General features: G+C 74.4%; 140 protein-coding genes, 1 tRNA gene and 3 pseudogenes (1 of these 144 running past the window's edge). 74 read left to right on the forward strand and 70 right to left on the reverse strand.

Annotated features, from left to right (window positions below; all coding sequences use genetic code 11):
• The 3 genes from ACFYWL_RS06915 to ACFYWL_RS06925 form a co-directional block, all read right to left on the reverse strand.
• Positions 1 to 129, reverse strand: partial view of a universal stress protein gene (locus ACFYWL_RS06915; RefSeq protein ID WP_386968399.1) — the start only. It extends 732 nt beyond the left edge of the window; the window shows 129 of its 861 coding nt (coding positions 1-129); its start codon is at positions 127 to 129; the stop codon falls past the left edge of the window.
• A complete protein-coding gene (locus ACFYWL_RS06920; protein ID WP_386968401.1) occupies positions 126 to 2528 on the reverse strand; it encodes a phosphoketolase in 2403 nt (800 codons plus the stop codon). The genes ACFYWL_RS06915 and ACFYWL_RS06920 overlap by 4 nt, the downstream gene beginning before the upstream one ends.
• 124 nt (positions 2529 to 2652) lie before the next feature.
• Positions 2653 to 3537 (reverse strand): universal stress protein, encoded by an 885-nt coding sequence (locus ACFYWL_RS06925; RefSeq protein WP_386968404.1) that lies wholly within the window; start codon positions 3535 to 3537, stop codon positions 2653 to 2655.
• 157 nt (positions 3538 to 3694) lie between these two features.
• On the opposite strand from ACFYWL_RS06925, the gene ACFYWL_RS06930 reads away from it, so the two are divergent.
• The 7 genes from ACFYWL_RS06930 to ACFYWL_RS06960 all read left to right on the forward strand — a co-directional run bounded on the left by ACFYWL_RS06930 (position 3695) and on the right by ACFYWL_RS06960 (position 9699).
• Positions 3695 to 3931 (forward strand): HTH domain-containing protein, encoded by a 237-nt coding sequence (locus ACFYWL_RS06930; protein ID WP_043962604.1) that lies wholly within the window; start codon positions 3695 to 3697, stop codon positions 3929 to 3931.
• A complete protein-coding gene (locus tag ACFYWL_RS06935) occupies positions 3931 to 4521 on the forward strand; it encodes a Clp protease N-terminal domain-containing protein (protein WP_386968406.1) in 591 nt (196 codons plus the stop codon). Before ACFYWL_RS06930 ends, ACFYWL_RS06935 begins: the two co-directional genes overlap by 1 nt.
• Before the next feature lie 164 nt (positions 4522 to 4685).
• Positions 4686 to 5645, forward strand: a complete 960-nt coding sequence (locus ACFYWL_RS06940) for a diacylglycerol/lipid kinase family protein (RefSeq protein WP_386968798.1) — start codon at positions 4686 to 4688, stop codon at positions 5643 to 5645.
• Positions 5638 to 6627: a YihY/virulence factor BrkB family protein gene (locus ACFYWL_RS06945; protein WP_386968409.1), complete on the forward strand. Its 990-nt coding sequence runs from the start codon at positions 5638 to 5640 to the stop codon at positions 6625 to 6627. Before ACFYWL_RS06940 ends, ACFYWL_RS06945 begins: the two co-directional genes overlap by 8 nt.
• A gap of 34 nt (positions 6628 to 6661) precedes the next feature.
• Entirely contained in the window at positions 6662 to 8152 is a 1491-nt protein-coding gene (locus tag ACFYWL_RS06950; protein ID WP_386968411.1) for a phosphatase PAP2 family protein, read from the forward strand.
• 3 nt (positions 8153 to 8155) lie between these two features.
• Positions 8156 to 8971, forward strand: a complete 816-nt coding sequence (locus ACFYWL_RS06955; protein WP_386968414.1) for an endonuclease/exonuclease/phosphatase family protein — start codon at positions 8156 to 8158, stop codon at positions 8969 to 8971.
• Positions 8972 to 9012: 41 nt separating this feature from the next.
• Complete coding sequence (locus tag ACFYWL_RS06960; protein WP_386968416.1) at positions 9013 to 9699, forward strand: hypothetical protein; 687 nt, start codon at positions 9013 to 9015, stop codon at positions 9697 to 9699.
• 546 nt (positions 9700 to 10245) lie between these two features.
• On the opposite strand, the gene ACFYWL_RS06965 is transcribed toward ACFYWL_RS06960, so the two are convergent.
• Positions 10246 to 11208 carry a TIGR03557 family F420-dependent LLM class oxidoreductase gene (locus tag ACFYWL_RS06965; RefSeq protein WP_386968419.1) on the reverse strand — a complete coding sequence of 321 codons (963 nt, stop codon included), beginning with the start codon at positions 11206 to 11208 and terminating at the stop codon, positions 10246 to 10248.
• Positions 11209 to 11579: 371 nt separating this feature from the next.
• Here ACFYWL_RS06965 and ACFYWL_RS06970 point away from each other — a divergent pair, with 371 nt between their 5' ends.
• Positions 11580 to 12965 carry a cellulase family glycosylhydrolase gene (locus tag ACFYWL_RS06970; protein WP_386968422.1) on the forward strand — a complete coding sequence of 462 codons (1386 nt, stop codon included), beginning with the start codon at positions 11580 to 11582 and terminating at the stop codon, positions 12963 to 12965.
• A 79-nt stretch (positions 12966 to 13044) separates the two neighbouring features.
• On the opposite strand, the gene ACFYWL_RS06975 is transcribed toward ACFYWL_RS06970, so the two are convergent.
• The gene (locus ACFYWL_RS06975; RefSeq protein WP_386968424.1) at positions 13045 to 15177 is read right to left on the reverse strand and encodes an alpha-galactosidase; all 2133 of its coding nucleotides are present in this window, start codon (positions 15175 to 15177) and stop codon (positions 13045 to 13047) included.
• A gap of 359 nt (positions 15178 to 15536) precedes the next feature.
• Between ACFYWL_RS06975 and ACFYWL_RS06980 the strand changes: the two genes are divergently transcribed.
• Together ACFYWL_RS06980 and ACFYWL_RS06985 are read left to right on the forward strand one after the other, a co-directional pair.
• Positions 15537 to 17573, forward strand: a complete 2037-nt coding sequence (locus ACFYWL_RS06980; protein WP_386968427.1) for a beta-galactosidase — start codon at positions 15537 to 15539, stop codon at positions 17571 to 17573.
• Between the two features lie 266 nt (positions 17574 to 17839).
• Complete coding sequence (locus ACFYWL_RS06985; protein ID WP_386968430.1) at positions 17840 to 18856, forward strand: sporulation protein; 1017 nt, start codon at positions 17840 to 17842, stop codon at positions 18854 to 18856.
• 83 nt (positions 18857 to 18939) lie between these two features.
• Here the strand turns inward: ACFYWL_RS06985 and ACFYWL_RS06990 are convergent, their stop codons facing one another.
• Complete coding sequence (locus tag ACFYWL_RS06990; protein WP_386968432.1) at positions 18940 to 19338, reverse strand: hypothetical protein; 399 nt, start codon at positions 19336 to 19338, stop codon at positions 18940 to 18942.
• Positions 19339 to 19577: 239 nt separating this feature from the next.
• Here ACFYWL_RS06990 and ACFYWL_RS06995 point away from each other — a divergent pair, with 239 nt between their 5' ends.
• Complete coding sequence (locus ACFYWL_RS06995; protein ID WP_386968435.1) at positions 19578 to 19985, forward strand: hypothetical protein; 408 nt, start codon at positions 19578 to 19580, stop codon at positions 19983 to 19985.
• 7 nt (positions 19986 to 19992) lie between these two features.
• Here ACFYWL_RS06995 and ACFYWL_RS07000 read toward each other — a convergent pair whose 3' ends face one another.
• Positions 19993 to 22209 (reverse strand): HelD family protein, encoded by a 2217-nt coding sequence (locus ACFYWL_RS07000; RefSeq protein ID WP_386968801.1) that lies wholly within the window; start codon positions 22207 to 22209, stop codon positions 19993 to 19995.
• Between the two features lie 244 nt (positions 22210 to 22453).
• Here ACFYWL_RS07000 and ACFYWL_RS07005 point away from each other — a divergent pair, with 244 nt between their 5' ends.
• On the forward strand, positions 22454 to 23080 hold the full coding sequence (locus tag ACFYWL_RS07005; RefSeq protein WP_386968438.1) for an SGNH/GDSL hydrolase family protein: 627 nt from the start codon (positions 22454 to 22456) through the stop codon (positions 23078 to 23080).
• Between the two features lie 67 nt (positions 23081 to 23147).
• Here ACFYWL_RS07005 and ACFYWL_RS07010 read toward each other — a convergent pair whose 3' ends face one another.
• Positions 23148 to 24944, reverse strand: coding sequence for a tetratricopeptide repeat protein (locus ACFYWL_RS07010; protein WP_386968440.1), 1797 nt, complete (start codon positions 24942 to 24944; stop codon positions 23148 to 23150).
• Positions 24945 to 25015: 71 nt separating this feature from the next.
• Positions 25016 to 25474, reverse strand: coding sequence for a MarR family winged helix-turn-helix transcriptional regulator (locus ACFYWL_RS07015; protein ID WP_386968803.1), 459 nt, complete (start codon positions 25472 to 25474; stop codon positions 25016 to 25018).
• A gap of 49 nt (positions 25475 to 25523) precedes the next feature.
• On the opposite strand from ACFYWL_RS07015, the gene ACFYWL_RS07020 reads away from it, so the two are divergent.
• On the forward strand, positions 25524 to 26045 hold the full coding sequence (locus ACFYWL_RS07020) for a VOC family protein (RefSeq protein ID WP_386968442.1): 522 nt from the start codon (positions 25524 to 25526) through the stop codon (positions 26043 to 26045).
• Positions 26046 to 26125: 80 nt separating this feature from the next.
• Positions 26126 to 27061 carry a hypothetical protein gene (locus tag ACFYWL_RS07025; RefSeq protein WP_386968445.1) on the forward strand — a complete coding sequence of 312 codons (936 nt, stop codon included), beginning with the start codon at positions 26126 to 26128 and terminating at the stop codon, positions 27059 to 27061.
• On the opposite strand, the gene ACFYWL_RS07030 is transcribed toward ACFYWL_RS07025, so the two are convergent.
• A complete protein-coding gene (locus ACFYWL_RS07030; protein WP_386968447.1) occupies positions 27027 to 27572 on the reverse strand; it encodes a potassium channel family protein in 546 nt (181 codons plus the stop codon). The genes ACFYWL_RS07025 and ACFYWL_RS07030 overlap by 35 nt on opposite strands.
• A 133-nt stretch (positions 27573 to 27705) precedes the next feature.
• The gene (locus ACFYWL_RS07035) at positions 27706 to 27885 is read right to left on the reverse strand and encodes a DUF4236 domain-containing protein (protein ID WP_350706667.1); all 180 of its coding nucleotides are present in this window, start codon (positions 27883 to 27885) and stop codon (positions 27706 to 27708) included.
• 315 nt (positions 27886 to 28200) lie between these two features.
• Here ACFYWL_RS07035 and ACFYWL_RS07040 point away from each other — a divergent pair, with 315 nt between their 5' ends.
• Positions 28201 to 28740 carry a flavin reductase family protein gene (locus ACFYWL_RS07040; RefSeq protein ID WP_386968449.1) on the forward strand — a complete coding sequence of 180 codons (540 nt, stop codon included), beginning with the start codon at positions 28201 to 28203 and terminating at the stop codon, positions 28738 to 28740.
• Positions 28741 to 28781: 41 nt separating this feature from the next.
• Here the strand turns inward: ACFYWL_RS07040 and ACFYWL_RS07045 are convergent, their stop codons facing one another.
• Together ACFYWL_RS07045 and ACFYWL_RS07050 are read right to left on the reverse strand one after the other, a co-directional pair.
• Positions 28782 to 29237, reverse strand: a complete 456-nt coding sequence (locus ACFYWL_RS07045) for an Rrf2 family transcriptional regulator (protein ID WP_043962626.1) — start codon at positions 29235 to 29237, stop codon at positions 28782 to 28784.
• A gap of 21 nt (positions 29238 to 29258) precedes the next feature.
• Positions 29259 to 30152, reverse strand: coding sequence for a helix-turn-helix transcriptional regulator (locus ACFYWL_RS07050; RefSeq protein WP_386968452.1), 894 nt, complete (start codon positions 30150 to 30152; stop codon positions 29259 to 29261).
• A gap of 179 nt (positions 30153 to 30331) precedes the next feature.
• On the opposite strand from ACFYWL_RS07050, the gene ACFYWL_RS07055 reads away from it, so the two are divergent.
• Entirely contained in the window at positions 30332 to 31108 is a 777-nt protein-coding gene (locus tag ACFYWL_RS07055) for a RhlG family 3-oxoacyl-ACP reductase (RefSeq protein WP_386968455.1), read from the forward strand.
• An 83-nt stretch (positions 31109 to 31191) separates the two neighbouring features.
• Here ACFYWL_RS07055 and ACFYWL_RS07060 read toward each other — a convergent pair whose 3' ends face one another.
• Positions 31192 to 31623, reverse strand: coding sequence for an SsgA family sporulation/cell division regulator (locus ACFYWL_RS07060; RefSeq protein WP_007075525.1), 432 nt, complete (start codon positions 31621 to 31623; stop codon positions 31192 to 31194).
• Between the two features lie 275 nt (positions 31624 to 31898).
• Here ACFYWL_RS07060 and ACFYWL_RS07065 point away from each other — a divergent pair, with 275 nt between their 5' ends.
• Together ACFYWL_RS07065 and ACFYWL_RS07070 are read left to right on the forward strand one after the other, a co-directional pair.
• Positions 31899 to 32474, forward strand: a complete 576-nt coding sequence (locus ACFYWL_RS07065; RefSeq protein ID WP_386968459.1) for a TIGR02611 family protein — start codon at positions 31899 to 31901, stop codon at positions 32472 to 32474.
• A gap of 50 nt (positions 32475 to 32524) precedes the next feature.
• Positions 32525 to 32596 (forward strand) — tRNA-Val (locus tag ACFYWL_RS07070).
• A 77-nt stretch (positions 32597 to 32673) separates the two neighbouring features.
• On the opposite strand, the gene ACFYWL_RS07075 is transcribed toward ACFYWL_RS07070, so the two are convergent.
• Genes ACFYWL_RS07075 through ACFYWL_RS07085 form a run of 3 tightly spaced genes read right to left on the reverse strand, consistent with a single transcriptional unit; the run spans position 32674 to position 35656 of the window.
• Entirely contained in the window at positions 32674 to 33894 is a 1221-nt protein-coding gene (locus ACFYWL_RS07075) for a tyrosine-type recombinase/integrase (RefSeq protein WP_386968462.1), read from the reverse strand.
• Positions 33894 to 34091, reverse strand: coding sequence for an excisionase family DNA-binding protein (locus tag ACFYWL_RS07080; protein ID WP_386968464.1), 198 nt, complete (start codon positions 34089 to 34091; stop codon positions 33894 to 33896). The genes ACFYWL_RS07075 and ACFYWL_RS07080 overlap by 1 nt, the downstream gene beginning before the upstream one ends.
• Positions 34088 to 35656: a replication initiator gene (locus tag ACFYWL_RS07085; protein ID WP_386968467.1), complete on the reverse strand. Its 1569-nt coding sequence runs from the start codon at positions 35654 to 35656 to the stop codon at positions 34088 to 34090. The genes ACFYWL_RS07080 and ACFYWL_RS07085 overlap by 4 nt, the downstream gene beginning before the upstream one ends.
• Before the next feature lie 1163 nt (positions 35657 to 36819).
• Between ACFYWL_RS07085 and ACFYWL_RS07090 the strand changes: the two genes are divergently transcribed.
• Positions 36820 to 37383 (forward strand): hypothetical protein, encoded by a 564-nt coding sequence (locus ACFYWL_RS07090; RefSeq protein WP_386968470.1) that lies wholly within the window; start codon positions 36820 to 36822, stop codon positions 37381 to 37383.
• Positions 37384 to 37510: 127 nt separating this feature from the next.
• On the opposite strand, the gene ACFYWL_RS07095 is transcribed toward ACFYWL_RS07090, so the two are convergent.
• Together ACFYWL_RS07095 and ACFYWL_RS07100 are read right to left on the reverse strand one after the other, a co-directional pair.
• Positions 37511 to 38059, reverse strand: coding sequence for a hypothetical protein (locus ACFYWL_RS07095; protein ID WP_386968473.1), 549 nt, complete (start codon positions 38057 to 38059; stop codon positions 37511 to 37513).
• A gap of 155 nt (positions 38060 to 38214) precedes the next feature.
• Positions 38215 to 38541, reverse strand: coding sequence for a PadR family transcriptional regulator (locus ACFYWL_RS07100; protein ID WP_386968476.1), 327 nt, complete (start codon positions 38539 to 38541; stop codon positions 38215 to 38217).
• A 280-nt stretch (positions 38542 to 38821) separates the two neighbouring features.
• Between ACFYWL_RS07100 and ACFYWL_RS07105 the strand changes: the two genes are divergently transcribed.
• Both ACFYWL_RS07105 and ACFYWL_RS07110 read left to right on the forward strand, forming a co-directional pair.
• Positions 38822 to 39112 (forward strand): hypothetical protein, encoded by a 291-nt coding sequence (locus tag ACFYWL_RS07105; protein WP_386968479.1) that lies wholly within the window; start codon positions 38822 to 38824, stop codon positions 39110 to 39112.
• Positions 39113 to 39521: 409 nt separating this feature from the next.
• Positions 39522 to 40088, forward strand: coding sequence for an NUDIX hydrolase (locus tag ACFYWL_RS07110; RefSeq protein WP_386968482.1), 567 nt, complete (start codon positions 39522 to 39524; stop codon positions 40086 to 40088).
• Between the two features lie 3 nt (positions 40089 to 40091).
• Here the strand turns inward: ACFYWL_RS07110 and ACFYWL_RS07115 are convergent, their stop codons facing one another.
• Positions 40092 to 41510, reverse strand: coding sequence for a helix-turn-helix domain-containing protein (locus tag ACFYWL_RS07115; protein ID WP_386968806.1), 1419 nt, complete (start codon positions 41508 to 41510; stop codon positions 40092 to 40094).
• 150 nt (positions 41511 to 41660) lie between these two features.
• Between ACFYWL_RS07115 and ACFYWL_RS07120 the strand changes: the two genes are divergently transcribed.
• The 7 genes and pseudogenes from ACFYWL_RS07120 to ACFYWL_RS07150 all read left to right on the forward strand — a co-directional run bounded on the left by ACFYWL_RS07120 (position 41661) and on the right by ACFYWL_RS07150 (position 46240).
• Positions 41661 to 41999, forward strand: a complete 339-nt coding sequence (locus ACFYWL_RS07120) for a hypothetical protein (RefSeq protein ID WP_386968484.1) — start codon at positions 41661 to 41663, stop codon at positions 41997 to 41999.
• Between the two features lie 3 nt (positions 42000 to 42002).
• On the forward strand, positions 42003 to 42275 hold the full coding sequence (locus tag ACFYWL_RS07125; protein ID WP_386968487.1) for a hypothetical protein: 273 nt from the start codon (positions 42003 to 42005) through the stop codon (positions 42273 to 42275).
• 422 nt (positions 42276 to 42697) lie between these two features.
• Positions 42698 to 42970: pseudogene (locus ACFYWL_RS07130) on the forward strand (hypothetical protein); the annotation flags it as partial.
• A gap of 387 nt (positions 42971 to 43357) precedes the next feature.
• Positions 43358 to 44485: a helix-turn-helix domain-containing protein gene (locus tag ACFYWL_RS07135; protein WP_386968490.1), complete on the forward strand. Its 1128-nt coding sequence runs from the start codon at positions 43358 to 43360 to the stop codon at positions 44483 to 44485.
• Between the two features lie 156 nt (positions 44486 to 44641).
• A complete protein-coding gene (locus tag ACFYWL_RS07140) occupies positions 44642 to 44812 on the forward strand; it encodes a hypothetical protein (protein ID WP_386968493.1) in 171 nt (56 codons plus the stop codon).
• Complete coding sequence (locus ACFYWL_RS07145) at positions 44799 to 46001, forward strand: helix-turn-helix domain-containing protein (protein ID WP_386968495.1); 1203 nt, start codon at positions 44799 to 44801, stop codon at positions 45999 to 46001. Before ACFYWL_RS07140 ends, ACFYWL_RS07145 begins: the two co-directional genes overlap by 14 nt.
• Before the next feature lie 2 nt (positions 46002 to 46003).
• Positions 46004 to 46240 carry a hypothetical protein gene (locus ACFYWL_RS07150; RefSeq protein WP_386968498.1) on the forward strand — a complete coding sequence of 79 codons (237 nt, stop codon included), beginning with the start codon at positions 46004 to 46006 and terminating at the stop codon, positions 46238 to 46240.
• Between the two features lie 105 nt (positions 46241 to 46345).
• Here the strand turns inward: ACFYWL_RS07150 and ACFYWL_RS07155 are convergent, their stop codons facing one another.
• On the reverse strand, positions 46346 to 46783 hold the full coding sequence (locus ACFYWL_RS07155) for a hypothetical protein (RefSeq protein WP_386968501.1): 438 nt from the start codon (positions 46781 to 46783) through the stop codon (positions 46346 to 46348).
• Positions 46784 to 47019: 236 nt separating this feature from the next.
• On the opposite strand from ACFYWL_RS07155, the gene ACFYWL_RS07160 reads away from it, so the two are divergent.
• Complete coding sequence (locus ACFYWL_RS07160) at positions 47020 to 49788, forward strand: tetratricopeptide repeat protein (protein ID WP_386968503.1); 2769 nt, start codon at positions 47020 to 47022, stop codon at positions 49786 to 49788.
• A gap of 34 nt (positions 49789 to 49822) precedes the next feature.
• Here the strand turns inward: ACFYWL_RS07160 and ACFYWL_RS07165 are convergent, their stop codons facing one another.
• Positions 49823 to 50437 (reverse strand): TetR/AcrR family transcriptional regulator, encoded by a 615-nt coding sequence (locus ACFYWL_RS07165; RefSeq protein ID WP_386968505.1) that lies wholly within the window; start codon positions 50435 to 50437, stop codon positions 49823 to 49825.
• Positions 50438 to 50518: 81 nt separating this feature from the next.
• On the opposite strand from ACFYWL_RS07165, the gene ACFYWL_RS07170 reads away from it, so the two are divergent.
• Entirely contained in the window at positions 50519 to 51391 is an 873-nt protein-coding gene (locus ACFYWL_RS07170; protein WP_386968508.1) for an NAD(P)H-binding protein, read from the forward strand.
• Between the two features lie 65 nt (positions 51392 to 51456).
• On the opposite strand, the gene ACFYWL_RS07175 is transcribed toward ACFYWL_RS07170, so the two are convergent.
• Positions 51457 to 52581: an FAD-dependent oxidoreductase gene (locus tag ACFYWL_RS07175; protein ID WP_386968511.1), complete on the reverse strand. Its 1125-nt coding sequence runs from the start codon at positions 52579 to 52581 to the stop codon at positions 51457 to 51459.
• Positions 52582 to 52683: 102 nt separating this feature from the next.
• On the opposite strand from ACFYWL_RS07175, the gene ACFYWL_RS07180 reads away from it, so the two are divergent.
• A complete protein-coding gene (locus ACFYWL_RS07180) occupies positions 52684 to 53334 on the forward strand; it encodes a TetR/AcrR family transcriptional regulator C-terminal domain-containing protein (protein ID WP_386968513.1) in 651 nt (216 codons plus the stop codon).
• On the opposite strand, the gene ACFYWL_RS07185 is transcribed toward ACFYWL_RS07180, so the two are convergent.
• Positions 53315 to 54226, reverse strand: coding sequence for an oxidoreductase (locus ACFYWL_RS07185; RefSeq protein WP_386968516.1), 912 nt, complete (start codon positions 54224 to 54226; stop codon positions 53315 to 53317). The two genes, ACFYWL_RS07180 and ACFYWL_RS07185, sit on opposite strands and share 20 nt — an antisense overlap.
• 124 nt (positions 54227 to 54350) lie before the next feature.
• Between ACFYWL_RS07185 and ACFYWL_RS07190 the strand changes: the two genes are divergently transcribed.
• Complete coding sequence (locus tag ACFYWL_RS07190; protein WP_386968519.1) at positions 54351 to 55220, forward strand: helix-turn-helix domain-containing protein; 870 nt, start codon at positions 54351 to 54353, stop codon at positions 55218 to 55220.
• 14 nt (positions 55221 to 55234) lie between these two features.
• Here the strand turns inward: ACFYWL_RS07190 and ACFYWL_RS07195 are convergent, their stop codons facing one another.
• Positions 55235 to 56230, reverse strand: coding sequence for a hypothetical protein (locus tag ACFYWL_RS07195; protein WP_386968522.1), 996 nt, complete (start codon positions 56228 to 56230; stop codon positions 55235 to 55237).
• 134 nt (positions 56231 to 56364) lie between these two features.
• On the opposite strand from ACFYWL_RS07195, the gene ACFYWL_RS07200 reads away from it, so the two are divergent.
• From ACFYWL_RS07200 to ACFYWL_RS07240, 9 genes and pseudogenes are all read left to right on the forward strand, one after another.
• The gene (locus tag ACFYWL_RS07200; protein WP_386968525.1) at positions 56365 to 57780 is read left to right on the forward strand and encodes a serine hydrolase domain-containing protein; all 1416 of its coding nucleotides are present in this window, start codon (positions 56365 to 56367) and stop codon (positions 57778 to 57780) included.
• Between the two features lie 4 nt (positions 57781 to 57784).
• Positions 57785 to 58759: a sensor histidine kinase gene (locus ACFYWL_RS07205; RefSeq protein WP_386968528.1), complete on the forward strand. Its 975-nt coding sequence runs from the start codon at positions 57785 to 57787 to the stop codon at positions 58757 to 58759.
• Entirely contained in the window at positions 58756 to 59412 is a 657-nt protein-coding gene (locus ACFYWL_RS07210) for a response regulator (RefSeq protein ID WP_386968530.1), read from the forward strand. Before ACFYWL_RS07205 ends, ACFYWL_RS07210 begins: the two co-directional genes overlap by 4 nt.
• Before the next feature lie 194 nt (positions 59413 to 59606).
• Entirely contained in the window at positions 59607 to 60941 is a 1335-nt protein-coding gene (locus ACFYWL_RS07215; protein WP_386968533.1) for a cellulose binding domain-containing protein, read from the forward strand.
• 34 nt (positions 60942 to 60975) lie between these two features.
• Entirely contained in the window at positions 60976 to 62091 is a 1116-nt protein-coding gene (locus tag ACFYWL_RS07220; RefSeq protein WP_386968536.1) for a ricin-type beta-trefoil lectin domain protein, read from the forward strand.
• Positions 62092 to 62321: 230 nt separating this feature from the next.
• Entirely contained in the window at positions 62322 to 62771 is a 450-nt protein-coding gene (locus ACFYWL_RS07225) for a Fur family transcriptional regulator (RefSeq protein WP_386968539.1), read from the forward strand.
• Between the two features lie 23 nt (positions 62772 to 62794).
• Positions 62795 to 65071, forward strand: a complete 2277-nt coding sequence (katG, locus tag ACFYWL_RS07230; RefSeq protein WP_386968541.1) for a catalase/peroxidase HPI — start codon at positions 62795 to 62797, stop codon at positions 65069 to 65071.
• Between the two features lie 166 nt (positions 65072 to 65237).
• Positions 65238 to 65492 carry a type II toxin-antitoxin system Phd/YefM family antitoxin gene (locus ACFYWL_RS07235; protein WP_386968544.1) on the forward strand — a complete coding sequence of 85 codons (255 nt, stop codon included), beginning with the start codon at positions 65238 to 65240 and terminating at the stop codon, positions 65490 to 65492.
• Between the two features lie 12 nt (positions 65493 to 65504).
• Positions 65505 to 65690: pseudogene (locus ACFYWL_RS07240) on the forward strand (hypothetical protein); the annotation flags it as partial.
• A 13-nt stretch (positions 65691 to 65703) separates the two neighbouring features.
• Here ACFYWL_RS07240 and ACFYWL_RS07245 read toward each other — a convergent pair.
• On the reverse strand, positions 65704 to 66249 hold the full coding sequence (locus ACFYWL_RS07245) for an HAD family hydrolase (RefSeq protein WP_386968547.1): 546 nt from the start codon (positions 66247 to 66249) through the stop codon (positions 65704 to 65706).
• Between the two features lie 163 nt (positions 66250 to 66412).
• On the opposite strand from ACFYWL_RS07245, the gene ACFYWL_RS07250 reads away from it, so the two are divergent.
• Both ACFYWL_RS07250 and ACFYWL_RS07255 read left to right on the forward strand, forming a co-directional pair.
• Positions 66413 to 66697: a type II toxin-antitoxin system Phd/YefM family antitoxin gene (locus tag ACFYWL_RS07250; RefSeq protein WP_386968550.1), complete on the forward strand. Its 285-nt coding sequence runs from the start codon at positions 66413 to 66415 to the stop codon at positions 66695 to 66697.
• Positions 66694 to 66948 carry a Txe/YoeB family addiction module toxin gene (locus ACFYWL_RS07255; RefSeq protein WP_077936960.1) on the forward strand — a complete coding sequence of 85 codons (255 nt, stop codon included), beginning with the start codon at positions 66694 to 66696 and terminating at the stop codon, positions 66946 to 66948. The genes ACFYWL_RS07250 and ACFYWL_RS07255 overlap by 4 nt, the downstream gene beginning before the upstream one ends.
• Positions 66949 to 66991: 43 nt before the next feature.
• On the opposite strand, the gene ACFYWL_RS07260 is transcribed toward ACFYWL_RS07255, so the two are convergent.
• The 6 genes from ACFYWL_RS07260 to ACFYWL_RS07285 are packed head-to-tail and all read right to left on the reverse strand — an operon-like array spanning position 66992 to position 73197.
• A complete protein-coding gene (locus ACFYWL_RS07260; RefSeq protein WP_386968553.1) occupies positions 66992 to 67945 on the reverse strand; it encodes a class I mannose-6-phosphate isomerase in 954 nt (317 codons plus the stop codon).
• Positions 67942 to 69147, reverse strand: a complete 1206-nt coding sequence (locus tag ACFYWL_RS07265) for an ADP-dependent glucokinase/phosphofructokinase (RefSeq protein ID WP_386968557.1) — start codon at positions 69145 to 69147, stop codon at positions 67942 to 67944. Before ACFYWL_RS07265 ends, ACFYWL_RS07260 begins: the two co-directional genes overlap by 4 nt.
• 1 nt (position 69148) lies before the next feature.
• Positions 69149 to 70012 carry a ketose-bisphosphate aldolase gene (locus ACFYWL_RS07270; RefSeq protein ID WP_077936963.1) on the reverse strand — a complete coding sequence of 288 codons (864 nt, stop codon included), beginning with the start codon at positions 70010 to 70012 and terminating at the stop codon, positions 69149 to 69151.
• Between the two features lie 39 nt (positions 70013 to 70051).
• Positions 70052 to 70894, reverse strand: coding sequence for a carbohydrate ABC transporter permease (locus tag ACFYWL_RS07275; protein ID WP_386968560.1), 843 nt, complete (start codon positions 70892 to 70894; stop codon positions 70052 to 70054).
• A 1-nt stretch (position 70895) separates the two neighbouring features.
• Entirely contained in the window at positions 70896 to 71852 is a 957-nt protein-coding gene (locus tag ACFYWL_RS07280) for a carbohydrate ABC transporter permease (RefSeq protein WP_386968562.1), read from the reverse strand.
• Positions 71853 to 71907: 55 nt separating this feature from the next.
• Positions 71908 to 73197, reverse strand: a complete 1290-nt coding sequence (locus ACFYWL_RS07285; protein WP_386968565.1) for an ABC transporter substrate-binding protein — start codon at positions 73195 to 73197, stop codon at positions 71908 to 71910.
• 293 nt (positions 73198 to 73490) lie between these two features.
• Between ACFYWL_RS07285 and ACFYWL_RS07290 the strand changes: the two genes are divergently transcribed.
• A complete protein-coding gene (locus ACFYWL_RS07290) occupies positions 73491 to 74330 on the forward strand; it encodes a DeoR/GlpR family DNA-binding transcription regulator (RefSeq protein WP_386968568.1) in 840 nt (279 codons plus the stop codon).
• A gap of 34 nt (positions 74331 to 74364) precedes the next feature.
• Here ACFYWL_RS07290 and ACFYWL_RS07295 read toward each other — a convergent pair whose 3' ends face one another.
• On the reverse strand, positions 74365 to 75282 hold the full coding sequence (locus ACFYWL_RS07295) for an aldo/keto reductase (protein ID WP_386968570.1): 918 nt from the start codon (positions 75280 to 75282) through the stop codon (positions 74365 to 74367).
• A gap of 8 nt (positions 75283 to 75290) precedes the next feature.
• Entirely contained in the window at positions 75291 to 76202 is a 912-nt protein-coding gene (locus ACFYWL_RS07300; RefSeq protein WP_386968573.1) for an oxidoreductase, read from the reverse strand.
• Positions 76203 to 76287: 85 nt separating this feature from the next.
• On the opposite strand from ACFYWL_RS07300, the gene ACFYWL_RS07305 reads away from it, so the two are divergent.
• From ACFYWL_RS07305 to ACFYWL_RS07330, 6 genes are all read left to right on the forward strand, one after another.
• Positions 76288 to 76866, forward strand: a complete 579-nt coding sequence (locus tag ACFYWL_RS07305; RefSeq protein ID WP_386968576.1) for a TetR/AcrR family transcriptional regulator — start codon at positions 76288 to 76290, stop codon at positions 76864 to 76866.
• Positions 76867 to 76941: 75 nt separating this feature from the next.
• Complete coding sequence (locus tag ACFYWL_RS07310) at positions 76942 to 77748, forward strand: SDR family NAD(P)-dependent oxidoreductase (protein WP_386968579.1); 807 nt, start codon at positions 76942 to 76944, stop codon at positions 77746 to 77748.
• A gap of 92 nt (positions 77749 to 77840) precedes the next feature.
• Positions 77841 to 79370, forward strand: a complete 1530-nt coding sequence (locus ACFYWL_RS07315; protein WP_386968582.1) for a cell wall anchor protein — start codon at positions 77841 to 77843, stop codon at positions 79368 to 79370.
• A gap of 227 nt (positions 79371 to 79597) precedes the next feature.
• Positions 79598 to 80665 carry a lytic polysaccharide monooxygenase gene (locus tag ACFYWL_RS07320; protein ID WP_386968585.1) on the forward strand — a complete coding sequence of 356 codons (1068 nt, stop codon included), beginning with the start codon at positions 79598 to 79600 and terminating at the stop codon, positions 80663 to 80665.
• Positions 80666 to 80815: 150 nt separating this feature from the next.
• Complete coding sequence (locus ACFYWL_RS07325) at positions 80816 to 82474, forward strand: FAD-dependent oxidoreductase (protein ID WP_386968588.1); 1659 nt, start codon at positions 80816 to 80818, stop codon at positions 82472 to 82474.
• Positions 82471 to 83910 (forward strand): ATP-binding protein, encoded by a 1440-nt coding sequence (locus tag ACFYWL_RS07330; RefSeq protein ID WP_386968591.1) that lies wholly within the window; start codon positions 82471 to 82473, stop codon positions 83908 to 83910. The genes ACFYWL_RS07325 and ACFYWL_RS07330 overlap by 4 nt, the downstream gene beginning before the upstream one ends.
• A gap of 319 nt (positions 83911 to 84229) precedes the next feature.
• On the opposite strand, the gene ACFYWL_RS07335 is transcribed toward ACFYWL_RS07330, so the two are convergent.
• Positions 84230 to 85393, reverse strand: coding sequence for an NB-ARC domain-containing protein (locus tag ACFYWL_RS07335; RefSeq protein WP_386968593.1), 1164 nt, complete (start codon positions 85391 to 85393; stop codon positions 84230 to 84232).
• A 233-nt stretch (positions 85394 to 85626) separates the two neighbouring features.
• On the opposite strand from ACFYWL_RS07335, the gene ACFYWL_RS07340 reads away from it, so the two are divergent.
• The 3 genes from ACFYWL_RS07340 (at position 85627) to ACFYWL_RS07350 (ending at position 90180) form a co-directional block, all read left to right on the forward strand.
• Positions 85627 to 86649 carry a trypsin-like serine peptidase gene (locus ACFYWL_RS07340; RefSeq protein ID WP_386968596.1) on the forward strand — a complete coding sequence of 341 codons (1023 nt, stop codon included), beginning with the start codon at positions 85627 to 85629 and terminating at the stop codon, positions 86647 to 86649.
• A gap of 149 nt (positions 86650 to 86798) precedes the next feature.
• Complete coding sequence (locus ACFYWL_RS07345; protein WP_386968599.1) at positions 86799 to 87029, forward strand: hypothetical protein; 231 nt, start codon at positions 86799 to 86801, stop codon at positions 87027 to 87029.
• A 217-nt stretch (positions 87030 to 87246) separates the two neighbouring features.
• A complete protein-coding gene (locus ACFYWL_RS07350; RefSeq protein WP_386968602.1) occupies positions 87247 to 90180 on the forward strand; it encodes a BTAD domain-containing putative transcriptional regulator in 2934 nt (977 codons plus the stop codon).
• Here the strand turns inward: ACFYWL_RS07350 and ACFYWL_RS07355 are convergent.
• From ACFYWL_RS07355 to ACFYWL_RS07435, 17 genes are all read right to left on the reverse strand, one after another.
• Positions 90095 to 91270, reverse strand: a complete 1176-nt coding sequence (locus ACFYWL_RS07355; RefSeq protein WP_386968605.1) for a discoidin domain-containing protein — start codon at positions 91268 to 91270, stop codon at positions 90095 to 90097. The genes ACFYWL_RS07350 and ACFYWL_RS07355 overlap by 86 nt on opposite strands.
• A complete protein-coding gene (locus ACFYWL_RS07360; RefSeq protein WP_386968608.1) occupies positions 91267 to 91863 on the reverse strand; it encodes a phage tail protein in 597 nt (198 codons plus the stop codon). Before ACFYWL_RS07360 ends, ACFYWL_RS07355 begins: the two co-directional genes overlap by 4 nt.
• Positions 91864 to 91889: 26 nt before the next feature.
• Positions 91890 to 93845: a putative baseplate assembly protein gene (locus tag ACFYWL_RS07365; protein ID WP_386968611.1), complete on the reverse strand. Its 1956-nt coding sequence runs from the start codon at positions 93843 to 93845 to the stop codon at positions 91890 to 91892.
• Positions 93845 to 94255 carry a GPW/gp25 family protein gene (locus ACFYWL_RS07370; protein WP_386968614.1) on the reverse strand — a complete coding sequence of 137 codons (411 nt, stop codon included), beginning with the start codon at positions 94253 to 94255 and terminating at the stop codon, positions 93845 to 93847. The genes ACFYWL_RS07365 and ACFYWL_RS07370 overlap by 1 nt, the downstream gene beginning before the upstream one ends.
• Before the next feature lie 5 nt (positions 94256 to 94260).
• Entirely contained in the window at positions 94261 to 94524 is a 264-nt protein-coding gene (locus ACFYWL_RS07375) for a PAAR domain-containing protein (protein WP_386968616.1), read from the reverse strand.
• 45 nt (positions 94525 to 94569) lie between these two features.
• Entirely contained in the window at positions 94570 to 96327 is a 1758-nt protein-coding gene (locus tag ACFYWL_RS07380; RefSeq protein ID WP_386968618.1) for a VgrG-related protein, read from the reverse strand.
• On the reverse strand, positions 96317 to 97090 hold the full coding sequence (locus ACFYWL_RS07385) for a LysM peptidoglycan-binding domain-containing protein (RefSeq protein WP_386968621.1): 774 nt from the start codon (positions 97088 to 97090) through the stop codon (positions 96317 to 96319). Before ACFYWL_RS07385 ends, ACFYWL_RS07380 begins: the two co-directional genes overlap by 11 nt.
• A 4-nt stretch (positions 97091 to 97094) precedes the next feature.
• Positions 97095 to 97532: a phage tail protein gene (locus ACFYWL_RS07390; RefSeq protein WP_386968624.1), complete on the reverse strand. Its 438-nt coding sequence runs from the start codon at positions 97530 to 97532 to the stop codon at positions 97095 to 97097.
• 61 nt (positions 97533 to 97593) lie between these two features.
• Positions 97594 to 100029 (reverse strand): hypothetical protein, encoded by a 2436-nt coding sequence (locus ACFYWL_RS07395; RefSeq protein WP_386968627.1) that lies wholly within the window; start codon positions 100027 to 100029, stop codon positions 97594 to 97596.
• 52 nt (positions 100030 to 100081) lie between these two features.
• Positions 100082 to 100240 (reverse strand): DUF6760 family protein, encoded by a 159-nt coding sequence (locus ACFYWL_RS07400; RefSeq protein ID WP_386968629.1) that lies wholly within the window; start codon positions 100238 to 100240, stop codon positions 100082 to 100084.
• Positions 100237 to 100707, reverse strand: coding sequence for a hypothetical protein (locus ACFYWL_RS07405; RefSeq protein ID WP_386968631.1), 471 nt, complete (start codon positions 100705 to 100707; stop codon positions 100237 to 100239). The genes ACFYWL_RS07400 and ACFYWL_RS07405 overlap by 4 nt, the downstream gene beginning before the upstream one ends.
• Positions 100708 to 100711: 4 nt before the next feature.
• Entirely contained in the window at positions 100712 to 101155 is a 444-nt protein-coding gene (locus ACFYWL_RS07410; RefSeq protein ID WP_386968634.1) for a phage tail protein, read from the reverse strand.
• A 25-nt stretch (positions 101156 to 101180) separates the two neighbouring features.
• Complete coding sequence (locus tag ACFYWL_RS07415; protein ID WP_386968637.1) at positions 101181 to 102713, reverse strand: phage tail sheath family protein; 1533 nt, start codon at positions 102711 to 102713, stop codon at positions 101181 to 101183.
• Positions 102714 to 102851: 138 nt separating this feature from the next.
• Complete coding sequence (locus ACFYWL_RS07420; RefSeq protein ID WP_386968640.1) at positions 102852 to 103076, reverse strand: type II toxin-antitoxin system HicA family toxin; 225 nt, start codon at positions 103074 to 103076, stop codon at positions 102852 to 102854.
• The gene (locus ACFYWL_RS07425) at positions 103073 to 103282 is read right to left on the reverse strand and encodes a type II toxin-antitoxin system HicB family antitoxin (RefSeq protein WP_386968643.1); all 210 of its coding nucleotides are present in this window, start codon (positions 103280 to 103282) and stop codon (positions 103073 to 103075) included. The genes ACFYWL_RS07420 and ACFYWL_RS07425 overlap by 4 nt, the downstream gene beginning before the upstream one ends.
• A gap of 398 nt (positions 103283 to 103680) precedes the next feature.
• Positions 103681 to 104376, reverse strand: coding sequence for a hypothetical protein (locus ACFYWL_RS07430; RefSeq protein WP_386968646.1), 696 nt, complete (start codon positions 104374 to 104376; stop codon positions 103681 to 103683).
• Positions 104377 to 104422: 46 nt separating this feature from the next.
• Entirely contained in the window at positions 104423 to 108076 is a 3654-nt protein-coding gene (locus tag ACFYWL_RS07435; RefSeq protein WP_386968649.1) for a hypothetical protein, read from the reverse strand.
• A 370-nt stretch (positions 108077 to 108446) separates the two neighbouring features.
• Between ACFYWL_RS07435 and ACFYWL_RS07440 the strand changes: the two genes are divergently transcribed.
• Together ACFYWL_RS07440 and ACFYWL_RS07445 are read left to right on the forward strand one after the other, a co-directional pair.
• On the forward strand, positions 108447 to 108896 hold the full coding sequence (locus tag ACFYWL_RS07440) for a hypothetical protein (RefSeq protein WP_386968652.1): 450 nt from the start codon (positions 108447 to 108449) through the stop codon (positions 108894 to 108896).
• Positions 108893 to 109249 carry a DUF5615 family PIN-like protein gene (locus tag ACFYWL_RS07445; protein ID WP_386968655.1) on the forward strand — a complete coding sequence of 119 codons (357 nt, stop codon included), beginning with the start codon at positions 108893 to 108895 and terminating at the stop codon, positions 109247 to 109249. Before ACFYWL_RS07440 ends, ACFYWL_RS07445 begins: the two co-directional genes overlap by 4 nt.
• A gap of 15 nt (positions 109250 to 109264) precedes the next feature.
• Here ACFYWL_RS07445 and ACFYWL_RS07450 read toward each other — a convergent pair whose 3' ends face one another.
• From ACFYWL_RS07450 to ACFYWL_RS07470, 5 genes are all read right to left on the reverse strand, one after another.
• Positions 109265 to 110026, reverse strand: coding sequence for a DUF4157 domain-containing protein (locus ACFYWL_RS07450; protein WP_386968658.1), 762 nt, complete (start codon positions 110024 to 110026; stop codon positions 109265 to 109267).
• Positions 110027 to 110286: 260 nt separating this feature from the next.
• Positions 110287 to 112353, reverse strand: coding sequence for an ATP-binding protein (locus tag ACFYWL_RS07455; RefSeq protein ID WP_386968661.1), 2067 nt, complete (start codon positions 112351 to 112353; stop codon positions 110287 to 110289).
• 3 nt (positions 112354 to 112356) lie between these two features.
• Positions 112357 to 112986, reverse strand: coding sequence for a DUF4255 domain-containing protein (locus ACFYWL_RS07460; RefSeq protein WP_386968663.1), 630 nt, complete (start codon positions 112984 to 112986; stop codon positions 112357 to 112359).
• 4 nt (positions 112987 to 112990) lie between these two features.
• Entirely contained in the window at positions 112991 to 116695 is a 3705-nt protein-coding gene (locus ACFYWL_RS07465) for a VWA domain-containing protein (RefSeq protein ID WP_386968666.1), read from the reverse strand.
• A gap of 116 nt (positions 116696 to 116811) precedes the next feature.
• On the reverse strand, positions 116812 to 117435 hold the full coding sequence (locus ACFYWL_RS07470; RefSeq protein WP_386968669.1) for a LuxR C-terminal-related transcriptional regulator: 624 nt from the start codon (positions 117433 to 117435) through the stop codon (positions 116812 to 116814).
• Between the two features lie 159 nt (positions 117436 to 117594).
• On the opposite strand from ACFYWL_RS07470, the gene ACFYWL_RS07475 reads away from it, so the two are divergent.
• Positions 117595 to 118911 (forward strand): hypothetical protein, encoded by a 1317-nt coding sequence (locus ACFYWL_RS07475; protein WP_386968671.1) that lies wholly within the window; start codon positions 117595 to 117597, stop codon positions 118909 to 118911.
• Positions 118912 to 118924: 13 nt separating this feature from the next.
• On the opposite strand, the gene ACFYWL_RS07480 is transcribed toward ACFYWL_RS07475, so the two are convergent.
• On the reverse strand, positions 118925 to 119947 hold the full coding sequence (locus ACFYWL_RS07480; RefSeq protein ID WP_386968674.1) for a phosphotransferase family protein: 1023 nt from the start codon (positions 119945 to 119947) through the stop codon (positions 118925 to 118927).
• Positions 119948 to 120085: 138 nt separating this feature from the next.
• On the opposite strand from ACFYWL_RS07480, the gene rfbB reads away from it, so the two are divergent.
• The 4 genes from rfbB (at position 120086) to ACFYWL_RS07500 (ending at position 126193) form a co-directional block, all read left to right on the forward strand.
• Positions 120086 to 121084 carry a dTDP-glucose 4,6-dehydratase gene (gene rfbB, locus ACFYWL_RS07485; RefSeq protein WP_386968677.1) on the forward strand — a complete coding sequence of 333 codons (999 nt, stop codon included), beginning with the start codon at positions 120086 to 120088 and terminating at the stop codon, positions 121082 to 121084.
• Between the two features lie 107 nt (positions 121085 to 121191).
• On the forward strand, positions 121192 to 123981 hold the full coding sequence (locus ACFYWL_RS07490) for a DEAD/DEAH box helicase (protein ID WP_386968680.1): 2790 nt from the start codon (positions 121192 to 121194) through the stop codon (positions 123979 to 123981).
• An 11-nt stretch (positions 123982 to 123992) separates the two neighbouring features.
• Positions 123993 to 125324 (forward strand): SWIM zinc finger family protein, encoded by a 1332-nt coding sequence (locus ACFYWL_RS07495; RefSeq protein ID WP_386968683.1) that lies wholly within the window; start codon positions 123993 to 123995, stop codon positions 125322 to 125324.
• A gap of 62 nt (positions 125325 to 125386) precedes the next feature.
• Complete coding sequence (locus ACFYWL_RS07500; RefSeq protein ID WP_386968685.1) at positions 125387 to 126193, forward strand: TetR/AcrR family transcriptional regulator; 807 nt, start codon at positions 125387 to 125389, stop codon at positions 126191 to 126193.
• 223 nt (positions 126194 to 126416) lie between these two features.
• Here ACFYWL_RS07500 and ACFYWL_RS07505 read toward each other — a convergent pair whose 3' ends face one another.
• Entirely contained in the window at positions 126417 to 126674 is a 258-nt protein-coding gene (locus ACFYWL_RS07505; RefSeq protein ID WP_386968687.1) for a hypothetical protein, read from the reverse strand.
• A 508-nt stretch (positions 126675 to 127182) separates the two neighbouring features.
• On the opposite strand from ACFYWL_RS07505, the gene ACFYWL_RS07510 reads away from it, so the two are divergent.
• The 3 genes from ACFYWL_RS07510 (at position 127183) to ACFYWL_RS07520 (ending at position 129243) form a co-directional block, all read left to right on the forward strand.
• The gene (locus ACFYWL_RS07510; protein WP_386968690.1) at positions 127183 to 127968 is read left to right on the forward strand and encodes a Scr1 family TA system antitoxin-like transcriptional regulator; all 786 of its coding nucleotides are present in this window, start codon (positions 127183 to 127185) and stop codon (positions 127966 to 127968) included.
• Positions 127959 to 128147, forward strand: a complete 189-nt coding sequence (locus ACFYWL_RS07515) for a DUF397 domain-containing protein (protein ID WP_386968692.1) — start codon at positions 127959 to 127961, stop codon at positions 128145 to 128147. The genes ACFYWL_RS07510 and ACFYWL_RS07515 overlap by 10 nt, the downstream gene beginning before the upstream one ends.
• A gap of 229 nt (positions 128148 to 128376) precedes the next feature.
• Positions 128377 to 129243: a S1 family peptidase gene (locus ACFYWL_RS07520; protein ID WP_386968695.1), complete on the forward strand. Its 867-nt coding sequence runs from the start codon at positions 128377 to 128379 to the stop codon at positions 129241 to 129243.
• Between the two features lie 19 nt (positions 129244 to 129262).
• Here the strand turns inward: ACFYWL_RS07520 and ACFYWL_RS07525 are convergent, their stop codons facing one another.
• From ACFYWL_RS07525 to ACFYWL_RS07550, 6 genes are all read right to left on the reverse strand, one after another.
• The gene (locus ACFYWL_RS07525) at positions 129263 to 130225 is read right to left on the reverse strand and encodes an anti-sigma factor RsbA family regulatory protein (protein ID WP_386968698.1); all 963 of its coding nucleotides are present in this window, start codon (positions 130223 to 130225) and stop codon (positions 129263 to 129265) included.
• Complete coding sequence (locus ACFYWL_RS07530) at positions 130222 to 130377, reverse strand: hypothetical protein (RefSeq protein ID WP_386968701.1); 156 nt, start codon at positions 130375 to 130377, stop codon at positions 130222 to 130224. The genes ACFYWL_RS07525 and ACFYWL_RS07530 overlap by 4 nt, the downstream gene beginning before the upstream one ends.
• A gap of 84 nt (positions 130378 to 130461) precedes the next feature.
• Positions 130462 to 130749 carry an NADPH-dependent FMN reductase gene (locus ACFYWL_RS07535; protein WP_386968704.1) on the reverse strand — a complete coding sequence of 96 codons (288 nt, stop codon included), beginning with the start codon at positions 130747 to 130749 and terminating at the stop codon, positions 130462 to 130464.
• A gap of 11 nt (positions 130750 to 130760) precedes the next feature.
• Positions 130761 to 131744, reverse strand: coding sequence for an ROK family protein (locus tag ACFYWL_RS07540; RefSeq protein ID WP_386968707.1), 984 nt, complete (start codon positions 131742 to 131744; stop codon positions 130761 to 130763).
• Positions 131745 to 131749: 5 nt separating this feature from the next.
• On the reverse strand, positions 131750 to 132103 hold the full coding sequence (locus tag ACFYWL_RS07545; RefSeq protein ID WP_386968710.1) for a DoxX family protein: 354 nt from the start codon (positions 132101 to 132103) through the stop codon (positions 131750 to 131752).
• 60 nt (positions 132104 to 132163) lie between these two features.
• A complete protein-coding gene (locus tag ACFYWL_RS07550; protein WP_043962699.1) occupies positions 132164 to 132595 on the reverse strand; it encodes a type II 3-dehydroquinate dehydratase in 432 nt (143 codons plus the stop codon).
• Between the two features lie 267 nt (positions 132596 to 132862).
• Between ACFYWL_RS07550 and ACFYWL_RS07555 the strand changes: the two genes are divergently transcribed.
• The 3 genes from ACFYWL_RS07555 to ACFYWL_RS07565 are packed head-to-tail and all read left to right on the forward strand — an operon-like array spanning position 132863 to position 135946.
• Positions 132863 to 134026, forward strand: coding sequence for a DegT/DnrJ/EryC1/StrS family aminotransferase (locus tag ACFYWL_RS07555; RefSeq protein WP_386968713.1), 1164 nt, complete (start codon positions 132863 to 132865; stop codon positions 134024 to 134026).
• Complete coding sequence (locus ACFYWL_RS07560) at positions 134023 to 135210, forward strand: Gfo/Idh/MocA family protein (protein WP_386968716.1); 1188 nt, start codon at positions 134023 to 134025, stop codon at positions 135208 to 135210. Before ACFYWL_RS07555 ends, ACFYWL_RS07560 begins: the two co-directional genes overlap by 4 nt.
• Positions 135211 to 135247: 37 nt before the next feature.
• On the forward strand, positions 135248 to 135946 hold the full coding sequence (locus ACFYWL_RS07565; protein WP_386968719.1) for an HAD-IA family hydrolase: 699 nt from the start codon (positions 135248 to 135250) through the stop codon (positions 135944 to 135946).
• A 394-nt stretch (positions 135947 to 136340) separates the two neighbouring features.
• On the opposite strand, the gene ACFYWL_RS07570 is transcribed toward ACFYWL_RS07565, so the two are convergent.
• The 4 genes from ACFYWL_RS07570 to ACFYWL_RS07585 all read right to left on the reverse strand — a co-directional run bounded on the left by ACFYWL_RS07570 (position 136341) and on the right by ACFYWL_RS07585 (position 139756).
• Positions 136341 to 136781 carry a hypothetical protein gene (locus tag ACFYWL_RS07570; protein WP_386968722.1) on the reverse strand — a complete coding sequence of 147 codons (441 nt, stop codon included), beginning with the start codon at positions 136779 to 136781 and terminating at the stop codon, positions 136341 to 136343.
• A 303-nt stretch (positions 136782 to 137084) separates the two neighbouring features.
• A complete protein-coding gene (locus tag ACFYWL_RS07575; protein ID WP_386968726.1) occupies positions 137085 to 137819 on the reverse strand; it encodes a class I SAM-dependent methyltransferase in 735 nt (244 codons plus the stop codon).
• A gap of 99 nt (positions 137820 to 137918) precedes the next feature.
• The gene (locus ACFYWL_RS07580; RefSeq protein WP_386968729.1) at positions 137919 to 138932 is read right to left on the reverse strand and encodes a 3-dehydroquinate synthase family protein; all 1014 of its coding nucleotides are present in this window, start codon (positions 138930 to 138932) and stop codon (positions 137919 to 137921) included.
• Positions 138923 to 139756 (reverse strand): hypothetical protein, encoded by an 834-nt coding sequence (locus tag ACFYWL_RS07585; protein ID WP_386968808.1) that lies wholly within the window; start codon positions 139754 to 139756, stop codon positions 138923 to 138925. The genes ACFYWL_RS07580 and ACFYWL_RS07585 overlap by 10 nt, the downstream gene beginning before the upstream one ends.
• A 224-nt stretch (positions 139757 to 139980) precedes the next feature.
• Here ACFYWL_RS07585 and ACFYWL_RS07590 point away from each other — a divergent pair, with 224 nt between their 5' ends.
• The 3 genes from ACFYWL_RS07590 to ACFYWL_RS07600 are packed head-to-tail and all read left to right on the forward strand — an operon-like array spanning position 139981 to position 157579.
• Positions 139981 to 155040 (forward strand): SDR family NAD(P)-dependent oxidoreductase, encoded by a 15060-nt coding sequence (locus ACFYWL_RS07590; RefSeq protein ID WP_386968732.1) that lies wholly within the window; start codon positions 139981 to 139983, stop codon positions 155038 to 155040.
• Positions 155041 to 155075: 35 nt separating this feature from the next.
• A complete protein-coding gene (locus tag ACFYWL_RS07595) occupies positions 155076 to 156668 on the forward strand; it encodes a bifunctional 3-(3-hydroxy-phenyl)propionate/3-hydroxycinnamic acid hydroxylase (protein WP_386968734.1) in 1593 nt (530 codons plus the stop codon).
• Positions 156669 to 156691: 23 nt separating this feature from the next.
• Positions 156692 to 157579, forward strand: coding sequence for an SAM-dependent methyltransferase (locus ACFYWL_RS07600; RefSeq protein ID WP_386968736.1), 888 nt, complete (start codon positions 156692 to 156694; stop codon positions 157577 to 157579).
• 54 nt (positions 157580 to 157633) lie between these two features.
• Here the strand turns inward: ACFYWL_RS07600 and ACFYWL_RS07605 are convergent, their stop codons facing one another.
• Positions 157634 to 158392 (reverse strand): thioesterase II family protein, encoded by a 759-nt coding sequence (locus tag ACFYWL_RS07605; protein WP_074478938.1) that lies wholly within the window; start codon positions 158390 to 158392, stop codon positions 157634 to 157636.
• 283 nt (positions 158393 to 158675) lie between these two features.
• Between ACFYWL_RS07605 and ACFYWL_RS07610 the strand changes: the two genes are divergently transcribed.
• The 5 genes and pseudogenes from ACFYWL_RS07610 to ACFYWL_RS07630 form a co-directional block, all read left to right on the forward strand.
• On the forward strand, positions 158676 to 164231 hold the full coding sequence (locus ACFYWL_RS07610; protein ID WP_386968739.1) for an SDR family NAD(P)-dependent oxidoreductase: 5556 nt from the start codon (positions 158676 to 158678) through the stop codon (positions 164229 to 164231).
• A gap of 45 nt (positions 164232 to 164276) precedes the next feature.
• A pseudogene (locus ACFYWL_RS07615) lies at positions 164277 to 166844 on the forward strand (type I polyketide synthase); the annotation flags it as partial.
• 771 nt (positions 166845 to 167615) lie between these two features.
• Entirely contained in the window at positions 167616 to 178151 is a 10536-nt protein-coding gene (locus ACFYWL_RS07620) for a type I polyketide synthase (RefSeq protein WP_386968811.1), read from the forward strand.
• A 309-nt stretch (positions 178152 to 178460) separates the two neighbouring features.
• A complete protein-coding gene (locus ACFYWL_RS07625; protein ID WP_386968742.1) occupies positions 178461 to 179318 on the forward strand; it encodes a metallophosphoesterase family protein in 858 nt (285 codons plus the stop codon).
• A gap of 248 nt (positions 179319 to 179566) precedes the next feature.
• A partial coding sequence (locus ACFYWL_RS07630) for an SDR family NAD(P)-dependent oxidoreductase (protein WP_386968744.1) occupies positions 179567 to 188640 on the forward strand: 9074 nt, incomplete at its 3' end.

Here is a 188640-nt window from a genome sequence, read left to right on the forward strand (position 1 = left end):
CACCCACTCGAAGACGTACGCGAGGCGGATCGGCCGGCCGCTGTGCTCGGCCTCGTCGAGCGCCCAGTTCAGGGCGACGGTGGCGTCGGCGGAGCCGTCGTAGCCGACGAGGATCTCGTCACCGTTCACTTTCCGCTCCTCAGCTCGGTGTCGGTCTCCCGGATCCACCGCCACTCGGCGACCCGGGGGTCGTCCTCGCCGTACTCGCGGGTGTGGTCGCGGCACGCCTGGCGGGCGTCCACCATCTCCTGCCGCAGGTGCGCGGCCCGCGCGGCCAGCCCCGGCACCCGGTCGATCACGTCGATGACCAGGTGGAAGCGGTCCAGGTCGTTGAGCATCACCATGTCGAACGGCGTGGTGGTGGTGCCCTCCTCCTTGTACCCGCGCACGTGCAGGTTGTCGTGGTTGGCGCGCCGGTAGGTGAGCCGGTGGATCAGCCACGGGTAGCCGTGGTAGGCGAAGATGATCGGCTTGTCGCGGGTGAAGATGGTGTCGAACTCGTTGTCGGGCAGGCCGTGCGGGTGCTCCGACGGCGGCTGGAGGCGCATCAGGTCGACCACGTTGACCACCCGCACCTTCAGCTCGGGCAGCCGCTGGCGCAGCAGGTCGGCGGCGGCGAGGGTCTCCAGCGTCGGCACGTCGCCGGCGCAGGCGAGCACCACGTCCGGCTCCGTGCCCTCGTCGGTGCTGGCCCAGTCCCAGATGCCCAGGCCGCGCCTGCAGTGTTGGATCGCCTCGTCCATGGTCAGCCAGTTCGGGGCGGGCTGCTTGCCGGCCACCACCACGTTGATGTAGTGCCGGCTGCGCAGGCAGTGGTCCATGGTGGAGAGCAGGGTGTTGCCGTCCGGCGGCAGGTAGACCCGCACCACCTCGGCCTTCTTGTTGACCACGTGGTCGATGAAGCCCGGGTCCTGGTGCGAGAAGCCGTTGTGGTCCTGCCGCCACACGTGGCTCGACAGCAGGTAGTTCAGCGACGCCACCGGTTCCCGCCACGGGATGCCCCGGGTCACCTTCAGCCACTTGGCGTGCTGGTTGACCATCGAGTCGACGATGTGGATGAACGCCTCGTAGCTGGTGAAGATGCCGTGCCGGCCGGTCAGCAGGTAGCCCTCCAGCCAGCCCTGGCACAGGTGCTCCGACAGCACCTCCATCACCCGGCCGTCGGGGGAGAGGTGGTCGTCGCCGTCGACCCGGCCGGCGACGAACGCCCGGTCGGTGACCTCGAAGGCCGCGCCGAGCCGGTTGGAGGCGACCTCGTCGGGGCCGAAGAGCCGGAACGTGCGCGGGTTGGCGGTGATCACGTCACGGACCCACGCGCCGAGCACCCCGGTCGCGCCGGCCGCCGGCTCGCCGGGCTGCTGCACGTCGACGGCGTACCGGCGGAAGTCCGGCAGCTCCAGGTCGCGCAGCACCCGCCCGCCGTTGGCGACCGGGTTGGCGCTCATCCGCAGGTCGCCGGTCGGCGGCAGGGCGGTCAGCTCGGCGACGGGCGCGCCGGTGGGGTCGAACAGCTCCTGCGGCCGGTAGCTGCGCAGCCAGCGCTCCAGCTCGGCCAGGTGCTCCGGGTTGTCGCGCACCTCGGCGATGGGCACCTGGTGGGCGCGGTAGGTGCCCTCCACCTGCTTGCCGTCGACGGCCGCCGGGCCCGTCCAGCCCTTCGGCGTACGCAGGATGATCATCGGCCAGCGGGGGCGTTCGCCGGGCGCGCCGGAGCGGGCCCGGCGCTGGATGGCGGCGATCTCGTCGACCGCCCGGTCGAGGGTGGCGGCGAGGGCCTGGTGCACCGTGGCCGGGTCGTCGCCCGCCACGACGTACGGCTGGTAGCCGAAGCCGCGCATCATGTCCAGCAGGTCGTCGGTGGGGATGCGGTCCAGCACGGTCGGGTTGGCGATCTTGTAACCGTTGAGGTGCAGGATGGGCAGCACCGCCCCGTCGCGCGCCGGGTTGAGGAAGACGTTGGACAGCCAGCTCCCGGCCAGCGGGCCGGTCTCGGCCTCGCCGTCGCCGATGACGCAGGCGACCAGCAGGTCGGGGTTGTCGAACGCCGCGCCGTAGGCGTGGCTCAGCGCGTACCCCAGCTCGCCGCCCTCGTGGATCGAACCCGGCACCTCCGGCGCCACGTGGCTCGGGATGCCGCCGGGGAAGGAGAACTGGCGGAACAGCCGCTGCATGCCGGTCTCGTCGCGGCTCACCGAGTGGTACAGCTCGCTGTAGGTGCCCTCCAGCCAGGTGTTGGCCACCAGGGCGGGGCCGCCGTGACCGGGGCCGGTGATGAAGATCGTCGGCAGCTTCCGGTTGACGATGACCCGGTTGAGGTGGGCGTAGAGCAGGTTGAGGCCCGGGCTGGTGCCCCAGTGGCCCAACAGGCGGGGCTTGACGTGCTCGGGCCGCAGCGGCTCGCGCAGCAGCGGGTTGTCCAGCAGGTAGATCTGCCCGACGGTCAGGTAGTTCGCGGCCCGCCAGTATGCGTCCAGCCGGCGCAGCTCGTCTTCGGTCAGGGGGCTGTGCAGGTCTACAGCGGTGTCCATGCTGCGTAAGCCTCTCGCGGGTCGGGGACGCTCGCATCCGGTGCGCCGGGTTCCCCCGGCCACGTCCAGCTTCGCGGCGCGGGCGGAGATCGATCAGGGCCGTTGGTCCCGGACCGTGGGGACGTCATGCCCCGCCCGGCGCGGTGGAAACCAGTCCGCGGACGACGACGACCGGGGCGGGGGAGTGGTAGAGCAGCGACTGGCTGACCGCGCCGAGCATCCCGCGCAGCGGCTCGTCGCCCCGCGCGGCGACCACGGTCAGCTGCGCGGAGCGGGACTGGCCGACCATGACCGCGCCGGGGTCGCCGACGACGACGTGGCACTCGACCGACACCTCCGGGTGCCGGCGTCCGCACCGGGCCACCAGCTCGGCCAGCTCGGCGTGCGCGTCGTGCGCCTCGTCCTTGTCGGGGCCCGGCGGGCGGCCGGCGGCGTCGGGCGGCCGGTCCTCGGGCGGCGGCTCGACGACCCGTACGGCGAGCAGCCGGGCGGACCGGCGGGAGGCGCAGCCGAAGGCGAACGCGAGCGCCGTACGGGAGCTGGCCGAACCGTCGACGCCGACGAGGACGGGGCCCTGCGGCGGCGGCTCGGGGCGGACGACCAGCACCGGGCAGCCGGCGCGGGCGGCGAGTTCCACCGCCGGCGCGTCGGCGCGGATGCACGTGCCGCAGCGGGACATCCCGCCGTCGCCCATGACGACGAGGAACGCCGACTCGGAGCGACGGACCAGCGCGGCGACGGGCGCGCCCTCGACGATCTCGCCGCTGACCGGCACCGCCGGTTCCTCCTCGCCGGCGGCTGCGGCGGCCCGTTCGAGCAGCTCCTCGGCCTGGGCGCGCGGGCCGAGCACCGACGGGGCCTCCAGCGCGGCCGACCAGTTGAAGGCGTGCAACAGGCGCAGCGGGCGGCGGTGGCCGGCGGCCTCCCTCGCGGCCAGCCGGACGACCTGCCCGGCGGTCTCCGGCGAGCCGAGCGCGGCCACCACGGGCGCGTCGGCGGGTGGGGTCATCCGGCCTCACCTCCCCGACAGGCGCGCACGGCGGGTCCGATCCCTGCAACCGAGCGTAGTGGCCGGCGGCCCGGCGGGGGCCGGTATCGGGCCGGCCCGGCCGGCGCTGCTGTCAACTCTGGTTGACGCAACCGCGCTGTCAACGTATGTTGACACCATGAGTCACGCGACGGAACTCGCGGCGGCGGCCGGCAGCACCGATCCCCGGGTCGGCCTGCGTGCCGTGCGCGCCCTGCGCCGGCTGCTCGAACGGCTGGAGGTGGTCCAGGTGGACAACGCCCGACGGCAGGGCTGGTCCTGGCAGGAGATCGCCGACGCGTTGGAGGTCAGCCGGCAGGCGGTCCACAAGAAGCACGCCGGGCGACCGGCGGTCCCGAGCACCTGGGAGGAATGATGTTCGAACGGTTCACCGACCGGGCCCGCGAGGTGGTCAGGCAGGCCGCCCACGAGGCGCGGGCCGCCGGGCGGCGCCCCATCGGCACCGAGCACCTGCTCCTCGCCGTCCTCGCCGACCCCGACAACCTCGCGAGCCGGGTGCTGTCCGCCGCGGGTGTCCGCGCCGCCGACCTGCGTGCCGCCGTGGCCCGGCACACCGCCGAGGGCGACGCGGGGCTCGCCGAGGCCGACGCCGCCGCGCTGCGCGAGATCGGCATCGACCTGGCCGCGATCGTCGCCCGGATCGAGGAGTCCTTCGGCCCCGACGCGCTGCGTGCGGCGGTGCCCGCCCCGCGCCGCCGGTGGGGGTGGCGGCAGCGGCAGCGGCGGCGGCCCGGCGGCCCGTTCTCGCCCCGGTCGAAGAAGGCGTTGGAACTCTCGCTGCGCGAGGCGCTGCGGCTGCGGCACCGGCACATCGGCACCGAGCACATCCTGCTCGGGCTGCTGCGCGAGGGCGGCGGCCCGGCCGCGCTGGTGCTCGCCGAGGCCGGGCTCGACCTGGACGACCTGCGCCGCCGCGTCGAGCTGGCCCTGCGGGCCGCGGCCTAGCTTCACTGCGGGCACTCCAGCCCCGTAAACCTGTTTTCGGTGCGCGCAACCTCACCGGTCGCCGGCTCGCCGCCCGTACCGAGTTGCTGCACACTGACGCCGTGGATGCTGAGCAGAACAGGCGTTCGACGCCGGGCGCGCGTGCGGCCGGCCACCACGGCGGGCTGCGCTCCGCCGTGGTGGTCAACCCGGTGAAGGTCGCCGACCTCGACGCGCTGCGCGACACGGTCGACGGGGCGCTCGGCGCGGCCGGCTGGCCGGCGCCCCTGTGGTTCGAGACCACCCCGGAGGACCCGGGCCGGGGCCAGACCGAGAAGGCCGTCGCCGCCGGGGTCGACGTCGTCTTCGCCTGCGGCGGCGACGGCACCGTGATGTCCTGCGTCAGCGCGCTGGTCGGCACCGACGTGGCCCTCGCCGTCCTGCCCCAGGGCACCGGCAACCTGCTCGCTGCCAACCTCGGCCTCTCCACCGACCTGGCCGCCGGGCTGGAGGTGGCCGTCGAGCGGGGCCGCCGGCAGCTCGACGTGGGCGCGGTCGACGACGCCTACTTCACCGTCATGGCCGGGATGGGCTTCGACGCCCAGATGCTCGACGCCACCTCCGAGACGACCAAGGCCCGCATCGGCTGGCCGGCGTACGTGATGGGGGCCGCCCGGCACCTGCGCGACCGGCCGATGCGGGTCACCATCCGCATCGACGACCGGCCGCCGCTGCGCCGCCGCGCCCGCTCGGTGCTGGTGGCCAACGTCGGCCGCCTCCAGGGCGGCGTCACCCTGCTCACCGACGCCGAACCGGACGACGGCTGGCTCGACGTCGCGGTGCTCACCCCGCGCACCCTGCGCCACTGGCTGGCCATGGGCTGGGCGCTGGTGCGCCGCCGGGGCAGCGTGCCCCGGATGGAGGTCCACCGCGCCCGGCGGGTGGAGGTCACCAGCAACCGGGCGCAGCCGCGCGAGCTCGACGGGGACCTCATCGCGCCGGGCCGGCGGCTGGCGGCCGAGATCCGCCCCCGCGCCCTCTGGCTCTGCGTGCCGCAGCCGCAGGAGGCGCCCGACCTGGCCGCCGACGCCGAGGCAGCCGGGGAGCGGGGCGAGGAGCTGGTCGAGGAGGCCCGCCGTGAGTAGCACCAGGATGGTGCCCGAGACCCGGCTCATGGCCGACGAGGAGCTCTCCGCCGACGACGCCTGGCACACACTGCGCCGCCACGGCGGCTGGCGGCTGCTGCGGGACGCCTTCGTCCGGTTCCGCTACGGCGACGGGTTCAGCCACTCCCGCGCCCTCGCGTTGCAGCTCTGCCTCGCCGTGGTGCCCTTCCTGATCGCCCTCACCGGCCTGATCACCGACCTCGGCGCCGACGAGGGCGGCCGGGTCGTCGCCGACACCGTGCTCGCCCTCACCCCCGGGCAGAGCGAGCAGGTGGTCGGTGACCTGCTCGACGCCGGCGAGCGCACCGAGGACGCCGGCGAGCTGGCGCTGACCCTCGGCCTGCTGACCGGCCTCGTCGCGCTCACCACCACGATGGCGCAGATCGAGCGCGGCGCAAACCGGATCTACGGCGTCGAGCGGGACCGTCCGGCCCTGTGGAAATACCTGCGGGCCGCCGTCCTCGCGCTCGTCGCGGGCGTCCCGGCCCTCGCCGGGTTCCTCATCCTGGTCGGCGGCGGGGCGATGGGCGATTCGGTACGCCGCAACTACGCCTGGGGCGACGTCGCCACCTTCGCCTGGGACGTGGTCCGCTGGCCGCTGAGCCTCGGCCTGACCGTGCTCGCCGTGGCCCTGCTGTTCCGCCACACCCCCCGCCGCAAGCAGCCCGGCCTGTCCTGGCTGTTCCTCGGCGCCGGCATCGCCACCGCCCTGTGGTGGCTGGCCAGCCTGCTGCTCGCCGCGTACGTGCGGTTCAGCGACGGGTTCGGGCAGACGTACGGCGCGCTGACCGGGATGATGGCGCTGCTGCTCTGGGCCAACCTCACCGGCATGGCGCTCTTCGGCGGCCTGGCCTTCGCCGCCCAGTTGGAGGCGATGCGCATCGGCGTGCCCGAGCCGGCCCGGCCGGACCTGTGGCAGCCCGGCGACACCCCCGGTGTACGGGAGGCCCGGATCGGGTAAAGCGCCACGCCAGAGCCGACAAGGGAGGTGCGGGGTGACCGCGGTCAAAGAGGCGGCGCGGCGGCCGGTCGGCCATTTCGCCGAGCGGAGCATCGCCGGGCTGGTGGCCGTCGTCGGCGCGGGGGCCGCCTTCGGCCTGCTGCTGATGCTGGTGCGCTTCCGGTGGAGCCCGCTCCAGCACGCCGACCACGAGGCCGCCGAGTGGTTCAACGGGCTCGTCGCCCCGCACCACGCCCTGGTCACCGTGTTGCAGGCGGTCACCGACCTCGGCGGGCGGCCCGTGCTGATCTGGCTGGTCAGCGTCGCCGTGATCGGGCTGCTGATCCGCCGCCAGGCCCGGCTCGCCGTCTATCTCATCATCACCGGGGTCGGCGGGCTGATCCTCGACCCGTCGCTGAAGACCCTCGTCGGCCGGCTCCGACCCGTGGTGGACGTGCCGGTGGCCAGCGCCCCCGGCAACAGCTTCCCCAGCGGCCACGCCCTCGGCTCGTTCGTCGCGTACGGGGCGATCCTGCTGGTCTTCCTCCCCGCCATGGCGCCCCGCTGGCGCAGGCCCGCCATCGCCGTCGCCGCCGTGCTGGTGGCCCTGATCGGGCTGACCCGGATCGCGCTGGGCGTGCACTTCGTCTCCGACGTGCTCGGCGGCTGGCTGCTCGGCGCGGCCTGGCTGGGCGTCACCGCGTACGCCTTCCGGTTGTGGCGGCGCGAGCGCGGCCGGCCGGTGCCGCCGCTGACCGAGGGCCTGGAGCCGGAGGCGGGCCGCGACATCGCCCCGGCCCCCGCCGAGGAACACGTGCTGGAGCACCCCCGCTCGGCCGTGGCCGAACTGCTGGTCGGCTGGGTGCTGGTGTTCGGTGCCCTGTACGCCTTCGGCATGTTCGTCAGCTACCACGCCAAGGACACGTTCCTCGGCGCCCTCGACGCCGAGGTCCCGCGCTGGTTCGCCCAGCGGCACACCGACGCGGTGACCGACCTGAGCTGGTGGTGGAGCAAGTTCGGCGACACCCACGCGATCCTGCTGGTGTCGCTGGTCTTCTGCCCGCTGGTGCTCGCCGTGTGGCGGCGCTGGCGGCCGGTGCTCTTCGTGGCGCTGGCCATGTTCGGCGAGCTGACCCTCTTCCTCGCCGCCGCCCGCGCCGTCGACCGGCCCCGCCCGCCCGTGGAGAACCTCGACGGGCAGATGCCCACCTCGTCGTTCCCGTCCGGGCACATCGCCGCCACCATCTGCCTCTGGCTCGCGATCGCCCTCATCGTGTTCCCCCGCACCGACCGCTGGTGGCGGTGGCTGTTCGTGGCCGCCGCCGTGGTCATGCCGGTCGGGGTGGCGGTCTCCCGCATGTACCGGGGCATGCACCACCCGACAGACTTCCTGGGCGCGATCCTGCTCAGCGCCCTGTGGATCGGCCTGCTCTACTGGGTGATCCGCCCCAACGCCGACCTCGCCGAGGGCAACCGGCCGGCGATCGAGTCCGAACAGGTCGACGAGCTCGGCGACGAGCTGGCCACCGCCGGCCGCCCCGACTGACCGATGCTGCGGGTGATGACCTGGAACATCAAGACCGGCGGCCGGGACCGGACGGGTCCCGGCCGCCTGGGCCGGGTGGCCCGGGTCGTCGCCGCGCACCGGCCGGACCTGCTGGCCGCGCAGGAGCTGCGCGGCTTCGACTCCGGCGGCGTGCTGGCCGGCTTCGCCGCCGCCGTGGGCATGCAGCCGCACCTGGCCCGGTCGTGCTTCGGCCAGCCCGTGGCGGTGCTGGTCCGCGCGCCGCTGCGGGTCCTCGCGGCCGGCCCGGTCCGCCGCCCGTTCCACCACGCCGCCGTACGCGTCACCGTGGCCACCGACGCCGGGCCGCTCACCGTGCTCGCCGCGCACCTCGACCCGTACTCGGGGCTGCGGCGGCGGGTCGAGGCCGGCTGGCTCGCGGCGGCCGTCGGCCGGGTCCCCGGCGCGGGGCCGGGCGCGCTGGCGCTGCTGGCGGGGGACCTGAACACCCTCGCCCCGGGCGTCGACCACACCGACCGCGTCGCCCGGCTGCCGGCCGCGTACCGGCGTCGGCACCTGCGCCGGGACGGGCGGACGGTGGAGACCCGGGCGGTGGCCCGGCTCGCCGCCGCCGGCCTGGTCGACCTGTACGCCGCGCTCGTCCCCGGCGACGAGGGAGCGACCGCGCCGACGCGGCACGGCGGCGGCGCGGAGTTCTCCGGCATGCGGCTGGACTACCTCCTCGGCACCCCGGGGCTGGCCCGGCTGGCCCGGTCCTGCGTCGTCGTGCGCGGCGGCGACACCGAGCACGCCTCCGACCACTACCCGGTGCTGGCAGACCTCGACCTCCACCCGGCCTGACCGCCGCCCGCGCGGTTGCCGCGGGCCACTACGCTCGCCGCGTGACCGGTCGCCCCACCACCCGCCCCGAGCCGCCGCCCCCGCTGGTCTCCGCGTTCGCCCGGGGCGTCGCCCTGGTCGTGGTGCTGCCCGTGCGGCTGCTGTGGGAGCTGCTCGTCGCGGCCGGCCGGCTGCTGCACCGCTGGCTGCTCAGCCCGCTGGGCAGGGCCCTGCGGGCCTGGGTGCTGCGCCCGCTCGCCTGGCTCGCGTACCACCTGGTCTGGGTGCCCCTGGCCTGGCTGGCGCGGCACCTGGTGTGGCGTCCGCTGGGCTGGGTGTTCCGGACGATCGTCCGGCCCCTGGCGCGCGTGGCCGTGGTGGTGGTCGACTGGCTGATCCGGCACCTGCTGGTGCCGCTGCTGCGCCTGGTGGGGCGGCTGTTCGGCCCGGCGTTGGCGGCCCTCGGACGCGGCCTGTGGTGGCTGCTGCGGCTGCTGTGGACGGCCCTGTCCTACGCCTGGCGGCTCGCCGGGCGCATCCTGCGCGCCCTGCACCGGCTGCTGCTGCGCCCGGTCGGGCGCGCGCTGCGCTGGGCCTGGCGGCACACCGTCGCCCCGCTCGGCCGCGCCCTGCGCGCCGCCTGGCGGGTCACGGTCACCCCGGCGGCCCGCTGGCTCAACGCGTCGGTCGTGACCCCGGTCCGCCAGGCCACCCGCGCCGTTCTGGCCGCCCTGAACCTGCGCCCCTGACCCTGCCTCCGGTCGGCGTCGTCCCGGCGGTTGTCACCTTCCGTGACGGGTGGCGGCGTCCGGCTGCGGGGCGGGTGGTTTCGCTCTGCGTGATGCGCCAGCGACACGACCGAAGTTCCCTCGGTCCCTTTGCTCTGCACCCATCGGCGCACCACGGCAGCGAGCTGCGCAGCAGCGAGGGCCGCGGACCGCGTGGGGCGAGCCGGTCCGTTGCGCTGCGTGAGTGGTGCGTATGTGGGTGCAGAGCAAAGGGGTTGGCGGTACCGGAGTCGCCGCGCGCGCGGATTGCGCTGAGTCACCGGTGATGCGGGTAGCGGGCCGGCCGTCGCCGGCCGGCCACCCGGCCGACGATCCGGCCGCCCCGAGGCCGCGCCGCCGCCCTACCAGACCAGGTTGACCAGGACGGTCAGCGCGATCGACGCGAGGATCGAGAAGAGGATCATCAGTAGGCAGCCGAGGCCCCCGCCCGCCGGGCGGATCTCCGTGTTGCCGATGCGCATCAGGCCACCTTTCGGAGGGACGGGGCCAGGGCGAGCCGTGGCCCCGTCACAGCTCGCGGAGCCGGGGAAGCAGCTCCTCCCGGGCCCAGTCGAGGAACCTCGGCTGGGTGTCGCCGCCGACCTGCACCAGCGCCACGTGGGTGAAGCCGGCGTCGACGAACTTCTTGAACGCCGCGACGTGCCGGTCGGTGTCCGGGCCGCAGGAGATCCCCTCGGCGACGTCGTCCTCGCGGACGTACTGGGTCGCGGCGGCGAACGAGTCCGGGCCGGGCAGTTCGGCGTTGACCTTCCAGCCCATGCCGAACCAGCGGAACTGGTCGTGCGCGATCTTGCGGCACTCCGCCTCGTCGGGGCCGTAGCAGATGGCGACCTGGCCGAACCGGGGCTGCCCCGCGCCGCCCGCGTCGTCGTACATCTGGATCAGGTGGGCGTCGGGCTCGGTGGCGACGAGGCCGTCGCCGTAGTCGGCGGCGAGCGTCGCCGACTGCCGGCCGGACGCGGCCACGGCCATCGGCACCGGACGGTCGGGCCGGTCCCAGACGTACGCGTCGGGCACGTCGAAGTGGTTGCCGGAGAAGGTCAGCGTCTCCCCGTTCAGCAGGGGCCGGATGATCTGCAGCGCCTCCTCGAACATCTCGTGCCGCTGCTGCACGTGCGGCCAGCCGCCGACGACGTGCTCGTTGAGGTTCTCCCCGGCGCCCAGGCCGAGGGTGAACCGGCCGTCCGACAGCGCCCCGATCGTGCTGGCCTTCTGCGCCACCACCGCGGGGTGGTAGCGGCGGATCGGGCAGGTCACGAAGGACATCAGCTCGGCCCGGCTGGTGGCGTGGGCGACCGCGCCGAGCACCGACCAGGCGTACGGGGAGTGGCCCTGGGAGTCGAGCCAGGGATAGTAGTGGTCGGAGATCACCAGTTGGTCGAAGCCGGCGGCCTCGGCACGCACCGCGTAGTCGACCAGTTCCTTCGGCCCGGCCTGCTCGCACATCAGGGTGTAGCCGACGTTGACCATGGCGATTCTCCTTTGCTCTCCCGATCCACACCGCATACCCCGGTGGGCGTCGGTCAACCCTCGACAGCCGTGGTGGCCTTGACGGGGCGGCTCTGAGTGGTAAGGTCCGGCCTTAACCGGTTCAGGCTGGGGGCGTCGCATCCTGTGGTGGGGATGAGCGCACCTGTGGCGGCTCGCTGCCCCGCGAGCCGCCACAGGACGTCCCGCCTGAGTGGCGAGTCACTGAACCGGTTGCCCTGTCTGATCGATCGGCCTACGCTGATGCCTGCGCCGTCGCGGAGCCGGACGGCGGCTGACGGGCCAGCCGCCTTCTTCGTCACCACCACCGCACCCCCGCCGGGCACGGGGTCTGACCCTCCCTGAGGAAGGCCATGAGAAAACGTCTCTCCGTCGCGGGCGTCGCCCTGCTGACGGTCCTCGCCGCCGTGTTCGCCTTCGGGCAGCCCGCGCACGCCGCCGCCGGCTTCACCGTCTCCAACGGCAAGCTGTACGACGCCAACGGCAACGAGTTCGTCATGCGCGGCGTCAACCACGCCCACACCTGGTACCCGCAGCAGACCAGCTCCTTCGCCAACATCAAGGCGCTCGGGGCGAACACGGTGCGGGTGGTGCTGGCCAGCGGCGACCGCTGGGCGAAGAACGACACGGCCGACGTCGCCAACGTCGTCTCCCTGTGCAAGGCGAACAAGCTGATCTGCGTCCTGGAGGTGCACGACACCACCGGCTACGGCGAGCAGAGCGGCGCGATCACCCTGGACCGGGCGGTCGACTACTGGCTGAGCATCTCCAGCGCCCTCGCCGGCCAGGAGAAGTACGTGATCGTCAACATCGGCAACGAGCCGTACGGCAACCAGGGCTACGCGACCTGGGCCACCGACTCGGCCAACGCGGTCAAGCGGCTGCGTGCCGCCGGCCTCGCGCACACCATCATGGTCGACGCCCCCAACTGGGGCCAGGACTGGTCCTTCACCATGCGCGACAACGCGGCGTCGGTGTTCGCGGCCGACCCGCAGAAGAACACCGTCTTCTCCATCCACATGTACGGCGTCTTCGACACCGCCGCCGAGATCTCCGACTACCTCGGCCGGTTCCGCGCCGCGAAGCTGCCGATCGTGGTGGGCGAGTTCGGCTTCGACCACTCCGACGGCAACCCCGACGAGGACGCCATCCTGTCGTACACGCAGGCCAACGGCATCGGCTACCTGGGCTGGTCGTGGAGCGGCAACGGCGGCGGCGTCGAATACCTCGACATGACCACCAACTTCAACCCGAACGCCCTGACCACGTGGGGCCAGCGCATCTTCAACGGCGTCAACGGCATCAAGGCGACCTCGAAGGAGGCGTCGGTCTACTCGGGCGTCACCCCGACCACCCCGCCGACCACGGCCCCGCCGACGACCCCTCCGCCGACGACGCCCCCACCCACGACGCCCCCGCCGACCACCCCGCCGGCCACCGGCGGCTGCACGGCGACGTACACGATCATCGGCCAGTGGCAGGGCGGCTTCCAGGGTGAGGTCAAGGTGACCGCCGGCTCCGCCGCCATCAACGGCTGGACGGCGAAGTGGACGCTCGGCAGCGGCCAGTCCATCAGCCAGGCGTGGAACGCGACGCTGACCAGCAGCGGGTCGAACGTCACCGCCACCAACGTCAGCTACAACGGCAAGCTCGGGGCCGGGGCCAGCACCAGCTTCGGCTTCATCGGCAGCTCCACCGGCACCCCCGCCGTTCCGGCGGTGACCTGCACGGCGAGCTGATCCCCCTCCGCGCATGCGGCGGTGGCCGGGCCCGCCCGGGCCCGGCCACCGCGTCGTGGCCGCCCCCACCGGCCGGGGATCAGGCGACCGCGTCGACCTCCAGCAGCAGGGTCTGCTCGGGGTGCAGGGCCGGCAGTTGCAGGCCGACCGAGGCGAGCACCGCGCCCGGCAGGGTCACCCCGGGCAGCCAGCCCGGCTCCGTCAGCTCCAGCGCCGCCGGCCCCGGCACGCCGGCCGCCGGCCGGACCGCGTACCGCCGGGCCGGGTCGAGCCCCGGCAGCCGCAGCGCGCCCGGCACCTGGGCGACCGAGGTGGCGACGCGCGCCACGGCGTACACCGCGCGGGTGTGGTCTGCGGCGACCACGCCGTGCGCCCAGACGGCCGGGTCGGGGTGGTCGACCCGGACCACCCGGCCGGCGTGCAGCAGCGGTCGCAGCCGCTTGTGCAGCGCCACCCAGGCCGACAGCTCGGCCCGGTCGGCGGCACTCGCCGAGCCGATGTCCCACTCGACGCCGAAGTGGCCGAACAGCGCGGTGGCGGCCCGGAAGCCCAGGTCGTGCACCCGGTGCGTGGTGTGCGAGCGGTCGGGCCCGACGTGGCTGCCGACCAGCTCCGGCGGCAGCAGCAGCCCGGTCCACCGCTGGATGGCCAGCCGCTCCAGGGCGTCGTTGCAGTCGCTGGCCCAGACCCGGTCGGTGCGGCGCAGGATCTCCAGGTCCACCCGCGCGCCGCCGGAGGAGCAGCTCTCGATCTCCAGGCCGGGGTGGCGGGCGCGCAGTTCGTCGAGCAGCCGGTAGGCGGCGACGGTCTGCGCGTGCACCCCGGGCCGCCCGGCGTGGCCGGCCTCGGTGAGGTCCCGGTTGTGGTCCCATTTCAGGTACGCGATGCCGTCGTGGTCGCGCAGCAGCGCGTCGAGCCGCCCCAGCACGTACGCGTACGCGCCCGGGTCGGCCAGGTCCAGCACCTGCTGGTGCCGCCACGGCGGCGGCAGCCGGCCGGGCACCTGGAGCACCCACTCGGGGCGGGCGCGGAACAGGTCGGAGTCGGGGTTGACCATCTCCGGCTCGACCCAGAGGCCGAACTGCATGCCGTGCCCGCGCACGTGGTCGATCAGCGGTTGCAGCCCGCCCGGCCAGACCGTCTCGTCGACGTACCAGTCGCCGAGCCCGGCCCGGTCGTGCCGGCGGCCGACGAACCAGCCGTCGTCGAGCACGAACCGCTCCACCCCGACGGCGGCGGCGTGGTCGGCGAGGGCGCGCAGCCGGCCCAGGTCGTGGTCGAAGTAGACGGCCTCCCACACGTTGAGGGTGACCGGCCGCGCCGAACGCGGGTGTCCCGGCCGGGCGCGCAGGTGGGCGTGCAGCGCGTCGCTGAGCCCGTCCAGGCCGGCGGTCGAGTGCGCGGCGTAGAGCAGGGGGGTGGCGTAGGACTCGCCGGGGCCGAGCGTGATCTCGCCGCTGCCCAGCAGCTCGCCGCCGCCCAGCGTGGCCTCCCCGGTGGGCCGCCGCTCGGCGAACGTGACGTGGTCGCCGCTCCACGCGGTGTGCACCGCCCACACCTCGCCGTGCCGGAAGCCGAACCCGGCCGTGCCGGCCACCAGCAGCAGCGTCGCGTCGTGCCCGGTGCGCCCGTGCCGGCCCTCCCGCACCCACGCGCCCATCGGCCACGGGTGCCGCTGCGGCGACCGTTCCCGGCACCACCGGCCGGTCAGGTCGAGCAGCTCGGTGGCGACCGCCGGCACCGGCAGCACGCCGGTCAGCTCCCTCAGCTCGTACGGGGTGTCGCCGTCGTTGCGCAGCCGGTGCCGCAGCAGCACCAGCCCGGCCGGGTCCAGCTCGACCTCGACGGTCAGCGTCAGCGCCGCGTCGGGGTCGCTGGCCGTCACGGTCACCCGGGCCGGGGCGGCCGGCTCGTCGGTGACGGCGAGGGCGTCGAGGCGGAACGCGGTGGACCAGGCGGAGCCGGCCCGGTGCCCGGCCAGGCCGGGCCGCCCGCTCCAGCCGGCGCTGGCCTCGGGCAGCAGGGACAGCACCGTCGGCGCGTCGAAGCTGCTCGGCACCACCGGCGGCACGGTCGCGGCGACCAGCGCGGTCAGGTCGTCGGCGGCGAGCGGGCCGAGGTCGGCGCCCCAGTGCGCGACCCGGGGCAGCCCGGGGCCGCGCGCGTCGAGCACCAGGCTGGTCGCGGCCCGGCGCAGGTGGACGATCGTCATCCCCTCGGGGCCCCCGCGACGGACGGGGCTACGAGCCGGGCGAGGCATTCGGCCCGGGTGTGGGGACGGGACATGGCGCCTCCTGCGGCTGAGAAGGGGTGCGGCACCCGGGGTTGGTGTGGAGGAAGCGGGTTGGTGGGCGTTCGGGAATGCCACGGCGGAACCACCGTGAACCAACATCAGCGAACACGAACGGCCGTAGGCGCTCAAGCTACTCGTCCATCGGGGACTGTCAAGGGCCTATCTGTCGATCAAAATTGCGCGGTGACAAGGGGGATCATCGCGGTAGACGTGGTAAAGAACCCGCGATGTTGAGAAGTGTTGACTTGCGTGCGCCGCCCGGGGCACGCTGTGCCCTCATGCGGGATCGACACGACACCGGCTGGCAGGGCGACGGCATCTACTACGGCGCCGACTACAACCCCGAGCAGTGGCCCGAGCAGACCTGGGCCGAGGACGTGGAGCTCATGCGCCGCGCCGGGGTCAACCTGGTCTCCGTCGGCATCTTCTCCTGGGCCCTGCTGGAGCCCACCCCCGGCAAGCACGACTTCGGCTGGCTCGACCGCGCCCTCGACACGCTGCACGCCGGGGGAATCCGGGTCGACCTGGCCACCGCCACCGCCAGCCCGCCGCCGTGGCTGGCACACGCCCACCCCGAGACGCTGCCCCGCCGCGCCGACGGCACCGTGCTGTGGCCGGGCGGCCGGCAGGCGTACTGCCCCAGCTCGCCGGTGTTCCGCGAGCGCTCGCTCGCCCTCGTCGAGGCCGTCGCCACCCGCTACGCCGACCACCCCGCCGTCGTGATGTGGCACGTCTCCAACGAGCTGGGCTGCCACAACGTGCACTGCTACTGCGACGTCAGCGCGGCGGCGTTCCGGGGCTGGCTGCGCGAGCGCTACGGCGACCTCGACGCCCTCAACGACGCGTGGGGCACCCTCTTCTGGAGCCAGCGCTACGGCGACTGGGCCGAGATCAACCCGCCGCGCGCCGCGCCGACCTTCGCCAACCCCACCCAGCAGCTCGACTTCCTGCGCTTCTCCTCCGACGAGCAGCGCGCCCAGCTCCGCGCCGAACGCGACGTGCTCAAGCGGCTCGTCCCCCAGCCCGTCACCACCAACTTCATGGTGGGCATGAGCAAGCACATGGACTACCACTCCTGGGCCGGCGACGTGGACCTGGTCGCCACCGACCACTACCTCACCGCCGCCGACCCGCTCTCGCACGTCGGGCTGGCGCTGGCGGCCGACCACACCCGGGGCGTCGCCGGAGGCGCGCCGTGGCTGCTCATGGAGCACTCCACCAGCGCCGTCAACTGGCAGCCCCGCAACGTGGCGAAGGCGCCCGGGCAGCTACGCCGCAACAGCCTCGCCCACGTCGCGCGGGGCGCCGACGGGGTGCTGTTCTTCCAGTGGCGGGCGTCCCGGGCCGGCGCGGAGAAATACCATTCGGCGCTCGTCCCGCACGCCGGGGCGGACACGAAGGTCTTCCGCGAGGTGTGCCGGCTCGGCGCAGACCTGAAGGCCCTCGCCGAGGTACGCGGCAGCCGCGTCGACGCCGACGTGGCGATCCTGTTCGACTACGAGGCGTGGTGGGCCGTCGAGCTGGACTCCCGCCCCAGCGTCGACGTCACGTACGCCGACCGGCTCGCCGCCCTGCACGGCGCGCTGTGGCGGGCCGGCGTCACCGCCGACGTGGTGCATCCGTCGACCGACCTGTCCCGCTACCGCCTCGTGCTGGTGCCGACGCTCTACCTCGTCCGCGACGCCGACGCCGAGGCCCTGCACGGGTGGGTCGCCGCCGGCGGCACCGCCCTGGTGACCTACTTCAGCGGCATCGTCGACGAGCACGACCACGTGCGGCTCGGCGGCTACCCCGGCGCGTTCCGGGAACTGCTCGGCATCCGCACCGAGGAGTTCTTCCCGCTGCGCGAGGGCGAGCGGGTCACCCTCGACGACGGCTCCGTCGCCGACGTGTGGACCGAGTGGCTGCACCCGGCCGGCGCGGACGTCGTCGCCGCGTACGCCGACGGGCCCCTGCCCGGGGTTGCGGCGCTGACCCGGCACGCCGTGGGCGCGGGCGCGGCCTGGTATGCGGGCACCCGGCTCGACGACGCCGCCACCGACCGCCTGGTGGCCCGGCTGCTGGCCGAGGCCGGGGTCCGGGCCGCCGCCGAGGCCCCGCCCGGGGTGGAGGTGGTCCGCCGCTGCGGCGACGGGCGGAGCTGGCTGTTCGTCGTCAACCACACCGACCGCCCGGCCCGGGTCGCCGCCACCGGCACCGAGCTGCTCGCGGGCGTCCGCTGCGCCGGGGAGCTGGAGGTCGCCCCGGGCGAGGTGGCCGTGGTCCGGGAGGAGGGGGCCGATGCTCGCCCAGCAACGGCAGAGCGCCATCCTTGAGCTGATCCGGCAGCGCGGCGGCGTGCAAGGAAGGGCCCCTTGTTAACGCATACGGTAGAGAAGGGTCCCCTTCTCACGCCCGGACGCCGGCGGCGTCCGGACGCCGCCGAGGCCCGGACGCCGCTCACGCCCGGACGCGGCTCACGCCCGGACGCCGCCGAGCAGGGCGCACGGGGTGTTCCCAGGCATCTCACAGCGGTGCAGGCTAGGGTCGGTGGCGTGAGCTGCGACGCTCCAGGGTGGAGCGCGCACCTGCGGGAGTGGCGATGGTCTTCAAGAAGATGTTGAGCGCGTTCGGGGTGGGCGGTCCGACCGTGGACACCGTCCTGTCGAACCCGAACACCCGGCCCGGCCTGGCCCTCGACGGCCGGGTCAACCTGGTCGGCGGGGAGGCCCCGGCCGCCATCGAGCAGATCGCCGTCGGCCTGGTCACCCGCGTCGAGATCGAGAGCGGCGACAGCGAGTACGCGGGCATCATGGAGTTCCACCGGATGCCGGTCAGCGGGGCCTTCGAGCTCGCCCCGAAGCAGCAGCTGTCGATCCCGTTCCAGCTCCCCGTGCCGTGGGAGACCCCGATCACCGACGTCTACGGCCAGCGCCTGCACGGCATGACCATGGGGCTGCGCACCGAGGTGGCGGTGGCCCGGGCCGTCGACAAGAGCGACCTCGACCAGGTCGCCGTGCACCCGCTGCCGGTGCAGGAGCGCATCCTGGAGGCGTTCGCCCGGCTCGGCTTCCGCTTCAAGGGCGCCGACCTGGAGCGCGGCCACATCCAGGGGGTACGCCAGACGCTGCCCTTCTACCAGGAGATCGAATACTTCGCCGCCCCGCAGTACGCGCAGGTGATCAACGAGGTCGAGCTGACGTTCGTCACCAGCCAGCAGGGCATCGACGTGATCCTGGAGTGCGACAAGCGGGGTGGTTTCCTCAGCGCCGGCCACGACGTCTTCGGCCGCTACACCGTCTCGCACGCCGACGCCGACCGCGTCGACTGGGCGCAGGTGGTCGACGGCTGGCTGAAGGAGACCACGTCCCGCTACGGCGGCCTGCGCGCCCAGGGCTTCGGGGCCCCGCAGGGGTACCCGCCGCAGCACGGCTACCCGATGCAGCACGGCTACCCGCCGCAGCACGGGCACGGTCGCGGCCACGGCCGGGGCCCCGGGATGGGCGGGATCGTCGCCGGGGCGGCGCTCGGCGCGGTCGGCGGGATCGTCGCCGGCGAGATGATCGAGGACGCCATCGAGGGCGACTTCGCCGAGGACTGGGGCTTCGGCGAGGAGTAGTTCCGCACGTACGCGAAGAAACGCGACGGTGGCCCGCCGGGGATTCCCGGCGGGCCACCGTGCTGCTCGGAGCTGGTCCGGCGTCAGTGCCGGGCCTTGCGCTCCGCGCCGCTGCGGAAGTTGCTGCCGGCCTTGGCCAGGCCCCGGCTACCGAGGTAACCGATGGTCAGCAGCGTGATGAAGAACCAGGCCTGCGGGGCGCGGAAGATGTCCACGCCGACCGAGTTCTTGCCGACCAGGTACGACGCGGCGAGCACGCCGATGACGGAGGCGACGTAGACCCAGAACTCCGTCGTCGCGAACGACGGCTTGGTCTCCGTGCCCGGCGCCGTCATGGGAGGCTCCCGGTGCCCGTCGTGCATCATCGGCATCGGCCGGGTGGGTGCCTCCTGCATCGCGCGGTTCGGCATGTCGTTCATCGCCGGGTTCTGCGCTTCCTGCGTGCGGTTCATCGGCCTGGTGGATGCAGCCTGCGTGCTCATCTTGTCCTCCTCAGGATGCGATGAGTCCTTACTGCGGCTCCCTCGCCCCGCTACCGCGTTTCGGCCACGGCACGGATCACCTTCGTGGCGGGGGGCACCCCCCGACTACCCGGCGGTCCGGCGAGGTAACACCCGCCGGCCGGCGGATCGCAGCGGTTCGGGCCCGGGAGCGGGGCACGTTTGGTCGGCCCCGCGCCGGGCACGCAGCACGATTCCGACACTTCTGCGAGGTGATGGACGTGCGTGAGGACGACACGATGCGGGAGTCCGCCCGCAAGGCCGAGGAACGGATCACCGGTGGCGTCTACGGCGAGGGGGCCCTCGACGAGGTCACCGTGCCGCAGACCGACGTGCAGCGGGTCATCCAGGACGAGGACCCGGACGACCCGGCGCACGTCCGGGTCGACCCGCAGGTGCTGCGCGACGGTGGCCCCACCCGGGGCCAGGGCGCGGTCACCACGACCGGCGGCACGGCCGGGCCGGCGAGCGCCCGCCGGGTGGCCCGGCAGCCGGAGCGGCACCCGGGGAAGGTCGCCCCGACCACCACCGGCGACGCGACCACGGGTGGCCTGAGCACCCCGGCGGGCGGCGCGACCAGCGACCAGTCCAGCAGCGCCAGCCAGGTCGGCAGCTTCACGGAGGACTGACCCCGGGTCAGGCGGGGCGGAGGACGCCGAGGCGCTGGGTGGCGCGGGTCAGCGCGACGTACAGGTCGCTGTGCCCGCGCGGCGACTCCGCGACGATCCCGTCCGGGTCGACCACCAGGACGGTGTCGAACTCCAGCCCCTTGGCCTGGGCCACCGTCAGCAGCACCACCCGGCTCTCCAGCTCCGGGTGGTCGCCGACGGCCGCCTCGGGCAGGGCCGCCAGCAGGGCCGCGCCCAGCGCGTCGACCCGGCCGGCGGGCACGATCACCCCGAGCCGCCCGTCGGTCAGGTCGGCTGCCTCGGCGACCGCCGCGTCGGCCAGCTCGCCGGCCAGCCGGCCCTCGTCCACCGCGCGCTCCCACGGCGGCACCCCGCTGCGGCGCACCGAGCGGGGCGGGCGCAGGCCCGGATCGATCTCGGCCAGCACCCCGGCCGCCACCGACATGATCTCGGCGGGGGTGCGGTAGCTGACCGTCAGCTCCTCCAGCCGCCACCGCTGCGCCACGTACGGCTCCAGCGCCTCGGCCCACGACGGGGTGCCGGCGAGCGCGCCGGTCTGCGCCACGTCACCGACGATCGTCATGGACCGGCTGGGGCAGCGCCGCATCAGCAGCCGCCAGGCCATCGGCGACAGCTCCTGCGCCTCGTCGACGATGACGTGCCCGAACGCCCAGCTCCGGTCGGCGGCGGCCCGCTGCGCGGTGGTCAGCCCGTCGCTGGACTGCTGCCGCTCCAGCAGCCGGTCGGCGTCCAGCAGGTCGGTCACCCCGAGGATCTCGCCGCCCTCCGCCTCGTCCTCCACGTCGATCGACCGGGAGCCCCGGGCGATCTCCAGCACGCCCTCGGCGTACTCGCGTTGCAGGGCGCGCAGGCGGGCCCGGCGCGCCTCGGCGGCCCGGTCGTCCTCGCCGAGCAACTCGGCGGCCTCGTCCAGCAGCGGCACGTCGGCCGGCGTCCAGCCGCCCGGCTCGCGGCGCAGCGCCGCCCGGTCGGCGTCGCTCCAGCCGGGCGTGGCGGCGGCGATGCGCTCCGGGTCGGCGTACAGGTCGGCGAGCAGCCGCTGCGGGGTGAGCACCGGCCAGAGCTGGTCCAGCGCGGCGCGTACCCCGGGCTCCTCGCGCAGCTCCCGGCGGATCTCCGCGACGTCGGCCTCCTCCAGGAGGTTGGCCCCGCCGAGCGGGTCCGCGCCGATGCGGTCGGCGACCTGCGCGGCGAGGGCGTGCACGACCTCGACGTCGAAGATGGCCCGGGCCAGGTTGTGCGGCCGTCCGGAGCGGCGGGCCCGGTCCCGGGCGGCCCGCACGGTCTCCGGGGCCAGCGGCAGCACCTCCCGCTCGACCTCGATCTCCAGCGGCTCGTCGGGCACCCACTGCCGGTCCCGCACGGCCGCGGCCAGCACCTGCGTCATCTCCGCCCGGCCCTTGAGCGCCGCCGTGGCCGCCGGCTCCGCCCGCCGGGCGCTGACGCCGGGGAACAGGTCCCCGGGGGTACGCAGCAGCACGCCCGTCTCGGCCAGCGCCGGCAGGACCTGGGAGATGTAGCGCAGAAACGTCTCGTTCGGGCCGACCAGCAGCACGCCCCGGGTGGCCAGCTCCCGCCGGTGGGTGTAGAGCAGGTACGCCGCCCGGTGCAGGGCGACGGCGGTCTTGCCGGTGCCGGGCCCGCCCTGCACGACCAGCGTCCCGGGCAGGTCGGCGCGGATGATGCGGTCCTGCTCGGCCTGGATCGTCTCGACGATGTCGCGCATCCGGCCGGTGCGCCCGGCGTTGAGCGCGGCGAGCAGGGACGCCTCGCCGGTCAGCTCCTCGTGCGCGGTGGGGGAGGCGGTGGCCAGGTCGAGCACCTCGTCGTTGAGGGCAACCACCTTCCGCTGCCGGGTGCGCAGGTGCCGGCGTCGCCGCACGCCCTGCGGGTTGGCGGCGGTGGCCAGGTAGAAGGCGCGGGCGGCGGGGGCCCGCCAGTCCATCAGCAGCGGGTCGTAGTCGCCGCTGGTGTCGAAGATCCCGATCCGGCCGATGTAGTGGCGGGCGCCGTCGTCGGTGTCCAGCCGGCCGAAGCACAGCCCGTTCTCCACGGCGGAGTACTGCTCGACCTGCTCGGCGTACATCTTCACGGCGCTGTCGCGCTGGGACCGGGCCTGCTGGGTGCCGCCGCCGTCGCGTAGCTGTTCGGCGAGCCGCCGGGCAGCCTGCTCCCGCAGGCCGTCCAGCCGGTCGTAGAGCATGGAGACGTACTCCTGCTCGTGGCCGATCTCGTCGGCATGGGCGTTCTCGTCGTCGTTGCGCAGCTCGTCGGGACCCGCGGAGTGCCTTGACAAGCCTTCTCCCTAATAATTAAAATTGCGTCCGGAACGGCATTTTGCGCGCCGTTCCTTTTTTATGCCTGAATTGTTAAAGATACCGCGCGGCGACCCCTCCGGCCAAGCGATCGGGGCGGGCCGCGCCACGGGTCGGGACGGAGTCGCGCGCATGCTGCTGGGTGCCGGTCAACGGGTCGTGTTCATCGGGGACAGCATCACCGACTGCGGCCGGCGCGACCGCGCCGCCCCCTACGGCGACGGCTATCTGAGCCTCGTCCGCGCGTTCGTCGACGCCCGGCACCCGGAGCTTGAGCTGACCTGGGTCAACCGGGGCATCGGCGGCGACACGGTGCGTGACCTCGCCGCCCGCTGGGACGCCGACGCCATCGCCGAGCGCCCCGACTGGCTCTCCGTGATGATCGGCATCAACGACATCTGGCGCGCGTTCAGCCCCGGCCAGGAGGCCGAGGCCGTGCCGATCGAGGAGTACGAGCGCACCCTGCGCACCCTGCTGCGCCGGGCCGTGACCGCCACCGGCTGCCGGCTGGTGCTGGCCGACCCGTTCCTCATCGAGGCGGACGTCGACGAGCCGCAGCGCGCCGAGACCGACCGGTACGCGGCGGTGGTGGCCGCCGTCGCCAAGGACTTCGAGGCGGTGCACGTCGCCACCCAGGCCGCCTTCGACCGGGTGCTGGCGCACAGCCCGTCGAGCCGCTGGGCCGACGACCGGGTCCACCCGGGGCTGCCGGGTCACGCGGTGATCGCGGACGCCTTCCTGGCCGCCCTCGACGCCTGACCCCCGCGCGCCCCTACCGCCCCGCACCGCCCGCCCCGCACCGCCCGCTCCCGCCCCGGGGCGGCGCTCAGCGGCGGCGGGTGCAGACCTGGCGGCTGCGGCCGACGGTGTCCGCCGACCACACCACCGCCACGGTGAAGCAGTAGTCGTTGGTGCGGTCCAGCCCGTGCACCAGGAAGCTCGTGGTGCCCGCCGGCAGCGTCTCGAACGCGTCCGGCTGCCGCCCGGACGGCGCCCCGGCGAGCACGACCGGCCCGCTGGCCCCGGCCGGGTACGTCCAGCGCAGCGCGATGTTCTCCCGGTTGTCCCGCAGGCTCACCCCGCCCGGCGGGCTGCCGGGGGAGGCGGCGGCCCGGGGGCTGGCCGACCGGCTGCCGGACGGCTTCGCGCCGGGGGACCTGCCCGAGGGCCCCGCGCCGGAGGGGTCGGGCTCGGGCGGGGCGGTCGCCGAGGGCGACGGGCCGGGCTCGGGCGTCGTGCCGCCGACCCGGGCCACCCCGGCCACCACCGCCGCCGTGCCCAGCACCACCACGGTCACCCCGGCGAGCACCACGAGCGGGGTGAGCCGGCGCGGCGGGGGCGTGGGCGGGCGGGGGACCAGCACCGGGAGCAGCCGGGAGCGGTCCTGCGGGGGCGGGGGTGGGCCCAGGGCCCGCACCCCGGCGGGGGCGTCGACACCCGCGCCGGCCAGGCCGAGCACCGCGGGCGGCACCGGGCCCTCCGCCGGCCGGGCCGTCTCCTGTGGCCACCGGTCGTCCCGCTCGGCGTGGGTCGGCCCCGGATCGGCGTACGCCGGGTCGGCGCGGGCGTGCTGCCGGATCCACGGGTCGTCGTCGACCCAGGGCCCGGCCTCCCCGCCCGTCCAGCGATCGTCGTCCGGGGGGAGCCGGGGCGCGGGCACCACGGGCGGGGCGGGCTGTTCCTCCGCCGGCCACGCCTCCTCCGCCGGCCACGCCGACCGGTACGTCGGGGTGTCGTCGTCGGCCGGGTGGGGCTCCTCGTAGGACGGCCACGTGGCGGTGGGGCGCTGCTCCTGTTGGGGCGGCCACGCCGGCTCGTACGTCGGGGGCCCTTCGGCGGCCGTCGCCTCCCGGGCCACCGGCACCGTGGGCGCGACGGGCGTCTCGGGCTCGGGGGCCGGGGCCTCCCGCTCGACGGCGGGCGCGCGCCCGCAGACGTGGCCGGGGTTGGCCGCCGCCCGGGCCAGGGCCGCCACCTGCCCGGCGAGCGGGTCGTCGGCGGCGAGGTGCTGCCGGCACAGCTCCCGGGCCAGGGCCAGGGTGTCGTGGGAGTCGGCGAACTCCCCGCAGTCGCGCTGCATCGACCCGAGCCGGGCCAGCATCTTGATGCCGCTGGGGTGCCCGTCGCCGTAGACCTCGCGGTGCAGCTCCCAGGCGTCCTGGAGGCGTTCGCGGGCCACCTCGCACTGGCCCCGCGCGTATTCCACCGTGGCCAGGTCGGCGTGCGCGGCCAGCACCCGCAGCGACTCGGGCCCGTCGGACGCGGTCAGCTCGATGATGACGTCGGAGTAGAGCCGGGCGGCGCGGGCGTAGCTGCCGACCCGGTGCAGCACCGCCGCGAGGGTGGCCGCCGCCGCCACGGTGCGCGGATCGTCGCGGCCGTGCAGCCGGGTCGCCGCCGCGTACGCGAAGGCGGCCCAGCCGCGCGCGGAGTGCGGCTCGCCCAGCGCGACCAGCACGCGGGCCTGGAGGCCGGCGGCCTCGGCCAGCTCGGGGGAGGCGTGGTCGGGGCGGGGGTCGGCGTCGCTCAGCGCATCGGAGAGGAGCTGTTGAGCGCCGGCCAGGTCGCCGGCGGACACCAGCTGGTGCGCCTGGCCGGTCAATTCACCGAAGGCGGGGGACACGCCCCATCGTGGCCGCACTGCGACAATAAGTACAACCCCCCGACGATCGCGATTCGGTCATCATCCGGTCATCATCCGGTCAGGTGGTCCAGCATCGTTTCGCTGATGCGGCGTAGCTGGTCGACCTGGGCGGGGCTGAGCGCGTCGAAGAGGTGCCGGCGCACCCCCTCGACGTGGCCGGGCGCGGCGGCGGCCAGCGTGGCGAACCCGGCGTCGGTGAGTACGGCGATCTGCCCGCGCCGGTCGGTGGGGCAGTCCTCGCGCCGGATCCAGCCGGACTCCTCCAGCCGGGCGGCGGCGTGCGACAGCCGGCTGCGCGAGGAGCCGGTGGCGTCGGCCAGGTCGCTCATCCGTAGCCGCCGGTCGGGGGCCTCGGAGAGCCGGACCAGGATCTCGTAGTAGGCGTGCGGCATCCCGGCGTCGCGTTGCAGCTCGCGGTCGAGCTTCTCCATCAGCGCCCGCGAGGCGGCCAGGTACGCCCGCCAGGTGCGCTGCTCGTCGGGGTCCAGCCAGCGGGTCATGACCACCATCATAGTGGCTGTTGTTGAGCGCTCAACTAAATCGCGCTACGGTGGGGCCATGGGAATCCATCGCCTCAACCACGCCGTCCTCTACGTCAGCGACCTGGAGCGCAGCGTCGCCTTCTACCGCGACGTCCTCGGCTTCCGGGCCATCCCGATGACCCCGGACGGGTTCCGGGGCGCCGCCTTCCTCCAGGCCCCCGGCTCCACCAACGACCACGACCTCGGCCTGTTCGAGATCGGCCGGGCCGCCGGGCGCTCCACGGCCGGCCGGGCGACCGTCGGCCTCTACCACCTGGCCTGGGAGGTCGACACGCTCGACGAGCTGGCCGCCACCGCCCAGCGGCTCGCCGCCGCCGGCGCGCTGGCCGGCAGCTCCGACCACGGCACCACCAAGAGCCTCTACGGCAAGGACCCCGACGGGCTGGAGTTCGAGATCGTCTGGCTGGTGCCGGCCGACCGCCTCGACGACGCCGCGCTCGCCGCCCGCAAGCGGATCGGCCGTCTCGACCTCGACCGCGAACGGCAGCGCTACGGCGGGCAGACCCGGGGCGGCGTCGGGATCTCCGTCCCGGCCTGACCGCCGCACCGAGCGGGGATCGCCGCGCCCGACCGGGGATCGCCGCACCCGACCGGGGAGCGGTGCGGTAGAACGGCAGGATGCCGACCGACGCCGTCCTCCGCGAGCTGCTCGTCCGACAGCTCGACGCCTGGTTGCCCGCAGCTGTGCAGCGCTCGCGGCGGGCGACCCTCGCCCTGGCGTACGCCGGGACCGACGCCGGCGGCGCGGACGCCGCGCTGCGGGTGGTGGGGGAGCACGCCGACCGGCTGCGCGGGTTCCGGCTGACCGTCCTGGTGCTCGCCGAGGGCGACGAGACCCTCCCGGCCCGCCTCGGCGCGGCCGAGTCGACGCTGCCCGCCGAGGTGGCCGTGCACGTGGTGCCCGGCGACCCGGCGCGGCTGCCCGTGGCCCTGAAGGCGGCCGGCGCGGCCGGCGCGCCGCTGCTGACCCTGGCCCACGGCGGGGCGTCGACGCCGGCGCTGCTGGCCGCCGCCCGGTCCGGCCGCCCGGCCGACCTGCTGCTGGCCGTCGTGCCCGACGTGCCCCTGCGGCCGGCGCTGGACGCCGCCGGTTTCCCGCTGGTGGCCGAGGTCGACCTGCTCGCCGCGCCGGTCCCCACGGGGCGGGACGAGGCGGGCTCCCGCGACGCCGCGGTGCTACGGCTGGCGTTCGCCACCGGGTCGGACCGCAGCCTCCAGGCGTTCAAGGACGCCCTGTGGGCGGTCGACGAGCACGCCGGGTTCCGCTACCGGGACCCGGCCGACCCGCAGGGGCGGGCCCTCGACGTCGGGCCGGAGGCGGACCCGGGCCCGCTGGGCCGGGAACTGCTCGCCGAGCTGGCCCGCCGTGGCCCCCGCACGGTGACCGAGCTGCGCCGGTTCGCCCTCACCTCGACCGTCTACCGGGCGGCGGACGCCACCCGGGCCCTGGCCGGCCTGCTCGACGCGGGGGCGGTGGCCCGCGACCCGGAGCACGGCCGGCTCGGCGGGGACGTGCTGATCACTGCCGCCGGGCCTGCCGGGCCAACTGCTTGACCACGATGGACACCCCCGTGGTGACCACGCCGATGGTGAAGACCATCTGCACGCAGACCGCGACCCGGGCGAACTGGCCCTGCGCGTGCACGTCGCCGTAGCCGACGGTGGTGAGGGTGGCCAGCGTGAAGTAGAGCGCGTCGATCCGGGTGGTCAGGCCGACGAACTCGCCCGGGACGCTGCGGGCGATCACGTAGTCGGCGAGGGCGAACACGAGCAGGCCCCCGATCAGGGCGACCGCGAGTTGCAGCAGCGAGCGGACCTGCACCTGCTCGGGGTCGTCGGCCACGGCGAGCTGCCGGCGCACCAGGCGGGTGACCAGCCACGCGTCGGCGGCCACCAACGCGACCGTGGCGACGCTGCGCGCGGCCAGCCGCAGCCCGTTCGGGTCCTGCTCGACCGGCACCACGAAGTAGGCCCCCAGCAGCAGGAGGGACGCCAGCGTCGCCACCCGGCGCTGGTGTCTCGGCGACCCGTCCCCCGTGCGCGCCGTCGACCCGTCCCCCGTCATGCGGCGATTCTCCGCCGCCCCTACCGGGCCACGGCGGCGATTCGGCCAACCCGTCCCGCCGGCGCGGGCGCGGGGGGTGGGACGCGGAACGGGGCGCCGGTGGACCACCGGCGCCCCGTCGCACCCGGGGACGTCACGCCCGGGACTTGTCCTGCTTCCACGACAGCGGGCCGGGCAGGTCGACGCGGTGCGCCCTGGCGCGGGAGTTCCACGACCAGCGGCCGATCTTGATGCTCCAGGACGAGAACCCGTTCTCGGTGAAGTTGAGGATGATCGGGCCGTACTTCTTGCGCTTGCGGAACATCAGACCCATCGCGGGGCTCCCTTCGTGACCATTCCCTGCCGTGTCGGACTCGAACATGCCCGGAACGCCGATTCGGGAAACCCGCGTCCGTCCGCACTGGACGCCGCCGCGGCACCCCGGCCGCCAATCCATACCGAACACATAGGCATTCGGATCTTGTTTCTCCTGCGTGAAACTGATTCACGAGTCAACTGCGGCGCGCATCTCATTTCGTGGAAGGGCGTTGACCTACCGTCGGAGGCGGCGGCACGATGGGGCCATGGCGCAGCGGGAGGGGCTTTTCGGGGAGCACGCCGCCCTGCGGCGTCCCGCGCGGCGGCCGGCGTGACCACCAGGGAACGGCCCGCGACCGGGGCCACCGAGCTGCGCCCGGTCGACACCGACCTGCTCCGGGCCCTGCTGCACCCGCAGGCGGCCACCGTCGCCCTGGTCACCACGCCCGGCCGCGCCGCCCGCCGGGGTCGACCGGCGCTGCCCCCGGCCGCGTTCACGGCGACCTCGTTCACCGCCGTGTCCCTGGAGCCGCCGCTGGTCTCGTTCAGCCTGGCCACGGCGTCGTCGAGCTGGCCCGCCGCCGCGCGCGCCGAGCACGTGGCCGTGCACCTGTTCGCCGCCGGTCAGCAGGACGTGGCCCGCGCCCTCGCCGCCGGCGGCGTCGACCGGTTCGCCGCGCGCCCCGGCTGGTCGCCCGGACCGTTCGGGGTGCCGCTGGTCGACGGGGCGCTCGCGGTGCTGCTCTGCCGGGTGGCGCACCGGGTGCCGGCGGGCGACCACGCCGTCGTCATCGCCACGCCGCTGGCCCTCGGGGCCGGGCGGGACGGCGCTCCGCCCGCGCCTCACCGGGGCGCGTTCAGCGCGGTGTGAGCCCGCCGGTGGGCTTCAGCGCAGGCTGACCCCTGCGGGGGTCAGCGGGGCTCCCACGCGTCGGGGCGGGCGATCAGCCGCCGCACGTGGCCCGGCAGCCGCCCGCTGGCCATCTCCGCCAGGCTCACCTCGTCGACCACCTGCCGCACCGCCGCCCGCACGGCCACCCAGAGCCGGGGCAGGTTCTCCGCCGCCCCGTCATAGCTGGTCTCCTCGGGGCGCATGCCCCGCACCCCGGCCAGGGGGCCGTCGACGGCGCGCAGGATCGCGCCGATGGTGATCTCCTTCGGCGGCCGGGCCAGCGTGTAGCCGCCCTCGGCCCCCCGCTGGGCCCGGACCAGCCCGGCCCGGCGCAGGTCCGCCAGGACCGCCTCCAGGAACTTGCGGGGCATGTCCTGCTCCGCCGCGATGGCCTGGGTCGACAGCAGGGAAGGGTACGCGGTGGCCAGGCTCAGGGCCGCCCGTACCGCGTAGTCGCCGCGCGCGGAGATCTGCACCCACTCATCATGCCCGCCCTGTCATCCCCGCCGGGCCGGTGGGCGGCCGTTACCGGGCGGCCCGCCCCGCGCCGACCGGAACGCACCCGGGCTCAGGCCCACCTCGCGGGTGAAGAACCGGCCGAAGTTCGTCGGCTCCGGGAAGCCGAGCCGGCGACCGATCCGGGCGATCGGCTCGTCGGTCGCGGCGAGCAGCCGGCTGGCCTCCAGCGCCACCCGGTCGTCGATCATCTGCTTCGCGCTGCGCCCGGTCGCCGCCAGGCAGGCCCGGGTGAGGGTACGCACCGAGCAGCCGATCCGGGCCGCGTAGTCCTCCACCCGCCGGGTGTGCTGGTAGCCGCGCTCGACCTCGTGGCGCAGCCGGCGGAACGTGGCGTTCTCGGTGCGCTGCCCGGCCGCGTCCGCGCCCGCCGATGCTGGTGGCGGCAGCAGCGCGAGCCGCAGCAGCAGCACGGCGAGCCGGTGCCGCAGCAGCGCGCGGGCGGCGGGCACGCCCGGTGGCCGCCGGCAGTCCACCACCAACTGGGCCACCTCGTTGCGCACCGCGCCGGCCTCCTCGCCGACGAGCTGCCGGTGGGCGGGCAGGTCGTCGCCGGCGTCGACGTCGAGGCCCCGCAGGGCCGTGGCCGACCAGCGGACCACCACGGCGTCGAGCCGGACGCCCTCGCAGCGCAGCGCCTGGCCGGGGCGGGCCCGCAACAGCGTGCCGGTGCGGCAGGGCAGCGGCCGGAAGTCCAGCTCGGCGGTGCCGTGGCCGCCCGTGACGAGGACGACCAGGTCCGCGTCGAGCAGGACCGGGCGTCGCCAGTCGGCGTCCCCGGCGAGGTCGCCGAGGGCGAGCGTCGTGATGTCGTCGGGTCGGGGCGGGGAGGCGGCGGCGCGGTGCGCCGGTGAGGGCTGACCGGAGGGGATCATCGCCTGCGACGGTATCCCGTGCACGGGACGGTCGCATCCCGGCGGGACTCCCGGTGCCGCTTTCCCTCGCCGGTCGGCCGGGTGGCTTGTCGGGGTGCGGCCGGCGGGCTACGTTACCGATCGGTAGTGCCCGGGGTCCGGCGGGCACCCGGCGGCCCGCCGAACAGCAAGGGGATGGCATGACGGATCTGTTCTCGGTCGACGGCAAGACGGTCCTGGTCACCGGCGGATCGCGGGGGATCGGGCTGATGATCGCCCGGGGCTTCGTGCGGGCCGGCGCGCACGTGGTCATCTCGTCGCGCAAGGCCGACGTGTGCGAGGCCGTCGCCAAGGAGCTCTCCGCCGAGGGCCGCTGCGAGGCGATCCCCGCCGACCTCAGCCGCGACGAGGGCGCGCTCGGGTTGGCCGCCGCCGTCCGCGAGCGGACGGACCGGCTCGACGTGCTGGTCAACAACGCCGGGGCGACCTGGGGCGCGCCGCTGGAGGCGTACCCGGAGAGCGCCTTCGACAAGCTGTGGGCCGTCAACGTCAAGGCCGTCTTCCGGCTCACCACCGCCCTGCTGCCCGAGCTGCGGGCGGCGGCGAGCGCCGACGACCCCGCCCGCGTGATCAACATCGGCTCGATCGACGGGATCCGGGTGCCGTGGCTGGAGGTCTACGCGTACTCGGCGACGAAGGCGGCCGTGCACATGCTCACCCGCAGCCTCGCCCACCAGCTCGCCGGCGAGCACATCACCGTCAACGCGATCGCGCCCGGCCCGTTCGAGAGCAAGATGATGGCGTTCGCGCTCGACGACCCGCAGGCGCGGTCGGCCATCGAGAAGCAGGTGCCGCTGGGCCGCATCGGTCGCCCCGACGACATGGCGGGCGCGGCCATCTACCTGTCGTCGCGGGCCGGGGCCTACCTGACCGGCGCGGTGATCCCCGTCGACGGCGGGATCACGACGCACGGCTGAACGCGTAGCGCGTACCCCGTGGTTGGTGACAGCCCGGGGCCGCGCGGACTCGGCAGATCCGCGCGGCCCCGGGTGTGGCGTGGTCAGCGACCGGCGAGCAGCCGGGTCACCGCCGTGTCGACGTCCAGGTGGTCGGCCTCCCGGCCGCGCGGGACGACGACGTAGGTGCGCCGCAGGAAGCGCACCAGGACGCTGCGCGGCACCTCGAACAGGGCGTTGCCGTCCGGGGACGACAGCGCCAGCGCGACGAAGTCCCCGCGCGGGGTGGCCCACGGCCAGACCCGCACGTCGCCGATGCCGGCCGGCTCGTCGAGGCCGGTGACCAGCAGCTCGCGGGCGAACGACCAGCTCACCGCCTCGCCGCCGGCCGATTCGGCATGGAACAGGACGTGGACCGCATACGGGTCAGCAGGGTCGTAACGCAGGCTGGCACGCACCGGCAAGGCGGTGGCGTCAGGCGCGACGAGCCTTAGCGACGTCTCGACCTCTACGGTCGTCGGTCGGATGACACTCATGGACGTTCTCCCCCCGGCACCGCTGCGGAACGCGCGTGTCCCGCTTTCCCCATACTCAGGTGCTACCTCTGGCTACGCTCCGCCATACGCTGACTTCACCCTGTGGTGGGAAGAGGGTCGGAAACGCCGCTAGAATGTGAAAATTCTTGTACGATATCCGGTTTTGCCCAATGCTTGATCCCGCCTGGCGTCGGGGCTGGTTCAGACGTCGACTTACTCCGGTAACGTCCAGTGGTCCGATGGAGTGACGGGCCGCGGCGACACTGGGGGACGAAATGCCAACGAACCGATCCTCAGTGGAGGTCGCGGCCCGGTCCGGAAACCCCGACGGCGGGGTCCGGGCAGCCGAAAGGCGGGGGTACGCAGTGCCGAAGCAGCAGCGTGGCCGGCGCGGCCCGGGAACACCCGGCGACGCGACGACCGGGGGTGGGACAGCCGTCGCCGAACGGCGCGGCGGACGCCTGCGGCAACGCATCGCCACCACCCTCGACCTGATCCGCGCCAATCCCACCGGCCGCGTCGCCCTCAAGATATTCATCGCCGTCGCCGGCGCGATCGTCGTCACCGTCGGCATCGCGCTCATCCCACTGCCCGGCCCCGGCTGGCTGCTCGTCATCGCCGGGCTGGGCGTCTGGGCCGTCGAGTTCCACTGGGCCCGCCGGCTGCTCGCCTTCACCCGCCGGCACGTGCACGCCTGGACCCGGTGGGCCACCAGCCGGTCACTGCCCGTGCGCCTCGTCCTCGGGTCCGTGGGCCTCGTCTTCGTCGCCACGGTCGTCTGGCTGTCGCTCAAGTACAGCCTCGGCATCGACCTGGTGGCCCGGGCGCTGCACTACCTCGCGACGCACTGACCCCGGATTCGCGGTCCGGTCCCTCGATCAGGTAGAGTCATCGTCGCTGAGGGCGATTAGCTCAGCGGGAGAGCGCTTCGTTCACACCGAAGAGGTCACTGGTTCGATCCCAGTATCGCCCACGCAGATCAAAGGCCACCTTCCATCGATGAAGGTGGCCTTTCTGCTGCCCTACAGCAGCGAAGTACAGCAGTTCTCGTCAGTGCCCGAGTGATTCACCGAGGCGCTTGAGGGCCTCCCGGGTCGCCGTGGACGAGACCTGGGTGTAGATCTCCATCGTCACCGAGAATCGGGCGTGCCGAAGGATCTGCATGGCGACCCGTGGGTGCACGTCGAGGTCGGCCAGGAGGGTGGCACAGGTCCGGCGGGCGTCGTGAATGGTGATCGGCCGGACGCCCGCCCGGTCACACCGCGTCTGCCAGGAACGCTGGAAGTTGCGCGGCTCGATGGGCGTGCCGTAGCGGGTGGTGAATGCGAGGTCGTTCTCGTGCCACGCCTTCCCGGCGGTCGCCCGTGCCTCGTCGCGTTGTTCGCGTCGCAGCTTCAGTGCGGCCACGCAGATGTCGGGCAGGGGCAGCGTGGCGTCGGACGCCTGGGTCTTGGTGTCGCGGTGCAGGAGCTGTCCGCGTACCCGTTGCAGTCGCCGGCCGATGGTCAGCTCACCGGCGTCAACGTCGACGTCCGCCCAGGTCAGACCGAGGGCTTCGCCCTTGCGCAGGCCGGTGACGAGGACCAGGGCGTACGCGGCGTAGAGGGGGTCTTCGTCGGCGCGGGCCGATTCGAGGAACCGACGGGCCTCGTCGCTGGACCAGGACCTGCCCCGCCGACGGCGGACCGTGGCCAGGGTGACCGGCACGGCCGGATTCCGGGTGATGAGGTCTTCGGCCTGGGCGTGGGTGAGGGCGGCCCGCAGCGCGGCCCGGATGTCGCTGACCGTCCGGGGCGACGGGGCGGCCTGGCAGCAGAGGCCCACCGCGCAGCACCGACGCTTCTCCGTCCGGCGGGCGGCGTCCTTGCCCTGGGCGCAGCACTGGCAGGTGCGGGCCACCTGGTTGAGCCAGGTCTGCACGTCCCGGGGCTGGAGCCGGTCGAGCCGCTTTCCCCCGAGGCCGGGGACGATGTAGCGCCGGACGAACGTCTCGTAGGTGGCGAAGGTCAGCGGCGTCCGGTTCGGCTGGACGATCTCGGTCAGCCAGTAGGTGAGGAAGCCGCCGACCGTCGGGACGTTGGTCGCCACCGGTCCGGCCTTGGCCTGCTGGTGCAGCTTGATCCACTTATCGTGGACGGACTCCCGGGTCTTGCCGTAGACGTACTTGCGGGTGCGCTTCCCGTCGGGCTTGGTGACCCAGACGTACGCGGCGAAGCCGTTGCGGTAGGGGAAGATCGAGCCTTCGCCGTTGGCGCGGGTGCGTCCGGGCATCAGGCGGCCTCCTGCCGTTCGACCTGTTCGCGGATGTAGTCGTCGACCCATTCGGGCAGGATGCGGCGGTACTTGCCGTCCTTGATGGAGCGCAGCTCGCCGGAGGCGATCTTCATCTTGACCTTGGACAGGCCGAAGCCGAGCAGGACGGCGACCTCGGCGGGCGAGTACCAGCGCGGGGTGAGGTGCCGGGTCATGCCGCCACCCCCGACCACGCCTCGTGGGCGAGTTCGTGGCGGCCGATGCGGTGGCGTTCGCGGCGTTGGGCGGCGGCGGTGTTGGCGAGCAGGGCGTCGCCGTCGGTCAGCCAGCCGGAGCCGACGAAGGCCAGCGTGCCGACGGTGACCGTGCCGGCGGTGTCGTCGCTATCGGCGGTGTCGGTGTGCTCGGTGCGGCGGTAGGCGGCGCGGGTGTCGCGGAGCAGGCCGAAGGTGACCGAGTAGCGGCGGGCCTTGGTGAGGAAGTGGCCGCCGTAGCCGAGCATGTGCGCCCATCGGCGCAGCCCGGCGTATTCGTTCGGTGTGGTGTCAAGGGCGGCTTGACGCTTGCCGGTCGTGTCGGTGGTGCTGGTGCTCGGAGCGTGGGTGGGGCGGCCGAGTCGCCAGCAGGCGTCGATGAGGCGGGCGAGGTGGTCGCCTTCCGGGTCGGCGTAGGTGTCGACGGTGTCCGGGGTGAGTCGGGTGGAGCAGTGGCCGGTGACCTCGGTGGACTTCGTGGCGTACTTGGCGAGGTAGGCGGCCACCTTGGCGTTGGTCACGTCGCCGTCGCTGACGCCGATGCGGCGTACGTCGACCTGCTCACCCCAGGCGACCTGCCAGCCCTGCGGCCGGTCGGGGTGCGACGGGGTGGTGACGGTGATCTGCCGGGTGGCGGCGTGGACGGCGGCGTCGAGATCATCGACGGTGACGCCGGCCGGCGGTGGCACCAGGGCGTGCCGGTCGTGCGGGTCGACGCCGTCGAGGCGCAGCAGGACGTGGAAGTGCACCGCGCCCCGACGCTGCATCTCGGCGACCTTCCCGTGCGACACCCGCACCGGCGGCACCCGCCGAACCCGGCCGGAGTCGGTGACGACCTGGACGTGGGGGATGCCGCGCCGGCGGCACACTGCGGTGAGATGCCGTTCGATGGCCTGTTTCGTGCGCCGCCACAGCTCCCCCGAGAGGTAGTTCCAGACGGCCTGGTGGTTGTGGTCGTAGCAGTCCAGGCACAGCGGTCGACCGAGCTGCGGATCGTCGGCGTCGTGGCGGGTGAAGCAGGCCGCGGGCCGACCGTGCGGGCAGGTGCCGGCGATACTCCGGGCGCGGCAGGGTGCCGGCCGGCAGTCGCAGCGCCGACGGCCGGCGCAGGTGTGTCGGGGGATGTGCCGGTGGTGCACCGGGCCGAAGGACGGCGCGGTGAAGGTGGCGAAGACCACCGGATGCGCGCTGACGGTGGAGGGGACGGTCTTGCCGCCGGTCAGGCCGCAGCGGACCACCTGGAAGGCGTCACCGGCGTAGACCCAGGCGCAGTCGGGGCACTGGGCGGCACGGCGGTTGCCGCACGCCTTGTAGAGCGTCCGGTCGGGCAGCTCGTCGGTGTGCCGCTCGGCCAGGACGCGGCCGGTGTCGGGTTCGACGGTGGTGAGGGTGCCGGTCAGGCGGATCGGGCGGGTGCAGGCACCGGCGGCGCGGGTGTGCTCCAGCCAGCCGAAGAAGTCCGGGGTGGAGGCGCGGTGCAGGGCCTGGGCGTCACGGCCGGCGGCGAGAGTGAACGGGGTGGACACGGTTCTCTCCTCAAGGGGTGGCAGGGGACGGGCGACGAACTGTCACCGGACGCCGGAGCGGTGTCCGTCGGTGGTGTTCGTGGTGTCTCCTGGCACCGCCGGAGAGGGCGGCTCACGCCGGAGGGCGGGGTTTGGCCATCGGGCCGCGTGCCGCCGTTGAGCCGGGTTCCTGGGTCTTGGTGAGGCCGGGACGGGTGGGGTGCCTGGTCGTCGGCTACCGGCTGGTCGCCGCAGGCGATCCCCACCCGTCGAGGTGTGCGAATCCGAGGGCCATCGTGGACGGCGGGGAAGGCCGTGCTGGGCCGGTCAGCGGATTCCGGGTCGGCGCAGTGGCCGGTGCGATCGAGAGCCGGCGGGACGTGCCCCGCGTCAGCGGCAGGAAGGCCGCTCGGCAACTCCGAAGTCGAGTTCAGCGATCCGGCGGGAAGGCCGCGCTGGCGTGCTCGACGAGGGCCAGAGTAGCACCGGGTACCGACACGTCAACCCGTCGTGACTTCGCAGCCGAAGCGGGACGGCCGGCTGCCGGCCGGTGTGGGAGGACTTTCTGTACGTCTTCAAGGCGGCCCTGAACGGGCCGCACGCGCCGCCGCCAGGGCGCGTGCCCGTCGCTCCGCTGGCGCTCCGACTCCGGCCACGCAACACGCCCGGCGGCTGGCGCGGAGAGCGGAAAGCCCGGAGGAGCCGCCGCAGACGGGGGTGGCTCAGAGTGGTGGAGGTCCGTCGCCGGCAGCCGGCCGCGCCGCGCCCGAGCAGCGCGGCGCACAGAGGGCGCGCGCCGGGTCCGCGCGGCAAGCCCCAAGCATGGGGGCGGTGTCCGCGGAGGGCATGCCGGTCGTCCAGGAGCCGGCTCCGCAGCCGCTCCGGGTCAGGTCAACGGCTCACCTGGGAGGGGGAGGGGTGGCCGCCGGTGGCCAGCTCCGACCCCGGGAGCCGGGTCCCCGCCGGCCAAGGTTGGTTCAACTGCGCCACTGTGGCGGTGCCCGTCGGGGGCCCGGTCCGTGACACGAGAGCCGACTCAGTCCGTCCGGTAGCGTCCGAACCTGCGTCAAGGCACGCCTGACACAGCGGTGGGCGGCACGCCCCGCTCCACAAGGGACGGCTCGACGACGGCTTGCCTTGGCCCGCGATGATATGGCGAAGTCGGTCGCGAAGGGGGATGGGATTTGGCGAAGTGGTGGGAGCTTTCGCTTCCCGTCGTCGGGACCTTGGCTGGAGCCTTGGCGGGCGCTCTGATTCAGGGCTGGAACAACAGGAAGCAGGCCAAAGACCAGGCGCAACATCAGCGAGACATCTTGCTCATGTCCGAGAAGGTCCAGGCGCAACATCAGCGAGACATGATGCTCATGTCCGAAAAGGTCAAGCTCTACGCGGAGTTGCTCAGGATTCTGAACGCCATGGTGCCGGCAGGTAGGCGGCTTGACGACTACCACCGGGCTTGGACCGAAACCAAGACGGCGTTGAAAGCCCGGGGTGAGGTGTCACCCGAAGAGGAACAGCAACTGGCGAGTTTGCGAGTGACTGGCGAGTCGGCTAGACGAGAACTGGCCCCCCTGTACGACAAGTTGGGGCATCTTGCTGACGCAATTGAGTTGTATGCGCCAGATGATGTCGTGGAAGCGTTTTTGCTGGTCATCGCGGATCAACGAGACGGGTCGAGAATCTTCAACCTCCGGAAGATGTTGCGTTCTGACCTGGGTGTGACGAAGCGGGTCGCTTCTGACAGGTAGGGCAGTCCTACTGCCGCCTCAGCTCATCGAGGTCCGGTGGTTCCTCTGGGACGCGAAGGTCAAGCTCCGCCGCAAGATGGCCGTCGGCGGAGCTTGACCTTCATAGAAGCATCGGGGCCCGAAGTGGTCAGGTCTCGTGCCGGTCGATTGTAAAGCGAGCGGGCTTGAACAGCGCAGGCAGATCGCGAAGGGTTACGCCCTCTCGAATATCTGCGAGGATCGCAAACATGTAAGCAAGCCACTGGGCGATCTTTGCTGCGACGATGACCGATTCCGCTACACGAGCCTCGCCGGAGACCGAAACCTCTGTCGTTGTAGCGATTCTGTAGGTGCCCGGTATCCCAGGCGCCGGCGCAGTCCCTCCAGCCGCCACTTCATCAACAACGACATTGGCCGATGAACCCAGCAAAAGCCGTGCGAACTCTATCCCTACAAGGGTTGCCGCCGAACTTCGGATTACCTTAGATTCATGCTCGATTTCCACCCTTATGCTTTTGGCATTCCAAGCCAACCCGAATGCGTAAGGGATGAACTCGAAAACTCGGGCCAGGTAGGTCGAAAGACGCAAAGCCTCTGGGGCAAGAGCCCGATCCAGCGCGAAGCTGCCTCGCCATATCGCAAGAGCTTTCGCCAGCTTGAGGAGCTTAAGGCCATCGAGGGCCTGCAGCTCCGCCAACCACTCCTCTTCGTAACGGCCTCTCTCGGAAGTCGGAAGCCGGCGAGCGGCAGACCGAATTACTCTCGGAGAGGCCCACGCACTTAAGTCAAGCAGTTCCGCAGTAACCATCGAAGCTATTGCGCCGATGATAATTCCCGCCCAGAATCCGGCATTCATGCTGCGCCAGTCACCGCCCGCCACGAGCGGGGAGTAACGCGCCGGATGGCGTGTTCGAGAGCAAGCCTCGCCGAAGCCGCACCATGGGAACTCAATTGGTAATACCTGCGACGGGGGCGCCCGGGCTCAACAGCCTCGTGCTCCTCCCAGGCAGACTCAAGCCATTCAACCTGTTCAAGCCGAGCCAAGATCGGGTAGAGCGATCCCGTCGCGATGCCTGCCTCGCGAGCCACCTCAAAGCCGTAACGAGGCTTCAGGGGATCTTCGAGGAACACGCGCAGGACGGCCTGGGTCGCAAGCGTCATACGTGGTTCACTAGCCATGTCACAACTCTACATAGGTAGAGAAGCGCGGCGCAAGCTTGGGCGCCAGCAGGCTCAGGGCCAGGAAGAGAAGGTGGTCAGCTTCCTCAGGCGGGAGAGTTCCTGGGCCGTCTCTGGGCCGTCTGGGCCGTCGCCGGGCGGTCAAACACCGACCAAAGACGACCGACAACGACCAGCAGCACCCGAAGAAACAGCAGGTCAGCCGCCATGTGAGGGCGGCTGACCTGGTGGGCGACGGACGAGTCGACCTGTACGCCGGTTACAGATAGTGTCTGCTGCCGTGGAGTTCGCTGCGGGAATCCCCAGTCGGTGGATCTTGACCCTGCGGTCTGGCGGGGTCATGGAGTTGGCGGCTGACGCGTACAGCGAAGAGAACGGCCAACTGCTGTTCAACGTGTTGGTCGAGGCAGACGCTGATGAGCAGGATCAGATGGTGATCGACTGGCGGACACCGAACAACCCACGACGCGTCGGCGTCGTGGTGGCCAAGGTGCCGGCAGCCGAGGTTGTCGACCTCTACACCGCTCCGTCATGGTTCGACGATGGCGGCAGTGTCGACACGACCGCCTGACTGACTGGCCAGGATGCCGTTGCCGACAGCAACGATGACAGCAATCGGCGCGGGCGGAGCCGCCCCTCTCCCGACCGGTGCCGGACGGTTGCCAAGAGCCCGGAGGCGCGGACGGACCCGGCCGGACGGCGCGCCCAGAACTTGTAAGCGAGACGTCGGGCAGCGGCGAGGCAGCAAGAAGGCAGCGCGAGCGTCGACGTGGGTCGACCGCGAACGTGAACCAACGACGCCCTGCACCTGCTCGTCGACGCGGGCCGCCACCAGCTGGCAGCGACCGACAGCTTGAGACCGCATCCCCCCGACGGGGGTCGGTGTCGGGGTCCTCGCGTCGGCTGGGCGGCGGCCGAGCAGTGCGCCAGGAGGCGTTGCCTGCGGCGCGTGGTGGGGGTTCGGCGCGGATACTGGCGGGGTGGTGGAGGAGCAGGCGACGGAGCTGACCCGGTGGACCATCCACGGCGAACGGGTCGTGGACGACACCCGGCGAGCGCGGTTGAGCATCGCCGAGGTGGAGTTGCCGGACGGGGTGCGTTTCGAGCAGTACGTGATCCGGGCTCCCCGGTCGGCCATGGTCGCCGTTCTCGACGATCGGGAGCGCCTGTTGTTGATGCGGCGGCACCGGTTCGTGTTCGACCGGTGGGTGTGGGAGTTGCCCGGCGGCTACGTCGACGACCAGGAGCAGCCGGCGCAGTGCGCGGTGCGGGAGGTCGAGGAGGAAACCGGCTGGCGGCCCCAGGCGGTGGAGTTATTGCTGTCCTTCCAACCGTGGGTCGGCACTGCCGACGCCGAGAACCTGCTCTTCCTGGCCCGGCATGCCGAGCACGTCGGCGCTCCCGTGGACGTGAACGAGGCGGAGCAGGTCGCCTGGATTCCGCTCGACGAGGCGTACGGGCTGGTGTCGCGGGGTGGGATCGTCGGTGCCGGCACGGTGATTGCGGTGCTGGAGCTGGTCGCGCGTAAGGCCCGGAAAGAGCTGTGACGGTCAGCGCCGCCGGCCGAGGGTGGCGTCGACGCGGCCGGTGAAGTGCCGGACGGCGGGCAGCCGCCGGTGCGGGGCAAGCTGCGCTTGAAGGTCGCGGAGGTAGCGGACGGCTCTGGCGGAGCGAAGCTCGGCGGTCAGGGTCAGGGCTTCCGCGCCGATGGCGCAGGCCCGGTCGGGTTCGCCCTGCTGGGCGTGGACGCTGGCGAGCAAGACAAGGTTGAAGGCTCTGCCGCGTACGTAGCGGTTGTCCATGCGCAGGGAGCGGGCGGCGAAGCGTTCGGCGTGGGTGTTGCGGCCGAGGGCGTGAAAGCAGTGGCCGAACTTGGCCGACAGGTACGCCTCGTCGAAGTAGCTGAGCCACTGCGGGTCGCTGCTGCGGTCGGCCCGGTCGAGGGCTTGTTCCGCCTGGTGTAGGGCGGCGGCGCAGGCCCGTTCGTCGTTGGCCTTGGCCAGGGCGTGGGCTTCCATGACGTGGGCTTCGGCGGTCAGGACGGGAACCCCGGCGCGGCGCGCGGTCTGGCCGGCGGCGCGGGCGAGGTCGAGGCCGGTGGCGGTGTGGCCGAGGTAGGTGGCCTGGTGGCTCATCGCGGCGAGGATCTCCGCGCCGAGGCCGTCGTCTCCGGCGGCGTGGGCGAAGTCCAGGGCGAGGGTCAGGTACCGCTGGGCGATGCCGTGCTCGGCGGTGTCGTACGCCTGCCAGCCGGCGAGCTGGGCCAGTTCGGCGGCGGCGCTGAGCAGCCGTTGCCCGGTGGCGTGGTCGTACCGGCCGTCGGTGAGTAGTGGGGTCACCTCCTGGTGGAGGTAGCGGGCCACGGTGTCGCGGGCGTGCCCGCCGCCGTACTGGTTGTCGAGTTGGCGGTAGGTCGCGGTCATCGCGCGGATGGTGTCAATCTCCGGTTGACCGACCGTGTTGCGGCCGGGTTGGGTGACCGGGGCCGGGTCGGGGGCGGTGAACCAGCGCAGCGCCGGCAGGGTGTAGCCGGCGGAGCTGAAGGCCACCTGCCGGAGTACGTCTCGACGGTTCACGTCACCTCGCCAAAGCTCTGTCGCACTGCGTACGTCGTCTTGCCAGGTCCGCTGCAACGGCGGCTCGCCGGGAACGCGCCGTTCAGGGTCGGTGGGTGGTGCGGCCTGCCGGGGTGCCAGGCCCATCGTGGTACGCGCCTGGTCGGTCATCCGGCAGCCGTCGGCGATCCGTTCGAGGACGTCGATCGAGGTGACCTTGCGTCCGGCCATGATCCGGCTGACGTAGCCCTGTTCCAGCCCGACGGCGGCCCCGATCCGGCTCTGACTCGCCCCGGTGAGACTCGTGATCCAGCGGAACAGCCCGCCGATGTCGCGGGCGGCCAGCACGGTCAGCACCTCGCCGTGCGACCACGCTTCCTCCGGAATCCGAAGGGGATCGAGCGGATCGAGCAGCACGGCAGCTCCCAGCGTCGCGTTCCGACTACTCAAGGTGTTCAGGTCGACAGCCTAGGGCGACCGTTCGCGCTGGTCGAGCCATCCCATGTCACCGTGACATGACCGCTGGCCATGGAACCGGCCGCCGCCGAACGGGATGGTCGGCGCATGTCCTTCGATGTCGACAACCCGCCCGTGGAACCACCCGCCGACTGCCAGCACCGCCTGCTGTGGCGGCTGGCCCGCGCCCTCTGGGAGGCCCACCGACCCGACAGCTTCGGCTTCTGCGTGGTCGCCGGCTGCTGGCACGAGAACCAACGCGACCCCTGCCGGCTGGCCCAACTCGCACAGCAGGGAATGCGCACCGCCTGCGGTCAGGCCACCCCCGCCTCACCGCCCTGGATCGCCGTCACCCGCGAGCGCCTGGCGGCCGGGGACATCGATCCTGTGGACGCCGTTGCCGAAGCCCTCTGGCACCGCCGCCACGCTCCCAGGCCGAGGCGGTGACCGGTGGGAGCCCTCTACACCTCGGCGGCCTTCCGCGAGTACGCCAGGGCACAGGTTGCCCACGCGGACATCCTGCTGACCAAGCACGCCGAATCGGCCCTGAGCCTGTGCCGGTGCGGCCGGCTTCACCCCTGCGACGACCGCCAGCACTGGCTACAGCGACGCGCCCACTTCGGGCGGTTCCTCGTCGACGAGCAGTACAGCAGCGAAGTACAGCAACCCCACCCACCGAACCCGCCCCTGAGCCACCCCAGCAGGCCGGACGACCTCGGTTGACGCCCGACCGGACCGGCCTGCCGAGAGTTCACACCGAAGAGGTCACTGGTTCGATCCCAGTATCGCCCACACTGAATACGGCGAGGTCAAGGCCAGGTTCCGAGATGTCGGACCTGGCCTTACTGCTGTCCTTCCTGGAGATCATGAGTCATCCATGAGTCACGAGCTGGAGTGGGATCTCCTTGTCGAAGCCCTGCGCCTTTGGCAAGCCGAAGGGCGGGTGCACGATCAGCACCCGCCCTTCTCGCTGGGTCCGTATCGCGCCCTCAGGGGTGCTACCGCAACCAGGATGATCAACGTTCAGACTGATGGCCGGCCTCCCGCACCCTGAGGCATGGGTCGCTCTTGGCATGGTGGACTCGGGGATGCGCTGACCGTCACTCACGGCCCGGTTTCGCGCAAACTGCGACGCGCAGGCGTGAGTGTTGGAGTTGTCTGCGCTGGTTTCGCCCGTGCCGACCATCAGCAAGTCGGCGTGGCGGCGGCATCGGCTGGATCTGGCATGGGCCTATGCGGAGCTGCGACAGTACGGGAAGGCGACAGCGGTGCTGACGCAGTTGCGCGGCACAGCGCCTACCTGGCTACGGCAACAGCGGTACGCCCGGGACATCGTGGAGTCGATCGCAACAAGTCGCCGTCGGGCGATGACGGACGAGTTGGCGAACCTGGTCGACCTGATGGGCCGTGCGCGCTGACTGGTACGGCGCGTCCGGGTCGATACTTCGCGATCTCCGCCTCGTATCGACCGCACCTGTGTGCTCACCATCGATCACGCCATTCTGTGACGGCGAGGTGACCGGCTGTTGCTTGCTGGCTGTCATCGACGCCGGGCGCAACGGCGACGGTCCTTACCTTCGTTGGCAACACGAGTGGACCACCTCCGTTCACCCGTTACTATCGCGCCGCCGAGCTGATCGATCAGATCACCAGGATCGCAACGCCAGCGTCATGCCGGATCAACGGACGGATCTGCGCGCAGCTACGTAGAGGTGAGGTCGGGTGTACCGTCCGAAGTGGTGGCCCGCCTGTGAACCTCGGTGGGCGAGTCGCTGCCGCCGTCCTTGTCGCTGAGGAGTGTCGCGATGCCGCCCGTCACGGATGGTCGATTTGGTGCTGAGCTGCGCCGGCTCCGCATGTCGGCAGGGCTTTCGTTGCGGCAGCTCGCCCCGCGCGTCTTGTCCAGTCGCGGGCACCTGCATGACCTGGAGATGGGCCGCCGTCAGCCGTCCACGGAACTGGCTGCGCGGCTCGATGACGTGCTTGAGTCCGGCGGGTTCCTGTCCGGCATGCTGCACCCGGCTCCCGCGCCGCGTGATCCTGAGCGGCTGACCTACGTCGCCCAGCATCCCCGCCGCGTCGACCCCGCGACTCTGGACGCCTTGGCGGAGATGCTTGCCGCCTATCGGCGGCTCGAAGACACTCTCGGCTCCACGCCGTTGCTTCCGGCGATTCGCACCCAGTTGGATCTGGTGGCGACGTTGGTTGCCGAGACTTCGGGTGCGCTTCGGTCGCAGGTGGTCGACCTTGCCGCGCAGTGGGCCCAGTTCGGCGGTTGGCTGTACGCCGCGAGCGACCGACGTCGCCTCGCGGGCCGGTGGTACGGCACGGCGCTGGAGTGGGGCACGGAGGCCGGCAACGCGGACATGATCGCCACAGCGCTCAGCATGCGCGGGCATCTTGCCTGGTCAGAGCGCCGGTCCGGGCCGCTGATCGGCCTTTCCGCAGCGGCGTTGCGGCAGCCGGCCAGCCCTGGGGTGCGGGCTATCGCCGCCCAGCAGGAGGCCCGTGGCCACGCCTTGGTCGGTGAGGCGGATGCCGTCGCCAGCCTGCTTGATCAGGCGGTGGAGTTGAACGAGGCGGCCGGTCAGGCACCCGATCGGGAGCCGCCGTGGATCTACTTCCACTCGGCGGACTACCTGGCCATGCAGCGTGGGCTTGCCTACCGGCTCCTCGGGCGGGACGCGCAGGCCATCGAGTATCTGCGGCTCGGGCTGGCCGGGCTGCCGGCGGAGTCGGCCGGTGCCGCGTGGACGGGGCCCTACCTGCTGCGCCTCGCGGCGGCGCTCGCGGACACCGGAGAGGTCGCCGAGGCGCTGAGCATCTATGAGCGGGTGCAGAAACTAGGGCACGCGACCCGAACGGTGAGCCTGATTGACCAGGCTGAGGCCGCTGTCCGCACGCTGTCCGCACGTAGATCGCAGACGCGCTAGTCCTCGACCGTAGCCGCTCGATCACTGAATGCTGATCTCGGGCGTGGTTCGTAGGACAAGTGCCGCTCCGGCCAGCAGCCGCGCCCTCTGTTCGGTGCGGCGGTGGTCGATCCTTCCCAGAGCACCACCGCCGCGCTCCTACCCAAGGAGAAGCAGATGCGTGGTGAGAAGCGGGAGTCGGCGCAGAGCCGGGGTGAGCAGATTCAGGCGGCCGAGCACGAGGCCGCCAAGCAACGCCTGCTCGCGCAGGCCGAGGCCGAACGGATACCGGCCGAGGAGACCACCAAGGCCGTGCCGGACCGGCGGTGGCGTCGTGGACAGTCTTGAGTCGCTGCCCGTGGGCCGGCGGGTCGCGTACTGGCGGGGGCGGCGGAGGTTGTCGCAGCAGGTGTTCGCCGATCGGCTGGGCAAGTCGAAGAGCTGGGTGGACAAGGTCGAGCGGGGTGTCCGCTCCCTGGACAGGGTGTCGACCCTGCACGAGATCGCCGCCGTGCTGCGGATCGACGCTGCTGTCCTGCTGGGCCGCGACGCCCGGCCCGCCGAGGTGACGGGGCGGATCGAGGGCGTGGAGCGGATCCGGGAGGCGCTGTCGACGTACGACATCGCGGTGGGACGCCCGGTGGTCGGCTGCCCGGGGGTGCCGGCGGACCGGGTGGCGCGGGATGTCGGGCATGCCTGGATCACCTTCCAGTACGCGCGGTATCCGCGGGTGGCCGAGATGCTGCCGGAGTTGCTGGCCGGCGCGCAGCGCGCCCATGCCGACGATCCGGGGCGGGGGCGGGCGACGGTGGTGGAGGCGTACCGGCTGACCGCGTCGCTGCTGGTGAAGCTGGGCGAGGCCGAGCTTGCCTGGCTGGCCGCCGACCGGGCGATGCTCACCGCGACCGGCGACCCGGTGCTGGTGGCTGCCGCCACGGTGCAGCTCGGTCAGGTCATGCGCGCCTGCGGTCGGGTGCGGGCGGCGTTGTCGACGGCGCTGGCCGCCGCGTACCGGATCGCCCCGCCGGACCCCGACGACGCGGCACCGGCGGAGCTGTCGCTGTGCGGGACGCTGCTGGTGCAGGGGGCCCTGGCCGCCGCCCGCCATGGCGACGACCGCACGGTCGCCGACCTGCTCGACGAGGCCGCCGCGATGGCCGCCCGCGTCGGCGACGGCCACGACCACCATCGCACCGCGTTCGGGCCGACCGCCGTGGACCTGGCCCGCGCCGCTACCGCCCTCGACCTCGGCAACGCTGACGACGCCGTCACCTGGCACGAGAAGACGGTCGCGCGGGACGGGTGGCGGTGGCTGCCCGCCGAGCACCGCGCGGCGCACCTGCTCGACGCCGCCCGCGCCTACCTGCACGCCGACGATCCGGCCAGCGCCGCCCGCACGCTGGTCGAGGCCGACCGCTTTGCGCCGGCGGAGGTGCGCCACCGCCCCGCCGCCCGCGACATCGTCGCCCAGGTCGCCCGCGACCCGCACGCCCCGGCCACGGTCGTCCAGCTCGCCGCCGCGCTCGGGGTGACCTGAGCGTGACCGCGCCGTTCCTGTCCCTGGCGCAGATCCGCAACCGGCTCGTCCTCACCGCCCGCTGGGTCCTGCGCGAGCACCGACCCGCCCCCGACGGACGTTGCCCGGTCTGCCGCACGGCGGGCTGCCCGGCGGCTGCCGCCGCCCGCGACGTCCTGCGCGCCGCCACACAGGTGCACCTGTGGCACCCCACGGAACCCGACCGGGCTGCCCCGCGCCGGGTCGATGACGGTGGATGACCCAACGGCAGGAGGCGCGGTGTCGGGCGGGTCGGGAGACGCCCACCGCGTGCGCGGGGGCGGCCACCCGACTCGGGTGGCCGCCCGTACTGCCTGAAGATCCCGTCAGACCAGGGAGTACGCCGTGGCGTAACACGGCGTGGCCGTCAGGGAGTAGATCCCAGCAGCGGGAAGGTACCCGTAGAAGATGGCCCCGCTGCTGCAGAGGACGTACACCGTGGCCGGCTGCACGACCGAGCAGGTGATGTAGGAGGTCGCGCCCTGGACTCCGTCGAGGGTGCAGAAACCGGGCAGGGGCGCGGCGGCGGTCATCCGAGACGCGCCCGCGACGGGCGTGACCTTGGCCGCCTTCTGGGTCGCCGCACCGAACTTCGCCGGGTCGTACGCCGCGCGGACGAACGATCCGGAACCGGCCGAGGCGCCGGTGGACGCCTGGGCGGTGCCGGCTGCCGCGGCCTGAGCCGGGCCGGCCGCGGCGATGAGGCCGGCGACCATCAGGGCCAGAGTCAGGAGTGCCGTGCGGATGCTGCGTCGTGGGGTCATGTTTCAGGGCCACCTCTCTGTTGTCGTCCCGACTCGGGTTTCGGGTCGGCTGGTCGGCCGTTGATGCGGTGGCGCGACCTGCATCGAGGATCGGCGGCATGTGTGGGCGCGTTTGTTGACTGATTGTCAACCATCTATGTAGCGTTACCCAGAGTGTCCGTCCTGACGCTGGTGGTTAACGGGTGTGGATTCGGCTTCTGGGTCACGTGCAGCTCAGCGCGGGTGGTGGTGCCCCGGTGGATGTCGGCCCGGCGCAGCGGTGCCTGGTGCTGGCGGCGTTGGCCGCGGACGCGGGCCGGCTGACGCCCCGGGAGGTGCTGGTCGACCGGGTGTGGGGAGAGTCGCCGCCGTCGGGGGCCTGGCGGACGGTGCAGACCCACATCACTCACATCCGTGCGCTGCTCACCCGGCTGGGCGTCCCGGACCAGACGGTGCGGGTCCGCCGCGGCGGCGGCTACGTGCTCGACGTCGACCCGGACATGGTGGACGTGCACCGGTTCCGTCGCCTGGTGGCGAACATGGCCGGGTACGGGCCGGCGGACGCCGACCGGACCGCGCAGTGGCGCGCGGTAATGGGCTTGTGGCGGGGTGAGCCGCTCGCGACCCTGGACGGGGAGTGGGTGGCCCGGACCCGCGACGCCTGGTACGGCGAGTACCGAGACGCGGTGCTGGGCTGGGCGTACGCCGAGATCCGGGGCGGGGACCCGACTGCGGCGGTCGGCCCGCTGACGGAGCTGGTCAGCCGCTATCCATTGGTCGAGGCGCTACCGGCGATGCTGATGCGGGCCCATTACGCGGCCGGTCGCCGTGCCGACGCCCTCGACTGCTACGCGTCGGCCCGAGCGCGGCTGGACGAGGAACTGGCCGAGCGGCCGGGCGCGGAGTTGCAGTCGGTCTACCAGGCCATCCTGCGCCGCGAGCCCGACCTGCCCCCGCCACCGGGCGCGCTTCCGGCGGGGGTGGCGGTGCCGGCGCAGCTTCCGGCCGACGTGCGCGGCTTCGCTGGCCGCCGTGCCCACCTCGCCCACCTGGATGCCGTCGCGGCCACGGTGGGCCCGGGCGCCGCCGAGGGCGGGGGCCCGGCGGCTGTGGTGATCTCGGCGATCGCCGGGACGGCCGGAGTGGGTAAGACGGCCCTTGCCGTGCACTGGGCACACCAGGCCGCCAGGCGGTTCCCCGACGGACAGCTGTACGTCAACCTGCGCGGCTTCGACCCGGGCGGGGCGGTAATGGATCCGGCCGATGCGGTGCGCGGTTTCCTGGACGCCCTCGCCGTGCCGCCCGAACGCATCCCGGTAGGCCGCGATGCCCAGGCCGCGCTCTACCGCACCCAACTGGCCGACAAGCGCATGCTCGTGGTGCTCGACAACGCCCGCGACGCCGCTCAGGTCCGCCCGCTGCTGCCCGGCGCGCCCGGCTGCCTCGTCCTGGTCACCAGCCGCGACCGGCTCACCAGTCTCGTGGCCAGCACCGGCGCCCACGCGCTCCCGCTCGACCTGCTCACGTCCGATGAGGCCCGCGATGTGCTCGTCCGTCGCCTCGGTGCCCACCGGGTCACTGACGAGCCGGAGGCGGCCGACTCGCTCGCCGCGCTCTGTGCGCGACTGCCCCTGGCGCTTGCCATCGTGGCCGCCCGCGCCGCCACCAACCCGCAGCTCTCCCTCGGCGACCTCGTCGCCGAGCTGGCCGAGGCCGGCACGCGCCTCGACGTGCTGGCCGACCCGGACCCGGCCACCGATCTGCGGGCCGTGTTCTCCTGGTCCTACGCCGCCCTCACGCCGGCGGCGGCGCGACTGTTTCGGCAGCTCGGGCTGCATCCTGGCGCGGACGTCACCGCAGAAGCGGCGGCCAGCCTCGCCGGCCTTGCCCCACCACTGGTCCGGCCGTTGCTGGCCGAGCTGACCGGTGCCAGCCTCATCGCCGAACACGTCCGGGGCCGGTACACGCTGCACGACCTGCTGCGCGCCTACGCTGCCGAACTCTTCCACGCCCGGGACCGCCCCGAGCAGCGCCACGCCGCCACCCATCGGATCCTCGACCACTACCTGCACACCGCCCACACCGCCGGTCGGCTGCTCAGTCCCACCCGCGAGTGGGTCACGCCGCCGCCACCCCAACCCGGCGTGACCCCAGAGGTCCTTGCCGACCCCGGTCAGGCGATGGCCTGGCTCACGGCCGAGCACGCGGTGCTGCTGGCCGCCATCCGGCACGCCGCCATGACCGGTTTCGACGCCCACGTCTGGCAACTGGCCGGGGCACTCGCGATCTACCTCGACCGGCAGGGCCACTGGCACGACCTTGCCGCCACCCAGGAGGCCGCCCTGGCCGCCGCCCAACGCGCGAAGGACCGACCCGCACAGGCCCAGGCCCACCAGTTCATCGGCACAGCCCGCCGGAATCTGGGCGACCTCGGCGAGGCCCAGACCCAACTCATGCGCAGCCTGAACCTCCACGAACAGCTGGGCGATCACGCCGGCCAGGCGTCCGACCACATCATTCTCGGCCTCATGTTCGCGCAGCAGGGCCGGCACCGACAGGCTCTCGACCACGCCCGGCAGGCCCTCGACCTGTACCGGGCCATCGGCCACCGGTCCGGACAGGCCAACGCCCTCAACGAGATCGGCTGGCAACACGCGCTGCTCGGCAACCAGCGGCAGGCGCTCAGGTACTGCCACCAGGCGCTCGGCCAACAACAGCAACTCGGCAACCGTGCCGGTGAAGCTGCCGCCTGGGACAGCATCGGCTACGCCCACCACCAGCTCGGCCACCACCACCAGGCCATCACCTGCTACCGGCACGCTCTTGAGCTGAACCGCGACGTCGGCGCCCGCTACTCCCTCACCGAGGTCCTCGTCCACCTCGGTGACGCCCACCTGGCGGCGGGCGACCCCGAGGCTGCTCGAATCGCCTGGCAGCAGGCCCTGGCCATCCTCGACGACCTCCAGCACCCCGACGCCGAAGAGGTCCATGCCAAGCTGGAAGCGCTCGACCGGCGCCATCCCTGACCGCCCACCACGGGCGGGCGGCCACGCTGCCCGGCTAGAGGTGGCTCGTTGCGCGGCCCAACTGGGCGAAGGCCAGGTCCGCGTCGGCGAACGCCTCGGGGTGTACGTCGCGTGCGCTCCGCCCCTCGGCGATCCTCTGCCAGTTGGTGCGGGCCAGCACCCGTTGCACGGCGATCACCTGGGCGGCCAGCAGCCGGCCCCGGACACCGGAGTCGAGGGCGGCGGCCAGGGCGTCCTCGTCGTCGCGCAGGTACTGCAACAGCCGGCCCGCCAGGCTCGGGGTGCCGAACACCAGGCGGTGGAACGCCACCACCTCGGGGTGGTCGTTGAGGCCGGTGACGGGCTCGAAGCGGTCGAGGCCGGCGCGGAAGTGCTGGTGCAGGGCCGCGATCGGCGCGGTGCCGGGGCGGCGGTCGCGGACGACGCGTGCGGCCTCGCCGTTGTGGTCGGCGAAGCGGTGCAGGACGAGGTCTTCCTTGGTGGGGAAGTAGCGGAACAGGGTGGGTTTCGACACCTCGGCCGCCGCGGCGATGTCGGAGACCGACACCTGGTCGAACCCGCGCGCCAGGAACAACGAGATCGCCGCGTCGGCGATCGCGTCCCGGGTCCGTGCCTTCTTGCGGGCCCGCAGCCCGACCGGCTCGCTCACGTCGCCAGCGTAACCTTTGTTACCGGGTTGCTTTTGCAACTCGGTAACTGTTGGATGGGCGGTATGGAACAGGCTGGCAGCGTGACACCCGCAGGAGGGCCGCCGGTGCTCGTCACCGGGGCGACCGGGCGCATCGGCCGCGCCGTGACCGGCCTGCTGATCGAGGCGGGCGTGCCCGTCCGCGCCCTCGTGCGCCGCGCCGGGTCGGCGGCGGCGCTGCCCGCCGCCGTCGAGGTCGTCACCGGCGATCTCACCGTGCCCGGGTCGCTCGATGCCGCGCTGCCCGGCGTCGGCGCGGTCTTCCTGGTCTGGACCGCCCCGCCGCAGACCGCGCCGGCCGTCGTCGACCGGCTGGCCGCCCACGCGCGGCGGGTCGTCTACCTGTCCGCGCCGCACCGGACCCCGCACCCGTTCTTCCAGCAGCCGAACCCGATGGCGGCCCTGCATGCCGAGAACGAGCGGCTCATCGCGGCCACCGGCCTCGACGCGACGATCGTCCGGCCGGGCATGTTCGCGTCGAACGCCCTGTCCTGGTGGGCCGCCGCGATCCGGGGCGACGGCGTGGTCCGCTGGCCGTACGGCGCGGCCGAGACCGCCCCCGTCGACGACGGCGACGTGGCCGAGGTCGTCGCGCGGATCCTGCGCGAGGGCGGGCACGTCGGCGGCGACTACGTCCTGACCGGCCCCGAGTCGCTCACCCAGGCCGAGCAGGTGCGCACCGTCGGCGACGCGCTGGGCCGCCGGCTCACGTTCGAGGAGATGACGCCCGACGAGTTCCGGCGCGCCGCCCCGGAGGCCGCGCGCCCGGCCGTGGACATGCTCCTGGCCGCGTGGTACGCCGCGACGGGTCGCCCGGCGTACGTCACCTCCACGGTGGCCGACCTCCTCGGCAGGCCGGCGCGCACCTTCCGCCAGTGGGCCACCGACCACGCCCCCGAGTTCACCGGCGACTGACGAGGACCGCCTTCGGCGGAAGGCGAAACGGGGCCCGCGGCCCGCCCGTCACCCGTTGTCCGTCGTCAGGTGGCGGGCGTCGGCTCGGCGCGGCGTGGGGTGAAGAAGCGGACGAGGTCGTCGGCTGCCGTGGGCGACAGCATCATCGCCTGGACCCGGGCGGACATCTCGGCGATCGGCCGGATCCTGGCGAACATCGCCTCCTCGTACGCCCGGATCGCCGCGTCGGGGTCGGTGGGGTCGGCGGCGAGCGCGGCGGCGAGGTCGGCCGCGTCCAGCATGGCCTGGTTGGCGCCCTCGCCGACCGGTGGCATGAGGTGGGCGGCGTCACCGACGAGGGTGATGCCCGGCCGGTGGGGCCAGCGGGTGTCGGCGGGCATCGTCTCGATGCGGCGTGGCAGCGGTGGGCTGTCGCTCGCCTCGATGAGCGCGGTGAGCCGGGGGCTCCAGCCGTCGAACAGCTCCAGCAGCGTGCGCCTGCTGCGGTAGTGGGCCAGGGGGCGGTCGTCCGCGCGCAGGGAGATGCCGACCCGGATGCTGCCGTCGCCGAGGCGTTGTGCCGACAGGACCCGGTTCGCGCCGATGCACCAGAAGTTGCCGGGGCCGACCAGCTCGGCGATGCCGGGGTGGCGGCGTTCGGCGTCGCTGATGCCCAGCTCCACGACGGTGGCCACGTGGGACAGTCGCGCGTCGGTCAGCAGCGGCCGGACGACCGAGCGTGCGCCGTCCGCGCCGACGAGGACGTCGCAGCCGGCGCGGCGGTCGTCGGCGAAGGTCAGCTCGAACCCTCCGGCGGTTCGTGGCGTCGCCGCGACGAGCCGGTGCCGCCAGGCCACCGCGTCGCCGGGGAGCGAGTCGAGCAGCAGGTCACGCAGCACGCTGCGGTCGATCTCGGGGCGTCCGGAGAACGAGCCGGGCGACGGCCGGTGGTGGACGAGGGTGCGCCCGGCCGGGTCGAGGATGCGGTGTTCCTCGCCCTCCGGCCGCGCCGCCGACCGGAAGCGTGCGGCGAGGCCCGCGTCGGCAAGCGCCCGTTGCCCGGACTCCGGGTGCAGGTCGAGCGATCCGCCCTGCGGGCGTGCGGATCGGCTGGCGTCGCGTTCGTAGACCACCGCGTCGATGCCGTGCCGGTGCAGGATCCGGGCCAACGTCAGGCCGCCCATGCCGCCACCCACGATCGCCACTCGCATCGCCAGCCCCCTTACCGTACGCTGTATCTTATGGATACATCGTACGGTAGCGTGCCGTTGCCCGTGTGGGAACGGCCCGAGCCTCAGCCCCGGGCGGCCTCGGTGGCACTGAGCCGGGCGAAGATCGCCGCCGCGGCGATCCGGATCGCCGACGCGGACGGCCTGGACGGGCTGTCGGTGCGCAAGATCGCCAAGGAGCTCGGCGTCGGCCCGATGCGCCTCTACGACTACGTGATCAACAGATCCGAGCTGCTCGACCTGATGGTCGACACCGTGTATGCCCAGATCGCCGAGTTCGGCCACCACCCCGGGTGGCGCGACACGGTGCTGGCGGTCGCCCGCCGGACCCGCGCCGCCGCCCTGGAGCACGAGTGGTTCGTCGACCTGCTCGGCGCGCGACCGCACCTGGGCCCGCACGCGCTCGCCGTGGGCGAGGCGAACGCGGCGGCGCTCAGTCAGGCCCCCGGCGTGCGCGGCGTCGACGACCTCCAACGGGCCCTGGGCGTCCTCAACGCGTTCCTCGTCGGGGCGCTCCGCCGGGAGATCACCGAGCGCCGCACCGCCCGGTCGACCGGCACCGACGTGTCCGCCTGGCAGGCGGCCCACGGGCCCTACCTGACCCGGATGCTGGCCACCGGCCGTTACCCCACCGTCGCCCGGCTCGTCGTCGACGGCGCGCACCTCGACGCCGAGGAGACCTTCCACCGCAACCTGGCCGCCATCCTGGACGGCATCACCGCCCCGGGTAGCTGACGCCGGTCAGCTCCTCGGCCGCCGCCCAGAGCCGCTTCCCGGCCGCCGGGTCGGCGGCCTCGCGGCCGAACCGGGCCTCGGCGACCGGCCCCCACGTCTCCCACAGCCGGGACGGCCCGAAGAACTGGCCGCCCCGCACGCCGGGCGCCGTCGCCGCGTACAACTGCGGCAGCGCGCCCTGCTGCACCGACTGGGTGGTCAGCAGGCCGAGCCGCGCGATCGCCCGCCCCGCCCGGCCCCGGTGCTCCCAGGCGCGCGGGGTCAGGTTGGTGCGGGTGAGCCCGGGGTGGGCCAGCGCGCTGACGACCGGCGACCCGGCGGCGCGCAGCCGGCGGTCCAGCTCGACGCCGAAGATCGTGGTGGCGAGCTTGGACCGGCCGTAGGCGGTGGACCCCCGGTAGCCGCGCTCGTACATCAGGTCGGCGAAGTCGAGGCGCGCGGTGCGGTGGGTGAGCGAGCTGAGGCTGACCACCCGGGCCTGCCGGGCCGCCGCCAGGCTGTCCAGCAGCAGCCCGGTCAGCGCGAAGTGCCCCAGCAGGTTGGTGGCCAGGTGCAGCTCGAAGCCGTCGGCGGAGGTGCGGCGGGGGCCGAGCAGCACCGCCCCGGCGTTGTTGACCAGCAGGTCGATGCGCGGGTGGTCGGCGGCCAGCTTCGCCGCGAAGGCGCGTACGGAGGCGAGGGAGGCCAGGTCCAGCTCGCGTACCTCGGTCTCGCCGCCGATGCGGCGGGCGGCCTCCCGGCCGGCGGCGGTGTCGCGGACGGCGAGCACGACGTGCGCGCCGTGGCGGGCCAGCTCGGTGGCGGTGACCAGGCCGAGGCCCGAGTTCGCACCGGTCACGACGGCGACCCGGCCGTGCTGGTCGGGGATGTGGTCGGCGGTCCATGCGGTCATCTGCGGCTCCTCGAAGCGTCGGTGCGGCAGACGCTAGGCGGGGCGCGGGCCGGCTCCGGCGTCCCCGGTTGCCTAGGTTCGCCGGACCTACCGTCGGCGGTCCGGGCCGCGCCACACTGGCGACATGAGCCATCCGTACGCCCGCGAGCTGGGCGACTTCCTGCGCGCCCGGCGCGGCCGGCTGCGCCCGCGCGACGTCGGCCTGGAGCCGGGCGGCCGGCGCAAGGTGACCGGGCTGCGCCGCGAGGAGGTGGCCCTGCTGGCGGGGCTGAGCACCGACTACTACCAGCGGATGGAGCAGGGCCGGGAGGTGCGCCCGTCCGACGACGTGCTGGCCGCGATCGCCGGTGCGCTCGGCCTCGACGAGCGGGAACGCCGGCACCTGTTCACCCTGGCCCGCGCCGCCCGCCGGCCGGTGCCCGCCCGTGCCGACCACGGCCCGGAGCGGGTGCCGGAGGGCACCCGGCGGCTGCTGCGGGTGCTGGACACCCCGGCGGTCGTGCTCGGCCGGCACCTCGACCTGCTCGCCTGGAACCCGCTGGCCCAGGCGCTGCTCGGCGACCCGGACGGCTACCCGCCCGAGCGGCTCAACATGCTGCTGCTGATGTTCGACGACGCGCTGACCGGCCAACGGAGCTGCCCCGACTGGGAGGGCCAGGCCCTCGACTACATCGGCATGCTGCGGGTCGCCGTCGCCGCCGACCCCACCCACCCGCGCGCCACCGCGATCGTCGGCGAGCTGAGCATCCGCAGCGCCGAGTTCCGCCGGCTGTGGGCCCGGCACGACGTGCGCGAATCGGTCAGCGGCACCAAGACGTTCCGCGTGCCGGAGGTCGGCGACATCGTCCTGGACTGGGACACGTACCCGCTGCCGGGCAACCCCGGCCCGGTCATGCTGGTCTTCACCGCCGAGCCGGGCAGCGCCGACGCGGACCGGCTGCGGCTGCTGGCGTCGCTGCACGCGACCCGGCGGCACGCCGGCGGAGGCCGCTGACCGGGCGTTCCACCTCAGCCCCGGCGTCTCGGCACGCGCCCGGCCCGTCGGCCGCCGGCTTCCGCGACGATCAGCAGACCCGGGAGGGCGCCGAGCAGCCAGATCGCGGCGAGCGGCCAGCGCAGAAGCGCGCCCACCGCCCCCCGGATCTGCGGGACCTCGCCGACGGCGTATGACGCCTCCGGGTCCAGGGTGCGGCAGGACAGCGAATAGTTGCCGGGCAGGGGAGCGTCGAAGGAGGCGATCCACGCGAGGGACGCCGCGTCGCTTCCGTAGTCGCCGGGCGCGATGGTGAGCGACCTCGCCGGCACGACCGCCCCGTCGGCGCCGGTGACCCGGCAGTCCGGGTCTCTCGGTGCGAAACCCACCGCGTAGATCGCGTACGGGCCGGCCGCCGGCAGCGTCAGCTTCCCCGGCTCACCGGCCGACGGCGCGTACGGCCCCACCGCCCCGTACTCGACCGGGCTGTGCCGCACGGTGCTGCCCTCGGCGCCGAGTTGCACCGTCGTCTGCGCGAGCAGGGCACCCGCCACGGCGGCGATCCCGCCGGCGACGAGGCCGCGTCGCGTCGACCGTTGGCCGCCCTGCACGGGACGTCGGGCGAGCAGGCGGCCGACCGCCGCGCCGCAGATCGCCAGGGCGATGCTGCCGAGCAGGACGCTCCGCCACCGGGCGGCGCCGGTCAGTGGGATGCCCCACCCGTAGAGCGCCATCGTGGCGGCCACGAACGCCGAGCTGACCAGCGTGGCCGCGACGACGGCCGCCGCAGCGGCCGGGATGGTGCGAGGCTGCTCGGTGCGCCGGGTCCATTTCGACGCCACCACGGCCGCGAGCACGGGGGCCGCCCCCACGGTCCACCACAGTGCCGTGGAGACCTCCATGTGCTCCTCCCACCGGTGGGTCCCCTCGAAGAGGACCAGCGGGGCCGGCACGGTCGCCAGTGCCCACACCGCCAGCACCACCGGACCGGGACACGCCCGCCCCACCGCCCGCCAGGCCGCCGCGATCACCCATCGATCATCCGGCACCGAACCGGGTTCCCGAAGCCCGGGCCGGGCCCGGCGCGGCACCACGACTTTCGTCAGGGGTCTGTCACGACGATCGCCGGGCGCTTCGCCGGGCGTCCGTTCCTAGGGTTCGACCCATGCGAAGATTCGTTCTGGCCCTTGCCCTGTCCCTGGTCGTCGCCGCGCCCGGACCCGCGTGGGGCACGGAACCGGCTGCCGCCCCCACGCCCGCCGCCATCGACCGATACCTCCGAGAGGCGTTCGACTCGACCGGACTGCCGGGAATGTCGGCGGTGGTGACCCACGGCGACCGGATCGTCCACGCGACGGGGCTCGGCCGCGATGCGTCCGGCCGGCCCGTCACGGCCGACACCCCGATGCGGGTGGCGTCGGTGAGCAAGTCGTTCACCGCGACCGCGGTCATGACCCTCGTGGACGAGGGGCGGGTGGCGCTGGACCAACCGGTCGCCAGCTACCTGCCGGAGTTCCGCATGGCCGACCCGCGTGCCGCCAGGATCACCGTGCGGCAACTGCTGAACCAGACCTCGGGTCTGTCGGACCGCACGGTCGACATCGGCGCGACGCAGCGCGCGACGACCCTCGCCGGCTACCTGGCCGCGCTGCGGCACGGCAGGCTGGCCGGTGAGCCGGGAGCCCGCTGGGAGTACTGCAACGTCAACTACGACGTCGCCGCCCGGCTGGTCGAGGTGGTCGACGGACGCGACTTCGCCGAGGCCATGCGGGCGCGGGTCTTCGGGCGGCTCGGCATGGGCGTCAGCGCCGTCGGGGACCGGGCGGCGCAGCCGTCGGAGGGGTTCGTCTCCGTCTACGGCACGTGGAGGGCCCGAGCCGAGCTCCCGGGGTTCCGCGGTGGCGCGGGCGGGATCGTCACCACGGCGTCCGACATGGGGCGCTGGTTGATCAGCCAGACCGGCCACGGCCCGCAGGTGGTGACGGACGGCAGTCTGGCCGTGCTCCACGAGCCGTCGCCGGGCAGCGGCTATGCCATGGGCTGGGGCGCGGAGGAGGTGGAGGGCCGCACCCTGCTGGTGCACTCGGGCAACCTGTTCACGTACACGGCGGTGCAGGCGGTGGACCCGGCCACCGGCTTCGGCTTCGCGGTCATGACCAACAGCGCCTCGCTGTACGACGACACGTACGACGTCCTGCTCGGGCTGGTCGCCCTTGCCGACGGCCGCCGGCCGGCCGTGCCGGGTGGGGGACGGCAGACGACGGAGACGGCCCTCGCGGTCACCGCCCTGGTCGCCTTCGGGCTCGGGGTCCTGGGTGTGCTCCGCTCGGGTCGTTGGGCGCGCCTTCGCGCCGGGCGGGCGTGGTGGCGGACCGGGCTCCGGCTGGTCTGGGCGCTGGTGCCGGTGGCGGTGCTGGCAAGCTACCCGCAGTGGGCCTCGGCCCTGATGAACGGCCGCGCCGTGACGTGGGCGCAGCTGACCTACTTTCCCGCACCGCTGACGATCACGCTCGCGGTCGCGGCGGCGGCCGGGCTGGCGACCGCCGCGGCGCGGCTGGTCCGGCTGCGGTCGGTAGGTTGACCAGGTGGGGAACGCCGTTTCGCTGATCGTCGTCGCCGGGGCCGCGGCGCTCAACGGGCTGTACATGGACCAGCTTCCGGCGTGGCGGCAGGCGCTCTTCGCGGTGCTGTCGGTGGCCGCCTACCTGCACGGACGGCATCTGCCGGTGCGGCGCGGCTGGCTGCTGCTGGCCGCCGTCGCGCTGTCGGCCGCCGGGTACGCGGTCGTCGACCCGTCGGCGGGCGTCGGCGCGCTGCTGACGCTCGGGGTCTTCGTGACGCTGCCGTGGCTGGCCGGCCGGTTCCGTCGGCAGCAGAACGAGCTCGTCCGAGCGGGGGCGGAACGGGTGGCGCGCCTCGAACGGGAGCGGCAGGTCGTCGCCGACCGTGCCCGGTTGCTGGAGCGCGCCCGGATCGCCGCCGACATGCACGACGCGCTCGGTCACGAACTGGCCCTGATCGCGTTGCGCGCCGGCGCGCTCGAACTCGCGCCGGACGCCACCGAGAGCCAGCGGGAGGCCGCCGCGAAGCTCCGCGCGTCGGCGGTGGCCGCGACCGACCGGCTCCGCTACACCGTGAACCGGTTGCGCACCGCGCCGGACCCGCTGACCGACCAGTCCCTCGACGCGCTCGTCGAGCGTGCCCGGGACGCCGGAATGACCGTCCACCTGCACCCGGTGGCCGGCGTCACGAGCGGTTCGACGCCCACCGACCGGGCGGTGCACCGGGTGGTGCAGGAGGCACTGACCAACGCGGCCCGCCACGCGCCCGGCGCGGAGGTGGACATCCGCGTGGACCTGGCCGGCGACCCCGTCACCGTGACCGTGCGCAACCCGGTGCGGCAGCCGTCCCGGCGGAACGGGCCCGGCACCGGGATCGTCGCGCTGCGGGAGCACGTGGAGATGATCGGTGGCACGCTGCGCGCGCAGGCCGACGAGAGCACCTTCACGGTGACGGCCCACCTGCCCGGCGCCCCGGCGGACGGGGCCGAGCGGCGATGATCAGAGTGGTGATCGCGGACGACGAGCCGACGATCCGGGTCGGGGTGGCGACCATCCTGACGACCGATCCGGCCATCGAGGTGGTTGCCGAGGCCGCCGACGGGGGCCAGGCGGTCGAACTCGTCCGCAGGCACCGGCCCGACATCGCGCTCCTGGACATCCGGATGCCCCGCCTCGACGGCCTGTCCGCCGCCGCCCAGCTTGCCGCGATGACCCCGGACGTCAAGGTGATCATGCTGACGACGTTCGACGAGGAGGAGTACGTGGCCCGGGCGCTCGCCGTCGGCGCGAGCGGCTTCCTGCTCAAGGCCGCCGATCCGCGTGAGCTGATTCTCGGCGTGCGGTCGGTGGCCGACGGGGCGGCGTTCCTGTCCCCGAGGATCGCCCAGCGGGTGATCACCCAGTTGGGCGACGGCCTGGTTCGGGCGAGGACGGCCCGGACCCGGCTGGAGCCGCTGACCACCCGCGAGCGGGAGGTGTTGTCGTTGGTCGGCCGCGGCATGTCCAACCAGCGGATCGCCCGGTCGTTGTCGCTGGCCGAAGGGACCGTGAAGGCCCATGTCAGCGCGATCCTGCTGCGGCTGGGCCTGAGCAACCGCGTCCAGGCGGCGATCCTGGCCTACGAGGCCGGACTCGTCGACGACGGAACGTGACCGGCGGCTGGAGCCGTGCGGATTAATTGACCGACATGAATCACGGACGTAATGTGAGCGATAACATCGCGAGCTCGCCCGACACGTCGGCCGGGGCTGCGGTCCATGCCCGTACCCGGAGATCGTCCCGGGGCGGGCCTGGACGGGCACGCCCTCCACCGGGTCCGGGCCTTGCCTGATCGAAGGAGGAACCAGTGGAGCTGCCAGCAGACGCGCCCTCGCCGCCGGAAGTCAGGGGCCGCGCGCCGTCCGCGCCCCGGCTGCGCATCGTCACGTGGCTGACGGCCGGGCTCGCGCTGGTCCTCGGCCTGACGATGGCGATGACCGCGCCGCACGCGTCGGCCGCCGACAACCCGTACCAGCGGGGCCCGGACCCCACCCTGGCCAGCGTCGCCGCCAGCCGGGGCCCGTTCGCCACGACGCAGGCGACGGTGCCGCCGGGCAACGGCTTCAACGGCGGGTACGTCTACTACCCGACCGACACCAGCCTGGGCACCTGGGGCGCGGTGGCGATCGTCCCCGGCTACTCCGCGCTGTTCGCCAACGAGGAAGCCTGGATGGGGCCCTGGCTGGCGTCCTTCGGGTTCGTGGTGCTCGGCATCGAGACCAACAGCCGCACCGACGGGGCCGACGCCCGCGCCACCCAACTGCTCGCGGCGCTGGACTATCTCACCCAGTCCAGCCCGGTGCGCAACCGGGTCGACCCCAACCGGCTGAGCGTCATGGGCCACTCCGCGGGCGGGGCCGGGACGCTCATGGCGGCGCTGCGCCGACCGTCGCTGAAGACCGCCGTCGGCCTCGCGCCCGGCGCGCCCGGCAACAGCCTGAACATGTCCACCACCAAGGTGCCCACGATGCTCATCTCCGGGCAGAACGACGGCACGGTCACGCCGTCGTACGTGCAGGGCATCTACAACACGCTGCCCGCCTCGGTGGAGCACGCATGGGCGGAGCTGGCCGGCAACGACCACCTCTCCTTCACCCGGCCCAACCCCACCGAGATGCGGATCCTGATCCCCTGGCTCAAGATCTTCCTGGACAACGACACGCGGTACACCCAGTTCCTCTGCCCGCTGGCGGACAGCACCGGCGTCTCGCGCTACAACTCCACCTGCCCGCTGGTGCCGCCGGGCCTGCCGACGTCGCCGCCCACCACCCCGCCCACCACCACGCCGCCGCCCACGGGCCCGCCGACGAGCACCCCGCCGCCGACGACCACCCCGCCGCCCTCGGGCGCCGCCTGCACGGCGACCTACCGCACCGTCGGCTCGTGGTCCGGCGGCTTCCAGGGCGAGGTCACCGTGACCGCCGGCAGCGCCGCCATCAACGGGTGGACCGTCCGCCTGGACCTCGGCGGCGGCCAGAGCATCAGCCAGGTCTGGAACGGCACCCTGAGCACCAGCGGATCGACCGCGACCGTACGCAACGTCTCCTACAACGGCTCGCTCGCCGCCGCCGGCTCGACGACCTTCGGCTTCCTGGGCTCCGGCACCCCGCCCGCCCCGACGCCGACCTGCACCAGCCCGTGACCGACGACAAATCTTGAATCAGGGAGAGGAATCCATGCGAACGAGGGCAAGGTGGCTCGCGGCGCTCGCCGCGTTCGGGGTGGCGGTCGCCGGGGTGCTGGCGGCGCCGGCCGGTCCGGCCAACGCGGAGTCCAACGGCGGGGTGCGCGTGATGCCGCTGGGCGACTCCATCACCGAGGGCACCCAGGTACCGGGCGGCTACCGCATCGGCCTCTGGCAGCGCCTCGCCGCAGGGCGCTACACGGTCGACTTCGTCGGCTCGCAGTTCAACGGGCCGGCCAGCCTGGGCGACCACGACCACCAGGGGCACCCCGGCTGGCGTATCGACCAGATCGACGCGAACGTCGTCGGCTGGCTCAACACCCAACGGCCGAAGAGCGTTCTGCTGCACATCGGCACCAACGACATCCTCCAGAACTACAACGTGAGCACCGCGCCCAACCGGCTCTCCAGCCTGATCGACAAGATCACCAACACGGTGCCCACCGCCGAGGTGTTCGTCGCGCAGATCATCACGCTGTCCAACAGCAACCAGGCGGCAGCCGCGCGTACCTTCAACGCGGCGATCCCCGGCATCGTGCAGAGCAAGGTGAACGCCGGCAAGCGGGTGCGCCTGGTCGACATGCAGAGCGCCCTCACCACCGCCGACCTGATCGACGGCATCCACCCGACCGCCGGCGGCTACGACAAGATGGCCGCCCGCTGGTACTCCGCGTTGCAGTCGGTGCCCGGCAGCATCGGCGACCCGGGCAGCGGCACCGGCCAGGGCAACGCGCTCGTGGGCGCCCTGTCCGGGCGGTGCGTCGACGTCCCCGGCTCGACCACCACGAACGGCACCCAGGTGCAGTTGTGGGACTGCCACGGCGGCGCCAACCAGCAGTGGACCTACACCTCCGGCAAGGCGCTGACGGTCTACGGCAACAAGTGCCTCGACGCCGCCGGCTACGGCACCTCCCCGGGCACCCAGGTCACCATCTACGACTGTCACGGCGGGACGAACCAGCAGTGGAACGTCAACGCCAACGGCACCATCACCGGCGTGCAGTCGGGCCTCTGCCTGGACCCGTACAACCTGGGCACCGCCAACGGCACGAAGCTCGTGCTGTGGACGTGCACCGGCCAGACCAACCAGCAGTGGAGCCGCCGATAGCGTGACGGGCGGGCGGCCTTCGGGGGAGGGCCGCCCGCCGGTGCGGTACGGACGGGATCGTGCTCGATCGCGGAAAGAGTGGCCTCCTGGCCGGAACCACGCCACTCGTTCCCTGATCGGGCACGATCTTGTTCGTGGTGGGGGCGTCCGCGACTCGCCGGTGGCGAAATGTGTGGGTTGGGTCGGCGGAAAACTTGATTGATTCCAGAAGAGTGGGCTAGGTTCTGGGGGTGACGTCCGACTTCGAGACCCAGCTTCGGGCGGTCTCGTTGCGCGTGACCCGGCCCAGGCTGGCGGTGCTCGCCGCGCTGCGCGACCACCCGCACGTCGACACCGACACGGTGATCGCCCTGGTCCGGGCCGACCAGCCCACGGTCTCCCACCAGGCGGTCTACGACGTGCTCCGGGCGCTCACCGACGCCGGCCTGGTGCGGCGCATCCAGCCCGCCGGCGCGACCGCCCGGTACGAGTGCCGGGTGGGGGACAACCACCACCACGTCGTGTGCCGCTCCTGCGGCGCGATCGCCGACGTCGACTGCGCCGTCGGCCATGCACCCTGCCTCACCGCCTCCGACGACCACGGTTTCGCCGTCGACGAGGCCGAGGTCGTCTACTGGGGCACCTGCCCCGGCTGCGCGACCGCACGCACCGCCCAGCCAACCCAACGCACCTCCCAGTGATCAGCCAGTCCGGAAGGAAACCGATGAGCGACACCCAGGACAACGCGCCCGTCAGCGCGCAGGGCGTGGACAAGAAGGAGGCGGCCGGCTGCCCGGTCGCGCACGACTCCGTGACCGCGCAGGGCAGCGAGAGCGAGAACCCGGCGATCGACTCGCCGACGCCGAAGACGGGCGGTCGTCCCCGCACCAACCGCGACTGGTGGCCCAACCAGCTCGACCTGTCCGTCCTGCACGCCCAGTCGCCCAAGGGCAACCCGCTGGGGGCCGACTTCAGCTACGCCCGCGAGTTCGCCAAGCTCGACGTCGAGGCCCTCAAGCGGGACATCGTCGACGTCCTCACCACCTCGCAGGACTGGTGGCCGGCCGACTTCGGCCACTACGGCGGCCTGATGATCCGGATGAGCTGGCACGCGGCGGGCACCTACCGCATCGAGGACGGCCGCGGCGGCGCCGGCGACGGCGGCCAGCGGTTCGCCCCGCTCAACAGCTGGCCGGACAACGCCAACCTCGACAAGGCCCGCCGGCTGCTCTGGCCGGTCAAGCAGAAGTACGGCCAGAAGATCTCGTGGGCCGACCTGCTCGTGCTCGCCGGCAACGTGGCCCTGGAGTCGATGGGCTTCAAGACCTTCGGCTTCGGCTTCGGCCGGGAGGACGTCTGGGAGCCCGAGGAGATCTTCTGGGGCCCGGAGGACACCTGGCTCGGCGACGAGCGCTACGCCTCCGAGAAGGAGATGGTGGCCGGCGTCGGCGCGACCGAGATGGGCCTCATCTACGTCAACCCGGAGGGCCCGCGCGGCAACGCCGACCCGGCCGCGGCGGCGCACTTCATCCGCGAGACGTTCCGCCGGATGGCGATGGACGACGAGGAGACCGTCGCCCTCATCGCCGGCGGCCACACCTTCGGCAAGACGCACGGCGCGGGCGTCGCCGACGACCACGTGGGCCCCGAGCCCGAGGGCGCCCCGCTGGAGGCGCAGGGCCTGGGCTGGCTGAGCACCTACGGCAGCGGCAAGGGCGGCGACACGATCACCAGCGGCCTCGAGGTGACGTGGACCGACCGGCCGACGCAGTGGAGCAACCGCTTCTTCGAGATCCTCTTCGGCTACGAGTGGGAGCTGACCACCAGCCCCGGCGGGGCGAAGCAGTGGGTCGCGAAGGACGCCGAGGCGATCATCCCGGACGCCCACGACCCGGCGAAGAAGCACAAGCCGACGATGCTGACGACCGACCTGTCGCTGCGCGTCGACCCGGCGTACGAGAAGATCTCCCGCCGCTTCCTGGAGCACCCCGACGAGTTCGCGCTGGCGTTCGCGAAGGCGTGGTACAAGCTGCTCCACCGCGACATGGGCCCGGTCAGCCGCTTCCTCGGCCCGTGGGTGCCCGAGGCGCAGCTCTGGCAGGACCCGGTGCCGGCCGTCGACCACGACCTCGTGGGCGACGCCGACGTGGCCGCCCTCAAGGCCAAGGTCCTGGCCTCCGGCCTCACCACCGCCCAGCTCGTCTCCACCGCCTGGGCGTCGGCCGCGAGCTTCCGCTCCACCGACAAGCGCGGCGGCGCGAACGGCGCGCGGATCCGCCTCGAACCGCAGCGCAACTGGGAGGTCAACCAGCCCGAGCAGCTCGCGGCGGTCCTGGCGACCCTGGAGGGCATCCAGCAGGAGTTCAACTCCGCCGGTGGCGCGAAGATCTCGCTGGCCGACCTGATCGTGCTGGCCGGCTCGGCCGCCGTCGAGAAGGCGGCGCGCGACGCGGGCGTCGAGGTGACCGTGCCGTTCCGGCCGGGCCGCACCGACGCCTCGCAGGAGCAGACCGACGTCGAGTCGTTCCGGGTCATGGAGCCGCGCGCCGACGGGTTCCGCAACTACCTGCGCCCGGGCGAGAAGACCCAGCCGGAGGTGCTGCTCGTCGACCGCGCCTACATGCTCGACCTGACCGCGCCGGAGATGACCGTCCTCGTCGGCGGCCTGCGCGCCCTCGGCAACAACGTCGGCGGCACCGCGCACGGCGTGCTCACCGACCGGCCGGGCGTGCTCACCAACGACTTCTTCACCAACCTGCTCTCCCCGGGCACCCGGTGGAAGGCGTCGGAGTCCGAGGAGCACGTCTACGAGATCCGCGACCTGGCCACCGACCAGGTGAAGTGGACCGCCACGGCGGTCGACCTCATCTTCGGCTCCAACTCCCAGCTGCGGGCCCTCGCGGAGGTCTACGCCAGCGACGACGCGCGCGAGAAGTTCGTCGCCGACTTCGTCGCGGCCTGGACCAAGGTCATGGAGCTCGACCGGTTCGACCTGGCCTGATCGGCCGCTTCAACCGACGGGCCCCGGCCGATCGTCAGCGATCGACCGGGGCCCGCCCTTCGCCCGGAGCCGATCAGGACGGCCACCGTCGCCGCCCGTCGGCGCGTGCCCGACCCGGTAGCCGACCAGGCAGGCTAGGCTGTTAGCTAACCGAGGAGGTGGCGTCATGTCGGCCGAGGCAGCGCACTACAACATGCACGATGCCAAGACGCACCTGTCGCGCATCATCGAACGGGTGGAACGCGGCGAGGAGATCATCATCGACCGGGCGGGCACTCCGGTGGCGAAGGTCGTGCCGCTGGTGCGGCGGGCCAACCGCACTGGGGTCGGTTCTCTCGCCGGTCAGTTGGATCTCTCCGGCGACTGGGACTCACCCCAGACCAACGCCGAGATCGCCGCCGACTTCGGCATCGGCGCATGATGCTGCTGCCCTGACCTGGCCGAGCGGGTGAGGGACATTGGGTTTCGGGAGCTTCCGGTGACCCACGCCCATGCCATCGCCGCCAGCCGCCATGATCCCTTCGACCGCATGCTGGTGGCACAGGCGATCACCGTAGAGCGCCATCGACACATCGCGGGAGGCCAGGGTCAGCCTTTCGTGGAAGTACTGAAGGTGTGAAGGGCGGCTTCCGCTACCGCCCGGCATCCTCGTCTCGCAGCACCTGGACAGCGGCCACGACGTCCGGAACGGTGCGATCGGGCGGGGCGAGTTCCGCCGGCCAGTCCTTCCCCCGGCTGACCCACGCGGTGGAAAGCCCTGCCGCGCGGCCACCCTCGACATCGAGCACCGGGTTGTCACCGATCGCCCAGCCCCCGGCCCGCAGATCGAGACCGCACCCATGGGCCGCCGCCTCGAAGATCTCGCGCCCGACGGTCCAGCCATCGCCACGCAGTAGCGTCAGTGCCTCCAGCACTTCGTCGGGGCAACTCACCAGTTCCGGCATCCGGCGTCGGTACTGCCCCCACGCGGTGTCCACCGAGGCCAGACCGAAACGGGCCGTCACCTCGCCGAAGAACCAGTCCCGGGGCACGGAACCGTCCTGATCACTGGCGATCAGCCAGGCCAACGCGTCGCCCGGCAGTCCGTGGTCGGCGCAGAACTCGACCGCCCAGAGCCGGAACGCTTCCGAACGGTCCACGAGCGTGTTGTCGAGATCGAAGAGCGCCAACCGCTGCATGGTCAGCAACCATACCGAGGGCGGGGCAGTCGAGGGACCGTTCCGCCTCCGCTACACCAAGCATGCTCCAGCGCTTGATCGACAGATCAGCCACACGCCGGATCCGCCGACCCGCGACCTTGCTTCTTGTACAATTTCTTGTACGCCACGCCAGGGAGGCATCATGCGCATGGTCCCTTACTCAGAAGTCCGGCAAAACCTGGCCAAGCTACTCGACCACGTGGTGGACGACGCCGAGGAAGTGGTGGTCACCCGGTCGGGCCGTGAGGCCGCCGTCATCATCTCGCTGCGTGAGTACGAGTCGCTGAAGGAGACGGCGTACCTGATGGCCAGCCCCGCCAATGCGCGCCGCCTGAACGAAGCCGTCGAAGAGCTGCGCAGCGGGGGCGGGGAGATGCACGATCTGATCGACCCCGACGCCAGTGCGGGTGAGGTGTCGGCAGCGTGAAGGTCCAGTTCGCCAGCCGGGGGTGGGAGGACTACCAGGCCTGGCAGCGGGACCGCCCGATGCTCAAGCGGGTGAACACCCTGATCGAGGACATCCGGCGCAACGGCCACCAGGGCATCGGGAAGCCGGAGCAACTCCGGGGAAACTGGTCGGGATTCTGGTCGAGACGCATCGATCAGGAACACCGCCTGGTGTATCGGATAGTCGACGACACAGTGCAGATTGCCCAGTGTCGCTACCACTACGAGTGAACAAGCCGCGCCGCAACGAGGTTGTCGTCGTTGCGGCGCGGCCTCAGGTGGCGGGCCCCGCCAGGCGGATCGCCTCGACCGCGCCGTCGAGCCGTAGCGGGCCGGCGGCGTACGGGACCAGCAGCGTGTCGCCCCGGCGCACCGGAAGGTCGTCGCGCTCGCCGGTGAGCCGCCCCGCGCCGGCCACCACGACCAGGACGGCGAAGCCCTGCGCCAGGCGGTCGCCGCCGCGCACCCGGTCGGCGGCGAAGAACTCGTCGGCGGCCTCGGGCAGCAGCCGCGCCCCGTCGCCCCGCAGCCCGGCGAGGCGCTGCGGCGTCCACGCGCCCCGGTCGACGCAGCCCAGGGCCAGGTCGTAGCCGAGGCCGAGGTGCCCCTCGGCCAGGCCGAAGCCCTCGTATTCCAGCAGCACCGAGTAGTCCGTCGGCTCCTGGACCTCGACCAGCAGGATGCCGTCGCCGATCGCGTGCGGCAGCCCGGCCGGGCAGAGGATCGCGTCGCCGGCCGCGACCGGGATCTTGTTGGTGGCGGCGAGCATCCGGTCGACCTGCTGGCCGGCCACCCAGCCGGCCAGCTCGTCGGCGGCGACGTCGCGGGCGAAACCCAGGTGGACGTGCGCGTCGGGGCGCGCGGAGACGATCACCCACGCCTCGGTCTTCCCGTACGGGGAGGCCAGGTGCGCGGTGGCGAAGCGGCGGTCGGGGTGCACGTGCAGCGGCAGCCGCTGCCCGGCGTCGAGCAGCTTCACCAGCACGCCGGTGTCGGCGCGCTGCGGGCCGAGCCACCAGCGCGGGTCGGCGGCGACGGCCTCGGCGAGCACCCGCCCGTCGGGCAGGGTGGACAGCCCGGCCGGGGCGAGCCCGAACCGGCTGGTCACCGAGCCCACCCAGTCCTCGGGGCGGTCGGGCAGCGCCGGCGCGTCGCGGAACCGTGCGATCCGGCCGGCCCCCCGGTAGAACGTCTCGGGCTGGTTGGCGGGCAGCGCCTCGATGGTCATCGTTCCTCCTGGCGGACGAGCGCGGCGAGGAAGCCGCCGACGAAGGTGTCGCCCAGGCCGATGGTCGTGGGGTTGGCGACGTCGAGGGCGAGCCCGGGGACGCAGTGGACCCGGTCGCCGAGCCGTTCGCCCAGAGCCCGGGCGAAGGCGACGGACTCGGGCCGGCGGGGCTGGCGGCGCAGTCGGTCGACGTCGGCGTCGGTGAAGTCGTCGCCGTGGGCGTAGCGGGTCGCGGCCAGCAGGGTGCCGGTGTCGAGGGCGTCGGCGTAGCGCCGGGCGTCGTCGCCGAGCGCCGCCGCCCAGTATTTCGTGTGCAGCACCAGCGTCGGCGCGGGGATGAGGGCGTGCACGGCCGTGAGCGCGTCGGCGACCTGGTCGGGCGAGAGCAGGTCGACCGGACGCCCGAGGTAGGACTGCAACTCGTCCTCGTTGAGCCCGTACACGTCGATCGCGTCGAGCAGCGCGTCGCGGACCCGGCGGCTGAAGGCGGGCTCGTGGTAGGCCGCGTCCTCGAAGTAGGTGACCGCCCGTGGCGGCAGCCGCCGCATGTGGGCGCGCAGCTCGGCGAGCCGCCGGTCGAGTTCGGCCTCGTCGCGCATGGCGTTGAAGCCGGAGATCAGGAACACGTCGGCCCGGCCGAGGCGGTCGCCGAGGTCGTCGGTGAGCCGCATCGCGCTGTTGGCCGGGTCGTTGACGTAGATCAGCCGGTTGGGGAACGGGGCGGTGACGTCGACGTCGCCGGCCCGGATCCGCAGGCCCTGGTGGTATTGGACGATCAGGTGGGGATGGTAGGTGTCCGCGACGCCGCTGGAGACGTACTCGGTGCCGGCCGGCAGCAGCCGCCGGACGGTGTCGTTGACGCTGACCAGGTGCAGCGTCGACGGCACGCCCAACCGGCTGAGCAGGATCCCGGCCCGCACGGAGGTGCCGCCCAGGGTCGTGCGGTGCGGGAACCGGCCGGCGAAGGTCTCCAGGGCCGGGGCGGCGGCGACGAAGTGCTCGCCGCCGCGGCCCCGGGCCACGTAGCCGAGGATGGACACCACGAGGTCCCGCTCGCCGTTGACGGCGCTCGGCGGCGCCGCCAGTTCGGCGGCGGCGATGCCGTAGTCGGTGACCAGCCGTTCCAGGACGTCGGCGGTCAGCGTCAACTCCTCGTCGACGCAGCCGCCGAGGCCGAGGACCACCCGGGAGGCGTCGGCCATGTCAGTAGAGCGAGCCCTTGCCGGTGGCGCCGAACAGGTCGATCTTGTGGGCGGCGACCTCCTTCATGGCGTCGAGGCAGGCGGGCTGGATGGCGTTGGGCTCGCGCACCTTGGAGTCGCTGCCCAGGACCTCCCGCATCTTGTCGTGGTAGGCGACCTTGATGTCGGTCGAGATGTTGATCTTGTTGATGCCGATCCGGGCGGCCTCGCGGATCTCGTCGTCCGGGTTGCCGGAGCCGCCGTGCAGCACCAGCGGGATGCCCACCCGGCTCTTGATCTCCTTGAGCAGGTCGAGCTTCAGCTCCGGCTTGAGGTGCGCCGGGTAGAAGCCGTGGAAGGTGCCGATCGCGATGGCGAGGCTGTCCACCCCCGTGGTCTTCACGAAGGTGACCGCGTCGTCCGGGTCGGTGTAGATGATCTCGGCCGCGCCGGCCTCGGCGTAGCTGTCGTTGCCGCCGATCGTGCCCAGCTCGCCCTCCACCGACACGCCGAGGACGTGCGCGGAGTCGGTGACCTTCTTGGTGATGGCGAGGTTCTCGTCGAACGGCTTCAGCGAGCCGTCGATCATCACGGACGTGAAGCCGTACTGGAACGCCTGGAGCATCTGCTCGTAGGTCGCGCCGTGGTCCCAGTGGATCGCGATCGGGACGGTCGAGCTGTGCGCGCGCTCGATGATGCCGGTGATCATCTCCCGGCCGATGTGCCGCACCTCGTCGGGGTGGATCCCGACGATCAGAGGAGCGTTCTTCTCCTCGCTGATCTCCACGATGCCCCGGAACATGGCCCAGTCGCTGATGTTGAACGCGGGCACGGCGAAGCTGTGCTCGTTGGCGACGTCCAGGATCGCCTTGCCGGTCGTCAGCATGTCGGTGTTACTCCTTCTATCTGTTTCGAGAGGGTGTGGTCAGGCCTTCACGGCGCCGGCGGTGAGCCCGCCGATGAAGCGCCGCTGGAAGAGGAGGAAGAGCACGAGGACCGGGACGGAGCCGAGGATGCTCATCGCCATCATCTGGTTCCACTCGTACGAGTGCTGGCCCATGAGCATCTGGATGCCGATGGGCACCGTGCGCATGTCGTTGGTGCGGGTCAGCGTCAGCGCGAACAGGTACTCGTTCCACGAGATCATGAACGTGTAGACCCCGACCGCGATCAGGCCGGGCACCGAGACCGGCACGAGGATGCGCCACAGCGCCGTCCAGCCGGTGCCACCGTCGACCTTGACCGACTCGTCCAGCTCCTTGGGCAGGGTGTTCAGGTACGCGGTGGTCATGATGATCGCGTACGGCAGGGTGAACACCATGTGGGTGAGGATCAGCCCGGCGTAGGTGTTGTAGAGGCCGAGCCCGACGACGAGCCCGAAGTAGGGGATGACCAGCGTGATCGGCGGCACCGCCTGGACGCTGACGATCACGGCGTTGATGGTCCGCTGGAACGGGAACGTGAAGCGGCTGAACGCGAACCCCGCCAGGACGGCGACCAGGAGCGTCAGGACGGTCACCGCGCCGGCGACGATGTAGCTGTTGAGGAAGAACCGTAGCTGCTCGCCGTTGCCCAGGATCTCCCGGTACGCGTCGAACGAGAAGCCCTCGGTGATCAACTGCGGCGGGTTCTGGAAGACCTCCCCGTTGCTCTTGAACGAGGTGGAGAGCATCCACAGCACCGGAAGGGCGGCGAACAGCCCGCCGAGGACGAGCCCCGTGACGACGCCGGCCTTCGCGAGGGTGTGCCGCCGCTTGACGCCTGCCATCTCACCGCTCCCTTTGCTGCTGGCGTACGTAGAAGAAGGCCAGGACCATCGTCAGCAGCAGCACGATCACGGCGGCGGCCGAGGCGCTCGCGAACTCGTACTCGCTGAAGGCCTGCTTGTAGGTGTAGGTGCTGAGCATCTCGGTGGTGTTCAGCGGCCCGCCGCCGGTCATCATCCAGATCAGCGCGAACTGCTGGGAGGTCCAGATCAGGTCGAGCACCGCCATGCTGACGATCACGGGCCGGAGCTGCGGCAGCGTCACGTTGAGGAACCGCCGCAGCGGGCCGGCCCCGTCCACGGCCGCCGCCTCGTACAGGTCGGCGGAGATGCCCTGCAACGCGGCGAGCAGGCTGATCATGAAGAACGGGTAGCCGGACCAGATGTTGGCGAACGTGACCGCCCAGAGCGCCGTGCTCGGATCGCCGAGCCAGTTCACGCCCTCCTGCACGAGGCCGAGGGTGTGCAGCACGTAGTTGACCACGCCGGCCGGGTCGAGCAGCAGCCGCCAGATGACGGCGATCACCGCGATCGTGAACAGCCAGGGCAGGATGTAGACGATCCGGAAGATCGCCTTGGTGACCCCGCTCAGCAGCTGCGTGTTGAGCATCAGCGCGAAGCCGAGGCCGAGGACCAGGTGGGCGACGGTGCTCACCGAGATGAAGACGGCGGTGTTCTTCAGCGCGGCCAGGAAGTCCAGGTCGGTGAGCACCTTGGCGTAGTTGGCGAACCCGACGAACACCGGGTTCTCCTGGACGATCACGTTGTCCCGGAACGAGTAACCGACCACCATGACGATGGGGACGATCATCAGGACCACGATCAGCACGATCGTGGGGGACAGGTAGGCGTACGGGATCAGACGCCGGGCCGGATTGGCGCGGGCCCGGCCGGGGGTGGCCCGCTCGGCCGGCGGCGCGCCCTGCGGCGCGGTCACGGGCTCGACGTGCGCGGATGTCATCGCTGTCTCCTTGATCGGGCGCCGCGCCGGTTCACCGGCGCGGCGCCCGGGTGGACTAACCGATCACCGAGGACCAGGACTCCTGCGACTTGGCCAGGGCGTCGTCGACGCTCTGCTTGCCGGTCAGGACGAGCTGGAGCTGCTCGTCGAAGCTGCGCATGAGGTCCTCGGCCTTGGGCAGGCCGACGAACTCGTTGGCCGGGTAGCCCTGCTTGTAGATGTCGAAGGCCGACTTGAACAGCGGGTCGCTGTCGCTGAAGTCGGGCTCGGCGTTCTTGTTGCCGGGGAAGCCGTTGGCGATCGTGCTCAGCTTCGCGTTGGTCTCCTGGCTCATCAGGTAGGAGACGAACTTGAACGCCTCCGCCTTGTGCTTGGTGGAGTTGGAGATGCCGATGCCCCACGACGCGTACGGGATGCCGCGCTTGCCGGTGTAGCCGTCCTCGGCCGGCAGGGCCGCCACCTCGAAGTCGAGGTCCGGCTTGTTCTTCTTGATCAGGTTGATGTGCGCGAGCGAGTCGATCATCATGCCGACCTGGCCGTTGGTGAACTTCTCGACCTTGTCCTGCTCCTTCATGGTGAGGGAGCCGGGGGCGATGACGCCGGCGTCGTTCAGGCTCTTGACGTACTCGATGGTGCTCTTGACCTGGGGGCTGGTCAGGTTCGGCTTGCCGTCGGCCAGCATGCTGCCGCCCGAGGCCCACAGCCAGGACATGACGTCGTTCTGGATGCCGTTGGGTACGGCGGTGTCGAGCGGGAGCGCCCAGCCCTTGACGTTGCCGCCGGTGGCGGTGACCTTCTTCGCCGCGTCCAGGAACTCGCTGCGCGTGGCGGGCACGTCCGCGACGCCGGCCTTGGTCAACAGGTCCTTGTTGACGAAGAGCGGGTAGACGAAGTTGACCACCGGGATCATGTACGTCTTGCCGTCGAGCTGGATCTGGCTGGCGAGCTGGCTGGAGTCGTAGTTCGCGTCCGTCATCAGCTTGGACATGTCGGCGATCGCGCCCTGCTTGGCGAAGTCGTTGACCCAGGCCCCGTCGAGGCCGACCACGTCGGGCAGCGTCTTGGACGCCGCGCCGGTGACGAGCTGCTGCTTGGTGGAGGCGTACGGCGCGCTGAGCAGCTTGATCTTGATGTTCGGGTTCTGCGCCGTGAAGTCGTTGATGATCTTGTCAAAGTCCCCGGCCGGGAGTTCGGCACCCCACCACTGGGCGAACTCCAGGGTGACGGTGCCGTCCGCGGCGGCGTCGCCCGAGTCGCCCGAGCCGCACGCCGCGACGGTGGCGACCGTTGCTGCCACCGTCACCGCCCCTAGCAGTCGCTTCAGCCGGGAAGCGCGAGTCGTCATGGCGGGCTCCTTCTATATCTAGATCTTTCTGTTCTGTGCCGTGTTGGCGGCCACGTTAGCAGCGTGTTACGGATGTAGACAAGAGAAGAACAGCACATAACTGCGGAGTACGGCACGGTGCCGCGCTGCGGAGCCGGCTGCGCGGCCCGATGCTCGCGAAGTATCCGTTTATGTGCAGGTTTAGGCCATCTCTGCGGCGCTGCCCAGCCGGGCCGTTCCCTGCGGCTCTGTGCGGCGACGCGCGAGGCTGGGCCGCATTTGTGGCATACTGCCGCACTGATGGAGGGAGATCAGTGAGCGAGGACAGGGACGAACGGCAGCGCCACCTGCCCGCCGGCCGCAAGGCCCAGCTTGCCGCGTACGTCGCCGACGCCGGCCAGGTCACGGTGGGCGAGCTGGCGGAGCGCTTCGGCGTCTCCATCGACACCGTGCGGCGCGACCTGGACCAGCTCAGCGCCGAGGGCGTCCTCGTGCGCACGTACGGCGGGGCGGTCAGCCTCGCCACGGTCTCCCGCACCGACCGGGCCGTCGACCAGCGGCTCACCTTCCAGGAGCGCGGGAAGGAGAAGATCGCCACGCTGGCCGCGGGGCTGGTCAAGGACGGCTCGACCATCATGATCAACGGCGGGACGACCACGCTCGCGCTCGCCCGCAACCTGCGCCAGCACCGCGACCTCACGGTGGCGACGAACAACCTGCTGGTGCCCGGCGCGCTGCCGCCCACGGCCGTCCGCGACATCTACATCTTCGGCGGCGCGGTGCGCTCGCTCACCCTGGCCACGGTCGGCCCGGTCAGCTTCCGCGCCAACACCGGCGCCGAGCTGGACGTCAGCTGCGACCTCGCGCTGATCGGCGTCGGCGCGGTCTCCGCCGACGCCGGCTACACGACCAGCAACCTCGCCGAGGCCGCCATGATGCAGGAGATGCTCTCCCGCGCGACCCGGGTGGCGATCCTCGCCGACTCGTCCAAGTTCGGCCGCCGGCTGTTCGCCCAGGTGTCGGAGCTGGGTGTCGCCGACTACCTGGTCACCGACCGGATGCCGGCACCCGAGCTGAGGGACGCCCTGGAGGCGAACGAGGTGGAGCTGGTCGTCCCGGCGACCCCGCCGCGACCCCGCGAGGCCAGAGGCTAGGCCCGGTCCGGCCGCGACCGGGCGAGGTCGGCGGCTAGGCCCAGGGCAGCCGCGACCGGTCGGCCCAGTAGCGGGCGGCGGGCACCGCCAGCCCCGCCCACCGGGCGGGGTCGCCGGCGTGCTCCTCCGCCCGCAGGTTCGAGGCCAACTGGTCGCCGGTCGCGGCCCCGGAGAGCACGACGGTCGCCCAGGGCTGGCGCAGCGCCGCCGCGAGCGCGGCGGCGTCGCCGGGCGCGTGCTCGCCCGCGGCGAGCCGGCCGTTGGCCAGCGCCTCCTTCACGATCACCAGGCAGCCGGCCCCGTGCGCCTGCGCGAGCGCCGGACCGGCGCTGGGCTCCAGGAGATTCCAGGTGGCCTGCACGCTGCGGAACAGCGGCCGGCCGTCGACCCGTACGCCCAGCGCCGCCCGGATCGTCTCGGCCTGCGCCGGGCCGCTGGTCGACAGCCCCACCACCGTGCCTTCGGCGGCGAGGTCGGCGAGCCGCCGGTGCAGGTCCGTGTCGGTCAGCGCGGGGCTGTCCGGGGTGACCGAGTGGATCTGGTAGAGGTCGAGGCGGTCGCCGAGCAGCGCCCGCGTCTCGCCGAGCTGCCGGGTGAACGTGGCGACGCCGTGGTCCTTGGTCTCGTGCACCTCGGCGTCGACCCGCCATCCGGCCGTGTAGGTGTAGCCCCACTTGCTGCCGACGACGACGTCGTCCGCGTCCGGCCGGGCGCGCAGCCACTGGGCCAGGAACTCCTCGGCCCGGCCGTAGGAGCGGGCGACGTCGACATAGCGGACGCCCGCCGCGTACGCCCGGTCGAGCAGCTCGTGGGCGCGGGCCCGCATCGCCTCGACGGAGCGCTCGGCCGGCAGATCCGTGGCCCGGCCCAGGTTGATGTAGCCCGGCCGGCCGACGGCCGCCAGCCCCAGCCCGATGCGCGAGGCCCCGGCCAGCCGCTCGACGATGTCCATGATCCCATCTAACACCCCGGCGCGACGTCCACTCCGGTGAGCTGCACGGAGCGGGCCCACAGCCGCGCCGCGAGACCGGCGTCGGTGGCCGCCCCGGTGAGCGTCTCGAACGCCGGGTGGGCGCGGCCCGGGCCGATGTGCCGGCCGGTGGGCGCCGCAGGCTCGGTGGCGGCGTAGAGGATCGGCGTCACGGCGTCGTCGACCGGCCGGCTCAGGAAGAGCTTCAGCACCGTGCCGACCGCGCGGATCAGGGGCGGCGAGTCGCGCTCGAGGTCGGTTTTGGCCACGCCGGGATGGGCGACCAGGCTGCGCACCGGGGAGCCGGCGGCGCGCAGCCGGCGGTCGAGTTCCAGGGCGAAGAGCACGTTGGCGAGCTTGGAGGTGACGTACGCGCCGGCGGGCGAGTAGCGGCGTTCGGCGGCGAGGTCGGCGAGGTCGAGGCGGCCCAGCCGGTAGAGGCCGGAGGCGACGGTGACCACGACCGGGTCGCGCCCCTCGGCCAGGCGGTCCAGGAGCAGGCCGGTGAGCGCGAAGTGTCCCAGGTGGTTGGTCGCGAGCTGGCTCTCCACGCCCTGCGGGCTCAGGCGTCGGGGCACGTTGCCGATGCCGCCGTTGTTGACGAGCGCGTCGACGGCGACCCGCTCGGCGCGCAGGCCGTCGGCGAACCGGCGCGCGGTGTCGAGGTCGAGCAGGTCGAGGTGGCGGACGTCGAGGTCGGCCTTCGGGTGCTCGGCGCGCAGCCGGTCGCGTACGTGATCGCCCTTGCCGGTGTCGCGGACCGCCATGATCACGCGGGCGCCGCGGGCCGCGAGATGGCGGGTGATCGCGACGCCGAGGCCGCTGCTGGCCCCGGTGACGACGATCGTGCGGCCGGTCTGGTCGCGCAGGTCGGTGAGATTCCAGGTGGCGGTGCGAGTCATGGGACCCTCCGGGGTTAAGTGGATTACCTATCCGATTCAAGGCGACCCGAAGCGGATTGTCAATCCGCTTCGGTATGCTGGTCCGGTGACCACGCCACGTCGCGCCGACGCCGCCCGCAACCGCGACCGGGTGCTGACGACCGCCCGCGCCGCGGTGGCCGGGGGCGACCTGTCCCTGCAACACAACGACCTCGCCCGCCGGGCCGGGATCGGGGTCGGCACCGTCTACCGGCACTTCCCGAACCGCCGCGCGCTGCTGGAGGCCCTCGCCGACGACGGCTTCGCCGCGCTGCTCGACGCCGCCCGCGCCGCGAGCCGGCACGACGACCCCGCCGCCGGCGTCGAGATCCTCCTGCGGGCGCTGCTGACGCGACAACTGGCCGACCCGGCGTTCGCCGAGGTGATCGCCACCGAGCCGGAGCAGGACGCCGACGCCGCCACCACCGCCCGCCGCGCCGAGCTCGGCGAGCTGGCCCACGCCGTGCTCGGCAGCGCCCGGCGGGCCGGCGTGCTGCGCACCGACCTCACCGACGACGACCTGCGGCACCTCGTCTGCGGCACGGTCTTCGCCCTGCGCATCGGCGACGCGCCCGACGACCGGGCCGGACGCTACCTGCGGGTCCTGCTCGACGGCCTCCGGCCCGGCGGCGGGCAATCCGGTTGATCGACCCGTCGACCCGGGACATGCTGCGGGCGGGCGGGCGGGCGGAACCAGCCGGGCCGGATCGGAGGGGAAGCGGTGAGTAGCACGCAGGACGGTCACGTCGCGATCGTCACGGGAGCCAACCACGGCATCGGCGCGGCGGTCGCCCGGGCGCTCGCCCGGCAGGGCTGCGCGGTGCTCTGCGCGTACTGGCCGGTGCACGACCCGGGCGACGCCGGCCTGCCCGACGAATACCGCCGGAGCCGGGCCCGCGACGCCGGGGCGGTGGTGTCGGCGATCCACCAGGCGGGCGGCCGGGCGCTCGCCGTCGAGCAGGACCTGCGCGTCCCGGAGGCCGCCGGCCTCCTCTTCGACGCCGCCGAGGAGGCGTTCGGGCCGGTCGACATCCTGATCAACAACGCCACCGGCTGGGTCGCCGACACCTTCGCCCCGGCCCCGACCGACCGGCACGGGCGGGCGCTGCAACCCGTCACCGCGGCCTCCTGGTCGCAGCAGTTCACCGTCGACGCGATGGCGCCGGCGCTGCTGATCGGCGAGTTCGCCCGCCGGCACGCGGCGCGCGGCGCGAGCTGGGGGCGGATCGTCGGGCTGACCTCCGGCGGCAGCGGCGGCTTCCCGCAGGAGGTCTCCTATGGCGCGGCCAAGGCCGCGCAGGAGAACTACACGATGTCGGCGGCGGCGGAGCTGGCCCCGCTCGGGATCACCGCGAACATGGTCCACCCGCCGGTGACCGACACCGGCTGGGTCACCGCCTCCGTCCGGCAGTATGTCGCGGACAGCGGCACCCACCTGGCCAGCCCGGAACAGGTCGCCGAGGTGATCTGCTACCTCGCCTCGGACGCCGCCGCTCTGGTCAGCGGCAACCGCCTCCAGCTGCGCTGATCCCGTAGCGCGGTACGGGTCCCCGCCACGGGAGCATCCGTGAGAGCCTGACGGGCACCCCGCCCGTCTTCCCCCGACCGGAGGCATCCGCCATGCACCCGCACCCCGCCCGTCGTTGGCTCGCCGGGCTCGCCGTGGCCGGCGCGCTCGTCGCGACCTCCGCCGGCACCGCCGCCGCGGCACCGGCCGACGAGGTGGCGCTCTACGCCAACGACGTGACCGTCGCTCCCGGCGGCCCGCAGAAGTGGGTCTCGCTGCGCGCGCTGCCCGACCGGGCCTTCGGCACGTACACGGTGCGGGTGGACCGCAGCGCGGTCGCCGCGTTCGCCGAGGTCGCGGAGGACGACCGGGGCTCCTGCACGACGGCGGGCGACGTCATCACCTGCTCGATCACCGACGACGGCGAGGATTCGAGCCTGGTCAGCCTCGCGGTGAGGGCGCGGGCGGGCGCGGAGCAGGGCCGGCAGGGCACCCTGGCCTTCACGGTGACCGCGCCCGGCGTGGGCACGGCGACCTACGAGTCCACCGTCAGCACCGGCGAGGGGGTCGACCTGGTCGCCGGGCGGCAGCTCTCGCTCGACGGCCGGCCCGGTGCCCGGGTCGACGTCCCGCTGGCGGTGACGAACCGGGGCACGGCCACCGCGCGTGGCGCGGTGCTCTACCTCTCCGGCTCCTACGGGTTCACCCCGGGGAAGCGCTACAGCAACTGCGAGTACGTCGACTTGGCCCTCGACGACAGCAGCTTCGCCTGCACCTTCGACGACGAGCTGGCTCCCGGCGCGACGGTCCGGGTGGACCCGACGTTCGGCGGGACGATCCCGGCCGACGCCTGGGCGCCGAACCTGCACCACAGCTTCGCCGTGTGGTTCACCCCGGCCGACTGGGCGGAGTTCCGGGCCCAGCACGGGCCGGCCGAGCCGTTCGGCCGCAAGGGCGCCGACGCGGCCCTGAAGCTGGTGCCGACCGGCGGTGCGCAGGCCCGCGCGTCCGGTCAGACCGACACCAACCCGGTGGACAACGAGACCCGGGTCACGCTGACCGTCGCCGGTGACCAGCGCGGCGACGCCGCTGCCCAGGGCGCCACGGTCACCGGCGCGGTCAGGGCCACCGTGCCGATGACCGTCGGCTACCGCAACAACGGCCCGGCGCGCGTCGGGCCCAACGGCCAGCGGGGGCTCAACATCGCCACCATCGTGACCCTGCCCGAGGGCGTGACGGCGGTGACGGTCTCGAAGTCCTGCGTGGACCCGGACGAGGACGAGTGGCAGCCCGGCAAGCCCGGCGCGCGGGTCTACGAGTGCTCCGCCCGGGGCACGATCCCGCAGGGAGAGCGGGTGACGTTCGAGTTCGCGCTGCGGATCGACCGGGCCGGCAGCCGGACCGGCACGGTCAAGCTGCACACCTTCGACGGCGACGGCCCGGCCAAGGACCTCGACCCGGCCAACGACACCGCGAAGATCACGGTCGGGCAGGCCGGCGGCACCGGGGGCGGCGACGACGGCTCGCTGCCCATCACCGGCGTTCCCAGCGGCCTGATCGCCGGCCTCGGCGGGCTGCTGGTCGCCGCCGGCGCGGGCGGCTACCTGCTGGCCCGTCGCCGCCGCACCCGCTTCGTCGCCTGACGCGGCCCCTGCCCACGACCTGGGCCAGCGGGGCCGGGCGACCGTGACCCGAACTGGTCAAGATTGACTAGTTTGGATGCATGTGGAAGTCTGCCAGGCAGAGCCGCAGCGGGAGCCACGCGAGCAGCCGCGGGAGTGGGCAACTCCCGACCGTCCGGGTGTCGTCGTCCGACCTCTCCCTGGAGGGCTCCGTGTCCCATCTCGTCCGACCACGTCGCATCCCCCTCGTGGCGTGGCTGCTCGCCGTCGGCGTGGCCGCCGCGCTGCTGCTGACCACCGCGCTGGCCAACCCGGCCGCCGCCCACGGCTCCACCGTCGACCCGGCGTCGCGCAACTACGGCTGCTGGGCCCGCTGGGGCAGCGACTTCCAGAACCCGGCCATGGCCACCGAGGACCCGATGTGCTGGCAGGCATGGCAGTACGACAGCTCGGCCATGTGGAACTGGAACGGCCTGTTCCGTGAGGGCGTTGCCGGCAACCACCAGGCCGCCATCCCGGACGGCCAGTTGTGCAGCGCCGGCCACACCAGCGACGGCAAGTACAACGCGCTCGACGCGCTCGGCGCGTGGAAGACCACCAACGTCTCCAACAGCTTCCGGGTGAAGCTGTGGGACCAGGCCAGCCACGGCGCCGACTACATCCGGGTGTACGTCACCAAGCAGGGCTTCAACGCCCTGACCAAGCCACTGGCCTGGAGTGACCTGGAGCTGGTCGGCCAGATCGGCAACACCCCGGCGGCGCAGTGGCCGACCAAGGAGAGCCAGGGCGTGTCGATCCAGGTCCCGGCGAACGCGCCGGGGCGTACCGGCCGGCACATCGTCTACACGATCTGGCAGGCCAGCCACTCGGACCAGTCCTACTACCTGTGCAGCGACGTGAACTTCGGCGGCACGACCACCCCGCCGACCACCCCGCCGCCGACGACGGCCCCGCCCACCACCCCGCCCGCGACCACTCCGCCGGCCACCACCCCGCCCGCGACCACGCCGCCGGCCTCCGCCGGTTGCTCGGCCGTCTACAAGCCCACCGGGCAGTGGTCCGGCGGCTTCCAGGGCGAGGTCGAGGTGACGGCCGGCAACAGCCCGATCCGGGGCTGGACGGTCACCTGGACGTGGCCCGGCGGGCAGCAGATCGCCTCCTCCTGGAGCGCCACGGTCACCACCAGCGGGTCGACCGTGACCGCCCGCAACGCCAGCTACAACGGCACGCTGGCGGCCGGGGGGAAGGCCAGCTTCGGCTTCACCGGCTCGGGGGCGGCCAGCACGCCGACCCTGAGCTGCGCCGCGACGGCCTGACCGACGGCCGGGCCGCCCCCGACCGGTATCGGGGGCGGCCCGGCCCGGGTGTTCGGGTGGTGACGGGCGTCACCGCCACCGCCGGCCGGACGCCCGGCGGCAGGGGGCGTGGGCAGCCAAGTCGTAACGCCGGGGTGGTTTGATGGGCGGATGGCCCACCCCGTGATCCTCTCGATCGACGACGACCCGGCGGTCTCCCGCGCGGTCGCCCGCGACTTCCGCCGCCGCTACGGCGACCGGTACCGGGTGGTGCGGGCCGGCTCCGGCCCGGAGGCCCTCGACACGCTGCGCGAGATCAAGCTGCGCGGCGAGCAGGTGGCGGTGCTGGTCGCCGACTATCGGATGCCCGAGATGAACGGCATCGAGTTCCTCGAGGCCGCGATGGACCTCTTCCCCGCCGCGCGCCGGGTGCTGCTCACCGCGTACGCGGACACGGGCGCGGCCATCGACGCGATCAACCTCGTCGACCTCGACCACTACCTGCTCAAGCCGTGGCACCCGCCGGAGGAGAAGCTCTACCCGGTCGTCGACGCGCTGCTGGAGGCGTGGTCGGCCAGCCCGGAGGCCGCCACCACCGAGATCAGGGTGGTCGGGCACCGCTGGTCCGCCCCGTCCTTCGCGGTGCGTGACTTCCTGGCCCGCAACCTGGTGCCGTACCGCTGGCTGCTGGCCGACGAGCCCGAGGGCGGGCGGCTGCTGACGGCGGCCGGGGTGAGCGCCGCCGACGTGCCGCTGGTCGTCACCGCCGACGGCAAGGCCCTAATGGCGCCCACGGAAACGGAGCTGGCCGGCCTCGTCGGCCTCAACGTCGTCCCGGCGGCGGACTTCTACGACCTGGTCGTCGTCGGTGGCGGGCCGGCCGGGCTCGGCGCGGCCGTGTACGGGGCGTCGGAGGGGCTGCGCACGGTCCTGGTGGAGCGGCGGGCCACCGGCGGGCAGGCCGGGCAGAGCAGCCGGATCGAGAACTACCTGGGCTTCCCCGACGGCGTGTCCGGGGCGCAGCTCACCGACCGGGCCCGCCGGCAGGCGCTGAAGTTCGGCGCGGAGCTGCTCAGCGCCCGGGAGGTCGTCGGCCTGGCGGAGGGCGGCTCGGCGCGGCTGCTGCGCTTCGACGACGGCTCCACCCTCGCGGCGCACGCGGTGGTGCTGGCAACCGGCGTGTCGTACCGGATGCTCGACGCCCCCGGCCTGGCCGAACTCACCGGCCGGGGGGTCTTCTACGGCTCGGCCGCCACCGAGGCCCCGAGCTGCGTGGACCAGGACGTCTACATCGTCGGCGGGGCGAACTCGGCGGGGCAGGCGGCCGTCTACTTCTCCCGCTACGCCGCCCGGGTGCACGTGCTGATCCGGGGCGGGGACCTCACGGCGTCGATGTCGAGCTACCTGATCGACCAGCTCGACCGCATCGACCGGATCGCCGTGCACCCGCACACGGAGGTGGTGGCCGGCGCGGGGGAGGAGCACCTGCAACGGCTGACCCTGCGCGACACCCGCACCGGCGAGCGGCGCGACGTCGACGCGTCGTGGCTGTTCGTGTTCATCGGCGCGGAGCCGCGTACCGAATGGTTGGAGGGGGTCGTGGTCCGCGACGAGCGGGGCTACGTCGTCACCGGGCCGGACCTGGTGGCCGGGGGACGCCGGCCGCCCGGCTGGTCGCTGCCCCGCGACCCCTACCACCTGGAGTCCAGCCTGCCGGGCGTGTTCGCGGCCGGCGACGTGCGCGCGGCGTCGGTCAAGCGGGTCGCCTCCGCCGTCGGCGAGGGCGCGATGGCCGTGTCGCTGGTGCACCGCTACCTGGAGGCGCAGTGAGCGGCCTGACCCCCGCCGAGGTGCGGACCCTGTTCCTGTTCGAGTCGCTCGACGACGAGCAGGTCGCCTGGCTGGCCGAGCACGGCCGGGTCGAGCAGCGCGCGGCCGGGGAGGCCGTCTACGCCGAGGGCGAGCCGGCGAGCTGCTTCTTCGTGCTGCTCACCGGTGAGGTGCGGCTGTGCCGGACGATCCACGGCGCGGAGGTGGAGATCCTCCGCACGGCGCAGCGCGGGGTGTACGGCGGGGCCACCCAGGCATACCTGGACGACCAGCAGATCTACCGCAACGGGATGCAGGCGGTCACCGACGCGGAGTTCTTCGTGCTGCCCGCCGAGACGTTCGCCCACGCGGTGCGGTCCTGGTTCCCGATGGCGATGCACCTGCTTGAGGGGCTGTTCATCGGGATGCGGGACACCCAGACGGTCGTCGGGGAGCGGGAACGCCTGGTGGCCCTGGGTGCCCTGTCGGCGGGCCTGACCCACGAGTTGAACAACCCGGCGAGCGCGGCCGTGCGGGCCGCGTCCGCGCTGCGGGACCGGGTCGCCGGGATGCGGCACAAGCTGGCGATGATCGCCGACGGCCGGGTCGAGGGGCGGCGGCTGCACGCGCTCGTGGCGTTGCAGGAGGAGGCGGTCGAGCGGGCCGCGAAGGCGTGCGCGCTGTCGCCCCTGGCCACCAGCGACGCCGAGGACGAGCTGACCGACTGGCTGGACGACCAGGGGGTCGCCGCCGGCTGGGAGCTGGCCCCGACGCTGGTCGCCGGCGGGCTGGACGTCGACTGGCTGGACCGGGTCCGCGCGGAGCTCGGGGCCGACGACCTGGAGCCGGCGGTACGGTGGCTGACCTACACCGTGGACACCGAGCTGCTCCTGCGGGAGATCGCCGACGCGGCCACCCGCGTCTCCAAGCTCGTCGGCGCGGCCAAACAGTATTCCCAGCTCGACCGGGCCCCCTACCAGGTGGTGGACGTGCACGAGCTGCTCGACGCGACGCTGGTGATGTTCAAGGGCAAGCTCCCGCCCGGGATCCGCCTGGTCCGCGAGTACGCCCCGGCGCTGCCCCCGATCCCCGCGTACGCGGCCGAGCTGAACCAGGTGTGGACCAACCTGATCGACAACGCGCTCGCCGCGATGGGCGACGAGGGCACGCTGACCGTCCGCACCGGCCGGGTCGACGACCAGCTGACCGTCGAGGTGGCCGACACCGGCCCCGGCATCCCGGCGGCGGTGCGTCCGCGCATCTTCGAGCCGTTCTTCACCACGAAACCGGTCGGCGAGGGGACGGGGCTGGGGCTGGACATCTCGTACCGGATCGTGGTCAACAAGCACCACGGGGACATCCGGGTGACGAGCGAGCCCGGCCGGACGGTGTTCCGCGTGCTGCTGCCGATCACGCCCGCCCCCGGCGTGGCCCCGGAGGCCGCCCCGCAGGCGTGACGCGGCCGGGCCGGGCAGGGGCTGCGGCTGCGGGGTCGGCGCGCTTCGGCGGCCTGCCGGCCAACGCGGCGCGATGCGACTCTCCGCTCGCCGGGCGCTGGCACTCTTCCCGCTCCCTTTGCTCTGCACCCGCATGCGCAACGCTCTACCCAGCGTGATCGACCATCGGTCGCCGCCTCGTTCGCGTGCTCGCTCGCGTGCAGCTCAGCCGGGGTGCTGCGTGCGTGGGTGCAGAGCAAAGGGAATGTGAGATGTCGTGCGGGGGCGGAGGAGAGTCACCCAGAGTCAGGTTGCCGGAGCGCCCCGGGCGGACGCGCGGTCATCGCGGAACGTGTGCGACGGCGGCGCGTGCGTCACCAGGGCTTGCCGATGCGGCCACCTGTTGCGCCGTCAACCGCTGCGCGAACAGCCGGGCGTGGTCCGGGGCGACGGGGGCGGCCACCCGCGCCGGCGTCAGGGCCGGCCCCACCACGGCCGTCGCGCTCAGGGCGGTCGTGCGGTGGGCGGTCATCCGCTCCGCCGCGACCCGCAGGGCCAGCGGCCGGCCGCCGCAGCGCCGCACCAGGTCGTAGGCGGACTCGGGGTCGGCGTCGACCCGGTCGCCGATCAGCCCGCGTAGCAGCTCGACGCCGGCCTCGGCGCTCAGCGGACCCAGCTCCAGCCGTCGCGCGCCATGCCGCACGACCAGCTCGGCCAGGCCGTCCCGGCTGGTCACCAGGACCAGGCAGCCGGGCGAGCCCGGCAGCAGGGGGCGCACCTGCCCGACGGTGCTGGCGTTGTCGAGCAGCACCAGCATCCGGCGGCCGGACATCCGGGTGCGGTAGCGGGCGGCCAGGGCGGCCGGGGTCACGGGCAGGTCGGCGGTGGCGACGCCGAGGGCGTTGAGGAAGGCCGTGAGCACCTCGACCGGCGTCGGCGGCTGCGCGGGGTTGTCGCCGCGCAGGTCGGCGTAGAGCTGGCCGTCGGGGAAGCGGTCGGCGGCCCGGTGCGCCCAGTGCACGGCCAGCCCGCTCTTGCCGATCCCGGTGGAGCCGGTGAGCAGCACGGTCATCATCGCCGCCCGGGTCGCGCCCTCGACGAGCAGGCCGTCGAGCGCGGCGCGGACCGGGCCGCGCCCGGTGAACGGCAGCACGTCCGGCGGCAGCTCGCGGGGCACGGGGGTGGCGTCGGGGGGCGTCCATGGCCGGGGATGCGGCGGGGGGCCGGCCGGGCCGTCGTCGTGCGACTGGCAGCGGTTGGCCCGACGCCACAACGTGGCGAACTCCTCGATGTCGCCGCCGAGCACCCGGACGATCTCGCCCACCACCTCCCACCGGGCCAGGCGGGGGCGGACGAAGGCTGCGTGGATCGACGTCGGGTTGATGCCCCGGGGCCGCCGCTCGGCGCGGGTGAGCTGTTGCAGCCGGCGCACGCTGGGCTGGCCGGCGGCGAGGTGCAGGGCGTGTAGTCGGTCGTAGAAGTCGGCGAGGGGACCTGCTGGCACGAGAGGGCGGGTGAGCCGGCCCATTGGCGTTCTCCCCACATCTTGGCGCTGGCCCGGAAACGTCCGGAGCTTCACCACTGTCCGATGTCGAAACCATGCGGTCAGTCAGGTCGCGGACACACTGTCAGCGACAGAGTTGACGGCCCCGGGTGCTTCCGCCGCCGTTTCCCGGCACCGCATGCTGTGCCGAGCGCTTAGACAAGCGCCAATGTGTTTTTGTGGGAGGAGCACGAATGCACTTTCCGGACATCCGGCGGGTGGCCACGGTCACCGCGTCCGCCGCGCTCGTCGCCGCGACGGTGTTGGTGGGCACCGGGCCCGCGCAGGCAGCCCCCGCCGGCGGAGCGTCGGCCACCACGGTGGCGGCGACCACCTCCACCACTGCGGCCCGCAGCGGGCTGACCCCCGCCCAGCAGGCGGGCGAGTACTGGACCAAGGAGCGGATGCGCACCGCGATCTCGGCGGACGTGCTGGTCAAGAAGGCCGGGGCCAAGGCCGGCAAGGGCCTGAAGCCGACCGGGGCGGCCCGCTCCGTGCCGCCGGCCGCGCCCACCGTGACGGCCGCCAGCGTCGGGTCGCAGGCCGACGGGGACATCAGCGCCTACGTCGCCGCCTCCGCCACCGTCGGCAAGGTCTTCTTCTACAACCCGGCGGACGGGAAGAACTACGTCTGCTCGGCCGGTGCCGTGAACAGCACCTCCAAGCTGCTCGTCATGAGCGCCGGGCACTGCGTGCACGGCGGCCGGGGCGGCCAGTGGATGCAGAACTGGATCTTCGTGCCGCTCTACAACTACGGTGCCGAGCCGTACGGCCGGTGGTCGGCCAAGTACCTGACCGCGTTCAACGCCTGGATCAACGACAGCAACCTCGACCGGGACGTCTCGTACATCACCGTGTACCCGAACGCGTCCGGCCAGCGGCTGGTCGACCGGGTCGGCGGCAACGGGCTGTCGGTCAACTACAGCTACACCGAGGCCGTGACCATCCTCGCCTACCCGGCGGCGCCGCCGTACGACGGCGGGTGGCAGCAGTACTGCCAGGGCACGACGTACCGGCCCGGCAGCGAGAACAAGATCGCCCTCAACTGCGGCTTCACGGGCGGTTCCAGCGGTTCGGTCTGGCTACGCCTCTACAACGACGTGTACGGCTACGTCAACGGAATCATGAGCACGCTGAACAGCGCCGGGGTGAACAAGAGCTCGTACTTCGACACCGCGGTCATGGACGCCTACAACTCGGTCGCGGCCCGCGTCTGAGTCATCCGATCGGGTGATGCCGCCCCCGGCCATGGATCCAACGGATCCGGTCGGGGGCGGCGCGCGTCCAAGCGGTGTAGGTCGACCGGTCGCCAGGGACCGGCTTTCGGTCCCGTGTCGCCGACCGGGCCGGCGGAGAGGAGCGCGGGATGAGGCAGGGGTGGGGTGCGGCGGTGGCGGTGGCCGTCGCCGTGGTCGTGGTCGCCGTCGTGGTGGCCGGGGTGGCGGCCCGCCGGTCCGGGCCGGGGGAGCGGCCGGCGACGCCGACGTCCGTGGGGGACAGCGGCGTGTCGAGCAGCCGGGCGGCGTCCCCGGACGCCTCGTACTGGGACCCGGCCCGGATGGGCAGCGCGGAGCCGGCCCCGATGCCCACGGAGTGACCCGGGCTGCTGCGGAGCGTGATGGAAGGGCCCGGCCGCCAGGCAGACCGGGGCGTGCCGGTAGGCGGGATTCCCAGCGCTGGGGGGCGGTCACCGCCTGAATCCGCCGTCGGCTGTCCGATCACGGTCAGCTAACCGGAGGTATCGACGATTACCATCAGTGGTGCAACTGGTCACCGGCCGGTTCACCGGCCGTCGCCCTCCGGGGAGGTGCGCGATGCCGGCGACGTCCGCCCCTGGCCCCACGCCGACCCTCCCCCGGGCCAGGCTGATCACCTCCCTGGACACCCGGCCCCAGTCCCTCGCCCTGGTCGTCGCGCCCGCAGGGGCCGGCAAGACCACCCTGCTCGCCCAGTACGCGGCCACCGTGGCCGGCCCGGTGGGCTGGCTGCGTACGCTGCCGTCGGACGCCGACCCTACGCGGGCGTTGCACCGGATGGACGCGACGCTGCCCGACGGCGCCCGCCTGCTGGTCGTCGACGACCTGCACGTCGTCGAGGGCACACCGGGGGAGTCCGTGCTGCTCGACCGGGCCCTCGCCCTCGCCCGCGAGGGCATCCGGGTGGTGGTCGGCACCCGGCGCACCCCGCCGCTGGTGCTCGCCCAGCACGAGTTCTCCGACAGCGTCGTCGTCGACGCCGAGCAGCTACGCTTCCGCACCTGGGAGGTCGAACGCCTCCTGCGCGACGTCTACCACGAACCGCTGCCCGCCGACGACGTGGCGGCCCTGGCCCGGCGCGTCGGCGGCTGGGCGGCCGGCCTGAAGCTCTACCACCTCTCCACGCGGGGGCAACCGCTGCCGGAGCGCCGCCGGGCCGTCGCCGCGCTGGGCGTGCGCTCGGCGCTGTCCCGGGACTACCTCACCCGCACGGTGCTGGCCGAACTCGCCCCCGAGCTGCGCCGGTTCCTCGTGCGCACCTGCGTGTTCGAGGTGCTCACCGCCGAACGCTGCGACCGCCTGCTCGGCAGCGACGACAGCCAGGCAGCGCTGGAGGAGCTGGAGCGCCGGCAGGCGTTCACCGTCTCCCACGACGGCGGGCGCACCTTCGCGTACCACGAGGTGTTGCGCGCCCACCTCGTCGCCGCGCTCGCCGAGGAACTCGGGGAACACGCGGCCCGAGGCTGGCATGCCCGCGCCGGTCGACTGCTCGCCGCCGAGGGCGCCGCACTGGACGCGGCCCGCTGCTTCGCCCGCGCCCAGCAGTGGCCCGACGTGCACCGGCTGCTCGCCGCCGCCGGCAGCGACGTCGCCGTGCGCGGCCTCGACCCCTGGGCCGACCTGCTGCCCGCCTGGTTCATCGCCGAGGATCCCTGGCTCGTGCTCGCCGACGCCCAACACCGCATCAACGAGGGGCAACTCGCGTCGGCCGTGCCGCTGCTCCGTCGGGCCGAGGAGATGTTCGACGGCGAACCGGCCCGCGCCCGCTGCCGGCTGCTGCGCGCCACCGTGACGGCCTGGCTGCCCGACGGCCCGCACTGGCGCGGGCACTGGTCCGGCTGGCTGCGGGCCGCCACCCGCCGGCACCCGATGGTGGTCGTCGGCGAGGCCGAACGGCTGACCGGCACCGCACACACCCTGGTCCGGGCCGGCGCCCTGCTGCTGGCCGGGCACACCGGGGAGGCGGCGCGCGTCCTGGACCGGGCCGCCCCCACCGACACCGCGCCCGCCGACGCCGCCCTACCCGGGCCCGCCTGCCGGCTGCTGCGCGCCGCCGTCGCCCTTGCCGGCGGGGCGCCGGACGCCGCCGCCGCGGTGACCGCCGCCGCGCTGGACGCCGACCGGGCCGGCCTGCCCTGGCTGGCCCGGCTCGCCCGCGCCGTCCCCGCGCTCGGCGGCGCCGAGGCCGACCTGAAGGAGGCCGCCGCCGTCGTCGAGGAGTGCGACCGGCTCGGCGACCGCTGGGGCGCCCTGCTCGCGGCCGGCTGCGCCGCCCTGGCCCGCTCCCTGCGCGGCGGCCCCGACGTGGAGGAGGCCGGTCGGTTGCTCGACCGATCCCGGCAGCTCGACGCCGGTGTCCTCGCCGCCTGGGCGCAGGCCCTGCTCGCGCTGGCCGCCGCGCGCGCCCGGCTGCCCGACGCCGAGGTCGAGGTGCGCCGGGCGGAGGGCACCGCCCGCGCCGCAGGGGTCCCCGGGGCGCGGGTGCTCGCCCTCGCCGCCGGCGTACCCGGCGGCCCCGGCCGACCCGCGGGACTGTCCGCCGTGCGCGCCGCCGCCGAGCAGGTCGGGCTGCCCCGGGCGGCGATGGCCGCCTGGCTCGACCCCGGCCCCGCCGGGGAGCCCGGCCGGCACCGGCCGGCACCGGCCACGCCGGACAGCGCGCCGCTGACCGTACGCTGCTTCGGCGGCTTCCGGATCTGCCTGCACGGGGAGCCGCTCAACTGGTCGCCGCTGCGGCCCCGGGCCCGGGCGGTGGCCCGGATGCTCGCCATGCACGTCGGACGGGCCGTGCACCGCGACCGGCTCCTCGACGCCCTCTGGCCCGACACCGACCCGGCCACCGCGACCCGCACCCTGCACGTCGCCCTGTCCAGCCTCCGCCGCTTCCTCGACACCCACCTGCCCGGCGAGGACGGGGAGAGCCTGCTCTACCGCGACGGCGACGCCTACCTGCTGGCGCTGCCCACGGGTAGCTGGTGCGACGTCACCGAGTTCCGGCTCGCGCTGCACCGGGCCACCCGGCTCGGGGTCGCCCGCGACCCGCGCGCGCTCGACGACCTGCGGGTGGCGGTGGCCGCGTACACCGGGGAGCTGCTGCCGGAGGACGGCCCGGCGGAATGGGTCGTGGTCGAGCGGGAGACGCTGCGCCGGCAGGCGGCCGACGCGGCGGCCCAACTCGCCGAGGCGGCGCTGCGGGGGGCCGACACCGCCGAGCGGGCGGTGGCGATGGCCGCCCGCTGCGTCGAGATCGACCCGTGTCACGACGCCGGCTGGCGGCTGCTCATCGCGGCGCACGGCGACGCGGGCAACGCCGCCGCCGCCGAACACGCCCGCCGACGGTACGCCGACGTGCTCGCCTCCCTCGGCCTCGACCCGTCGCTCGCCGCCGCCCCGGGGCCCGCCCCCGTCAACGTCGACCGAAGAATTCCGCCTCCGCGATCGCCACGGACGGCACCAGCCCGGCCCCGTACGTCGAGCGGACCACCAGCCTGACCCGCACCACGTTCGCCGCCTCCACGTCGAAGTGCTGCTCACCGGGCTCGTCGCGTAGCTCGATCCCGGTCTCCCGCCGCGCGCCGTCGGCGTCGACGGTGACCACGGTGAGTTCGCGGGGCCGCCCGGACGCGAGGAACGCCTGCCGCCGGGGGCCGACACCCGGGGTGACGATGACGGTGAGCAGCCGGACGGGCTCGGCGAACCGGCTCTCCACCCAGGCGCCGACGGCCGGGCCGTCCGGGGCCCAGTACTGGTTGCTCGCCCCGTCGGTGAGCCGTTCCGCGCCGGCGCCGGTCCGCTCCGACGAGGCGGTCACCGTCGTCGGCACCAGCGACGTCGGGTCCTGGGTACGGTCGCGTACCGCCTCCACGGCACGCCGGGCCAGGGGCGGCCCGGCGACCGCCAGGACCCCGACAAGGCAGAGCCCGACCACGATCAGCAGCAGCCGGCGGGCCGCGGACAGGCCCCGTCGGTCCGGTCGCGCCCGCCGGCGGGGCGTCCGGCCGCGCAGCCGGTCCCACCGCCGCTCCCACCGGTCCCGCAGCCGCTCCCACCAGGTGCGTTCCGGCTCGGGTGCCGCCGGGGCGTCCAAGAGCCGGCCGCAGGCGACGCAGAGCCGGCGGCCCGGCCGGTTGGCCGCGCCGCAGCCGGGGCAGACCCGATCGGGTTCCGGCGGTGGCAGCACCGGGTCGACCGGCTCCACCGGGCCGGGTCCCGGCCCCGGCCGATCCACGACCACGGGCGGCGGCCCGGGCTGCACCGGCGCGGGCCCCTGCTCGTCGGCGCGGGACGGCCGGTCGGCGACGCGACGTGGGCCGTCGTCGGGGCCGCGGTCCTCGCCGGGGCCACGGTCCTCGCTGGGGCCGCGGTCCTCGCCGGGGTCACGGTCCTCGCCGGGGTCGCGGTCGTCGTCGGGGCCGGCGGCTGACCGCCGGTCCTCGTCGACCTCGGGGCGGCGGGTGGGACCTGGTGGCGGGGGGCCCGGGGCGCGCGGCGGCGTGTCCTCGTCCCACAGGCACTGGTGGCAGTTGGCGCAGAACTCCCGGTCGCCGGCGTTGGCCGCCCCGCAGTTCCCGCAGATGATCACGGCTGCACCTCCAGCGTCACCCGGACGTGGACCGGCACGGCGGACGCCAGGACCTCCCGCGCCAGCGCCTCGTCGACGGCCCCCGTGATCCGGACCCGGACCTCCGGGACACCCCCGGGCGGCGGCCCCTGCGTCGGCGTCGCCGAGCAGGTCACCCCGCCGCTGTCGGTGACCTCCACCCGCGCCCCGGTCGCCACCCGCAGCGCCAGCTCGATGCCCCGGGCCGTCCCGCGCCACCGGTGCACCTCGACGGCGTGCCGGATCACCTCCCGACGCGCGCCGGACACCCGATCCGCGCCCGGCCCGTGGCCCGGGTCGGATCCGTGGCCCGGGTCCGGTTCGTGGCCCGGGTCCGGTTCCCCGTAGGCGTCCGCCGGGGCCGCCACCCAGCCGGCGAGCCAGTCCACGAAATCCGCCGGGGCCAGGTCCAGGTCGAAGTACGCGTCCAGACAGTCGAGCGTCAGCAGCACCGGCGCCAGCACCTCGTCCAGCCCGGCGGTGAACCGCTGCGCGAAGTCGTCCTCCAGGTAGACCGCGGGCAGTTCCCGCCCGATCGGGTGGGGGCTCACCAGCCCCGGCACCGCACCCCGCATGATCCCTCCCGACCTCGACGTCCCGCCTATCCGGTGATCCGCACCTGGTGGCCGTACGAGAAAGCGAGGGCGCTGGCGGGCAGCTCGATGCGCTGCACGGCCTCGCCGCGTTCCCCGGTCCGCGGGTCCGCCCCGTACAGCCGGACCTCCTCGACCAGGTCCACCCCATCGACCCGCTGGAGCACGGCGTGCAGCTCACCCGACTGCACCGGCCGGCCGAACGGCCACCCCGTGCCCTCCGGCCCGCCCCGCACCGGATCCAGGTAGTCGTACAGGGCCCGCAGCGCGCGGCGACGCAGCCCCGCGCCCGACGAGCCGGCCCGGGGCCGGGCACGCACCCGCGCGGACACCGTCACCCCCTGGTAGAACGGCGGCTCCACCAGCACCGTCACCCCCACGCAGCGGCGCGCGTCCAGGAACTGCCTGATCCGCTCCTGAACCTCGTCGCGGAGCCGCAGCGCGGCGAACCGGGCCGCGTCGTCGTCGGCGTCGCCGTGCTCGCCCAGCGCCGGCACCACCAGCACCCGCACCGCCGCCGAGCCGTCGCCCGCCGACACGCACCTGACCCGCAGCACCTCCGGCGCGGCCTCGCGGGCCAACTGCTCGTAGTCCTCGGCCGTGACCGCCCGGTCCCGGGTACGCAGCGACAGCGGCCCCCGCACCGACGTCTCCTCCAGCGACTCGCCGTCGACGCCGCCGGTGGCCGCCGACCGGTTCGTCACCGTGGACACGAACGGCACCGGGTCCCGCAGCACGCTCAGCGTGCGGGCGGCCACGTTGCCCTGCCGCCCCCCGCCCGTGCGGTACGCCGGGATCCGCACCACGGCGCCCTTCGCCGGTATCGCCCCGTGCCGGCGGATCGTGCCGTCGGCCTGCCGGACGGCGGGACCGAAGCTGATCTCCCCGCTGGCCCGGTCGACGCACACGTGCCGGTCGTCCGGCCCCGAGTCGGCGAAGCTCGCCACCTCCCGCCACGCCTGCCACCCGTCGGCACCGCCCACCTCGATCTCGATCGTCCCGTCGGCGGCCACCACGGGGGGCCGCTGCACGGTGAACCGCTGCCCCGGCACCCCCTCGGCCGTGCCCAGGGTCTCTCCGGCGATCAGCTCGGCGTGGCAGGCGTCGACCGTGCCGCCGATGGTGACCGCCTCCGCCCGGCCCAGCCTCGGCGGCGCGTGGAAGAACGCCTGCCCCGCCTCGGGCTCGCGCAGCCGGCAGCGCAGCCAGCCGGCCCGGTGCGTGGCCATCACCAGCTCGGCGTGCCCCGCCGGGACGTGCAGCACCACCTCGCCGGCCCGGTTCAGCGCGCCCGTGGTGTCCCGCTCGACCGGGCACTCCGCCCAGCCGGCGTCGGTCCACGCCTCCCAGACCAGCGGCGGGTTCGTCGGGTCCACGCCGCGCCCGGCCACCACCCAGTCCATGTCGAGCAGCACCGCGCAGCCCGGCACCGCCCTGTCCAGGCCGAACAGGACGGCGTCGCCGGCCGCCGGCGGGTCCGCGAACGCGGGGACCCGGTCCGCGCCGCCCAGGTCCCCCGTCCGGTCCGTCGGCCGCCCGCCCGCCGGCACCGTCAGCACCCGCGCCAGCCGGCACGGCGGCACGGTCAGCTCGTGCAGCGTCTCGAACGTCACCGGCTCCACGTTCTCCGCGCGGACGGTGGCCACGTGCGTGCCGGCCGGCACGACGACCGGCGCGTCCCGGGGCGCGGAGAGCCAGAACGTCACGTCCGTCGACGCCACCGCCGGCGGGAACGGGGTGACGCCGAGCAGGTCGAGGAACTTCACGTAGTGCCGCTCCGGCACCCGGTTGAGCCGGTAGAGCAACTGGTCGACCAGGTACGCGAAGGTCTCGATCAGGGTCACCCCCGGATCGGAGACGTTGTGGTCGGTCCACTCCGGGCAGCGCCGCTGCACGAGGCGCTTCGCGTCGTCCACCAGGTCCTGGAAGCGGCGGTCGTCGAGGTGCGGGGCGGGCAGGGCCATCACTGGGCTCCCGGGTCGTGCGCGGGAATGACGTAGAATGGGAACACCAGGTTGCGCGGGTCGTTGTCCTGGCGCAGCCGGTACCGGATGTCGATGTACAGGGTGCCCTCGTCGGCGTCGGTGAAGTCGACCAGCACGTCGTCCAGCTCGATGCGCGGCTCCCACCGCTCCAGCGCCAGCCGCACCTGGTACGCGACCTGCCCGGCCGTCGACGGGTCGGCCGGCGCGAAGACCAACTCGTGGATGGCGCACCCGAACTCGGGGCGGCCCGGCCGCTCGCCCGGCGACGTGCCGAGGATCAGCCGGATGCTCTCCACGATCTCCCGGTCCCCCCGCACCAGCGCGATCCCGCCCGTCGGGCTGGTACGCAGCGGAAACGCCCACCCCGCGCCGACGAAGTCCGTGGCCACCGCCCTCACCCGCCGATCAGCACGGTCGGGCAGCCGGCGAGGATCGGCGCGCCACAGCCGGCGAGGTCACCGACGCGGGCGGCGGGCCGGCCGCCGACGAGCACCGTCGGACAACCCGGTGGCAGCAGCGGCGACGGCGGATGCGGCGGCGTGCCCGGGAACGAACAGGCGTGCGTCGTGCCCACCGTGGCGGCGGGCTGCCCGCCGATGAGCACGGTCGGCACCCCGGGGCCGCCGACCGTCCCCGGATGGCCGGTGGGGTCACCCACGCGAGCGGCTGGTGGCACAGCCCTCTCCCTTCCCACTGTCGTTCGTCAGTTGATCCGCACGACGCCGCCGCGGACCGTCACCTGCGCCTGGCCCTCGATCCCGACGTCGCCCTTCGCGGTGACCGTGACCCGCTGCCCGGCCAGCTCCAGCGCGCCCGACCCGGCGTCGAACGCGATGCCGTCCTTCGCCCGCACCGTCACCTTGCCGTCGCTGACGATCTCGACCTGCCGGCCGGTGCGGTCCAGCCGCAGCGTGAACCGGCGGTCCCCGGTGGCCAGCAGGATCCCGTCCGGGCCGCCGCCGGCCTCCAGCAGCTCCAGCCGGTGCCCGGTGCGGGAGACCAGGGCCCGTGCGGCGATCCGGCCGCTGCTGCCGTCCACCGCGTCGGTGTCCAGCTTCGGCGGCGCGTCGACGCCGTTGTGCAGCCCGCCCAGGACGTACGCGGCGTCGAGGTTGCCGCCGGTGAACCCCACCAGCACCTCGTCGCCCACCTCCGGCAGCAGCACCGCCCCCCGGCCCGCGCCCGCCCCCGGCTGCACCACCCGCGCCCAGCCGGTCGTGAACGTCCCGTCCAGCCAGGGCAGGGTCAGCCGCACCCGGCCCAGCTTCTTCGGGTCCTTCACGTCGCTCACCACCGCCGGCACGAGCCCGTCGCCGGCCCGGCCCGCCGCCGAGCCCGCCGATCCCGTCGCGCCGGCCGTCAGCCCGTACAGGGAACGGTCGGAGCGGCCCGAGACGGTGAACGCCGTGGTGTAGCCGGCCTGCTCGCTGAACACGTGCCGCGTGCTGGTCAGCACGTACCGGCCCTGGAACGGCTCGCCGACGTTCGCCAGGGCCACCGCCGTGCCCGCCCGCAGCCGGGCGTTGCCCTTCGCCACCCCCTCGATCTCCGCGCAGCCGCCGCCGAGATCACCCGCGAGCGCCCCGGCCACCGCCCGCACCGCCGCGTCCGAGCCGAGCGTGGGATCCGCCACCAGGTACGGCGGGCTGGCCACCTTCCTGCCCAGCGCCGCCGGGTCCGCGCCGATGCCCTCCGCGCCCGGCACCGTCGGCGTCGCCGTGGCGTCGACCGCCCGCTTCGTCGCCACGTCCCAGCCCCGGGCCGCCACCTGCGGCACCTGCGCCGTGGCCGTGACCCCCGCCCGCAGCGCGATCAGGTTCCCGTTGACCTCCAGCACCAGCGGGTCCTGGGTGGCCTTCGCCGACGGGTCCGGCGCGCCGGCCGGCGGCTCGGGCATCCGCAGGTGCAGCGCCCCGTCGGCCACCATCACCTGCGCGCCGACCAGCCCCGCGAGCCGGTGCAGGAACACCCAGTCGCTGACGTTGTCCTGGCTGAGCTGCGCCTCCGGCTCCCCGCCGAACCCCGTCACCGCGTCGATCCGCCCCACCTTCAGGCCGGCCCGCTGCGCCACCTTCCGCACGATGTCCGGCACGCTCATCCCCGGGTACGCGGCCACCCGCCGCCCCCGCAGCAGCCGGTGCGCCAGGTCCAGGCCCCGTACCTCGGTGAACGTGCCGGTGGCGTCCAGCTCGCACTCCACGGCGGTGACCTCGCCGGTGAGCAGCGGGGCGGGGCCGCCCGGGTCGGACGTCTGCACCGTCAACCTCACCGGCGCGCCGATCGTGAAGCCGCCCTTGGCCAGCACCGTCCGACCCGGGTCCCGGTAGCGCAGCACGAACCGGTCGGGCAGGTTGCGGCTGTCGTCGACCGCCGCGTACGTCAGCAGCGCGGCGACGTCCGCCGGCAGCGGGCTGCCGCCCACCTCCACCAGGAGCGCGTTGGCGAACTGTTCATTGGCCACGGACGCCGCCCTGCGTCAGCTCGTCGAGGGCGGGCACCAGCAGGACGGTGCCCGGGCGCAGCCGCATCGGGTCGTCGATGTCGTTGGCCTCGGCGATCTCCCGCCACAGCCCCGACCGCCCGTACGCGTGCTGCGCCACCGAGTGCAGCGTGTCCCCGGCGACCACCACGTGGACGTCGCGCGCCTCCCGGGACCCCGACGTCGGGTTCTGCCCGGGCTGCTCGCCGGAGATCTCCTCCAGCGTCACCGTGCACAGCGCCCGCACCGGCGTGCCACCCGGGGTGAACAGCGTGTACTTCGCGTTGACGCTGGCCACGAACGCCGGGAAGCCGACCATCCCGCCCCAGTGGAACACCACCCACGGCGGGGAGCCCTTCTTCTGCTGCCGGCTCGCGTCGGTCGGCACGCAGCACGCGAACAGCTCCTCCACCCGCTTCACCACCGAGCTGTCCATCGTCGCGGTCGCGTCGAAGAACATCTCCAGCGTCAGCTTCGCCGGATCCGAGCCGGTGAACTCCGGCACGCCGGACTTCTTCGCGTTGCGCTGCGCGTCCCGCTTCCACTTCGCGGTCTTCGTCAGCGCCAGCTCCTTCGGGTTGAACTGGAACGGGATCTGGCCCAGCTTCGCCCCCGGCGCGGCCGTCCCGCCGTTGCGCGGCGGCTCGTGCAGTTGCAGGTACGCGTGCGTGAGCTGCGGCGGCGCGCCGCCGCCCCGCCCGCCGGGGCTGCCGGCGGCGGTGAAGGTCACCGGGGAGGCGCCCACCGGGTCACCCCCCGGTCCCCGGGCCGAAGAAGCCGTGGTGGGCCAGCTCCAGGGTCTCCACGGCCACCTTCGGGCTGTCCGGGCTCAACTGCGGCCCCGTCCACTTCACCGGGATCACGTCGAGCAGCCCCCACCGGGCGATCACCGTGCCCTCCAGGGTGCGCGCCTCGATCGTCGCGGTCTTGCGGGTGATCCCGCTCGCCATCCCCGAGAACCAGCGCATCAGCTTGGTGCTGTCCGCCGTCACCGGCCGGGACAGCTTGACGTTGGAGAACTTCATCCGGGTCGGCAACTGCCACACGTGCCCGTTGTTGCCGCCCTCCTCCCGCTGCTCCACGACGACCTCGCAGCCCAGCCCGTCGCAGGTGTTGAACGCGCCGAGATCCTGGTCGTCGATCCTGACGACGAAGGCGATCGCGACGGCGACCTCGTCTGTGGCCATTCGTCCCTCCTGGTCCTGGGCGGTGTCCCCCGCTCCGTGTCTCCGTTGGCCGCTCGGCCGGTCAGCCCGGCCCGCCGAGCACGCCGTGCCGCTCCCGGTCCAGTCGCAGCTCGGTCTTGAGCCGGCGCAGCAGCGGGTCGTACAGCTTCTTCAGCAGCTCCTCCGGCTCCACGCCGCCCGCCGCCGCTGCCGGCCCGCCCGGTGCCGCCGACGCGCCGGCCGCCGCCGCGCCGCCGGGCCCGTCGGCCGGTGGCGCGGGCGGGTCGGCCGGCGGCGGTTCGTCGAACGTCTCGGCCCGCTGCGCCACGGCCTCCACGACCATGGGATACGCGGACAGCGGCGACCCGGCGTGCGCGGTGTCCCCCGTGGACGGTGCGGCGGACGGCGTGCCCGGGCGCAGCGCCGACGGCGCGCCGGCCGCTGTGCCGGTGGGCGCGCCGGCGGCTGTGCCGGTGGGCGCGCCGGCGGCTGTGCCGGTGGGCGCGCCGGCGGCTGTGCCGGTGGGCGCGCCGGCGATCCCGCCGGAGGATGTGCCGGGGAGCGCGCCCACCCACCGCTGCGCCGGCGGGAGCCCGCCCCCGGCCGGGGCCGGGTCGGCCCTGCCGGCCGGAACCGCACCGGCCGGGGTGGGCTCGTCGGGGCCGCCCGGGGCGGTGTACGCCTGCACGGCGACGGTCGGAGCCGGCCTTCCCGGCTCGGCGGCGACCCGCCCGGCGGTGGCCGGGGCGGGCGACTCGTCGCGTTGCCACGTCACCCGCTGCACGCTGGGCTGCTGCGGGGCGGGCGCGGCCGGTGCCGCCCCGGTCAGCAGCGGGGTGGGCCGGTCGCCGACCAACCGGGCCACGACCAGCGGCAGCGTCGGGGCCTCGCTCGGGCCCGGTGCGAGCGCCTCGCCGCCGCCCGGGTCGGCCGGGCCGCCGTCGTGCGCGCCACTGTCGGCCGTGGCACCGTCACCGCCGACGAGGCCGGCCACGCTCGGCCCGCCCCCGCCCTCGCCGTCGTCGGTGTGCCCGCCTCGGAATCCGTGCTCGCCTTGAACCTCGGGATAGGAGGCCAGGCGGGACACCACCGGCAGGTCGGTGCCGGCAGGCCCGCCGGCCCCGGCCCCTCGGCCGCCGGCCGGCTCCGCCGCCCCCGCGCCGCCACCGTCCGGGGCCTGCCCGCCCGGGTGCCCTGGCCCGGGCGGCGCACCGGGCGGGTCGACCCCGGGCGGCGTCGACTCCGACTGCTGGCCGAGCAGTGGGGCAACGCTCTCGCCGCCCGGCGGCACGTAGGGCTGGACGGACGGCGTGGCCTGCGTACCCGCGTCGGTGGCGTCGCCGACGGGCGGTGCCGGCGGGGGCCCGCCGGACCCCGACCCGCCCACCGGGAGGTCGCCGACGGACGTCGGGCCGCCGGGCTGGCTCGCCGCCGGCCCGGCCGGGCCCGGCGTGCCGGCGTCGGCGCGCCGGCCGCCCGCCTCGACGGGCTGACCGCCCGGCCCGGCCAGGGAACGCTGGACCAGCGGCGGAACGTGGCCCCCGGCGGGGGCGCGGTGGACCTGCGGGATGCCGGCCTCCGCCGTCGAGCGCTGGAGCGGCGGTATGCCGTGCTCCGCTGTCGGGTGCTGGAGCGGCGGAAGCACGGGGTTCCCGGTCGGGCCGGGGCCCGGGGAGACCGGGGAGACGATCGGCTCGCCCAGCCCGAGGCGTCGGCGCGGCCGGTCCGCGTCACCCGGCACCCGCTGTACAGGCATCTCCCGGCCGGCTCCACCGCCTGCCGGCGCCGCAGCCGGCCCCGGCAGGAGACCGCCGGGGCCTGCCGCGCTCGGGGCCTGCGCGCTCGGGACCGGGGTCGATGGGGCGGCGTCGCCCGCCGGGGGAGCGTCCACGCCGAGGGTGGGCGACTGCGGCACGTCGGTCGGACCGTCGGGCCAGGCGGCGGGTGGCGAATCGGTCGGGGGGACGACGGTGGGCAGGTGCAACGCCTCCGGCGGCGGGGGCGCGGTCAGCAGCCGGCTGACCGTCGGCACCGGCTCGACGGGCACCGGCCGGCCCGGGAGCCGCCCGGCCTGCGTGCCTCCCGCCGGGTGGCCCGCCGCCGACGCCGAGTCCACCTGTCGCCCCGTCCCTGCGTCCGCGACCTGCCGTTGCAGGGGGCGGGTGGCCGGGCGGGGACCGGGGCCGGCGAGCGGCAGCGTCGCGGGATCGCCCCCGCCGGACCGGCCGGTGGGCTCCGGGGCGGACGACGCAGGCGGGTCGCTCACCGGCACGGCCGCGTCGTGCAGCACCCCGGCCGGCTCGACCGTGCCGACGAGGTGCCCGAGGGGAGCCAGGTACGACGGGTCGCGCCAGGCGGCCAGCGACCCGGTGAACTCGTCGGGCCGGTTGAGCCGGGGCTCGTCGGGGACGACCCGCTGGATCGGCGGCAGCCCCTGCCAGGCGGGCGGCTCGGGCCGGGCCGGTGGTTCGGGCCGGGCGCGTTCCGGCGGACTGCCGGCCGGCGCGGGGGTGGCCACGGTGGACCGCTGGGCGCTCGCCCGCGGTCGCCGACGCCACGGCCACATCGGGTCACCGTCCCTGGCTGATGCGGGTGTTGATGCCGGCGATCTCCGCCACGAAGCGCAGCCGCTCGCCGTGTTCGAGGTCGAGGATGTCGTCCAGCGCCCAGTGGAAGTGGTAGGCGACGTACGCGACCTCGGAGTAGATGCGGTCGGCCGCGTACGTCACGATTCCCCCAGGCGCCCACCGGCGAGGTCGACGGCGAAGCGGTGCCGGCACTCCGGGCAGGCCACGCTCGCGCGGGTGTGCCCCTCGCTGTTGACCCGCCGGTACATGTCCTGCAGGAACGCCAGGTCGGAGGCGAACAGGTCCTCCACGACGCCCGGGTGCACGTCCAGCACCGTCCCGATCCGGGTGATCACCCGGCTCAGCAGCACCACCGTGAGGTACGGCGGGTTCTCCCGCACCCGGTCGTCGCGCAGCGGCACCAGCTCGTCCCGGGCCGTCGCCAGCCGCATCACCCCGTCGCGGTGCACCGTGCCGGCGTCGTCGACGTAGCCGCGCGGCAGCTCGAACGGGAACTCGGTGCGCAGCGTCTCGCGGCGCGGGGCGACGGCGGCCGGCTCGCCCGGCTCGGCGTGGGCGGCGGCCTGCCCGGGGCCGGGCGGCGGGACGAGGGAGGACGTGCGGCGCATGGGGTTACTCGACCTCCATCGCCTCGTACGTCACCACGAGCTTCTCGGTGAGCACGCTGGTGTCGCCGGCCTTCAGCGAGCTGATCTCCAGGCTCTTCGCCCACGCGTTGGTCAGCTTGTACCGCTTGATCGGGAGGCCCTCGTAGTCGAAGACGATGATCGCCCCGCCCTTGCGGGCGTCGCCCATCTTCCCGAAGCGGCAGTCCTTGATCCATCGCTCGAAGCTGTTGTCCGACGTCAGGCCCCGGGTCAGGGTGACCTCGCCGGCCTTCGGCGCGCCGGGCGCCTTGCGTACGACGAACTTGCCGTCGGCGGTGTTCGACTTGTACTCGATGACGTCCTGCTCCATCTTGAGGCCCGTGACCTCGGTGATCTGGCGGATCATGATGCTGTCCACCTCCAGCCCGAACGAGTGGCCGACGGCGGAGTCGAAATCGGGGAGCGGCACGACTGCCTCCTGACGCTGCGGGGGACTACTCGTTGACCAGGCTGGTGCCGCCGGACATCTGCGCCAGCTGGAAGATGACGAACTCGGCCGGCTTCACCGGGGCCACGCCGATCTGGCAGACCACTTGGCCGGCGTCGATGCTCTCGGCCGGGTTGGTCTCCTGGTCGCACTTGACGAAGAAGGCGTCGTCGGGGGTGAGCCCGAACAGCGCGCCGCGCCGCCACTCGTTGACCAGGAACGCGCTGATCGTGCGGCGTACCCGCGCCCAGAGCATGTGATCGTTGGGCTCGAACACCACCCACTGGGTGCCGTTGAGGATCGACTCCTCCAGATAGTTGAACAGCCGCCGCACGTTCAGATAGCGCCACGCCGGGTCCGACGACAGCGTCCGCGCGCCCCACACGAGGATGCCCCGGCCCGGGAACGAGCGGATGCAGTTGACGCCCAGCGGGTTCAGCAGCTCCTGCTCGGCGCGGGTCAACTGCGTCTCCAGGGCGACCGCGCCCCGGATCTGCTCGTTCGCCGGGGCCTTGTGCACGCCCCGGTTGGCGTCGTTGCGGGCCCACACCCCGGCCAGGTGACCCGACGGCGGCATGAACCGGTTGGTGCCGGTCAGCGGGTCGAACACCTTGATCCACGGGTAGTAGAGCGTCGCGTACTTCGAGTCGTAGCCGGCCTGGTCGGTGCGCCACTCCTTCACCTGCTGCGGGGACAACCCCGGCGGCGGGTCCAGGATCGCCATCCGGTCGCCCATCAGCTCGCAGTGCGCGATCACCGCCGTCTGCACGGCCTTCACCGACTCCAGGTCGATCGCGCCCCGCTGATAGGCCCCCATCAGGTCCGGCACCGCGACCATGGTCACCTCGTCGACCGCCTCCAGGCCCCCGAAGCCGGTACGCTCCGCCGCGTCGCCCACGTACTCGTCGGCCGACACGGCCTCCGGCGCGGACGCCGGCTCCGGGCCGGCCAACGCCACTTCGCCGCCCTGCGGCCGGGCCAACTGGCCCGTCGGCGCGGCCTCCTCGATCGTGATCAGCTTGGACCGCTCGCGGACCACGGTCACCACGTTGTCCTTGCCGCGCTTGGTGGTCACCGACTCGAACGTCTCGACCACCTGGCCGCCGCGCTTGACCACCAGGTTGAACCGGTCCTCGCCGGCACCCTCCGGCGGATCGGCCACCTCGACGCTGATGTCGTCGGGGGTGCCCTCGGGCAGGGCGCGGGCCACCACCCGGTACGTGCCGAGGATCGCCGTCGGCTCCGGGGCGGCCGGCAGGGCCCCGTCGCCGGCCCGGTCCCCGCCGACGCGCACGATGTACGCCGCGCCGCCGCCCTGCATGAAGTAGCCGTAGACGGCGTGGCCGAGGTAGCAGTCGGGGGCGAACTCGCCGAAGATCTGGGAGTACTGGGTCCAGTTCGTCACCAGGGTCGGGGTGTTGAACGGCCCCTGCGCGGCGAAGCCGACGAACGCGGCGACGGCGGTGCCGACGCCCTCGATCGGGCGGGAGCCGGACTCCATCTCCTCGACGTACACGCCCGGCGCCAGGTAGTTGGGCATCCCGCCTCCTCGTCCCTCGGGGGTCGAGTCGAGGGTCCCGCGTACGGGTGGCGGTTCACACGTCCGGCGGGCCGCTTGATCGGGAAGCCTTCACTGCCCGTACGGGCACTGCCCACCGCCGCCGATCGACCGGCCGGGTCAGGAAAGCAGTTGCTTGAACTCCTCGGTCGTCAAGCCAGCCTGCCGCAGTACAGAGGAAAGGGTGCCTCGCTTGATCGTGCCGTGCTGCGGCAGGACCACGACCTGTCCGTCAGGGTGCCGGTAGATGGCGTGGCTGCCCTTCGTCCGCGCATGGGCGAAGCCAGCCTTTTCAAGGGCTTGGGTGACCTTTCGGAGAGGCAGATCCGAAAGCGCAGGACTCATGCCGCCTTGCCCACCTGGAAGGAGGTCACGAGCGGGGTCGCTTCGATGGAGGGGGCGGACACTTCTTCCAGATAGAGTTCGACTGCCTCGCGTAGGTTGGCCAGGGCGGCATCAAGAGACTCACCCTGGCTTGCCACATCCAGCTCGAGACATCGCGCGACGTACCAGTCTTCTTCCTGGTGCACGGCTGCGGTGAACGTACGCACCTGCGTCCTCCTGCCCGCTGTCGAGATCCTGCTCATGCTACTAGCAGTCAGGTCGACCTGGCCGTCGTGACGGGGGTACACGCGGTCCGGCTCGGGTGCCAGGCGGCCAGCGCGCGTAGCATGATGTGGAGTTGATCGAGGCGGGCGGTGTCCCCAGCGGATCACCATGGGGTGGGAGCAGGTGGGTGGCAGCCACAGGTAGGAACAGAGCCGTTTGAGGGTCGATTCGTGCAGGTCGGCGGGGCTGGCGCCCTCAATCACAGCCGTGCGAAACCGATCCATGATCCGGCCCGGGGAGTCGCAACATCCCAACGCGTTGGCTCGGTCATAAGCTCCAGGCGCTCGGCGCCCACGTGCGGCTGCATTTGCGGGGCATGGCAGTGACGCTCATCCTCGGCTCATTGCCCGGTGGCCCGCTCACGCTCCTCCAGCCTGGCCCTGAGATCCGACAGGTCTTCGTTGGGAAACGCTTGTGCGAGGAAATCGATCCCGGAGCGCAGGGTAGGCAGTGCCACGCTCATCCCCTCGGCGGCCTGACTTGGCTCGGCGAAGAGGTATTGCCAGTAGTAGAGGCCCCGGGTGCGTAGTAGGATGTCGAGGTAATCGCTGTAGCTGATGTGAAGCCGAACAACGCCCTGCGTCATGTCGAAGTACCAGATCTCCGGCGAGGCCGGGCCCTCAGTGAGCCTGAGCGCACCGCAGGTGCCTGTTCCGCCAGTGGGCTGTGTGTCGAAGACCCTGAACTCTTCGATCAGCTTTTTCTCCCGCTCGGTGGCGGCAATGCCGACCAACCACGTCGGGACTCCCGCCAGGAGCGCCTCGGCGATGTGTACCAGCCGGAACTCGCCCGCGATCGTCTCGTACGGCCTCTTGGCGCGCCACGCGAAGGCGAGGCCAGAGTGGCGGTGGAAGTTTTGGGCCAGTGCGGCGGGCAGGGAAACTTCTTCGACGCGCGTGATGAGCTCGATCGCAGCCTCGGCGTCGGCGAGGTAATCGGCTAGCCCGCCCCGGTCGCTCGCGACGGTCAATATTGACTCGTGCGCCTCTGTCCGCTCGATGGTTTCGTGTAGCCTTCGCTCGTACTCAGTTCCCACGTGAGCCTCCGGAACGGCGTCGGAATGGTGTTTGCTAGGCTGGTCGTCAGTCGAATCGGATCCGACCCGATTGGTAGGCGGTTCGTAGGGCGGTGGTAAGGTGCGGAAAGGCGCCGATAGCGTGGGCGATGTCCCGGAAGGGCGTAGTTTCTACGAAGGACTTGATAGCCCGTGCGTCGCTCTCGCTGATTCCGAGGTACCGAGCGGTTAGGGTCGTGCCCATCTTGTTTATGCGGAGTACATCCGCGTGCGGGGGCGCCGGCGGATCCTGTCGATCAGAGAATGCGCCGGAAGCAGAGCGCTCCGTCCAGTTCTTGCCACTGGCGTCATAACCGCCCCACTCGACCTCGATCGTTCTCGGGAAGCCCTCAGGGGTCGCGTAGTAACTTAGGCCGACGCGGTACCAGACCATGGACTCGAACCCGGCATCGTTCCGCTTTTTGTCGAGAGCCCGACGGGCAGGGTTCTCCACGGCCCTGAGGAACAGGGGATTGTTGGTGAACCCTCTTGCTGGTACCAGGTTCGAGTCGCTCGCTTCGCCGCCGAGGAACGCGGGCAGGAGATGCATCTTCACCCACGCGGTGCTGTTGGCGCCCCTGTTGTAACCGGAGGAGTCCACGTGGCTCCAGCCTCTCAGGGTGCTGCCATCGTTCGCGCTGGCGGGGCTGCCCTTCTTGATGTTCTTGTTGATGTAGCTGGCCTTGAAGGGCGTTGCAAGCACGTCGTCGGTGAACGGTGGAAGAAGCGGTTCGGGAAGTGGCGGACCGCTCAGTGACCTACGCACCGCAAGGGTGGCTGCCAACTCGCCGAGCATTCTCACCAGGAAGTTGTGCACTGCCTGGCGGGCGGCTGTGCCCGACTGCAGGGAACGCCTGCGCGCCTCGATCCTGGTGACCAGGCTCATGGCGTGGTCGTATGCCCTGAGCTGTTCTCCTCGGACCTGTTCGTCGGCCGTTCCAGCGATATCGTCCTTCCACTGCTTTAAATACACGTCTATTGGTTGTGGGGCGCTGTGGATCATCAGAGGAGCGCTGGGATCTTCGTTCCGGAAGAACAGTTCGTGCTTTTCGTCCCTTGCGTCCTCGAACCTCTCGCGGGGAGCCTTGATTTGGTCATCGGGCGACTGGTTTCTCTTTTTCTTCTGCGAGAACTTGGCCTTGAGTTTTGCCCAGAGCTTGCGGCCGATCGCGGCGATCTTGTCGGCGACCCAGCCCACGGCCTTCATGACGGGCGCGGCGAGCCCCTTGAAGAACTTCTGCACCCGCTGGGCGATGCCGCCGACGCCCAGCACCGCCGCGAGCACCCCGATGAGCACCGGCACCGACCGCGCGAGTGCCTTCTCGATCAGCGCCGGCACCCCACCCGTCCCGCCGCCGGCAATGGCGATGATCGCGTCGAGCACCGAGTTGACGAACTCGATGATCTGCGCGCCCTGGGTCACGATGAACGTGACGAAATCGATGATCATCTTGACGGCGCGGACGAACGCCGACGCGGGGTTGAGTAGCGAGATGATCCAGGTGATGCCGGCCATGAGCACGGTCGGGATCAGGTACTCGCTGATCTTCGAGAACAGGTTGGCCTTGAGGTCGCCGACCTTGTCCTGGATCTCCTCCCACATGCCGCCGAGCCCCTGCGCCTGGACCTTCTGCACCAGCGGCACGGACTTCTCGACCGCGCCCATCGCCGGCTCGGGCACCCCGCGTTTGACGATCAGGGCGCGGATGGACGCCCAGGTCAGCCCGAGCAGCGAGCCGATCATCAGGACGATGCCGCGCAGGTCGAACTTCGCCGGCAGTTCCAGCCCAGCCCCGGCCATGGCCCCGGTGAGCCAGCCGATGAGGCCCTTCTTCAGGTGCTCGCCGATGTTGGACAGGAACTGCTTCAGCCCCGCGCCGACCGCGCTGACCAGGTTACCGAGGAACCCGATCGGGTCCTTGATGATCGCCGCGACCGCCTGGGCGGCCTTGGCCAGGACGCCCATCAGCATGTCCTTGAGCTGCATGATCGTCTTGATCACGCCGGCCACGGCGTCGACGGCCTTGGCGACGAGGCCCTTGTTCTTCTCCTTCTCGGCCGCGATCTCCTCGTCGACCGATTTGAGCGCCTCGTTGTACTTCGACGCGAGGGTCTGCACCAGCTCGGTGCCCTTGCTGTTGACCTGCTCGGTCAGCTCGTCGAACCTCCCGGCGAACTCGCCGGCCGCCTCCTTGCCGATGGCCTGTAGGTCGGCGGGGAGCTTGCGCACCTCGGCCTGCAACTCGTCGCGGCCGGCGGCGATGCGCTGCTTGGCCCGCCCGAGTTCCGCGCCGATCACGTCGGCCACGCCCGAGATGACCTGCTGCATCCGGTCGACGTAGCCCTTGCGGGCGACGACGAAGATCTGGTTGGCCTCCTCGGGCAGGCCGGCGAACTTGTCCTTCAGCCAGCGGCCCTTGCCGACGATGCCCGAGTACCGCTTGTCCTTGTACTCGTCCATCCGCCGCTTGTGCTCGGCGGTGAACGCGTCCCGCGCCGCCCTCTCGCCCGCGCCGAACTTCTCGTCGACCTTCTTGTCCAGCCCGGACAGGATCTCCTCGACGTCCTTCTTGGTGGCGTCGAAGACCTTCTGCAACGTCGCGGTGACCTTCGCCCGCTTGGCCTCGTCGGCGGACCTGGCCTGCTCCTTGCCCGCCCCCACCTGCGCCCCGGCGGCCTTGCGGTCCCCGGCCAGGGCGGTCATCGCCGTCGCCCCGGCCGCCCCGGCGGCGGCCTTCGCCCCGGCGAGGGTCTGCGCCTCCGACGCGCGCACCTGCCCCGGCGCGGTCTGGGCGTGCTGCTCGGCGGCGTTCTTCTCCTTCAGCGCCCCGGTGAACTCCGGCTCGTTGGACCTGGCCAGCTGCTCCTCGGTGACCTGCGCCTCGGCCATCTGCTGGTCGACCTGCTTCGGCCCGCCGGAGAGGTCCGTCGCCGCGGCGGGGGCCTTGTCCGGCACGGCCTTCGCCGGATCGGGCGCGCCCGGGGTGGCCGGCGGCTTGTCCGCCACCAGGGGCGTGACCTTCTTGTCGACGGCCTTCGACGTGTCCGGCGGGGCCTTCGTCGTCGTCTCGATCGCGTTCGCCGACGCCTTCTTGCCCTCGCCGACCTGCCCCTGGACCTGCCCCTTGACCGCATCGGCCTTGCCCGAGTCGCCGAACTTGTCGGCCTCGTCGAGGTTCTTCGGCGCCTGCGCGGCGATCGCCTCGTTGACCGCCCGGATGAACGCGGCCTTGTCGAACGCGCCCGGCTTCGCGGCGTTCATCTTCTCCGCGTTCGCCGCCTTGCCCTGCGCCTCCCGGTCGTCCTGCGGCGGCTTCGCCGCCCCCTGCGCCCTCGCCGCCTCCGCCGACGCCGGCGGATGGGCCCCGAGCACCTGCTGCCTGCCCCGCACGTCCGCCTTCAGCGCGGCGAACTTCGGGTCCGCGTTCGGCCCCGGCCGCTGCACCGTCGCGGCGTCCGCGCCGGCAGCCAACCGCTGCACCGGTACGCGAACAGCCGGGTCGACGACCTCCGGGCCCGTGCCCCCGCTTGTCGGTGCGGTCGTCGGCTGGATCGTCGTCGGGGAGGGTGAGGACGGCGAGCCTGTCTTCGCTGACCGGCCGCCGGAGGCCGGGCGGGCGGCGGTCGACGGTCGACGCGCGGCGGAGCCGGCTGCCCGGCGCTGCGCCACCAGGGCGGACACCGCCCGGTTGCCGGCCGCCGCCTGCAACCGCTGGGCCACGGCCGGGCTCAACGGGCGGGCCGCCGGGGCGCGGTGCGCTGCGGCAGGGGCGTCCGAGTCGCCCGCCGGCCGGGTCGGTGGGGGCACGGCCGGGCGCGCCGGAGCGCGTTGCGCCCCCTGCTCCTCGGCCGGTGCCTTCACGCTGCACCTCCCGGGCCGGGCGACGCCACTCAGTTCACCGTGGAAACGAGCGTCCGCTACTCCGGGTCACTGGTCACTGACCATGCGGCCTCTCGGGAGTGCCACAAAAGTTGCCCGATGGGGCACCGAGCGCGACCCGACGGAGGCAAGGGACTCGGCCACTTCCGGCCGACTCGACTACGCTGTAGTCATGAGTAGTCCGCGTTCTGTCCGGTTCGACGAGGGAGTGCTCGCGCGGCTGGACCGCTACGTGCGGGACCACCCGGGCACCTCGTCGTCAGCCGTGGCGAACATGTTCGTCGACGAGTCGCTGCGCTCCTACGAGCATCCGGGTGTCGTGTTCCGGGCCGGTCCGACGGGCCGGCGGGCAGCCCTGGCCGGGGGCCCGGACGTGTGGGAGATCGTCGCCGCGCTGCACGCCGTCCGGGGCGAGGCGCCCCAGCTCGAGGGGGATGAGCTCACCGCCGAGCTGGTGGCCGTGACCGGGCTGAGCGCCGCGCAGGTCGGGACCGCGCTGCGCTACTACGCCGCCTACCCCGACGAGATCGACGAGCGCGTCACGAGCAACCACGAGGCGGCGCGACGCGAGGAGGAACTCTGGTCGGCCCAGCAGCGCATCCTCCGGCGGCCTCCCGCATGAGGGGGCTCCTGCTCGACGAGATGTATCCGCCGGTGCTGGCGCAGAAGCTTCGCGCGCAGGGGCACGACGTGGTGGCGGCACTCGATGTCGAGGTCGGCCTCGCGTCACGGTCGGACGACGACGTCCTCGCCTGGGCCGCCCGCAACGACCGGTGCGTGGTCACCGAGAACGTGCGCGACTTCGCCCGGCTCGCGCCGATCGTGCCGCACGCCGGCATCGTCTTCGTTTCGGCGCAGCGGTTCCCGCGCACGGGTCGAGGGCTGGCGCTCCTCGGGGACACTCTCGACCAGCTCCTCGCCGCCGGCCACCTGTCCCCGGAGGGCGGCGTGACCTGGCTCAGCACGCCCTCGTGAGACACCGGCACCGAGCTACTCGGCGGGCTCCTCTTCCTCCTCGGGCGTCTCCTGCCGCTGCACGTACGTCTGCGCCGACTCGTCCTCCTCCGGCAGCTCCTCGCGCTGCACTGCCGCATGCTCGTGCCCCTCGTGCCCCTCGTGCCCGACGGCGCGCTGCACGGGAGCGGGAGCAGTGGTCGGCGTGGGGGCAGGGACGGACATCAGCCGGTCGGCGTTGGCGACGGCCTCCCGCTCGAACCGGTCGGACGGGTCGCTGACCTTCACCCCGCCGCCGTGGTCGGTGCCGTCGACGGGGCCGCTGCGCTGCTGCACCACGTGGGTCAGCTCGTGGGCGAGCATGTGCTGCCCGGCGGCGGACGCCGGGTCGTAGCTGTCGCGCTGGAAGACGATGTTCGACCCGACGGTGTACGCCTGCGCGTTGACCGACCGCGCCGACTCGTGCGCCGCCCCGTCGGTGTGCACGCGGACGTCGCCGAAGTCCTGCCCGCCGAAGCGGGCCTCCATGTCGGTGCGCACCTCGGGCGCGAGCGGCGTGCCGCCGCCGGAGTTGACCACGTCGCGCACGGGGGAGCGTTCCGGCTCCAGCAGCTCCCCGACGGCCTGGTTGCCGACGGCCCGTTGCAGCCCGAGCAGCCCGGACGCGCCGAGCACGTCGGGCCGGCCGGCATGCGCGGCGGCGTACGTGAGGTGGTCGGTGTCGCGCTCGGGGCCGGTCGGCCGGTCACCGGCGGGGCGTACCGATGCCTCGGAGTCGAACTCGCGGTGTCCGCGCATGTGGGGCCTCCTCGCCGGGGCAACCCGACGTGCCGGCGGCCGGGTCTCCCAGGTAGACGGTCGCGCCCCCGGCCGACGCCGCACAGGGTGAGTCGGGCCGGCATGCGGGCAGCCTGAGCTGCCCGTGCGGGCAACACGCGGCGTCCGGGGCCGGCGCGGCGAACGCCGGTCCCGGCTCCCCGAGTGCCGCTCACCGTTCACATCACCGTTCGGCAGTGAGCGCCGCGTCGGCGGCGCGGCCCCACAACCTCGGCGCCCGGTCAGCCGGCCAGCCGGAGGTAGGGGCCGAACTCGCTCTCCAGGGTGAGCCGGCCGAGTTTGCGGTACTCCCGCCCGACCGCGCCGATCAGCTCCGCCATCCCCACCGGCCGGCCCGCCCCGGCGGCCAGGTAGCCGGCGGTGACCGCCGCCGAGCGGATGTGCCCGCCGGCCAGCTCGAACGCCTCCGCGAGGAAGCCCAGGTCCACGTCGTCGGCGCGGGGCGCCCGGTCGCCGAGGCAGCGGTCCCACAGCGCCCGCCGGGCCGCCTCGTCGGGCACCGGGAAGTCGACCACCACGTCGAGCCGCCGGGTGAACGCCTCGTCCAGGTTGGCCCGCAGGTTCGTCGCGAGCACCGCCAGCCCGTCGAAGGTCTCCATGCGTTGCAGCAGGTACGCGGACTCGATGTTGGCGTACCGGTCGTGGGCGTCGCGCACCTCCGAACGCTTGCCGAAGATCGCGTCCGCCTCGTCGAACAGGAGCACCCCGTTGACGCCGGCCGCCTCGCCGAAGATCCGCTCCAGGTTCTTCTCGGTCTCCCCGACGTACTTGTCGACGACCGTGGCCAGGTTGACCGTGTACAGGTCCAGCCCGAGGCTGCCCGCCACCACCTCGGCGGACATCGTCTTGCCGGTGCCGGAGTCCCCGGCGAACAGGGCGGTCACCCCGTGCCCGCGCCCGCCGCCGGGGCGCATCCGCCACTCGCGCAGCACCCGGTCGCGGTGCCGGGCCCGACCGGCCAGCTCGTGCAGCAGCGACAGCGTCGCGGGCGGCAGCACCAGGTCGTCCCAGCCGACCTCGGGGACGATCCGCCGGGCCAGCCGCTCCAGGCCGGCCGCGTTCTGGGTACGCGCCCCGGCGCGCAGGTGCGCCGCGCCGACCGGCTCACCGGCGGCGGCGGCGAGTTGTACGGCGACCGAGGCGGCCCGCCGGATCGCCGGTGCCCCGAGGACGAACTGGGCGGTGGCGTCGGCCGGGTCGAGCCCGTCGGCGACGGGGCCGGGCAGGGCGGCCCGCCACACCTGCGCCCGCTCGGCGGCGCTCAGCGGCGCGACGTCGGCCTGCACCGGGGCCGTCGCCGTCCACGCCGGGTCCCACGGCTGCGTCCCGTACGCCAGCACGGGCACCTCCCCGGCGGTCAGCCGCGACCAGACGGCCCACGGCTCGCCGCCCTGCACCGGCCCGACGACCAGGCCCGCGCCGGTGAGCAGCGCCTCCCGCACCAGCACGGTGGCCAGCTCCGCGGCCTGCGGGTCGGCGGCGAGGCGGGGCAGGTCCACGGCGAGCGCGCCGCGCCCGGCGCGGTCGAGGGCGGCCACCGCGAGCGCGGGGGCGCTGCCGCCGGGTTGCTCCCGCAGGTAGGCCAGCCGCGCCCCGGACCGGCCCAGCTGTTCGGCGTCGGGCGGCGGCGGCCCGGTCGCGTCGACGGGCTCGGCGATCCCGACCAGGGCCGGCTCGGGGGCGTCCGCGCCGAGCAGCCAGCCGCCCACCCGGTCGGGCACCCACAGGCCCCGGCCGAGCACCGGCCGGTCGGGGGAGTCGACGCGCAGCAGGGCCAGGTCGATCAGCGGCGCGCCGGCGGCGAGGCGGAGCCGGGCCGGCGCGGCGGCCTCGGGCAGCCCGCACAGCCGCAGCGCCAGCCCGATCGAGGGGCGGCGGCGGGTCACGTCGTCGTTGAGGTATCCGTAGAACAGCTCGAACCGGCTGTCCACGTCGGGCGCGAGGGCCACCAGCAGCAGCGCCTCGTCCAGCGCGGTCAGCCCCGCCGCCCGGGCCAGCCGCGCCAGCCGGTCGGGCGCGGGCTCCGGCCCCGCCGCCCCGGGCCCGCCGGGCGTCTGCCCCGGTCCGGCCGACGCCCTTGCCGAGGCGTCGGCCGGACCGCCCGGCCACGGGACGAAGGGCTCCCGGCCGGCGGCGAGGGCGGCGTCGACCGCCTCGTCAGACAGGTACAGGCCCCGGAACGGGTCGTCGGGCTGCGGGTCGGTCTCCCGGCGGGCCGCCACGGCGGCGCGTACCGCGAGCTCCACCCGCTGGAGGCGGCGCAGCAGCGGCGGCGTTTCCCCGACCACCGTTCAGCCCTCCGCCCGCGCCGGCCGGCGACGGACCCGGTCGGCGGTGGACGCGGCGCGGGTGCGGTCGCCGACCTCGACGGCCGCGCCCTCGCGGGCCGGCGGCCCGGCGGCCATGACCTCGCCGCCGTCGACCGGGGCGCTGACCACCACGTCGAGCGAGGGCTTCAGCTCGCCGCCGAGCGCCGTCCAGACGTCGGCGAACGCCCGGTCCTCCGGCGGGGGCAGCGCCACCGTCATCGGCACCGGCATGCCGAGCGCCGCCACCGAACCGGTCAGCACGTCGCGGGGCAGCGCGTCGAGGCGCAGGAGGCACAGCAGCAGCGACGACAGCAGCCGGTGCTCGTCCTCGGGGCGCTGCGTCCACGCGGTGACCAGGTAGGACAGCTTCACGTAGCGGGGCGGTGCAACGCGGCGGGCGACCTGGCCCTGCTCGTCGTACTCGTTGAGCAGCGCGCGGGACCGGCGGCGCAGGTCCTCGCGGATGTCGTAGAGGTAGACGTTGACGGTGGGCGCGTTGCGCCGGGCCGCCCACTCCTTCGTCGGCGCCTCCAGGACGATGTCCACGCCGGAGCCGGGCAGCGCCCGGTCGCGGACGAGCCGGCGCAGCGCGTCGTCGATCTCGTGGATCACCCGGTCACCCCCGACCGCGCAACGGCGGGTCGAGGCCGCGCGGCACGACGAGGAACGATTCGGTGGCGCGTACCGGACCGAAGGCGCGGCCCGACGCGCGGCCGGCGGTCAGGTCGCGCGGGCCCAGCTCGTCCTTGCGCAGCACCAGCACCTGGGTGCGGAAGCTGCCGTCCGCGTCGACGTCCACCGTGTCGGGTGTGGTGGTGATGCCCGGCTGCCAGCGCAGCCGCACCGTGGCCCCGGGCGGGAAGCCGGTGCCGACGGCGGCGGTGACGAACCCGGGCGGCCCGATCGCCGGGTCCACCCGCAGCCGTGGCGCGATCACCTGCACGGACGCCTGCGCGGTGCGCGTCGCCGACACCTCCCGCACGGTCGCGGTGAGCCGGCCGGTGACCGTCGCGGTGAGCGCCGCCCGCGCCGGCAGGACGACCGTGACCACCTGCTGCCCGCCGGGGCCGAGGTCGCCGAGCACGCAGAGCCGGCGGCCGGTGCCGCAGCGCACGTCGGCGCTGGTGGGCGGCAGCAGCGCGGTGGGCGGGGTGACCTCCAGCCAGACGTTGGCGGCGGGGAGGCGGCCGGCGTTGCGCACGGTGAAGGTGACCGGGATCGGGTCGCCGCCCAGGTAGGCCGGCTGGTTGCCGACCGACACGGTGAGGCCGAGGTCGGGCGCCGGCAGCCGCTGGAACGTCGGCTCCGACCCGACCTGCCGGATCACCGTGGCCGCCGGGCCGCCGGTGGCGGGCACGACGACGATGTCCGGGGGCGCCTCGGTGTCCTGGAGGGTCACCGCGATCCGCCGGCCGTCGGGGGACCACGCCGGGTCGGCCGCCGACCGGCCGTCGCGGTCGCCGGGGGCGAGGGGGTGCCGGGCGGCGGAGCCGTCGGGCGCGACCAGGCACAGGTCGGCGGGCCCGCCGCTGTCGGCGAACGCGATCGTGGACCCGTCCGGCGACCAGGCCGGCGCGTGGTCGTCGACCCGGGCCGGGCAGCCGGGGCCGACCCGGGCGCTCAGGTCGGCCTGGTCGGTGACGGTGCGGGTGCCGCCGCCGCCGTCGGCGAGCCGGGCCAGCCAGATCCGGGCGCCGGACAGCTTCGGGTCGGTCACCAGGATCAGGGCGGTGTCGGTGCCGGTGCGGCCGGCGGAGTCGGTGGCCTGGCAGGTCACCACGGTCTGCCCGATGCCGAACAGCGAACCGGACGGCGGCGTGCAGGTCACGGGCAGCGGGCGCTGTGCCGCGTCCACGGCGGTGGCCCGGTAGGTGACCACCGCGCCGCTCGGCCCGGCCGGTGGCACCTCGACGTCGTCGACCCGGACCAGCGGCAGGCCGGGCTGGGCGACCCGGACGATCAGCTCCTGTACGCCGCCCGAGCCGGCCACCGGCGGGTCGAGGTCGAAGCGCAGCGTGCAGCGCAGCACGGAGCCGGGGACCGCGCCGGGGGCGACGGAGACGGCCTCGGTGAACGTGGCCGGCGTGCCGGCGTCCACCTGCGCCGGGTCCGGGGTGAAGGTGACCGAGAGCCCGTCGTCGCAGTACGCGCTCGGGATGACGGTGACCTTCAGCTTGCCGATGGCGTCGATGATCGCGTCGATCATCTGCCCCGGGTCGCTGTTGGCCGTGAGCAGCCCCCCGGTGGCCCCCGCGATCCGGCCGGCCGCCCCGTCGTAGTTCAGCCCGCGTTCGAAGTCCGCGCCCACGATCGGCACGCCGATCAGCGCGACCCCGGCCGCCTGGAGGGCGCGGGTGAGGTCGCCCTCGTCGATCGTGCCCCCCTCCGGCGGCGGGACGGTCTTGTCCACGCTGTCGGTGTCGCTGATCAGCACGACGATGCGGCTGCTGTCGGGCCGGAACCCGATTCGGTCGTTGCGGGCGAGCTGCCGCAGCGCGTAGAACCAGTTCTCCTCGCCGTACTGGCTGTCGGCCGCGAGGCCGGCCACCGCCCGCGCGATGTCGGCGTCGACGTCGGTCAGCGCGAGCCGCGGGTCGTAGAGGCCCGGGTCGTAGGCGCCGTCGTCGGTGCCGCCGAACGTGGCCAGGCCGAACCGGGCGTCGGGCTGCTGCGCGCGGACACTGTCGACGACCTCGGGGATGCGCAGCTTCAGCTGCTCGATCACGCTGGCGCCGCCCTCGCCCGGCTCCTTCATGGAGGCGGTGTTGTCGACGAGGAAGACGATGTCCGGGCGGGGCGGGATCGGCGGGGTGGGCACCGTCTGCGTCACCTCGAACGACGTGCCGGGCCACGCCGGCCGGTCCGTCCTCGGCTCGCCCAGGTCGCTCTTTCGGGGCGTGGCCGTCCGGGAGAACGCCAGCCGCGTGCCGTCCGGCGACCAGGTCGGCTCGGCGTCGCCGCCGTCGAGGTTGGGCGGGACGGGGACCTCGGCGAGCAGGCGCGCGTCGGCGACCGAGACCGCCAGCACCCGGGACGGCCCGCCGTCCGCCGGCCAGCGGGTGAACGCGATGGCGTCCCCGGCGGGCGACCAGCTCGGGTCGGTGTCGCGGTCCTGGAAGGTGGTGCCGGGCGGGGCGAGCGTGCGCGGGTTCGCGCCGGAGGAGTCGGCGACGACGATGCGGACCCCGCCGGTGACGGGCTGGTCGGCGCTGTAGGCGAGCCGGGTGCCGTCGGGGCTGAACGCCGGGCCGGTCTCGGGACCCTGCCGGGCGGTGTGGTTGCGGCGGTCCCCGCCGGTCGCGTCGGCGCTGGACACGTCGCTCGCCCCGGCCAGCTCGGTGGCCGTCCAGATCAGGTCGCCGCCGCGCCAGGCCGGCTGGTGTTCGGGCAGCGGGCCGGCGGCCACCGGGGTGACCGCGTCGCCCCGGGCGACGTACACGTCGCCGGCCGGGTCGTCCCGGGTGGAGGTGAACGCGATCCGCGCGCCGTCGGCGGACCAGGCCGGCTCGGCGGCGTCCCGGGGCCCCGGCACCGCCCGGGTGACCGGGCCGCCGCCGGGGGCCACGGTGGCCACCGTACGGAACGTCGGGTCGGACCTCGGCGCGAACCGGGTGGTGGTGAACGCCAGCCGCCGCCCGTCGGGGGACCAGGCGGGTTGCCCCTCGGCGGCGGGGCCGTCGGTCACCCGCACCGGGTCGCCACCGGCGACGGGCACCACCCAGACGTCCCCGGCGGGGTCGGCGCGGGTGCTGCCGTACGCGATCCGGGTGCCGTCGGGCGACCAGGTCGGCCAGCTGTCCTCGGCCGGGTGGTCGGTGAGCCTGCGCAGCCCGGTGCCGTCGACGTCGACGAGCCAGATGTCGGCGTTGCCGGCCCGGTCGCTGGTGAACGCGACCCGCCGCCCGTCGGGCGACAGGGCCGGGTGGGCGACCGTGCCGGGGGCGCCGACCAGCCGCAGCGGCGGCGCGTCCGGGCGGCGCAGGTAGAGCCCGCCGGCGAGGTCCGCGCCGTCGGCGGGTGCCTGGTGGCCCACCCAGACCAGCCGGCCGGCGCGCGCGTCGGCGTCCTGGTCGGCGTCGCCGCGCTCGCCGACGCCGGACAGCAGCGCGCCGGGCTCGGCCGTGCCGCCCGCGCTCACCACCAGCGTCGGGCGCTCCACGCTGCGGTAGCCCAGCCGGTAGTCGACCTCGGCGGCCGGTGGGGCCGGTGCCGGCGCGGGGGGTGGCGCGGGCGGCCCGGGGGGTGGCTCGGGCGCGGTGAGCGCCGGCCCGGTCACCAACCCGAGCACCATGACTGTCCAGCGGCGGCTGCCCCAGCGCACGACACCTCCCCGTGGTCACGTCCGCTTCCACGGTGGCGACCGCCGGCGGGCCGGGTCCCGCCGGTCGGTGCCGGCCTGCGGGCAGCGCGGCCTGCCCGTTGGGGCAGGCGGCGCGCTCAGATCAGCCCGTTGCGCAGGGCGTACGCGACGGCGTGGCAGCGGTTGCGCAGGTGCAGCCGGTTCGTCACGTCGTGCAGGATGTTCTTGATGGTGCGCTGGGAGTAGGAGAGCTTCGCGGCGATCTCGGCGGTGTCGAAGCCGTCGGCGACGAGCCGCAGCACCTCGACCTCCCGGTCGGCGAGGCCGGAGAAGGTCAGCCCACGTGGCCCGAGGACCTCCCGTTGCAGCGTGCCGACCTGTTGCAGGAGCCGGCCGAGCAGGTCCGGCGGGACGGTGCCCTCGCCGGCGGCGGCGGCGCGGATGACGGTGACGAGGCGGTCGGCGCTGGCCTCGCTGCGGCGGACGATGCCGGCGACGCCGTGTTCGACGGCGGCGACGAGCCCGGCGTCGTCGACCTGGGTGACGACGAGGACGAGGGCGGACGCGCCCCGGGTGCGCAGGGCGCGCAGGGTCCGCAGGACGGGCTCGTCGATGCCGTCGGCGATGATCACGCTGACCTCGGCGCGGTCGGCCTCGGCGGCGTCGAGCAGCAGCACCTCCGGGCGGGGCCGGAGCTGGCTGACCACGCCGGCGCGGGAGATGACGTCGGTGGAGGACAGGTGGACAGGTACGCGTCGCATGAGCACCCCCGAGTGCGAGCGGCGAACGGTCGATGACGCCGAGTATCGCCGGGGGCGCCAATCGTGCAGTCAACGTGGGCTCAACGGCCCTCCCGCGTTGCCCCAAGGTCTTCCTCCACGGCCGGCTCCACCAGCGCCGCCGCCCCTAGAGTCGCCGTCATGACCACGGACGCGAACCTGGACACCGGCCTCGTCGAGGTCAGCCCGGGCGGCGAGGCGGCCTGCCGGCTGGAGGTCCGCAACGCGGGCCCGATCGTCGAGTCGTACGCCATCGAGGTGATCGGCGACGCGGCCGGCTGGGCCCACGCGGAGCCGGCCACCGTCTCGGTCTATCCCGGCTCGGCCGAGCTCGTCACGGTGCGGTTCCAGCCGCCGCGCGCGCCGCAGGTGGCCGCCGGCGAGCGGCCCTTCGCGGTGCGGGTCACCCCGATCGAGAACCCGGGTGGCCAGGTCGCGCCCGAGGGCGTCGTGCGGGTGCTGCCGTTCGCCGAGCTCGCCCCCGAGCTGCTGCCGCGCACCTCCCGGGGCCGCTTCGGCGGCCGGCACGAGCTGTCCATCGCCAACCTGGGCAACGCCCCGATCGGGCTGGCGCTGGCCGGCGGCGACCCGGACAACCGGCTCCGCGTCGCCGTCCGCCCGCCGAACCTCGGCGTCGCCCCCGGCGAGGCGGCCTTCGTGCGGGTCCGCGTCCGCGCCCGCCGCCTGCGCTGGCAGGGCCACCCGGCGACGCTGCCGTTCCAGCTCGTCGTGTCCTCCGAGGAGACCCCGCCGGCCACCCTCGACGGGGCCACCGTGCAGGAGCCGCTGCTGCCGCAGGGGCTGGGCCGGGTGGTGGCGGCGCTGGTGGTGCTGGCGCTGCTCGGCGTCGGCCTGTGGTATGCGCTGCTGCGCCCCAGCGTGCGGTCGCTGGCCGAGGAGGTCGCCCAGGAACAGGTGGCCCCGGTGGCGCAGCAGGCGAGCGTGGCCGACTCGAAGGCGCAGGAGGCCATCAACCGGACCAGCCCGAGCGCGCCGCCGTCCGGGCCGACGCCGGGCAACCCCCCGGTGCCGCCCTCGCCGACGCCGACCCCGCCACCGGCCGCGCCCGCGCTGCCGGCCGGCGCGCAGTCCACCAACGAACGGCTGGCGGTGACCGCCGGCACCGGCGTCACCCGCACCGACCAGTACACGGTGCCGTCCGGCAGGGTCTTCGTGCTGACCGACATCTTCCTGCAGAACCCGCAGGGCGACGAGGGGCGGCTGGAGCTGGTGGTGGACGGGGCCACGGTGCTGACGGTGGCGCTCAACAACTTCCGCGACCTCGACTACCACATGGTCTCCCCGATCGAGGTCCGCGCCGGCCGGGTGATCAGCCTGCGGGCCAACTGCCGCAAGGCGGGCACCACCCTCGACGGCGCGGGGGGCGGCGGCGGCAACTGCCGGGACTACGCCCTGCTCAACGGCTACACCCGCCGCGGCAGCACCCCGGCGGCCTAGCCGACGCCCCGGCTCAGGGGCGGGGCAGGCCCCGGCCGAGGTCGGCCAGTTCCCGGTCGAGCAGCTCGGCGAGGAACGCGGACCGGTCCGGGGCGTTGTCCGGGGTCATCCCCCGGCTGGGCATCTCCACGATCATCAGCAGGTACAGGTGCAGCCGGTAGAGGCCGAGGCGCACCCGGGCCGCCGGGTCGAACGCGGCCGGCTGCCCGCCGGCTGCCCGCCAGCCGCGCACGAAGGGGTGCTCCGGCTCGTCCTCGGCCCGCCGGAACAGCAGCGGCGAGACCAGGTCCAGCAGCGGGTCGCCCCACAGGTAGCGCTCGCCGTCGACCAGCCCGCACATCCGGTACGCGCCGGTCGCGTCCGGCGCGGCGAGCACGTTGCCGTCCCAGCCGTCGAAGTGCAGCAGGACGGGGCGGCGCACCTCGTCCAGTGCCCCCGCGTGGTGGCGCACCAGCTCCCGGATCAGCCGTGGCCCGCCGGGCGGGGCGACGTCCCAGTCCGCCGCGTCGGCGAGCAGGTCGTCGATGATCGCGGCGAAGGCGCGCGACCACGTCGGCCCGCCGGCCCGGCCGCCGTCGTAGCCGTACCGGTCGCCGGTGATGCGGTGCAGCGCGACGGTGGCGGCGCCGAAGTCGGCGCGGGCCGGGTCGGCGTCGGCGTCGCCCGTCAGCTCGGCGAGGGGGCGTCCGGGCAGTCGGTCGGTGAGCAGCCACTCGCCGCGTTCCGGGTCCCGGCCGTGGTGCAGCACCCGGGGCACGGGGACCTGCGGCGCGTGCGCGGCCACCAGCCGGAAGTAGCGCGCCTCCGCCGCCGCCAGGCCGCGCTCGTAGCGCAGCAGGCGGGCCCCGGGCGGTGGCGCCACCTTCAGCACGGCCGCGCCGCCGTCGTCCAGCGTCAGCCACCACACGGTCGCGAAGCCGCCCCCGCCGAGCGGCCCGCAGTCGGCCACGCCGCGGGCGGGGGAGAGGGAGGCCCGGACGTACCAGGCCACGTCGTCCCGGGTGAGGGACCGCTGGGTGGGGCTCGGCCCGCTCATCTCGCACCTGCGCGCCGTGCCGGGTGGACAGTTCTCCGCATGGCAGCGAGCCTAGGCAGGCCCGGCCGGTCCGGGCACCCCGGCGGGCAGGTAGCCGGGTTCGACCTGGTTTCGAGCCCCGTCGGCTAGCGTCGCGGCATGGAGCACATGCTGGTCACCGGGGGTGCGGGGTTCATCGGCGTCAACTTCGTGCGCCGGGTGCTGGCCACCCGGCCGGGCCTGCGGCTGACCGTCCTCGACGCGCTCACCTACGCCGGCAGCCGGGACAGCCTCGCCGAGGTCGCCGACCGGATCACCTTCGTCCGTGGCGACGTCTGCGACGGCGACCTGGTCGACGCCCTCGTCTCGGACTGCGACACGGTGGTCCACTTCGCCGCCGAGTCCCACGTGGACAACTCGTTGCAGGACCCGACGCCGTTCCTGCGTACCAACGTCGAGGGCACGTTCGTGCTGCTGGAGGCGGTCCGCCGGCACGGCCGGCGGCTGCACCACGTCTCCACCGACGAGGTGTTCGGCAGCCTGCCGCTGCACGGCGGCGCGGCGTTCACCGAGCAGAGCCGGTACGACCCGTCCAGCCCGTACTCGGCGACGAAGGCGGCCTCGGACCTGCTGGTCCGGGCCTGGGTCCGGTCGTACGGGGTGCGGGCGACGACGTCCAACTGCGCGAACAACTACGGGCCGTACCAGAACGTGGAGAAGTTCCTGCCCCGGCAGATCACCAACGTGCTGCGCGGGCAGCGGCCCAAGCTCTACGGCACCGGCGCGAACGTGCGGGAGTGGACCCACGTCGACGACCACAACGACGCCGTGCTGCTGATCATCGAGGCGGGCGTCTGCGGGGAGACGTACCTGATCGGCTCCGGGGCCGAGTGGAGCAACCGGGCCCTGCTGGAGTTGACCCTGACGCTGCTCGGTCGGCCCGCCGACGACTTCGACCACGTGCCGGACCGCCCCGCCCACGACCTGCGGTACGCCTGCGACAGCTCCAAGATCCGCCGGGAGCTGGGCTGGCGTCCCCGCCACCCGGACCTGGCCGACGGGCTGGTCGCCACCATCGACTGGTACCGCCGCAACGAGTGGTGGTGGGGGCCGCAGAAGGCCGCCACGGAGGCCCGCTACGCCGCGATCGGCCGGTAGCCACGGGCGCGCTCCGCCCTGTCGTGCGCGCTACGGTACGACGTACGCTAGGGTTGTCCTTCCCCCGGCGGGCGGTCGCCGCCCGCCCGATCACCGCAGGAGGCACGGTGCGACTCGGGCGGTTCGCGGTCGTCTTCGAGCCGGGCGACCCGCCCCGGACCGGCACGGTCAGCTTCTACGACCCCGCCGGGCACGCGCTGCCCGCGGAGTTCGACGCGCTGGGGGAGTGCGGCGAGCTGGACCTCGCCCTCCCGCTCGACGGCGCCGTGGCGGCGTGGACGGTGCCCGCCTGCGCCGTGCCCGTCGGCGACGCGGTCCGGCAGCTCGTCGCGCTGCGCGACGCCGACGACCTCACCCCCGCCGCCGCGTTCTGGTCGGCGGTGGCGGTCACCGGCCTGCACCTCGCCGCCCGGGGGCGGATCCTGCCCGGCGTCTCCCCGCAGGGCTGGGACGCCTGGCGGGTCGGCCCCTTCGACGTCACCGACGTGGAGCGCATCCGCGCCCTCGCGGCGGCGATGCCGCCCGAGGCCCGGGCGATACCGGTCGACGCCGCCGCCGAACACCTCGCGCTGCCCGAGCCGGAGGGGCTGGTCCGCGCCTTCCTCGACGCGGTGGCCGACACCCTGCCGCGCATCCCCGCCGCGACGTGGCTGACCGGCGACCCCCGGTTCACCGGCCTGGAGCCGGAGCCGGTCGACGACCTGCGCGACTGGGCGCGGGAGGTCTCCGCCGGCGTCGACACCGGCCTGCGGGTGGCGCTGCGGCTGGAGGGCCGGGGCGACTTCGACACCACGCCGCTCGCCGCGGTGGTGCGGCTGCGCAGCCTCGCCGACCCGACGCTGGCCGCCGACGCGGCGGCCCTGTGGGAGGGCGACGAGCACGGCCTCGGCGAGCAGGCCACCTTCGAGGCGATGCGCGCCGTGCGCCGCGCCGCCGCCGTGTGGCCGCCGCTGGAGCGCCTGCTCGACTCCGCCGCGCCGGTCGAGCTGGAGCTGCTCGACGAGGACCTGACCGACCTGCTCGGCGGCGCGGAGGCGCGGCTCGCCGCCGCCGGCATCGACATCGGGTGGCCACCCGAGCTGTCCCGCGAGCTGAACGCCCGGGTGCTGGTCAGCTCCCCGCCGGAGCAGCCCGCCGACGTGGCGGAGTTCTTCCGCTCCGCCGCGCCGATGCCGCTGAGCTGGCAGCTCACCCTGGCCGGCGACGCGCTGACCGACGGCGAGATGGACCTGGTGGCGAAGTCCCGGCCGATCGTGCGCCTGCGGCACCGGTGGGTGGCGGTCGAGCCGGAGCTGGCCCGCAAGGCCCGCGAGCGGCAGCTCGGGCCGCGCAGGGCGTACGACGCCCTGGCCGCGACGCTGATCGGCAGCACCGAGGTCGAGGGCGAGCGGGTCGAGGTGGTCGCCGACGGCTGGCTGGGCGCGCTGCGCGAGCGGGTCGCCGAGCCCGACGCCGGCCCCGAACCGCTGGAGCCGCCGGCCGCGCTCGACGGCACGCTGCGCGAATACCAGCTACGCGGCCTGCGCTGGCTGGAGCGGATGACCTCGCTCGGCTTCGGCGGCTGCCTCGCCGACGACATGGGCCTGGGCAAGACCGTCACCGTCATCGCGCTGCACCTGCGCCGCCAGGCGGATCCGGCGACCGCCGGGGCCACCCTGGTCGTCTGCCCCGCGTCGGTGCTCGGCAACTGGGAGCGGGAGATCCGGCGGTTCGCCCCGGGCATTGCTGTCCGCCGGTTCCACGGTGCCGCCCGGTCCCTCGACGGGCTGACCGACGGCTTCGTGCTGACCAGCTACGGCACCATGCGCGTCGACGCCGGCAGCCTCGCCGGGCACGGGTGGGGCATGGTGGTCGCCGACGAGGCGCAGTACGTCAAGAACCGGCTCAGCGGCACCGCGAAGGCGCTGCGGGCGCTCCCCGCCCGGGCCCGGGTCGCGCTCACCGGCACACCTGTGGAGAACAACCTCTCCGAGCTGTGGGCGATCCTCGACTGGACCACCCCCGGCCTGCTCGACAAGGTCGGGACGTTCCGGGCCACCTGGGCCCGGCCGATCGAGGTGGACCGCGACGGCGTCGCCGTGGAGCGGCTGTCCCGGCTGGTCCGTCCCTTCCTCATGCGGCGGCGCAAGTCCGACCCCGGCATCGCCCCCGAACTGCCGCCGAAGACCGTCACCGACCACCTCGTGCCGCTCACCGCCGAGCAGGCGACCCTCTACCAGCGGGTGGTCGCCGACGTGCTGGCCGAGATCCGCGCCAGCGCCACCGCCATCGCCCGGCGTGGCCTGGTGCTCAAGCTGCTCGTCGGCCTCAAGCAGGTCTGCAACCATCCGGCGCACTACCTGAAGGAGACGCACGGCCCGCTGTCCGGCCGGTCGGAGAAGCTGCAGCTCCTCGACGACCTGCTGGAGACCATCCTCGCGGCGGGCGGCAGTGCGCTGGTCTTCACCCAGTACGTCCAGATGGCCCGGCTGCTCCAGCGGCACCTGGCCGAGCGGGGCGTGCCGGCGCAACTGCTGCACGGCGGCACGCCCGTGCCGCAGCGCGAGGAGCTGGTGCGCCGGTTCCAGGCCGGCGAGGTGCCGGTGTTCCTGCTCTCGCTCAAGGCGGCCGGCACCGGCCTCAACCTGACCCGGGCCGACCACGTCGTCCACTACGACCGGTGGTGGAACCCGGCCGTGGAGGAACAGGCCACCGACCGCGCGTACCGGATCGGGCAGACCAGGCCCGTGCAGGTGCACCGGCTGATCGCCCAGGGCACCCTGGAGGACCGGATCGCCGCCCTGCTGGAGGCCAAGCGGGAGCTGGCCGACGCGGTGCTCACCGGCGGCGAGACCGCCCTGACCGAACTCTCCGACGCCGAGCTGCTCCGGCTCGTGCAACTGCGCCACGAGGGATGAGGAGCCACGACGTGGACTTCGACATCGAGTACGACGACGAGCTGGAGCCCGACGACGACACGGAGCTGTCCGCCGACGAGCGGCGGGCGCGCAGCTTCCCGAGGTTCGGCCCCGGCAGGCGGATCGGCAGGAAGTTCGCCGACACCTGGTGGGGAAACGCCTGGATCGAGTCGATGGAGCGCACCGCCCTCGACCCCGAGCAGCTCAGGAAGGGCCGCCGGTATGCCTTCGCCGGGCAGGTCGGGTCGATCACCGTCAGCCCCGGCCGGATCTCGGCCGGCGTGCACGACGGCGACCAGTACACCCCGCACGACACCATCGTGCGCGTCGGCGCCCTCACGGGGGCCGAGTGGGACCGGCTGCTCGACCGGGTCGCCGCGAAGGCCGGGCACATCGCCGCCCTGCTCGACCGGGACATGCCGCACGAGCTGGTACAGACCGCCGACGACGCCGGGGTGCGCCTGCTGCCCGGCTACGGCGACCTCGAACCCGAGTGCGACTGCCCGTCCTGGGACCACCCGTGCCGGCACGCCGCCGCGCTGGCGTACCAGGCGGCGTGGCTGCTCGACCGGGACCCGTTCGTGCTGCTGCTGATGCGCGGGCGGGGCGAGGCGGAGCTGATGCAGGAGCTGCGGCGGCGCAACGCCCGGCGGTCCGTCGCCGCCGACGCCGCCGCCGACGCGGCCGGCACGCCGGCCGAGCAGGCGTACGCCGCGCCGCCCGTCGCCCTGCCCGCGCCGCCGGGGCCGGTGACCGGCGAGCCCTTCGCCCTCGCCCCGCTGCTTGCCGGGCACGAGGCGGCCGGCATCGACGCCGAGGCGCTGGGGGTGCTCGCCGCCGACGCGGCGCACCGGGCCCGGCACCTGCTCGCGGGCGTAGGGGCAGCGGCGCCGCCGCCTCCGGGCGCGACCGGGGCGGGGCCGCTCGTCGCCGAGCCCGACGCCTGGTGCGACGCGGTGCGGCTGGCCGCCCGGATGCCCCGCTCCCCGGCGGCGAGGCGGCTGGGCGAGGCCAGCGGCCGGGCCGCCGACCTGCCCCGCGCCGTCCGGGCCTGGGAGTACGCGGGCGCGGCCGGCGTGGACGTCGTCGACGCGGTGTTCAGCCCGCCGAGGGAACTCGTAACGCGCGCCACCGACGCGCTGCGCGAGGCGGGCGGGGGCGACGGGGCCGCGCCCGAGGTGCGGAACTGGCGCAACCGGTGGACGGTCGGCCGCGACGCGCAGGTGCGCTACGGCCGCGACGGCCGCTGGTATCCGTTCCGCAGGCGCGCGGGGCAGTGGTGGCCGGCGGGGCCGCCCAGCCCCGACCCGGCGGACGCGCTGCTCGACCTGCCCCAGGGCTGACGCGGCCGGGCCGCCGCTCGCCCCGTACGAGGTACGGTATGCGCCGTTAGGATGGCGGCACTATGTCGAACGCGCGCAAGGGCAAGGTCGACCCCGCCCGCAGCCTGGCCCTCCTCTGGCGCACGCGCGAGCCGGCCAGCCGCAGCGCCGGGCCCGGGCTCAGCGTCGACCGGATCGTCCGGGCGGCGATCGAGATCGCCGACGCCGAGGGGATCGACGCGCTCACCATGCGCCGGGTCAGCGAGGCGGTGGGCGCCGGAACCATGTCGGTCTACACCTACGTGCCCGGCAAGGCCGAGCTGCTCGACGTCATGGTCGACACGCTCTACGGCGAGATGAGCCGCCCGGCCGACGTGCCCGGGGGCTGGCGGGCCCGGCTGGAGCAGATCGCCCGGGAAAACCTGCGCCTCTACCGCGCCCACCCGTGGCTGCTGCGCGCCGAGACGACCCGGCCGGTCCTCGGCCCGAACCTGCTGGCCAAGTACGACTACGAGCTGCGCGCGGTGGCCGACGTCGGGCTCGACGACGTCGAGATGGACGCGGTGCTCACCCTGGTCCTCGGCCACGTCCGGAGCGCGGCTCGGGCCGAGCTGGACGTGGTGAACCTGGAGCGCGAGACCGGCATGACGGACGGCCAGTGGTGGCAGTCGCACGCGCCCTGGCTGGAGCGGTTCATGAGGTCGGGCAGCTATCCGACGGCCGCCCGGGTCGGCAGCGCGGCCGGCGCGGCGCACGGCGCGGCGTACGGGCCGGAGCACGCGTTCGAGTTCGGGCTGCAACGGGTGCTCGACGGCATCTCGGTGGTGGTCGCCGAGCGCGCGGCCGGGGCCGGGCCGCTCGGGCCCGGCGGCGACAGCCCGCGATCCTGACGGCACGGCACCCGTGAGGCGGGCGGCGAAGGTGCCGGGTCTGGCCCCTCTCGCCTCGGGTGGGCGGGCGATCAGGTGGTGCGGACGGGGGTCCGTCTCACCGGCCGGCGCGGCGCGGCCGGGGGTCGCTGGCCGCCCGCGTGACGTGCAGCGTGTCGCCGACCGCGATCCTCGGGAGCGCGTCAGGCATCGAGCAGGGCCTCCGGGGGGCGCTTGTGCATGGTCACAGCTCCCGCACCCCCGGTTCCAGCCGGGCCGGCGGGTTGTCGCGGACGGCCTGGACTCGCACCAGGACACACCGCTCCCGCATGGGCCTGCCGTCGGGGGCCAGCTCCAAGCCGTGCAGCGTCACCCAGGTGGAGGTCAGGAAGTTCGCGTACCGGGGGACGTGGGTGACCTTCAGGCGCAGGGTGCCGTCTCCGACCGCCCAGTCTCGGTGCTGGAGGGTGAGCACGTCGCCCACCCGCAGGAGGGGGTTCATCGCCACCCCCCGCGAACGGCCTGGCCAGCAGTGACCAGCTCGCCCGCGCCCACCCACAGGATCTGCGTCGCCGCGTCACCGATCCTGGGCTGGCCGGGCGGCGACACGATGGGCCCGATGGGGCCGGGGAGGCACGGCGGCACCGGCTGCGGCGGGCCCGCCGGCATCGGCTTGGGCTTCGGCCCGGGGGGCCGCGCCAGGAACAGCCTGCGCTCCGCGCAGCCTCTGCACGCGCAGTGCCGCCCCCGGCACGACCGGTGCCTTCCGTTACGGTGCCGCATGTCTCCCCTCCCGTCGTGGGTCGGGGTCGCCAGCTCCTGAAAGGACCGGGGCGATCCCCCCTTGACGCAGGACCGCCCCAGCCCCACCTTTTCGACCAGGGGCGGCCCTGCGCTACCGACAGTGTCGTGAGGACTCCACTACTGTCGGAAGGCGTACACGCTGCACTGACGATGCGTGCAGCCTCGGAGCCCTCACGTACGGAGCTGTGCAGATGAACCGAATTCCGATGCTGGATCTGTTCGCGGGCGAACTGCGCCGGCTGCGCACCAGGGCCGGACTCTCCCAAGAGGCCCTGGGCGAGCAGATCAGCTACTCGGCATCGCTCGTCGCCGCCGTCGAGCAGTGCCGGCGACCGCCCCGGGAGGAATTCGCCGAACGCTGCGACTCGGTCCTGGAAGGCGACGGCTTGCTGGTCCGCATACGCGACACCCTGGTCCGCGAGAGCCTGATGCCGTGGTTCCGGGAATGGGTCACGATCGAGCAGGAGGCGACCGCGCTATGCAGCTTCGAGCCGTTGGTCCTGCCCGGCCTGCTCCAGACCGAGGCGTACGCGCGAGCGCTGCACGAGGGCGCGAGCCACCTCGAAGGCGACGAGATGGAGCAGCAGGTCGCGGCCCGGATCGCCCGCCAGGACGTCCTCCGCCGCAACCCCGCCCCGCTGCTGGTTTCGGTGCTGGACTACACCGCCCTGGAGCGCCCGATCGGCGGGCCGAAGGTGATGCACGAGCAACTGACCCACCTGCTGGAGATCGCCCGCCGGCCATCTGTCCACTTGCACCTGATCCCGCGCGGCACCGGGGCCTACCACGGGCTGAATGGGGCCTTCGTTATCGCCACCCCGCCCGAGGGCAGCGACATCGGATACCTGGATAACCAGTTGCAGGGCACGATCGTAGAGCGGACGGTGGACGTACACTCCCTGCGACAGACCTGGGAGTCTGTGAGGGCGGAGGCGATGCCCCACGGGGCAACCGTCAAGATGATCTCGGAGGCAGCAGAGGCATGGACCTGACCGGCGCGATCTGGCACAAGAGCACTCGCAGCAGCGGCAACTCGGGGAACTGCGTTGAGGTGGCCGACAACCTGCCGGGCGTCGTCGGCGTCCGCGACAGCACGGACCGGCAGGGGCCGGCGCTGACCTTCGAGCCGGCCGCCTGGCGGGCGTTCCTCGGCCTCGCCAAGCAGAGCTGACCCCCGACACGGAAGGAGCCCCCCGGCGTCGCGCCGGGGGGCTCCTTCGCCACCTCACGGGACGCGCGGTTCTCGTCGGCCCCGTCCGCGACCGGCCTCGCCTGGGCCGCCTCGCCCCTCGGTCGGGCGCGGCCCGGACCGGCATCCTCGGCCGCGTCGACACTTGAACCGGGCGGGCCCGGACGGGAAGCTGTAACGCATCTACGCACGCCGATATCTGGAGGTCTGGATGCGCCGCTTCCCCCTGCTCGCCCTCCTGCTCGCCGCACCCCTGCTCGCGCCACCGGCCGCCGCCCACGCCGCCCCCGCCCCGCCGGCCGCCCCCGTCCCGCAGACCGTCCCGGCCGCCGTCGCCGCCACCGCCCCGGCCGGCACCGCGTGGACCGTCGACCCGGCCACCGGCCGGACCACCGTCGCCGCCGACGACACGGTCGGCGAGAGCCAACTGGCCGCGCTGCGCGCCCGGCTGGCCGGCACCGACGCGGTGGTCCGCCGGGAGCCGGGCCGGCTGAGCACCCTCATCGCCGGCGGGCAGGCCGTCTACGCCGCCGGCGGCGGGCGCTGCTCGCTCGGCGCGAACGTCCGCAGCGGCAGCACCTCCTACTTCGTCACCGCCGGCCACTGCACGACGACCGCCACCACCTGGTACGCCGACAGCGCCGGCACCAGCGTGCTCGGCTCCCGCGCCGGCAGCAGCTTCCCCGGCAACGACTACGGCATCGTCCGCTACACCTCCACCACGATCGCCCACCCCAGCGCCGTCCACACCTACCCCGGCACGCTGACCATCACCGGCACCGCCGCGCCCGCCGTCGGCATGGTCGTCTGCCGCAGCGGCGCCACCACCGGCGTCCGGTGCGGCTCGATCACCGCGCTCAACGCCACCGTCAACTACGCCCAGGGCTCGGTCACCGGCCTGATCCGCACCAACATCTGCGCCGAACCCGGCGACAGCGGCGGCCCGCTCTACGTCGCCGCCACCGGCAGGATCGTCGGCATCCTCTCCGGCGGCAGCGGCAACTGCACCACCGGCGGCACCACCTACTATCAGCCGATCGGCGAGATCCTCGCCGCCTACGGGGTGACGATTCCCTGAGCCGGCGGGCCGGGCGGCCTCACGCGGCGAAGTGCGGGTTGCCCGCCGTCAGCCGCAGCGTGTAGCCGCCCGGCCCCCGGTGCGCCGACACGTGGTTGCAGGACTGGTGGGCGATCCACAGGCCGAGGCCCCCCTCCGCGCCGTTGCCGGCCGGGAGCAGGCCCGCGAACGGGTCCTTCGGCCCGTCGCCGCCGTCGGAGACCGTCGCCACCAGCCGGTTCGGCCCCACCCACAGCCGCAGGCAGACCGGCGGCCGGCCGTGGCGCAGCGCGTTGGTCACCGTCTCGCTGACCGCCACCACCAGGTCCTCCACGTCGTCGACGGGCAGCCGGCCCCCGTCGGCGGCGTACACGGCGGCGCGGGCCTGTGCCGCCGTCGGCTCGGCCAGCTCGATCACCGGCGGCGTCGACTGGAGCGGGTCCTGCGGCGACGGCCGGTTCTCCCGCAGGTAGGTGGCCGGCTCCGTGTAGCCGGGGCTCGGCACGTGCCGCCCGTCCGGCATGGCCTGCCGGGGATGGGTACGCGCCACGTCCCGCAGCACCGAGGCGGGCGTGCTGCGAATGTCGTACGCGCACATGCTGGACAGCGGGAACTCGTCGTACGCGTGGTTGATCGCCGACTCGTAGCGGGCCCACCAGTCCCAGGTCACCCCCAGGGCGCTCGGCGGCAGCTCCCCGACGATCCGGATCTGCCGCGCCCCGTCGGCCACGTGCCCGGCGAGCATCTGCCGATAGGAGCGGATGGCTGCGGTCGGCCGGGCGTAGACGTCGCCGCCGCGCAGGAAGGTGACCCCGCAACCGGCGGGCAACGCGCCCCGGACCAGGGCGCGGTTGCGCGCGCCCAGCGCCACCACGGTCGGCTCCCCGGCCGCGACCCCGCCGAGCAGGAACGGCACCGCGACCGCCAGCAGCTCCTCGTCGGAGGCATAGCAGACCGCCTCGTGGAGGTAGCCCCGGTGACCCGCCGCCGCGCCCGTCCTCACCGTGGGGCCTCCACGACCACCGGCGGCCCGCAGTGGCCGGCGGCCAGGGTCGCCTCGGCCGCCTCCGCGTGGGCCCGCAACCGGGCGGTGGGGTCGTCGTGGCGCCAGCGGACGTGGTCGGTGGGCAGCGCGGGGCGCCCGTCGCCGCTCACCGATGCTGCCCCATGCCCGCAGTCTATGCCCGCCCCGGGCCGCCGGCCGTCCCCCCTGGTGGAGGCCGGTTCACGGCCGGCGGGTCAGCGCCCCCGCAGCACCCGCAGCGCCCCGGCCCAGGCGACCACCTGGTCGAGCATCTCGCCGACCGCCTTCGCCTGCGCCGGCGCCGGCCGGAACTCGGTGAAGCCGACGAAGTCCGTGACCAGGGAGAGCGACACCTGCGACCGGACGTCGGCGGCCTCCACCTGGGAGAGGACCAGCCGCAGGTGCTCGGCCGCCCGGGTGCCCCCGTGCACCCCGTAGCTGACCAGCCCGGCCGCCTTGTTCCGCCACTCCCGGTACAGGTAGTCGATCGCGTCCTTGAGCACCCCGGGCACGTTCAGTGGGGCGCGGCCAGGTCCCGGGCCAGCGCCACCGCGCCGTGCAGTGACGAGAGCCCGCCCAGGGCGGCGGCCCGCACGGCGGGGGCCGGGCGGCCCGGCCGGGCGAGCCGGACCACCTCCCGCCCGACCAGCTCGACGAAGCCGGGCAGCCCGGCGGCGAAGCCGCCGCCCAGCACCGCCACCGCCGGGTCGAGCAGCTCGCCGAGGCTGACCACGGCCGCCGCGAGGGCCGTACCCGCCGGTCGGACCGCGTCGTGGGCCCACGGCCGGTCCCGCTCCAGCCCGTCGCGCAGCTCGGCGAAGCCCACCTCGCCGCCCCGGGCCGCGGCGGCCCGGCGCAGCGTCGCCGGCCCGGAGGCGACCGCCTGGAGGCAGCCGTTGCGCCCGCAGTCGCAGCGGGGACCGTCGACGTCGACGACCAGGTGGCCGACCTCGGGGGAGCCCCGGCCCGGGGCCGGCAGGGGCCGGCCGCCCAGCACCACGCCGCCGCCCACGCCGGTGCCGACCCCGAGATAGACGACGTCCTGCGCGCCCACCTGCCGGGCCTCGGCGAGCGCCGCCAGGTCGCCGTCGTCGGCCCAGGCGGTGCGGCTGCCCGGGAAGAGCCCGCGCAGCGTCTCGTCGAAGGGCAGCCCCGCCCAGCTCGGCCGGCCCGGCCACACGACCACCCGGCCCGTCGGGCCGGTGGTGCCGGGCATCGCCACGCCGACCGCCGCGAACCGCAGCCCCGACTCCGCGCGCAGCGCGCCGACCGCGTCGGCAAGCGCCGCCACGTCGGCCTCCACGCCGCCGCCGGGCCAGGTCAACACCCGCTCGTACGCCCGGCCGCCGGCTTCCGTCGCGCCCCGGACCTCCCCGGCGTGCGCGGCCTGCGGCTGGCCCGCCGCGAGCTCCTCGGCGCGCAGCGCGACCTTGGTGCCGCCGATGTCGACGCCGAGGACGCCGAGCCCCGCCCCGTCGCCGCCGCTGCCCCCGGGCACCGGTGTCAGCCCTGGAGCACGTGCAGTACCGCGAGCGCGCCGGCCGCTGCCCCGAACGCGAGCGGCATCACCGTCACCGCGAACGGGTCCCGGGCGCGCACGTGGTAGACGGCGGCGCCGAGCATCAGCGGGACGAGGCCGACCGCCGCCGCGAGCCCGGCCGGCGACCAGTACAGCCCGACGAGCAGGCCGACGACGGCCGCCAGCTCCAGCACCCCGATGACCCGGGTGAGGCCGGCGGAGACGCCGAGGTGGTCCATCCGCTCGCGGGTCTTGCGCTCGCCGACGAGCTTCTGGACGGCGGTGGCCATGAACACGGCGGCCAGGATGATGCTGAGGGTGATGGTGGGAGTCCGCACGGAAACATCCTTAGTGGAGGGGGTGAGGGGTCGCCGGCGACCCTATCGGGGCTGCCCGGCTCAGCCGACCGTGGCGACGAGGGCGCGGGCCGCCAACCGGTAGCCCAGCGGGCCGAGCCCGACGATGACGCCGCTGGCCAGCGGGGCGAGCACCGAGTCGTGCCGGAAGCTCTCCCGGGCCCACACGTTGGACAGGTGGACCTCCATCCACGGCCGGGGATAGTTGGCCAGCGCGTCGCGCAGGCTCCAGCCCGCGATCATCAACGCCCCCGGGTTCACGATCGCGCCCACCGTGTCGTAGTGCTCCTGCACCGTGCGCACCAGCGCGCCCTCGCAGTCGTGCTGCACGGCCACCACGTTCCAGCCCCGCGCGGCGACCTCCTCGCCGACCGCCCGCTCGATGTCGGCGAGGGTGTCGGTGCCGTAGATCTCCGGCTGGCGTCGACCGAGGATGCCCAGGTTCGGGCCGTTCAGCAGGAGCACGTCGGACACAGCTCACCTCGCGTGGGGCGACCCGGCGGGGCCGGCGACAGATTCCCCGCAGTCTTACTACGCCACCCGCCGGCCACGGGCCGGGCACCGCCGCCCGACCGGCGAACTAAGGGGTGGGTAGGGGCCCGCTAGGGGAAGTGAGCAGGCTGCCGGGTCGGTTAGCGTCCACCGCGAGCCGATGACGTTGCCAGCTGGAGACCGCTGCGTCCAGCCGCCGCGGGACGGCCGGGGAACCGCTGGTCCTCCTGGATTGGGAAGTGGGAAGTCATGAGTGGTCAGCCGTCGACGGTGCCGGAGTTCCCCGAGTGGCCGCAGTTCGGTGACGAGGAACGAGCCGGCCTGATCCGCGCCCTCGAACAGGGCCAGTGGTGGCGGATGGGCGGGAGCGAGGTCGACACGTTCGAGGCGGAGTTCGGGGCGTACCACGGCACCCCGCACGCCCTCGCCGTCACCAACGGCACCCACGCCCTGGAGGTCGCCCTCGAGGTGCTCGGCGTCGGGCCCGGCACCGAGGTCATCGTGCCGGCGTTCACCTTCATCTCCTCGTCGCTCGCGGCGCAGCGCCTCGGCGCGGTCGCCGTGCCGGTCGACGTCGACCTCGACACCTACTGCGTCGACCCGGCCGCCGTCGCCGCCGCCGTCACCGACCGCACCAAGGTGATCATGCCGGTGCACATGGCCGGGCAGTTCGCCGACATGGACGCGCTCGACAAGATCGCCGCCGACGCCGGGGTGGCGCTGCTCCAGGACGCCGCGCACGCCCACGGCGCGCAGTGGCAGGGCCGCAAGGTCGGCGAGCTCGGCTCGATCGCCGCGTTCAGCTTCCAGAACGGCAAACTGATGACCGCCGGCGAGGGCGGCGCGGTGCTCTTCCCCGACGAGGAGACCCGCGAGCGCGCGTTCCTCGTGCACAGCTGCGGCCGGCCGCGCACCGACCGCGACTACCTGCACCGCACCACCGGCTCCAACTACCGGATGGGGGAGTTCACCGCCGCCGTGCTGCGCGCGCAACTCGCCCGCCTCGCCGGCCAGATCGACGTACGCGAGCAGCGTTGGCCGCTGCTGGCCGGGCTGCTCGCCGAGATCCCCGGCGTGGTCCCGCAGACCATCGACCCGCGCACCGACCGCAACCCGCACTACATGGCCATGTTCCGCATCCCGGGGATCACCCCGGAGCGCCGCCGTGCCGTGGTCGACGCGCTCATCGCCCGGGGCGTGCCCGCGTTCGTGGCGTTCCGGGCCATCTACCGGTGCGAGGGGTTCTGGGCCGCCGGCGCCCCCGACGAGACCGTCGAGCAGATCGCCGCCCGCTGCCCCAACGTCGAGCAGATCCACTCCGACTGCGTCTGGCTGCACCACCGCACCCTGCTCGGCACCGAGCAGCAGATGCACGACATCGCCGCCGTGCTGGCCGACGTCCTCGCCGGATGACCACCCCGCCGCCGGCCGCTTCCGGCGTCGCCGTGCCGCCCGGCGGCCCGATCCGGGTCGCCGTGGCCGGCCTCGGCTGGGCCGGGCGGGAGATCTGGCTGCCCCGGCTCGCCGCGCACCCGGCCTTCGAGGTGACGGCCCTGGTCGACCCGCAGGCCGCCGTCCGGGACACCGCCCGCGCCGCCCACGCGGTGCCCTTCGCGTACGCCGACGTCGACGACCTGCCGGCCGGCGCGGCGGACCTGGTGGTGGTGGCCGTGCCCAACCACCTGCACGCCGCCGTCGCCGCCCGGCTGCTGCGCCGGGGCGTACCCGTGTTCCTGGAGAAGCCCGTCTGCCTGAGCACCGCCGAGGCGGCGCTGCTGGCCGACGCGGAGCGCGCCGGCGGCGCGGTGCTGCTGGCCGGCAGCGCCGCCCGGTGGCGCGCCGACGTGCGGGCCCTCGCCGACGCCGCCGCCGGGCTCGGCCCGATCCGGCACGTCGACGTGGCGTGGGTCCGCGCCCGGGGGGTGCCCGACGCGGGCGGCTGGTTCACCCGCCGCGACCTCTCCGGCGGCGGGGCGCTCGTCGACCTCGGCTGGCACCTGCTCGACACGGTGCTGCCGCTGCTCGGCCCGGCCGCCCGGATCACCCACGCCGTCGGCAGCGTCTCCGCCGACTTCGTCAACGACACCGCCGCGCACGCCGCCTGGCGCGACCCCTCCGGCACCGCGGGTGCTGCCGGCGCGCTACGGGGCGACGGTTCGGTCGGCGGATCGCGGGGCGATGTCGAGGACACCGCCCGGGGGTTCCTGCTCACCGCCGACGGCACGTCCGTCGCCGTGCACGCCTGCTGGGCGTCGCACGAGGCGCTGGACCGCACCACCATCACCGTGCAGGGCGTCGCCGGCACGGCCACCCTGCGCTGCACGTTCGGGTTCAGCCCGAACCGGGAGCCGACGCCGGTGCTCACCCGCACCCGCGACGGCGAGACCGCCGCGCTGCCGCTGCCCGCCGAGCCGATCGGCGCCGAGTACGACCGCCAGCTCGACGCCCTGCCCGGCCTGCTCGCCGACCCGGCCAGCCGGGGCGCGGCCGTCGCCGAGGCGCACCGGACCATCGACATCATCGAACGGATCTACCGCACCGCCCGGCCCACCGAGCCGGAGCGGGAGCACGCGCTGGCGGGCCAACGCGACCGGTGAGAACCACCGGCGACCTCACTCGCTCCGGGGAGCAGCCATGACCCATCCACCGTCCACCGTCGACGTCACCGTCGCGCCGCCGCCCGCCCGGGGCCCGATCCGCGCGGTCGTGTTCGACCTCGACGGCGTCGTGGTCGACAGCTCGGCCGTCATGCGCGAGGCGTTCAGCATCGCGTACGCCGAGGTGGTGGGCGACGGGCCCGCGCCGTTCGAGGAGTACAACCGGCACATGGGCCGGTACTTCCCGGACATCATGCGGCTGATGGGGCTGCCGCTGGAGATGGAGGAGCCGTTCGTCCGGGAGAGCTACCGGATGGCGCACCTGGTGCCGCTGTTCCCCGGCGTACGGGAGACCCTGGAGGAGTTGCACGGCCGGGGCGTCCGGATGGCCATCGCCACCGGCAAGAGCGGCCCCCGGGCCCGCTCGCTGCTCGACACGCTCGGCGTGCTCGGGCTGTTCGACCAGGTGATCGGCTCCGACGAGGTGGCCCGGCCGAAGCCGGCCCCGGACATCGTCCTGGCCGCCCTCGGCCACCTCGACGTGCCGCCGGAGCAGGCCATGATGGTCGGCGACGCGGTGATCGACCTGCTCAGCGGCCGGGAGGCCGGCGTCACCACGGTCGCTGCCACCTGGCACGGCGGGGACGTCGCCGCCCTGCTCGCCGCCGGCCCGGACGTGGTCGCCGACGCGCCGACGGACCTGCTGGCGTACTGCCCGGCGGCCCTGGTCCCCTGACCCGCGCGCCGCCCTGGCCGCGCGCCGATGCGCGCGGCCCCGGGGGGGGCCGCGGCCCCCCCCCCCCGAGGGGGGGGGCCGGGGGGGGGGGGGCCCGCCGCCCCCCCCCGCGGGCGCCCGTGCCGCGGCCCCGGGGCGGCGCCGGCGCTCCGCCGCCATGTCGGCGACATCGCGGGGTCCAGGCCGACTCGACCCCGCGATGTCGCCGACATGGCGGGGCGATGGGTGGACCCGTCGACGGGTGGGCGCTGGCGAGGTATCGACAACTCTTGGTGACGCGGCCAGTTGCCGTCGCCGGGACCTATCATGAAGCCCCGGCCTGCCAATAGCACTGGCAGGCCGGGGCTTTCCGGCTCACGAGAACTCTTCGCTGTCTGGCCGGCCCAGCGCTGGCCTAGAAAGCAGGGTCCAGGTATCCACCCCACGTCATGGTGGTGGTGCTCACAATATCCACCGACCATACAGGAAGATAGGCCGGCGGCAGCGGGTCGGTGTCGACGATCACTTGGAGACTGCCGCTGAGATCGTAGAATCCGTTCCTGGGGTCAATGCACTGAGTCCACTTGTATGTTCCGGCGGCGAGGGAGATATTCCTGGACTCGGTATCGTAGTTCGTTCCGTACATGACGTAGCCCCACTTGTATGCTCCGCTGGCGAGCGCGATGTTCTTGGTGAGACAGATCGTCGCCAGGCCGTCAGTAGGGCTGCCGGCCAAGGTGGAACTCTTGGTGTTGTACGCAGTGGCGGCAGCGCTCGCGGGCGAAGGAATGCCGATCACCGCAAGCAATGCCGCGGCTGTAACAGTTGCAGCGGACCACATCTTCGCCAGACGCATGTTTCTCCAAAGCTCGCCGGGGTGCGATATCCCCAGATGTGATCACTGTAGCCAGCCGGCGTTGGGTCCGCAAGGGTATCGACTCTCCTGTCCCGGGCCGCGTCGAGATCGGACACCCGCCACATCGCAGGGCCTCGCCAAATTCGTGCAGCCAGGGCTTCTCTGCCGGCGGAAGAATCCTCTTGATTGTCGAGACCAATTTACCGAAGTTGATTTCGTTCGCGAAGTCGCCACGGACTGCTCAGCCTCTTCGGGGGACGACCTTGCGGCGGTCCAGAGCGGTCGGTGCCGTTCCACGAGTGACTAGGGGAGCCGGTAGACGGACACGTGGCTGCGCGACTCGGCGGTGAACTCGCCGCCGGCCCAGTCCGCGTGCCGCGACTCCAGCTCGAAGCCGGCGAGCTGCGCCATCAGGTCGAGCTCCGCCGGCCAGACGTAGCGGTGCGGGCTGCGGAACACCTGCGCCTCGGTGCCCTCGCCGAACCTGAAGTGGTGCGACACGACGTGTTGGCGCAGCACGTCGTAGGTGTCCAGGCCGACGTAGCCGGGCTCGCAGTGCCAGACCGTGGCCTGCCGGCCCGGCGGGAGTTGGCGCAGCTCCGGCACCCACAGCTCGATCACGAACCGACCGCCGGGGCCGAGGTGACGGGCGGCGTTGTGGAAGCAGGCGACCTGCTCGGCCTGGGTGAGCAGGTTGGAGATCGTGTTGAAGACCAGGTAGACGAGCGTGTACGCCCCCGGCGCGACGGTCGTGGCCATGTCGCCGACGACCACGGGCAGCGCCGCCTCGTCCACCTTCGTCCGCAGCTTGTCGATCATGGCGGTGGACAGCTCGATGCCGGTGACGGGCACCCCGCGCTCCGCGAGCGGCACGGCCACCCGGCCGGTGCCGACGGCGAACTCCAGCGCCGCCCCGCCGCCCGCGAGCGCGGCGAGCCGGTCCACGGTCGGCCCCAGCACCTCGGGGGCGAACATGCCGACCCCCGGCGTGTCGTAGCGCTCGGCGGCGTCGGCGTCCCAGATGTCCTCTTGTCGCATGAGCCGACAGTCGTCTCCGGGGCGGGCACTGTCCACCGGATTACGACTCGTTAGGAGGGGGCCCCTGTACAACAGAAAGCGTTAACAAGGTGCCCTTCCTTACGCCAAGGCGGCGCGGACGGCGTCGGGGGGGACGTCCGCGACCAGCTCCGGGCCCCCGGGGCCGTCGAGGACGAACGACAGGCCCGCCGTGGCCTTCTTGTCACGGCGCATGAGCGCGATCAGCTCGTCGTGGTCCACCCCGGCTGGCAGCTCCGTGTCCAGGCCGTAGCCGGCGACCACCTCGCGGTGCTCGGCGACCCGCTCGGGGCCGATCCGGCCCAGGACGCCGGCCAGCCGGCCCGCGAAGACCGTGCCGACGCCGACGGCCTCGCCGTGGCGCAGCCGGAAGCCGGTGGCGACCTCCAGCGCGTGCCCGAGGGTGTGGCCGTAGTTGAGGATGTGCCGCAGCCCGCCGTCGCGTTCGTCGGCGGCGACGACCCGGGCCTTGAGCGCCACGCAGGCGGCGATCTGCTCGGCGACGGGCCGCCCGCGCAGGTCGCCCGCGCCGATGAAGTGGGCGCGGGCGATCTCCCCGTACCCGTTGCGCCGTTCCCGCTCCGGCAGGGTCGTCAGGTGTTCGGTGTCGCAGAGCACCGCGCGGGGCTGCCAGTAGACGCCGACGAGGTTCTTGCCCTCCGGCAGGTTCACCGCCGTCTTCCCGCCCACGCTGGCGTCCACCTGGGCCAGGAGCGACGTCGGCAGGTGGACGACGGCGATCCCCCGGTGGTAGAGGCCGGCGGCCAACCCCACCACGTCGGTGGTGGTGCCGCCGCCGCAGGAGACCACCGCGTCGGTGCGGGTCAGCCCGAACTCGGCGAACGCCCGGCACAGGTGTTCCACCGTGGCGAGGGTCTTGTCGTGCTCGCCGTCGCGGGCCGGCACCACCCGGTGCGGCACGCCCGGGTCGGGCGTCCACTCCGGCGGCCGGGCCGACACCACGACGACCCGCCGCGCGCCGATGCGCGCCACCTCCGCCGGCAGCCGGTGGCGCACGCCCGGCCCGATCAGCACCGGGTACGCGCGCTCGCCGAGCGCCACCTCGATCCGCGCGGGAGTCTCCGTCACCTGCATGCGGTTGTCTTCTCCTCTACACCGGTGGGGCGGCGGACCATCGTCAGCCGCAGCGCCAGCGCGGCCAGCGCGTCGACGTCCGGGGCGATGCCCCACCGGTCGTGGCTGAGCTGCGCGTGGTGGGCCAGCAGGAAGCCGCGTGGCGCGTCCGGGTGGTCCCGCCCGGCCACGTCGGCGACCCGGTCCAGGTAGCGCCGCCACGCGACCTCCACCGCCCCGCCCGGCGGCAGGTCGCCCGCCGCGAGGACGATCTTGTCCGCCCCGGCGGCGGCCTGCGCGGCCAGTTCCCGCCGGTGCGCCCCGGTGAGCGCCGCCCCGCGGTCCTGCCAGTGCAGGAACAGGAAGGCGGGCCGGTCGGCCGCCGGCAGCAGCCCGGCCAGGTGCCGCAGGTGTGCCACGGCCAGCGGCAGCTCCGCGCCGGGCAGCCACGGCCCGTCCCCGGCGAGCAGGGCCAGCGCCAGGTCGCTGCCGGCCTGCGCGAGGGGCCCGCCCCGGGCGGCGTCGCGGACCGCGTGCGGCTCCACGGCGAGGCAAACCCCCTGGTCGTACGCGCGCAGCCCGGCCCGGACCGCGTCGAGCCCCGCCGCCGTCGCGCGGATGCCGAGGCGCAGCCGCTGCCCGGCGGCGGAGCCGGCCGGGGCGACGGGGACGCCGGTGGGGCCGAGGCGGTCGTAGAACCAGGCGGACCCGGGGTCGACGCGGCGGGCGGCGGCGACCAGCCCGGCTACGACGGTGCCGACCAGCTCGGCCGCCCGGGCGTCCGGGCAGTCGCCGGCCGGCACGGCCAGGCGGGCGAACAACCACGAGCGTTCCAACGACGACACCTCGACTGACGGAAGGTGGGGCATGGGCGCGACGGTCTGCGCAGGCTCGCCCCATCATCCCCTCCACCGCAGGTCGCGCCGGTCGATCGGCGGCCGGAACTGGGGACGGGTTAGGGGTGCGACAGGGGTAGGTCGCCGCCACGGCGCTGGGAAGACTTGTGCCGTTACGGCGAGCGAGGTCTACGCCGCGGATGGGGAGTCTCGCCGAGCGGACGGATGGTGACATGCTTCGGAGCGACCTGGTCCAGCCGTTGCCCGGTCTGCTGAGGGCGCACGCGGAGGAGTTCGGGGACCGGGTCGCGTTCCGCGACGACCGCCGCGCCGTCCGGTACGCCGAGCTGGCGGCGCGTACCGCCCGGTTGGCGGGGCACCTGGCGGCGGCCGGCGTCGGCCGGGGCGAGCGGGTGGCGTTCTGCCTGGGCAACCGGGTGGAGACGGTCGAGACGTGGCTGGCGGTCACCCGGGCCGCCGCGGTCGGCGTGCCGCTGAACCCGCGCTGCACCGACGCGGAGCTGGCCCATCTGCTGGACGACTCCGGCGCGGTGCTGGTCGTCACCGACCCGGAGCACCTGGACCAGCTGTTGCGGCTGCGCGCCGACCGCCCCGCCCTGCGCCTCTGGGTCACCGGCGACGGCGCGACCGGCGACGGCGCGACCGGCGACGGCGCGGTCCCCGACGGCGTGGCCGCCTGGGGCGAGCTGGTCGACACCGACCCGGGTGTGGCGGCCCGCGACGACCTGGGCCTCGACGAGGTCGCCTGGATGCTCTACACCTCGGGCACGACGGGCCGGCCCAAGGGCGTGCTCTCCACCCAGCGCACCTGCCTGTGGTCGGTCGCGTCCTGCTATGTGCCGATTCCCGGCCTCACCGGCGACGACCGGGTCGTGTGGCCGCTGCCGCTGTTCCACAGCCTGTCCCACATCGGCTGCGTGCTCAGCGTCACCGCCGTCGGCGCGAGCGCCCGCCTCGTCGACGGCTTCTCCGCCGACGACGTGCTGGCCGCCGTCGCCGAGGACTCCGCGACGGTGCTGGCCGGGGTGCCGGCCATGTACCACCACCTGGTCGCCGCCGCCCGCAGCTCCGGCTTCCGCGCCCCCGATCTGCGGGTGTGCCTGGTCGGCGGGGCGATCACCACGGGGGCGCTGCGCCGGGCGTTCGAGGAGGTCTTCGCCGCGCCGCTGCTCGACGCGTACGGCAGCACCGAGACCTGCGGCTCGATCGCGATCACCCGGCCGGACCGGCCCCGGGTCGAGGGCTCCTGCGGGCAGCCCGTGCCCGGCGTCGAGGTGCGCCTGGTCAGCCCGCAGACCGGGGTGGACGTCCCGGTCGGCGGCGAGGGCGAGGTGTGGGTGCGCAGCCCGAGCGTGATGCTCGGCTACCACGGCCTGCCGGAGGTGACCGCCGCCGCGCTGCGCGACGGCTGGTACCGCACCGGGGACCTGGCCCGCCGCGACGCCGACGGCAACCTCTTCGTCACCGGCCGGCACCAGGAGCTGATCATCCGGGGCGGGGAGAAGATCCACCCGGCCGAGGTGGAGGAGGCGCTGCGGTCGGTGCCCGGCGTCGCCGACGTGGCGGTCACCGGCCGGCCGCACGAGGTGCTCGGCGAGGTGCCGGTGGCGTTCGTCGTCCCCGGCCCGGACGGGTTCGACCCCGCCGAGGCGTACGCGGCCTGCCGGGAGCGGCTGTCCTACCACAAGGTCCCCGACGCGCTGTACGAGATCGGCCAGGTGCCCCGCACCGCGTCCGGCAAGGTCACCCGCCGGCTGCTGCTGGAGCGGCCGGCCCGGCTGCGCGCGGTCAACGGCGGCCACCACGAGACGCTGAGCCGGGTCACCTGGCAGCCGCTGGACCTGGCCGCCGCCGGGCCCGCTGCCGAGCCCGCCCCGCAGCCGCGCCGCTGGGCGGTCGTCGGGCCGGGCGGCGGAGAACTGGTCGAGGCGCTGGCCGTGGCGTCGGCGGGCGACGTGTTCCGGGCGTACCCGGATCTCGCCGCCCTGGGCGACGACCCGGACGCGCCCGACGTGGCGCTGCTGCCGGCCGGCGTCGCCGACGCGCCGGACCTACCCGGCCGGCTGGGCGACCTGCTCGCCGACGCCCGGTACGCCGGCACCCGGCTGGCGGTGCTGACCACCGGCGCCGTCGACGCGTCCACCGTGGACTGCCCCGACGACCCCGACTTGGTGCCGGCGGCCGTGGCGGCGTGGGCGTGGGGGCGCTGCCTGCGCGCCGCGTACCCGGATCGGGTCGTGCTGGTCGACCGGGACGCCGACGACCTGTCGCTGGCCCTGGTGCCGGCCGCCGTGGCCGCCGGTGTCGCGCAGGTCGCGCTGCGCGCGGGCGCGGCCCGGCAGCCGGCCCTCGCGCCGCCCCCCGCCCGCGCGCCCCGGCGGCCGGCGACGGTGGTCGACCCGGCCGCCCCGGCGGTGGTGACCGGGGTCGACGGGCCGACCGGCGCGGCGCTGGCCCGGCACCTGACCGCCGCGCACGGCGTCCGCCGGCTGCGGCTGGCGCACGCCGGCCCGCCCGACGACGCCCTGCGGCGGCTCGTCGCGGACCTGGCCGACGCGGGCGCGACGGTCGCCCCGCTGACCGGCGACCCCGACGCGACGCCGGGCCCACCGGACCCCGACACCGCCCTCGCCGACACCGCGTTCGCCGAGGCCGACGCCGACGCCGCGTCCGCCGGCGGGCCGGTCGGCGCGGTCTTCCTCTGCCCGTCCGCCGCCGACCTCGCCGACGACGCCGCCGTCGCGGCCCTGCTGGCCCTCGCCGGGGCGCTCGACGCCCGGACCCGGCACGCCGCCGCCACGGCGTTCACCGTCGCCGTCCCGGCGGCCCTGCTGCTCGGCGCGGCCGGTCGGGAGCGGGCGGCGGCGGCCGTCGCGGCCCTGCACGCCCTCGTCGCCCGCCGCCGCGCGGCGGGCCTGCCCGCCCGGCTGATCGGCACGACCGAGCCGGCCGCACCGGCGCAGCCGGCCGATTCCGCCGCACCGGCGCAGCCGACCGACGCCGCCGGCCGGCCGGCCGACCCCACCGCGCCGCCGCACGCGGCCCACGCCGCCGCCCCGGCGGGCGGGACCGCCGTCGACCTGGCCGCCTTCGACGTCGCCCACGACGGCGACGACCTCCTGCTGCTCGCCGTGCCGGCCGACGCGACCCATCCGGCCTGGCGGCCCCCCGCCCGCGCGGCGGGCGACGCCGGCGACGCGGCCGACGCCGCCGAGCTGCGCCGCCGGCTGGCCGGCCTGACCACCGCCGAGGGCGACCGGCTCCTGCTCGACCTGGTCCGCGCCGCCACCGCCGCCGTCGCCGGCCTGCCCGGCCCGGCCGCCGTCCGCCCCGGCCGCGCGTTCAAGGAGCTGGGCTTCACCTCCGTCGGCGCGGTCGCCCTGCGCGACCGGCTGGCCCGGGCCACCGGGGTACGGCTGTCCGCCACGGCCGCGTTCGACCATCCGAGCCCGGACGCCCTCGCCCGGCACGTCGCCGCCCGGCTGCGCGGCGGCCCCGGCGTCCCCGCCGCCCAGGCCGGGCCCGCTGCCACGCCCGACGCCGACGATCCCGTGGTCGTCGTCGCCATGGCCTGCCGGCTGCCCGGCGGCGTCGGCTCCCCGCAGGAGCTGTGGGACCTGGTCACCGAGGGCCGGGAGGGGCTCACCCCGTTCCCCACCGACCGGGGCTGGGACCTGGCGCACCTGTTCTCCGACGACCCCGACGCCCCCGGCACCTCGTACGTGCGCGTCGGCGGGTTCCTGCCCGACGCGGCCGACTTCGACGCCGCCCTGTTCTCGATCAGCCCCCGCGAGGCCCTGGCCATGGACCCGCAGCAGCGGCTGCTGCTGGAGACCTCCTGGGAGCTGTTCGAGCGCGCCGGCATCGACCCCACCTCGCTGCGGGGCAGCGCCACCGGCGTCTTCACCGGCGTCATGCACCACGACTACGCCGCCAACCTGCGCCAGGCCCCGCCCGGCACCGAGGGCTACCTGGGCGTCGGCACCGCCGGCAGCGTCGTCTCCGGGCGCGTCGCGTACGCGCTGGGGCTGGAGGGGCCGGCGGTCACCGTGGACACGGCCTGCTCGTCGTCGCTGGTGTCGCTGCACCTGGCCGCCCAGGCGCTGCGCGCCGGGGACTGCGACCTCGCGGTGGCCGGCGGCGTCGCGGTGATGGGCACCCCGCAGGCGTTCGTCGAGTTCAGCCGGCAGCGCGGGCTCGCCCCCGACGGCCGGTGCAAGGCGTTCGCCGACGCCGCCGACGGCACCGGCTGGTCCGAGGGCGTCGCCGTGCTGCTGCTGGAACGCCGCTCCGCCGCCCGCCGCAACGGCCACCCGGTGCTCGCCGTGCTGCGCGGCAGCGCCGTCAACTCCGACGGGGCGTCCAACGGGCTGACCGCCCCCAACGGCCCCGCCCAGGAGCGGGTCATCCGGCGGGCCCTGGCCAACGCCGGGCTCACCGGAGCCGACGTGGACGCCGTGGAGGCGCACGGCACCGGCACCCGGCTCGGCGACCCGATCGAGGCGCAGGCGCTGCTGGCCACGTACGGGGCGGGGCGCGGCGACGCCGAGCCGCTGTGGCTGGGCTCGCTGAAGTCGAACCTCGGCCACACCCAGGCCGCCGCCGGCGCCGCCGGGGTGATCAAGATGGTGCTGGCGCTGCGGCACGGCACGCTGCCGGCGACCCTGCACGTGGACGCCCCGACGTCCGAGGTGGACTGGGCCGGCGGCGCGGTGGAGCTGCTCACGGAGGCGCGCCCGTGGCCGGCGGTGGACCGGCCGAGGCGGGCGGCGGTCTCGTCGTTCGGCATCAGCGGCACCAACGCCCACGTGATCATCGAGGCGCCCCCCGCCGCCGACGAGGAGACCGAGGCCGTCGACCCCGGGCCCTTCACCGGCACCGCCTACCGTGCGCCGGTGCCGTGGCCGCTGTCCGCCGCCACCGGCGAGGCGCTGCGCGACCAGGCGGCCCGCCTGCTCGCCTGGCTCGACGGCCCCGGCGCGGACGCCGACCCGGCCGACGTCGGGCACGCCCTGGCCACCACCCGCGCCGCCCTGGAACACCGGGCCGTGGTGCTGGCCGGCGACCCGGCCGCCGCCCGCGCCGGGCTGACCGCGCTGACCCGGGGCGAGACGGAACCCGACGCCGCCGCCGTGCTCACCGGCCGGGTCGCCGACGGCCGGCTCGGCCTGCTCTTCGGCGGGCAGGGCGGCCAGCGCCCCGGGATGGGCCGCGGGCTGCGGGCCGCGTACCCGGTCTTCGCCGAGGCGTTCGACGCCGCCTGCGCCGAGCTGGACCGCTGCCTCGCCGGGCACGCCCCGCACCCCGTCGCCGACGTGGTCGCCGCCGCCGACGGCACCGACCTCGCCGCCCGGCTCGACGACACCCTCTACACCCAGCCGGCCCTGTTCGCCTTCGAGGTGGCCCTCCACCGGCTGCTGGAGTCCTGGGGCGTCCGCCCCGACGCGCTGCTCGGCCACTCCGTCGGCGAGCTGGCCGCCGCGCACGTCGCCGGGGTGTTCTCCCTCGCCGACGCGGCGGCGCTGGTGGCCGCCCGCGCCCGGCTGATGCAGCAGCTCCCCGACGGCGGCGCGATGGTCGCCGTGGAGGCCGACGAGGCGGAGGTGGCCGCCCACCTCACCGACCGGGTGGGGCTCGCCGCCGTCAACGGGCCGCGAAGCGTCGTCCTCTCCGGCGACACCGACGCGGTGCTGGCCGTCGCCGCCACCCTGCGCGCCGCCGGCCGGCGCACCAGCCGGCTGCGGGTGTCGCACGCGTTTCACTCGCCGCGCATGGAACCGATGCTCGACGCGTTCCGCGCCGTGGCCGCCAACCTCACCTACCGCACCCCGCACCTGCCCGTGGTGTCCAACGTGACCGGCCGGCCGGTCGACCCGGCCCGGCTCTGCTCGCCGGAGCACTGGGTGGACCACGTGCGCGGCACCGTCCGCTTCCTCGACGGGGTGCGCGCCCTGCGCGGGCTGGGGGTCACCACGTTCCTGGAGGTCGGCCCCGGCGGGGTGCTCACCGCGATGGCCCAGGACTGCCTCGCCGACGACACCGCCGACGAGCTGGCCTTCGTGCCCGCCGTGCGGACCGTCGACGGCGAACCGGACGCGCTGGTCGCCGCCGTGGCCCGGCTGCACGTGCGCGGCGTCGCCGTGGACCCCGCCGCCCCCGCCGGCCCCGGCCCGCGCCGCCGGGTCGACCTGCCCACGTACGCGTTCCAGCGCCGGCACTACTGGCTGCCGTACTCGGCGATGGCCGGCGGGCCCGCCGACGTGGGGCTGGCCGACGCCGGGCACCCGCTGCTCGGCGCGGTGCTGCCCGTCGCCGGCACCGGCCAGGTGATCTGCACCGGCCGGGTCGCCGCCGCCACCCACCCCTGGCTGGTCGCGCCCGACGCCGACGGGCCGGCGCTGCTGCCCGCCACCGCCCTGCTCGACCTGTTCGCCCACCTCGGCGTGCTGCTCGACCTGCCCACCGTCGAGCGGCTGCGCGTCCCCGCGCCGGTGCCGCTGCCCGCCGGCCTCTCCGTCGACGTGCAGGTCACCGTCGACGCGCCCGACGGGCACCCGCGCCGGGTGGCCCGCTGCCACGTGCGGGCCGCCGACGGCCAGCCGTGGCGGGAGGTCGCCGAGGCCGTCCTCGCCCCCGCCGACCACCAGGCCGGACCGGCAGCCGCCGGGTCCGTGTGGCCGCCCGCCGGGGCCCGGCCCGTCGACCTGGACACGCCGCAGCGGCGGGCGCTCGCCGGCGAGCTGGCCCGGGCCGCCTGGGTCGCGGGGGACCGGCTCTGCGTCGACGTACGCCTGCCGGAGGACGCCCGGGACGCCGACGCCGAGCGGTACGCGGTGCACCCGCTGGTGCTGGACGCGGCCCTGCGCCTGCTCCCGCTCGCCGGCTTCGCCCCCGCCGCCGGGGTGGCCCGGCCGACCGCGACCGACTGGGCGGGGGTGCGGGTGCACGCCACCGGCGCGCACGCCCTGCGGGTCGTCCTCGCCCCCGCCGGGGCGGACGCGGTCACCCTGTCCGCCGTCGACGACGCCGGTGCCCCCGTGCTCGACGTGGAGCGGGTGGTGCTGCGCGCCGTGGCCGGCCCGACCCCCGCCGACCCGGTGCCCGCCACCGCCCCCGCCGGCCTGTACGCCGTGGACTGGCTGCCTGCCGCCGCCCCGGCGACGCCGGTGCCGGCCTGGGCGCTCGCCGACGGCGCGCCGCCGGACGGCCCGCTGCCGCCGCTGCTGGTGCTGCGGGTCGGCGACGGCGACCCGGCCGCGTCGGTGCCCGACCGGGCGCACGCCGTCGGCCTGGACACCCTCGGCGTGCTCCAGCGCTGGCTGGCCGACCCCCGCGCCGAGGGCACCCGGCTCGCCGTGGCCGTCCGCGACGGCGACCCCGCGCACGCGACCGTCGCCGGGCTGGTCCGCGTCGCCCAGGCCGAGCACCCCGACCGGTTCCTGCTGCTGCGCCTCGACGCGGCCGACGACGCGGAGATCCGCACGGCCCTGGCCGCCGGCCCCGACGAGCCGGAGGTCGCCGTCCGCGACGGCCGGGCCCTGCTGCCCCGGCTGCGCCCCGCCGAGCCCCCCGCCGCCGGCCCGCCGGCACCGACCCCGACCGGCGGCACGCTCGCGCCCGCCGCCGCACCGGCGCCGACCGCCGCCGGCTCCCTGCCGCCCGGCCCGGCCGCCGCCGGGCCGCTGCCGGCGCTGGCCGGCGGGACCGTCCTCGTCACCGGCGGCACCGGCGGAATCGGCCGGCACGTCGCCACCCACCTCGCCACCGTCCACGGCGTCGCCGAGCTGGTGCTGGTCAGCCGCACCGGCCGGCACGCCGACTGGATGGACGCGCTCACCGCCGCCGGGACGACCGTGCGGGTCGCCGCCGCCGACGTCGCCGACCGGGCCGCCCTCGACGCGGTCCTCGCCCCGCTCGCCGGCCGGCTCACCGCCGTCGTGCACGCCGCCGGTGCCACCGACGACGCCCTCCTCACCGGCCTCGACGCCGCCCGCTGGGAGCGGACCCTGCGGTCCAAGGTGCACGGCGCGTGGCACCTGCACGAGCTGACCGCCGGCCTCGACCTGGCCGCGTTCGTGCTGTTCTCCTCCGCCTCGGCCGTGTTCGGCAGCCCCGGGCAGGGCAACTACGCCGCCGGCAACGCCTTCCTCGACGCCCTCGCCGCGCACCGCCGCGCCCACGGCCTGCGCGCCACCGCCCTCGCCTGGGGCCTGTGGGCCACGCCGGACGGGATGGCCGGCGCGCTCACCGCCGCCGACCTGGCCCGCCTCGCCCGGGGCGGCACCCGCCCCCTGGACACCGCCGCCGGCCTGGCCCTGTTCGACGCCGCCCTGCACGCCGACCGGCCCGCGCTGGTGCCGATCGGCCTGGACCTGGCCGCCGTCCGGGCCGCCGGGGAGGTGCCCGCCCTGCTGCGGGCGCTGCTGCCCCCGCCGCCGCGCCGGGCCGTCAACGCCGACCCCGCGCCCGCGTCCGCCGCCGGGTTCGCCGACCGGTTCGCCGGCCGCACCGAACCCGAACGCGCCGCCGCGCTGCTCGACCTGGTGCGCGCCCGGTGCGCCACCGTCGTCGGGCACGCCGGCGGCGACCAGATCGAGCCGCGCCGCCCGTTCAAGGACCTCGGCTTCGACTCGCTGATGGCCGTGGAGCTGAGCAACCGGCTCTCCGCCGCCACCGGCGTCCGGCTCGCCCCGCACGCCGTGTTCAACCACCCCACCCCGGAACTGCTCGCCGCGCACCTGCACGCCCGGCTGCTCGGCACCACCGCCGCCGAGGTCACCGACGCCACCACCGTCGCCGCCGACGAACCCGTCGCCGTCGTCGCCATGGCCTGCCGGTTCCCCGGCGGCATCGGCTCACCCGAGCACCTGTGGCGGCTGCTCGACGACGGCGACGACGTCATCGGCGACCTGCCCACCGACCGGGGCTGGCCCGACCTGTACGACCCGGTCCCCGGCGCCCCCGGCCGCACCTACGTGCGCTCCGGCGGGTTCCTCGCCGGCATCGCCGACTTCGACGCCGCGTTCTTCGGCATCAGCCCCCGCGAGGCCCTGGCCATGGACCCGCAGCACCGGCTGCTGCTGGAGACCTCCTGGGAGGCCCTGGAACGCGCCGGCATCGACCCGGGCGCCCTGCGCGGCAGCCGCACCGGCGTGTTCGCCGGCACCCACGGCCAGGACTACGGCGAGATGATCGCCCCCGGCGTCGCCTCCGACGACGGGGAGACCACCGCCGACGAGGGGCACCTGCTCACCGGCACCGCCGGCAGCGTCCTGTCCGGCCGGGTCGCGTACGCCCTCGGGCTGGAGGGGCCCGCCGTCACCGTCGACACCGCCTGCTCGGCGTCGCTGGTCGCGCTGCACCTGGCCGCGCAGGCGCTGCGCGCCGGCGACTGCGACCTGGCCCTGGCCGGCGGCGTGTCGGTGCTGTCCAGCCCCGCCGGGCTCACCGGGTTCAGCCGCCAGCGCGGCCTCGCCGCCGACGGCCGGTGCAAGGCGTTCGCCGAGGACGCCGACGGGTTCGGCATGTCCGAGGGCGTCGGTGTGCTCGTCGTCGAACGCCTCTCCGACGCCCGCCGCCGCGGCCACCCCGTCCTCGCGCTGATCCGGGGCAGCGCAGTCAACCAGGACGGGGCGTCCAACGGGCTGACCGCCCCCAACGGGCCCTCCCAGGAGCGGGTCATCCGGGCCGCGCTGGCCGCCGCCGGCCTCACGCCCGCCGACGTCGACGCCGTCGAGGCGCACGGCACCGGCACCCCGCTGGGCGACCCGATCGAGGCCGAGGCGATCCTCGCCACCTACGGCCAGCGTCCCGCCGACGCCCCGCCGCTGCTGCTCGGCTCCGTCAAGTCCAACCTCGGGCACACCCAGGCCGCAGCCGGCGTCGCCGGGGTGCTGAAGATGGTCCTCGCCATGCGGCACGGCGTCCTGCCCCGCACCCTGCACGCCCAGCGGCGCACCACCCGCGTCGACTGGGCCGCCGGCTCCGTGGAGCTGCTCACCGACGCCCGCCCGTGGCCGCGCGCCGACCGGCCCGCCCGCGCCGGGATCTCCTCGTTCGGCATCAGCGGCACCAACGCCCACGTCGTCGTCGAGGCGGTCCCCGAACCGGAGCCGGTCGCCGCCCCGCCCGCCGACCCCGCCGCCCTGCCGTGGCTGCTGTCCGCGCGTACCCCCGAGGCGCTGGCCGGGCAGGCCCGCCGGCTGCGCGACCACCTCGCCGAGCACCCCGGCCAGCCGCCCCGCGACGTGGCCTGGTCGCTGGCCAGCACCCGGGCCGCGTTCGACTCCCGGGCCGTGGTCGTCGCCGCCGAACCCGACCGGGTCGCCGCCGCCCTCGACGCGCTCGCCGCCGGCCGCCCCGACCCCGACCTGGTACGCGGCGACGCCACCGCCGCCGGGAAGACCGTGTTCGTCTTCCCCGGCCAGGGCTCCCAGTGGCCCGGCATGGGCCTCGACCTGCTCGACCAGGCGCCCGTGTTCGCCGAGCGGATGGCCGCCTGCGACGCGGCCCTGCGCCCCCACCTGGGCTTCTCGGTGCTCGACGTGCTGCGTCAGGCCCCCGACGCGCCGAGCCTCGACCGGGTCGACGTGGTGCAGCCGGCCCTGTTCGCGACGATGGTGTCGCTGGCCGAGCTGTGGCGCTCCCACGGCGTGCGGCCCGCCGCCGTCGTCGGCCACTCGCAGGGCGAGATCGCCGCCGCCTGCGTCGCCGGTGTGCTCTCCCTGCCCGACGCGGCGAAGGTGGTGGCGCTGCGCAGCCGCGCGATCCGGGCCCTGGCCGGGCACGGGGCGATGGCGTCCGTGGCGCTGCCCGCCGACGTGGTCCGCGAGCGCATCGCCCGCCACGGTGACGCCGTCGCCGTCGCCGCCGTCAACGGGCCCGCCGCCGTCGTCGTCTCCGGCGCGGAGGCCGCCGTCGAGGAGGTGCTCGCCGAGCTGGCCGCCGACGGGGCCCGGGTGCGCCGCATCGCCGTCGACTACGCCTCCCACTCCGCCCAGGTGGAACGGATCCGCGCCGACCTGGCCGGGGCGCTGGCCGGCATCAGCCCCGGCCCGGCCGCCGTGCCGCTGTTCTCCACCACCGACCTGCGCTGGCTCGACGGGCCGGAGATGGGCCCCGACTACTGGTACCGCAACCTGCGCCAGCCCGTCGAGCTGCACCGGGCCGTGGCGGAGCTGGCCGCGCTCGGCCACGACACGTACGTCGAGTGCAGCCCTCACCCGGTGCTCACCGTCGGCATCGCCGAAACCCTCGCCGAGCACGACGCCCCGCACGTCGTCGTCGGCTCCGTGCAACGCGACCAGGGCGACCGCGCCCGGTTCCTGCTCTCCGCCGCCCAGCTCCACGTGCGCGGCGTCGCCGTCGACTGGCAGCCGGCCCTGGCCGGCGGCCGGCGCGTCGACCTGCCCACCTACGCGTTCGCCCACCGCCGCTACTGGCCCCGGCCGGCCACCGGCCCCGGCGACGTCGGCGCGGCCGGCCTCGACGCCGCCGGGCACCCGCTGCTCGGCGCGTCCGTGGCGCTGGCCGAGGCCCGCGGGCACCTGTTCACCGGCCGGCTCGCCGCCGGGGCCCCCGAGTGGCTCGCCGACCACCGGGTCGGCGAGACGGTGCTGGTGCCCGGCACCGGCCTCGTCGAGCTGTGCCTGCGGGCCGGCGACGAGGTCGGCTGCCCCGTCCTCGACGAGCTGGTCATCGAGGCCCCGCTCGCCCTGCCCACCGACGCCGCAGAGGGCCCCGCCGTTGGCGGCCCGGCGTCCGGTCGCGCCGCCGTCCAGGTGCAGCTCACCGTCGGCCCGGCCGACGACACCGGCCGCCGCCCCGTCGCCGTGCACTCCCGCCCCGCCGACGCCCCGCCCGGCGCCCCGTGGACGCGGCACGCCAGCGCGACCCTCTCCGCCGCCCCGCCCGCCCCGCCCGCCGGCCTCACCGCCTGGCCGCCGCCGCACGCCCGCCCCGCCGACCTCACCGGCTTCTACGCCGGGCTCGCCGCCGACGGCTACGCGTACGGGCCGGCGTTCCAGGGGCTGCGCGCCGTGTGGACCGGCGACGGCGAGGTGTACGCCGAGGTGGAGCTGCCCGCCGGGGAGCGCGCCGACGCCGACCGGTACGGCCTGCACCCCGCCCTGCTCGACGCCGCCCTGCACGCCGCGCACTTCGGCGGCATCGGCGACGCCGGCCCCGACCGGCTGCTGCTGCCGTTCGCCTGGAACGGCGTCGCCCTGCACGCCGCCGGCGCGTCCGCGCTGCGGGTCCGGCTCACCCGGGTCGCCCCGCACGCGATCGCGCTGACCGTCGCCGACGCCACCGGCGCGCCCGTGGCCGAGGTGGCGTCGCTGGCGATGCGCCCCATCTCCCGCGCCGAACTCGGCACCCGCGACACCGCCGTCGACGACGCGCTGTTCCGCCTCGACTGGCAGCCCGTGGCCGCGCCGGAGACCCCCGCCCCGGCCCGCGTCGTCGCGCTCGGCCGGGCCGTCGGCGCGTTCCCGCACCACACCGACCCGGCGGCGCTCGCCCGCGCCGTCGACGGCGGCGCGGCCCCGCCCGACGCCGTGCTCGCCCCGCTGGGCGGGGCCGGCGACTCCGCGACCGGCGGGCCGGAAACCGCCGGGGCGACCGTCGACCGGGCGCGCGCCGTCGCCGCCGAGGCGCTCGCCCTCGTCCAGGCGTGGCTGGCCGACCCCCGCTGGGCGGCCACCCCGCTGGTGCTGCTCACCCGGGGCGCGGTCGGCGTGCACAGCCCCGCCGAGGTCGACGACCCCGACGCCGCCACCGCCTGGGGACTGGTCCGCACCGCCCAGTCCGAGCACCCCGACCGGTTCGTCCTGCTCGACGCCGACACCCCGCCCACCGACGCCGAGCTGACCGCCGTCCTCGCCGCCGCAGAACCCCAGGTGGCGCTGCGCGCCGGCACCCCGTACGCCCCCCGGCTGGCCCGCCGCGTCGAGGCCGCGACGCTCACCCCGCCGGCCGGCGCGACCGCCTGGCGGCTCGACACCACGGCGCGCGGCAGCCTGGAGAACCTCACCCTCGCGCCCACCGACGCCGCCGACGCGCCCCTCGGCCCCCTCGACGTGCGGGTGCGGGTCCGCGCCGCCGGCCTCAACTTCCGCGACGTGCTCAACGCGCTCGGCCTCTACCCCGGCGACCCCGGGCCGCCCGGCGGCGAGGCGGCCGGCGTCGTCACCGAGGTCGGCGCGGACGTCACCGACCTGCGCCCCGGCGACCGGGTCCTCGGCGTCTTCGTCGGCTGCTTCGGCCCCGTCGCCGTCACCGACCGCCGGCTGCTCGCGCCGGTGCCCGACGGCTGGACGTACGCCCAGGCCGCCTCCGTGCCGGTGGTGTTCCTCACCGCCTACCACGGGCTGGTCAACCTGGCCGGGCTGCGGGCCGGCGAGTCCGTGCTGGTGCACGCCGCCGCCGGCGGCGTCGGCATGGCCGCCGTGCAACTCGCCCGCCACCTCGGCGCGCACGTCTACGCCACCGCCAGCCCCGGCAAGTGGCCCGCCCTGCGCGCGATGGGCATCCCCGACAGCCACCTCGCGTCGTCGCGCACCCTCGACTTCGAAACCCACTTCCTCGCCACCAGCGGCGGACGCGGCGTCGACGTCGTCCTCGACTCCCTCGCCCGGGAGTTCGTCGACGCCTCCCTGCGGCTGCTGCCCCGCGGCGGCCGGTTCGTCGAGATGGGCAAGACCGACCTGCGCGACCCCGACCGCGTCGCCGCCGACCACCCCGGCGTCGCCTACCAGGCGTACGACCTGACCACCGTCGACCCCGACGAGATCCAACGGATGCTCGTCGAGCTGATGGGCCTGTTCGCCGCCGGGAAGCTGACCCCGCTGCCGGTGCGCGCCTGGGACGTCCGGCAGGCCCCCGACGCCTTCCGCCACGTCCAGCAGGCCCGGCACGTCGGCAAGGTCGTGCTCACCGTGCCGGCCCCGTGGGACCCCGCCGGCACCGTCCTGCTCACCGGCGGCACCGGCCTGCTCGGCGGCCTCGTCGCCCGCCGCCTCGTCACCGGCCACGGCGTGCGGCACCTGCTGCTCGCCAGCCGGGGCGGCCCCGACGCGCCCGGCGTCGCCGAGCTGACCGCCGAGCTGACCGCCCTCGGTGCCACCGTCACCGTGGCCGCCGCCGACGTCGCCGACCGCGCCGCCGTGGCCCGGCTCGTCGCCGCCGTCCCCGCCGACCGTCCGCTCACCGCCGTCGTGCACCTCGCCGGGGTCCTCGACGACGGCGTGGTCACCGCGCTGACCCCCGACCGCCTCGACACCGTCTTCGCGCCCAAGGTGGACGCCGCCCGGCACCTCGACGAGGCCACCCGCCACCTCGACCTCGCCGGGTTCGTGCTGTTCTCCTCCGGCGCCGGGGTGTTCGGCGTGCCCGGCCAGGGCAACTACGCCGCCGCCAACGCCTACCTCGACGCCCTCGCCACCCGGCGGCGCGGCGCGGGCCTGCCCGCCCAGTCCTACGCCTGGGGCCTGTGGGAGCAGGCCAGCGCCATGACCGCGAAGCTGGACCGCGCCGACCCCCGGATCACCGCCCGCGACGGGCAGCTCGCCCTCGGCACCGACCTCGGCATGGCGCTGTTCGACGCCGCACTGGCCGCCCCCGAGGAACACCTCGTGCCCACCCGGGTCGACGTGGCCGCCCTCGCCGGCCGGGCCACCGTGCCCGCGCTGATGCGCGGACTCGTCCGGCGCGTCCGCCCCCGGGCCCGCGCCGAGGCCGCCACCGGCGGCCGGGACCTCGCCGGCCGGCTGCGCGCCCTCACCGCCGGCGAGCAGTCCGCCCTGCTGCTGGACCTGGTCCGCGCCGAGGCGGCCACCGTCCTCGGCCACGCCAGCCCCGACGCCGTCAAGCCCGCCCAGGCGTTCAACGAGATCGGCTTCGACTCGCTGACCGCCGTCGAGCTGCGCAACCGCCTCACCGAGGCCACCGGGCACCGGCTGCCCGCCACCGCGATCTTCGACTATCCGGACCCGACCGCGCTGGCCGGCTTCCTGCGCGCCCAGCTCGTGCCCGACGGCGGCCAGGCCGCGCCGGCCATCCTCGCCGAGCTGGAGAGCCTGGAACGGTCCCTGGCCGAGACGGTCGTCGAGGCGGAGCTGCACACCCAGGTCGCGGCCCGGCTGGAGGTGCTGGTCGCCAAGTGGCGCACCATGCGCGGCGCGTCCGCCACCGACCACGACCTGGACCTGGACCTCGACCAGGCCAGCGACGACGAGATCTTCAGCCTGATCGACACGGAACTCGGGCTGTGACGCCCGACCCGACGCGCGGACCCGGGGGGACGGCGATGACCGACGTACTGATCGTGGGCTACGGCCCGGTGGGCCAAGTGGCGGCGATCCTGCTCGCCCAGCGCGGCTTCACCGTGCAGGTGGTGGAGAAGTGGGCCACCCCGTACAGCATGCCCCGCGCCGTGTCCTACGACGGCGAGGCCAGCCGCATCCTCGCCGCCTGCGACCTCGGCGACACCCTCGACCCCGTGTGCGAGCTGTCCGGCGAGTACACCTGGAAGAACGGCTTCGGCCGCACCCTGCTGCACGTCAAGGTCGCCGAGGACGGCCCGACGGGCTGGCCCGACTCGATCTCCTTCTACCAGCCCGGCCTGGAGGCCGCCCTCGCCGCACGCGGCGCGGCCCTGCCCGGCGTGCGGGTCCTGCGCGGCGTCGAGGTGACCGACCTCGCCGATCACGGCGACCACGTCGAGGTGGCCGCCGTCGACGCCGACGGCACGCCCCGCGCCTTCACCGCCGACTGGGTGCTCGGCTGCGACGGCGCGAACAGCTTCGTCCGCCGCTGGCTCGGCGCGACCGTCACCGACCTCGGGTTCGGCTACGACTGGCTGGTCTGCGACGTCGTGCTCAACGAGCCCGTCGAGTTCAAGCCCAACAACCTCCAGATCTGCGACCCGGCCCGCCCCCGCACCGCCGTCTCCGCCGGCCCCGACCACCGGCGCTGGGAGTTCATGCGGGTGCCGGGGGAGACCCTGGAGGAGTTCCAGACCGAGGCCAGCGTGTGGCGGCTGCTCGGCCTGTTCGACATCACCCCCGCCACCGCCCGCCTCGACCGGTACGGCGTCTACACCACCCAGGCCTGCTACGCCGACACGTGGCGCTCCGGCCGGGTGTTCCTCGCCGGCGACGCCGCGCACGTCATGCCGCCCTTCCTCGGCCAGGGCATGAGCTCCGGCTTCCGCGACGTCATCAACCTGGCCTGGAAGCTCGACCTGGTGCGCCGGGGAATCGCCGACGCCGCCCTGCTCGACACGTACGAGGTGGAACGCAAGGCGCACGTGCAACACGCCATCCGGATGTCCATCGACTCCGGCAAGGTGATCTGCGAAACCGACCCGAAGCAGGCCGCCGGCCGCGACTCGGTGATGCTCGCCGCGCTGCGCCGCCGTACCCAAGCCAGGCACGCCCGGTCGCTGCGCGAGGCCATCGTCGACGGGGTGCTGCACCGCCGCCCCGACGGCGCGCCGGCCCCCCACGCCGGCGACCCCGCACCCCAGGGGCGGGTGGCCGTCGGCGGGCGCACCGGGCGCTTCGACGACGTCGTCGGCGGCGGCTTCGTGCTGATCACCCGCGCCGCCCCGGACGCCGACGGCGAACCGGCCGCCGCCCTCGACGCCGACGCCGTCGCGTTCCTCGACGCCCTCGGCGTCCGCCGGGTCACCGTCCGCCCCGCCGACGCCGACGCGGCCCCCACCGACGTGGTCGACCTCGACGGCGTCCACCTCACCTACCTGGCCGGCGCAAACGCCGACGCCGTGCTGGTCCGGCCCGACTTCTACGTCTTCGGCGTCGCCGCCGGCCCCACCGGCCTGGCCGCCCTGGTGGACGACCTGCGCCAGCAGGTCTCCGCCCGGGTGCCGCAACCCTGACCACCTGCTGCGCAAGGAGTGACATGCTGGAGAACCTCCGCACCCTCGGCCGGGTCATCCGCACCCTGGCCACGAAGGACCCGGTGACCCGGGTCCGCCGCTTCTACGAGATCCAGTCCCCGAACGTGGAGTTCGCCGCCCGCACCACCCGCTACATGAACGTCGGCTACTGGGAGGACGGCGTCACCAGCCTCGACGTGGCCGGCGAGGCGCTGGCCACGAAGCTCGCCGACGCGGCCGGCTTCAAGCCCGACGACACCGTCCTCGACGTCGGCTTCGGCTACGGCGACCAGGACTTCGCCTGGCTGCGCGACCGCCGCATCGCCAAGGTGCACGGCATCAACGTCACCCCCCGCCACGTCGAACACGCCCAGCAGCGCGCCCGCCGCGAGGGCCTGGCCGAGCAGGCCGAGTTCCAGCTCGGCAACGCCCTCGCGCTGCCCTTCGCCGACGGCACCTTCGACCGGGTCGTCGCCCTCGAGTCGGCGTTCCACTTCTATCCGCGCAGCGCCTTCTTCGCCGAGGCGTTCCGGGTGCTCAAGCCCGGCGGCACCCTCGCCACCGCCGACATCATCCCGCTCAGCAACGACACCGCCCGCATGTCGATCAACTCGGGCCCGTTGAGCTTCATCAAGTTCAGCATCCCCGACGAGAACTGGCACGACCGCGCGGTCTACGCCGAGCAGCTCGCCGCCGCCGGCTTCGGCAACGTCGACGTGCAGTCCATCCAGGACCGCACCTGGGAGGGCTGGCGGCGGTTCCAGGCCAGCCGCCCGTCCGACCCCGCGTTCCAGGCCGAGGCCGACCGCAGCGCCGTCAAGGGCATGGCCAACCACTGGCGCGACGAGACGCTCATCAAGAAGGAACTCGCGCTGCTCGACTACGTCATCGCCGTCGCGCACAAGCCGTGACCCGACGCGGCCCCCGCCGACGTCCGGCGGGGGCCGCGCCACGAGCGGCTGCGGTCAGGACACCGGCGTACGCGCCAGAGCCGCCGAGATCGTACGCAGGATCGCCGGCTGGTGCTGCGCCAGGAAGAAGTGCCCGCCCGGGAACACCTGAAGGTCGAACGCGCCCGTGGTGTGCCGCTCCCACGCCCGCGCCTCGTCGACCGTCGTCTTCGGGTCGGCGTCGCCCGTGAACACCGTCACCGGGCAGCCCAGCTTCGGCCCCGGCGTGTACTCGTACGTCTCCGCCGCCCGGTAGTCGTTGCGGATCGCCGGCAGCGCCGCCCGCAGCAGCTCCGCGTCGCCGAGCACCGCCAGGTCCGTGCCGCTGAGCTTGCGCACGTCGGCGAGCAGCCCCTCGTCGTCGAGCAGGTGCACCGTCTCGTGCCGGGGGCACGACGGGGCCCGCCGCCCGGACGGGAACAGGTGCGCCGCCGGCGCGCCCGTCTCCGCCTCGATCAGCCGCGCCACCTCGAAGCCCAGCGTCGCGCCCATGCTGTGCCCGAAGATCGCCAACGGCTGGTCCAGCCACGGCCGCAGCACACCGAACACCTGCCGGGCCAGCTCCGGCAGGTTGTCCACGCACGGCTCCTGGCGGCGGTCCTGCCGCCCCGGATACTGGATCGCGAGCACCTCCACGGCCGGCGACAGCGCCCGCGACACGGGAAAGTAGAAACTCGCGGACCCCCCGGCGTGCGGCAGGCACACCAGCCGCCGCGCCCCGGCCGGCGCCGGGTGGAACCGGCGGACCCACAGGCCGTTGTCTGAGTCGGTCATGCGTACACGCGGTCCTTCCAGCGGTGGCGCCGGGATCCGCCGGCACCGGTGCGATCAAAGGGACGCTAATCGGATCCACCGGGGGCGGCCACCCCTAGCGGACCGCCGCGCGGGTTAGGGGTTGTCGCAGGTCATCGCGACGCCATAGCTTTCCCCCGCAGAGGGGACCCGGGGGCTGCCGGCCACATTGTGCAAAGGACGTAGAACCGATCTGGCCTGAGGAATTCGCGCATTCGTTCCGTCGCCTACGTCAGGTCTCCGCCGGCCACCGCGATGGGTCAGGTTGATGGACACCGAAGATAAGCTCCGGGAGTATCTGAAGAGGGTCACCACCGACCTGCGGCGGACCCGGCAACGCCTCCGCGACGTCGAGGACGCCGCCGGGCAGCCGATCGCCATCGTCGGGATGGCCTGCCGCTTCCCCGGCGGGATCACCTCGCCCGACGCGCTGTGGGACCTCGTCGCCGCCTCCGGCGACGCCGTCGGCCCCTTCCCCGCCGACCGGGGCTGGGACCTCACCGACCTGCACGACCCGACCCGGGAACGCCCCGGCACCTCCTGCGTCGCCGAGGGCGGCTTCGTCCACGACGCCGGTGACTTCGACCCCCGGTTCTTCGGCATCTCCCCGCGCGAGGCCCTCGCCATGGACCCGCAGCAGCGGCTGCTGCTGGAGGTGTCCTGGGAGGCGTTCGAGTCCGCCGGCATCGACCCGACCGGGCTGCGCGGCGGCCGGGTCGGCGTGTTCGCCGGCCTCACCCACGGCGACTACGCCGCCGGGGCCGCCGACGTGCCCGACGGCGTCGTCGACTACCTCGGCCTCGGCAACGCCGGCAGCATCAGCTCCGGCCGCGTGGCGTACGCCCTCGGGTTCGAGGGCCCGGCCGTCACCGTCGACACCGCCTGCTCGTCGTCGCTGGTCGCGCTGCACCTCGCGGCGCAGTCGCTGCGCTCCGGCGAATCCGACCTGGCCCTGGCCGGCGGCGTCACCGTGATGCCCACCCCCGCCGTCTTCGTCGACTTCACCCGGCAGGGCAACCTGTCCATGTCGGCGCGGTGCAGGGCGTTCGCCGAGGGGGCCGACGGCACCGCCCTCGCCGAGGGCATCGGCATCCTCCTCGTGGAACGTCTCAGCGACGCCCGCCGGCTCGGCCACCGCGTCCTCGCCGTGGTGCGGGGCAGCGCGGTGAATCAGGACGGCGCGTCGAACGGGCTCACCGCGCCGAACGGCCCGGCGCAGCAGCGGGTGATCCGGCAGGCCCTCGCGTCGGCCCGGCTGTCCCCGGTGGACGTGGACGTGGTGGAGGCCCACGGCACGGGCACCACCCTCGGCGACCCGATCGAGGCGCAGGCGCTGCTGGCCACCTACGGGCAGGACCGGGGCGACGCCGCGCCGCTGCTGCTCGGCTCGGTCAAGTCGAACCTCGGCCACCCCCAGGCGGCGGCGGGCGTGGCCGGTGTGATCAAGATGGTGCAGGCGATGCGGCACGGCCTCGTGCCGGCGACGCTGCACGTGGATGCGCCGTCGTCGAAGGTGGACTGGTCGTCCGGCGCAATGGCCCTGGTGACCGAACCGACGCCGTGGCCGGTGGTGGACCGTCCGCGTCGGGCGGCGGTGTCGTCGTTCGGGATCTCCGGCACGAACGCGCACGTGATCATCGAGCAGGCGGAGCCGGTCGAGACCGAGGTCGAGCCGCCTGGGCCTGCCGATCTGCCGGTGGTGCCGTGGTTGGTGTCGGCGCGTACGCCCGAAGCCCTCGCCGCGCAGGCGGCGCGCCTGGCGGATCTCGTCCGGGAGCGCCCGGGGTTGTCGCCGGTCGACGTCGGCTGGTCCCTGGCGATGTCGCGGGCGGCGTTGGAGCACCGGGTGGTTCTGCTCGGGACGGGCCGCGACGACCTGTTGTCCGGCGTGGAGGCGCTGGCCGCCGGTGCGGCGGCTGCGGGCGTGGTGGCTGGTGAGGTGTCGTCGGGTCGTCGGGCGTTGTTGTTCACGGGTCAGGGTGCGCAGCGGTCGGGGATGGGTCGGGAGTTGTATGACCGGTTCCCGGTGTATGCGGAGGCGTTCGATCGGGTGTGTGCCCTGTTCGAGGGTCGGTTGGATCGTTCGTTGCGGGAGGTGGTGTTCGCGTCACCGGGTTCTGATCTGGCTGCCCTGTTGGATCAGACCGTTTACACGCAGGCGGGTTTGTTCGCCCTGGAAGTGGCGTTGCACGAGCTGCTGGCCTCGTTCGGTGTGACGGCTGACTATCTGGTGGGTCATTCGATCGGTGAGGTGACGGCCGCTCATGTGGCGGGTGTGTTGTCGTTGGAGGACGCCTGCACGCTGGTGGCGGCGCGGGGTGCGTTGATGCAGGCGTTGCCTGATGGTGGCGGGATGTTGGCGGTGGGGGCGTCCGAGGCTGAGGTGCGGGCGTTGGCCGGTGACGGCGTGGACGTGGCGGCGGTGAACGGTCCTGAGGCGGTGGTGTTGTCGGGGCCGGTTGCCGACCTTGACCGGGTCGCGGGGGAGTGCGCCGAGAACGGTTGGCGGGTCAAGCGGCTGCTGGTGAGTCATGCGTTCCACTCGCGGTTGATGGAGCCGATGCTGGCGGAGTTCCGCACAGTCCTGGCCGGTTTGGACTGGCGGGCCCCGAGGTTGCCGATCGTGTCGAATCTGACCGGGCGGGTGGCGGAAGCCACTGAGATCACCAGCCCTGAGTATTGGGTGCGGCATGTGCGGGAGGCGGTGCGGTTCGGCGACTCGGTAACGACTCTGCTCGGGCTGGGCGTGACGGCCTTCGTGGAGGTGGGTCCGGATGCGACGTTGACGGCGATGGCCGCCGACACCCCGGCGGAGCGGCCGGTGCACCTGGTGGCGGCGCTGCGCCGCGACCAGCCCGAGACGACCGGCATCGTGACCGCCCTGGCCCGGCTGCATGTCACCGGCACGCCGGTCGACTGGGCGGCGTGGTTCACCCACACCGGCGGGCGGCCCCGCACCGTCGACCTGCCCACGTACGCCTTCCAGCGCCAGCGCTACTGGCTCGACGCCGGCCCGTCCGGGGCCGACGCCTCCGGCCTCGGGGTCCGCAGCGCCCCACACCCCCTGCTCACCGCCGAACTCGTCACCGCCGCCGACGACACCCGCCTGTACGGCGGCCGGCTGTCGGTGCGTACCCAGCCCTGGCTGGCCGACCACGTCGTGTGGGGCACCGTCGTCGTGCCGGGCACGGCGCTCGTGGAGATGGCCCTGCACGCCGGGGCGCAGGCAGCCTGCGACACCCTGGAGGAGCTGACCCTCGCCGCCCCGCTCGTCCTGCCCGAGCAGGGCGCCCGCGCGGTGCAGCTCAGCCTCGCCGCCCCCGACGAACACGGCCGCCGCCGGCTCGCCGTCCACTCCCGGCCCGCCGACGACCCGCGCGGCGACTGGATCCGGCACGCCGACGGCGTCCTCGCCCCCGGCGGCGGCGACACGCCCGAGGCGCTCACCGAGTGGCCACCCGCCGACGCCACCGCCGTGCCCGTCGAGCCGATCTACGCCCAGCTCCACCGCCTCGGCGTCGACCACGGGCCCACCTTCCGGGGGCTGCGCGCCGTGTGGCGTACCCCCGATGCCGTGCTCGCGGAGGTCGCGCTGCCCGACGGCGTCGCCGCCGGCGGGTTCGGCCTGCACCCCGCGCTGCTGGACGCGGCGCTGCACGTCGTCGGCCTCGCCGCCGACGACGACGCCGACGAGGCCGCCGGGGCCCGACTCCCGTTCGCCTGGTCGGGCGTCGCGCTCGCCGCCGTCGGCGCGACCCACCTTCGGGTACGCGTCACCCGCGCCGGCTCGGCCGTGTCCCTCGCCCTCGCCGACGGCACCGGCGCACCCGTCGCCCGGGTCGGCTCGCTCGTCTCCCGGCCCGTCGCCGCCGACCAGCTCGACCCGGCCGGCCCCGCCGACCTGCCCCTGTTCGACCTGCGCTGGACCGCGCTGCCCCTGCCGCCCCGCCCGGCGACCGGCATCGTCGCGCTCGCCGCCGCCGGCTCCACCGCGACCACCGGCGCATCGCTGCCGGGCGGGCTCCCCGCGCTCGCCGCCGCCGTCGACGCCGGCCGGCTCGACCCCCGGTTCGTGCTGCTGCCCGCCGCCGACGCCCCGCCCGGCGACCCCCTCGACGCCACCCGCACCCGGCTCGCCGACACCCTCGCCGCCGTCCGGGACTGGCTGGCCGACGACCGGCACGCCGACCGCCGGCTCGTCGTGCTCACCCGCGGCGCGGTCCCCGCCGACGGCACCGGCGACGTGACCGACCTGCCCGGCGCAGCCGTCTGGGGCCTGATCCGCTCGGCGCAACTGGAACACCCTGGCCGGTTCGTGCTGGCCGACCTCGATCCCGCGCCCGGCCCCGACGGTGACGTCGACGCCGACCTGCTCGGCCGGGCCCTGGCCAGCGACGAACCCCAGCTCGCCCTCCGCGCCGGCCGGCTCCTCGCGCCCCGGCTCGCCCCCGCCGAACCCGACCCCACGGGGGCCGTCGACCTGCTCCCCGACGGCACCGTGCTCGTCACCGGCGCCACCGGCACCCTCGGCGGCCTCCTCGCCCGCCACCTCGTCACCGCCCACAAGGTCCGGCACCTGCTCCTCGCCGGCCGGCGCGGCGGCGACGCCCCCGGCGCCGCCGACCTCCTCGCCGACCTCGCCCGCCTCGGCGCGCACGCCCGCTTCGTCGCCTGCGACGCCGCCGACCGCGACCAGGTCGCCGCGCTGCTCGCCACCGTCGCCGCCGAACACCCCCTCACCGGCGTCGTGCACGCCGCCGGGGTCCTCGACGACGCGACCGTCACCGCGCTCACCCCCGAACGGATCGCCACCGCGCTGCGCCCCAAGGCCGACGCCGCCTGGCACCTGCACGACCTCACCCGGCACCTCGACCTGCCGATGTTCGTGCTGTTCTCCTCCATCGCCGGCCCCCTCGGCGGCCCCGGGCAGGGCAACTACGCGGCGGCCAACGCGTTCCTCGACGGCCTCGCCCAGCACCGGCGCGCCGCCGGCCTCGCCGCCACCTCCCTGGCCTGGGGTTTGTGGGAGGCCGGCAGCGGCATGACCCGCGGCCTGGGCGCCGCCCGCCGGGAACGGATGGCCCGCCAGGGCATCGCCCCCCTCGGCACCGATCAGGCGCTCGCCCTCTTCGACGCCAGCCGCCGCAGCCGGCAGCCGCTGCTGCTGCCCGTCCGCCTCGACGTCGCCGCGCTGCGTACCCTCACCACCGTCGACCACCTGCCCGCGCCGCTGCGCGGCCTGGCCGGCGTCCGCGCCCGGCGCAGCGCCGCCGGGGCCGCCCCCGCCGGCGGCTTCCGCGACCGGATCGCCGACGCCACCGACGCCGAGCGCCGGCGGCTCGTCGAGGAACTGGTCACCGGCCAGGTCGCCGAGGTCCTCGGGTACGCCACGGCCGTCGCCGTCGGCCCCGGCCAGTCCTTCACCGAGCTGGGCTTCGACTCGCTGACCGCCGTGGACCTGCGCAACCGGCTCACCGCCCGCACCGGCCTGACGCTGCCGGCCACCCTCGTCTTCGACCACCCCACCCCCGAGGCGCTCACCGGGCACCTGGTGGCGCAGCTCGGCACCGGCCGGTCCGCGCCAACCCTCCTCGACGAACTGGACCGGCTGGAGGCGGCGTTCGCCGCGACCCCCGCCGACGCCCTCGCCGAACTCGCCGCCGACGAGGAGACCCGCTCCGCCGTCACCGCCCGGCTGCGGGCGCTGCTCGCCCGCTGGGACGGCGACGCCGGTGACACCGCCGCCGTCGCCCAGGTGATCGACGACGCCAGCGACGACGAACTCTTCGACTTCATCGACAGCACGTTCGGTCGCTCCTGACCGTCGTACCGCCCGCTTGCCGACCAACGCGACAGGTGAATCCCGATGGCGAACGAAGCCAAGCTCCGTGAGTACCTCAAGCGCGTCACCGCCGACCTCGCCGAGACCAGCGAACGCCTGAAGGCGGCCGACGCCAAGAACCACGAGCCCATCGCCATCGTCGGGATGAGCTGCCGCTACCCGGGCGGTGTCCGCTCCCCGGAGCAACTGTGGGAACTCGTCGCCACCGCCACCGACGGCGTCACCGGATTCCCCACCGACCGGGGCTGGGACACCGACGCCGCGTACGACCCGACGGGGCAGCGGCGGGGCAGCACGTACGCGCGGGAGGGCGGGTTCCTGCACGACGCCGGCGACTTCGACCCGGAGCTGTTCAAGGTCTCGCCGTACGAGGCGCTCGCCATGGACCCACAGCAGCGGCTCATGCTGGAGGCGTCCTGGGAGGCGATCGAGGACGCCCGGATCGACCCGCTGTCCCTGCGCGGCAGCCGCGTCGGCGTGTTCGCCGGCATGATGTACCACAACTACGCCGCCGGGCTGGCCGAGGTGCCCGAAACCCTGGACGCGTTCATCGGCGGCGGCACCGCCAGCAGCGTGCTCTCCGGCCGGGTCGCCTACACGTTCGGGTTCGAGGGGCCCGCGCTCACCGTCGACACCGCCTGCTCGTCGTCCCTGGTCGCGCTGCACCTCGCCGTGCAGTCGCTGCGCTCCGGCGAGTGCACCCTCGCGCTGGCCGGCGGCGTGACCGTGATGACCACCCTGGAGACGTTCATCGACTTCAGCCGGCAGCGCGGCCTCGCCCCCGACGGGCGGTGCAAGTCGTTCGCCGAGGGGGCCGACGGCACCGGCTGGTCCGAGGGCGTCGGCGTGCTCCTCGTGGAACGTCTCAGCGACGCCCGCCGGCTCGGCCACCGCGTCCTCGCCGTGGTGCGGGGCAGCGCGGTGAATCAGGACGGCGCGTCGAACGGGCTGACCGCGCCGAACGGTCCGGCGCAGCAGCGGGTGATCCGGCAGGCCCTCGCGTCGGCCCGGCTGTCCCCGGTGGACGTGGACGTGGTGGAGGCCCACGGCACGGGCACCACCCTCGGCGACCCGATCGAGGCGCAGGCGCTCCTTGCCACCTATGGGCAGGGGCGGGAGACGCCGCTGCTGCTGGGGTCGATCAAGTCGAACATCGGTCATACGCAGGCGGCGGCGGGTGTCGCTGGTGTGATCAAGCTGGTGCAGGCGATGCGGCACGGTGTGGTGCCGGCGACGCTGCACGTGGATGCGCCGTCGTCGAAGGTGGACTGGTCGTCGGGTGCGGTCGAGTTGGTGACGGAGCCGGTGCCGTGGCCGGTGGTGGGTCGGCCGCGTCGGGCGGCGGTGTCGTCGTTCGGGATCTCCGGCACGAACGCGCACGTGATCGTGGAGCAGGCGGAGCCGGCCGAGGCCGAGGGGCCCGGGCCGGTGGAGTTGCCGGTGGTGCCGTGGTTGGTGTCGGCGCGTTCGGCGGAGGCTCTCGGTGGGCAGGCGGCGCGGTTGGCGGACTTCGTTCGGGAGCGTTCCGGGTTGTCGCCGGTCGACGTGGGTTGGTCCCTGGCGACGTCGCGGGCCGCCCTGGAGCACCGGACGGTCGTGCTGGGTGTGACCGGGGACGACCTGCTGTCCGGGTTGGACGCGTTGGCGGCGGGTGCGGTGGCTGCGGGTGTGGTGACGGGTGAGGTGTCGTCGGGTCGTCGGGCGTTGTTGTTCACGGGTCAGGGTGCGCAGCGGTCGGGGATGGGCCGTGAACTGTATGAGCGGTTCCCGGTGTATGCGGCGGCGTTCGACCGGCTGTGTGGCCTGTTCGCGGGTCGCCTCGATAGGTCGTTGCGGGAGGTGGTGTTCGCGGAGTCGGGCTCCGACCTGGCGGCGTTGTTGGATCAGACCGTTTACACGCAGGCGGGTCTGTTCGCGGTGGAGGTGGCCCTCTACGAGTTGTTGGCCTCGTTCGGTGTGACCGGCGACTATCTCGTGGGGCATTCGATCGGTGAGGTCACGGCCGCGTTCGTGGCGGGTGTGTTGTCGCTGGAGGACGCGTGCGCGCTGGTGGCGGCGCGGGGTTCGTTGATGCAGGCGCTGCCGTCCGGTGGCGGGATGTTGGCGGTGGGCGCGTCCGAGGCTGAGGTGCGCGAGCTGGCCGGTGCTGGTGTGGATGTGGCGGCGGTGAACGGGCCGCAGTCGGTGGTGCTGTCGGGGTCGACGGCCGACCTGGACGTGATCGCCCAGCGCTGTGCGGAAAAGGGGTGGCGGGTCAAGCGGCTGCCGGTGAGTCACGCGTTCCACTCGCGGTTGATGGAGCCGATGCTTGCCGAGTTCCGGTCGGTGCTCGCAGGCTTGGACTGGCGGGCCCCGAGGCTGCCGATCGTGTCGAATCTGACCGGGCGCATCGCAGAGACGACCGAGATCACCAGCCCTGACTACTGGGTGCGGCATGTGCGGGAGGCCGTGCGGTTCGGTGATTCGATTGCCACTCTGCTGGGATTGGGTGTCAGCAGCTTTGTGGAGGTGGGGCCGGATGCGACGTTGACGGCGATGGCGGCCGACACCCCGGCGGAGCGTCCGGTGCACCTGGTGGCGGCGCTGCGCCGCGACCAGCCGGACACGACGGCCCTGGTCACCGCCCTGGCCCGGCTGCACGTGACCGGAACGCCGGTGGACTGGGCGTCGTGGTTCACCCACACCGGCGGCCAACCCCGCACCGTGGACCTGCCCACCTACGCCTTCCACCACCAGCGCTACTGGCTCGACGCCCGCACCCGCCCCCACGGCCCCGCCGCCCCCGCCGGGTCGAGCCTCGACTCGTGGCGGTACCGGATCACCTGGCAGCCGCTGGCCGACCACCCCCGGCCGGAGACCGACGACCTCCTGCTCGTCGTACCCGACGACGGGGCGGCCGACCACTGGGCGACCGCGCTCGCCGCGCCCGGCGTACGGGTGCTGCGGGTCGCCGCCGGCCGGGACCGGGCCGGCCTCGCCAGCGACCTCGCCGACGTGTGCGCCGACGGCCAGGGGAGACCCGGTACCGTCCTGTCGCTGCTCGGCCTCGCCTCCGGCGCGCACCCCGACGCCGCCTCCGTGCCCGCCGGCCTCGCCCACACCGTCGCCCTCGCCCAGGCCCTCGGCGACTCCGCGATCCCCGCCCGCCTCTGGATCGCCACCCAGGGCGCGATCGCCGTCGACCCCCGCGACCAGCCCGTCGACTGCGACCAGGCCGCCCTGTGGGGCTTCGGCGGCGTGCTGCGCGCCGAGCATCCCCAACGCTGGGGCGGGCTCGTGGACCTGCCCCCGACCGCCGACGCCCGCGCCGTACGACAGGTGCGCCGGCTGCTCGGCGGCGAACGCACGGAGGACCAGCTCGCGGTGCGCGCCACCGGCGCGTACGCCCGGCGGTTGACCCGCGCCCGACGGCCCGCCGCCCCCGCACGCGCCTGGACCCCGCGCGGCACCACCCTCGTCACGGGCGGGACAGGCGCGCTCGGCGGGCACGTCGCCCGCGCCCTCGCGGCGGCCGGAGCCGATCACCTGCTGCTGGTCAGCCGCCGTGGCCCCGACGCCCCCGACGCCGCCGCCCTCGCCGAGGAACTGACCGCCCTCGGCACCCGCGTCACCGTCGCGGCCTGCGACGCCGCCGACCGGGACGCCCTTCGGGGCCTGCTCGCGGCGATTCCCGCCGACCTGCCGCTCACCGCCGTCGTGCACACGGCGGCGGCGCTCGACGACACCGTGGTCGACGCCCTCACCGCCGACCGGATGGCGACCGCCCTGCGCGCCAAGGTCGACGCGGCCCGCCACCTCGACGAGCTGACCCGGGACCACGAGCTGTCCGCGTTCGTGCTGTTCTCGTCCCTCGCCGGCACCATGGGCGGACCCGGGCAGGCCAACTACGCCCCCGGCAACGCCTGGCTCGACGCCCTCGCCCAGCGTCGCCGCGCCGAAGGGCTGCCCGCCACCGCCATCGCCTGGGGGCTGTGGGCCGACGGCGGCGTCAGCGCAGGCGACTTCGAACGCCGGATGGCCCGCAACGGCTTCGGCGCGATGGATCCCGCCACGGCCGTCCGCGCCCTCACCGAAGCGATCGAGGACGACGAAACCCACCTCGTCGTCGCCGACGTCGACTGGGACCGGGTGGCGGGCAACACCGCCGGCCGCCGCCCCGACCCGCTGATCCGGGGCCTGCTGACCGCACCGCAGGTCACCGACGCCGCCACCGCCGACCGGGCCGCCGGGGGCGGTGCCCTGCGACGCCGGCTCGCCGGCCTCACCGACGCCGAGCAGCTCGACGCCCTCCGCGACCTGGTGCGCGCCGAGGTGGCGGCGGTCCTCGGCCACGGCAGCGCCGACCGGGTGCCGGCCGAACGCGCGTTCCGGGACCTCGGCTTCACCTCGCTGACCGCCGTCGAGCTGCGCAACCGGCTCGACGCCGCCACCGGGCTCACCCTGCCCGCCACGCTCGCCTTCGACCACCCCAACCCCGCCGCCCTGGCGGCCCACGTCCGCACGGAACTGCTGGGCGGGCACTCGCCGTCCGCGACGACCCCGACGGTACGGCCCGTCGACGACGACCCGATCGTCATCGTCGGCATGGGCTGCCGCTTCCCCGCCGGGGCCGGCTCGCCGGAGGAGTTCTGGCGGCTGCTCGCCGACGGCGTCGACGCCATGTCGGACTTCCCGACCGACCGGCACTGGGACCTGGCCGCGCTGCACCACCCCGACCCCGAGCACCCCGGGGCGTCGTACGTGACGCAGGGGGCGTTCCTCGCCGACGCGGGGGCGTTCGACGCCGGGTTCTTCGGCATCTCCCCGCGTGAGGCCGTCGCCATGGACCCGCAGCAGCGGCTGCTGCTGGAGGTGTCCTGGGCAGCCATCGAGGACGCCCGGATCGACCCCCTCACACTGCGCGGCGGGCGCGTCGGCGTCTTCGCCGGCACCAACGGGCAGGACTTCGACAACCTCATCCGCAACGGCGGCGAACACCTCGCCGGCTACGGCGCAACGGGGGCCTCCGCGAGCGTCCTGTCGGGGCGGGTGGCGTACTCGTTCGGGTTCGAGGGGCCGGCGGTGACCGTGGACACGGCGTGCTCGTCGTCGCTGGTGGCGTTGCACCTGGCGGCGCAGTCGCTGCGGTCGGGCGAGTGCGACCTGGCCCTGGCCGGCGGCGTGACCGTGATGGCCACCCCCGGCGCGTTCGTCGAGTTCTCCCGGCAGCGGGGACTGTCCGCCGACGGGCGGTGCCGGTCGTTCGCGGAGTCGGCGGACGGGACGGGTTGGGGTGAGGGTGTCGGGGTGCTGCTGGTGCAGCGTCTGTCGGACGCCCGGCGGGACGGCCGTCGGGTCCTCGCGGTGGTGCGGGGCTCCGCGGTGAATCAGGATGGCGCGTCGAATGGGTTGACTGCGCCGAATGGCCCGTCCCAGCAGCGGGTGATCCGGCAGGCCCTGGCCAACGCGCGGCTGTCCCCGGCGGACGTGGACGTGGTGGAGGCGCACGGCACCGGCACGACCCTCGGCGACCCGATCGAGGCACAGGCGCTCCTTGCCACCTATGGGCAGGGGCGGGAGACGCCGCTGCTGTTGGGATCGGTGAAGTCGAACATCGGTCACACGCAGGCGGCGGCGGGCGTCGCCGGGATCATCAAGCTGGTCCTCGCCCTGCGGCATGGTGTGGTGCCGGCGACGTTGCACGTGGATGCGCCGTCGTCGAAGGTGGACTGGTCGTCCGGCGCGATCGCCCTGGTGACCGAACCGACGCCGTGGCCGGTGGTGGACCGTCCGCGTCGGGCGGCGGTGTCGTCGTTCGGGATCTCCGGGACGAACGCGCACGTGATCGTGGAGCAGGCGGAGCCGGTCGAGGCCGGTGTCGGGTCCTCCGGCCCGGTGGAGTTGCCGGTGGTGCCGTGGTTGGTGTCGGCGCGTTCGGCGGAGGCTCTCGGCGGGCAGGCGGTGCGGCTGGCCGGGCACGTCCGGGACAATGCCGGATTGTCGCCGGTCGACGTGGGATGGTCTCTCGCCACGTCGCGGGCTGCTCTGGAGCATCGGGCGGTCGTCCTCGGCGCGGGCCGCGACGACCTGTTGTCCGGTCTGGAGGCGCTGGCCGCCGGTGCGGCGGCTGCGGGTGTGGTGGCTGGTGAGGTGTCGTCGGGTCGTCGGGCGTTGTTGTTCGCGGGTCAGGGTGCGCAGCGGTCGGGGATGGGTCGGGAGTTGTATGACCGGTTCCCGGTGTATGCGGAGGCGTTCGACCGGGTGTGTGCCCTGTTCGAGGGTCGGCTCGACCGGTCGTTGCGGGAGGTGGTGTTCGCGTCACCGGGTTCTGATCTGGCTGCCTTGTTGGATCAGACGGTGTACACGCAGGCGGGCCTGTTCGCCCTGGAAGTGGCGTTGCACGAGCTGCTGGCCTCGTTCGGTGTGACGGCTGACTATCTGGTGGGTCATTCGATCGGTGAGGTGACGGCCGCGTACGTGGCGGGTGTGTTGTCCCTGTCAGATGCGTGTGCGTTGGTGGCGGCGCGTGGCTCGTTGATGCAGGCGTTGCCTGATGGTGGCGGGATGTTGGCGGTGGGGGCGTCCGAGGCTGAGGTGCGTGCGCTGGCCGGTGATGGTGTGGATGTGGCGGCGGTGAATGGTCCTGGGGCGGTGGTGTTGTCGGGGCCGGTGGCCGATCTTGAACGGGTCGCGGGGGAGTGTGCCGGGCGGGGTTGGCGGGTCAAGCGGCTGTCGGTGAGTCATGCGTTTCATTCGCGGTTGATGGAGCCGATGTTGGCGGAGTTCCGGGCGGTCCTCGAAGGCTTGGACTGGCGGGCCCCGAGGTTGCCGGTCGTGTCGAACCTGACGGGCCGGGTCGCTGAGGCGGCCGAGATCACCGACCCTGAGTATTGGGTGCGGCATGTGCGGGAGGCGGTGCGGTTCGGCGACTCGGTGGCGACTCTGCTCGGGCTGGGCGTGACGGCCTTCGTGGAGGTGGGGCCGGATGCGACGTTGACGGCGATGGCCGCCGACACGCCCGCCGACCGGCCGGTGCACCTGGTGGCGGCGTTGCGCCGCGACCAGCCCGAGACGACCGGCATCGTGACCGCCCTGGCCCGGCTGCACGTGACCGGCACGCCGGTCGACTGGGCGGCGTGGTTCACCCACACCGGCGGCCAGCCCCGCACCGTCGACCTGCCCACGTACGCCTTTCACCGCAGGTGGTACTGGCCCGAGCCCGCATCGGCCGGCGGCGACTCCCGGCCGGGCGACGACATCGACGAGCGGTTCTGGGCGGCGGTGGAGCGGGAGGACCTGACCGGCCTCGGCGAGGAGTTGGAGGCGGAGCAGCCGCTGCGTGACCTGCTGCCGAAGCTCGCCCGGTGGCGACGGGCCGGCCAGCAGCGGTCCACCGTCGACTCGTGGCGCTACCGCATCGAGTGGCGACCCGTCCCGACCGTACCGTCGGCGGGGTTGACCGGGACGTGGCTGGTCCTGACGCCACCGGCGCAGGCCGACCACCCCCTCGCCGAGGGCCTGGCCGCGCAGGGCGCGGAGGTCCTGACGGTCAGCCTCGACCCGGCGGGGACGAGCCGGGACGACGCGGCCGGGCGGCTGCGCGGCGCGCTGTCTCGGCCGGGTGACATCGCCGGGGTCCTGTCACTGCTGTCGCTGCCCGGGGAAGCGGGCGTCGCCGAGAGCCTCGCCGTGATGCAGGCGCTGAACGACTGTGGCGTGGGCGGCCGGGTGTGGTGGGTGACCCGGGGCGCGGTGTCCGTGGGCAGGTCGGACGCGTCGGTGGACCCGGCTGCCGCCGCCGTGTGGGGTCTGGGTCGGGTGGCGGCGTTGGAGCTGCCGGGTCGGTGGGGTGGCCTGGTGGACCTGCCGGAGGTGGTGGATGCCCGCGCGGTGCGGCGGGTGTGTCAGGTGTTGGCGGCGGGGAGCGAGGACCAGGTGGCGGTGCGGTCCTCGGGGGTGTTCGTGCGGCGGCTGGCGCGGGCGGCAGGTGAGCCCGTACGGCGGGAGTTCCGGTTGTCGGGGACGGTGCTGGTCACCGGCGGCACGGGGGCGTTGGGCGCTCGGGTTGCCGCATGGGCTGTCGGCGTCGGGGCCGGTCATGTGGTGTTGGCGAGTCGGCGCGGTGAGCGGGCCCCGGGTGCGGCCGAGTTGGCGGAGCGGTTGCGGGCTTGCGGGGCGCGGGTGACCGTTGCCGCCTGCGATGTGGCGGACCGGCCGGCGTTGGCCGCGTTGCTCGACGGCCTCGCCGACGCCGGTGATCCCGTCCGCGCCGTCGTGCACGCCGCCGGAGCGCCCCAGTTCACCCCGCTGACCGACGTCACGCCCGAGGAACTGCGCGACGTGCTCCGCGCCAAGGCGGACGGGGCGGCGCACCTCGACGCGCTGCTGCCGGAGTTGGACGCGTTCGTGGTGTTCTCGTCGATCGCCGGGGTGTGGGGCTCGGCCGGGCAGGCCGGCTACGCGGCGGCCAACGCCTTCGTCGATGCCCTCGTCGCGCGTCGACGTGCCCGGGGCGCCGCCGGCACGGCGGTGGCGTGGGGACCGTGGGCGGGTGCCGGCATGGCCGTCCAGGGCGAGGCGCAGGAACAACTGGCCCGCCGGGGGCTGCCGGCGATGGACCCGGAGTTGGCGGTCGCCGCGTTGCAGGCGGCCCTCGACCGGGACGACACGAGCGTCGTCGTCGCCGACGTCGCCTGGGACCGGTTCGCCGCCTCCTTCACCGCCCTGCGGCCCAGCCCGCTGCTGGACGAGATCCCCGAGGCGCGGTCCGCGACGCCCGACACCGCCACCGACGCGGAGGCGGAACGGGCGCAGCTCGGCCGCCGGCTCGCCGCCCTGACGCCCGCCGAACGGGACGCGTACCTGCTCGACCTCGTACGCGCCCAGGTGGCCGCGGTGCTCGGGCACGCGACGCCGGACGCCGTACCCGCCGACCGGGCGTTCCAACGGCAGGGCTTCGACTCGCTGACCGCCGTGGAGCTGCGCAACCGGCTCACCGCCGAGACCGGCCTCACCCTGCCCAGCACCCTCGTCTTCGACCACCCGACGCCGCTGGCGCTCGTCGCGTACCTCGCCGCCGAGCTGACGGGCACTCCGGCCGGGGCGGCGGAGCGGGAACGGGTCACGGCCGTCGACGACGACCCCATCGCGATCGTCGGCATGGCCTGCCGGCTGCCCGGCGGAGTCGACACCGCCGACCAGTTGTGGGACATGCTGACCGCCGGGCGCGACGGCATCTCCGACTTCCCCCTCGACCGGGGCTGGGACACCTTCCTCGACGGCCGGCTGTCCGACACATCGTTCCCCCGTCAGGGCGGCTTCGTTTACGACGCGGGGGCGTTCGACGCCGAGTTCTTCGGCATCTCCCCGCGCGAGGCCCTCGCCATGGACCCGCAGCAGCGGCTGCTGCTGGAGGTGTCCTGGGCGGCGGTCGAGTCGGCGGGCGTCGACCCGTCCCGCCTGAAGGGGGAGCGGGTCGGCGTCTTCGCGGGCGCCAGTTTCCAGGGGTACGCGTCCACGGCCATGGGCCGGGACCAGGAGGTCGGCGGTCACCTGCTCACCGGCAACGCGACCAGCGTCCTGTCGGGGCGGGTGGCGTACTCGTTCGGGTTCGAGGGGCCGGCGGTGACCGTGGACACGGCGTGCTCGTCGTCGTTGGTCGCGTTGCACCTGGCGGCGCAGTCCCTGCGCTCGGGCGAGTGCGACCTGGCCCTGGCCGGCGGCGTGACCGTCATGGCGTCGCCGGCGACCTTCGTGGAGTTCGCGAAGCAGGGCGGACTGTCCGCCGACGGGCGGTGCCGGTCGTTCGCGGAGTCGGCGGACGGGACGGGTTGGGGTGAGGGTGTCGGGGTGCTGCTGGTGCAGCGTCTGTCGGATGCTCGTCGGGACGGTCGTCGGGTCCTGGCGGTGGTGCGGGGCAGCGCGGTGAATCAGGATGGTGCGTCGAACGGGCTGACCGCGCCGAACGGTCCGGCGCAGCAGCGGGTGATCCGGCAGGCCCTCTCGTCGGCGGGTCTGTCCCCGGCCGACGTGGACGTGGTGGAGGCCCACGGCACCGGCACGACCCTCGGCGACCCGATCGAGGCACAGGCGCTGCTCGCGACGTACGGGCAGGGTCGGCAGACGCCGCTGCTGCTGGGGTCGATCAAGTCGAACATCGGTCACACGCAGGCGGCGGCCGGCGTCGCCGGTGTGATCAAGCTGGTCCTGGCCCTGCGGCACGGCGTGGTGCCCGCGACCCTGCACGTGGACGAGCCCTCCACGAAGGTGGACTGGGCGTCGGGCGCGGTCACGCTGGTCACCGAGCGGCGCGAGTGGCCGGTGGTGGACCGGCCGCGCAGGGCCGCCGTCTCCTCGTTCGGCATCTCCGGCACGAACGCGCACGTGATCCTTGAGCAGGCGGAGCCGGTCGAGGCGGAGCCGTCCGGCCCCGTCGACCTGCCGGTGGTGCCGTGGCTGGTGTCGGCGCGCACGCCGGAAGCCCTGGCCGCGCAGGCCACCCGGCTCACCGAGCACCTGGTATCCGACACCGGGCCGACGGCGGCCGACGTCGCATGGTCGCTCACGACCGCCCGCGCCGCCCTGGAACACCGGGCCGTCATCCTCGGCGCAACCGGGGACGACCTGCGGGAAGGGTTGACGGCGCTGGCGGCCGGCGTGACGACCCCGAACGTGGTGGTCGGTGAGGTGTCGTCGGGTCGTCGGGCGTTGTTGTTCGCGGGTCAGGGTGCGCAGCGGTCGGGGATGGGTCGGGAGTTGTATGACCGGTTCCCGGTGTATGCGGAGGCGTTCGATCGGGTGTGTGCCCTGTTCGAGGGTCGGTTGGATCGTTCGTTGCGGGAGGTGGTGTTCGCGTCACCGGGCTCTGATCTGGCTGCCCTGTTGGATCAGACCGTTTACACGCAGGCGGGCCTGTTCGCCCTGGAAGTGGCCCTGCACGAGCTGCTGGCCTCGTTCGGCGTGACGGCTGACTATCTGGTGGGTCATTCGGTCGGTGAGGTGACGGCGGCTCATGTGGCGGGTGTGTTGTCGTTGGAGGACGCCTGCACGCTGGTGGCGGCGCGTGGCTCGTTGATGCAGGCGTTGCCGTCCGGTGGCGGGATGTTGGCGGTGGGCGCGTCCGAGGCTGAGGTGCGTGCGCTGGCCGGTGATGGTGTGGATGTGGCGGCGGTGAATGGTCCTGGTGCGGTGGTGTTGTCGGGGCCGGTGGCTGATCTTGATCGGGTCGCGGGGGAGTGTGCCGGGCGGGGTTGGCGGGCGAAGCGGCTGTCGGTGAGTCATGCGTTTCATTCGCGGTTGATGGAGCCGATGTTGGCGGAGTTCCGGGCGGTCCTGGCGGGTCTGGACTGGCGGGCCCCGAGGTTGCCGGTCGTGTCGAACCTGACGGGCCGGGTCGCTGAGGCGGCCGAGATCACCGACCCTGAGTATTGGGTGCGGCATGTGCGGGAGGCGGTGCGGTTCGGCGACTCGGTGGCGACTCTGCTCGGGCTGGGCGTGACGTCGTTCGTGGAGGTGGGTCCGGATGCGACGTTGACGGCGATGGCGGCCGACACTCCGGCGGAGCGGCCGGTGCACCTGGTGGCGGCGTTGCGCCGCGACCAGCCCGAGACGACCGGCATCGTGACCGCCCTGGCCCGGCTGCACGTGACCGGGACTCCGGTCGACTGGGCGGCCTGGTTCACCCACACCGGCGGCCAACCCCGCACCGTCGACCTGCCCACGTACGCCTTCCAGCGCCAGCGCTACTGGCTGCACGACGCGCCGCCGGCCGTCGCCGCCACCACCACTGCCGGAAGCTCGGCGACCGACGAGCGGTTCTGGGCGGCGGTGGAGCGGGAGGACCTGACCGGCCTCGGCGAGGAGTTGGAGGCGGAGCAGCCGCTGCGTGACCTGCTGCCGAAGCTCGCCCGGTGGCGGCGGGCCGGCCAGCAGCGGTCCACCGTCGACTCGTGGCGCTACCGCATCGAGTGGCAGGCCCTACCCGACGCCTCGGGGGTGCTGACCGGCACCTGGCTGGTGCTGGCACCGTACGACGGGGTCGATGCCCCGGTGCTCGCGGCCGTGACGGAGGGGCTCGCCTCGGCCGGGGCGAAGGTCCGGGCGCTGACGCTCGACGGCCCGGCGGACGACCGCGAACTGGTGGCGAAGTCGCTCCGCGACGTCGGCGAGATCGCCGGTGCGGTGTCGCTGCTGTCGCTGGCCGGCGTCGGCGTGGGCGAGGCGCTGGGGGCGGTGCAGGCGCTGGCCGCCGCCGACCTGGGCGGCCGGGTGTGGTGGCTGACCCGGGGCGCGGTGTCCGTGGGCGCGTCGGATGCCCGCGTCGATCCCGTCGCCGCTGCCGCCTGGGGCCTGGGTCGGGTGGCGGCGTTGGAGGAGCCGCGCCGGTGGGGTGGCCTGGTGGACCTGCCGGAGGTGGTGGATGCCCGCGCGGTGCGGCGGGTGTGTCAGGTGTTGGCGGCGGGGGTCGAGGACCAGGTGGCCGTCCGGTCCTCGGGGGTGTTCGGCCGGAGGCTTGCTCGCGCGGCTGGTGACGTGCCGCGGCGGGAGTTCCGGTTGTCGGGGACGGTGCTGGTCACCGGCGGTACGGGGGCCCTTGGCTCGCGGGTGGCGGAGTGGGCGGTCGGGGCCGGTGCGGATCATGTGGTGTTGACGAGTCGGCGCGGTGAGCGGGCTCCGGGTGCCGCCGAGCTGGCGGAGCGGCTGCGGGCTTGCGGGGCGCGGGTGACCGTTGCCGCCTGCGACGTGGCGGACCGGCCGGGGCTGGCCGCGTTGCTCGACGGCCTCGCCGACGCCGGCGACCCTGTCCGCGCCGTCGTGCACGCGGCGGGCGCGGCACACTCCACCCCGCTGGCCGAGCTGGCCGCCGACGAGCTGCGCGACGTCCTGCGCGCCAAGGTGGACGGGGCGGCGCACCTCGACGCGCTGCTGCCGGAGTTGGACGCGTTCGTGGTGTTCTCGTCGATCGCCGGGGTGTGGGGCTCGGCCGGGCAGGCCGGCTACGCGGCGGCCAACGCGTACCTCGACGGGCTGGTGGCCCGGCGGCGGGCCCGGGGCGTCACCGGCACGGCCGTGGCGTGGGGACCGTGGGCCGGCGCGGGAATGGCACACGGCGAGCAGCAGGAACAGCTCGGCCGCCGGGGCCTGCCGGCGATGGACCCGGAGTTGGCGGTCGCCGCGTTGCAGGCGGCCCTCGACCGGGACGACACGAGCGTCGTCGTCGCCGACGTCGCCTGGGACCGGTTCGCCGCCTCCTTCACCGCCCTGCGGCCCAGCCCCCTGCTCGGCGGCATCCCCGAGGCCGGCGCGGCCGACCGCCCGGAGACGCCGCCGCCGTCGGACTCCGGTGCCCCGCAGCAGCTGCGCGACCGGCTGGCCGCCGCTGGCGACACCGAGCGGGACCGCATCCTGCTCGACCTGGTACGCGGCACCGCCGCCCTCGTGCTGGGGCACCGCAATCCGGCGGCGATCCGCGCCGCCCGGGGCTTCCTGGACCTCGGCTTCGACTCGCTGACCGCCGTGGAACTGCGCAACCGGCTCACCGCCGAGACCGGCCTCGCCCTGCCCAGCACCCTCGTCTTCGACTATCCGACGCCGGCCGCCCTCGCCGGGCACCTGCGCGCCGAGCTGGTGCCGCACGGGGCGGCCACCCCGGTCGTCGCCGAGATCGAACGGCTCGACGAGCTGCTGCGAGCCGTACCCGGGGACCGACGCGACGACGCGGAGATCACCCGCCGCCTGGAGGACCTGCTGGCCCGCTGGCGAGGCGACACCGCCCCCACGTCGCCCGCCCCCGCATCGCCCACCCCGGATTCGCCTGCCCCGGCATCGCCCGCTCCCGCCGAGGCGGTGGCCGACGACCTGGCCGCCGCCACCGAGGACGACATCTTCGCCATCATCCAACGAGAGTTCGGCAAGTCCTAACCCCACCCACCCCACGCCGCCTCCCCCCGCCGCCCCCCGGCTCGCCCCGGTGATCAAGAGAAAACCGTCATGGTTGATCTCGACGATGACGCAAAGCTCTTGATCACCGAGGCGGGTCCCGGGATCACCGAGGTGGGTCCCGGGATCACCGAGGTGGGTCCCGGGCTAGGGGTCCGGTCGTGCATCTAGGGGTGTGGCGGCTGCTGTCGGGCTCCGTAGGGTCGGAGCCCGACAGGGTGTCGTCCCGCTTGGCGCGGGGCGGGTGGAGGCGGGGTGCGCGCGGGTGCCCGGAGACACGGGAGGTGCCCGGTGACCGGCTCCCAGGGCGGCCAGCTCCTCGCGATCAGCGACCTGCACGTCGTGTACGCGGAGAACCGGGCCATCGTCGAGGCCCTGCGCCCCGACAACGACGACGACTGGCTGATCGTCGCCGGTGACGTCGGCGAGTTCGCCAAGGACGTCGAGTGGGCGCTCGGCCTGCTCCGCGACCGCTTCGCCAGGGTGATCTGGGCGCCGGGCAACCACGAACTGTGGACGCCCCGCGACGACACCGTCCAGTTGCGCGGCGAGGAACGCTACCGGCACCTCGTCGCGCTGTGCCGCGGCCTCGGCGTGGTCACGCCGGAGGATCCGTACCCGGTGTGGGATCCCGACGGGGATCCCGTCCTGATCGCGCCGCTCTTCGTCGGGTACGACTACACGTGGCGACCCCCGGGGACGTACACCCGGGAGCAGGCGTTGGCGCGGGCGCACGAGACCGGCGTGGTCTGCACCGACGAGATCCTGCTGCACCCGGACCCGTACCCGAGCCGGGACGCCTGGTGCCGGGCGCGGGTGATCCAGACCGAGCGGCGGCTCGACGCCGAGCGCGGCGGGCTGCCCACCGTCCTGGTCAACCACTACCCGCTGGTCCGGGAGCCGACCCGGGTCCTGCGCTACCCCGAGTTCGCCCAGTGGTGCGGCACCGACCTGACCGCCGACTGGCACCTGCGCTACGACACCCGCGTCGCCGTCTACGGCCACCTGCACATTCCCCGCACCACCTGGTACGACGGCGTCCGGTTCGAGGAGGTGTCCGTCGGCTACCCGCGTGAGTGGCGTCGCCGGGCCACCCCGCCGGGACGGCCCCGCCAGATCCTCCCGGCCCCCGCCCGGCCACACGGCTGACCGCCGGGGAACGGGTGTCCCCGGGTGCCCTCCCACCGGCCTCATCCTGCGGTTATCGTCCCGCCGGGAGGCGTCGCGCGGTGGCCGAATGAGGGGTCCCGTAGGGGTTGGGCGGCCGTAGCGGGCTCAGTACCGTCCACTCACGGTGAGGGTCGGATACCGGCAATTCCCAGGGCCGGATGCCTGCGGTGGTGGCTTCCTCAGTGTTCGGCGGAATCGATCGGTAGCAAGCTCCGGGCGGGTGGGTCATGGCGGACGAAGAAAAGCTCCTCGAACACCTCAAGTGGGTGACCACCGAGCTCCGCCAGGCGCACCGGCGCCTGCGGGAACTGGAGAGCGCCGAGCCCGAACCGATCGCCGTCGTCGCGATGGCGTGCCGGTTCCCCGGTGGCGTCGGCTCCCCCGAGGAGCTGTGGGACCTCGTGGCCGCCGGCACCGACGCGACCGGCCCGTTCCCCACCGACCGGGGCTGGGACCTGGCCCGGCTGTACGACCCGGACCCGGACCACCCCGGCACCTCGTACAGCGACCGGGGCGGGTTCCTCGACGACGCCGGGCACTTCGATCCGACCCTGTTCGGCATCTCCCCCCGCGAGGCCCTCGCGATGGACCCGCAGCAGCGGCTGCTGCTGGAGACCACCTGGGAGGTGTTCGAACGCGCCGGCATCGACGCGGGCTCCCTGCGCGGCAGCCGCACCGGCGTGTTCGTGGGCACCGCCGGGCAGGACTACGCCTCCGTGCTGCGCCGCCTCCCCGAGGGGGCGGAAGGCTACGTGCTGACCGGCACCGCCGCCAGCGTCATCTCCGGCCGCCTCGCCTACTCGTTCGGCCTGGAAGGGCCGGCCGTCACCATCGACACCGCCTGCTCGTCGTCTCTCGTCGCGCTGCACCTGGCCGGTCAGGCCCTGCGCGACGGCGAGTGCACCCTCGCCGTGGCCGGCGGCGTCAGCGTGATGGCCACCCCCGGTGGGTTCGTCGAGTTCTCCCGCCAGCGGGGGCTGGCCGCCGACGGCCGGTGCAAGGCGTTCTCCGCCGACGCCGACGGCACCGGCTGGGCCGAGGGCGTCGGCATGGTGCTCGTCGAGCGGCTGTCCGACGCCCGCCGCAACGGCCACCCCGTGCTCGCCGTCATCCGGGGCAGCGCCGTCAACTCCGACGGGGCCAGCAGTGGCCTCACCGCTCCGAACGGCCCCGCCCAGCAGCGCGTCATCCGCCAGGCCCTCGACAACGCCGGGCTCACCCCGGCCGACGTGGACGTCGTGGAGGCGCACGGCACCGGCACCCGCCTCGGCGACCCGATCGAGGCGCAGGCGCTGCTTGCCACGTACGGCAAGGACCGGCCCGCCGACCGGCCGCTCTGGCTCGGCTCGCTGAAGTCGAACCTCGGCCACACCCAGGCTGCGGCCGGGGTCGCCGGTGTGATCAAGATGGTGCTCGCCATGCGGCACGGGCTGCTGCCGGCGACCCTGCACGCCGACGAGCCCACGCCGCACGTCGACTGGACGGGCGGCGCGGTCGCCCTGCTCACGCAGGCCCGCCCGTGGGCCGGGGACGCCGGGCGGCCCCGCCGCGCCGCCGTCTCATCCTTCGGCATGAGCGGCACCAACGCCCACCTCGTCCTGGAACAGGCCCCGCCGCCCGAGCCCGCCGCGGCAGCCGAGCCCCCCGCGCGGGACCTGCCGGCGGTGCCGGTGCTGCTCTCCGCCGCGCACCCCGCCGCCCTCGCCGCGCAGGCGGGCCGCTGGGCGGCCTGGCTGGACGCCGCCCCCGACGCGCGTCCCCTGGATGTGGCCTGGTCGTCGGCCACCTCGCGCGCCGCCCTGGACAGCCGCGCGGTGGTCGCGGCCACGGGCCGCGACGACCTGCTCGCCGGGCTGCGCGCGCTGGCGGCGGGGGAGCCGTCGGGCGCGGTCGTCGCCGGCCGCGCCGCCGACCGGGGTCCGCTCGCCGTGCTGTTCTCCGGTCAGGGCGCGCAACGCCCCGGCATGGGTCGGGAGTTGTACGCCGCGTTCCCGGTGTTCGCGTCGGCGCTGGACGAGGTGTGCGGGCACCTGGACCGTGGGTTGCCGCAGCCGTTGCGGCCGGTGTTGTTCGCGGAGGCGGGCACGCCGGAGGCCGAGCTGTTGGGGCAGACGGTGTTCACGCAGGCCGGTCTGTTCGCGGTCGAGGTGGCCCTGTTCCGGCTGGTGGAGTCGTTCGGTGTGGTGCCGGACTTCGTGGGTGGGCACTCGGTGGGTGAGATCGCGGCGGCGCATGTGGCGGGGGTGTTGTCCCTGGAGCATGCGTGTGCCCTGGTGGCGGCGCGGGGTCGGTTGATGCAGGCGTTGCCGGCCGGGGGCGGGATGCTGGCGGTGGCCGCTGCCGAGGACGCCGTGGCGGAGTCGGTTGCGGCGTTCGCCGACCGGGTGGGGATCGCGGCGGTCAACGGTCCTGAGTCCGTTGTCGTGTCGGGTGCGGTGGACGCTCTCGATGAAGTGGAGCAGGCGTGGCGGGAGCGGGGGGTGCGGACCCGCCGGCTGGCGGTGAGTCATGCGTTCCACAGCCCGTTGATGGAGCCGATGCTGGACAGGTTCCGGGCGGTCCTGTCGCGGTTGACGTTCTCTGTGCCCGTGTTGCCGTTGGTGTCGAACGTGACCGGTGGGCTGGCTGATCCCGGCGAGGTCTGTGGTGTCGGTTACTGGGTGCGGCATGTGCGGGAGGCGGTGCGGTTCGCCGATGGGGTGGCGGGGTTGCGGGCTGCGGGGGTGGACACGTTCCTGGAGGTGGGCCCGCAGAGTGTGTTGACGGCGCTGACGGCGGATGCCGTGTCCGGCGGTGGGGACGTGCTGGCGGTGGCTGCCCAGCGTCGGGATCGGCCGGAGGTCGCCGGTCTGCTGGCTGCCCTGGCGGAGCTGCACGTCAACGGGGTGCCGGTGGCGTGGCGGCCGTGGTTCGTCGACACGGGGGCGTCCCGGGTGGACCTGCCCACCTACGCGTTCCAGCGGGAGCGGTTCTGGCCCGAGGCGGGCACCTGGCAGGTGGGCGACGTGTCGGCGGCCGGCCTCGGTGTGGCGGGGCATCCGCTGCTCGGTGCGGCGGTGCGCCTCGCCGGTGACGACGAGGCGGTGCTGACGGGTCGGTTGTCGGTGTCGACGCATCCGTGGCTGGCCGATCACGTCGTGGCCGGTGCGGTGGTGGTGCCGGGCACGGCGCTGGTCGAGCTGGTGGTGCGGGCCGGCGACGAGGTGGGTGCGTCGCGGGTACGGGAGTTGACGATTGCCGCGCCGTTGACCCTGCCGGTTTCTGAGGCTGTGCGGGTGCAGGTGCGGGTCGGGTCGGCCGACGACTCCGGTGCCCGGGACGTGACGGTGCACGCCCAGCCCGACGACGAGCCCGACGCGGAGTGGATCCGGCACGCCGAGGGTGTGCTGGAGCCGGCCGCCGCCGAGGAGCCGACGGTGGGGCAGTGGCCGCCGGTCGGGGCGACCGAGGCGGAACTGGCCGGCTGGTATCCGGCGTTCGCGGAGCACGGCCTGGCGTACGGGCCGGTGTTCCAGGGGCTGCGCCGGGTGTGGACCAACACCGACGGCGACGTGTACGCCGAGGTCGCCCTGCCCGACGAGGCGGCGGCCGACGCCACCGGCTTCGGCGTGCACCCGGCGTTGCTGGACGCCGCCCTGCACCCGATCGGGCTGCTCGACGCCGGCACCGGCACCGGCCCTCGGGTGCCGTTCGCGTTCACCGGGGTGCAGGTGCACGCCGCCGGTGCCCGCGCGCTGCGGGTGCGGCTGAGCCGCGTCGGCTCCGGGGTGCGGCTCGTCGCGGTCGACGAGTCCGGTGCGCCGGTCGTCTCCGTCGACTCGCTCGTCCTGCGGGAGATGGGCGCCGTTGCGACCCCGAGCGCGGCCGACCGTTCCCTGTTCGAGGTCACCTGGCACGCCGAGGACGTGACCCCGGCCGCCGACGCGTCCGGCGCGGTGGCGCTCGGCGAGGCCGCCCTGCCCGAGGTGCCCGCGTATCCGGACGTGGCGGCGCTGGTGGCGGCCGTGGCGGCGGGCACGGCCGCGCCGAGCCTCGTGCTGCTGCCGGCCACCGCTGCGGGGACGTCGGTTCCGGGTGCCGTGCGCGACGTCGTCGCGGGTGTGTTGGGTGTGGTGCAGGCGTGGCTTGCCGCCGATGGGTTGGCGGATTCGCGGTTGGTGGTGGTGACCCGGGGTGCCGTGGTGGCGCGGGACGAGGACCGGGTGGGGGATCTGGCGGGCGCGGCGGTGTGGGGTCTGTTGCGTTCGGCGCAGTCGGAGCACCCCGACCGTATCGTCCTGGCGGACCTCGACGGCCCGCTGGACGCCGACGCGGTGGCGCTGCTGGCGGCGGTGGCCGCCGACCCGGCCCCCACCGGCGGCCAGCTCGCCGTCCGCGAGGGCGCGGTGCGCGTACCCCGGTTGACGCGCCTGACCGGCGACGAGCTGACGCCCCCGGCGTCGGGCCTCTGGCACCTCGCGCCCGTCGCCCCCGGCACGATCGACGGCGTCGACCTGGTCGCCGCCCCGGCCGGGAAGCTGGAGGCCGGGCAGGTCCGCATCGCCGTACGCGCCACCGGCGTGAACTTCCGCGACGTCCTCATCGCGCTCGGCATGTACCCGGACGCGGCGGCCCGGATGGGCAGCGAGGGCGCGGGCGTCGTGCTGGAGGTCGGCCCCGGCGTCAACGACCTCGCGCCCGGCGACCGGGTGTTCGGCATGTTCGAGCCGGGCTTCGGCCCGCAGGTCGTCGCCGAGCGGCAGCGGGTGGCCAGGATCCCCGCCGCCTGGTCCTACGCCGAGGCCGCATCCGTCCCGCTGGTCTTCCTGACGGCGTACTACGCGTTGCGTGACCTGGCGGGGTTGCGGTCGGGTGAGTCGGTGTTGGTCCACTCGGGTGCGGGTGGGGTGGGCATGGCGGCGATTCAGCTCGCCCACCATTTCGGCGCGACCGTGTATGCGACGGCCAGCCCCGGCAAGTGGGGGACGCTGCGGGGCCTCGGGGTGGCCTCGGAGCGGATCGCGTCGTCGCGGTCGACGGAGTTCGAGCAGGTGTTCGCGTCCGCATCCGGTGGCGCGGGTGTGGACGTGGTGCTGGACGCGCTTGCGGGTGAGTTCGTGGATGCGTCGTTGCGGTTGTTGCCGCGCGGCGGCCGGTTCGTCGAGATGGGCAAGACCGACATCCGCGACGCGGACGCGGTCGCGCAGCTCCACCCCGGCGTGGCCTACCGGGCGTTCGACCTGAACGAGGCGGGCAGTGAACGCATCGGTCAGATGCTGGCCGAGTTGTTGGCGTTGTTCGAGCAGGGTGTGCTGTCGCCGTTGCCGGTGCGGGTGTGGGACGTGCGGCAGGCCCGGCAGGCGTTGCGGCACCTGAGCCAGGCCAGGCACGTCGGGAAGGTCGTGCTGACCGTGCCGGCGCCCGTTGACGCCGAGGGCACGACGCTGGTCACGGGCGCGTCGGGCACCCTGGCCGGGGTGGTGGCGCGGCATCTGGTCGCCTCCGGCCGGAGCCGTCGGTTGGTGTTGGCGTCGCGTCGGTTGCCGGTGGAGGGTTCCGACTATGCGGCGCTGGTGGCGGAGCTGACCGGGGCCGGTGCGCAGGTCAGCGCGGTGTCGGTGGATGTTGCCGACCCGGTGCAGGTGGCGGGCCTGGTGGCCGGGATGGACCCGGCGCATCCGTTGACGGCCGTGGTGCACTGCGCGGGCGTCCTCGCCGACTCGGTCGTCACGTCCCTGTCCGCCGATGACGTGGCCACGGTGCTGCGGCCGAAGGTGGACGGCGCGTGGGTGTTGCACGAGGCGACGGCGGGGCTGGATCTGTCGGCGTTCGTGGTGTTCTCGTCGATCGCGGCGACCCTGGGCTCGCCCGGTCAGGGCAACTACGCGGCGGCGAACGCGTTCCTCGACGCCCTGGCGCAGCACCGCCGCGCCCAAGGGCTGCCCGCGACCAGCATCGGCTGGGGTATGTGGGCCACCACCAGCGCCATGACCGCCCACCTCGACCGCGACGACGCGCAGCGCCTGCGGCGGCTCGGCATGACCGGCCTCACCGCCGACGAGGGCGCGGCCCTGCTCGACGCCGCCACCGCCAGGGCCCTGCCCGCCATCGCGGCGGCCCGCCTGCGGATCACCGGCGACGCCGGCCAGGTCCCGCCGATCCTGCGGCTGCTCGCCCGCACGGGCGGACGCCGCCAGGCGGGCGGCGCGGCCGGCGGCACCGGCACCTCCTGGTCGGACCGCCTCGCGGGTCTCGCCGCCGACGAGGCGCGGCGGTTGTTGGTGGACCTGGTGTGTGGTCAGGCGGCGGCGGTGCTGGGGCACGCGTCGGCGCAGGCTGTTGCGGGTGGGCGGGCGTTCAAGGAGCTCGGTTTCGACTCGCTCACCTCCGTCGAGCTGCGCAACCGGCTCGCCTCGGCTACCGGGCTGCGGTTGACGGCGACGCTGGTGTTCGACTATCCGACGCCGGAACGGCTGGCCGAGCACCTGCACGAGCGGCTTGGCGAGACGGCTGCCGCCGCCCCGGCCGTCGCCCGCGCCGCCGGCCCGGTGGGCACCGACGAGCCCGTCGCGATCGTCGGGATGGCCTGCCGGTTCCCGGGCGGGGTGTCGAGTCCGGAGCAGTTGTGGGACCTGGTGGCGTCGGGCGGGGATGCGATCGGTGGGTTCCCGGCGGATCGGGGTTGGGACCTCGACGCGCTGTACGACCCGGATGCGGATCGGGCGGGGACGTCGACGACGCGGCAGGGTGGTTTCCTGTACGACGCGGCGGAGTTCGACCCCGGGTTCTTCGGCATCTCGCCCCGTGAGGCGCTGGCGATGGATCCGCAGCAGCGGTTGCTGTTGGAGACGTCGTGGGAGGCGTTCGAACACGCCGGCATCGACCCCGCCACCGGCCACGGCACCGTCACCGGCGTCTTCATTGGCGCCGCCTCCTCCGGCTACGCCGCCACCGGCAGCGACGGCCTCGAAGGACTCGAAGGGCACCTGCTCACCGGCACCGCCGGGAGTGTCGCCTCCGGCCGCGTCGCCTACACCTTCGGCTTCGAGGGCCCGGCCGTCACCGTCGACACGGCGTGCTCGTCGTCGCTGGTCGCCCTGCACCTCGCCGCGCAGGCGCTGCGCTCCGGCGAATGCGACATGGCCCTCGCCGGCGGCGTCGCGCTGATGGCCCAGCCGGGCATGTTCTCCGAGTTCTCCCGCCAGGGCGGCCTCGCCCCCGACGGCCGGTGCAAGGCGTTCGCCGCCGCCGCCGACGGCACCGGCTGGGGCGAGGGCGTCGGCATCCTCCTCGTCGAGCGGCTCTCCGACGCCCGGCGACGCGGCCACCGGGTCCTCGCCGTCGTCCGGGGCAGCGCCGTCAACTCCGACGGCGCGTCCAACGGGTTGACCGCGCCGAACGGGCCGTCGCAGCAGCGGGTGATCCGGCAGGCCTTGGCGAACGCGCGCCTGACCCCGGCCGACGTGGACGCCGTCGAGGCGCACGGCACCGGCACGACGCTGGGCGACCCGATCGAGGCGCAGGCGCTGCTGGCCACCTATGGGCAGGGTCGGGAGACGCCGCTGTTGCTCGGGTCCATCAAGTCGAACATCGGGCACACCCAGGCAGCGGCCGGCGTCGCCGGGGTGATCAAGATGGTCATGGCGATGCGGCACGGCGTGGTGCCCCGCACCCTGCACGTCGACGAGCCGTCGCCGCACATCGACTGGACCACCGGGGCCGTCGCACTCACCACCGACGCCGCGCCCTGGCCGGCCGTCGACCGGCCCCGCCGCGCCGCCGTCTCCTCCTTCGGCATCAGCGGCACCAACGCCCACGCCATCATCGAGCAGGCCCCCGCCGACGCCCCGGCACCCCGCCCCGAACGCCCGGCGACGCCGCCGCCCGGCCTGGTCGCCGCCGACGCCGTACCGCTGCTCGTGTCGGCCCGCAGCGCCCGCGCCCTGCGCGACCAGGCGGCGCGGCTGCGGACCCGCCTCGCCGACGACCCGGCCCTCGACCTCGTCGACCTCGCGTACTCGCTCGCCACCGGCCGCGCCCACCACCCGTACCGGCAGGTCGCGGTGGCCGCCGACCGGGACTCCGCGCTGGCCGGGCTCGCCGCGATCGCCGAGGCCGACCACCACGCCGGCCTCCCCGACGGTACGCCGAAGGTCGTCTTCGTCTTCCCCGGCCAGGGCTCCCAGTGGGCCGGGATGGCCCTCGACCTCCTGGAAACCTCGCCCGTCTTCCGGGCCCGGATGGACCAGTGCGCGGCGGAACTGTCCCGGCTGGTCGACTGGCGCCCCGAGGACGTCCTGCGCGGCGCGCCGGACGCCCCGCCGATGGACCGGGTGGACGTCGTCCAGCCGCTGCTGTTCTCCGTCATGGTCTCCCTCGCCGAGGTGTGGAAGTCGTGCGGCGTCCGGCCCGACGCCGTCATCGGCCACTCGCAGGGCGAGATCGCCGCCGCCTGCGCCGCCGGGGCGCTCACCCTGCCCGACGCGATGCGCCTCGTCGTCGCCCGCAGCCGGGGCCTGCTCGCCATCTCCGGGCTGGGCGGCATGGTGTCCGTGCCGCTGTCCGCCGCCGACACCGAGCAGCTCATCGCGCCCTGGTCGGGTGCCCTCTCCGTTGCCGCCGTCAACGGCGCCGCCGTGACCGTGGTGTCGGGCGACGCCGGCCCCGTCGACGAACTGCTCGCCACCTGCGCCGAGCGCGACATCCGGGCCCGCCGGATCGCCGTGGACTACGCCTCCCACTGCGGGCACGTCGAGGCCGTCCGCGAGGACCTGGCCGCCGCGCTCGGCACGATCGAGGCCCACCCCACCGAGGTGGCGTTCCACTCCACCGTCACCGGCGAACCCCTCGACACCGTCGAGCTGGACGCCGACTACTGGTACCGGAACCTGCGCGAACCGGTGCGCCTCGCCCCCGTCGTGGACGCGCTGATCGCCGCCGGCTACCGCACGTTCGTCGAGGTCAGCCCCCACCCCGTGCTCAAGGTGGTGGTGCAGGACGCGCTCGACCGGGCCGACAGCGCCCAGCCCGGCGTCGTGGTCGGCTCGTTGCGCCGCGACGAGCACGGCCCCCGCCAGCTCCTCGCCGCGCTCGGCGGCCTGCACGCGGCCGGCGTACCGGTCGACTGGGCCGCCGTCCTCGCCGGCTCCGGCGCGTCCCGGGTGGACCTGCCCACGTACGCGTTCCAGCGGGAGCGGTTCTGGCCCGAGGCGGGCACGTGGCACGCGGGCGACGTGTCGGGGGCGGGGCTCGCCGCGCCGGGGCATCCGTTGTTGGGTGCGGCGGTGCGGCTTGCGGGTGACGACGAGGTGGTGTTGACGGG

The sequence above is a fragment of the Micromonospora sp. NPDC002575 genome (genome assembly GCF_042889525.1).
Taxonomy (GTDB): domain Bacteria; phylum Actinomycetota; class Actinomycetes; order Mycobacteriales; family Micromonosporaceae; genus Micromonospora; species Micromonospora carbonacea.

Coding starts and splice junctions, on each gene's coding strand:
- ACFYWL_RS07025 (WP_386968445.1), top strand. CDS start 26,126: ATGCCGACCGACGCCGTCCTCCGCGAGCTGCTCGTCCGACAGCTCGAC.
- ACFYWL_RS06985 (WP_386968430.1), top strand. CDS start 17,840: ATGGTCTTCAAGAAGATGTTGAGCGCGTTCGGGGTGGGCGGTCCGACC.
- ACFYWL_RS07420 (WP_386968640.1), bottom strand. CDS start 103,076: ATGAGTCCTGCGCTTTCGGATCTGCCTCTCCGAAAGGTCACCCAAGCC.
- ACFYWL_RS06990 (WP_386968432.1), bottom strand. CDS start 19,338: ATGAGCACGCAGGCTGCATCCACCAGGCCGATGAACCGCACGCAGGAA.
- ACFYWL_RS07590 (WP_386968732.1), top strand. CDS start 139,981: ATGCTTCGGAGCGACCTGGTCCAGCCGTTGCCCGGTCTGCTGAGGGCG.
- ACFYWL_RS07055 (WP_386968455.1), top strand. CDS start 30,332: ATGACGGATCTGTTCTCGGTCGACGGCAAGACGGTCCTGGTCACCGGC.
- ACFYWL_RS07185 (WP_386968516.1), bottom strand. CDS start 54,226: ATGACCGCATGGACCGCCGACCACATCCCCGACCAGCACGGCCGGGTC.
- ACFYWL_RS07220 (WP_386968536.1), top strand. CDS start 60,976: ATGCGAACGAGGGCAAGGTGGCTCGCGGCGCTCGCCGCGTTCGGGGTG.
- ACFYWL_RS07350 (WP_386968602.1), top strand. CDS start 87,247: ATGCCGGCGACGTCCGCCCCTGGCCCCACGCCGACCCTCCCCCGGGCC.
- ACFYWL_RS07475 (WP_386968671.1), top strand. CDS start 117,595: ATGACCACGGACGCGAACCTGGACACCGGCCTCGTCGAGGTCAGCCCG.
- ACFYWL_RS07245 (WP_386968547.1), bottom strand. CDS start 66,249: ATGCAGCGGTTGGCGCTCTTCGATCTCGACAACACGCTCGTGGACCGT.
- ACFYWL_RS07250 (WP_386968550.1), top strand. CDS start 66,413: ATGCGCATGGTCCCTTACTCAGAAGTCCGGCAAAACCTGGCCAAGCTA.
- ACFYWL_RS07515 (WP_386968692.1), top strand. CDS start 127,959: ATGGACCTGACCGGCGCGATCTGGCACAAGAGCACTCGCAGCAGCGGC.
- ACFYWL_RS07175 (WP_386968511.1), bottom strand. CDS start 52,581: ATGCGAGTGGCGATCGTGGGTGGCGGCATGGGCGGCCTGACGTTGGCC.
- ACFYWL_RS07445 (WP_386968655.1), top strand. CDS start 108,893: ATGAGGGGGCTCCTGCTCGACGAGATGTATCCGCCGGTGCTGGCGCAG.
- ACFYWL_RS07140 (WP_386968493.1), top strand. CDS start 44,642: ATGCGTGGTGAGAAGCGGGAGTCGGCGCAGAGCCGGGGTGAGCAGATT.
- ACFYWL_RS07555 (WP_386968713.1), top strand. CDS start 132,863: ATGAGTGGTCAGCCGTCGACGGTGCCGGAGTTCCCCGAGTGGCCGCAG.
- ACFYWL_RS07440 (WP_386968652.1), top strand. CDS start 108,447: ATGAGTAGTCCGCGTTCTGTCCGGTTCGACGAGGGAGTGCTCGCGCGG.
- ACFYWL_RS06970 (WP_386968422.1), top strand. CDS start 11,580: ATGAGAAAACGTCTCTCCGTCGCGGGCGTCGCCCTGCTGACGGTCCTC.
- ACFYWL_RS06930 (WP_043962604.1), top strand. CDS start 3,695: ATGAGTCACGCGACGGAACTCGCGGCGGCGGCCGGCAGCACCGATCCC.
- ACFYWL_RS07020 (WP_386968442.1), top strand. CDS start 25,524: ATGGGAATCCATCGCCTCAACCACGCCGTCCTCTACGTCAGCGACCTG.
- ACFYWL_RS07295 (WP_386968570.1), bottom strand. CDS start 75,282: ATGGACATCGTCGAGCGGCTGGCCGGGGCCTCGCGCATCGGGCTGGGG.
- ACFYWL_RS07080 (WP_386968464.1), bottom strand. CDS start 34,091: ATGACCCGGCACCTCACCCCGCGCTGGTACTCGCCCGCCGAGGTCGCC.
- ACFYWL_RS07340 (WP_386968596.1), top strand. CDS start 85,627: ATGCACTTTCCGGACATCCGGCGGGTGGCCACGGTCACCGCGTCCGCC.
- ACFYWL_RS07415 (WP_386968637.1), bottom strand. CDS start 102,713: ATGCCCAACTACCTGGCGCCGGGCGTGTACGTCGAGGAGATGGAGTCC.
- ACFYWL_RS07285 (WP_386968565.1), bottom strand. CDS start 73,197: ATGACGACTCGCGCTTCCCGGCTGAAGCGACTGCTAGGGGCGGTGACG.
- ACFYWL_RS07200 (WP_386968525.1), top strand. CDS start 56,365: ATGCGAAGATTCGTTCTGGCCCTTGCCCTGTCCCTGGTCGTCGCCGCG.
- ACFYWL_RS06975 (WP_386968424.1), bottom strand. CDS start 15,177: ATGACGATCGTCCACCTGCGCCGGGCCGCGACCAGCCTGGTGCTCGAC.
- ACFYWL_RS07345 (WP_386968599.1), top strand. CDS start 86,799: ATGAGGCAGGGGTGGGGTGCGGCGGTGGCGGTGGCCGTCGCCGTGGTC.
- ACFYWL_RS07510 (WP_386968690.1), top strand. CDS start 127,183: ATGCTGGATCTGTTCGCGGGCGAACTGCGCCGGCTGCGCACCAGGGCC.
- ACFYWL_RS07000 (WP_386968801.1), bottom strand. CDS start 22,209: ATGCTCTACGACCGGCTGGACGGCCTGCGGGAGCAGGCTGCCCGGCGG.
- ACFYWL_RS07300 (WP_386968573.1), bottom strand. CDS start 76,202: ATGACTCGCACCGCCACCTGGAATCTCACCGACCTGCGCGACCAGACC.
- ACFYWL_RS07365 (WP_386968611.1), bottom strand. CDS start 93,845: ATGGCCCTGCCCGCCCCGCACCTCGACGACCGCCGCTTCCAGGACCTG.
- ACFYWL_RS07210 (WP_386968530.1), top strand. CDS start 58,756: ATGATCAGAGTGGTGATCGCGGACGACGAGCCGACGATCCGGGTCGGG.
- ACFYWL_RS07190 (WP_386968519.1), top strand. CDS start 54,351: ATGAGCCATCCGTACGCCCGCGAGCTGGGCGACTTCCTGCGCGCCCGG.
- ACFYWL_RS07265 (WP_386968557.1), bottom strand. CDS start 69,147: ATGGCCGACGCCTCCCGGGTGGTCCTCGGCCTCGGCGGCTGCGTCGAC.
- ACFYWL_RS07065 (WP_386968459.1), top strand. CDS start 31,899: ATGCCAACGAACCGATCCTCAGTGGAGGTCGCGGCCCGGTCCGGAAAC.
- rfbB (WP_386968677.1), top strand. CDS start 120,086: ATGGAGCACATGCTGGTCACCGGGGGTGCGGGGTTCATCGGCGTCAAC.
- ACFYWL_RS07270 (WP_077936963.1), bottom strand. CDS start 70,012: ATGCTGACGACCGGCAAGGCGATCCTGGACGTCGCCAACGAGCACAGC.
- ACFYWL_RS07570 (WP_386968722.1), bottom strand. CDS start 136,781: ATGCGTCTGGCGAAGATGTGGTCCGCTGCAACTGTTACAGCCGCGGCA.
- ACFYWL_RS07565 (WP_386968719.1), top strand. CDS start 135,248: ATGACCCATCCACCGTCCACCGTCGACGTCACCGTCGCGCCGCCGCCC.
- ACFYWL_RS07315 (WP_386968582.1), top strand. CDS start 77,841: ATGCACCCGCACCCCGCCCGTCGTTGGCTCGCCGGGCTCGCCGTGGCC.
- ACFYWL_RS07260 (WP_386968553.1), bottom strand. CDS start 67,945: ATGACCATCGAGGCGCTGCCCGCCAACCAGCCCGAGACGTTCTACCGG.
- ACFYWL_RS07360 (WP_386968608.1), bottom strand. CDS start 91,863: ATGCGGGGTGCGGTGCCGGGGCTGGTGAGCCCCCACCCGATCGGGCGG.
- ACFYWL_RS07605 (WP_074478938.1), bottom strand. CDS start 158,392: ATGACCGACTCAGACAACGGCCTGTGGGTCCGCCGGTTCCACCCGGCG.
- ACFYWL_RS06925 (WP_386968404.1), bottom strand. CDS start 3,537: ATGACCCCACCCGCCGACGCGCCCGTGGTGGCCGCGCTCGGCTCGCCG.
- ACFYWL_RS07480 (WP_386968674.1), bottom strand. CDS start 119,947: ATGAGCGGGCCGAGCCCCACCCAGCGGTCCCTCACCCGGGACGACGTG.
- ACFYWL_RS06935 (WP_386968406.1), top strand. CDS start 3,931: ATGTTCGAACGGTTCACCGACCGGGCCCGCGAGGTGGTCAGGCAGGCC.
- ACFYWL_RS07595 (WP_386968734.1), top strand. CDS start 155,076: ATGACCGACGTACTGATCGTGGGCTACGGCCCGGTGGGCCAAGTGGCG.
- ACFYWL_RS07280 (WP_386968562.1), bottom strand. CDS start 71,852: ATGACATCCGCGCACGTCGAGCCCGTGACCGCGCCGCAGGGCGCGCCG.
- ACFYWL_RS07275 (WP_386968560.1), bottom strand. CDS start 70,894: ATGGCAGGCGTCAAGCGGCGGCACACCCTCGCGAAGGCCGGCGTCGTC.
- ACFYWL_RS07520 (WP_386968695.1), top strand. CDS start 128,377: ATGCGCCGCTTCCCCCTGCTCGCCCTCCTGCTCGCCGCACCCCTGCTC.
- ACFYWL_RS07050 (WP_386968452.1), bottom strand. CDS start 30,152: ATGATCCCCTCCGGTCAGCCCTCACCGGCGCACCGCGCCGCCGCCTCC.
- ACFYWL_RS07450 (WP_386968658.1), bottom strand. CDS start 110,026: ATGCGCGGACACCGCGAGTTCGACTCCGAGGCATCGGTACGCCCCGCC.
- ACFYWL_RS07155 (WP_386968501.1), bottom strand. CDS start 46,783: ATGACCCCACGACGCAGCATCCGCACGGCACTCCTGACTCTGGCCCTG.
- ACFYWL_RS06980 (WP_386968427.1), top strand. CDS start 15,537: ATGCGGGATCGACACGACACCGGCTGGCAGGGCGACGGCATCTACTAC.
- ACFYWL_RS07030 (WP_386968447.1), bottom strand. CDS start 27,572: ATGACGGGGGACGGGTCGACGGCGCGCACGGGGGACGGGTCGCCGAGA.
- ACFYWL_RS07075 (WP_386968462.1), bottom strand. CDS start 33,894: ATGCCCGGACGCACCCGCGCCAACGGCGAAGGCTCGATCTTCCCCTAC.
- ACFYWL_RS07505 (WP_386968687.1), bottom strand. CDS start 126,674: ATGAACCCCCTCCTGCGGGTGGGCGACGTGCTCACCCTCCAGCACCGA.
- ACFYWL_RS07575 (WP_386968726.1), bottom strand. CDS start 137,819: ATGCGACAAGAGGACATCTGGGACGCCGACGCCGCCGAGCGCTACGAC.
- ACFYWL_RS07500 (WP_386968685.1), top strand. CDS start 125,387: ATGTCGAACGCGCGCAAGGGCAAGGTCGACCCCGCCCGCAGCCTGGCC.
- ACFYWL_RS07580 (WP_386968729.1), bottom strand. CDS start 138,932: ATGCAGGTGACGGAGACTCCCGCGCGGATCGAGGTGGCGCTCGGCGAG.
- ACFYWL_RS06955 (WP_386968414.1), top strand. CDS start 8,156: ATGCTGCGGGTGATGACCTGGAACATCAAGACCGGCGGCCGGGACCGG.
- ACFYWL_RS07560 (WP_386968716.1), top strand. CDS start 134,023: ATGACCACCCCGCCGCCGGCCGCTTCCGGCGTCGCCGTGCCGCCCGGC.
- ACFYWL_RS07470 (WP_386968669.1), bottom strand. CDS start 117,435: ATGCGACGCGTACCTGTCCACCTGTCCTCCACCGACGTCATCTCCCGC.
- ACFYWL_RS07390 (WP_386968624.1), bottom strand. CDS start 97,532: ATGGCCACAGACGAGGTCGCCGTCGCGATCGCCTTCGTCGTCAGGATC.
- ACFYWL_RS07120 (WP_386968484.1), top strand. CDS start 41,661: ATGTCCTTCGATGTCGACAACCCGCCCGTGGAACCACCCGCCGACTGC.
- ACFYWL_RS06965 (WP_386968419.1), bottom strand. CDS start 11,208: ATGGTCAACGTCGGCTACACCCTGATGTGCGAGCAGGCCGGGCCGAAG.
- ACFYWL_RS07600 (WP_386968736.1), top strand. CDS start 156,692: ATGCTGGAGAACCTCCGCACCCTCGGCCGGGTCATCCGCACCCTGGCC.
- ACFYWL_RS07060 (WP_007075525.1), bottom strand. CDS start 31,623: ATGAGTGTCATCCGACCGACGACCGTAGAGGTCGAGACGTCGCTAAGG.
- ACFYWL_RS07325 (WP_386968588.1), top strand. CDS start 80,816: ATGGCCCACCCCGTGATCCTCTCGATCGACGACGACCCGGCGGTCTCC.
- ACFYWL_RS07135 (WP_386968490.1), top strand. CDS start 43,358: ATGCCGCCCGTCACGGATGGTCGATTTGGTGCTGAGCTGCGCCGGCTC.
- ACFYWL_RS07100 (WP_386968476.1), bottom strand. CDS start 38,541: ATGGCTAGTGAACCACGTATGACGCTTGCGACCCAGGCCGTCCTGCGC.
- ACFYWL_RS07035 (WP_350706667.1), bottom strand. CDS start 27,885: ATGGGTCTGATGTTCCGCAAGCGCAAGAAGTACGGCCCGATCATCCTC.
- ACFYWL_RS07015 (WP_386968803.1), bottom strand. CDS start 25,474: ATGGTGGTCATGACCCGCTGGCTGGACCCCGACGAGCAGCGCACCTGG.
- katG (WP_386968541.1), top strand. CDS start 62,795: ATGAGCGACACCCAGGACAACGCGCCCGTCAGCGCGCAGGGCGTGGAC.
- ACFYWL_RS07235 (WP_386968544.1), top strand. CDS start 65,238: ATGTCGGCCGAGGCAGCGCACTACAACATGCACGATGCCAAGACGCAC.
- ACFYWL_RS07405 (WP_386968631.1), bottom strand. CDS start 100,707: ATGCGCCGCACGTCCTCCCTCGTCCCGCCGCCCGGCCCCGGGCAGGCC.
- ACFYWL_RS06920 (WP_386968401.1), bottom strand. CDS start 2,528: ATGGACACCGCTGTAGACCTGCACAGCCCCCTGACCGAAGACGAGCTG.
- ACFYWL_RS07005 (WP_386968438.1), top strand. CDS start 22,454: ATGCTGCTGGGTGCCGGTCAACGGGTCGTGTTCATCGGGGACAGCATC.